Raw genomic sequence first — 228331 nt, 5'->3', positions numbered from 1 at the left:
GGGCCGACTCGAACAGGCCGGCCTTGCCGCCGCGGCGCGCGCCGGTGAAGGCGCCCTCTTCATAGCCGAACAGCTCGCTCTCCAGCAGCGCCTCGGGGAAGGCCGCGCAATTGACCGCCACGAACGGGAAGGCGCGGCGCGGGCTGGCGTCGTGCATGCCCTGCGCCAGCACCTCCTTGCCGGTGCCGCTCTCGCCGCCGATCAGCACGGTGGAATCCACCGCCGCATAGCGCCGCGCCAGCTCGCGCAGCTCGGTCATGGCCGCGGAGGTGCCGGCCAGGTCGTCCAGGCTGTAGCGCACCCCGGCTGGCCGCGTGCGCGCGCGCGAGCGCAGGTTGCGGTCCACGCGCTGGATCGCGCTGGCGTCCTGGATGGTCAGCACCGCGCCGGTGGTCCCGGCCTCGCCGATGATGGGGATGCGGTTGACCACCACCATCTTGTCGCCGAGCTTGTGGATCGCTTCCAGCTCCTTGTCGCCGCTCTGCATCACGCCTTCGAGCGCCAGGTTTGGCGCCAGCGTCTGCAGCTTGCGCCCGACCGCGGCAGCAACGGAAGTGCCGAGAAAACGCTCCATCGCCGGGTTGAACGACTGGATGCGCCCTTCGGCATCCACTGCCGCCACGCCCTCGTTCAGGTGCGCCAGGATGGTGTTGACGTAGTCGCGCCGGGTGGCCTCGATGCGGCGCAGGCGCGCAGCCTCGATCGCGTCTTCGAGCGCCATGCGCACCGAGTTGCCGGAGTACAGGAACACGCCGGTCAGGCCATAGCGGTCGGCCAGGTCGGTCACCAGGCCGGGGCCGACCACGACCTGGATGCCCTCCTGCTTGAGCGCCTTCACGCGCGCCACGGCATCGTCCTCGGTCAGGTAGGTATAGGCCGGGACCGACAGCGAGAACGCGCGCACAAATTCATCCACCTCGGCATACGTCGACGCGTGCGTGACCAGCGCCACCCGCGGCGAGATGCGCCGCGCGGTGGCCAGCGCGCTCATCACGTCAAAGCCCGTGACCTTGACCAGCACCACCGGCACGTCCACGTGCTGGCGCAGGTAGGCGCCGTTGGAGCCGCCCGCCACCACCACGTCGAGCCGGCCCTCGCGCGCCTCGCGCGCCACGGCGCTGGCGGCGGCCTCGAAACCCTTGCCGACGATGCGGAATTCGGCCCGGTCGGCGTAGGCCGGAATCAGGTCGGCAAAGGCGCGCGCCAGGCGGCTGATGCCGATGGCCCAGATGCGCGGACGGGCTTGCGTGGAAACGGGAGGAGCCATGGTGCAATGCGGAAGGAATGCGTGGTGAAACCCGGGACGAACAGGCGTACAGTGCTGGCACATTGTCCGTCACGCAGCCCGGGATTTCAACTTTGAATTCCAAACTTGGGATTTTGAAATTCAATTGTGCTGAAAAGATGACATGAAATCGGCGGCGAGGTCAGCCACCCTGCCCGCCAGCCCAGCGCTGACAAGGGCTGGCGGATTTTCCGAGATCCCGTCCAAGGGCTTGGCACACCCCTTGCAGTATTGGGCCCGTCCTGTTCACCAACGCATACGCCATGACCTACTCCGCTTCCGACCTCGCGCGCTCCGCTGGCGCCCGCTTCCGCCAGGCGCTTGCCGACGAGCATCCGCTGCAGGTAGTCGGCACCATCAATGCCAACCATGCCCTGCTGGCCAAGCGCGCCGGCTACCGGGCCATCTACCTGTCGGGCGGCGGCGTTGCGGCCGGCTCGCTGGGCCTGCCGGACCTGGGCATCTCGAACCTGGACGACGTGCTGACCGATATCCGCCGCATCACCGACGTGTGCGACACGCCGCTGCTGGTGGACGTCGACACCGGCTTCGGCGCCTCGGCCTTCAACGTGGCCCGCACCACCAAGTCGCTGATCAAGTTCGGCGCGGCGGCCATGCACATCGAAGACCAGGTCGGCGCCAAGCGCTGCGGCCACCGTCCCAACAAGGAAATCGTCACGCAGGGTGAAATGGTCGACCGCATCCGGGCCGCCGTCGACGCCCGCACCGACGAGAACTTCGTCATCATGGCCCGCACCGACGCGCTCGCCGTCGAAGGCCTGGACAAGGCCATCGAGCGCGCCGTCGCGTGCGCGGAAGCCGGCGCCGACGCCATCTTCCCGGAAGCCATGACCGACCTGGCCATGTACCGCAAGTTTGTCGATGCGGTGAAGGTGCCGGTGCTGGCCAATATCACCGAATTCGGCGCCACGCCGCTGTTCACCACCGAGGAACTCGGCGGCGCCGGCGTGTCGATGGTGCTGTACCCGCTGTCGGCCTTCCGCGCCATGAACAAGGCGGCGGAAAACGTCTACGCGGCCATCCGCCGCGACGGCACGCAGAAGAACGTGGTCGATACCATGCAGACCCGCGCCGAGCTCTACGAGAGCATCGGCTACCATGACTTCGAGCAGAAGCTTGACGCGCTCTTCGCACAAGGCAAGGGCAAGTAAGCAAGACTCACGCGCGGCCGGGCTTTGTCCCGGCCGCTTGCACGACAACAGACAGGCAATACCAGGCATCACATAAAGGAGACCCAGATGTCCGAAGCGCAACCGCTCGTCACTCCCAAGCCCAAGAAATCCGTCGCCCTGTCGGGCGTGACCGCCGGCAATACCGCGCTGTGCACCGTCGGCCGCACTGGCAACGACCTGCACTACCGCGGCTACGACATCCTCGACATCGCCGAGACCTGCGAGTTCGAGGAAATCGCCCACCTGCTGGTGCACGGCAAGCTGCCGACCAAATCCGAACTGGCCGCCTACAAGGCCAAGCTCAAGAGCCTGCGCGGCCTGCCCGCCAATGTGAAGGCCGCGTTGGAATGGGTGCCCGCCAGCGCCCACCCGATGGACGTGATGCGCACCGGCGTGTCGGTGCTGGGCACCGTGCTGCCGGAGAAGGAAGACCACAACACCCCGGGCGCGCGCGACATTGCCGACCGGCTGATGGCCAGCCTCGGCTCGATGCTGCTGTACTGGTACCACTACAGCCACAACGGCCGCCGTATCGAAGTCGAAACCGACGATGACTCCATCGGCGGCCACTTCCTGCACCTGCTGCACGGCGAGAAGCCGTCGGCGCTGTGGGAGCGCGCCATGAACACCTCGCTCAACCTGTACGCCGAGCACGAGTTCAACGCCTCGACCTTCACCGCCCGCGTGATCGCCGGCACGGGCTCGGACATGTATTCGTCGATCAGCGGCGCCATCGGCGCACTGCGCGGCCCCAAGCACGGCGGCGCCAATGAAGTCGCGTTCGAGATCCAGAAGCGCTACGACAACCCCGACGAGGCCCAGGCCGACATCACGCGCCGCGTCGAGAACAAGGAAGTCGTGATCGGCTTCGGCCACCCGGTGTACACCACCGGCGACCCGCGCAACCAGGTGATCAAGGAAGTGGCGAAGAAGCTGTCGAAGGATGCCGGCTCGATGAAGATGTTTGACATCGCCGAGCGCCTGGAAACGGTGATGTGGGACATCAAGAAGATGTTCCCGAACCTGGACTGGTTCAGCGCGGTGAGCTACCACATGATGGGCGTGCCGACGGCGATGTTCACGCCGCTGTTCGTGATCGCGCGTACTTCGGGCTGGGCCGCGCACATTATCGAGCAGCGCATCGACAACAAGATCATCCGCCCGAGCGCCAACTACACCGGTCCGGAGAACCTGAAGTTCGTGCCGCTGAAGGATCGCAAGTAAGACCGGCTGCCGGTTTGCTCCGCGTCGGGTTGCCTTGATCCGGGCCTGCGGGCAAGGGGGTAGTTGGTCGCTGACATGGGACCACTACCCCTTTTTCATACCTATATTGATTTCCCTACACCATGAATTCTGCAAACCGCAAACCGCTACCGGGCACCAAGCTGGATTACTTTGACGCGCGCGCCGCGGTCGAGGCAATCCAGCCGGGTGCCTACGACAAGCTGCCGTACACGTCGCGCGTGCTGGCAGAAAACCTGGTGCGCCGCTGCGATCCCGCCACGCTGACGGATTCGCTCCTGCAGCTGGTCGGGCGCAAGCGCGACCTCGATTTCCCGTGGTTCCCGGCGCGCGTGGTGTGCCATGACATCCTGGGCCAGACCGCGCTGGTGGACCTGGCCGGCCTGCGCGACGCCATCGCCGACCAGGGCGGCGACCCCGCCAAGGTCAACCCGGTAGTGCCGGTGCAGCTGATCGTCGATCATTCGCTGGCGGTGGAGTGCGGCGGCTTCGACCCCGATGCGTTCGCCAAGAACCGCGCCATCGAAGACCGCCGCAACGAAGACCGCTTCCACTTCATCGACTGGACCAAGCAGGCGTTCAAGAACGTCGACGTGATCCCGCCGGGCAACGGCATCATGCACCAGATCAACCTGGAGAAGATGTCGCCGGTGATCCACGCCGACAACGGCGTGGCCTACCCCGATACCTGCGTCGGCACCGACAGCCACACCCCGCATGTGGATGCGCTCGGCGTGATCGCCATCGGCGTGGGCGGCCTGGAAGCCGAGAACGTGATGCTCGGCCGCGCCTCGTGGATGCGCCTGCCGGATATCGTCGGCGTGGAGCTGACCGGAAAGCGCCAGCCCGGCATCACCGCCACCGACATCGTGCTGGCCCTGACTGAATTCCTGCGCAAGGAAAAGGTGGTCGGCGCCTATCTGGAGTTCCGTGGCGAAGGCGCCTCCAGCCTGACGCTCGGCGACCGCGCGACTATTTCCAACATGGCCCCGGAATATGGCGCCACTGCCGCGATGTTCTTCATCGACGAGCAGACCATTGACTACCTGCGCCTGACCGGCCGCACCGACGAGCAGCTCAAGCTGGTCGAAACGTACGCCAGGACTGCCGGCCTGTGGGCGGATTCGCTGAAGAACGCCGAATACGAGCGCGTGCTGAAGTTCGACCTGTCGAGCGTGGTGCGCAATATGGCCGGCCCGTCCAACCCGCACAAGCGCCTGCCGACCTCCGCGCTGGCCGAGCGCGGCATCGCCGTCGACCTGGACAAGGCCCGCGCGCAGGAAGCCGAAGGCCTGATGCCGGACGGCGCGGTCATCATCGCCGCCATCACCAGCTGCACCAACACCAGCAACCCGCGCAACGTGATCGCTGCCGCGCTGCTGGCGCGCAACGCCAATGCGCGCGGCCTGGCGCGCAAGCCGTGGGTCAAGTCGTCGCTGGCCCCGGGATCCAAGGCAGTCGAGCTGTACCTGGAAGAAGCGAATCTGCTGCCCGACCTCGAGAAGCTTGGCTTCGGCATCGTCGCCTTTGCCTGCACCACCTGCAACGGCATGTCCGGAGCGCTGGACCCGAAGATCCAGCAAGAGATCATCGACCGCGACCTGTACGCGACGGCAGTGCTGTCCGGCAACCGCAACTTCGATGGCCGCATCCACCCGTACGCCAAGCAGGCCTTCCTGGCCTCGCCGCCGCTGGTGGTGGCCTATGCCATCGCCGGCACCATCCGCTTCGATATCGAAAAGGACGTGCTGGGCACGGACCAGGACGGCAAGCCGGTCTACCTGAAGGACATCTGGCCGAGCGACGAAGAGATCGACGCGATCGTGGCGAAGAGCGTCAAGCCCGAACAGTTCCGCAAGGTCTACGAGCCGATGTTCGCCATTACCGCGGCCAGCGGCGAATCGGTCAGTCCCCTGTACGACTGGCGTCCGCAGAGCACCTACATCCGCCGCCCGCCCTACTGGGAAGGCGCGCTGGCCGGCGAACGCACGCTCAAGGCGCTGCGTCCGCTGGCGGTGCTGGGCGACAACATCACCACCGACCACCTGTCGCCGTCCAACGCCATCATGCTCAACAGCGCCGCCGGGGAATACCTGGCCAGGATGGGCTTGCCGGAAGAGGACTTCAACTCGTACGCCACCCACCGCGGCGACCACCTGACCGCGCAGCGCGCCACCTTTGCCAACCCGACCCTGATCAATGAAATGGCTGTGGTCGATGGCCAGGTCAAGAAGGGTTCGCTGGCGCGCATCGAGCCCGAAGGCAAGGTCGTGCGCATGTGGGAAGCGATCGAGACGTACATGGATCGCAAGCAGCCGCTGATCATCATCGCCGGCGCGGACTATGGCCAGGGCTCGTCGCGCGACTGGGCCGCCAAGGGCGTGCGCCTGGCCGGCGTGGAAGTCATCGTCGCCGAGGGCTTCGAGCGCATCCACCGCACCAACCTGATCGGCATGGGCGTGCTGCCGCTGGAGTTCAAGCCGGGCGTGAACCGCCTGACGCTGGGCCTGGACGGCACCGAGACCTATGACGTGATCGGCGAGCGCCAGCCGCGCGCCACGCTGACACTGGTGGTGAACCGCAAGAACGGCGAGCGCGTGGAAGTGCCGGTGACCTGCCGCCTCGACAGCGACGAGGAAGTGTCGATCTACGAAGCTGGCGGCGTGCTGCAGCGCTTCGCGCAGGACTTCCTTGAGTCGTCGCGGGCAACTGCATAAGCTGTGACAAAGGGCCCGAGCGGCACGCATGCCGCCCGGGCCAACCAGGACAAAGATTTCCATGACTCACGTACCCCAGATCAAGATTCCCGCCACCTATATCCGTGGCGGCACCAGCAAGGGCGTGTTCTTCCGCCTGCAAGATTTGCCGGAAACGGCACAAGTGCCCGGCCCGGCCCGCGACGCGCTGCTGATGCGCGTGATCGGCAGCCCCGACCCCTATGGCAAGCAGATCGACGGCATGGGTGCCGCCACCTCCAGCACCAGCAAGACCGTCATCCTGTCCAAGAGCACGCGGCCCGACCACGATGTCGACTATCTGTTCGGCCAGGTCTCGATTGACCAGCCCTTTGTCGACTGGAGTGGCAACTGCGGCAACCTGTCGGCAGCGGTCGGTCCCTTTGCCATCAGCGCCGGCCTGGTCGATGCCAGCCGCATCCCGCACAACGGCGTGGCCGTGGTGCGCATCTGGCAGGCCAATATCGGCAAGACCATCATCGGCCATGTGCCCGTCACCAACGGTGAAGTGCAGGAAACCGGCGATTTCGAGCTCGATGGCGTGACCTTCCCGGCCGCCGAAGTGCAGCTTGAGTTCATGGATCCGGCCGCCGAGGAAGAAGGCGCCGGCGGCGCGATGTTCCCCACCGGCAACGTGGTCGACGACCTCGAAGTGCCGGGCGTGGGCACGCTCAAGGCCACCATGATCAACGCCGGCATCCCGACCATCTTCGTCAACGCCGAGAGCATCGGCTACACCGGCACCGAGCTGCAGGACGCCATCAACAGCGACACCAGGGCGCTGGCGATGTTCGAGACCATCCGTGCCTACGGCGCGCTGCGCATGGGCCTGATCAAGAACGTGGACGAGGCCGCCAAGCGCCAGCACACGCCCAAGGTGGCCTTTGTCGCCAGGCCGGTCGACTACGTCGCCTCCAGCGGCAAGAAGGTGGCCGCGGCCGATGTGGACCTGCTGGTGCGCGCGCTGTCGATGGGTAAGCTGCACCACGCCATGATGGGCACGGCAGCGGTGGCGATCGGCACCGCCGCCGCCATCCCCGGCACGCTGGTCAACCTGGCCGCCGGCGGCGGCGAGCGCAACGCGGTGCGTTTCGGGCATCCGTCCGGCACGTTGCGCGTGGGCGCCGAGGCGCAGCAGGTCGACGGCGAATGGGCGGTCAAGAAGGCCATCATGAGCCGCAGCGCGCGCGTGCTGATGGAAGGCTGGGTGCGCGTGCCCGGCGACGCGTTCTGAGCTGAGCTGAGCCCGCGAGGCCGTTCATGTCCACCGACACGCCGTCCGCGCAACGCCCCGATCCGGACCAGGTGCTGGTCGACATCGTCGACTATGTCACCCGGTACGAGATCAAGAGCGGCCTCGCCTATGACACCGCCCGCAACTGCCTGATCGACACGCTTGGTTGCGGGCTCGAAGCCCTCTCCTACCCGGCCTGTACCAAGCTGCTGGGTCCCGTTGTTCCGGGCACGATCGTGCCCAACGGCGCGCGCGTGCCGGGCACCCAGTTCCAGCTCGATCCGGTCCAGGCCGCGTTCAATATCGGCGCGATGATCCGCTGGCTGGACTTCAACGACACCTGGCTCGCTGCCGAATGGGGTCATCCGTCGGATAACCTCGGCGGCATCCTGGCCACCGCTGACTGGATCTCGCGCAACCACATCGCCGCCGGGCGCAAGCCGCTGACGATGAAGGCAGTGCTGGCGGCGATGATCAAGGCACATGAGATCCAGGGCTGCATCGCGCTGGAGAATTCGTTCAACCAGGTCGGGCTGGACCACGTGGTGCTGGTCAAGGTGGCCTCCACCGCCGTGGTCGCGCAGATGCTAGGCCTCACGCGCGACGAGATCCTCAATGCCGTGTCGCTGGCCTGGGTCGACGGCCAGAGCCTGCGCACCTACCGCCACGCCCCCAACGCCGGCAGCCGCAAGAGCTGGGCCGCCGGCGACGCCACCAGCCGCGCGGTGCGGCTGGCGCTGATCGCCCGCACCGGCGAGATGGGCTACCCGTCGGTGCTGACGGCAAAGACCTGGGGCTTCTACGACGTGCTGTTCAAGGGGCAGCCGTTCCGCTTCCAGCGGCCGTACGGGACGTACGTGATGGAGAACATCCTGTTCAAGATCTCGTACCCGGCTGAATTCCACGCGCAGACCGCGGTGGAGGCAGCGATGCAGCTGCACGGCGCGCTGGCGCTCGCGGGGCGCAGCGCGGCCGATATCGCCGCCATCACCATCCGCACCCACGAGGCCTGCCTGCGCATCATCGACAAGCAGGGCCCGCTCAGCAATCCGGCGGATCGCGACCACTGCATCCAGTACATGGTGGCCGTGCCGCTGCTGTTCGGCCGCCTGACCGCCGCCGACTACGAAGACAGGATTGCGGCCGACCCGCGCATTGACGCGCTGCGCGGCAGGATCACCTGTGTGGAAGACCCCGCGCTGACGCGCGACTATCACGACCCCGCCAAGCGCTCGATCGCCAATGCGCTGACCGTGACGCTGGCGGACGGCACCGTGCTGGACGAGGTGCTGGTCGAATATCCGCTCGGCCACAAGCGCCGCCGCGCCGAGGGCATCCCGCTGCTGGTGGAAAAATTCCGCACCAACCTCGCCCGCCGCTTCCCGCCGAAACAGCAGCAGGCCATCCTTGCCGCGTCGCTGGACCAGGCGCGGCTGGAGGCCATGCCGGTCAATGAGTACCTCGATATGTATGCGATTTGAGTTATCGCCCGGGCAACTTCATGCCGAATCGGCATAACCCTTGCAGCGCCCCTCCCGCGCCAAATTCTCCTCACGTATAGTCACTGCCGCTGCCTGAACGGGCCCTGCATCACAGGCCCCGCTGCCGGCAGCCACCGACTGAACACGGACGGCACCATTCCACCCATAAGGTATGTCGTGCCGATTCCAGTACGGGCCACACGTTCGTATAGATACCGAGGAGAAACATGAAACACTTCGCCCGCGTCACCACGCTGGCCGCTGCCCTGCTGTCGGCGAGCCTGATCACCGGCACTGCCCACGCGCAGCTCGCCCCCGCCGCACAATCCGCCGCCGCACCCGCCACCGCCCAGGCCGAAGCCCGCAAGGCCAATATCGTCATCATCGGCACCGGCGGCACCATTGCCGGCGCCGGCGCATCGGTGACCAACACCGCGGCCTACCAGTCCGCCGTGGTGCCGGTCGACAAGATCATCGCCTCGGTGCCCGAAATCTCCAAGGTCGCCAACGTCAAGGGTGAGCAGATCTTCCAGATCGGTTCGGAGAGCTTCAACAACGAACGCCTGCTGAAGCTGGCCAAGCGCGTATCGGAACTGCTCAAGCAGCCGGACGTGGACGGCATCGTCATTACGCACGGCACCGACACCATCGAGGAAACCGCTTACTTCCTGAACCTGACGCTCAAGAGCGACAAGCCGGTGGTGGTGGTGGGTTCGATGCGCCCGGGCACCGCGCTGGGCGCAGATGGCGCGCTCAACCTGTACGACGCCGTGCTGGTCGCCTCCAACCCTGCCTCCAAGGGCAAGGGCACGCTGGCCGTGCTGAACGACGAGATCCACACCGGCCGCGACGTCACCAAGAGCAACACCTTCAAGACCGAGACCTTCCGCTCGCCGTTCGGCCCGCTGGGCTACGTGGTCGAAGGCCGCACGCTGTTCTACCGCCTGCCGGCGCGTCCGCACACGCTGCAGACGCAGTGGGACATCGACAAGATCGACAAGCTGCCTGAGGTGGCAGTGCTCTACGCCTACGGCAACGCCAATCCAGCCGCGGTCGACGCCGCGGTGAAGAGCGGTGCCAAGGCCATCATCTACGCGGCCACCGGCAACGGCAGCGTCGGCGACTACATGGTGGAGTCGCTCAAGGCCGCGCGCGCCAAGGGCGTGCAGATCGTGCGCGCCTCGCGCACCGGCAGCGGCGTGGTGGTGCGCAACGCAGAGCAGCCGGATGACAAGTACGACTGGATCGTCACCGACGACCAGCTGCCGCAGAAGGCACGCATCCTGATGGCGCTGGCGCTGACGCAGACCAACGACGCCAAGGCGCTGCAGCAGGTCTTCTGGAAGTACTGATGAGCTCGTGGAGCAGGCGGTATCGCCGCTAGACGCTCCCGCCCTCTCCCCCAGCCCCTCTCCCGCGCGCGGGAGAGGGGAGCAAACCGGCGGCTGCATCGGCCGGCAGCAATTTCCCGGCCGTCTCCCCTTCCTTTCCCTCTTCTTCCCGTTCCAGCCATTGCCTTGGCGATTGGCCCAGCCGTGCCGTAAACGCGCGCGACAGCGCGGACGCATTGGCATAGCCCAGCTCCAGCGCCACGGATTTCACCGGTCGGCCCAGGCGCAACTGCGCCTGGGCCAGTGTCAGGCGCCAGTCGGTCAGGTAGTCGGCCGGCGGCTGCCCCACGACAAGCCGGAAGGTCGCGGCAAAGGCGCTGCGCGACATGCCCGCGCGCGCCGCCATGCGCGGCAGGTCCCACGGCTCGCCCGGCGCCTCGTGCAGCGCCACCAGCGCGCGTGCCAGGCGCGGGTCGGACAGGCCGGCAATCAGGCCCGCCTGGATGCCGGCCTCCTGGTGGTGGTCGATCAGCCAGCGCAGCAGCTGGATCAGCACCACCTCGAACAGCCGGTCGGCCAGCAGGCGGTGGCCGCAGCGCACCTGGCCGGCCTCGGCAAACAGCAGCGCCAGCGACTGCTCCAGGCCGGCCACGTGCGCCAGCGGCAAGGCGATCAGCGGCGGCAGCGCGCGCACTACCGGGTTGCGCGCACCACCGTCGAAGTCCAGCGCCGCACAGGTGAAATCCGAGCCTTCCTGCGGCGGGTTGTGGAACATGTGGTGGACCGGGCGCGGGTAGAACAGCAGCGTGGGCTCGTCAAAGCGCAGGCTGCCCGGCAGGCCCGAGCCCGGCGGGTGCCGCAGCTCCAGTTCGCCGCGGCGCAGGACATGCAGGAAGCCGCGGCCCGGCTGCGCGGCGAACTGGGTCAGCCCGCACAGCGGTCCCTGGTGGAACAGGTGCGCACGCGCGCGAAACCGCTCCAGCAGCGCGGAAAGCCGGTCGATGGGTTCAGGCATGGTCTGGACGAATTGGTATGTACGTAGGACTTTACGCACCCAATGGTACTCGATGGTTACCCATACTGCAGTCAAGGCGATCGCAACTGCCTTGTCCTTTCAACCTGTACCAAGGAGTCCACCATGTCCCGCGTTCCCCTCGTCAATCCCGCCACTGCCACGGGCGACAGCCAGGCCCTGCTGGCCGAGATCCACGGTGCCTTTGGCGTCGCCCCGAACATGTTCCGTGCTGTCGCCAATTCGCCCGCTGCGTTGCGCAGCATGTGGCGCGCGTTCGGTGCGCTCGGCGGCGGTGTGCTGGATGCGGCCCTGGGCGAGAAGATCGCCGTGGCCGTGGCCGATCGAAACCAGTGTGAATACTGTCTCGCCGCCCACACCGCGCTGGGCCAGAAGGCCGGTGCCACCGCCCAGGAAATGTCCGAGGCGCAGGCTGGCCGGGCGCAGGATGCACGGACCGCCGCAGCGCTGTCGTTCGCGCTCAAGCTGGTCAACCAGCGCGGCCAGGTCAGCGATACGGATGTGGCGCAATTGCGCGAGGCCGGCTTCAACGACGAACAGATCGTCGAGATCCTGGCGCATGTGGCGCTGAACCTGTTCACCAACTACGTGAACGTTGCCTTCGCGGTGCCGGTCGACTTTCCGAAGATCAAGCTGCGCGCGGCTGCGTAATCTGCCGCAACCAGGTGCGCGGTGGTGGCATTCAGGCCGCCGCACGCGTGCCCTTGGTCATCAGCCGGGCTTCGATAAAGATCCGGCTGACCTGAGGAAACCGCGCCCGGATGCGGCGCTCGATCCGGTCGATGGCGCCCGCGGCGCCGTTGGCAACGGTAGCGGTGGCGATGCGTCAGAAGCAGCACCGCGACCATCAGGCTCCAGAAATACAGCTCCTTGCCGTACCCGAACGGGTGCATGGCATCGGCCGGCCGGCGGCTGCGCGCCATGCCAACCAGCAGCAACAGCTCATTGCCGGTGTCGACGGTGGAATGGATGGCCTCGGACAGCATGGCCGAGCTGCCGGTCACGGCGGCGACGACAAACTTGGTGGCAGCGATCGCCACGTTGGCGGCAATCGCACCGTAGACAGCGATACGCGACCCCGAAGATACGGGGCTTGCCGGGAGCGTCTCGGATGCGGCAGGTGCCGGGGACGCCCCGCCCTGCTGCGCAGTTTCAGGCCCACGCCGCATCGCTTTCCTCCACGAAGCTGCCCCTTTGCAGTGGAAGCAGGTCGCGCCAGTGTACTGGCGCGCCTGGGTGTGAAGGTGAAAATACGGCGGTTAATTGCGTTTTATAAATTTGAAAAAACGGGCGCCCGATGCGTCCGCTCCGGATTCAGAACATGGCACTGCTCATCAACGCCTTGGCCACCAGTACGCCCTCGTCCGGCGCTTCCGCATAGACCGACACGTCGGTGACCACCTGCCGGCGCCCACGCCGCACCACCATCGCCACCGCGCGCAGCGCCGTACCCTTTGCCGGGGCCAGGTACTGGATAGAAAGCGAACTGGTCGCCCCGCCCTTCACATCGTCGGCACTGCCGCCAGAAGCTGCCGCCGCGGCGCCGGCAATATCGATCAGCGTGGCAATGACACCGCCATGGACGATGCTGCCGTGGGTCACGTTGGTCGGCAGGAATGGCATCTCCAGCTCGACATGATCGGGAGCCAGGCTGGCCAGCCGCACGCCGAGGGCGCGCGCCACCGGGGAGCCGATCAGGACGTTGTCTACCATAATGCGCATGCGGGGGTCGACCGCAGCGTGGCGATCGTGTTGGCGGGGCAAGGTGGCAAGGGCTTGTGACATTTGGGCTCCTGTGAACGGCTTACGTCGTGCCTGCAGCGTAAGCGCATGGTCTACACGGCTCAATTACGTCAGACGTAATCCTCGCCGGCCCAGCCCGGCATTCCGACTGCCTGTCATTCGTACCCGATATAATGGCTGGCCGTTTCACCCCAATCCCTCCCGCCACCATGCCGTCGCCCTCAGAATCCGCCCCGCCCCGCCCCGAACCGGATCACGGCACCACGGATTCCACGCTGTCCGAGCGCCCGGACAGCCCCTGCATCGGCATTTGCTCGACGCTGTTCGACGAGATCTGCCAGGGCTGCGGCCGCACCGCGGCCGAGGTCAGCAACTGGGTGTTCTTCAGCGAAGAGGAAAAGCAGGTGGTCTGGGAGCGCATTACGCGCGAAGGCACGGGGAAGCGGTTCCGCCAGGGCTGACGCGGCGGCGCTCAGCCGCCCGCCAGCCGCCGCTCCATATCTTCGATTTCGCGCCGCTCCACGCGCTGCCGCGCAAGCTTGCGCCAGTTCTCGGCCAGCGGTGCCAGCTCTGACATTTCCGCGAGCGCGGCATAGTCCAGCCGGTCGACATACAGTACCTGCAGCAGGCGCTGCAGCGACCATCGCGGACAGGGGCGCGCCACCAGTTCCAGCGTATCGCCCGCCGCCACGTCGCCAGTCTCCAGTACACGGTAGTACCAGCCAGTGCGCAGGCTTTGCTGCACGGCGCGCGACATGCCTGCATAGCCGAATCGATGATTGAGCTTCCAGCACGGCTGTCGTGCCTGCGACACCTCCACCAGCGCCGTGCCCAGGCGGAAGCGGTCGCCGATGCAGACGGAGGCCTCGGTCAGCCCGGTGGTGCTCAGGTTCTCGCCGAAGGCCCCCGCAACGTCGAGCACACCGTTGCCTTGCGCGCCCTGCGCAGCCAGTTCCTCGCGCCACGCCGGGTAATGATCGAAGGCGTAGTGGTGCAGCGCCTTTTCCGGACCACCGTGATGGCGCGGATCGCCCTGCCCGTCGCCTTCGAGTCCAAGCGCGGTCACGCGAATCCGCTCGCCAGCCGCGGTCTTGGCGATGCCGCTGGGCACGCCCTTTGGCCCGAACGGGCGTACCTGCCCCGTCAATACGGCGCCGATCGCCGCGCGCACGGGCAATGCCGGCTGGCTCATAGCCCGGCTTCCTCCAGCCAGCGCGCGAACATGCGCTCGCCCGCGGCCGCCACCGTGGCACCGACTTCCGCAGTACGCGCGCGGATGGTGCGCGGATCGATGCCGGCCTTGGCCAGCTCGACGGTATGGCCGATCAGCCAGGCCTCGATATCGCGCGGCATGACCTCGGGGTGGAATTGCAGCGCCAGCACCTGGTTGCCGATGGCATAGGCCTGGTTCTGTACCGCGGCAGTGGACGCCAGCAGTTGCGCGCCGGGCGGAAGGTCGAAGGTATCGCCATGCCAGTGCAGCACCTCCCAGTGGGCGGCAGCCAGTTCTGCCAGCGCGGAATCCTGCCCCGCTGGCGTAGGCGCAATCGGCGCCCAGCCGATCTCGCGCGTGCCCGCGTAGACGCGCGCGCCGGCAGCACGCGCGATCAGCTGCGCGCCCAGGCAAACCCCGATCATCTTGCCGCCAGCCGCCAGGCGTTGGCGGATCAGAGCGATCTCGGCCTCCAGCCAGGGATAGGCATCGGTTTCATAGACACCGATGGGGCCGCCCAGGATCAGCAGCAGGTCGGCCGGATTGTCCGCGATGGGTGCCAGGTCATCGACGCCGGCCTGGAACACCTGCAACGCGTGCCCGCGCGCGCGCAAGGCATTGCCGATCACGCCCGCATGCTCGAATGCGACGTGCTGGATCACATGGGTGGTACGCGTTGCCATCGGGGACTCCTGCCGGTCGAAAGGGGTTCCCATGGTAGCGTCAATTGCTGCGCCCCGCGAAGACCATGGCTGGATCTCGCGTATTTGCGAGCATTCTCAGCACGGCATGTCGTAATCTGCGCTATTTGGTCGCAGCCGGCACCAGGATCAGCGCATCTGGCGCATCCTGCTGCGGCAGCGATGGCACGGGCGGGATCGTCACGTACTCGACCGCGGCCCATTTGCCGGCCCAGTCGCGGTAGCGCGGCAACAGCGCGTTGCCTGACTGCCCGGTGGAGTCCATGAACCGCGACGCCTCCAGGTCCGCCAGGTCATATAGCGCACGCACGCTGGCCGCGTGGGTGTTCTCGAACGGCGCCTTGTCGTCGCGCAGGTTGTGGCGGCCGACATTGACCGTATAGGTATCGCCGCCGGTCGGCACGCGCAGGTTGAACAGCGGCGACAGGTACGCCACCTTGCCGAAGGGCTTGTGCTCGGAGCGGGCCGTGTGCGCCTCGCCCCAGCGCCAGCGGGCGGCGTCGTCGCCGTAGCGGCGCGACAGGTCCGCCATGGCCCGGGTCCAGGCGTCCGCGATGGCGTCGTCGCAGGTCTCTGCCGCGCGCGTATGCTGCCGGTCGCACCAGAACGCGCCCAGCGTGCGCGGATCGCGCAGGATGTTGAGCATGGGCTGCTGCACGTTACGCTGGTCCCACAGGCGGACAAAGATCGCCTCGCCCGCCTTCTCTTCGAACAGCCGCCGCGACAGCTCGCGCAGCCAGGCGGTGACGACCAGCGGCTCGGCGCGCCCCGGGTCCATGTTTCCGTCCCACTTGCGCAGCGCCTCCAGCAAGGCGCGTTCGCGCTCGGGCCGCGCCGCATCGCGGCTGACGGGCGCGGCCAGCAGCAGCGGCAAGGCATCGCGCACGGCCAGCGAGACCACGTCTTTCTGGATTGCCGCAAAGCTGTCGAAGCTGTGCCTGGGCGTGGCCGCCAGCAGCGCCTTGATCCGGTCAAAGCGATACGGCACGGTCCATTCGCTGGTGATGAAGTACGGGTAGTCCGGTGCGACGATGCGCTGGTTGGCCGTCACGATCACGCCGTCGGCCGGGTTGTAGCGGTGCGGCAGTGCCTCGAACGGAATAAAGCCGGTCCAGTCGTAGCGCGCATCCCAGCCGGGCGCCGGCGCCAGCCCCTTGAGGTCGTTGTCGGCCCGGCGCAGCGGCACGCGTCCGGGTGCATAGAAGCCGATATTGCCGTCGACATCGGCATAGACAATGTTCTGCTGCGGCGAATGGAAGTCGCGCAGCGCCGCCGTGAAGCCGGCCCAGTCGCGCGCCTCGTTCATGCGCAGCCCCGCCTGGAAGGTGCGGTCGTCCGGGCGCAGCGCGGTCCACTGGAAGGCCACCACATACTGTGCGCCCAGCGGTCCTGCGGCAGCCGAAAGCGGCTCGGCCACATCGGAAATCACCGGGCCGTGGCGCGTGGCGCGGACCTTCAGCACCACGTCCGGGGCGCCCTTGACGCGGATGGTCTCGGTGCGGGTCTCGAATGCGGCCCAGCCGTCCGGGGTCTGATACTGGGTGTCGTTGCCGGGGCGCAGCCGTTCGATATACAGGTCCTGCACGTCGGGCGCGGTATTGGTCAGCCCCCAGGCGATGCGGTCGTTGTGCCCCAGCACCACCAGCGGCATGCCGGGCAGCGTGGCGCCGGTCACGTCCAGGCCGGGCGCCGTCATCCTGGCGAAATACCACAGCGCGGGCGCCTGCAGCCCCAGGTGCGGGTCATTGGCCAGCATCGGCTTGCCCGATTGCGTATGCGCGCCCGACACCACCCAGTTGTTCGAGCCCATGCCCTCGACATAACCCGGCGGCGCCTTGTCGCCGACGCTGGCCATGGCATTCGCCAGCGGTGCCAGTTGCTGGTACAGATGGCCGTAATCCATGGTGCGCACCGGCTGCTCGCCCGGATACGGCGCCAGCAACTCGCTGATGCGGGCCACCGGCAGCACTTGCGCCAGCCGCATGCGCAGGGTTTCCTGGGTCCAGTTGCCGCCCAGGTCCCAGGCCATCATGGTCTGCCAGCCCAGCGTATCGGCCGGCTCCCAGCGCTCGGGCTGCGCGCGCAACAGCAGGAATTCAGGCGGCAGCGGGCCCTTGCGATGGTCGATCCAGGCATTGACGCCGTCGGCATAGGCCTGCAGCGCGGCACGGGTCTCGGGCGAGGCCTGCGCCAGGATGGCCTCGGCATTGCGGCGCACGCCCAGCGTGCGCAGGAACTTGTCGGTATCGAGCGCGGACGGTCCCAGGATCTCCGCAAGCCGGCCTGCCACGACGCGCTTGTTCATCTGCATCTGCCACAGCCGGTCCTGTGCATGGACGTAGCCCAGCGCGAACCAGGCGTCCGCCTTGCTGGCGGCGCGGATATGCGGCACGCCATGGCCGTCGCGCACGACCGTGACCTGGCCGCGCAAACCCGCCAGCGCTTCCTGGCCGGATGCAGGCGGCTGCGCCGCATGGCGATACCAGACCAGGGCCGCGGCAGCGCCGGCCACCGCCAGCATCAGCAGCCCCGCCACAAACCTGGTCAGCCGACCAAACCAGCGCATCGTTGCTCCCCCAATGACTCTCGTTATGTTGTGCGTGTCTTCCGCACATTATCCGCACGAAAAAATGCCCGGGCCAGCCGGGCATTTCCCATATTGCATCAACGCCGCTCAGCGCCGCATCAGGCCGCCGGCTTCTTCAGCTGCAGCGACTTGTACTCCAGGAATTCCTCCAGGCCGTACTTGCCCGCTTCGCGTCCGTTGCCGGACTGCTTGTAGCCGCCAAACGGCGCCTGCATATTGAACGGGCCGCCGTTGATATCGACCTGCCCGGTGCGGATGCGGCGCGCCACGCGGATCGCGCGTGCCTCGTCACCGGACCAGACCCCGCCGCCCAGGCCATAGATGCTGTCATTGGCGATGCGCACCGCGTCTTCCTCGGTGTCATAGCAGATGATCGACAGCACCGGCCCGAAGATCTCTTCCTGCGCCACGGTGGCACGCGGCTCCACGTTGCCGAGCACGGTCGGCTTGACGAAGAAGCCCTTGTCCAGCCCTTCCGGGGTGTCCGGACCGCCAGCTACCAGCTCGGCACCCTCTTCCAGGCCCCGGCGGATATAGCCGGTCACGCGGTCCTTCTGCACCGCGGAGATCAGCGGTCCCAGCTTGCTGGCTTCCTGCAGCGGATCGCCCACGGTAAAGCCCTCGACCACCTTCTGCGCGATCGCCTTCACTTCATCGTAACGGGCCCGCGGCACCAGCATGCGGGTATGCGCCGAACAGGTCTGGCCGGAATTCAGGAAGCAGGCATTGATGGTGCCCTTTACCGCCGACGGCAAGTCGGCGTCGTCCAGGATCACCGAAGCGGACTTGCCGCCCAGCTCCAGCGCCACGCGCTTGACGGTCTGCGAGGCCAGTTCCGACACGCGCTTGCCGGCGCGGGTCGAACCCGTGAACGACACCATGTCGACTTCCGGGTGGCTGGCCAGCACCTCGCCCACCACCGGGCCATAGCCGGTCACCAGGTTGAACACGCCCGGCGGCAGGCCGGCGGCCTCGATCACCTCGGCCAGCACGAAGGCATTGAGCGGCGCCACCTCGGAGGGCTTGAGCACGACGGTGCAGCCGGCGGCCAGGGCCGGCGCCACTTTGAGCGTGATCTGGTTGAGCGGGTAGTTCCACGGGGTGATGGCACCCACCACGCCCACGGGCTCGCGCACCACCAGGGAGTTGCCGACCTCTTCCTCGAAGCGGAAACCGTCCAGCAGCTTGGCGGCCTGGCCCCAGTTGTAGACCGGCCCGCCCACCTGGATCGCGCGCGCCAGCTTGATCGGCATGCCGACTTCGCCGGCGATCAGCTGGGCCAGCTCTTCGCTGCGCGCCTTCAGGCCTTCGGCGATCTTGGCGATATAGCCGGCACGCACCGCCGGCGGCGTGGCCGACCAGCTGTCGAAGGCCGCGCGGGCCGCCTGGATGGCATCCTCGGCGTCGCGCGCCGAGCCTTCGGGGATGGTGCCCATCACCGCCTCGGTGGCGGAATGGATGACGTCGATCGTGCCGTTGCCGTGTGGAGCGACCCACTTGCCGTTAATAAAGAGTTTGTCTCGTTGTTGCATGGCCACAGTTCTCGGTTTGGTGAATTGGCGATTGCAATTTTTTGTTACTTTTATGGTGCACGCACATTGTAGAGCGGATTCGGGACTATGTTTTTGCGCCGCGGGAAGCCGCGCATACCGCTCCGGGCAAGAAGGTGGCGATAATCGGCCGCACCACCTGACAGGGACTCTAGCCAAAGGCGGTCGGACATAACAAGGGGTGAGACATGGTCGATCCGATCTACCGCAAGACGGATGCGGGACAGGACGAGATCCGGACGCGTGCACGCAAGCTTGACCACAAGCTGCGCGCGCTGCTGCTGATGGTCAACGGCGAGCGCCGCGGGCAGGAATTGCTGGCGCAGGTGGCCGGCATGGGGGTGGCACCCGAGGCCATCGACACACTGGTGGCACAAGGGCTGGTCGAAGCCGTCCCGGAGCCGGCACGGCCGCCCGCTGCGGTGGCACCGGCACAGGCACCGGCGCGGGTCACGCCTGCCGCCGACACCAATATGTTCTCCGTGTATGCAATGCGGCACGCACGCGCCCCCGAGGTGCCCGAGACGCCGCAACCGACCGATACCGCGGCCCCTTCGCCCGCCGACATCGCGGCCTTCGAGAGCCTGTATCACTTCTATACCGACGTGATCGGGCAGCACCTCGGCCTGCGCGGCTACATGCTGCAGGTGAAGGTCGAAAGGGCCACCGACCTGCCCGCGCTGCTGGCGCTGCGCGAACCGCTGCATGCGGCGCTGCTCAAGGCCAAGGGCGACATCACCGCGCGTGCCATCACGAGCCAGCTCGACCAGATCACAGATCGCATCGCCGCCGGCTGAGATTCCGGCGCACCAATGAAAAAGGCCGCCCGGAGGCGGCCTTCTCTCATCGTCAACGTCCCGACGCTCAGCCGTCGATACCCTGCGACTGCAGGTACTCGTCATACGTACCCAGGTAGTCCGTCAGCGTGCCGTCGGTGCGCACTTCGATCACGCGCGTCGCCAGCCCGCTGATCAGCTCGCGGTCGTGCGAAACGAAGATCAGCGTGCCCGTGAACTTGTCCAGCGCGATCTGCAGCGATTCGATCGACTCCATGTCCATGTGGTTGGTCGGCTCGTCCATGGCCAGCACGTTGTGGCGGCCCAGCATCAGCTTGCCCCAGATCATGCGGCCCTTCTCGCCGCCGGACAGCACCTTGACCGACTTCCTGATGTCGTCGGCCGAGAACAGCAGGCGGCCCAGCGTGCCGCGCAGCGAGGTCTCGTCGTCGCCGGCCTGCGTCCACTGGCTCATCCAGTCCATCACGTCGCGGTTGTCCGGGAATTCCTCGTAGGTATCCTGCGGCATGTAGCCGACGTTGGCGTTCTCGGCCCACTTGACCGTGCCGCGGTCCACTTCCACGCCGCGCTGCACGCCGGTCTGCACCGCGCCGTTGAGCAGGCTGCGCAGCAGCGTGGTCTTGCCCGCGCCGTTCTCGCCGATGATCGCCACGCGCTCGCCGGCCTGAATCGCCAGCGACAGGCCGTCGATGATCTTGCGGTCGTAGGTCTTGGTGATGTTCTCCACTTCCACGGCCAGGTTGTGCAGCTTCTTCTCGAACTCGAAGCGGATGAACGGGTTCTGGCGCGACGACGGCTTGATGTCGTCGACCTTGATCTTCTCGATCTGCTTGGCGCGCGAGGTGGCCTGGCGGGCCTTGGACTTGTTGGCCGAGAAGCGGCGCACGAAGTCCTGCAGCTCGCTGATGCGCTCCTTGGCGCGCGCGTTGGCGGCAACCTGGCGCTCGCGGGCCTGCATCGACGCTTCCATGTAGTCGTCGTAGTTGCCCGGGTAGACCTTGAGCGTGCCGTAGTCCATGTCGGCCATGTGGGTGCAGACCGAGTTCAGGAAGTGGCGATCGTGGGAAATGATGATCATGGTGGAGTTGCGCTCGTTGAGCACGGTCTCCAGCCAGCGGATCGTGTTGATGTCCAGGTTGTTGGTCGGCTCGTCCAGCAGCAGCACGTCCGGGTTCGAGAACAGTGCCTGCGCCAGCAGCACGCGCAGCTTCCAGCCGGGGGCGACGTCGCTCATCGTGCCCTGGTGCTGGCTGGTGGGGATGCCCACGCCCAGCAGCAGTTCGCCGGCACGGGCCTCGGCGGTGTAGCCGTCGTATTCGGCGTACTTGGCCTCCAGCTCGGCGGCCTTCATGTAGTCTTCGTCGGTCGCTTCCGGGTTGGCGTAGATGGCGTCGCGCTCCTGCGCGGCGGCCCACATCTCGGTGTGGCCCATCATCACCACGTCCAGCACGCGCATGTCTTCATAGGCGAACTGGTCCTGGCGCAGCTTGCCCAGACGCACGCCCGGCTCCAGCATGACGTTGCCCGACGACGGTTCCAGGTCGCCGCCCAGGATCTTCATGAAGGTGGACTTGCCGCAACCGTTCGCGCCGATCAGGCCGTAGCGGTTGCCCTCGCCGAATTTGACCGAGATATTCTCGAACAACGGCTTGGGGCCGAACTGCATGGTGATGTTTGCGGTAGAAAGCACGTCTTGAACCTTGTCTGGAGATTGTGGCGCCGCGGCGCTGGCCGCGGCTTGCCGGTTTTGCACACGAGGCGCACCCCATGCCGCTCAGGGACGGGCCTTGCCGGAGATGCATCGCGCTGGCCCGGAGTCATCCGGCGGCCATGGCTGGCGATGCGGCACGGGCCGCGCCCGGTTCATGCGAGAACCCGGCAGGAAGTCAGGAAATAACCGCACATTCTATCATCCGGACGCATTCCTTGCACCCGGATGCGCGGCATCGGACGATGCGGCCGGTCAGGCCAGTGGCGGCAGCACCGGATAGCCGGAAAACGCCATGCTGAAGCCATCCGCACGTGCGGCCAGCCGCACCTGGGCGCCGACCGGCAGCGTCAGCTTGCGCGCGCAGTGGCCGAACGGCAGCCCGGTCAGCACCGGCACCGGCAACTGGTCGCGCAGGTAGGCCACCACTGCGTCCATGTCGTAGCCGTTGTCGTAGTCGGTGACGCGGTAATTGGAGAAATCGCCCAGCACGATGGCGCGCTGCGCGCCCAGCACGCCGGCCTGCTGCAGCTGGATCAGCATGCGCTCTACCCGGTACGGTGGCTCGTTGATGTCTTCCAGGAACAGCACCCCGCCCTCCACCTGCGGCATGAAAGGCGTGCCCAGCAGGCTGCACAGCATGGCCAGGTTGCCGCCCCAGAGCGTGCCTTCCACGCTGCCTGAGAACGGTTGTCCGCCCGATTGCGGCGCCGCGACATCGACGCTGTACGCCGGGTTGCGCAGGATGCCTTCGAAATGCTCCCACATGAAGGGATCCACCACCTCGGCACCAAAATCCGCCAGCAGCATCGGCCCCGCAAAGGTGACGGCACCCGTCGCCGCCAGGCAGGCCAGCTGGAACGCGGTGAAGTCGCTGTGGCCGACGATGGGCGTGCCGCTGGCGCTGGCCTGCTCGGCGATGCGGGCAAAGTCGACTTGCGCCAGCAGCCGCGCGATGCCATAGCCGCCGCGCACCGCCAGCGTCAGCTCGTGCGGCGCGCCAGTGCCGATGGCATGGAGGTCGGCCAGCCGCTCTGCATCCGTGCCGCCAAAGCGCAGGTAGCGCCGCGCCAGCACGTCGGGGTTGGTCATGTGGTAGCCATGATGCTTGAGCCAGGCACAGCCGCGCGCGGCAATGGCGACGTCGTGCGGATACCCGGACGAGGCGATCAGTCGGACTTCGGTATGCGGCGGCCTGCTGTTCGGCGTGCTCATGCTTCGGTGTCGTTGTTCTTGTCGGGATCGGTGACAGGCGCGGCGGCGTCCTGCTGTGCGGCCTTCTGCGCGGCTTTCTGCGCCCGGCGGCGCGCGCCGAAGAAATCCTTCAGCATCTGGCCGCAGGTGTCGGCCAGCACCCCGCCGGCAATGGTGGTCTGGTGGTTGAGCTGCGCCTGCTCGAACAGGTTGAGCACGCTGCCGGCGGCGCCGGTCTTGGGGTCGGCTGCACCGAACACCACGTGGCGCAGCCGCGCGTGCAGGATCGCGCCGCTGCACATGACGCACGGTTCCAGCGTCACGTACAGCTCGCACTCGGGCATGCGGTAGTTGCCGATCACCTGAGCGGCGGCGCGCAGCGCCTGCATCTCGGCATGGGCGGACGGGTCCACCGAGCGGATCGGCAGGTTGTGGCCGCGCGCGATGATGGTGTCGTTCCAGACCACCACCGCGCCCACCGGCACTTCGCCAGCGGCTTCGGCCAGGCGGGCTTCTTCCAGCGCGGCGCGCATGTAACGCGCGTCGCGCTCGGCAGCCTCGGCCGGGTCTTCAGGCAGGGCGCGCAGCGCGCGCAACGGCAGCGGTGGCGTCTCTGGCATCGTCCCCGCTCAGTCCTGCGCCGGCAGCACCGCGGGCGCGCTCACTTCCGCCCAGCAGTTGGGCGTTTCGAACAGCACCAGCCTGGTCAGCTGCAGGTGGTGGCCGAAGCAGTCCTTGAACACCGGCGCCAGGATGTCGAAGGCAACCTGGGCCAGGTTCTCGACCGTCGGGATCGCGTCCAGCACCACGGTCTTGTGCCCTTCCATCGATTGCAGGAAGTTCAGCAGCGCGGTGTCACCACGGTAGATCAGGAAGGCATGGTCCCACTTGTTGACCAGGTGCTCGTTGGCGAGCGCCTTGATGTCGCCGAAGTCCAGGATCATGCCGTCATCCGACGCGCCCTCGCGGTGCAGGACCTCGCCCGACAGCGTCAGGTCCAGCCGGTAGCGGTGTCCGTGGATATTGCGGCACTGGCCGCAGTGGTTCGGGATGCGGTGGCCGGAGTCGAACTCCAGCCGGCGGGTAATGGAAACTTGTTTGCTCATGTGTACCGGCGCCGGTGCCGGCCGCCTGCGTTGGGACGGACACTGCGCGCGCGTCCGAAGCCTGTATTGTGTACGTTTTGCCGCCCGTTGGGCGACCTGTCGATACCGTGGATGCCGCGCCGCTCAGCGGATGCCGAGCAGCTTGTGAGTCTGCAGCGACAGCCGCCAGCGCGGATGGCGCTGGCAGAACGCCACCGCGGCGGCGGTATTTTCCCTCGCCAGCGGGCCATCCATGGCCTGCACCAGGAAATGGCGGAAATCAAGCTGCTCGTATGCGGCAAAGTCCTGGCCCTCCTGCGGGATCACGACTTTGAGCTCGTCACCACGCGTGACCACCAGTTCCGAGCCCATCTTGGGGCTGACGCAGACCCAGTCGATGCCCGGCGGCACGGCGATGGTGCCGTTGGTTTCGATCGCAATCTCGAAGCCCTGCGCATGCAGCGCGTCGATCAGCGGCGCGTCCAGTTGCAGCAGCGGCTCGCCCCCGGTGCAGACCACCAGCGGCTGGCCGCCGGCGCCCTGCGGCCATTCCGACGCGACCACTGCGGCCAGTTCCTCGGCCGTGCGGTACTTGCCGCCGCGCGTGCCATCGGTGCCGACGAAATCCGTATCGCAGAACTGGCACACCGCGCTGGCGCGGTCTTCTTCGCGGCCGCTCCACAGGTTGCAGCCGGCAAAGCGGCAGAACACCGCGGCGCGGCCGGCGTTGGCGCCTTCGCCCTGCAGCGTATAGAAGATTTCCTTGACGGCGTAAGTCATGCGTGGGGGGTCTCTCTGGGACCGTTTGGGGACCGTTAACGGGCATTCGGCCGCCCTTGGGCTGGCCGGGGTTTCAACAGGTATTGGGCAAAGGCCGGATAACAAGTATCACGGATCTGGGCTCGGGCTCCCGGATCGGCGCCGCATGGCTGGCAGCGCGGGCGGTGTGCACCGGGTTTTCCGTGCATGGCTCCGGGCACTGCCGGAGGAACCGCCTGTGGCCTGTCGCAGGCTGCGTCCGGCCTGTCCGGACGTAATGCAAGTATACCAGAGGGGTCAGGGTTTCCGCTTAGAGGCTGGCGGGATGCGGTCCCGGCCGCCGGCCAGGCGCGCGGCAAATATCTCCTGCAGATCACCCGGTTTTGCTGCAAAGGGCCGCCATCGGCGCCCCGGTGCTGACCGCGCTGACCGCGCTGACCGGCGGCTGCCGCCCAAGCTGCTGTTCGACAATGAAAAAGCCGGGATCCGCGCCCGGCTTTTTCCTACTGGCCCCGCTCGGCTTCTTACTTCAGCCCCAGGTAGTCGCGCTTGCCAATCTGCACGCCCTTGTGGCGCAGGATGTCATAGGCCGTGGTCACGTGAAAATAGAAGTTGGGCAGCGCAAAACCCAGCAGGTAGGACTTGCCGTCGAATGTCATCGGCCCCTGGCGCAGCTTCAGCTCGATCGCGCGCTGCTCGCTGCCTTCCAGCTGCTCAGGCGTGACCTGCTCCAGGAACCCGATGGTGCGGGCGATGCGGTCCCGCAGTTCGGCAAAGGTGGTTTCGGTATCGGCGAACGAAGGCACCTCGATGCCTGCCAGCCGCGCGGCGCAGCCCTTGGCGGCGTCGCTGGCGCGCTGCACCTGTGCCGGCAGCGCATCCATGTCGGCGATCAGGCGGGTCTGGATCAGGTCGGCCGGGTCCATGCCCTGCGCCTGGGCGTGGGCCGCGCCCTTGTCCAGGATCGCGGCGAGATTGCCGAGCGCGCGGATGAACAAGGGAATCGAGACTTCGTACATCGAGAGTGCCATGGGGTCTCCTGTGCAGGCCTTGGTTGGAAATTCCTGTGGTCGGGGGCCGTCGGGCCGCACCGCTGCCGCGAGCATAGACCGGATCGGCATTTGCTGCCGGATTACCCCTGCGCGCACGCGGCAGGCGGCTGGATGTCGCGTAGCACTTTACCGATCGAGGCCAGGAAGCGGCGCCCCGCCAATGGCAGCGGCGCCAGGCCGGAATGGGTCGCGCAGATTTCCAGGCCGACCGCGGGCAACACCGGCCGCACCGCCAGCGCCGCGCGCATGGCTGGCGTCACGCTCCACGCATCCACCAGCGCCAGCCCCAGGCCCTGCTGCACAAAGGCGCATGCCGTGACCGGCGAATGCACCTCGATGGCGGGGGCGCCGCTGTCGCTGTCGCCGAAGAAGCCGGCCAGCGCACGGCCCAGCGGCGTGTCGGGCGGATAGCCGATCCACGCGCTGCCGGCAACATCCTCCGGCGTCACCACCTCGCGGCCCGCGAGCGGATGGTCCGGCGGCAACACGCACAGCATCGGCTGGCGCCCGAGCAGCGTGGACGACAGCGTCGGATGCCCCGCCGGCACCATCGACACGCCGACATCGGCCCGACCGCTCAGGAAAATGCCGACCAGTTCGTCGAAGGTGACGCTGCGGTAGTCGACGCGCGTGGGCACGCCGCAGCCAGGTCGTTGACGCGCTGTACGCCGCTATAGACCTGCTCGACCTCGGCAAACAGGCGCCGCCCTTCCGGCGTCGGCAACAGCTTGCCGCGCGCGCTCGAACAAGGGGTAGCCGAGCCGGCTTTCGGTCAGCGCCAGCACCCGGTTGACCGCGGGCTGCGACACATGCAGCATGCGTCCGGCACCACTGATGTCGCCTTTATCCCGTACAACGGCGGCCCCGCCGCGCTGCAGGACCTGATGGGCGGCCGGCTCGACTTCATGTTCAGCAATACCTCCGAGGCCATGCCGCTGATCCGCGGCGGCAAGGTGCGGCCGCTGGCCGTCAGCAGCCTGAAACGCCTTGCGCTGCTGCCCGAGGTGCCGACGCTCGACGAGTCCGGGCTGAAGGGCTACGAGACCGTGGCCTGGGGCGGCGTGGTCGCGCCGCGCGGCACGCCGGCGCCGGTGATCGACAGGATCAACGCCGCGCTGCAAGCTGCGCTGCAGGCGCCGGACGTGCGCAAGGGCCTGGCCGCGCTGGGCGCCGAGCCTGCCGGCGGCTCGCCCGCGCAGCTCCGGCAGCTGATCGATGCCGAGACCGACAAGTGGCGTGCCCCGATTACGTCGGCCCATATCGAGCAGCTGGACTGAACCATGCCCGCGCAACCAGACATTGCCAGAGGGAAGACCTGAGGGCCTGCGGGAAAGATGGCGTGCCCGCAACGGGCAACCGGCGACCGGCAACCTGAATTAACATATCCGGTCATCGTCCCCGCTATCTTGCGGCCTTGTGGCCGCGCCCCACATGAACGCGCCGTTCCCTCTTCGCACGGAATGCCCGCCCGGCGCCTGTATCTGCGGGCGCGAAGCCTTGCTGAGTGACCCCAACGCCGACCTGCGCGTGCTGCGGCTCACCCGGGCCGAAGAAAAGCGGCTGGTCGAACGGCTTGAGCGCCTGACCAGCCTGGCTGAATTGCAGCGCATGGAAAGCCTGATGCAGACCCAGCTGGGCATCGTGCTCACCATTACCCCCAGCGCGCGCGGCGTGCGCACGGTGCGCGGCATCAGCATCCAGGTGCAGGAGCAGCCCGGCCTGTGCCGCAAGATCCGCCAGTCGATCCCAGCCGCCATCCGCCGCAGCATGGAAGAGCATCCCGAGATCGCCTATGCGATCGTGGATGCGCATGACCTGCTGGGCGGCATCTGACCAGGCCCGCGGAGCCGTTCAGGCGTTGCTGTCCGCAAGGCGCATCGCGTGTTCGCGGATATCCGCCGGCCATGCCTCGAGCCGCTGCGCAAAGCCCGCCACATCGCCCGCGAACAAGGCCCGCGTGGCTTCCTCGAAGCCGGGCAAATCTCCCGCCATCGCCACCATGAAGTGGTAGGCCCGTTCGCTGGCGCGGCGGCTGCGGTCCTTGTCCGCGTGGTCCCGGCGCGCCTGCTCGACCAGCTTGCGCAGGGCCACCGATGCCCCGCCTGGCTGGGCGGCCAGCCATTGCCAATGGCGCGGCAGCAGCGTCACCTCGCGCGACACCACGCCAAGCTTCGGGCGCCCGCGGCCCCGGGGCTCGGCCACGTCCGCTGCTTCGTCGTTGTCGCCGGCGGGCTGCCGCACGGCTTCGAGCTGCGCGGCGCGCTCTGCCGTGCGCTCAAGTACGGCGGCCTCCGTCCCGCTCGTATCCAGGTCGATCGAGCGCCCGGTGCCGTCGTCGAAAACCAGCACGGGTCCGCCCGCGCCGGCTTCCAGCGCACGCTTGAGCGCCAGCGCATTGGCTTGCAGCGGGCCCGTGGCGATACGCCGGTGGCCGTCGAAGGTGGTGTAGCTGTGAAGCGTTGCGTTGGTCATGCGGATGCCCCTGGGAGACGATTTCCGAATATTACCCGGATAAAATACGATGTCAATATCATCCGGGTATAAATAAACCGCCTACCAGGGTTCCAGCTTCCACCCGTCCGGCGTTGCCGCCAGGCGATGGGTCAGCCCCAGGCTGCCCATGAACACATCGTCGTGGGACACCACCACCAATGCGCCCTGATAGCCGCGCAGCATCGTCTCCACCGCCTGCACGGACGGCAGGTCCAGGTGGTTGCTGGGTTCATCGAACAACAGCAGCTGTGCCGGCGGATCGGCATACAAGGTACAAGCCAGCGCGGCCTTCAGGCGCTCGCCGCCGCTGAGCAGGCCGCTGGGCGCGGTGGCCTTCTGCGCATCGAGATCCAGCAGCGCCAGCCGCGTGCGCAATGCCGCCTCCCCGGCGGTGTGGTTGGCGGCCAGCATCTGTTCGATGGTTGAGCGCTGCGGCAGCAGGCCGGCCAGTTGCTGGTCGAGATAGGCGCGCTCGGCATGCACCGCGCAGCGGCCGGCAAGCGGCTGCAACTGGCCGGCCAGCAGCTTGAGCAAGGTGGATTTGCCGCAGCCATTGGGGCCGACGACGCCCACGCGCTGCTGGCCCGTCAGCATCAGGCTGATGCGGCGCGTGGCGGCCGGCACGAACGGCAGGTCGACCTCGTCCAGTTCAGCCACGCGGCGTTGCGCGGCCTGACTGACAGGCAACGCGAGCAATACGATCGCGGCATCGTCCTCCACCTGTTGCGCGGCGTCGCGCACGCGCGCATCGAGCGCTTCGCGCGTGGCGGCCTGCTGCAGGCGCAGCCTGCCCGCCGAGGCCTGGCTGCGCTCCTTCTGCCGGCCCAGCAGGATGCTGGCCTGGTTGGCATCGCGCGCCTGCCGGTTGCCACGGGCCTGCCGCCGCTCCTGGCGCTCACGCTGCGCACGCAGCGACTGCTCTTCCCGCTTGCGTTCGAGCTTGCGCTGATCCAGCTGCTGCAAGGCGTTCTCGCGCTCCTGCGCCTTGCATTGCGCATAGAACGAATAGCCGCCGCCATAACTGCGCAGTCCGAGCGACGACAGCTCGACGATGCGCGCCATGCCCTCAAGCAACTGCCGGTCATGGCTGACCACCAGCAGGCCGCGCTGCCAGCGTTGCAGTTGCGCGATCAGCGCCAGCCGGTTCGGCCGGTCCAGATGATTGCTGGGTTCGTCGAGGATCAGGAAATCGGCATCCGACAGCAACGCACCGATCAGTGCCACGCGCATGGCTTCGCCGCCGCTCAGGGTGCTCGCCGGGGTGTGCGCCTGGAGGTGGCCCAGGCCATTGCGCTCCAGCTCCTGCCGCAACCGTTGCGGCATGTTCCAGTGCTCGCCGACGTCATCGAAGTCTTGCGCCGCGGCGCTGCCGGCCTCGATGCGCTGCAGCGCATCCAGCATCGATTGCACGCCAGCCAGCCCGGCCACCGACGTCTGCACGGCATGCGCGGCCTGCTGGGACAGGTAATGCACGCTGCCCGACCGCACGCAACGCCCCGCGGAGGGCTCCAGCTCCCCGCCCAGGATGCGTGCCAGCACGGACTTGCCGATACCGTTGCGCCCGACCAGGCCGGTGGGACGATCGTCGAATTGCTCGGACAGTTCAGAGAAGAGCGTCCGGCCGTCGGGCAGGACGTAGGAAACGCTTTCCAGCGTCAGCTTGGGATTTGACATGCGGGATTCCAGGGATGCCAGGAACTCCCCCTGCTTGGGGGCGGTGGAGACTGGCCGTCATGCAGACGGCGGCATCAATGGCGCATGGTATGAATCCTCCGCGGATGGGGTTTGAATCGGCGAGGCATGGGCACGCATGCCTGAGCACACCGCCCCGCCCTACTCTCTGACTCGATCCAGATTATAAGTTCACCGGATCGGTAGCCAGCAGGTGATTGGTGAACGCCGCCTTGGTCTCGCACCGCCACGTCGCCCACAGCTTGCAGCCGTTCGGGTTGTCCGTGCCCCGGTCCAACTCGATCGCAAGCCAGTTCCTGGCCGGCATCACGTACCGGTTGGATCCGGGGAAGAGCATCATTTCCGCGGACAAGTTGACATCAAGCGCCTGCTTCGACTGAGCGACGTTGTTCAGCACATGGAAGAACAGACGCTCCATGACCCCGACCAGCGAGGGATGCACCACGGCAGTACTGGTCAGCTGCTGTATCTGCGCCCAGTTGTCCTTCGGCCCCACATCTTTCCTGCAGGCGACACCCCAGGCCGCGACATGGACATCGCCAGAGATGATCGTGACCCGCAGCTGCTTCTGGCTGGCGGTCTTGAGCAAGGTCTCCACCAGGCGCTTCCTCTCGCCCTCGTGGTCGTCGTGGGTCCAGTGGTCCTTGAGGTCATCGGCAGCTGTCGAGCACATGATCCTGGCCAAAGTTGTCCAGGAAGGCTTCGGCCAGCGACAGCTTGGGATGCACCACGGGCACGGAAGACATCAGCAGCAGATGCTGGCAATTGATGCCGCCGGGGCTGGCGGCATCGCCCGACTCGATCCCCGACAGCCACCGCTGCAGTGCGCCCCAGGTACCGGGTCCAAGCACCTGTTCCTGGGATCGTTCGGTCCTCAGGTCGGCAACGATCACGCTGACTGGGCCAGCCGAATGCGCGAACGTGAACCCCGGCTGCTCGTCCAGCAACGGCAGCGCAAGCTTGTCGCTGGACAGCACCTGAGACCACTTGACCGGTTCGAACAATGGATCGTCAGACCGGACCCTGACGTCAGTGCGCGGCACCAGGTCGGGAAGCTGCTCGACAGCATGCTGCATCTGGAACACCCAGAAGGCCCGGCGCGCATGGAAGAACAGCCGCTGGAACAACGGACTGCGCTGCATCTCGGAGCTATAGGAACCCCAGCCGTCGAAGATGTCATGGTCATCCCACATCATCACCGTGGGGATCCGTGCCATGGCCTGGGCAGCATCGAGCGGCTTGTCTGCGCTACCCCACCCTGACCTTGCATGAGGCAGCCAGCGCTCGCTGTAGTGCTTGAAATAGTAGTCCTCGATTTCCTTCTCGAGGTCAGCATCCACCGGGTACTGCAGCTGCTCCTCGCGCGTCAACCCGATCCAGCGCTTCAGCAGCTTGAGGTCTTCCCAGATCGAATCGAAGTAGATCTGGTCGCCGCCCATCAGCATCAGATGGAAGCGCTGGTTGCCCTGGTCATGGGTACGCGCCTCGTGCCAGAGCTGCTCCTTGTCCAGCTCATAGCCTGCCGGACGGATGTCCTTGTCGTGGTTGCACAGCAAGTCCGCCCAAACCGCATTCTCAGCCTTGACCAGCTTGCGCATGCCGCTCGGGTCGGAGAATCCGTTGCACGAAACATAGGCCATGCGCGGCGCGTAGCCCTTGCCGGGCACGGTAAAGTGCCACGCTTCCCCGACACCTTCGATGCTGTACGGTACCCGCCGTTCGTTCTTGCGCAGCTTGCAGGACAAGTCGTAGCGCAGATAGGTGTGGCCCGCATGCTGCAGCAGGATCACCGGCTTGCCGGCCTTGCGGCCCTCCACGGTGACCGGAGGAACCCTGGCTTGATCTTCGATGCCGATGAGCGCCGTCACCTTCCATGAGCCATCCGTTCCGAGGCCACGAAACGACAGCACGGGTCCGAGCAGTAGCTTGCTCATTGCGATGGTCTCCCTTTGGTCACCATTTGTTGTTCGGCCGCGGGCTGCGCTGGCGCGATCGCCGCACAAAGCCTGGCGCCGCAATGGGACGCCGGCCCTGCCGGGGACATAAGGTGAACGAAGAGAGAATGCGCGTCAAGCGCCACCTGCTGATTACGCAAGGGTCGTCGACGCTTCAGACACCCCGCCCTGTCAGCCGCGCCAACGTCTGTTCCAGCTCGCGACGATCCGCCTGCCGCTTGGCGGCCGAGCGCTGGGCCAGGTTATGCAAGCTGCGCCGTACGCCCGGCAACTCACCTGCGTGAGGAAGCCCGATGAGCCCGAAATCCGCCATGTCAGCCACCATGGCCAAAGTCAAGCAGCACCTTGCAGCATTTGCCCGGATTGCCCTCGGCCAGTGCAAACGCGCCGGCAACATCGCGAAAATCGACGTGGTGCGTGACAATTTTCCCGGGATTGACCAGGCCTTTCGCGATCCAGTCAATCACCGTCGGGAACATCGCGCAGTTAAGCCGCGAGGCATACAGCGTCAATTCCTTCCTGGTGAGTTCCTGCTGCGGGATCGCCGATGGCGTCGGTGAAAAGCCCAATAACCCGATACGCCCGGCCGGTGCCGCAATGCTCACGGCCTCCTCCAGGATGGCCGGATGGCATACGGCATCGAAGATCAGTGTCGGACCGCCTTCCACGCCTCGCGCCGCCAGCGCCTGTTCGAGGGGCTCGCGCGCGGTGTTGATGACTTCGTCCTCTCCCGCACCGCATTGCCGCGCCAGCGCCAGGCGCTCGTCGAGGTGATCCGTGATGAAGGCGCGGATGCCATGGACGCGCTTGAGTACCTGCATCAGGTTGAGCCCGACCGGCCCCGCGCCATAGATCAATGCCACATCCTGCGCAAGCACGCCGGTGCGGTGCGTGACATTGGCAGCCACGGCAAACGGCTCGATCACCGAAGCGCTGGCTTCGGGCATGCCGTCCGGAATCACATAGGCATTGCCGGCCGGCACGCAGGCGTACTCGCTGAAGCCTCCGTCGCGATGCACCCCGATCACCTGGAGCCGGCTGCACACGTTCTGGCGGCCGATCCGGCATGCGTGGCATTGTCCGCAACTGATGACCGGATCCGCCACCACGCGCTGGCCGATGCGCGACGCATCCACCCCGGCACCCACGGCATCGATGGTGCCGACGAACTCGTGGCCGATGACGCGCGGATACGCCACGAACGGATTGTGACCGCGGAAGATATGCAGGTCGGAACCGCAGATGCCGGCATAGCGCACGCGTACGCGCACCTCGCCGGCAGCGGGCTCCGGCATTGGCCGCTCGCATACGGCCATGCTGTTGGGTTCTTCGACAACAATGCTAAGCATCGGAAACTCCGGCTACCAGTGCCACATCGCGCCATCCGCCAGCCGCGCAACCGGCAGGTAGGCACGTTCGTAGGGATACTTTGCGGCCAGTGCTTCGTCGATATCGACACCAAGGCCCGGCACCTCGTCCATGACCAGGTAGCCGTCTTCAAAGCGGTAGTTGTGGGGAAAGACCGCATCAGTCAGTTCGCTGTGCGGCATCAGTTCCTGGATGCCGAAGTTGGGCGCCCACAGCCCGAAGTTGACCGCGGCCGCCATGCACACCGGCGACAGGTCGGTCGCCCCATGGAACCCAGTACGCACCTGGTACATGGCCGCAAAATCCGCGATGCGCCGCACATGGGTGATGCCGCCCGCGTGCACGATGGTGGCGCGGATGTAGTCGACCAGTTGCTCGCTGATCAGCGTCTTGCAGTCCCAGACCGAGTTGAAGACTTCCCCCACGGCCAGCGGCGTGGTGGTGTGCTGGCGGATCAGCCGGAACGCCTCCTGGTTCTCTGCCGGCGTGGCGTCTTCCAGCCAGAACAGGCTGAAGGGCTCTAGCGCCTTGCCGAGCCGCGCGGCCTCGATCGGCGTCAGGCGATGGTGGGCGTCGTGCAGCAGGAGGGGCCCGAAACCCACGGCGTCGCGCACCTTGCGGAACAGTTCAGGCGTATGGCGCAGGTAGAGCGAAGTATCCCAGGGCTCTTCCGACGGCAGGCCTTTCTCGGCGGGCTCATAATGCCCGCCACCCTTGCCCACGCCATACACCTTGCCCAGGCCGGGCACGCCGGACTGCACGCGGATGGCCTTGTAGCCCTGCTCCACATGACGCTGCACGGCCTCCACGGCCTCGGCGTGGTCGCGCCCGTTGGCATGGCCATACACCATCAGCCCCCACCGGCTTCTGCCGCCCAGCAACTGGTACACCGGCATGCCGGCCAGCTTGCCCTTGATATCCCACAAGGCCATGTCGATGGCTGCGATGGCGGTCATCGTGACCGGGCCGCGGCGCCAGTAGGCGCCGCGATACAGGTATTGCCAGATGTCCTCGAGGTTGCGGGGATCGCGCCCGATCAGGCATGGAATCACGTGCTCGTCCAGATAGGCCTGGACCGCCAGTTCCCGCCCGTTGAGCGTGGCATCGCCCAGGCCATGGACGCCTTCATCCGTCATCACCTTGACCGTGACAAAGTTGCGCCCCGGACAGGTGACAATGGTTTGTACCGATTCGATCTTCAAGTCGCCTTCCCCCGCGAGGTCAGTCAGTGAAATAGCTCTCCGGCGCCTGCTTGCGCAACGCCTGGAGGTGCTCGGTGATGTGGTTGATATGCGAAGCGACGCTGGCCCCGAGGCCCGCGACATCGCGTGCCGCCATCTGCGCCAGCATCTGCTCGTGCTCCTGCAGCGCGCGGCTGGCGTGGTCGGCCACCCGGCCCAGCAGCAGCCAGCGCACCCGGTCGAAATGCCGCTTGATGGGCTCGAGCATGGCCCAGACGTTGTGCCGGCCCGCAAACTCGAACAGCCTGCGGTGCATCAGCTCATCCAGCTCCGAGAACAAGTCGGTCTGGTTGCCGGCGACGGCGGCGCGCTGGCGCTCGACGATGCTGCCGAACTCCGCCAGTTGCTCGCTCGTGATGGACAGCGCCAGCTGCACGTGATTGGCGCATTCCAGCGTGCAGCGCACGAAGCGTCCCTCCTCGATCAGCGAAGTGCGCACCGGCGCAACGATGGTGCCGACCTGCCGGTAGATCTGCACCAGCTGCTCGTCTGCCAGCATGGCCAGCGCTTCACGTACCGGCGTGCGGCTGACCTCGATTGCCTGGGAGATCGCCGCCTCCGACAGCGCCATGCGCGGGGGCAGCGTGCCGCGCACGATGGCTCGCTGCAACATCGCATGGACCTGGGCGGTGTAGGAGCGGTCCTTTTCCAGCTGGAAGCCAGCCAGCGCACGGGTCAGGACCTCTTCGGCATTGAAGGCTTCCTGGGAATTTTCGCGGACAAGCGAGATACGGGAGGCGCGCATTTGGGGTCGGTTATTTGAGTGTCACTGCCATGGTAGCACGTCGCCATTTTCCCAATCGTTCGGCGTAAACCCGCATGGATTCGCCAAATACTCGCGACTACAGTGCACAACACCGCCGCACTACCATGGCAGTAACCAGAGAAATGTGATCCTATATCGATATGCAGCCCATTTCCGCCACGGCAGCACGCCATCAGCGCCTCTCACAAGAAGCCCTTCTCAAGGTGCGTGCCGGGGTCGAGCGTCCTCGCTACGATCGCTCCGGCCTGGGCCGGGGCATCGTGCATCTGGGTCTGGGTGCATTCCACCGCGCCCACCAGGCGCTGTACACCGAAGCCGCCCTGGCGCAGGGCGATACCCGGTGGGGAATCATCGGCGTCAGCTTGCGCAGCCCCGCCACGGGCAACACGCTGCAAGCCCAGGACCATCTCTATTCGGTCACCGAGCGTCATGGCGATGCCAGCCACACACGGATCGTCGGTGCCGTGGTTGCGTCGCTGTATGCGCCACAGGCCCTGAAGCAGGTAATCGACGCCATCGCTGACCCGGCGGTCAGCGTCGTCACCAGCACCGTGACCGAGAAGGGTTACAGCCAGCTCCCGTCAACGACCGGGCTCGACCTCGGCGATGAAAACATCCGCCACGACCTGGCCAACCCGGAGCGCCCCCGCAGCACCCTCGGCATCCTTGCGGCGGGCATACGCCGCCGGCCGCGCGGCGCCCCGCTCAGCGTGGTGTGCTGCGACAACATGGCGGGCAACGGCGACACCTTGCGTCGGCTGCTTGCACAGTTCGCGGAACTGTCCGATCCAAACCTGCCACGGCGCATCGAGGACGAGATCGCACTGCCCAATTCAATGGTCGACCGGATCGTGCCGGCCGCCAGCACAGCATCGCTCGACCTGGCCAGCCGGCTGCTCGGCGTGCGCGACGAAGCCGCCGTCGTGTGCGAGCCCTTCACGCAATGGGTCATCGAAGACCGTTTCGCGGGACCACGGCCCGCATGGGAAGCCGGTGGCGCGCTGCTGACGACCGATGTCCGGCCTTACCAGGCAATGAAGCTGCGCCTGCTCAACGGCACCCATTCGGCAATGGCCTATGCCGGTCAGCTTGGCGGATTTTCCAGCATCGCAGACGTCATGGCGAATCCCGCTGCCGCCGCATTCGCGCGGGGCGTAATGCAAGACTTGCGCGCCACTGTTGCGGCGCCGCCAGGCTATGACGTCGACCGCTACTGTCGCGAACTGCTGCATCGCTTCGAGAATACCGCCCTCGCCCACCTGACCGCACAGATCGCGACGGATGGCACGCAGAAGATCCCCGTGCGCTGGCTGCCCGCCTTGCGCGAAAGCTGCAGCGCGGGCGTCGAACGGCCATTCCTTGAGCGTGCGCTGGCGATGTGGCTGCATTACCTGCGAACCGGCCGCAGCGACTGCGGCGAGGTACTTGCGATCAGCGACCCCGGCGCCGCGGCATTGGCCGATCGCCTGCGCAGCGCAGGCTGCGACGCCGATGCCGCGCGCCAGGCGCTCGGCCATGCCGCCGTCTTTGGCACCACGCCGTGGCCCGCGCCCCTTGCCGCCCGCCTTGCCGCTTACCTGGCGGCACTGGCAAACCGCGGCGCGGCGGCATTGCTGTCCATGCCGCCGCGCCAATAAGGCGCCAGATCTTTCAATACAGGAGCACACATCACCATGACCTTCTCCCTGACACGCCGCCAGTTCGGCGCCCTGGCCGCAGGCAGTCTCGCGCTCGCATTGCCGGTACGCCACGGCCTTGCCCAGGGCGCCGGCATCCGGCTCAAGTACGGCACGGCGTTTCCTGCGGACCACCCGGGCACACTGCGCATCAAGGAAGCCGCGGAGGCCATCCGCAAGGACACCGGCGGCAAGGTGGATCTCCAGGTGTATCCCGCCAGCCAGTTGGGCAGCGAGCCCGACATGATCTCGCAGACCCGCGCCGGAGCCATGGATTTCATGTCCACTGCCGGCACCAACCTGCAGACGCTGGTGCCGACCGCCGGCATCAACGGTGTCGCCTTTGCCTTCAAGGACTACGCCACGGTCTGGGCGGCCATGGATGGCGACGTCGGCGCGCACGTGCGGGCAGCGCTGGGCAAGGTCAACCTGCACGTGTTTGAAAAGTGCCTGGACAACGGCTACCGCAATATCACCTCGGCCAGCCGGCCGGTTCAGACCCCTGCGGACCTGAAGGGCTTCAAGATCCGCGTTCCCGGCATCCCGCTCTGGATCTCGATGTTCAAGGCGCTTGGCGCCGCGCCCACCGCCATTCCGTTCGGCGAGCTCTACTCCGCGCTGCAGACGCGGGTGGTGGACGGCCAGGAAAACCCGCTGGCCCTGATCCGCAGCGCCAAGCTGTACGAAGTCCAGAAGTTCTGCTCGCTTACCGCGCATACCTGGGATGGCCACTTCATCTTCGGCAACGCCAGGAAATTCCAGGCGCTGCCCAAGGAAGTGCAGGCGACCATCGCCACCCATTTCAACAGCGCGGCGCTGCGCCAGCGCGAAGACATCGCCAGGCTGAATGTCGATGCGCAGGCGGAACTGGGCAAGCTCGGCATCGCGCTGAACCGGCCCGATCCCGCGCCCTTCCGCCAGTTGCTGCAAAGCGCGGGCTTCTACACCGAGTGGAAGAAGAAGTACGGCGAGGAAGCCTGGGCCAAGCTCGAGAAATACGCGGGCCGCCTGGCCTGACGCCATACCACCAGACTGAACGAGAAGCCGCGCCTCAGCGCGTGCCGCATGGAGACACGACGATGGAGCACACTGCCGAAACCTTCGCTGGCGCACCGCAGGAACCAGGCGCCGCCCTTGCCGTGTGGGGCCGCGCCATGCGCTGGGCCGTGGAGATTCCGGCCGCGCTGATCGTGCTTGCCGAGATCGCCATCCTGGGCGGTGGCGCCTTCGCGCGCTATGTCCTGCATGCGCCGATCCCCTGGACCGATGAACTGGCCAGCATCCTGTTCCTCTGGCTGGCCATGCTGGGCGCCATCATTGCGCTGCAGCGCAGCGCGCATATGCAACTGACCACCTTCATCAAGGACCTGGCGCCGGGCAGGCGCGCGTGGCTCGATGCCTTTGGCATGTGGCTGGTGGTGGCGTTCCTGCTGATGCTGGTCTGGCCGGCCTACGAGCACCTGAGTGAACACATCGAAGTCTCGTCGCCAACGCTGGAGATCAGCGAGGGCTATCGCTCCGCGGCGGTGCTCGCCGGCGCGCTGCTGATGCTGGCGACGGCCGTCATCCGGCTGGTCGCGCAGGCCGACTGTAAACGGGTTCTCGTCAGCGGCGTGGCGGTGGGCGTAATCGGGGCAATCTTGTGGGCCTTGTCCCCGGTGCTGGCAGAACTCGGCAACATCAACCTGGTGATCTTCTTCCTGCTGGTGCTGGTGGTATGCGTCGCCATTGGCGTGCCGATCGCCTTTGCCTTCGGCCTGGCCACCATGTGCTACCTGGCCTTCACCACCACGACCCCGCTGTCGATCGTCCCGAACCGCATGCAGGAAGGCATGTCGCACCTGATCCTGCTCGCCGTGCCGCTCTTTGTCTTCCTGGGCGCGCTGATCGAGATGACCGGACTGGCGCGCGCCATGATCAGTTTCCTCGCCAACCTGATCGGGCATGTGCGCGGCGGCCTGCAGTACGTGCTGCTCGGCGCGATGTATATCGTGTCCGGCATCTCCGGCGCAAAGGCAGCCGACATGGCAGCGGTCGCGCCCGCGCTGTTCCCGGAAATGAAGCAGCGCGGCGCCAGGGACGGTGACCTGATCGGATTGTTGTCGGCGTCCGGCGCGATGTCCGAAACGATCCCGCCCAGCATCGTGCTGATCACGGTGGGATCGGTCACCGGTGTGTCGATCACCTCGCTCTTCATCGGCGGCCTGATGCCTGCGGCCGTGGGCCTGGTCATGATGGCCTGCGTAGGCTGGTTCCAGACGCGCAAGGAAGACATGAGCACGGTGGTACGCCCTACGCGCGCCGTGATCGTGAAATCGCTGCTGGTGGCCCTGCCGGCCCTGGCCTTGCCCGTGATCATCCGCACCGCGGTAGTGGAAGGCGTGGCCACCGCGACCGAAGTGTCCACCATCGGCATCTTCTACGCAGTGCTCGCCGGCATCTTCGTCTACCGGCGCTTCCACTGGCGCAGCATCTACCCGATGCTGGTCGATACCGCTGCGCTGTCCGGCGCGATCCTGCTGATCGTCGGCTGCGCCACCACAATGGCGTGGGCGCTGACGCAATCGGGCTTCGCCGGCGACCTGGTGAAGATCATGTCCGCCGTGCCGGGCGGCAAGACCGGATTCCTGCTGGTGTCGGCGCTGGCATTCGTCCTGCTCGGCAGCCTGCTTGAAGGCATCCCGGCCATCGTGCTGTTCGGCCCGCTTCTGTTCCCGATCGCAAAGATCGTCGGCGTGCATGAAGTCCACTACGCCATGGTGGTGATCTTCGCCATGGGCCTGGGCCTGTTTGCGCCACCGTTCGGCGTCGGCTTCTACGCGGCTTGCGCCATCGGGCGGGTCTCGCCTGACGTGGCCATGCCGCGGGTCTGGCCGCACATGGCGGCGCTGCTGGTGGCTTTGCTGCTGCTGACACTGGTGCCTTGGTTCTCGATCGGGTTCCTGTGAATGCAGTCTTTCGTGCACCCGTCGATGTCTGCCTGAAAAATCGTGTCGTTCCTTCCGGTTAGCCGATACCGGACCGCTGTCAGGTTTGGGCGCCGTCCGCGCCTCCAGCGCATGCCTGCATATAGCAGAACACCATCGCCGCGCGCGATCGGACACCGAGTTTGCAGTAGATCGTCTTGAGATACGAGCGGACGGTAAATTCGCTGATATGAAGCCGGCCCGCGATCTGCTTAGTCAAATAGCCCATGCAGACGAGTTGCACGATCTGCAGTTCGCGCACGGTCAACACGCTTCGCACATCGGGGACGGCGGGACGCGGCTCGCCGGCCGGCAGCGGCGCGGCCGCCGGCACGGCCACCGGATCAGCGATCAGGGCGTAATAGTTCCCCTCGAACTCGAACTGGGTAATCTCGCCTTCCCCGTACGCCCCCCCGCGTGGCGCACGCAGGCCGCCTACCTGCAGCAACCGACATCGCCGGCCGCCCAGTTCGACCTCGCAGACCTCTCTCCCCCAACTGCCCGACCGGATTGCCGCCGCCCCGTACCCGGCCGTGGGCGAATCCCCTAATGCGCTGTACGGTGCCAGCAGCGCCCCCCGGCGGAATCTGTGAAGCATGGTTTTTCCTTCTTGTCGTTCCGCCTGGCAACACGACGACGAGCGAACGGCACGCCGGATGCCCGCATGACGGCACAGCTCAACTGCCGGCTTCGAGTCCGCATTCGTATCCGTGCGCGCTGACAAGCTGCGTTCCCCTGAGTCAGGCTGCAGTGCCCCCGCTGCACTTTTCCCTGACACAGGCCGCTCGAAACTTCTTTGTTTTGGCATATGGCCGGTGACTTTGCAAGGAAAAAGCGAGAGCGCAAGCAGGCTACCCCATTCCGGCTACGGCAAGGCGGCACGCCCCGCCTTGCGGGCCCGTTGTGCCGTACCCCGATGCGCCGGTCCTGTCGCGCCCGGCCGGTCGCGCGAATCCCGCCGTGCCAGAGGCATCGGGCGATGCGGCGGGCACCTCGCCGCATCTAGAGTGGCCATGACAGCGGCATGACACACGGCCGCGTGGAGGCATGCGATGAGCGACCAATTCGACAATGACCTGATGGAAGACCTCAGTTTGGACGAATACGCCAGTAGCACGGACTACGGCGACACGGCCGACGACGCCGCCGATCATGCCGCGCTGCAATCGGGCTTGGCGCGGACCGCGTCCCCGTTTGACGAGGACGGGGGCGACGATGCTTTCACGGACGAGACAGATTCGGCCGATATGGCGGCCGCGCAAGACACCGACATCGGCGACCACATCGACCAGATGGCCGTATGGAACGCCTTCGAGGAAGAAGTAGCCGACGGCCTCGACGCCGCCGACGACGACGAATTTCTCGGCCGCCTGCTGGGCGGCCTCGGCCGCGCGGCCGGGGTGATAAGCCGCCAGGCCGGACGCATGCAGGGCGTCGCACGAAGGGCGGGCCGCGTGGCGGGACAGGTGGGCCGGGTGGCGCAGGCTGCTTCCCCCACCGCCAACGCGGCGGCCGCCCTTGCGCGCATGCTGGGCGCGCCGAACCTTGCGCGCGGCCTGCAAACCGCTGGCCGCCTTGCCGGGGACGTCAGCCACGCGGCGCGCCAGGCGCGCCGGCAGGCGGGCGCCCTCGGCACCCTTGGCGGCGGCACTCAGGACATGCTCGCGCAGATCAGCCAACTGCTCGCCTCGCAGGCCAGCGCGAGCCAGGGCATGGACGCGATGATCGATCTCTATGCCAACGACGGCATCGACGAGGCCCTGCCCGCAGCGGTGGCGCTCGCCACGCGAGCCGCCGCGCGCGGACTCGGCCTGTCAAATGTGGCGCAACTATCGGCCGCGGGCCGGCGGCAACTCGTGCGCGGCGTCGCCAGCGCGGCACGCGAACTGGCGCGCGCAGGCGGACCCGGGGCCACACGCGCCCTGGCACCGCTGGCGCGCGCCGCCACCCGCGTCGCACGCCAACGCCAGCAACCGCCGAACCAGGCCGCGCGGGCGCTGCGCCGTGGGCTGCCCCAGGCCGCGCGCCGCGTCGTCGCCAATCCCCGCATGCTCGATCGCCTGGCGCAACCCGCTCCCCCTGGGCCGATGGCCCGCCCCACAGGCATCGGCCGCGGCGTGCGCACCATCCGGCCGAGAAGACCCCGGACCTTCCACTTCGGCGGACCTGTGACGCTGACGGTCGCACCCCGCTGAGCCAATCAACTTGAGCCGCACACCAAGGAGCACACCATGGACCGATTCGAGGCCGATGTAATGGACGAGCTGATGGATGAAGCCGCCGAGGGCCCCACTCGAGGCAGCGCGATGGACCTGATGCACGACGACGGGTACGACGAATCCGACGAGGGCAACGACAGCTACGACGAATGGGATGAAGGCGAGGACAACTTCGTCGGCCGCGTGCTCGCAGGCGGCGCGACCCAGTATGACGAAGGCGAGGACGAGGGCGATACCTACGAGGACGTGGACGGCATCGACTCCGTCGACGAATACGAGGCCGCCTACGACGAACTGGACGGCATGGAGGACGCCGTGGCCGATGCCATGGAAGCCGGTGACGCCGACGAGTTCTTCCGCCGCCTGCGGCGCATGGCGAGCGGCGCGGTCAATGTCGCGCGCCGCGTGGGGCAAGGCATTGGGCAGGCCGCGCGTGTGGTGGGACCGATCGCCAGCATGATTCCTCTTCCACAAGCGCAGTTGATCGGGCGCATCGCCAATGTGGCCGGGCGCATGCTCGCCGACGGCGCCGACGAGTATGAGACCTTCGACGAACTGGTGGATGGACTCGACGAGGATGCGATCGACGCCGCCGCGCCGGTGCTGGCCGGCATGGTGCTCCGCCGCGCCCTCCCCTCGGTCGCGCGCGCCGCGCCCGCCGTGCGTCGCGCCGCGGTGCGCGGCGTGGCCCAGGCGGTGCGAACGGCCACCCGCACCAGCGGCGCCCCCGCGGCACGCGCGGTTGCACGCGCGGTGCGCGCCACGCAACGCACAGTGCAGGCGCGCCAGCTGCCGCCGCGCGCCGCTGTGCGTACCGCCACCCGCACCGCGCAAGCCGTGGCACGGCGACCCCAGGCGGCGCGCCAGCTGTCGCAGCCGCTGGTGCCTGCGGCGCGCCGGGCCACGCCGCGCGGCCGCGGCGCGCAGGCCGCCGCGCGCACGATAGCGCCGTTAGCGCGCCGTGTCGCGGCAACCGGCCCGCGCGCCCAGTCCCGCAACTATGGCGGCCATGGCGTCGGCTGCCCACACTGCGGCGGCCGTCGCATGCATGTGCGTGGGCCGGTGACCATCATCGTCCGTGGCGCATGAATCGTCGCCAGTGACACCGATCGGAACGGGGGCCGGCCATGAACCTGCAGCGATTCCTGAGCGCGAAGATTCGCGGCCTGTCCGCGCGCCTGTCGCGGCTGGCCCGGGTCGACAACGCCTTTGTCGGACTGCGCCCGCAAGACATGCCCCATGCGCCTTCGCAGCAACATTTCGACACGGCCAACGCGCGGCTGGCCCAGGCCGAGCAACGCATCCGCGCGCGCTTCGATCAGATGCTGCCGGACTGGCAGCAGAGGCCTGCGCAACGGGTGTTGATCGACGTGGCGCTGGTCGAGCGCGAACTTGACCGCGCGCGGCGGCTGTTCGGCATGTTCTACGAAGTGTTCGCGCAGCGGGGCACGAGCTTCGGCCCGTCGCTCGCCGCGCACGACGTCATCGCCGAAGACTGCTACCGCGCCGTTCGACGCGCCGCGCCACGCGTCTTCGATGGCCCGCTGCTCAAGCCGGTCTGCTACATGGAGCACGGCTATTCTCCCGCGACGATGCGCCGTGGCGTGGCGCTGTCGCGGCTGCTCGGCGAGGCCAATCCCTTTCCGCTGATCCGCATACCCTGGGACCGAGACCAGCCGTGGCAATCGGTCTTCCTGCATGAAGTCGCCCACAACCTGCAGGCCGACCTCGGCATCTGGAGGGAAAACCGCCAGGCCGTACTCAGGCGCACCATGGGCAAGACGCGCGATCCCTTCCTCGCCACCGTCTACGGCCGCTGGCACAAGGAGATCTTCGCGGACCTCGCGGCCATCCTGCTCGGTGGCCCGGCGGCGGCCTGGGGCATGGCGGATTTCCTCGCGCACCCCCAGCCGCGCACCATGACCTACCGGCCCGGCGGCGCGCATCCCACCGCCTACCTGCGTGTCTACCTGCTGGCCGAAATGCTACGCCGGCTCGGCTTCGCGCGCGACGCCGCACGGTTGTTACGGGTTTGGCAAAACCTGTACCAGCCCTCCGCCGGGCACCGCATACCCGCCGCGCTGATGCTGAGCGTGCCGCGCATCGTCCCGGACGTCGTCGACGAGATTGCGTTCCAGACGCGCCGCAACCTCGCCCAGCGCGCCCTGGCCGACATCATTCCCTTCTCGCGTGACGACGAGGCGGCCATTCGCGAAGGCGCGCGGCTGCTTGCGTCCGAACGTGAAACCGGACTGCCTCCCCGCCACCTCGTGAGCGCCGCGCACTACGCGATAGTGGACGGGCGCATCCCGCCGAGGCGCCTCGCGCACTGCGTGATCGGCCAGCTGAGCGCGCGCATGGCCTCGCGACGCCCGCGCGCAGCGCCGTACGAGCCGCAGCCTGCGCTATTGCACCTGGTGTCGTAGGCGCGCACGACAACACACGCATCACGCCGTTCAACGCAACAGAGGATCACCATGGCCTATCCCGCGATTCCCCAACCGGTTCCGTCCGGCTCCGACGGCAAACCCATGAGCATCGGAAACAGCCAGCGGCTCGCCTTCGATACCCTGCTGCGGCGCGAACTGAAGATCGGAGATCCCAACGACGCCCAGCAGATCGCGAGAGCATTGCTGGACCGCTACCAGTCCGACGCGCGCGCGCAGGGTATCGGCGGCGAGGCTCAGGGACTGCCGTTCCTGAATACCGCGGCTCCACGGCCCTCGGCCATCGCTGCGCCGGAGGCGACCGCGACCAATCTGGATCTGGATCAGGCCCGGGCGGATGTGGAGCAGGATCTGCAGCAACTGATCGCGAGCAACCTGACCAAGGACATCCGGCCAGAGCTGGAGGGGTGGCATCAGACCCTGTCCCTCACCATCGACGATGGCGTCGCGGCGGCACGCCAGTCCCTCGACCCCTACAGCCGGGACCGGGCTTTCGCCGCACGGCGGCGCCTGGGCGAATATGCCAGGCTGGCGCGGATGGTGGGCGCGCTGTCCACCGAGCTGAACGAAAGCTATCGCAATCTCGGGCAGAGCCTCGACGAAGTGGCTGCGGTGCTTCTGGTGTTGATGGGCGAGGCGCTCGCCAATACAGGCTTCCAGGGCGGGCGCACATTACTGCGCGTGCCCTACTCTGAACTGCAGGCGCGGCGCGACCAGGTGCTGGTGTGCCTGCGCAATATGTCGGGCGTGGCCCAGGAATCGCTGGACCAGAACACGATGCCGCGAGGCCTGGCCGCCTATCGCGGCCTGCACGCCAGTCTCGAAGCGCATGGCCAGTCGGACCTGCGGGCACTGCTCCACGAAGCCGACCTTTCCCGTGCGATGGACGAAATGATCCAGCTGTGTGCGGGAGGCTCGAGCGACGGGCTGCGCCGGGTCGGCGCGACCGCATGGAACATGCTCGGGCGGTTCTCGCGCTTCGTGCAGGTGACGCTGCACCTGCCGGTCCGCGACGCGCCACCGCTGCTGGCGTTTCAGGACGCCTTGCAGTTGTTCGTGGACGGCTTCCAGGCTTCCGGCGGCCTGCGCCTCCTGCGCATTGCGCGTCCCAGCGTACTGATGTATGGCCTTTACGGAGGGAGCGGCACCACCTTTGCCGAGCAGCGTCTGATGAATCTGGTCAGTCTGCGCGGCAGATTTGCTTCGACCATCGACTGTGTCACCCGTTGCGACTGCGACCCCGATACGCTCAAGCTGCAGGTCCTGCTTGACCGTGTCCTGCACGATCTCGACCGCGCAATCGATCTCTACGCCAACGGCACCGAAGAGTTTGGCATGCCGGAACAGCGTGCCGCCGCCCACGCCATCTTTGCGCTGGCGCTGCGTTACCCCGATGTCTGGCTCGATGCCGCTGCACCGATGAAGGACATCACCAATCCCGACAACCCGACGGGCGCAATGCTGTCGGAAATGGCCGCACTGCTGATCCCGGCAGGGGTCAGCTTCGCCGCCCCGCAGGATCCGGTCATCCCCGCGCCCCAATGGCGTGTATGGGACAAGCACACCATTGATCACTTCGATCTGACGGGGCCGGCAGGACCGACACCGCTCGCCTGGCTGATGCATGGCGAGCTTGTGCTCCAGCTGCAGGCCGAGCGCGCACTGCGGCCCATCGTCGAACAGATGACATCCGGCTGCATTCCGGCCTCGGATATGCTTGCAGATGCGACGCTCGCCCCCGTCTATCACAGTCCGCCACATATGGGGACCTTTGGCAATATCGGAATGCTGCCGGGATACCAGCGCGGCGCGTTGATGATGATCGAGCAGCGCGTGCCCGAGTGGCACCGGCGCAACCGCGACTATCGCGAGCACGCCCCGCAGATTCCGCCACATCCGGACGGCTCGATCGATCGTATCGCGCACGAGTTGGGGGAACGGAATCGCCGGCGACTCCTTACGCCGGGCACGTCCGCCGTGCCGCCCGCCGCTGCCCCCGCCCCTCTCACTCCCGGTGCGGCTGATGCCTTCGACGGCACCGAAGGTACTGGCGCCGACGGTAGCGGAGCGGGCCCTGCGGGTCCCGACGGCGGCCCTGCCAAGGCCTGACCCCCGACGACGGAGCGCATCATGAACTTCCAGACCACCGAAACCATTCAGCGCCTGTGGGAGACCTTTCTGCAGGAGCAGCTGGCCAGCCTGCCGCCCGACCAGCGCGACGCCTTCGCCTCGCAGTTCGAGCAGCGTTACTCTGAACTGTTGTCCAAACCCAATGGCAGCGGGGAGGAAGGCTTCTTCGATCTGCTCGGCCTCGGTCCTCAGGGGGCAGTCGGCTTCGAGAAGATCGGCTATCCCTATGTACAGCCTGACTTCGACGATTCAATCATCCCGAGCCAGTTGCATGCGGCTGCCGAGCTGTACTTTATCTATCAGCACGAGCGCATGAAGATCTTTGAGGTGGTCGAGACCCTGCTGCGCTTGTTCCGCCTGGGGAAGATGCGCATCCAGCGCGGCCCCGGCGCGCGCGGACTCTATCTGCTCGAAAAATGGCGGCCACTGCGCTACACCCGGCAGGACCGCATGGTGGCCTATCGGCGCGCCTTCAACTATGGCACCGCGCAGGCCCCGGCCGGCGCAGTGGTCAACCGCAATTTCCATCGCCAGATGGTCGGCTTCATGGTGGCGATGGGCCAGTACTTCCGCGATCTGCTGATCGGCGAAGTCATCCGGGGCGGACAGCTGATCGACCAGCGTCCCTTCGGCAGCGTCGGCACCATCCAGCGCATCGGGCTCGACCTGCGCTATGCGCTGGACCGGTCTACCTACGGCAATATCTTCGCGCTCGCGATGGAAACCGGGCATTACCTGATCCAGGTGCTCAAGCTGCTGGATTCGCCCGACATCAAGAAGGCCTTTGACGCCAACACCAAGTGGGATGTGGTCGAGATCGTCTCGAATCGCTATCTCGGCGGGGTGGCCGAGCCCTCGCAACGGGCCAAGATGGCCGAAAGCGGCCGGCGGATCCTGCAGTTTGTTGCGGACAATGATTTCAAGACCGCAACCGATCCGATCCTGTTCCAGAGCGTGGTGCGGCCCATGGGCGCGCACGCGGAAGCGTGGGTCGCCGCGTACCGGATGACGCCCGAGGGCCGAGGATTCCCCGGCGTGACACACGCGCTGAACAGCGTGCTCGGCGTGCCGCAGGCTGCGGCCTGACCGTGGCGCGCCGTACATTTGCGCATCCCTGACCGCGGCTGACACGGAGACGCCCCGCCATGCATGCTGAGGACATGATCGTATCGGTACGGCAACGCAAGCTCGCCTGCATCCTCGATCCCGCGCTGGTGCTCGGGTCGCCCTGGGGGCCGAGCCTGGCGTTGCGGCTCACGCGGGTGCTGGAGCCCTGGCTCACGCGCGCGTTCTGGCAGGTCATCGATGCGAGCGAGATGGTACTGCCAGGCCTCTCGGCCAACGGCGCGGCACTGGACAGCGGCGGCGCCGTGCCGAGGCCGCTCGAACCCGCTCTGATTGCGTGGATCGCGATGCGCGACTGCACCGATGCCGCGTCGTGGCCGTTTCGCTGGGTCGGAGACAACGTGGCCGGTTCCCAGCTCGGCGACGCTGCCGACCATGCCGTGGTCGAGCGCTACGAGGTCCTGCTCGACGCCCTGCTGCGCCGCTGCGAGGGGGCAAGGCCGGCGCTCGGCCCAATGCCCTCCCCCTGGTGGGATCCGCTCGCCATCGCCCTCGACACGCTCGCACTCTCCGCCACGCTCGATGCCGCCATCGTGCTGACCACGCTTGATGGTGACGGCGCACCGTGGCCGGTGCATGCCCTGTGGCGAAGCGGCGTCGACGTGCGGCATCTGGACCCGCTGCCTTCCGAATCCCTGTTCGGCGCCGAGCGCTCGCTGCTGCGCGACGCACTGGCAGCGGCAGGAGTGGCCGGGCTCGCCGAACGCCTGCCCAGGCTGGCCGCGCTGCATGTAATGGCGTCGTCGCCGCACCATGCTTGCGTCGATGGCCCGCTGGTCGGGACCGGCCATCATGCCGACCCCTGGCAGCAAGCCACCGCCTGGTGGTATCCCCTTTGCCCCACTCCGGCGATCGGCACACCGGCCCCGCAAGGAGCCGAAGCATGAGCGCAGCAATCGACCAGTTCGTCGACGCCATGCTTGACGATGCCGTTCGGCACTGGACGCGCGAGCGCGGACGCGCCGGGGATGCCGACCCTGCCGTCGGCCGCAACGAATGCCTGCCGGCCTCGCGCGCCCGGCATCTGGCATGCCGTGATCTGGCCGCCGCCGAGGCCCGGCCGCGCGGGCAGCGTCCGGCGCTCATCGTCATCAATAACCTGCGTGGCCGTTGCGCCGAGCAGATCCTGGTCGAACGCCTGTGCCTGCGCGGCTTCGATGTGCGCAACCAGCTCCGCATCGGCCCGCGCAGGGGCGGCTCGGTGCTCGATCTCACGCCGATGCCGGCTGCCCCCAAGCGCCTGCCGGCAGGCCTCGAAAGCAAGCTGCTACACGCAACCGATTACCGCGACGCCAACGGACGGCTACGCCTGAGCCATCTTGCGCGACAGGTGGTGCGCGACATGGACCAGGTGCGGCGCCATATGCGCCAGTCCCGGACCAGCGCCGTGCCCGGGCTGCCGCAGCGCGTGCGCCTGTTCTATCAGGTCAGCGGACGCGTGACCGATGCGGAGCTGCACCATATCGCGCACACCATCTACGACGCCGTCGCGGCCGAGAACCGGCGCGCGCCGGGACAGCCGCAGATCGCCGCCACCGTGGTGCGCAGGATGCGATAGGAGATGGCACCCATGTCCCGCCCGATTCCGCTCGTCCAGCAAGCCCTGTCCCGTCCGGCCGGCCGCGACGGTGCACGCCCCGTTCCCCGAATCAATGCCGACGAACTCGTGGCGGTGTCCGTCCTTGGGCAGATCGCGCATCCCGTGGGGCGCGCCTCGCCCTACCGCATTGGCTACGACGGCGTGCCGCGCGTCCTGCCGGGTACCGGCGGCATCGTGGTCAATAGGCGCATCGGCGATCCTTGCGTCGGGTTGGCGGGCGACCATATCGAGCCGGGGGTCGCCCTGCACAACAACGGGCGCGAGATCGTCGGCCCACGCGACGGACCCAACAGCGCCCTGCTGACCTATGCCTGCGTCGGCAATCCGGCCCGTGTGGTCAACGGAGCGTGCGCGGGCCGGACTGGTGTGGTGACGGGCAAGCACGGCGGCGTCAACCACGTGCTGGTGGACTTTCCCACGGAGGTGCTGGTGCGCCTTTGCATCGGCGACCGCATCCAGGTTCTTTCGCATGGACTGGGCTTACGACTCCGCGACTACCCCCGAATCGAAGTCCTCAACTGCTCGCCGCGCCTGCTGGCGCGATGGGGCCTGCTGGAGCGCGATGGCCAGCTCCATGCGCCGGTCACGCATCTGGTGCCGGCGCGCGTCATGGGCTCCGGACTGGGAAAGAACAATGCATGGCGCGGGGATTACGATATCCAGCTGTCGGACCGGCAGGCACGTGAGCGCTACCGTCTGGGCAGCCTGCGCTTCGGCGACATGGTGGCGATCATCGGCGCCGATACGCGGCGGGGGCCGCGCTACGCCAATGACCGCGTGACCATCGGCGTCGTGGTACACGGCGACAGCACGGTCAGCGGGCACGGCCCGGGCGTGACGCCGCTGCTCACAGGCCCCGCCTCGCTGCTGCGGCCGCTGCTCCGCCCGCAAGCCAATGTAGCCGAAATCCTCGGCGTGCGGCGAGCCGCGCCGCCACGTACCCAGCTGACACTGCCGGAGCGCGACCGGCGCGTTCGCTGCGCGGTGCCAGAAGCGCCACCGCGGCTGGCGTTCGCCACGCGGTAGGGCGAAGGTTCTGGTGCAAATACGAAACGCGGGAAGGTCGCGACCCGGTTGTCGGACATCTCAGCAAGCGGAAGCATCGCCATCCAGGCGGCACGCCTCTGGCCGCGGCCGTGCAGGCGCTGCTGCCGCTGTGTATCACGCATGCGCCCGGCTACATGCTGGTGGGCGACGTGGCGATCGAGGACGTCACGCTTACGCCGTAGGCATCCTCGACAACGTGAGCGCAGCCACGATGGTGCTCACGATGATCTCCATCGGCGTGCCCGGTCCGAAAATCCCCTGCACGCCGCACTGGCGCAGCAAGCGCCTGTGGTCTGCCGGAACAATGCCGCCGACGAAGACCGGCACTTCGAGCGCACGCTGCCGCAAGGCGTGTAGCAGCGCCGGCAGCAGATCCAGATGCGCGCCGCCCAGCGTGGAGATGCCGATGGCATCGAAGTCGCCATCGCAGGCGGCAGATACAACCGCCTCGGCCGACTGGAACAGCGGCGTCAGTTCGACGACGAACCCGGCATCCGCAAGCCCGGCCGCCACCGCTTTCGCACCGCGGTCGTGGCCGTCCTGGCCGAGCTTGGCCACGAGTATCCGGGGCGCACGGCCAAGCCGCTCGCGCAGCGCACTGACGCACTCGCAGGCCGCCAGCCATTCCGTGTTGCCAGCGCGAGCCGTGCCGTACAGCGCAACGTCGTAGGACGCCCGGACAGTATGGCGCGGCCAGACCTGGAGCAGGGCCCGGGTACATTCCCCGACCGTGGCGCGGCAACGCATGGCATCGATCGCACAGGCTAGCAGGTTGCGGCCGCCGCGCCTGGCCGCTTCGGTCAGCGCCGCCAGCGCATGCCTGGCCGCGGCGTCATCGCGGCGGCTGCGCAGCGCGTCCAGGCGGCGTGCCTGTTGCACGCGCACCTGGGTACCGTCGATCTCCAGGCATTCCTGGCCATTGTCGTCGGGCTCCTGGTAGCGGTTGACACCCACCACGACCTCTTCCCGCGCATCGAGCCGAGCCTGCGTCCGCAGCGCATTCTGGTGGATGCGCCGCTGCACCCAGCCGGATTCAAGGGCTGCCAGGATGCCACCCTCAGCGTCGATGTGCGCCAGCACCGCGCGAACCTCCGTCACCATGCGGCCGGTCAGCGACTCGATCAGGTAGGAGCCCGCCCACGGGTCCGCCACGTCGCACAGGCCAAACTCATGCTGGAGGATCAGCTGCGTATCGCGGGCCAGCCGCGAGGCCTGCGCGCCCGGCAAAGCCAATGCCTCGTCAAAGCCGTTGGTATGCAGCGACTGCGTACCACCGAAGATCGCGGCCATCGCCTCGATCGTGGTGCGCGCGACATTGTTGAGCGGCTGCTGCGCGGCGAGGGTCCAGCCCGAAGTCTGGCAATGCATGCGCATGGCGGTGGCGCGCGCGCTGGTGCCGCCCAGCTCGCACACGATGTCGTGCCACAGGAGCCGCGCGGCGCGCAGCTTGGCGATCTCGACGAAGAATGGCTTGCCGACGCCGAAGAAGAAGCTCAGTCCGCCGCAGAATGCATCGACATCAAGGCCGCGCTCTCGCAGCAGGCCGACATAGGTCCTGGCATTGGCCAGTGTCAGTGCCAGTTCCAGCACCGGATCGGCGCCTGCTTCCTGGAAGTGATAGCCCGAGATCGACATGCCGTTGAACTTCGGCGCATGCGCGGCCAGCCATTCGACCACGTCGGTGGCGATGCGCAGCGACGGCTGCGGCGCATGGATCCAGGTGTTCCGGACCATGAACTCCTTGAGGATGTCGTTCTGGATGGTGCCGCGCAGCTGTTCGAACGGGACGCCCGATTCCTCGGCCGCGACCAGGAACGCTGCCAGTACTGGCAGCACCGCACCACTCATGGTCATCGATACCGACACACGGTCCAACGCAATGCCATCGAACAGGCGCCGCATATCGTCGACCGAGTCGATGGCCACGCCGGCCATGCCGACATCGGCCTGCGCCAGTGGATCGTCGGAATCATAGCCGCGATGGGTCGGCAGGTCGAAGGCCACCGACAAGCCCTGCGCGCCCTGCTTCAGGGCCTCGCGATAGGCGAGGTTCGACGTCACGGCGTCGCCGTATCCCCCGTACTGGCGGATGGTCCATGGCCTGCCGCGGTACATGGAGGGATAGGGGCCACGAACGAACGGGGCCTCGCCGGGCATGCCGCCCAGGTGGCCAAGACCAGTCAGGTCGCCGGACCCGTAGACCGGCTTCAGCTCAAGGGCGCCTGCCGGGTCATCCCGCTTCGCGTTCATCGTTGCCTCCACCGCTTCTGCGTGACCACATCTGCGATCTTCTCGCCGTCGCGGCTGCGCCGGATCTCACACCAGTGCGTCAATCCTTCCTCGTCCTCGCGCAGCGCGGAGAAGATCAGCTCCAGCGACTCGCCGACATTGACGTTGCCATGGAAGAACAGGTCCCGCGCGAACACCGTGGGCGGATCCGCGTCGCGGCGCCATTGCCATTCCGCGCGATCGACCATGGCCTGGAAGCTGGCGAAGTACAGCAGGTCGGCGCCATTGAAGTCGTTGCAGGGGCACGGCAGGTACTCGGCGGCGTGGCAGACGCGATGCCGGGCCTGATCGAGCCCGAGATGCATGCCCCAATCCCCGCCGCGAAAACGCCGTGCCAGCAGCGACAGTTCCGCCGCCTGTGCCGACGGGCCGGCGCCGGCCCACTGCGCGGCCACGGTCGGCATGGTGCGCACGACCGAGCGGTTGTCCCGGTCACGCGTGCGGCGGATGAAGGTGGACAGCATCGTCACGCTGGCGCGGCAGTCCCCATGCATGTCGACCGCATGTTCGCTGAGGTGCTTCACGCCACCCGCTGGCACGATGTGCGAACCGATGCTGAACCCGGCGTGCTCGCCGACCGTTTGCGGCGCGGCGTCGCGCACGCGGATCGCGGTGAACGCCGCATACACCGGATTGCCCTCGGCATCGCGGAAGTCCGGCACCCCCAGGCCGGCGCCGGCGGCCAGCAGGCGCCAGTGCAGGTCGCCGCAGGTCTTCAGCAGCCAGTTCTCTGACAGGCCGGTGTATGCCAACTGGGGCATGCCGGCCACATGGCGCGAGACGACGGCTTCCATGTCAGGCGGCCAGCGCGGTGTCGCCCCGGCCTGCGGCGATCAGGGCGGCCAGGTACTCGGCGTCGCGCGCGATGCCGGAGAATCGCCCCGATCCCCACGTGTGCAGCCAGGGCAGGCCAAGGAAGTACAGGCCGGCGTGCGCGGTCACGCCACGTTCGTGGCCCGGATAGCCGCGGCCGTTGAACACCGGCACTTCGAGCCAGCTGAAGTCCGGCCGGAAGCCGATGCACCAGATGATCGAACCAATGCCGGCTGCCTGAGGATCAAGTTCGGTGCGCTCGGCCGGCGGCGTCCACACGGGCTCATAGACGCTCGGCGGCGACGCCTCGATACCTCGCTCCGCGATGAACTTGTCGATGCTCGCGTTGATGCGGTTGTAAGTCGCATCGGCATCGTCCAGGTTGCGACGCAGGTCCGGCGCAAAACGCAGTTGGCCTTCGAGGTAGTCGTCGAGCAAGCCGTAGAGCTCCATGCCCTCAGTGGCAAACCTGCGCAGGTCGATATCGCGCCCGCCGTCGCGGCCGGTGACATAGTGATTGGTGTTGTCGCGAACGCCCTCGCGCAGCGGATGCTCGGTGACCGGCAGGTCGTAGTATTTCATGTCCGCGAGCCAGTCCACGACGTCCCGCCCGCGATAGAAGCGCGCGCAGCGCGGCGCCTCGCCGACGGCCAGGTACACCTTGCGGCCGGCCAGGTGCAGGTCTTCCGCAATCTGCGCGCCCGACTGGCCCGAGCCAACCACGAGCACCGCACCCTCGGGCAGCGACTCGGGATTCCTGTATTCGGACGATTGCAGCTGCCGGACCGACGCCGGCAGGCGCTCGGCCATGCGCGGCACGATCGGCGTGTGATAACCGCCCGAGGCCACCACCACCTGGTCTGCGGTGAATGCACCCTGGCTCGTCACCACGGCAAATCCCCCCTGAGCGCGCGCCTTCACTTGCCGTACCTCGGTGTGCTCGAGCACCGGTGCGCCGACCGTCCGGATAAAGCCATCGAGATAGGCCGTGATCTCATCCTTCTTCATGAAGCCGTGCGGATCATCACCCTGGTAGGGATAGCCCGGCAGCGCGCATTGCCAGTTCGGCGTCACCAGGCAGAACGCATCCCAGCGTTGCGTGCGCCAGGTATGCGTGACGGTGTGCTTCTCGATGATGAGATGATCGATGCCGGCCTGCTTCAGGAAGTAGCTCATCGATAGTCCGGCCTGGCCGCCGCCGACAATGATGACGCCGTAGTGCCTGGGTTCTGCGGCCTGGTCCGGATTGGTGTAGATGACGTTGGACATGTTGGATCCTTTAAGGCGAGGAATTTGAAGAACGGCTAGCTGCCAAAGCCGAGAAACCGGACGGTGGCGCCGTCCTGGCCCCGGAACCGCTGCGCGGCGATTTCCAGGATGCGGAGCTGGTCCATCGCGGACGAGCAGGCGTAGCCATACCTGGCACGCACCCGCTCGGAAGCGGCGCCCAGCGCGGTACGCGCGCGCTCGACGAACTCGTCCAGCGGATACGCCGCCCCTTCGGCAAAGTGCTCCGTGACGATGGAGGATGGGGAATAGCAGGCCATCTCGGTCTGGTCAGGCCAGCGGATGCGGAAATAGGTAACTGGCATGGCAGGTCTCAGGTTGGGGAATCGATCGGCGTGGCCAGGCGCGTCGGCAGGATGAACCCTGCCTCGCGGAAGTCCCACAACGTGGCCCGTTCGCCGGCGTGCGTGAGCGTGGCGACACGGGAATCGTCGATGGCGCCGATCTGGGCGCAGGCAATGCCGCGATCGAGGAAGCGGCGTTCGACCGCCTGCGCATCGTCGTCATTGACGGCCAGCAGGAAGCCATAGCTGGGGAATGCGGTCAGCCATCGCTCCAGCGGCACGCCATCGGGCCGCGGAATGCGCTCCAGCGCGATGCTGGCGCCCACCCCGGAGCATTCGAGCAGCATCAGCGCGGTGCCGAGCGCACCCGCCATGCTGATGTCCTTGGCCGCGGTGCAAAGGCCGTCTTCGGCCAGCACCGGCAAGAGTTCGAGATCCGCGCGCAGTCGTTCGCCCGGCGCGCCCGTCGATGCGTTCCAGAACGGGTACGGCTCCGCGAACGCGCCGCGCAGGTCCACCGCCATCAACAGGCGCTGCCCGGGACGCGCCGCGAAACTCGACAGCAGCTTGCGCGCCCGGCCAACGATCGCCACGGCAAGCTGGCTTTCCTCGCTGCGCGCGTTGCTGTGACCGCCGACGATCGGCACGCCATAAGCGGCAGACGCCGCTGCCATGCCCTTGAGCACTTCAGCGGCGTCGGCGGCGCCATGGCTCCATAGCGCATCGACCACGGCCGTCGGCCTGCCGCCCATCGCATAGATATCGCTGATGTTGACCATGACCGCGCTGTAGCCGGCGAACCACGGCATCGTGCGGATGAAATCACTGACCAGTCCTTCAATGGCGAACAGCAGGTAGCCGTCGCCATCCCGCCATGCCGCGCAGTCGTCGCCGACATCGACAGCCATGGCCGCGTTGCGTCCGGTGGCCGCGGCGCCGAGTGGCGACAGCATGGCCGGGATATCGGTCTTATGCGCAAAACCCCGGCTGCTGCGCAAGGTGTGTACGAGGTCGTCGAGGCTCATCGCACGGCCCTGCCTTCCGCAATCAGGCCCGCGTGCGGCGTATGACAAGGTGGGTAATGGTTCAGGTCTGCCTGCATCAGGTGGTGAGGCCGCCCGAGCAGCGTCTCCTCTGCCAGGACGTGCCAATGCAAGCGCCTGAACAAGGGCACGTTCTGGCTCTGCACGTGCGCAAGGAAGCGCCGGCAGCCGATCGCGTGGGCGCTGCTCACCGCCAGGCGGATCAGCGTCGCACCGATCTTGCCCTGGCTTCGGTATGCCGCATCCACCGCAAGCCGCGAGCCGAACCACACGCCCGGCTCGCTTTCATGGATGCGAACCGTGCCGACCACGGTGCCGGGATGGCGGGGCAATTCCGGCTCGAAGCGCACCGCCACCAGCAGTTGCGCCACGTCGTCCACCGCGTCCCGGTCGTCGCCCGCAAAGATGCCCTGCTCCTCGCAGAACACGGCCTGGCGCAGGCGATAGGCCTGCTCCGCCTCCCAGGTGTGCTCCGCCCAGCGGATGCGGAACATCGGGATGCCCGGCACCTCGACGCAGAGATCGCTTTTCATGATGTCGCTCCGTCGGTCGCCAGTGCCGCCTCGCGCTCGTAGGTGGCCAGTGACGAGCACGCGCCGCACTTGCCGCAACCTGCCTTGATGTCGGACGAGCGCATGCCGGCGGCGCTCAGCATGGCGCCGAGCGGCTGCAGGATCGACTGCATGAAGGCCGGCGAGGGTGCCGGGTGGTCCTCCAGCGGCGTGCCGGAGATCGGCACGAAAGGCACCACGAACGGATACACCCCGAGCTCGATCAGCTCGCGCGAGATCGACAGGATGGCTTCCGCGGTGTCGCCGAGTCCCGCGAGGATGTACGTGCTGACCTGCGCCCTGCCGAACACCGCAACGGCGGCCTTGAAGGCTTCCATGTAGCGGCTCGGAGGCACCCCCGCCTTGCCCGGCATGATGCGCTCGCGCAGCGCCGGCGTGACGACCTCGAGGTGCATGCCGAGCGTGTCGATGCCGGCGGCCTTCATGCGCTCAAACCAGCGGTCGTCGTCGGGCGGCTCGCACTGCGCCTGGATCGGCAGGTCGACCGCGGCCTTGATGGCGAAGGCGCTCTCGCAAAGAATAGCCGCGCCCCGGTCCGGCGTCGGCGGCGTGCCGGTGGTCAGCACCATATGCCTGACGCCGTCGAGCAGCACTGCGGCGCGCGCCACTTCGGCCAGTTGCTCCGGCGTCTTGCGCGCGATCGTGCGGCCCGCCGCCAGCGACTGGCCGATCGAGCAGAACTTGCAGGTCTTTTTGCGGCTCTCGTAGCGGATGCAAGTCTGCAGCACCGTGGTGGCCAGCACATCGGCGCCATGCAGCGTGGCGATATGCGAGTACGGGATGCCCTCCAGGGTCTGCAGCGCATGGAAACGCGGCGCCTTCGGAAAGCTGATGCTGGCAATCGGGATGGTGCCGCGCATCAGCGCGCTGCGCCCCGTTCCGTCGGGCGAATGCGCCACGAACGGCGAGTGCCACGCGGTACTGGTATGCACCGGCACCATGATGGTCACGCCGTCGATGGTGACCGCCTTGTGATCGGACGGACCCGCCCCGCCGCGCCGGCTGGCCGCGCCGGCATTCGGGTCTTCCAGGCGCAGCCCGACGGACTGCAGTTCAGTCATCAATTGCCGGCTCGAAGCCGGCACGCTCGCGCTGGATGTCATCGCGGATACTCCCATGGAAGTTGGAGAAGGCGCCTGCCATCGGCACTGCCGTCGCCGCCGGCCGCTCATTGATGGCAAGGCTTAGCAGTTCCGGGCGCGCGTAGTGGCCCACCGAATCCATCATGCGCTTGCGCTTGGTGATGAGCGACATGTCGAGGTCGGCAATGACCATGCCCTCGCCCTCGCGCAACGGCGGCGCCAGGTGCTGGCCCTCCGGCGAGATGATTGCAGTGTTGCAGCCGCCGCGCAGCGCCTTCTGCAGCGCCGGATCGGTGGTCACGGAGGCGATCTGCGCTTCGGTCAGCCAGCCGGTGGCGTTGACGACGAAGCAGCCGGATTCCAGCGCGTGATGCCGGATCGTGACTTCGATCTGCTCGGCAAAGATCGGCCCGACCAGCGAGCCCGGGAACTGGCTGCAGTGGATTTCCTCGTGCTGGGTCATCAGCGCATAGCGGGCCAGCGGGTTGTAGTGCTCCCAGCACGCCAGCGCGCCGACGCGGCCGATCGCGGTGTCCGCGACCTTCAGGCCGGCCGCATCGCCCTGCCCCCAGATCATCCGTTCGTGGAAGGTGGGCGTGATCTTGCGGCGCTTGACCGCGAGGTTGCCCTCGGTGTCGAAGATAAGCTGCGTGTTGTACAGGCTGCCGTGGTCGCGCTCGTTCACGCCGAGCACCACGACCATGCCGTGCCGGCGTGCGCGCCCGGCGACGGCATCGGTGACCGGGCCGGGCACCACCACGGCCTGCTCGTACAGCCGCATGTGGTCGCTGCCGGAGTGCACCGGCGGCCGTACGAAGGAGAAGTACGGGTAGTACGGCACGAAGGTCTCCGGGAACACGATCAGCTGCACGCCTTTCCCGGCGGCCTCGTCGATCGCCTCGCAGACCTTGGCCAGCGTGCCTGCGCCGCTCTCGAGGTCGGGCGCGATCTGGACCGCGGCCGCGCGCACAATGCGTTTCTGTGACATGGTGGCACCTGCCCTTTCGCTCAGACCGTCCAGGTATCGATGATCAGCGCGTTCTCCTTGCGGTGCAGCAGCTTGAGGTCGAGCACATCGAGCGGATTGATCGGGCGGATGCCCTCGATCAGCGAGGCCTCGCCGTGGCCGTACAGGGCCTGCAGGGCGAAGCGGCAGGCGTAGACCTTGCCGCCCTCGTCCATGAACTTGGTGAGCTGCTTGTTGAAGTTCATATGCCCGGGGAATGCCTCGTCGCCAAGCGTCGGGAAGCCGCGCTGAACGCCAAGGTTCACGCCGGGGCCGTACAGCAGGATCGAGGTCTCGAAGCCCTTGCGCAGCAGGCGCGTGGCCTGCAGCATGTTGACGAAGCCGATCGAGCCTTCGAAGGCGACGGTGTGGAAGGTCACCAGCGCCTTCTCGCCGGCTTCGGCCTTTACGTCCTCGAATACCTTCTCTTCATAGTCGACCAGGAAATCGCCCTTCTTGTGGGCCGGTTTGCTGACAGCAGGCATGCTTCTCTCCGTTGCGTTGATGGGGCAGTGCGGCCGACCGATCCCTTGCCGATCGACCGTTCGGCGCCAGGCCGAACACGCCAACATCCGCAACCGATGTGCCACGCAATGCCCGCAGTCATGCGATCAATCTCCAATCAAGCCGAAGCCGACCAAATGATCGGCCCAATGATCGCAACGGCTTTGGCCATGGATGCCACCAAAGGCGCACAGCGCACGCCATGACGGCTTCGCCACAATGCACATTTTTGAACGGGAACCAGCCGCCTGGTGCGCACGCGTGGTGCATCCGCGCTGATATCGCACCATCATTGAGAACTTCTGATGCAATCGCTTGTGCGGCTTGGTAAGCGATCATTCGGGTGCTACCCTCAGGGCACTGAATGCCATCGCATCGCGCAGCGGGAGACCACGGTGTCCAACCTGACCAGCCATTGGGTAAAACGTATCGCCGGCAGTGCCAAGCCGGCCTATTTACTGATTCCGGACCTGATCGAGGAGGCACTGGCCGACGGCCAGTTGCGCGCGCGCGACCGGCTGCCGCCGCTGCGCGACCTGGCCGAAGCGCTGCAACTGAACTACACCACCGTGGCGCGCGGCTACAGTGAAGCGAGGAAGCGGGGATTGATCGACACCAAGACAGGAAGTGGCACCTACGTGCGCGGACGTGCGCCCGCGATGCCGCTGCGCGGCGGCACGGGTGCGGAGATGTCCATGAACATGCCGCCGGAGCCGCCCGCGATGACAGCGCGGCTTCGTTCCGCCATGGCGCAACTGCTGGAGGCTGCCGATCCCTACACGCTGCTGCGCTACCAGGACTTCGGCGGAACCCCGGCCGATCGCTCGGTTGCTGCGAAATGGCTGCGCCGCTGGGTGCCGGCATGCAGCGCGGACACCGTGCTGGTCACGCCCGGCATCCACAGCGCGCTGGTTGCACTGCTGTCGCAGCTCGCACGGCCGGCGCAGACCATCTGTGCCGACGCGCTGGCCTACCCCGGCATCAAGGCCATCGCCGCGCAGCTCAATATCCAGCTACAGGCGCTGCCCGGCGACGAGGATGGCCCGTTCGCCCACGCCTTCGAAGCCATGTGCAAGACACAGAAGCCGGCGGCGCTCTATTGCAATCCGACCATCCAGAACCCGAGCACGCGCACCATGCCGCAGGCACGCCGCGAGCAGCTCGCCGAAGTCGCGCTGCGCTACAGCGTGCCGATCATCGAGGATGATGCCTACGGCATGCTGCCGCTGCGGGCACCACAGACGTTTGCCGCGCTCGCCCCGGAACTCACGTATTACGTCACCGGCCTGTCCAAATGCCTGGGCGCCGGGCTGCGCATAGCGTTCCTGCACGCCCCCACCGCCCGGCAGGCGCAGCGCCTGGCTGGCACCCTGCGGGCAACGACGGTGATGGCGAGCCCCATCAACACATTGCTCGCTACATCCTGGATCAAGGACGGAACGGTGGACGACATGCTCAAGGCCATCCGCGCCGAAAGCGCGGCGCGGCAGTTGATTGCGCGCCATGTGCTCGAGGGCCTGGCCTATGACGCGGACCCGGAGGGCTTTCACCTGTGGCTGCCGATCCCGGCGGCTTCAGCGTGGAGCCCGTCGGAACTGGCGCTGCACTTGCGCTCGCGCGGCATCGGCGCGGTATCGGCCGCCGCCTTCTCGACCGACGGCAACCCGCCCGATGCGATCCGTGTCTGCCTGGGCGGCCCGGGCGAGCGCGATGAGATCGAGGAGTCGCTGCGGATCATCGCGGAAACGCTCGATAATCCGCATCACTTGCATTCAGCGATGCTGTAGCCGGGGGGCTCCCCCTTGACCGTGCAGCTTTCCGCTGTTCGGCGCACTGGTCCGGCGGGGCGTTCAGGGCGCTATCCCCTGACCGACTCCGTCGCGGCTTCGTCGATCAACGCTGCAACCTCGGCTGGCTTCGAAGCCAGCGAAGCATGGCTTGCCGCCAGAGTCACGACCTTCCGGGGATTGAGCCGGGCCGACATCTTCAGTTGGTTTTCGGGGGCGATCATTCTGTCTTCGCTGGAAATCTGGTACCAGGACGGCTTCTTTTTCCAGGCCGGCGTCGTGATGACGTCGCCGAAGGTGCTTGCAAGCGGCGCCTTCTGCGTCACCGCCATCACCAGCGCGTCGTCGGGCGAAAGATCCTGGCAGAAGCTCTCATGGAACTTATCGGATTTGAGCCACAAGTAGCCGTCGCTGTCGGGTTCGAGATTGGGCGCCGCAACCGGAAGATGCTGATGCGTAATGCCACCGGGGCTCTCCCCCGCATCTGGCGCAAACGACGCGATATACACAAGCCCCACCACATTGGGCTGGTCACCCGCCTGGGTAATCACCGCACCACCGTACGAATGCCCCACCAGGAGGACCGGCCCCTTCTGCTGGGCAATCATCTTGCGGGTACGCTCGACATCGTCAGCAAGCGATGTCAGCGGCATTTCAACGGCGCGGACGTTCGTATACCCCTTTCGCGCCAGTTCAACGATGACTTTTCCCCAATGCGCGGCACCTCCCCAGAAACCGTGCGCCAGAATGATCGAGGGCTTGGTCATGATCTGACTCCTATCTGCCAATGAAGGCTGTAAGCCGAACAATGCAACACGCTGCAGTCCCTCGGCGGTCGGACTGCGCTCCAATCGATTCCACCCAGACGCTGGCTCATCAGCCCTGATCCCCGCCGCCAACTGGCAAGACCGTGCCGGTAATGTACGAAGCCTCGTCCGAGGCGAGAAACAGGATGGCATGGACCTGCTCGTCGATCGTGCCATAGCGGTGCATCAGGCTCGAGGCCCTGGTCTGGTCGACAATGGCCTGGTACCAGATGGCCTCCTGCTCGCTCTGCGCTGCCATGTTGCGCGGAATCCTGCGCGGCGGCGCCTCGGTGCCGCCGGTGGCCACGGCGTTGACGCGCACGCCTTCGTGCGCATGCTCGAAGGCGAGGCTGGCCGTCAGTGCGTTGACGCCGCCCTTGGCCGCCGCGTAGGGCACGCGGTGGATGCTGCGCGTGGCAATCGACGACACGTTGACGATGACGCCCTGCCGGCGCGCGACCATGCCGGGCAGCACCGCGCGGCAGCACCACAGCGTGGGGAACAGCGAGCGCCGGATCTCGGCTTCGATCTGGTCCTCCTCATAGGCCTGGAAGGGCTTGGCCCAGATCGTGCCGCCCACGTTGTTGACGAGGATGTCGATGCGGCCGAAGGCTGCTTCGGCCGCCTGCGCCATCTGCGTGGCGCCGGCATAGCGCTCCAGGTCGGCGTGCACTGCGATGGCCTGCCCGCCCGCAGCAACGATCTGCGCCGCGACTTCATCGACCAGCGCCGATCGGTCGACCAGCACCACCGAGGCGCCCTCGGCGGCGGCGGCCTGTGCGACGCCGCGGCCGATGCCTTGCGCGGCCCCGGTCACGATCATGGCTTTGCCGGCAAAGCGTGTAGCAGTTCTCATGTTGTCGTGCTCCTTGCTCATGCCGCGTTGCTGGCCGAGAACTTCTCATAGTAGAAGCCGGCGGGCGTGATGCCGCTCTGCTGCAGCCAGCCGCGCACGGCCTCCACCATCGCCACGGGGCCACACAGGTAGATGTCGACATCGCCGCCGTTGAGCCATTCCGGCTCCACATGGGCTGTGACATAGCCCTTGCGTGGGTGGTTACTGGCAGCGTCGGCGACGCAGGTACGGTATTCGAAGCCGGCCAAGGCACCCTGGGCCGTATCGATGCGTGACAGCGCCACCAGGTCGATGTCGTTGGTGACCCCGTAGACCATGCGCACCGGCTGCGCACAGCCGCTGGCGGCCAGCACATCGAGCATCGACAGGAACGGGGCGATGCCGGTGCCGCCGGCCAGGAACAGCACCGGCCGTGTCACCGCGCGCAGGTAGAAGCTGCCGTACGGACCCGAGAACGCCACGCGCTCGCCGGACTTGGCCTGGCTGGTCAGCCAGGTGCTCATCCGCCCTTCCGGCACGTTGCGCACCACGAAGCCGGTGCGCGCGCTGCCGGGCGCGGAGCTGAAGGAATAGGAGCGCGTCTGCCCGGTGCCCGGGATCTCGACATTGACATACTGGCCGGGCAGGAAGTCCAGGCCGGCGGCCTCGTCCAGGTCGATGGAAAAGCCGATGGTCGAATCGGAGAGCTGTTCCAGCTCGGCCAGCGTCCCCTGGTAGGTGGTGACGCCGGTCTTGCACGCGGCCGACGAGGCGGGCACGCGAATCACGCAGTCCGAACGCGGGCGCGTCTGGCAGGCCAGCACGTAGCCCTGGCCAGCTTCCTCCGCGGTCAGCGCATCTTCGATATAGCTGGATTCGGGCAGGTCATAGCTGCCCGACTCGCACAGCCCGCGGCAGGTACCGCAGGCGCCGTCGCGGCAGTCCAGCGGGATATTGATCTGCTGCCGGTAGGCGGCATCGGACAGGGTCTCGTGCTCGCCGCAGGTGATGAACCTGGTGACGCCGTCTTCGAATTGCAGGGCGATGGTGTGTTCCATGGCGCGTTCCTCCAGCCTGGATCAGATGTGATAGATGTCGATGACCTGGTTGATGTAGTCGTTCTTGAGCACGACATACTTGTCCAGGATGCGCGGCTGCGCGCCGGAGAGGTCGAGCGTGTAGCGCGACATGCCGAAGTAGCTGTAGGTGGTCTGGTAGCGATGGCTCAGCGTGTGCCAGTTGAAACGCACGGTGCAGGTGTCGCCCGCCACCCCGAGCACTTCGACGTTGCTCAGGTTGTGGCTGGTGCGCGTGTCCGGAATGGTGGCGCTGGAGCGCTCGGTCTTGATGCGGAACACGCGATCCTCCAGGCCCTGGCGGGTCGGGTAATAGATCAGCGAGATCTCGCGCTGCGGGTCGGTGATCAGCTTGCCGTCGTCATCCCAGCAGGGCATCCAGAACTTTGCGTCGGGGTGGTAGCACGCAAGCCATGCGTCCCACTCTTCGTCATCCAGCAGCCGTGCCTCGCGGTACAGGAAGGACTGGATGGCGGCCATGTCGACCGGTTGGTCGAGGGTGATGTCGGCGGTGCTCATGCTGCGCTCCCTGCGGCGGCGTCGGTGGTGTCGGTGGCTTCATTCGCGGCTTCGGCGGATTGCTCTGCCACGGCCTTCTTCATCACGTCCAGCCAGTAGCGGTGCTGCACCGTGTAGAGGCCCTCGTCCTCGGTGCGCACCCCGCTCATCACGGGCTTGAGTCCGATGCGCTGCGCGGCCTCGTCGGCACCGTCGATCCAGTGCTTCGCGCCGCGGCACATGTCGTTCCAGGCCAGTGCCTGCCCGGCGTAGCCCTGCTGGCAAGCGCGGAACTCCTCGAGGTCGTCGGGGGTGGCCATGCCGCTGACGTTGAAGAAGTCCTCGTACTGGCGGATGCGGCGCGCGCGCGCCTCGTCGGATTCTCCCTTCGGCGCGATGCAGTAGATGGTGACCTCGGTCTTGTCGACGGCCAGCGGACGCAGCAGGCGGATCTGCGAGCCGAACTGGTCCATCAGGTAGACGTTGGGATAAAGGCACAGGTTGCGAGAGTTCTGGATCATCCAGTCCGCGGTCTCGGCGCCGCAACGCTCGGCGAATTCCTCGCGGCGGCTGAAGTTGGGGCGGTCCTCCGGGTTGGCCCAGCGCGTCCACAGCAGCATGTGGCCATGCTCGAAGGCGTAGAAGCCGCCGCCCTGCTGGCCCCACTTGCCGGCGTCCATGGCGCGGATCTTGTCTTCCTGCGCGTTCTTCTGCTTGCGCTGGCTGGTGGTTGCGGCGTAGTTCCAGTGCACCGCCGACACGTGGTAGCCATCGGCGCCGTTCTCGGCCTGCAGCTTCCAGTTGCCCTCGAACGTGTAGGTGGACGAGCCGCGCAGCACCTCGAGCCCGTCGGCCGACTGGTCGACGATCATGTCGATGACGCGCGCCGCTTCGCCCAGGAAATCCTTCAGCGGCGGCACGTCAGCGTTCAGGCTGCCGAACAGGAAGCCGCGGTAGTTCTCGAAGCGCGCCACCTTCTTCAGGTCGTGCGAGCCTTCCTTGTTGAAGCAGTCAGGGTAGCCGGCGTTCTCGGGATCCTTCACCTTCAGCAGCTTGCCGCTGTTGTTGAAGGTCCAGCCGTGGAACGGGCAGGTGTAGGTGGCTTTGTTGCCGCGCTTGTGGCGGCACAGCATGGCGCCGCGGTGGCTGCACGCGTTGATGAAGGCGTTCAGTTCGCCCTGGCGATTGCGCGCGATCACCACCGGCTGGCGGCCGATATGGGTGGTGTAGTAGTCGTTGTTGTTCGGGATCTGGCTTTCGTGCGCCAGGTAGATCCAGTTGCCCTCGAAGATGTGCTTCATCTCGAGTTCGAACAGCTCTTCGTCAGTGAAGGCCGCGCGGTGCAGCCGGTAGTCGCCGCTTGCCTTGTCTTCCACCAGGAAGGTATCCAGGTCGAGGCGCTTTGCGCCGGGGCGAACGGGGGCCTTGCCCTCCGGATAGATGGGGATCATGGAGTTGTCTCCTGCCGATGTCTTGTCGCCGGGGCGGCGCTGCGCATGGCGCTGCCGCCCGGACTGGATCTACCGGCCCGCGCGGCGGGCGGCATTGCGGAAAATCAGGCGGCGGCGCGCTGGCGCTCCACCTCGGCGGCGGGGGCGCCGGCCTGCTCCGGCAGCAGCCGGAAATCGAAGTCGATCGAGGCGAGCGGCTTGTCCACGCCGTGTTTGTCGAGCGCGGCGGCTTCGGTGACGCGGGTCACCGCCGGCACCAGCCCCTCGCGGCTGGCGAAGGCGAAGTCGTCCCACAGGTATTCGTCGCCGTCGATGTTGATCTGCGTGGTCAGCTTGCGGTGGCCGTCCGCCGACACGAAGAAGTGGATGTGGGCCGGGCGCCGGCCGTGGCGCGCAAGCTGGTCCAGCAGGCGCTGGGTGGTGCCTTGCGGCGGGCAGCCGTAGCCGTTGGGCACGTTGCTGCGGAACTGGTAGCGGCCGTTTGCATCGGTGACGATGGTGCGGCGCAGGTTGAAGTGCGACTGGGTCTTGTCGAAGAACGAGTAGTTGCCCATCAGGTTGGCATGCCACACCTCGACCCTGGCGCCGGGCAGCGGCTTGCCGTCGGCGCCGTACACCGTGCCTTGCATGAACAGGACCTCGCCCTTGCCGTCGTCGCTACCATCATCGAGCCGGGCAAAGCCGGTGCTTTCCGGGGCGCCGGCCACGTAGAGCGGGCCTTCGATGGTGCGCGGCGTGCCGCCGGTCAGGCCGGCGCGGGCTTCGGCCTCGTCGGCGCGGACGTCGAGGAATCGCTCCAGCCCCAGGCCGGCGGCGAGCAGGCCCAACTCCTGGGTGGCGCCCGCCTCGGCGAAGTACTCGATGCCCTTCCAGACATCGCTGGCGCTCAGGTCGAGGTCCTCGATCGCCTTGAACAGGTCCGCGGTCAGGCGGACTACCACCTGCTGCACGCGCGGGTCGGGGGTGCCTTGCGTGCCGGTGGCGACGATAAAGCTGTGGACCAGGGCGTCGATTTCCGAGTGAGTCATGGGGGTCTCCATAGTTGTGGTTGGGTCCCGGTTCATGCTTTGCAGGTATCGAGCTTGTCTTCCGGGCACGGATGGAGCATAGTCAACGGCAGTTTTGGCAGTCCAACACTGATTTAGTATCCCATCGATACTCAGGAGGTATAGTCTTGGAATTGCGGCACCTGCGTTACTTCGTGGCGGTGGCAGAGGAACGCAACTTCACCCGGGCGGCCGAGCGGCTGCATATCGCACAGCCGCCGCTGTCGCGCCAGATCCAGCAACTGGAGGACGACCTGGGTGTGCAACTGTTCGAGCGCCACTCGCGCCCGCTGAAACTGACCGATACCGGGCGCTTCTTCTATACCCACGCGCTGCAACTGCTGGCCCAGACCGCGGAACTGCAGGCGATGACCAAGCGGGTCGGCAAGATCGAGCACAAGATGTCGGTCGGCTTTGTCGGCTCCACGTTGTATGGGATGCTGCCGCGGATCATCCGGCGCTTCCGGCAGATGCACGCCGATCTCGAACTGAGCCTGCACGAGATGTCGACCATGGACCAGATCAAGGCGCTCAAGGAGGGGCGCATCGATGTGGGCTTCGGGCGCATTCGCCACGAAGACCCGTCGGTGCGGCGCGTGGTGCTGCGTGAGGAGCGCATGATCGTGGCGCTGCCGGTCGGCCATCCGCTGGCTGACGCCAAGCCCGAGCTCGCGCTGCACGACCTGGTCGGCGAGCCGCTCATCATCTTCCCCAAGGCGCCGCGCCCGAGCTTTGCCGACCAGGTGCTGGCCGCCTTCCACGACCGCGCCCTGAAGCCGCGCCGCCTGCACGAGGTGCGCGAGCTGCAAATCGCGCTCGGGCTGGTGGCGATGGGCGAAGGCATCTCGGTGGTCCCGAGCAGCGTCTACGGGCTCAAGCGGGGCGACGTGACCTACAAGGAACTGGACGATCCCAAGCTGGTGTCGCCCATTATCATGAGCACGCGCATGCTGGACGAGTCGGCCGACCTGCGCTCGCTGCGGGACATGATCTACCAGCTCTACGAGGATGAGGGCATGGCCTACCTGCCGCCGCCGAAGGAATAAGGCGCAACGGGCGGTTCATACTCTGTAGGTATGAAATCAGACGCCAACGGTCTTGGACACCCCAAAAATAGCCCTCCATACTCCGGTGCAACGTTCAACTGCATCAGGAAGGTATGAAAGTGGCGACGCAGCAAAGCATCACGGCCATCGAGTCCATCGAGGCCATCCTGGTCGATCTTCCGACCATCCGGCCGCATCAGCTCGCCATGGCGACCATGCAGCGGCAGACGCTGGTGATCGTCCGCCTGCGCTGTGCCGACGGCATCGAAGGCCTCGGCGAGGCGACCACCATCGGTGGACTTTCCTACGGCGACGAGAGCCCCGAGGGCATCAAGCTGACCATCGACAGCTACCTTGCACCGGCGCTGCTGGGCCAGGATGCGGCCAATGTGCATGGCGCCATGGCGCGCCTCGGCAAGGTCGCACGCGGTAACCGCTTCGCCAAGTCGGCGCTCGAGACCGCACTGCTGGACGCGCAGGGCAAGCGTCTCGGCGTGCCGCTGGCGACACTGCTGGGCGGCGCCGTGCGCGACACCCTGCCGGTGCTGTGGACGCTCGCCAGCGGCGACACCGCGCGGGACATCGACGAGGCCGAGCGCCTGCTCGCCGAGCGCCGCCACGATACCTTCAAGCTCAAGATCGGCCGGCGCAGCGTGCGCGAGGACGTCGCACACGTTTCCGCGATCAAGCGCGCGCTGGGCGAGCGCGCCCGTGTCACGGTGGACGTCAACCAGGCCTGGAACGAAGCGGATGCCGCCACCGGCATTGCCATGCTGGAGACCGCCGGCATCGACCTGATCGAGCAGCCCACGCCACGCGAGCAACGCGCCGCGCTGGCGCGCCTGGCGGCGCGTTTCGTGGTGCCCATCATGGCCGACGAAGCGGTGTGCGGGCCCGAGGACGCGATGGAACTGGCCCGCATCGGCGGCGCCGACGTGTTCGCCCTGAAGATCGCCAAGTCGGGCGGCATCTTCGGCATGCTGCGCACGGCCGCGGTGGGCGATGCGGCCGGCATCGCGCTGTATGGCGGCACCATGCTCGAAGGCAGCATCGGCACCATTGCCGCCGCCCACGGCTTTGCGACCCTGCCGCAACTGGCGTGGGGCACCGAACTGTTCGGCCCGCTGCTGCTGAAGGACGACATCGTCGCCGAGCGCCCCGTCTACCGCGACTTCGCGTTGCACCTGCCGCAGGGCCCCGGCCTGGGCATGGCGCTGGACGAGGACAAGCTCGCCCACTACCGGCGCGACCGCGCCTGATTCCCTGCCATCAGACCCCATCAGAATCGAAGCGAGGAGACACCAATGCTGTATCTGGTACGAATGGACGTAAGCCTGCCGCACGACATGCCCGCCGCGCAGGCGGAGGACATCAAGGCGCGCGAGAAAGCCTATGCGCAGGACCTGCAGCGCCAGGGCAAGTGGCAGCAGCTCTATCGCGTGGTGGGCGAGTATGCCAACTACAGCGTGTTCGACGTCGAGTCCAACGAGACGCTGCACACGCTGCTGTCGGGGCTGCCGCTGTTCCCGTACATGAAGATCGCCGTCACGCCGCTGGCGCCGCATCCTTCATCGATCCGCTGAGGGAGCCCACGTCATGCGCTTTGCCACCCGCGACGGGCTTCGCCTTCACTATGAACTTAACGGTCCGGCCGGCGCGCCGGTGCTGGCCCTGTCCAACTCGCTGGGCACCACCCTGTCGATGTGGGACCCGCAGATGCCGGCGCTGCTGGAGCGCTTCCGCGTGCTGCGCTACGACACGCGCGGCCATGGCGCCTCCGGCGTGCCGGCAGCGCCGTTCGGCATGGCCGAGCTCGGGGCCGACGTGCTGGCGGTGATGGACCATGCCGGTGTCGAGCACGCCCACTTCTGCGGCCTGTCGATGGGCGGCATGACCGGCATCTGGCTGGCACGCCACCATCCCGAACGCTTCGGCCGCTTCGTGCTGGCCAATACCGCGGCGCTGATCGGCCCGGCGTCCGGCTGGAACACGCGCATCGAGCGCGTCAGCAACGAGGGCATGGCGGCAATCGCCGGGGGCGTGCTGGCCCGCTGGTTCACGCCGGCCGCGCTGGCCGGCGATCCGGCGCACATCGCGCCCGTGCTCGCCATGCTCGCATCCACGGATGCCGATGGCTATATCGCCAACTGCGCCGCCGTGCGCGACGCCGACCTGCGCGGCCTGCTGCCAGGCATCCGCTCGCGCGTGCTGGTGATCGCGGGCGTGCAGGATGCCGCCACCACGCCGGAACAGGGCCGCGAGCTGGCGCAAGGCATTGCCGGCGCCGAATACCTCGCGCTCAACGCCGCGCATTTGTCCAACTGGGAGTTGCCCGAGGCGTTTTCGCACGCGGTGATCCACTTCCTGTCACAGGCGTGATGCCATACATCCTTACCGGAGCCGACATGACCCAGCCCTGCATCATCTCCGTCGCCATCACCGGCTCGCTGCCGCGCAAGCGTGACAACCCTGCCGTGCCGATCACTGTCAGCGAGCAGGTCGAATCCACCCAGGCCGCCTTCGAGGCGGGCGCCACGCTCGTCCACCTGCACGTGCGCAATGACGACGAGACGCCCTCCTCCGAGCCCGACCGCTTTGCCCGCGTGCTGGAGGGCATCCGCAAGCATGCGCCGGGCATCATCACGCAGGTCTCCACCGGCGGCCGCTCAGGCGCGGGAAGGGAGCGAGGGGGGATGCTGTCGCTGCGCCCGGACATGGCGTCGCTTGCCACCGGCTCGGTCAATTTCCCCACTCGCGTCTATGACAATCCGCCAGACCTGGTGGACTGGCTCGCCGCGGAAATGAAGGCCTACGCCATCAAGCCCGAGATAGAGGCCTTCGACCTGTCGATGATCTTCCAGGCGGTGGCCATGCAACAGGCCGGCAAGATCGACGGCGCACTGCATATCCAGTTCGTGATGGGGATCAAGAATGCGATGCCGGTCGATCGCGAGGTGCTTGCCTTCTACGTGCACACCTTGCGGCGCCTGGCACCCGATGCGACCTGGACCGGCGCTGGCATCGGCCGGGACCAGCTGACGATGGCGCGCTGGTCGCTCGAACTGGGCGGCCATTGCCGCACCGGCCTGGAAGACAATGTGCGGCTTGACAAGCAGACACTGGCGCCCTCCAACGCCGCGCTGGTCAGCCAGGTAGCGGCCTTGTGCGAGGAATATGGGCGCCCCGTGGCGACAGTGGCCCAGGCGCGCGCGCTGCTGGGGCTGCCATCAATGGAAATCGACGGGCGTTCGCCCTGGTAGATTAAGGCCTATTCGAAGACGTGCAGGGCCGCCAGCAGGCGATCGCGTATGGCGGCGCATGAATCCGGCAAGGGTCCCTCGCAAGAACTAGATCAGTGGATTAGTGGACCGGCGCTTCAAGGCGCGCCGCACGTCAACCGTTGCCCGCCCTTCTCAATGCTGCGCCGACTTCTCCATAGAATGCGCGCAATTTCTCCACCTCGACGTCTACAGGCAGCAAGGCGGGCCACAACAACGCCACCATATCCCTGGCCGTCTTCTCGATATCCACTTGCCGCTGCCGGGCGATCGCGTCCCACAGGATGTGCTCCATCGGGCCGAGGATTGCCGAGCGCAGCAGGCTCAACGGCAGGTCATCCCGGATCTCGCCGTTGTCCCGCGCCCGCGCCAGCAAGTCCATCAACGGTGCCGTATAGCGGCGCTGCAGCGGTACGAACACCTCTCCCAGCCCCGGCCCTTTTGCACGCCCCTCCGACAACACCAGCGCACACAAGCCCGTCCCCTGGATCAGGAACAACCGCAGGTGTGTCCTGACATAGAACTCCAGCTGCACCTTTGTGCTTTGCCCGTGCGGCATGCCTTGTTCCACGGTGCTGATGATCTCGTCATACCAGTCCTCGATCACGCGTGCGCATAGCTCGCGCTTGCCATGGAAGTAGGTGAACACCGTGCCCTCGGAGATGCCCAGGCGCTGGGCGATCTCGGTGGTCGTGGTCCGCTCATAGCCGAGCTCGGCGAATACCTCGCGGCTGACGCGCAGGATGTCCCGGATGCGTTGTTCCGCCTTGGCGCCCGCCGGCACACGGCGGGGCGATGTGACGTCTTCCATCTTGATTGAGTCCTTGCTTGCCCGAAGGCGAGATTATAGGGCCGGCTCAGCCCTGACTTGAGCTTTACTCAATTTTAGGTTGCCATTTCGATTGGCACCATGTATTTTTCGATCATCGCACCAACGGGTGTCAGGCGAGCCTCGAAGGAATAGCCAAAAATAAAGCAACCGCGCCGCAAATATCCGGGAAAACCCGGAGACGCCACCCCAGAATCCATCGATGCGCTGTTTATTGAGTAACACTCACAAATATCCAACGTGACGAACCACAACCGGGCTTTGGAGACAAGTATGACGATGCAGGCCGAGTCCTCTCCCACCATCCTGCCGATTGGCGGGCTTTCGCATGTGAGAGGGGACACCACCATTCCGCTGTCGGAACAGACCGTGCCGGAGTTGCTGGCGCAAACGGTGGCTCGCTATCCCGAGCGGAAAGCCGTTGCCTTTCGCGAGCAAGGGGTGCGCTGGAACTGGCGCGAATTCTCCGATGCCGTGGACGCACTGGCGGCAGGCCTGCACACGCTGGGGCTGGCCAGAGGCGACCGAGTCGGCATCTGGTCCCCCAACCGGGTCGAGTGGCTGGTCACCCAGTTCGCCACGGCGCGGCTGGGGCTGGTGCTGGTGAACATCAATCCCGCCTACCGCCTGTCCGAGCTGGAGTACGCGCTGAACAAGGTGGGCGTCAAGGCGATCGTCGCGGCGGAAGCCTTCAAGACCTCACGGTACCTGGAGATGCTCCAGGTACTCGCCCCCGAACTGGCCACCTGCGCGCCGGGCGAACTGCAGGCGGCGCGGCTGCCGGCACTGCGCTGCGTCATCCGCATGGGCGACGACCATACACCCGGGATGCTCCGCTATGCCGACGTGATTGCGCGCGGCACAGGCGTGGCTCGGTCGACGCTGGATGCCATCACGGCACAGCTGGACCGCCATGACCCGATCAACGTGCAGTTCACCAGCGGCACTACCGGTGCGCCCAAGGGCGCCACGCTGACCCATCGCAATATCGTCAACAACGCACGCTTCATTGCCATGGCGATGCGTTTCTCCGAGCAGGACAAGCTCTGCATCCCGGTGCCCTTCTATCACTGCTTCGGCATGGTCCTGGCGGTGCTGGCCTGCGTGTCCTCCGGCGCGGCAATGGTGTTCCCCGGCCAGGCCTTCGAGCCGGAAGCCACCATGCAGGCAGTCAGCGAAGAACGCTGCACGGCATTGCATGGCGTGCCGACCATGTTCATTGCCCAGCTCGATCACCCGAACTTCGCGAGCTACGACTTCTCTTCTCTGCGCACCGGCATCATGGCGGGGTCACCCTGCCCGATCGAAACCATGAAGCGCGTGGTGTCGCAGATGCATATGTCCGAGGTGACGATTGCCTACGGCATGACGGAAACTAGCCCGGTCTCCTTCCAGAGCAGCACCACCGATCCGCTGGACAAGCGCACGACCACGGTGGGCCGCATCCAGCCGCACCTCGAAGTCAGGATCGTGGATGCGACAGGTGCCACGGTTCCCGTAGGAGAAACCGGCGAGCTGTGTACCCGCGGCTATTCGGTGATGCTGGGCTACTGGGATGACGAGGCGCGTACCGCCGAAGCCATTCGCGACGGCTGGATGCACACCGGCGACCTCGCCACCATCGACGCGGAAGGCTACTGCAACATCGTCGGCCGCGTGAAGGACATGCTGATTCGTGGCGGCGAGAACATCTACCCGCGCGAGATCGAGGAGTTCCTGTTCCGCCATCCGAAGGTCCAGGCGGTCCAGGTGTTCGGCGTTCCCGACCAGAAGTACGGCGAAGAGGTCTGCGCGTGGATCGTGCTCAAGCCCGGCGCGAGCGCCACGGAGGACGAGATCCGCGATTTCTGCCGCGACCAGATCGCGCACTACAAGATCCCGCGCTACATCCGCTTTGTCGACGAGATGCCCATGACCATCACCGGCAAGGTACAGAAATTCGTGATGCGCGAGCGCATGACGCAGGACCTGAAACTCAGCGAATCCAGGACGGCCTGACGCGCTGGCGCCGGTGCACGGCGCCAGCCAATCCCCCCGCTCCCACAGACAACACCAGAGACAACACCGCTATGAACACCCTCCCCGGCCTCAAGTTCGACCTCGGCGAAGACATCGAAATGCTGCGCGATTCCGTGCGCGCCTGGGCTCAGGCCGAACTGGCCCCGCGCGCCGCCGAGATCGACCGCACCGACCAGTTCCCGATGGACGCCTGGAAGAAGATGGGCGACCTGGGCGTGCTGGGCATCACCGTGGCCGAGGAATACGGCGGTGCCAACATGGGCTACCTGGCGCACATGATCGCGATGGAAGAGATCAGCCGCGCCTCGGCGTCGGTGGGCCTGTCGTACGGCGCGCATTCCAACCTGTGCGTGAACCAGATCCACCGCAACGGCACGCCGGCGCAGAAGGCGAAGTACCTGCCCAAGCTGGTCTCGGGCGAATGGATCGGCGCGCTGGCCATGAGCGAGCCCAATGCCGGCTCCGACGTGGTCAGCATGAAGCTGCGCGCCGAGTTCAAGGGCGACCGCTACGTGCTCAACGGCACCAAGATGTGGATCACCAACGGCCCGGACTGCGACGTGCTGGTGGTCTATGCCAAGACCGAGCCTGAGCTGGGCGCACGCGGCATGACTGCCTTTATCGTCGAGAAGGGCATGAAGGGCTTCTCGGTGGCGCAGAAGCTGGACAAGCTGGGCATGCGCGGCTCGCACACCGGCGAACTGGTGTTCCAGGACGTGGAAGTGCCGGTCGAGAACATCCTTGGCGTCGAGAATGGCGGCGCCAAGGTGCTGATGAGCGGGCTGGACTACGAGCGCGCGGTGCTGTCCGGCGGCCCGGTCGGGATCATGCAGGCGTGCATGGACGTGGTCACGCCGTATATCCACGACCGCAAGCAGTTCGGCCAGAGCATCGGCGAATTCCAGCTGATCCAGGGCAAGGTGGCCGATATGTACACCACGCTGCAGGCCGCGCGCAGCTACCTGTACACGGTCGGCAAGAACCTGGACGCGCTGGGCAGCGGGCACGTGCGCCAGGTGCGCAAGGACTGCGCCGCGGTGATCCTGTACACCGCCGAGAAGGCCACCTGGATGGCGGGCGAGACCGTGCAGATCCTGGGCGGCAACGGCTATATCAATGAATACCCGGCCGGCCGCCTGTGGCGCGACGCCAAGCTGTACGAGATCGGCGCCGGCACCTCGGAAATCCGCCGCATGCTGATCGGCCGCGAGCTGTTCGCGGAAACCATGTAAGCGCGCCTACCTTCGCCATCTGCCGACCGACAGCACCATCTCGCGGCACACCCAGAAGCACGATATGCCAATCATCGAAACCAAACTGAACGCCCGCTCCGAGTCCTTCAAGGCCAACGCCGAAGCCATGCAGGCCCTGGTAGCCGACCTGGAGGCCAGGATCGCGAAGCTCGCCGAAGGCGGCGGCAAGGACGCGCGCGACAAGCACCTGTCGCGCGGCAAGCTGCTGCCGCGCGACCGCGTGCAGCAACTGCTGGATCCGGGCACCCCGTTCCTGGAGCTGTCGCAGCTTGCTGCGTACGAAATGTACGACGATGCCGCGCCTGGCGCCGGCATCATCACCGGCATCGGCCGCGTGGCCGGGCAGGAGTGCGTGATCGTCTGCAATGACGCCACCGTCAAGGGCGGCACCTACTACCCGATGACGGTCAAGAAGCATGTGCGCGCACAGGAGATCGCCGAGGAGAACAACCTGCCGTGCATCTACCTGGTCGATTCCGGCGGCGCCAACCTGCCCAACCAGGACGACGTGTTCCCCGACCGCGACCACTTCGGCCGCATCTTCTACAACCAGGCCAACCTGTCCAAGCAGGGCATCCCGCAGATCGCGGTGGTGATGGGCTCGTGCACCGCCGGCGGCGCCTACGTGCCCGCGATGAGCGACGAGTCCATCATCGTCAAGAACCAGGGCACCATCTTCCTGGGCGGCCCGCCGCTGGTGAAGGCCGCCACCGGCGAGGAGGTCAGCGCCGAAGACCTGGGCGGCGCCGACGTGCATACGCGCCTGTCGGGCGTGGCCGACTACTTCGCGCAGAACGACCACCACGCGCTGTCGCTGGCGCGCAATATCGTGCAGCACCTGAACCGCCGCAAGCCGGACCAGATCCGCCTGCACGAGCCGGTCGAGCCGCTGTACCCGGTGGAAGAACTGTACGGCGTGATCCCGACCGACACGCGCAAGCCCTACGACGTGCGCGAGGTGATCGCGCGCCTGGTCGACGGCTCCGAGTTCGACGAGTTCAAGGCGCGCTACGGCACCACGCTGGTGTGCGGCTTCGCGCGCATCTGGGGCTACCCCGTCGGCATCGTCGCCAACAACGGCATCCTGTTCTCCGAATCCGCACTGAAGGGCGCGCACTTCATCGAGCTGTGCTGCCAGCGCAAGATCCCGCTGGTGTTCCTGCAGAACATCACTGGCTTCATGGTCGGGCGCAAGTACGAGAACGAAGGCATCGCGCGCAACGGCGCCAAGATGGTGACCGCGGTGGCCACCGCGCAGGTACCCAAATTCACGGTGATCATCGGCGGCTCGTTCGGCGCCGGCAACTACGGCATGTGCGGGCGCGCCTATTCGCCGCGCTTCCTGTGGATGTGGCCGAACGCGCGCATCTCGGTGATGGGCGGCGAGCAGGCCGCCAGCGTGCTGGCCACGGTGCGCCGCGACGGCATCGAGGGCAAGGGCGGCAAGTGGAGCGCGCAAGAGGAAGAGGCGTTCAAGCAGCCGATCCGCGACCAGTACGAGCACCAGGGCCATCCGTACTACGCCAGCGCGCGCCTGTGGGACGACGGCGTGATCGATCCCGCGCAGACCCGCACCGTGCTGGGCCTGGGACTGTCCGCGAGCCTGAATGCGCCGATCGAGGACATGAAGTTCGGCGTGTTCCGCATGTAATCACGACAAGGAAGACCGATGTTCAACAAGATCCTGATCGCCAACCGCGGTGAAATCGCCTGCCGCGTGGCCGCCACCTGCCGCCGGCTCGGCATCCGCACCGTCGCGGTGTACTCGGATGCCGACGCCGACGCACGCCACGTCGCCTTCTGCGACGAGGCCGTGCATATCGGCGGCGCGGCCGCGCGCGACAGCTACCTGCGCGCGGACCACATCATCGAGATGGCGAAGGAGACCGGTGCCCAGGCCATCCACCCCGGCTACGGCTTCCTGTCCGAGAACGAGGCCTTTGCCGAGGCCTGCGCCGCGGCGGGGCTGGTCTTCATCGGCCCGCCGGCGTCTGCCATCCACGCGATGGGCAGCAAGAGCGCCGCCAAGCAATTGATGGAGAAGGCCGCGGTGCCGCTGGTGCCGGGCTACCACGGCGAGGACCAGGATCCGGTGCTGCTGCGCCGCGAGGCCGACCGCATCGGCTACCCGGTGCTGCTCAAGGCCAGCGCAGGCGGCGGCGGCAAGGGCATGCGCGTGGTCGAGTCGGGCGACGGCTTCATGGCCGCGCTGACCTCCGTCAAGCGCGAGGCGTCGGCCAGCTTCGGCGATGACAAGGTGCTGGTGGAGAAGTACCTGACCCGCCCGCGCCATATCGAGATCCAGGTGTTTGCCGATACCCACGGCAACTGCGTCTACCTGTTCGAGCGCGACTGCTCGGTGCAGCGCCGCCACCAGAAGGTGCTGGAAGAAGCCCCCGCGCCGGGCATGACCGAGGCGCGCCGCCGCGCCATGGGCGAAGCGGCGGTGGCCGCGGCCAAGGCGGTCGGCTATGTCGGCGCCGGCACGGTGGAGTTCATCGCCAACCAGGACGGTTCGTTCTACTTCATGGAGATGAACACGCGCCTGCAGGTGGAGCACCCCGTCACCGAGATGATCACCGGGCAGGACCTGGTCGAATGGCAGCTGCGCGTCGCCGCCGGCGAGCCGCTGCCGCTCACGCAGGAGCAGCTGCGCATCGACGGCCATGCGCTGGAAGCACGCATCTACGCCGAGAACCCCGACAAACAGTTCCTGCCGTCCACCGGCACGCTGCGCTACCTGCGCACACCGCCGGCGGTGCAGTTCATGCGCGGTGGTGATGTGCATGGCCCGGCCGGCATCCGCATCGACGCCGGCGTGCGCGAAGGCGACACCATCAGCCCCTTCTACGACCCGATGATCGCCAAGCTGATCGTCTGGGGCAAGGACCGCGACGAGGCGCTGGCGCGCATGCGCCAGGCGCTGGCGTCGTATCACGTGGTGGGGCTGTCGACCAACGTGGCCTTCCTGCAACGGCTGGTGTCGTCGCAGGCGTTCCGCACCGCCGATCTCGATACCGGCCTGATCGAGCGCAACGAAGCCACGCTGTTCCCGCCCGCCGCCCCGGTCGGCCTGGAAGTCATTGCGCTGGCGGTGGCCGCGCTGCTCGACCGCGAGACGCGCGAGCGCCGCGTCGACGCCGCCGACCAGCATTCGCCGTGGACCCATGGCGGCGCGTGGCGGCTGAACGGCGGCGTGTCGCGCACGCTGCGCTTCGGCTATGGCGAGCAGGTGCTGGAGGTGACGCTGAATACCGATGCACGCGGCAGCACGCTGATCTACGCGAACCAGGTTGTGTCCTTCGCCTGCAACTGCCAGGGAGATGAGATCCGCGTCGACCTCGGTACGCGCCACGCGCACGGCCAAGTGCATGCCGACGGCGAGGTGTTTCATGCCTTCCATGCCGGTGGTCACGTAAGCCTGACCTGGCTCGATCCACTGGCGCACGCTGGCGAGGCTGAAAGCGAAGACGGCAAGCTGACCGCGCCGATGCCCGGCAAGGTCATTGCCGTGATGGTCGAGGCGGGCAGCATCGTGACGCGCGGGGCCCCGCTGCTGGTGATGGAGGCCATGAAGATGGAGCACACCATCAGCGCACCGGTGGATGGTGTCGTCAGTGAAGTGCTCTATGGGGTTGGCGAGCAAGTGGCTGAAGGGTCGCAGCTCCTGGCGTTTGAAGCCTGATATCGTGGGGGAGGTTTCCGGCAATGCAACCAGACAAAGTCAAGATCGTGGAAGTCGGTCCACGCGATGGCCTCCAGAACGAGAAGGCGTTAGTGCCGACCGAGATCAAGGTCGCATTGATCGACCAGCTGACCGAGGCAGGCGCCGGAGATAGAGCGATTGTCGGGGCAAAGACTGAAAGCCGATCAGCCCTTGCAGCGGGTGGCCACGGATCCATCCCCGGCGGCAGCACCATTGACAGTTCCAGGGTGTAACTGGCATCTGTACGGATGCGCACACCAATGAACGGCTGGGGGCTTGGGGCGCAATTGGCAACGGCAATGCGCTCCAAGCGCTCAGCCACTAGTCCGTTGTTCAGCACCGGATACCCTGGCAACCAACCAGCAATGCGAGTCCAGCCGCTTCGGCAAAGTTGGTCAAGCTCACAACCCCAAAATTGCGCAGCAGCTCGTAGCTGCTGATTCGCCGGTCGGCCCAGGCCATCACTAATAGGTTGTTGGCAGTGAATAGCTTGGCGCCGGGCACTACCAGCAGCAGCCCTAATGAAAACACCAGGCTAGCTACCAATCACGCAGCTGGTGGCGAACCCTAAACTTGGGTCGCTGGCAACCCGTACGGAATTCAGCGCTCCCCGCCCGATGAAAGCACCGGCCAGTATGCCCAAGCATCGCCATTTGCAGCAGCGGCAGGCGCGCCTTGGCCACCCGACGGTTTGCACCCGCTCGGCGTTTTCGCAACCTTCAAATGCCAGGCCACATGAGCCTAATAGTGCACCAGCGGCCCTGCCGCGACTTAGTTGGCAATCGAAAGTCATATTTTCAGCATTGATGCTAGGCAACGCGAAAAACCGTGCTTGATTCGCGTCAACAACTCCTGGCAACCCGAGTCGGGAACCGAACCTTCGCGACTTGACCTACCGCGGCTACATAGAATGGCTACAGGGCGACGGCGTGAAGGGGGCTCGAGATGACCATCATGGAGAACATAGCGATTGCTATCTCGCGTGGGCCGTCATGGCGAGGTGAGCAGACGGAAATGTGCGAGCACAAGGGCATCGGACATCCCGATAGCCTATGCGATGGGGCTGTCGAAGCTGCGGCTCGCGCCTTGTGCCGCGCATACTTCGAAGCCTATGGCGCAGTCCAGCACTTCAATCTGGACAAGGCGCTACTCATCGGCGGCATGAGCGCGCCAAAGTTCGGCGGTGGCAAAGTGCTGCGCTCAACGCGGTTGATAGTATCCGGCCCTGTTACCGAACTTCCGTCGGCCAAGGCCGAGCTAGTTGTCGAGCAGGCCATTCGCGAGTACCTGGCGACATCCTTGGGCGACATTGGCAATGACATCCGGATCGAGCCAATCCTCCGCCCCTCGGCCCCGAACCTCCGGCGCGTGACCAATGCAGCGTCTCTTTCGCTGTCCAATGACACATCCTTTGGCGTCGGCTATGCGCCACTCTCATCGCTTGAAAGAGCGGTGCTGTTGATTGCCGACCTTCTGCGCTCACGTGCCGACAGGGGAATGTTTGAGGCGGCGGGCCTCGATTACAAGGTGATGGGGAGTCGGCTGGGTGCGCATCACCGTCTCACTCTTGCGCTGGCCTTTGTCGACCGATGCGTCCAAGGCGTCGATGAGTACTTCATCCTCAAGGGCCGGATTGGGTCGTATCTGGCCGAGCACATCGGCACCGACTGTGAGATTGCAATCAATACCCTCGATCGCCGGGATGCTTGCGACGAAAGCGGGATTTACCTGACGGTCACTGGCTTAAGTGCTGAGCATGGTGATGACGGCCAGGTCGGCCGCGGAAACCGGGTCAATGGCCTGATTACCCCCTATCGGCCAATGTCGCTGGAGGCCGCAGCGGGCAAGAACCCGGCGTCACATGTCGGCAAGCTCTACAACGTGCTCGCCCACCGGTTAGCCTCTCATATTCAGGCAAGCGTGGATGGCGCGGATGAAGTCGTCGTCCGGCTTCTCTCCGGAATTGGACGCCCCATCGACCAGCCCCAACTGTTTGCCATTGATGTCGTGGCCGAGCGCGGCCTCTCGAGCGCCCAGGAGCAGCAAGTTCGTGAACTCGCGACGCTACAGCTGGCGCAGCTTCCTGCCTTGGTCAATGAGCTGGTCTATGGCACGGTAGCGGTCTTCTAGGCCCGGTGTATGGGGAGCAAAGCAACCTCGGCGCCGGCATCGGCTGGCCGAGCGGCTTCCCAGCCTTCAAACACATACGTCATGCGGCGTTCGACATTCATTCCTGAATCGGCACCCACCGCACCCCCGACCACCCATGAACGCTTGATTGAAATCAAGAAGCAAATCGACTGGTCACCCAGAATGAAAATGTAATTTATGCGCTGCAGCCCCTCTTAATAGCCCCAAGGAGAGGATGGAATGCCGACCAAGTCCACCACCCCTAATGGGGGGAGTTACGGCCTCACCGAAGCCCAGGCAGCTCCAACGGCCGCCGCAGGCCCGGCCGCCTCGCAGCAGCTCGTGCGTGACCCGGTCTGTGGCATGGAGATCTCCCCACGGGAGGCCGCTACCAGCACGGAGCTCGACCAGAAGCGATACTGGTTCTGCTCTCCACACTGTGAGCAGGTTTTCCTAGCCAACCCGGCGAAATATGTTCTTCACCCCGTTGATAGGCGTAGCTCGGCTGGGCCCTCCCGCAGTCCTAGCCCACCCGGCGTCGCTCCTATCCCTGCGGCGACGCCCGCGCTTGCTTCCCACGCCGCCAAGCAACTCGCCAAGGACCCTATTTGCGGAATGATGGTGGACAAGGCTACGGCCCTCTCCGCCGAGCGTGGCAACCGCAAGTACTACTTCTGCAGCGAGAGCTGCCTTCGGACCTTCGAGTCGCCAGAGAGCGAGTTGAAAGCCATGAAGACGCGCGTGACCATTGCGCTCACGGGCGTGCTCGCGCTGGCGGTGCTGCGGGCTGGCGCCTTCCTGGCACTGGCAGCCGGCGCGACGCTCGTGACTTGGGCCCCGATTCCCGCCCTGCCTTGGTTCACGTGGGGGATGTGGCTATTCCTTCTCGTCACGCCGGTCCAGTTCATTGGCGGCTGGAGCTTCTACAAGGGCGCATGGAACGCCATCCGGACGCGCAATATCAATATGGACTTCCTCATCGCCCTGGGGACGTCCGTCGCCTACTTCTACAGCGTAGTAGTGCTGTTCTTTCCGTCCTGGCTGCCCGTCAAGGTCGAAGAGCGAGACGTCTACTTTGAGGTGTCGGCGGTCATTATCGCCTTCGTGCTGCTGGGGAAATACATGGAGGAAATCATCAAGAAGAAATCCTCCGCCGCTGTTCGACGCCTGCTCGACCTGCGCCCCGCCGTCGCTCACGTGCTTCGCGACGGGACGGAGGTGGAAATCCCGGCTGAAAGCATCATGGTGGGCGAAGCGGTCGTTGTACGCCCCGGCGAGAAGATTCCCACTGATGGCAAGGTTATCGATGGCCAATCCAGTGTCGATGAATCGATGCTGACCGGCGAGTCGATGCCCGTGGAAAAGAAGCCTGGTGCCGCTGTCATTGGCGGCACGCTAAACCGCAGTGGCGCCTTCACCTTCCAGGCCACAAAAATCGGAGCGGACACCGCTCTCGCTCAGATTATCAGGATGGTCGAGGACGCCCAGGCCAGCACCGCGCAGATTCAGAGACTGGCGGACCAGGTCACCGGCTACTTCGTACCTGCGGTTGTTTCGGTCGCGATGCTGGCATTAGTGGGATGGACCGTCGCCGGTCATTTTCCGCAGGGACTGCTCGCATTCGTGGCTGTTCTGATTATCTCCTGCCCCTGCGCGCTAGGCGTCGCCACGCCAGCAGCGCTGATGGTCGGCGTCGGCAAGGGCGCGGACAACGGCATCCTGATACGCGGCGGTGAAGTGCTGGAGCGGGCCGAGAAGCTCACCGCGGTTGTCTTTGACAAGACCGGGACGATTACGCGCGGAGAGCCGACCTTGACCGATGTCATCCCCCTTTCTGGGCGAGAGAAATCTGACCTGCTGACTCTTGCTGCCGCTGTGGAAGCCGGGTCCGAGCACCCTTTGGGCGAAGCCATCGTGCGCGCCGCACAGTATCGCGCGCTCACCATTCCCAAGGCAGCCAGCATCAGCGCATTGTCTGGCATGGGCATTCAGGGCCTCGTCGACGGTCAGCAAGTCTGGCTGGGCAACCGGCGTCTCTTTGCACGCCAAGGCATCCCAATCGAATCGGCCGAATCTGTACTCGGGAAGCTCGAGGCCGATGGCAAGACAGCCATGCTGGTCGGCGCCGGCACACAATTGCTCGGCGTAGTGGCCGTGGCTGACACTGTGAAACCGGAAGCGAGCGAGGCAATCGCGGCATTGAAGGCGCGCGCCATCAAGGTTGTGCTACTGAGCGGTGACAACCGCCGCACCGCCGAGGCAATCGGCCGGCAGGTTGGCATTGAGCATGTCATTGCCGAGGTGATGCCGGAAGACAAGGTCGAGACCATTCACGCATTACAGAAGCAAGGGGAGGTCGTGGCCATGGTGGGAGACGGCGTCAATGACGCACCGGCGCTTGCCGCAGCGGACATCGGCATTGCCATCGGCTCAGGCTCGGATGTCGCGAAGGAAACTGGGAGCATCATCCTCATTCGCGATGACGTGCGTGACGTGGTTGCCGCCATTGAGCTGTCCCGCGCGACGATGCGCAAAATCAAACAGAACCTCTTCTGGGCGTTCATCTACAACACCATCGGCATCCCTATCGCCGCACTTGGACTCCTGAACCCCATCTTTGCCGCAGCAGCAATGGCACTGTCCTCATTGAGTGTGGTAGCCAACTCCGCATTGCTGAAGCGTGTACGACTTGGCGCCAGAATTGCCAGCCTGGAGGCGAGATGAAACACCCGGTGGCATGGATTTGCGCTGCCTTTGCAATGCTACTCGCGGCAGCTATCGTCTACCGGTTTGGGCTGACACCGTTCACCATACTGGTTGGCCTACTCCTGCTGTCCTGTCCGGTCGTTGTGGTGTGGTTGAGTCTTCGCCTTTCGCGACAGTGCGAGCGCGATATACGAAACGCAGTTGAGCGTGAACGCCAAGACAAAGGTTGAAGAGAGGGTCTATGAACTGGTTATCACAGAGTCTCACTTGGCTCCTGCTTGGCGGAACGGCGAACAGTTTTTCAGCAAGACCAAGCGAGATACATACACCTACGTCATCGGCACCATGGCTGCTGCCAGGCGGTACGGCGTTCGCTTTATAGGAGGAAAACATGAACCACGACCACAACGGTCATGAGCGGCCTGGCGACGCACTGCGCACCGTGGCCAGGTCCAAGCTGGTCATGATTGGCTTTCTGCTGGTGATTGCCTACTTCCTATGGACTGAACACCGGGCACACGTCATTCAGTTCCTGCCATTTCTTCTGCTGGCCGCCTGCCCCTTAATGCACATCTTCATGCACGGTGGACATCGACACGGTCACGGACCGGATGACGCCACCAAGGACACGAACGCCAAAGGAGAGCGATGATGCAACCCGAAACACAATCCAGCTACGGTCTCTGGTCGCTGGTCATTATCAACTCAGCTGTCTTCATCATCTTCGCCTTCAGCTTCACCAAGCCGAAGACCCAGCGCGACTGGCGCTCGTTTGGCGCGTTCTCCGCGTTCATTGTGGCGCTCTTTACAGAGATGTATGGCATCCCCCTGAGTATCTATCTCCTGCTACCGTGGCTTTCGGCGAAATTCCCGGGAATCGACTTCCTCTCGCATGATGCCGGTCATCTTCCGGAGATGATTTTCGGCTGGAGGGGCAACCCGCACCTGGGGCCATTTCACATCGCCAGCGACATCTTGATTTTTGGCGGCTTCATCATGCTGTCTTCCGCCTGGCGCATTCTGTACCTGGCCCAGCAGCAGCACCGCCTGGCGACCACTGGTCTCTATGCGCGCATGAGGCACCCCCAGTATGTCGCGTTCGTCCTGATTATGTTCGGCTTCCTGCTGCAGTGGCCGACGATAGTCACTCTGGTGATGTTCCCCATCCTGGTCTGGATGTATGTTCGGCTGGCCAAGTCGGAGGAGCAGGACGCACTGGCCGAGTTCGGGCAAGCATATGAGGAATATCGCCAAAAGACACCAGCGTTCATTCCGCATATCTCAGCCCGAGATGTTCCGCGGACGCGTCCTCATTGAATTCAACCGTCATCTTCCTTGCACCCGGAGGCTGCCATGAAACCCTTCAAGACTGGTTTGACGCTATCCGCCACGGTCGTGCTGTTCTACGTTCTATGCACGCTCGTCTGGATGGTTCTTCCTGAGCCCTTCATGAATTTCATGAACGCGCTCTTTCACGGGCTCGATTTCCGGCGCCTTCAGACCGGCGAATCAGTATCGTGGTGGTCCATCATCTATCCAGCCTTTGTGTTTGCGGTGTGGTTCTTCGCTGCCGGGGCATTCTTTGCATGGTTACACAACAGCCTTCAAGGAGAGACCTGATACCAAGAATGGCGATATGACTCCAAGTCCTTGCGCCACAGCTCTTTACGAGCTCGTGTCACCACTGGCATTGAGACTCTGCTCCCCAAGCCACAGGTCGAAGAGATGTTGCGCCAGGGAAAGGGAGACCACCCCTTCTCCACGCTTCGGGTCAACGACCCCAATCTGGTCCAGGACCTCGAAGCTGCCAATGCCTCGGCAACGCAAAGAGTACAGCGAGAGTACTGCGCAAATCATTGATGCAGAAGTGCGGACGATTCTGGGCGACGCCAGTCAGCGGGTGAAGCAAACATTGCTGGCAAACCGGCACAAGCCAGACGCGCTGGCAAAGCTACTGCTCGAACAGGAGGTCGTAGACCGCCCTTCGCTGGAGCTGTTGCTCAACGAAAAAGTTACCCCGCTTTCACCTGGAAAGCCCCACCCTTTCCCACCCGATGCGCCCGACTCAAGGGAGGTGAACCATGAAAATGAAGACAAGTAGCAAGACGGCTCCATCCGAGGCAAGCGCCCTCTCCCATGACAGCTATGAGGAGAATCTCCACCTGCTTCAAATCGAGCTGGTCAAACTACAGAAGCACTTCATTTCCTGCAGCGACCGGATTCTGGTGATTTTTGAGGGAAGGGATGCGTCTGGGAAGGATGGGACCATCAAGCGCATTGTCGAACACCTCAGTCCGCGTGAAACGCGCGTCGTCGCACTGGGGAAGCCATCCGACCGTGACCGAGGCTCCTGGTACTTCCGCCGCTATGCGGCCGAGCTGCCTGCGGCCGGCGAGTTCACCCTTTTCAATCGCAGTTGGTACAACCGGGCCGGTGTGGAACATGTGATGGGCTTCTGCACCAAGGACGAGCATGAGGAGTTCATGGCAAGTGTCCCAGAGTTCGAACGGATGCTCGTGCGTTCCGGAATTCGTCTTATCAAGTACTACCTTGACATCAGCAAGGCCGAACAGAAGAAGCGCATCGAAGAGCGCCGCCGGGACCCGCTAAAACAGTGGAAAGTCAGCCCCATTGACGAACAAGCGGTATCGCTTTGGAAGAAATACAGTAAGGCACGGAACGAGATGTTTGCTCGAACCAGCGACATCGTGCCATGGAACGTCGTGCGCGCCGACGACAAGCATGTCGCACGCCTCAGCGTCATCAAGGATCTACTGACCCGCCTTCACTATGCGCACAAGGACGCTGAGCTGATTCGCCCTAATCCGGAAGTTGTGTTTCCTTATGCAGAGGAACATCTTCTGAGCGGGGCGATTTCGAAGTGAGACGGTAGCGCAGCACGAACTTGTGACCTGCGAGGATGGATGAGATGAAGACCAGCATCATTGAAGTTAGAGGCCTGCTGTCCGTTCTGAGCAGGGGCGGAGGCTAATTGGGTCGCTGGCAGCACTACGGTGAAGTATGACGAAGCCGTAACAAGCCCGAGGGATGACCGGGCCGGGCATGGCGATGTTGTACCCCAATCTGAGCGCTGCGGTAGCCGACATCGCACACCCCAGTTGGCGGGCGTCCGCCATCGGCATCTACCGCTTCTGGCGCGACCTCGGGTATGGCATCGGCGCGCTCTGCCTGGGCGCAGCTGCGGCGCTCGGTGGCCGCGTCGAGAGTGCATTCCGGTTCGTCGCCATCGCAATGGGAACAACAATTGAAAACAACCTGCCTCAGATGACGTCCAGAGGGATTTTTAGATAGCGAACGCCATTCGCATCGGGCGGCGGCAACTCCCCGGCTCGTATATTGACTTGCACCGACGGCAGAAGCAGCGTCGGCATCGCCAGCGTCGCATCGCGCGCCCGGCGCATGGCCACGAACTGTTCCTCGCTCACGCCGTCATGCACGTGGATATTGCCTTCGCGCTGAGCGCGCACCGTCGTTTCCCATGCAGGCCCGCGCCCCTCGGGCGGATAGTCGTGACACATAAAGAGCCGTGTATTGCTCGGCAGGTCCAGCAGCTTGCGGATGGAGCGATACAACTCGTGTGCGTCGCCGCCCGGGAAATCGCAGCGAGCCGTGCCGACGTCCGGCATGAACAGCGTATCGCCGACAAAGACCGCGTCCCCAATCTGGTAAGCCATGTCGGCGGGTGTATGCCCTGGCACATGAATCGCCCTGCCGGTCAGGCCGCCGATGGCAAACGTCGCTCCGTCGTCAAACAGGTGGTCGAACTGCGACCCGTCGAGCCGAAACTCAGGCTCCAGGTTAAAGAGCGTCTTGAAGACCCCCTGTACGTTGCGGATGTTCTGGCCTATTGCTGTCTGGCCACCCAGGTGTCGCTTCAGGTACGGCGCGGCAGACAGGTGGTCAGCATGCGCGTGCGTCTCGAGAATCCACTCGACTCTCAGTCCATGCGCGCGCACAAACGCAACAACCTTATCAGCACTTGCCGTCGATGTCCGACCCGCCTTGGGGTCGTAGTCCAGCACCGAGTCGATGATGGCGCACTCGGGGCGCCCCTCCTGAAAGACCACGTACGTCACAGTCCAGGTCGCAGGGTCGAAGAACGGCTGGATAGTCGGGTGCATGCTCGCCTCCTTGGATGCAGTACATTCTATTCACATACATTCTATTTTTCAATATAATATTAACAAGCAAAATGTAAACGACCTATGGACCAGCCCCACCCCGCCATCGACCTCGCCAGCATGCAAGCTGCTGCGGCGCAGGCCTGTACCCTGCTCAAGGTGCTTGCCAATCCGGACCGCCTGCTGCTGATGTGCCGCCTGTCCCAAGGCGAGCTGTCTGTCGGTGAGCTGGAGGAACAGCTCGGCATCCGGCAGCCGACGCTGTCTCAACAGCTCGGTGTGCTGCGCGAGAACAGCCTGGTGGCCACGCGCCGTGACGGCAAGAACATCTTCTATTCGGTGGCGAGCCCCCAGGCGCTTGCCGTCATGGCGGTCCTTTATGAACAGTTCTGTGCCAACCCCGATCAGGAGGCGACATGCTGATTGACCTCGCTAACTTCACGCCCGGCCTGTCACTGGTCGGCGGGCTCATCATCGGTGCGGCGGCCGCTGTGCTGCTGCTGTTCAACGGCCGCATTGCCGGCATCAGCGGCATCTTCGGCGGCCTGCTTAGCCTGCCTCGAAAGGACATGGCCTGGCGCCTGACCTTCCTCGCTGGCCTGGTTGGCGCTCCTGTGATTGCGAGCCTGCTCGGCAAGCCCGCCATTGCGGATATCCAGGCAAGCTGGGGCGAAATCCTGGCCGCCGGCTTCCTGGTCGGCCTTGGCACCCGCTACGCCAGCGGCTGCACCAGCGGCCATGGCGTGTGCGGCATCTCGCGCGGCTCCATCCGCTCGCTGGTCGCCACCCTCACCTTCATGGTGGCGGGATTCCTGACTGTCTTCGTGCAACGGCACCTGATTGGAGGCTGATATGACCGCCATGACTGCACTCGTCGCAGGCCTGCTATTTGGCATTGGCCTGATGGTCTCCGGCATGGCCAACCCGGCCAAGGTGCTGGGCTTTCTTGACCTTGCAGGAACCTGGGACCCGTCCCTCGCTTTTGTGATGGCCGGTGCCATTGCCATTGGCTCGCTCGCCTTCCTCATCGCCAAACACCGCAAACACTCCTTCCTGGGGCTGCCTGTGCAACTGCCGGCCAGCACGGCCGTAACGCTGCGGCTGGTACTGGGCAGCGCCGCCTTCGGCGTCGGCTGGGGTCTGGCCGGCTTCTGCCCTGGTCCCGCGCTGGTTGCCCTGGGCGCTGGCTATCCGAAGGCCATTGGCTTTGTGGCAGCAATGGTGGCTGGCATGCTCGTGTTCGACGTCGCGGAGCGCGCCAAATCAAGCATGCAACGGGCGTAAGCACGCCGGCACTGGCAGCGAAGTGCAGTTGGATAGAGGCGTGGCAGAGGAACAAACAATGCGCCGCAGGGCTGGCGCCGACGGGCGAAGTGGCGCTTTATACGGTTCCCGCTGACTTGCTGCCCTCATAGTCGATTTCCAGGTATTCCGCCGCCGGATTTGTTCCTGGCCAGACCGTTTCCTGGCAACCGGAGCATTGCTGCTGAGGGCATCCGCAAAATGGTCTGCGCAGATTGCTCCTGCGCAGACCAGCACATCGATGGGACTGAACACCCGGTACACCCATCGCTTCGTTGATCCCAATCAACTCAAATCCCTGACCGCCGCATACCTTGGACTAGGAACCATCATGTTTTCATAGGAGGATCTCCCATGTCCACCAACCATCGCCTCTCTACCCTTATCACTGCGGCCGCCGTGCTAGCGTGGGCGCCAGCAGCTTTCCCGGCGTCGCCGGCTACCGGCATTGAGCATGAGCAGCACCATCCTGAAAAGCGGCAAGATAAGGCTCCGGTCGTAACTCCCGGAGTTTCCAGCGATGCAAAGCTGGACGCCCAGGTTGCCCACCTGCGTGCCATCAGAGAGCGGCTTTCGCGTGCCAAAACGCCGGAGGAGCGTCAGGCCCTCTTGGCTGAACGCCATCAGGTCATGCAAGATGCAATGGCCATCATGCAAAAGGACATGATGAAAATGGGCGGCCCTGCTCGTATGGCTCCTGGCAAGAGAGTCGCCAAGGGAAACGCCCCATCAAATCAAATGCAGATGTGCCAAGACATGGCGGGTAGTCACATGGCGTTCATGCAGGAAATGATGCAGACGATGGCCAACGACCAAGGCATGGGCCCGGGCATGGGCATGGGTCCGGGCATGGGTCCGGGCATGGGGCCGGGGATGGGTCCGGGCATGGGTGGAAAGATGGCGCCAGGCGGATGATGGGTCTAGCCGTAAGGTTTGGCCCTCGTGCGGACTAATCCCGTCAGACCGCAAACCTGCCAGCCCCTTGCCGTCCGGCCGTCGCTCTTGCGACGGCAGTTCCGCTGCAGCAGCAGAATGGAGTGAGTGTCTGCAAAGCATTCGGCGTAGCGTCGCCGGTGCCGAAACGGTCCGTGGCTTTTTTCCGCCTTGCCGTCCTGAATGAAGCCGGTCGCGGCGTTCGCAATTACAATCGCCAGAATTACCCCGGCACATGGGGGCTTGATTCCGGACAACTGCGATGCCATCCCCAATCATGAGGCATGTCGCATCAGGCCACCCTTTCGTGGGGAATTTGCACGATTAGGCAAAAGCCCTTGCCGGGAGTGCTGTCGATGGTGAAGCTGCCACCCAGAAGGCGTGCCCGCTCCCGGATGCCAAGGAGTCCCAGCGATTTGCGTGGCCCGCTTGCGGAGGAGACCTTGTCCCAGCCCACCCCATTGTCTTGCACCCGCAACACAAGTTGGCCCTCTGACTGGGTGAGCTGAATATGCACGGTGGTCGCGTCGGCATGCCGGACGACATTGCTCAATGCCTCCTGGACAATGCGGAACATGGCGATTGCCGTCTGCGCGGGGACGTCAGCCTCGGCACCGTCCACGCTCACCGCCAATCCGTACCGGTTGGCAAAATCATCGGCCAACCACTCAATGGCAGGAATCATTCCCAACTCGTCCAGCAAGGCCGGCCGTAGGTCACTGGCAATGCGTCGGACCGAGGCAACAGTATTGTCGATGACGCCGTTTATGGCACCAATCTCGTCTAGCAGTCCTGCTGTGTCACGGCCCTCATCGACGTCCGCGCCGAGCATAGCCATGTCCATCTTAAGCGCGCTCAGGCGCTGGCCCAGGTCATCGTGCAGCTCGCGTGCAATGCGGCGCCTCTCCTCCTCGCGGGCAGCGAGTATCCCATCTGAAAGCTGTTGCAGTTCTTCCCGTGAGCGGCGCAGGGCCGCCTCCGCGCGTGCCCGCTCCGTGATATCACGCAGCATCACGGTATATAGCTTCGTGCCTTCGTGGGCCGTTTGCGAGATGGATGCTTCGATAGGGAATTCAGTGCCGTCACGACGCAGAGCGTAGAGTGCCCGTTGACGTCCCATCTGACGATCCGATACGCCCGTGATCCCAAACCGACGCACGTGCTCCTCATGAGCGGCCCGGTAGCGTTCGGGAATGAAGTCGCCGAGGGGGCGGCCAATCGCGAGTTCGGCGGGCCAGGCGAACAACGTCTCCGCCATTGGGTTGAACAGCACTACGCGTTGTTCATTGTCCACGGTGATGATCGCTTCCATGGAGGAGCGGATAATTCCCGCCAATCGCGCCTCGCTTTCCTTCACAAGCTGAAGGCTTCGGTGCAGGGCTTCCTCAGCACGCACGCGTTCGGTGATATCGCGCAGCATCACAGTGTATAACTTGGCCTCGCCGACAGAGATCTGTGAAATGGATGCTTCGATAGGGAACTCGCTTCCGTCCCGACGCATGGCGCACAGCGCCCGTTGGAGTCCCATCTCGCGGTCCGAAACGCCCGTGATCCCAAACCGGCGCACATGCTCTGCATGGGCGGCCCGAAAGCGGTGGGGAATGAAGTCGCTCAGGGAGCGCCCGATTGCAAGTTCGGCCGGCCAGGCGAATAGCGTTTCTGCCATGGGATTGAACAGTACGACGCGCTGGTCACCGTCCACGGTGATGATCGCTTCCATCGAAGATCGGATGATCCCCGCCAACTGGGCTTCGCTATCCGCCACGCGTTGGATATCACTACTCCCTGTAAGCTTCCTCAACCGGTTCCAGTAAAGTCCCACGGCGAGCCCGATGCCTGCGCCCGTCAAGAGCACCAACGGCGCCAGGAACTGCCGATACCATTCGACGGTAGCCATCAAGAAGCATCCCCCCGCGAGGACGAGAACGACCGTCACACTGCCAATCGCCATGGCAAGGGAGTGAGAACGTTCGGACGAAGGCTGCACCTTGCCCGCGGGCGCCAAAGGGTTGCTCATGGAATGGACGATGATTGTCTGAGAGTGCTTCTCGCCCCCCAAATATATAGGGCGGCACCGGCCAAAGCGCAATTTGAACCGAAAATGCGCCGTAATCGCCGCGTGCATCAAGGAGTGAGCGAATACGGCAGTACCGCCGACAGCCACTGCGGGTCCGCGCCGTGCCGAATCATCTCCGTGGCGCCGCGAACCGCGGCCCCTGCAGCCATCGACTATCTCCAGGGCTGGCTGGCGCGCCCTGCCTGCGGCCGAGGCTATTATCGGCCCGGTGCCTGTTGGACTAACATCACCATTACACAGTGCCTGATTCGGCGTGCAGCCGGGATTGCGCAGCCGCCAGCGCGGCAGGATCTGCGATCGCCTGAAGGCATCAGCGGGAGTATCCCAGCAACCGGCGCCAGTTACGCAGGGGATCGGGTTCGCCATGCACATCGGGTTTCGCAAGTTTGACCTCGGCTTGCTGCCAGTCGCGGCCGGCACGCTGGGCGCTGGCTTGCTGCTTTTTGCCTTCGGCGAAGCGCTCGCCGCGAGGCTCGCTTGGGCGGTTGGCGCGCTGGTCGTCGCCGGCGCGCTGATCGTCGCCATCGTGCGGTCGCTGCGCCGGAAGGAAGCGGGCGTCGATGTCCTGGCGCTGCTGGCGATCGGGCTGGCGCTGGCGCTTGGCGAATTCCTCGCGGCTGCCGTACTGGCCCTGATGATCGAGAGCGGCAGGGCCATTGAGAACTATGCGCAGGCCCGTTCCGAGCGGGAGATGTCCGCCCTGCTCAGCCGCGCCCCGCAGTCCGCCAACCGCTTCGAGGACGGAGAATGGCGCGCGGTTTCCCTCGATGTGGTCAGTCCGGGGGATCGCCTGTTGGTCCGGCATGGCGAAGTCGTACCCGTGGACGGCGCATTGCTGGGCCAGGCGACGCTGGACGAATCTGCCCTGACTGGCGAGTCGCTGCCACGGCAGCGACTCCCTGGCGAGACCGTGCGCAGCAGTGTGCTGAACGCCGGCACCCCGTTCGAGATGGTGGCAGCGACCACCGCGGCAGACAGCACCTTCGCCGGCATCGCCAGGCTGGTGCGCACCGCCCGCGCGGAGCGCCCGCCCGCGGCGCGGTTGGCCGACCGTTATGCACTGTGGCTGGTGCCTGTCACCCTGCTCGTCGCCGGGCTTGCCTGGCTTGCCAGTGGTGAACTCGCGCGGGCGCTGGCGGTGCTGGTGGTCGCCACCCCTTGTCCGTTGATCCTGGCCGTTCCGGTGGCGATTGTGTCCGGGGTGTCGCGTTGCGCCGGGCGCGGCGTGCTGGTCAAGGGCGGCGGCGCGCTTGAAAGGTTGTCGCAGGCGAGCATCCTCTTCTTCGACAAGACCGGGACGCTGACGGGCGGAAGGGCCCGCCTGGCGGCCATCGAGAGCGCGCCCGGATGGCCGGCGCCCGACGTGCTGCGCGTCGCCGCTTCGCTGTCCCAGGCCTCCGGGCATGTTGTCGCCGAAGCCATCACGACCGCGGCGCGCGAGCGAGGCCTGGCCCTGGACCTGCCGTCAGGCGTGACCGAGACCGCCGGTGCTGGCATTGCCGGGCGGGTTGGCGAGCACGTGGTGGCGGTGGGATCGCCCGCCTTTGCCGGCGGCGGCGATGCCGGGCCACCGTGGTGCCAGGCCATGTTGCAGCGCGCGGCCTTCGAAGGCGCCTCGGTCTCGCTGGTCACCGTCGACGGCGTGCTGGTTGGGGCACTGCAGTTCGTGGACCTGATTCGCATGGACACCCCGCGCGCGTTGCGCTTGCTGCGCAAGGCGGGCATACGGCGCCTGGCCATGCTCACGGGAGACCGGCTCGACGTCGCCGAGACCGTCGGCGCGATGCTGGGCGTGACCGAGGTCCATGCCAACCTCACCCCCTCGCAGAAGCTTGCCGCGATCGAGGCGGCGCGCCACGACGGCACTGTGCTGATGGTGGGCGACGGCGTGAACGATGCACCGGCGCTGGCCGCCGCGGACGTCGGCGTGGCCATGGGCGCACGAGGTGCCGCGGCATCGTCGGAAGCCGCGGATGTCGTGCTGCTGGTGGACCGGCTTGACCGGCTGGTGGACGCGGTGCGCATCGCCCGCCGGTCGCGCCGGCTGGCCGTGCAAAGCGCCATGGCCGGCATGGGCCTGTCGTTCGTCGCGATGGCGGTCGCCGCGTTCGGCTACCTGCCGCCACTGGCCGGCGCCATGCTGCAGGAGGTCATCGATGTGCTGGTCATTGCCAATGCGCTGCGCGCCCTGCGCGCCGACCCGTCGGTGCCGGCGGAACGCCTGTCCACGGCCGACGCCGAGCGCCTGAACCAGGAGCACGCCGCGCTGGCGCCGCTGATGGAACAGATCCGCAGCCTCGCGGACAGGTTGCCAGCCATGCCTGGCCACGCCGCGGGCACGGAACTGCGCCGCTTGTGCGCATCCCTCAGCGGAACACTTTTGCCCCACGAACAGCACGATGACGCGCAGCTCTATCCGCAACTCGCGCTGCTGGTCGGAGGCGAGGATCCGCTGGCGGCGATGAGCGCGATGCACCGCGAGATCTTCCGGGTGATCCGGCTACTGCAGCGGATGGCGGACGACTCACCGCCGGATGGGCCAGACGCCGGCAGGGTCAGGGAGTACCAGCGGCTGCTCTACGGGCTCGAGGCCGTATTGCGGCTGCACTGCGCGCAGGAGGACGAGCTGTTCCATGCGCTGCGCGAAGATGCGCCCACGGAGTGACGTTCTGCGCCGACGGTGGTAATTGATGGCGAAGCTGAGATGGCGTCACCAGACGGCGGTAACCGCGACGTTGCCGCGCGGCGAGCTGCAAAGCAGCCAGTCGTCCTCCAGCGTCCTCACGGGCAGGCGAAACGTCATGTCGAGTGCCTGGCCGTCGACGGCGATATCGCGGGTCCGGACCCAGCCCTGATAACCAATTGCCAGCCAATAGACGCCCGTGGGAAGCCGGAGATAGAACATCGGCCCGGTTGCGCTCGCATGCAATATCGAGCGCCCGTCCTGACTGGACACGAGGATGGCAGCATCCGGCAGCGGGTCCCCGCGTGCGGCGTCCACCATGGTCAGACGTACGTTGAAGCGGTCCGCGATGGCGAGCATCGCGTCCATGCCGGCTTCGCTGTCCCCGCCCGACACATACGAGACGCCATATTCGGCCATTGGCTGCAAGTATGATCCGGCTTGCCCATAGCGGAACGCACAACCCGCAGCAGCTACGGCAATCATCAGGGACGAGAGCATGCGTACAAAGCTCCACGTAATCTCCAGTTTCGTCCCTCCGACAACGCATTGAAATGCCCGTAGTGGCGGTGATCTTCGGTTACCGGAAGGTAGCGTCCGGCCGGACATACGGGTTGATGCCTGTCAACGATCGCCGAAGTCACCGGCCAACGCAGGGTGAATGTCCCTCCTCTCCACAATGGCTGGGAAATATCGGGTTATACCGCCGCGCCCTTGTCAGGTTCCGCTGACAGCCCGGTGCGAACGGCGGACAAGCGCCGTCGCGATGCGCGTACAAGCTGCATGGCAGCAAGCCGACACGTTTTTCGGAACCGGCTGATTTCGGCGTCGCCGGCCGGCAACGATACTGCAGGCATACACGGGGCACACGGTTGCCCTCATCGGCAGGAAAACCGGGACCACCGGGGCAGGAGCGACCAGCACAACAAAGGCAACAAGGGGAAAAGCGATGAGCGACGATCACCACATCGGACACGCACAGCGCCTTGCGGCAATCTCCGCGGACATTCCTCTTGGCGCGCATCTGAAGACGGACCGCCGTGGTTATGTCCACCACGGCATTTATGTCGGCAACGGCGAGGTGGTGCACTATGTCGGGTTCAAAGGTTTCCTGCGTTGCGGCCCCGTCGAAAAGACCACCCTCGCCGGCTTTGCCGGCGGCTACGGCTTTCGCGTCGAGCCGGCCACGCAAGCGAGGTACGTCGAGGCGGAGATCGTACGGCGCGCGACTGCGCGGCTTGGAGAGGACGATTACCGCCTTCTTACCAACAACTGCGAGCACTTCTGCATCTGGTGCCTGTCTGGCGAGAGCCGCAGCGAGCAAGTGGAGGCGCTGCTGAGCCACCCGTGGCGCGCACTGCTGGCTATCGTGGGCGTACTCTGTAGCGCGGCGGGCATCCTGGGGCAGGATCTGGCCGACGTGACGGCATAGGGCACCGCGGGGGCGAGTTGGCAGCCGGAGTCTGCGTGCCGAGGCTGCAGTTGAGGTGGCAGTTCACAACAGCGCAAGGGCGCAGGCGGCAAGGGACATGGAAAGTCAATGGGACGACGCGGCGTTGATGGCCGCCTTGCAGCAGCCGGACGCCTACCCCCACCCGGCGCCGGCAGTACAGGTCATCGAGACGCATATCTCCCGTGTCTTCCTGGCCGGGGACTTTGCTTACAAGGTGCGCAAGCCGGTGCGGTTCGACTTTGTCGACTTCTCCACCGCGCAGGCACGCCGCGACGACTGTGAGACCGAACTACGCCTGAACCGCCGGTTCGCACCTGCCCTGTATCTGGATGTGGTGCCGATCCTGGCGGGCCCCACGCCCGGCTCGGTGCGCATCGGTGGCGGCGGCATACCGATCGAGCATGCGGTCCGGATGCGGCGCTTCGACCAGCAAGACCTGCTCAGCGCAAGAATCGTTGCGGACCGGCTGGAGCCGGGCCATATCGATGCGCTGGCGCGCAGCATTGCATCCTTTCACCAGGCGCAGCCCCCTGCCGCCCCTTCCGATAGCTTTGGCACGCCGGCCCGCATCGACGCGACGCTTGCGGAGTGCCTGGGCGGCATTGGCCGGCTGACGTCGGCCACGCACCTGGCCAGCCGCGTGGCCCTGCGGGCGCGCAGCGAGGCCACCCGGCTGACGGATGCGTTCCGGGCACGCCTGCGCAACGGCCATGTACGCGAGTGCCATGGCGACCTGCATTTGGGCAACATCGTGCTGCTGAACGGCGTGCCGACCCCATTCGACTGCCTGGAGTTCGACGCCGCCCTGCGCTGGACCGACACCATCAGCGACCTGGCCTTCCCGGTCATAGACCTGCTGCACCATGGCCGACCGGCGCTGGCCTACCGGCTGCTCAACGGCTACCTGGAGCAGTCGGGAGACTACGGCGCGCTGGCCGTGTTGCCCTTCTATCTCGCCATGCGGGCCCTGGTGCGCGCGCGCGTGCTGCTGGAGCGCGGCTGCCAGAAGCACGCCGCGGGCGCGTCCATGGCGCCGGCGCAGGCCGAGGCAGGCAGGCTGCTTGCGCTGGCATGGCGATGCCTCAGCCGCCGTCGCGGGCCGATGGTGCTGATGCATGGCCTGTCCGGCAGCGGCAAGTCCACGGTTGCGGCACAGATGAGCGAGGCCGGGTCGATGGTACGCGTACGCTCCGACGCGGTACGCAAGGGCCTGCACCGCGGCGTGATGCCCGCGGGTGGCTGGTATGCCGCGAGCGAAACGGCACGGACCTACCGACGCCTGCTCGCGGTCTGCCGGCTCGGCTGCCGCGCCGGGTTCCCGATGCTTGCCGACGCGACTTTCCTGGTCCGCGCCGAGCGCGAACGCTTTGCTGCCCAGGCGCGCCGCCTTGGCGTGCCCTTCGCCATCGTCACCTGCGAAGCCAGCCCTGAGACGCTGCGCGCCCGCATCGCCGCGCGTGCCCGGGCGGGCGGGGACCTGTCGGATGCCGACGACGGCGTGCTGGCGTGGCAGATGCGTGTCCAGGAGCCGCTGACCGAAGCCGAGCGTGCCTGCGTCGCCTCGCCGGGCAGCGTTACGGGCCCCGCCGCACCCGGCTGCGGCTGACGCCAGAGCTCGGCGCCGCCATCTAAAGCAGCGCCAGCACCCCTTGCTTTCACACCAGGGAAGGCCCCATCGACGCTGCTTGACGGAGCGCAATCCACGGCCGGGGGCAGCGCCTACATTCGTCCATACCGGTGCCATGCGCAGAGCGCTCGCGCCGCTCTTTGCAACAAATGCGAGCTCCCATGGACGAACTGAAGCGCATCCCCTACCAGCCCATCAAGGACCTGCTGCCACGCCCCGCCTCCGGCACGAGCGAGCGGGTCATCGCCCTGCCACAGCCGGACCGCACCAATGGCCTGCCGCTGATGGGGGCGCTGTGGCAGCGCATGAGCACCCGCGAGTTCGACGAGCAGCCGCTGCCACTGCAGCAGCTGAGCGAGCTGCTGTGGGCCGCGGCGGGCGTCAACCGCTCCCAGGGCGGCGGCCGCACAGCCCCTTCGCCGCACGGCGAGGCGGTGATCGACGTCTACGCGGCGCTGCCCGCCGGCCTCTACCGCTACGACCCGATCCACCATTGCCTGGTGCTGAAGCGCGCGGCAGACGTGCGCAGCATGACCGGCTACCAGGACTTCGTCGGCATGGCGCCGCTGGACCTGGTCTACGTCGCCAACCATGGCCGGATGCAGGACGTCCCGCCCAAGCTGCACGAGACCTTCGCTGCCGCCGCGGCCGGCGCCATGGTCCAGAACGCCTATCTCTACTGCGCCTCGGCCGGGCTGGGCGCGGTGGTGCGCGGCTGGCTTAACCGGCGCCAGCTGGCCGAGCATATGTCGCTGAACGAGGACGAGGAACCGATCCTGTCCCAGACCATCGGGCGTCCGGCTCCGCATGACAGCGCGCCGGTCTAGGCATCCTGGCCGGATCGCCACCACCTGACAACAGGAGACACCGACATGATCAAGAACCTCGGCAGTGCGGAACAGATCCGCAATGAAATTCTGCGGCGTCTGCAGGAAAACGCCGACCTCGGCGACACCTGCCGCGACTGCGACATCCCGTTGCCGCAGCGTGTCGACGCAACTGCCAACGGCGGCTGCAACTGGACCATCGACGCCTTCCCCGCTGTCCCGCCGGCATGCCTGGCCACGGTCAAGGCAGTCACGACCGAAATGATGCGCGAGTACGACCTGCGCTAGCCGGTCAGCGCCAGCCTCCCGGCCGCTGCCGGGGGGCGACCGTCGCTTTCGCGGTGGCAGCCCGCCAGGCGCTCAGTTGCCCTCGGCGGCATCCTCCGACTGTCACGCATAAAGCTGCTCGTGCCGGCGCTGGCATGCGGTACAGCGCTTCGCGGTCGGATATGCCTGCAGGCGCGAGAACGGGATCGGCTGCTGGCAATCGATGCAGGTGCCGTACTGGCCGTGCTGCATCCGCGCCCGCGCGGCGGCGATGTCGGCCAGTTGCATGCGGTAGTGTTCCAGCATCGCATCATCCTGCCGCTGCAGGATTTCTTCGTCGGCAAGGTCGCCCTCGTCCCGCGCCTCACGCTGCGCCAATGGTGTCATCGGCGTGTCGGCGGAACCAACGGCGGCATGGATGCGCGCTTCGTCCGCGTCAAGCTGCGCCGCCAGCGAGACGGTTTCCTGCGCTGTGAGCTTGTTCATGACGGATCTCCTGAACCCGCTGGCGCCTGGAGTGCCAGCCGGATGCCGGCTGCCAGGCGCTCTGCTACGGGAATGCGGTTGGATGGGTGCGCAACGGTGTCGCACGTGACAATGTCGGCCGCGACCGCTTGCAGCCTGTCGGGAAGAGCTTGTCCTGGCGCATGTACGCGAGGTATGGCGCCACCAGTCCGACCCGCACGGCGCCACCTTCCCTGGCTGCGGCAGCGGGCCACAGCAGCGGCACCAGCCTGGCATCCGGACGGTCCAGCGTGCACACGACCATGGCTTCGCAACCGGCCACTGGCTGCAGCAGCCTGCCTGCCGTGCCCGCGCTAACGGCGGGTGACGGCCAGCGCGACCAGGGCGCCAGCCACGGCCGCGACAGCGGCGACGGAGCCCATGCTCTCCCAGGGATGTGCGTGGACGTAGCGATCCGTGGTGTCGGCCCATTGCGAGACACGCATGCGCGCCGCCTGGCGTTGCTCGGCGAGGCGGCCCTGGAGCGCGTGCAGGCGTGCGCTCAGCTGCGCGCGTGCCTGCGCGGTCTCCACGCCGGCTTCGTCGGCAACATCCCGCAACAATGCCTGTACATCCGCCAACAGCGTGTTGGCATCACGGGCTAGTGCTTCCTTGTGCGGCAAGAGCGCGGCGCGAGTATCGTTCATTTCATTCTCCTTTTCACTGAGTCATCGCCGTGCATCGCACGGCACCATGGAAATCCTGTCGAACTACAAGTTCCCGCCAGCCGCTGCAAAATGCTGGCAGAACCATTTTCCGGCGAGCTCGCCGACCTGTTCCAGCGCACCCGGCTGCTCGAACAGGTGAGTAGCGCCGGGAATCACCTCCAGCCGCTTCTCGCATTGCATCCATGCGGTGGCGCGCGCGTTGAGCTTCAGCACCACCGGATCCGCTTCGCCTACGATCATCAGCGTCGGGGACTGCAGTTGGCGCAGCGCCTCGTGGCCTGCCAGGTCCACGCGGCCTCCGCGCGCCACCACCGCGTCGATCCGCATGCGCGGCGGCGGCTCAGCGGCGGCACGGATGGCCGCGGCAGCCCCCATACTGGCGGCGAAGTAGCCGAGCCGCAGGTGGCGATCGCGCGTCAGGTGCGCGACCGTGACCGTGGCAGCTTTGAGGCGTTCCCCGAGCAGGGCGATGTCGAATCGCTTCGACCTCCCGGCGTCCTCGTCCGGCGCCAACAGGTCAAACAGTAGCGTGCCCAGGCCCACCCGATTCAGCGTCGCTGCGACCCCGCGGCTGCGCACGCTGTAGCGCGAACTGCCGCTGCCATGTGCGAACAGGACCAGGCCGGATGCCGCTTCCGGCAGGGTAAGGTCGCCTGGCAGCGCGATGTCGCCGATATGGATCCGCACCTGTTCGATGGTGATGTGCTCCATGAGACTTCCCTTCCCCCCTCTTCCTGTCCTTGCCAACGGCCGCGCCACCATCGCGTCCTGTGCCAGTGCACGTTCAGTTCGGTCTCGGCGATGCCGAGGTCCATCGTCAGCGCTCCCCGCAGGCATGTTGGATGGGGTTGCCGATGTCCCGCGCCAGTTGCATTTCCTTAGTCGTGCTGACGACGGGGCGCGTTCACACTGTTAAAGCTATGCGCCTGCGCGGCCATCGACTTGGGCTGGATCAAACAATGACCAGACACCTGCAGGCGACACCGCCTACATGACCCGCCGTAGCAGGTCGCGCAATGCCCCTCTTCCACCTGGATGAGACCAAGGCGCTGGAGCCGCTGGAGCCCGGGCATCCCGTGCCCGTACTGGACAGCGACCGGCCGGAATGAAGCGCGCCTGTCACAGGCGGCGGGCGCCACCCCGGGCTTGCGTTGCATCAACGTGCGGACCTGCACGGCAACTACCGTAGTAGCAAGCCCGACCCACTGATTGTCAATGCGGAGTTTTTCATGCCTGCCAGAACACTTATCTTCCACCAAGGCGCGCGCCGCATGATGCTGAGCGGCGTGGAACAACTGGCCCACGCGGTCAAGGTCACGCTGGGCCCGGGAGGCCGCAACGTGATCGTGGAGCGGCCCGACATGGTGCCGCTGGTCGCCAATTCCGGCGTGGTCGTGGCGAAGTCGGTGACGCTGGCCAATCCGTTCGCCGACATGGGCGCCCGCCTGCTCTGCGAGGCCGCGGTGCGCACCAGCGAGATCGCTGGCGATGGCACCACCACTGCGACCACGCTGGCCCACGCGATCGTGGCTGAGGGCGTGAAATACGTCGAAGCCGGCCACGACCCCATGCAACTCAAGCGCGGCATCGAGGCCGCCGGCAAGCTGGTCGCCAGCGCCTTGCTGGAAAGCGCCCGGCCCTGCAGCAGTACCGGCGAGATGCGCCAGATCGCCACCATCTCGGCCAGCGGCGACCAGACCGTCGGCACGCTGGTGGCGCAGGCTGTCGAGCGGGTCGGCAAGGATGGCGCAATCAGCGTGGAGGATGGCTCCAAGCTGGACGACGCACTCGACATCGCCGACGGCGCGCTGATCGATCGCGGCTACCTCTCGCCCTTGTTCGCGACCAACGAGAGCCGTGCCGTCGTGCTGGATTCGCCGCTGGTGCTGCTGTGCGACGCGAACATTGCCGCCATCGCGCAACTGCTGCCGGTCCTTGAGGCCGTGAGCCACGCTGGCCGGCCCTTGCTGGTCATCGCCAACGATGTGGAGGGCGAGGCCCTGGCCACGCTCGTGGTGAACAACCTGCGCGGCGCGCTGAAGAGCTGCGCAGTCAAGTCACCGGGTTTCGGCGACTCGCGCACCGAGCAGCTGGGCGACCTGGCCGCGCTGACCGGCGCCACGGTGGTCTCACCGCAGGCCGGCATCTCGCTCGAGCACGTCACGCTGGAACAGCTTGGCGAAGCCCGCCGCGTGGAGGTCAACAAGGACACCACCACCCTGATCGGCTCCGGTGACGAACGCCCGCGCGTGGCCGAGCGCATTGCCGCCCTGCGCCTGCGCCTGGACGAGGTGCGCTCGGACTATGAGCGTGAGGCGCTGCAGCGGCGCCTGGCCCGGCTGGCCGGCGGCGTGGCTGTGATCAAGGTGGGTGCGGCCACCGAGAGCGCGCTGCACGAGCGCAAGAACCGCTTCCAGGATGCTTTGCACGCCACCCGCGCCGCGGTGGACGAAGGCATCGTCGCCGGCGGCGGCGTTGCGCTGCTGCGCGCCCGCGCTGCCCTCGAAGCCTGGCAGGCACCGAACGCCGAGCAGGCCGCCGGCGGCCACATCGTCCACGCGGCACTGGCCGCGCCGATGCGGCAGATCGCCGCCAACGCCGGTGCGGATGCCGACGCAGTGGTGCACCAGGTATGCGTCGGCTCGGGCACGCTCGGCTACGACGCCGGCACCGAGCGCTATGGCGACATGCTGGAACTCGGCGTGATCGACCCCGTCAAGGTGGTACGCACGGCCCTGCAAAATGCCGTGTCGATCGCCTCCCTGCTGCTGACGACGGACTGCATGATCGCGATTCAGCGCAGCCCCGCCGGCCAGGGCGATGCCGGCATGCGCACGGGGTCGTCGATGTTCGGCGAAGAATACTGAGCAACGGTGCAGGCCTGAGCTAGCCGGGCCTGACTTCGATCTGGTTGACGACCGCGCTGACGCCCGGTGCAGACCAGGCCGCTTCGAATGCCGCCTCGCGCTCGGCCAGCGTGCGCAGAGTGCCGGTCAGCGTCACCGCGCCATCCCTCACCGTCACGGTTACCTGGTCGGCGTCGCTGGCAGCCTGGCGTGCGATGGCCGCCTGGATCCGTGCCGCCACGTCCTGCTTGTCGGCACGAGGCCGGATGGCGAGCGCATTGGTGACCCCGACCACGCCGAACAGTCCGGCCACGGCGTGCTCGGCGGCGGTGCGCTGGTAGTACCAGTCGACATCGCCGCTCAGGGTCACCACGCCGTGTTCGACCAGGATCCGGATACGGTCGGCCGGCACCGTCGCATCCCAGGACAGCACGTTGGCAGCGGCCCGGGCAATGTCGGCATCGGTGCGGCGCGCATCGTCGGGCAGGTGAACGTCCAGTTCCACGGCCAGCGCCCGCACGCCGGGAATGCGCCTGACGGCCGCTTCCGCCGAGTACTTCTCGGCAAAGGTTCCAAGGTGCCCGGTCAGCGTGACGACGCCGTCCTGGACCTGGACCCCGATCTCGTTGCCATGGACCGCAGGATCCCAGATCAGCGCCTCGGTCACGTCCTGCTGCAGCTGCCTGTCGCCCTTCATGGGTGCCCCCCGCTTGTGCGTGTCTTTACCGCCCTTTCAGGCAAGCCACGACCTCCGCATCCTCGACCTGCGAGAAGTCGCGGTAGAACTCCCCCACTGCCCGGAAGCCGGCCGGCGTCTCCAGGCATACCACCTCGTCGACATAGGGCTGCAACAGCTCCAGCGTCCGCGGCGGCGCCACCGGCACCGCGCAGACGAGCCGCGCGGGCTTCTGCTCGCGGATGGCGTGCAGCGCGGCGATCATCGAGGCCCCGGTCGCCAGGCCGTCGTCCACGATGATGACCTGTCGACCGGTGGCGCGGACCGGTTCCCGGCCCGGCGTGTAGGCGGCGCGGCGGCGCCGCAGCACCTCAAGCTGGGCCGCGCGCTCGCGGTCGATGTATTCGCTGTCGGCGCCTGCCGCGGCGGCATAGGGCGTAAGATAGGTCCACCCGCTCTCGTCTACGGCGCCGATGGCGAACTCCGGGTTGCCCGGTGCGCCGAGTTTGCGCACGAGCACGACGTCAAGGTCCGCGCCGAGCGCATCGGCAATGATGGCGCCCATCGGCACCGCACCGCGGGGCACGGCCAGCACCAGCGGCCGTTTTCCTGCGTGGCCAGCAAGCGCACGCGCCAGTTGTGCGGCGGCATCGGCCCTGTCAATGAATGGCATTACCCCCCTCCTTTGGCTGCCTGGGTGGCGGCTTACGCCGGATAGCCCACGCTCTGGGCCAGGATCACGCGCTGGTCGGGCGCCAGCCGCATGGCAGTGGCCAGCGCGCGGCGGTCCAGCAGCCCGCGCGCCACCGTGGCCAGCCCGGACGCGGCGCAGAAGAGGTAAACGTTCTGGCTGATATGCCCCGTATCCAGCGCGGTATAGAACTGGCGCAGCGGCTTGTCGGTCTCATCGAGCCTGGAGAGCCGGCTGACATAGACGAGATTCAATGGCGCCTCGGCAACATAGTCCTGCAGGCCGGTCGCCGCGCGCAGGTCTGCGCCGACGACCAGCCGAAGGCGCCAGTCCGCCGGTTCAAGCACGTACAGTCCGTCGCGCAGCGCCGCGTACAGGTCGATTTCCTGCCAGTTGCGGGTCGAGGGCGCAGTGCGCAGGCCGGTGCCCGGGCGGTTGACGCCGAAAGCCGCCCACAGCAGGGACGACAGCAGTGTGTCATCCAGGTTCCGCGCAGCAAAGTGTCGGGTCGAGCGGCGCTGCAGCAGCGCCGTCAGCAGCGGCATGCCGCCTTCGGTCTGCGGTGGCGGCAGCTTCAGGTATTCCGCGCCGGCTTCGGATAAAACGATGGGATGTGTCACGTCGTGCTCCGGATCGATGGGGTCGGCAACGCCCCCCTGGGATTAACGTAGGCGGCAAGCCGGCCCTGCCATTTGGGATGGATCAAAGGAAAGCCCGTTTGCTCGCGGCATGTAGCAGGACAGCTCGGTCCCGGCTCCTGATCGGCCTTGCCTCTCCGGGTGTCCGGCCACAATGCGCAGGCCGCCGGCCATGCGACCCCTGCGCTCTGACGAACCCGGCGCGGCTTGGCGATGCCGCGCGCCGCCCGACGCATTGCGCACTCCTTGCGATACGTCAAGCCCCGCCAAGGTTGCCCTCCTAGACTTATCCAGACCTGCGCGCCCCGGGGCAGGCCAGCCGCTTGACTATAGGAGTTCCTCCATGCCAGACCAGACCGATCCCGCCTTCGAACTCGCGCGCTGCGCCGAGCAGTCCGCCCTGCGCATTTGGCTGCGCTGGGAAGAATCGCGCCAGATGTTGCTCAGGCTCCGCCTCAAGGCCCTGGACGAGGACATAAAAGGCACCCGGCAGGCGCTCGCCCGCGTCAACGATGCGCCAGACTGGAACGCCTTCCATGGCCTGCCCGCTCAGATTCTGGCCGCGCAGGTCGAGCGCAACGCCGCACATGCACGCGACATTGGCGGTCTTTACATAGAAATGGCCTCGGCCTTCATGGAGCACCTGCGCGAGTCGACCGAAGCCTGGCAGGACTACCAGCAAAGGGTCATGGTGGAGGGAGGCGGCTACGCGCCCTTTGCGGAATCGGCGCGCGAAATGTTCGACAACGTCGGCCGCCTGATGGCCGTCCCTACCCCAGGCGCGAAGGCCCCGGCGCGCCCCGCCGGCGCGTCACGGAGCTGACGAGATGGCCGGACAACGCATTGCCCTGGTAACGGGAGGCATGGGCGGCCTCGGCGAAGCGATTGCCGTGCGGCTGCTGGCCGACGGCGCGCGCGTCGTGGTGACGCACTCCGTACACAATGACCACGTGGCCCAGTGGCTCGGCACGCAACGCTCCGCCGGCCGCGAATTCACGGCGTTCCCGGTCGACGTGACGGACTTCGCGTCCTGCCAGCGCTGCGTGTCGCAAGTGCGCAGCGAGCTCGGCGACGTCGATATTCTGATCAACAATGCCGGGGTCACGCGCGACCGGACCCTGCGCAAGATGGATAAGGCTGACTGGGACTTCGTGCTGCGCACGGACCTCGACTCGCTCTTTCATATGACGCGGCCGCTGGTTGAGCCGATGTTGGCGCGCGGTTGGGGCCGGATCGTCAATATTTCTTCGGTCAATGCCTCGCGGGGCGCCTTTGGCCAGACCAACTATGCCGCCGCCAAGGCGGGGGTACATGGCTTCACCAAGGCGCTGGCGCTGGAACTCGCACGCAAAGGCATCACCGTCAACACCGTTTCGCCGGGCTACCTGGATACGCACATGGTGACGGACATGCCCGCCGAGATCCTCGAGCGGGACGTGTTGCCGACTATCCCGGTCGGCCGGCTAGGCAAGCCGGCCGAGGTCGCGGCGCTGATCTCTTACCTGTGCAGCGACGACGGGGCCTTCGTCACTGGCGCGAATTTTGCCATCAACGGCGGGCAACACCTGCAATGAGGATCGACGACAGGACGTCACCGCCCAGCCTGTCGGCCATGCCGGAATGCGCGCCGCAGGCCGCCATACCGGCGCAAGTCTGGATGGACAAGCAGATCCGCGCCGGCCTGGCCCGTGCCACCGGGGGCCTGTCGGTGATCTCGGCAAGTCTGGCCGGACTCGACTGGGCGCTGCAGCTCGGCATCTCCCCGGCAAAGATTGTGCAGGCATGGCAGGTGTGGCTGCAGCACAGCATCGAGGACTGGCCACGGCTGTTGCCGACCGCGGCCGAGCCGCCGTCCGTTGACCTCAGCGATCAGCGCTTTGCCGATGCCGGCTGGCAGGACTGGCCTTATCGCTGCTGGCGCGATGCGTTCATGCGCAACGAAGCCTTCTGGGAGTCGCTGACGCAGGATATTGACGGCCTGTCGCGTCATCACCAGCACATCGTCGCCTTCTGCGCCCGGCAATGGCTTGACCTGCTCGCGCCCGGCAATGTTTGGTGGATGAATCCGACCATTGCCAGGACCGCCTCGAGCACCTTCGGCGCCAACTTCCTGCAAGGCGCCCATCACTGGCTGCAGGACGCCAGTGAGCTGTTGTCAAAGGTGCCTGGGCTGCCTGCGGGGCGCCCCGCGCTGGAATTTCTACCCGGGCGCGACGTGGCGCGCACGCCTGGCAAGGTGGTGTTCCGCAACGCACTAATTGAACTGATCGAGTATGCGCCCGCCCTTGGCGCCAATACAGTCTGGCGCGAGCCGGTGCTGATCGTGCCGTCCTGGATCATGCGGTACTACATCCTCGACCTGAAGCCCGAGGATTCGCTGGTGCGCTACCTGGTCGAGAGCGGCCATACCGTGTTCATGATTTCATGGAAGAACCCGGACGCCTCGGCCCGCGACTTCGGGCTTGACACCTATCTGGAGGCCGGGCTTCTGACCGCGCTCAACACCGTGCACGCGCGCTGCGACGGCGCGCACGTCCACGCCGCCGGGTATTGCCTGGGCGGCACCCTGCTTGCCACGGGTGCCGCCATGCTCGCCCGCGACGCCGCCGGCGGGCCACTGGCCAGCATGACGCTCTTTGCCTCAGAGACCGATTTCCATGATCCGGGCGAACTGGGCCTGTTCATCGACAAGAGCTCGCTCGCCACGCTCGACGCCCTCATGTGGAGTCAGGGATATCTGGACGGGCCTCAGATGAAGTCTGCCTTTCAGATGCTGAACGCCCAGGACCTGATCTGGTCGCGCGTAATGAGCGAGTATTTGCTCGGCCAACGTTTGCGCGCCAACGATCTGGTCTCCTGGAACCGCGACACCACCCGCTTGCCTTACCGCCTGCATTCGGAATGCCTGCACAAGCTGTTCCTGGGCAATGAGCTGGCCACCGGCAAGCTGTGCGTGGGCGGACAGCCCGTCGCCCTGTCGGACCTCGACCTCCCGCTTTTCGTGGTTGGCACCGAACACGACCACGTCTCGCCCTGGCGCTCCGTGTACAAGCTGCACTTACTGACCAAGGCTGAACTGACCTTCTTGCTGACCTCGGGCGGCCACAACGCAGGCATCGTGTCCGAGCCGGGCCACCCGGGCCGGCGCTACCATGTGCATACGCGATTGCCCGCCGCGCCCTACCTGAGCCCGGAGCAATTCCTCAACGTAGCTGTGTACCGCGACGGTTCCTGGTGGCCGGCGTGGCATGACTGGCTAGTGGCCCACTCGACAGCGCGCTGCACGCGACAGGCGCCGGGCCAGGGGCTCGCGGACGCTCCTGGTACCTACGTGCTGGAACCCTAGCCTCTTGTTCACTGTGCTGCGCCTGGCAACCTTGCGAGCGGGCAAACTTTCGGGTAGCCGGATCGAACGGAAACATGCCGTCGGACACGGGAAATGCCGGCCGACGCCTAAGGAACTCATTCCAGAAACCCCGCGCAAGCTGGTGGAGTGTTCGGTTTTGTCCCACATCCCGCTCCCTGGCAGCAGCCGAACCGCACCGCACCTCACTTCATCGCATCGCCGAGGCGCTGCGGCAATATCAGTGCGACATCAGGACCGGCACTGTCATCGACTCAAGCAACGTGCGGGTGACACCGCCAAGGACCAGCTCGTGCACCCGGCTGTGCCCGTAGGCCCCCATGACGATCAGGTCAGCATTTCGGTCCGCGGCGTGTGAGAGTAACATCTGGCCGACGTCTTCGCCGTCTTCCGCTCCAAACGTGCAAAGCTGCACCGCCACGCCATGCCGACCCAGCCAGTCCACGGCATGCTGAGGCGGCGAAACCCATGTCCCCTTCAGAACCCCAGACGGTGTCCACGAGACCACCTCCACAGTGCCCGCGCGCTGCAGGAGCGGAAGCGCATCGCGGATGGCCCGCGCCGACTCGCGGCTGCCGTTCCACGCCACCATGATGTTCTTGCCAACGCTCGGGAACCGGCCCGCATACGGAACCACCAGCACCGGCCGCCCGCATCCCAGCACAATGGATTCAACAAAGCCGGGCTCGGCGTAGGCGGCTTCATCAGTGGGATCGTGCTGTCCGAGGATGACAAGATCCGCCCGATGCGCCTCTGCCTGGACCGTTGCCGCCGTGGCCCAGTCCGGCGCCCGCCATTCCGTAATGACGGTTACCTCGTCCGTTGCGCCCATCAGGGCGTGACGGGCCCGCTCGCCGACCTGATGCCGCCATTCGGTGTAAGAGGCAAGATTGCGGTCACCGTCCACCAGGTAGCGCACGGCGGTGGGATCCGGCTTGCCGACGGCTAGCAGGCCAACCAGCGTGGAATGAAACTCCAGCGCCAGCCGGGTCGCGAGGTGCAGCCGGTCGTACACGCGGCGGCCGGCATCGAGATGAACCAGGATCGTTGCGTAGTCCATGGATTGACTCCATCAGGCAGCCCCGGACGGAGCTTTTCTTGAATCTATATCGCCACCCCGCCCCGGATTTGTCGTGCATCAAGCCGTCTTCGTGTCCGCGCTACAGGCAATACCGCTGGCACCAGGTACGAGTTGGCCCAGGCTGCCTGCCGCCAGCGCGGCGGTGCGTGGCTTCGGCGGCCGCAGCAGGTCCGGTACGGCGGTACACGCTGTGCATAGCGGCACCAACGCGCAGGCGGCAAGCCTGCGCCATCCTGGCCGTTTCTCCGGTGTGCATGACTGCAAGCGATTCTTCATGGGTAGCTCCTTGTAAGGACGCGCACCGCCCGGTGGCGGCTGCCGCCGGCCAGGACGTGCGCCTCACACCGCGAAGCGAAAATGGCCGCTGTGCAGCACGATGTGCCGCGCACCTGTCATCTCGAACAGCGCTCCCGCGACGCGTTCAATGTCCTGGCGGTTGCTCATGAATGCCGGCAGCAAATCTTCACTGCGGTACGAGCGTGCGCCGAAATGATCCTCAAGCGCCTCGGCAGTGATCTCATAGGTCGCCGGTGTGCCATCCACCTTCACGGCACACCGCAGGCTTGGCCCGGTCGGGCAGTAATCCGGCGTCTCGCCGGAAAAGTCGATCGTATGCATAGCTCTCTGGCGTAATGCCCTCCAAAATCTGTTCGCCTGCTTACGCTTCCTCGGCGCGGAGAAGCAGGACGGGCGCGACGGCCAGGTTGATCACGCTTCGCGCGACGCTGCCCATGACGAGTCGCCGCACTCCCCGGCGGCCGTGCGTACCCATCACAACCAGATCAGCGCCCCAGCCATTGGCTTCGGCAGCGATCGTGGCAGCAACGTCGCCCTCGACCATAGGCTTACCGAGCAGCCGCGTTACGTGGCGAATACCCGCTGCGGCAAGCCGGCCGGAGGCGGCAGCGAGAACGCTTTGCCCCGCCGTCGTGAGGTCCTCTATCAATCTCACCGGATCCAGATTGCTGGCATCCAGAAACGGGCTGCGGTCATCGACCACATGGACCACCTCCACTTCGGCGTTGGCGGCGCGCGCGATGATCATGGCCTGTTCCAGGGCAAGTTCCGATGCGGCGCCGCCGTCCATGGCGACAAGGATGCGCTGGTACATAGCGGTTTCTCCGGCGATGGGAGCCTGTGGCGACTCGGGTCTGGACTGGTTAAATGCAGCGTAGGGCAACCGGCGCAACTGCTGTTGATACGTGTCAAAGCCGCGGTACCGCGCTCCAACCGCCGCTGGTCGCGCGCGCATCGGCAGTCTTCGCGCAGGGGTTGCGGCTCGCGGATTCAGGCCTGCCCACGCCGAGCGGCTCGCCTGCTTGTCCCCGAACGAAGCCTGAGCGCTTCTTCTTCCCCTTCCAGTTCCGTCGCTTCTCTTTCGCGGGATCGTCCCTGAACCGCCGCGAACTTGCTTGCGCGGTGTCGTGCCCGCGGCGACACGTCCGAGCGGCAGGCTCAGCGACGCGGACAGGGTGTCGTGGCGCAGAGCAGCCAGTCGTCCTCGAGCGTATTGACCGGCAGCCGGAACGTCACCTCGAGCGGCTCGCCAGCGACGACGATGTCGCGCATCTGGTCCCGCCCCTGGTAGCCGACAGCGAGCCGATAGGCACCCGGCCTGAGTCGCATATAGAACAGCGGCCCGCTAGCCGTAGTGTGCAGCACGGGGCGGCCCTCCTGGCTGGCCACGACCACCGTGGCACCGCCCAGCGGCTTCCCGCGCCCGGCATCCACCATCGTCAGCCGTACATTGAAACGCGCGGCGATGGCCAGCATGCTTTGCATGCCCGCCTCATCGTCTCCACCCGATACGTAGGAAACGCCGTGCTGCTCCATGATCTGCACGCCAGCGGGCGCGGCGCGAGTGGCGCAACCCGCCGCCGCAACGGCAATCGCCAGCGACGATAGGCCGAGGCCTAGGCTTCTTGAAACCTGCATTTGCGTCACTCCGGAAGAATTATTGGGGTTTTCGCAGGCCGGAACCGAACGGTCAGGGCGTATCGCCGCGCGACTGCTGCCGAACGAGCAGCACGGGGCGAACCGTCTTGCTGACCACGTGCTCCGAGACCGAGCCCAGCACCATGCGCCGCACGCCGCGATGGCCGTGTGTGCCCATGACGATCAGGTCCGCGCTCCAGTGGTCCGCTTCCGCGATGATCGCCTCGGCAATCTTCGCAGGGGTGCCGGGCGTCTCGGCCAACCTGCTGCTCCAGCGCACGCCGGCGGCGCTGAAGCGCTCGCCGGCACGAGCCAGCACCTGCTTGCCATAGGCAATGATGTCGGCCATCAGCCAGTGCCGGTCACCCGGGCTGACCTCGAAGAACAGGTCGCTGTCGTCGACGACGAACATGGCGCTGACCTCGGCGTCGGTGGTCAGCGCCATCGACACGGCCTGCTCCAGGGCATTCAAGGATGAACGGCTGCCATCGAGGGCTAGGAGAATGCGGCGGTACATGGCGACCTCGGCTTTGGCTGTGGTTCATCCCAAATTAGCGGTCGCAAGGACATGCGGGTTGATGCCAGTCAACCAAGCCAGCCACACCGCTGTGATTCGGCTCATGGCAGGGCTGCTGCACCAGGGGTGGCCGACAGCAACGTGTCGGCCGATACTGGCGGCCGCGCTCAGGTCAGCACCTGCTCGGCGGGTACATGGGCGTAGCCATGGGCGCTTGCGACGGCCGCATAAGTCACACTCCCGCGACAGATATTCAGCCCGGCCCGCAGGTAGGGGTCGTCTGAGAGCGCGCGGGACCATCCCTTGTCGGCAAGGGCCATCGCATGACCGATCGTGGAGTTGTTCAGGGCAAAGGTGGAGGTCCTCGCCACCGCTGCCGGCATGTTGGTCACGCAGTAGTGCAGCACGCCGTCCACCACATAGGTCGGATCCGTATGGCTGGTCGGGCGCGATGTCTCGGCGCAGCCTCCCTGGTCTATCGCCACATCCACCAGCACCGAACCCGCTTTCATGCGCGCGACCATCGCACGCGTGACCAGCCTGGGCGCCTCGGCGCCAGGCACCAGCACCGCGCCGATGACCGCATCGGCCGAGAGCAACGCGCGCTCGATACTGTCAGCGCTGGAGTAGACCGTCACGACTCGATTGCCGTACACGGAGCCGAGATGCCGCAGTCGTTCGATATTCTTGTCCAATACCGTCACGCGCGCCCCCATGCCAACCGCGATCTGGACAGCATTGGCGCCCACCACGCCGGCGCCGATCACCACGACATGTGCCGGCGCGACGCCCGGGACGCCGCCGAGCAGCAGTCCCATGCCGCCGTTCGGCTTCTCGAGGTAGGCTGCCGCCACCTGGACTGACATGCGGCCGGCGACCTCGCTCATGGGGGCCAGCAGCGGCAGACCACCGTCAGGCCCCGTAACCGTCTCATAGGCGATGCAGACCGCGCCGGATTGCAGCAGCGCGGCAGTCAGCTCACGGTCCGCGGCCAGGTGCAGGTATGCATAGAGGATCTGCCCGGGCCTGAGCAGCGCCAGTTCGCGTGGTTGTGGCTCCTTGACCTTGACAATCATCTGGGCCCGGTCGTACACGGCCTTCGCATCGGCAGCCAGCTTCGCGCCAGCCGCTTCGTATTGCGCGTCGGAAAGGCCAAGCGCGGCCCCGGCCCCGGCCTGGACCATGACCTGGTGACCGCGGCTGACAAGTTCGCGCACGCAGGCAGGCGCCAGGCCAACCCGGTACTCGTTGTCCTTGACTTCTTTAGGCACGCCGATCCACATGGCCTTTGCTCACGCGCGTGGTAATTCGGCAGATTCCGCACCAGGTGCTTGAATCCTCAGTCCACGGCCGGATGCACCGAGGCCTGTCCGTGGCCACACGTATGGCAACACCTGCATGGCAGCCTCGATGTCGGCAGATATCGAAATAATTATAGGGCCCAAGGGTTACATAGCTGCCCAGCCATTTCACATCCAAATATCGCCATTTTCGCCCCCTCGGCGGACGCCGCAAGATGTGATTGATGTTTGCCATCACCACTTGCCGGAAGCACCACCACCGCCAAAGCCGCCGCCACCGCCGCCGAATCCCCCGGGCCCCGACCGGCCGCCATATCTTCCCGAGCGGCCGCCGATAGCCAGCAAGCCCATGTGCGGGCCACCCATCAGCGTGAACAAGAGCGCGATTGCCCCTGCAACGATGCCGGCAAAGATGGCGCCAGAAAGCATCCACGCGACCACTCCAACGGCCCCACCCGTCGCGACTGCACCCGGGAAGCGCCCCAGCATGGAACGCAGTAACCCACCCAGAACCAGAGTGAGCACAAGCAGGATTGGCATCAGTTGCCGGACGGGGTCACCCGTATCCCCTGCTCTTTCCTCCGGAGGTGGCAGTGGCTCCCCTTCGATGACCCCAAGCATGCGGTCGATGCCCGCAGACACACCGCCATAGAAGTCGCCCCGCTTGAATCGGGGCACGATATCATCACTGATGATGCGCTTGCTCGCGGCGTCAGTCAGGACGCCTTCGAGCCCGTAACCCACCTCAATACGAAGCGTGCGGTCGTCCTTGGCGATGATGAGCAGCGCGCCGTCATCAACGCGGTTACGTCCCAGCTTCCATTGCTCGACCACGCGAAGCGAATACTGTTCGATGGTTTCCGGTCGGGTAGTGGGAACCATGAGAACTGCAACCTGAGCTCCCTTCCTGGCTTCGAAGGCCTGCAGCGTCTGGTCCAGGGACGCCTGCTGTGCGCGCGTTAGCGTACCAGTCAGGTCAGTCACTCGCGCCGTCAATGACGGAACGGCAACCTCGGCGATGGCTCCGGGAAACACGAAGGCAGTCAGCACCAGAAGCAGGCCTCGCGCGGCCGTGCGCAGGTTCAACTGGCACCACCGAGGGCGCTGGCCGCAGCGGCACAGACTAATGGCTGGCATGACGAGCACCGCCCACATCTTGCGCACGGCACACCTCCGCAACGAAAGGTCTCTTGACTTCCCTCAGCGGACCCAGGTGTCAGCAGCTGACAAGATCCGTATGTCCGAAGCCCTTGGAATAGTCGAGCACGGAAATGACTGTCGGGGTCACCCTGAATATTCGGACGTCCTCCGCGGTTGGCATCGGCACTGGCAAGGCAATCTGCTCCGGATACTTCAATGGGAACATCCGGAGGATTCTCTCCGCTACGGCCACATCGACCACCGGTTGCGCGTGCGCCGCCATGGACAGGCCGGTAATCGCCATGAGATCTGGCGTGTCGTGATCAATTGTCAGCGAGACACGGTCATCCAATGCCAGATTGGCCGCCTTTTGGCTGCCCGGACCACAGAGGAAGTAGAGCGTGAGACCCTCATTCACATAACCCACAGTGGTAGCCTGAGGCCAGCCATCCGGCCTCAAGGTGGCAAGCGTCATGATCCTGTGTTGGTTCAACAAGGTCAGGATCTTCTGTCTGGTCTCTTCGTCCATATTTGGTCACCTGTTACGCCAGTACAAACAACACCAACGGGGCCGGCACGGCCGGGGGAGCGATCTCCAGCCGGCACGTTCCTGGACAAATGCCCCGCATCTTCTTCATTCCACGACAGCAATGGCTGGTTCAGGCCCATGTCTTGCCTCTCCCCCCAGCTACCTCGGCTTCGGCTATGGGCTATTTCCAAAGTAGCGGTCGCAAGCGCATGCGTGTTGATGGCTGTCAACGAAGCCCAGAGTCCCCTTGGCCGGCCGACCGCCCGCCCGCTGACCCGCATCAACCGGCCTACCCCCCGCCTAAGCCGGAAGCAATGTCTGCGCTCCCGCACCCGGGAACCGCTTCCGGCACCTGGTGATGGGCAGCGTGGCCGAGGGGGAGGTGTGCAGATCGACGGTGCCGGTGCTGCTGGTGCGGGCGGCCGCTGCCGGCCGCCCACTGGAGCTATTCGATGCGGAAGGGGTCATGCGCCAGGGCGTAGCTGAACGCATATTCCAGTTCGCCGGACGCCTGGGCATGCAGCGTACAGAGCGGTGCGCCGGCTACGACCTCGTCGCCGGCGCGCACATGCAGTTCCAGCCCGGCCACCTGCCGGCGCGGCGCCCCGGCCAGCTTCGCCGTGCGCGCGACGTGCCGGTTGTCGACGGACGTCACGATGCCGCTGCGGGCTGCGACCACGTCGCGCCGGAACACCGCCTGCCCCGGGGTGCGCAGCCCCCCTTGCGCTTCACAGATCGCCTGGAACCGGGCCCAGGCGGCACCACTGTCGAGCAGGCTGCCGGCCAGCAGCCGTCCCTGCCCGGGCGGTATCGCACCGCAGAACTCCAGCAGCTCGCCCGCCAGCAGCAGCGAGCGTTCGCGCAGGTCGGCGGGCGCCGTCGGCTGGCACTGCAGCACGGCCAGCACGTCGAGCGCCTCGAGCGCAGGGCCGACGCCCCGGCCCACCGGCTGCGAGCCGTCGGTGCGCAGAATCCGGAGCTTCAGCCCGAACGCGTCCGCGACCTTGGTCATGGCGAGATCCAGGCGCGCCAGATCGCTGTCTTCGCGGATCTTGGCCGTCGGCCCCACCGGCACGTCGATCAGCACGTGGGTGGAGCCGGCGGCAATCTTCTTCGACAGGATTGAGGCCACCAGCTGCGCATCGCTGTCGATATCCAGCGCGCGTTCCACGCGGATCAACACGTCGTCCGCGGGACTCAGGCTCAGCGCGCCGCCCCACACCAATGCAGCCCCGACCTGTTCTACCACGCGCCGCAGTTCCGTCGAATCCAGCGTCACGCGGGTCAGGGCTTCCATCGTATCGGCGGTGCCGGCGGGTGAGGTGATCGCGCGCGATGAGGTCTTGGGCAGCAGCAGCCCGGCCGCTGCCGCGATAGCCACGACGACCGGCGTGGTGCGATTGCCCGGCAGCCCACCGACGCAATGCTTGTCGGCAACCACCTCGCGGTCCCAGTTCAAGCGCTGGCCGGACCGGACCATGGCCCGGGTCAGGTCGACAGTCTCGCGCAGGCTCATGCGACCGTCCGCGCAGGCGGTGAGGAATGCCGCAATATGCACGTCGGCGTACCGCCCTGCACTGATGTCGCCGATGATGCCGTCGAGCTGGACGCTGTCCAGGTGGCAGCCATAGATCTTGGCACGCAGTGCGCGCACCGACTCCAGCGCGGGCGCATGGGTGACATGCACGACATCGCCGGCGCGTGCCGAAAGCGTCCGTGCTGCGCTCAACGACAGGCTCGCTTCGCCCGTGTTCAATAGCGGCGCGCCCAGCAGCGTCAGCGTGGCGATCAACGACCTGTCGCCGATCTGCACGCGCACGCGCGCCTGCGCGGAAAAGCCCTCGGCGCGGCAGACGGGGCAATCCGGATGCATATAGATGACATGCTCCTGCCACGTATCGATCTCGAGCGGCCGGAACACCAGCGCCCCCACTTCGCGGGGCGCGGCGGCGGCCACGACATCGCCGGGACGGCCGGGAATTCCGGGATCAGAACTGGCATCGTTCACGTCATGCCTTGCCGCGTATGACGCCGCTAGCGAGCGTCCAGGGCGTCCAGATTGAGCAGCTCGATGGACTTGCCCTGCACTGTCAGCAGCCCTTCCTGCTGGAACTTGGACAAGGTCCGGCTCACGGTTTCCAGGGTCATGCCAAGGAAGCTGCCGATGTCTTCACGAGTCATGCGCAGCACAAAGGACGTGGCCGAATAGCCGCGTTCGCGGTAGCGTGCCGAGACGTTCAACAGGAATGCCGCCACGCGCTGCTCGGCGGACATGTTGTTGCCTAACAGCATCATCTGGCGCGATTCCCTCACGATCTCGGCACTGAACATCTTGTGCAGGTGGCGTTGCAGCGGCTTGATCTCGCGGCATAGCGCCTCGAGCTGGTGAAACGGGATCACGCAGACCACGCTGTCTTCCAGGGCAATCGCATCGCAGTTATGGGTTTCCTGGCAAACGCCGTCCATGCCGATTGAGTCCCCGGCCATGTAGAAGCCGGAGATGGTCTCCTTGCCCCGCTCCGGCGCCACCACGGTCTTGAACGAGCCGACGCGGACCGCATAGAGGCTGCGGAACGGGTCGCCCGCCCGGTACAGCCGTTCGCCCTGCTTGACCGAACGCCAGCTCCGCACGACGGAGTCCAGGCGGGCCATTTCGCCGGCCTCCAGGCTGGCGGCCATGCAGATGTTCCGCATCATGCAAGTTGTGCACCGCGCCCGCGCGGGATCCGGCGCCGGCTCCGCAAACGTCTCATCCTCACGCCTGGAGAGCGCGACGGACATGTTGGGGGCGTCACAAACAGCATCAGCTTCAGTATGCAAGTCAAACATGGTTGTCTCCAGCCTGCCGGCCTTTCCCTTATCCCGACCCTCGCCTTCACCCGTGTCGTCTGGCGGACCGCATATTCGTGCGCGCCGCGATGTGTTTGACTGAAGTATTGGCCTGCCCGCGCTCCGCGCCTAGAAGGCTGCGCTGAGTTGCGTGTCAGAAATGCAGCGTCACTTGTCAGGGTTCCCTGACGCCGGTCATGCCGAACGCCCTGGCTGTCCAAGCTGGCGCATGTGACGTCATGCCCTTATCCCGTGCAAGCAGTCGGGGCAATGTGCCGGCGTTTGATGCAAAGCAAACCGCAACCGCCCCGGCTTGCCAAAGTAAGAAAACACGGCGCGCACGGCGCCGTCATCCAGGAGACCATGATGAGCAACATCAAGCGCTACGACCCGTTCTCGATCGAACCGCTCGGCGACATGCTGCAGAGCATGCTACGCAATTGGCGGATCGGGCCAGACACCGAGCTGCCATTCAAGGTCGATGTGGCCGAGTCCGACAGCAGCTTCACCATTACCGCCGACCTGCCAGGCGTGAAGAAGGAAGACATCAACGTCAGCGTAGACCGTGGGACTGTGATGATCTCCGCCAAGCTCGAGAAAGCTTCCGAGGTAAAAGAAGGCGACCGCGTGATCCGCCAGGAGCGCTACAGCGGCTCGATGCAGCGTGCCTTTACGCTGGACGGCAACATCGACACGGAAAAGATCGATGCCAGCTTCCAGGACGGCGTGCTGCGCCTGGTGCTGCCCAAGAAGGAAAGCTCAAGCCAGCAACGCATTACCGTCCGTTAGGCAACGTTGCGCAAAAAAGGAGACCGGGATGCTAGTCCAGGATATTTGCTCAGCGAAAGCCGTGCATGTCCCGCTGTCCTGCACCCTGCAGGAAGCTGCCGTCCAGATGCGGGACCGCCACGTCGGTGCGCTGATCGTGACAGAGAACTCACCGGCAGGGACGCGCGCGGTCGGCATGGTCACGGACCGGGACATCGTCATCGGTGCGACAGCCACCGGTGCGGATCCATGCCGGACCGACGTGGTCGAGGTGATGACGCGTGGCCTGGTGGCGATCCAACGGGATGCCGTTGTCGCAGAGGCAATGCAGTTGATGCTGACGCACGGCGTACGACGCCTGGCGGTGCTCGATGGCGAGGCAGTGACCGGAGTGGTTGCGCTCGATGATCTGTTCGCCGCTCTCGCAACCGACTGGGGCATGCTGTTTTCGCTGGTGCGCAAGGCGCAGGAACGAGAGCGTTCTGGCAGCGCACAGGCTCTATCGCAAACGTAGCGCCCAGAGACGCACCGGGGCCAACCCGTGGCGCCGCTTGCGGCGCCCTGCCTTTGAAGAGGCCAAGCATGAAAACAGATCATCAGATCCAGAAGGACGTCACCGAGGAACTCGACTGGGATCCGGCGATTGACGCGGCGTCCATCGGCGTCGAGGTCCATGAGGGCATTGTCACGCTGGACGGACACCTGTCCAGCTATGCGGAGAAGCTCGCCGCCGAGCGCGCCGCGGAACGCATTTCAGGCGTACGAGCGGTCGTCGTCAAGCTCGACGTGCATCCGCCCGGCGCCTTCCTCGACGAGGCCATTGCCGAGGCGGCTCGCGGTGCGTTGCAATGGCACGTGCATGTGCCCTCGGACGTCATCAAGGTCCGCGTCGAGCGCGGCTGGGTCACGCTGTCTGGCAACGTCGACTGGGGCTATCAGAAAAAGCTGGCCGAACGCACGGTCAGCCAGTTGCGCGGCGTGATCGGCGTCGTCAACAACATCCGGATGAATGAGAAGACCGCGCCCCCCGACGTGGAGAAGCGCATCGAAGAGGCGCTGCTCCGCCATGCCGTGCGCGAGGCCCACCATATCAGCGTCAAGGTCAAGAACGGCACCGCCACGCTGAGCGGCCACGTGGATTCGCTGGCCGACCGCCGCGCCGCCATCGGTGCCGTATGGTCGGCGCCGGGCATCTCGGCGGTCATTGATCAGCTGGAAACGCGGCCGTGACGCCGATGCCGCGTGCCCGCGCTGGCACGCACGGAGCAGGCGGCACGCGCCGCGATCGCGCCCGAGGGCGCCAGGCAAACAGGAGACAACCAACATGAAAGGCGATATCCAGCTCAAGCAGCATGTGGTCGAGGAACTGGCCTGGGACCCGGCCGTCGATGCCACCGAGGTCGGTGTCCAGGTCAAGGACGGCGTGGTGACGCTGACCGGCCATCTCAGCAGCCATGCCGGCAAGTACGCTGCCGAGAAGGCCGTCAGGCGCGTGCCCGGCGTGAAAGGCCTGGCCGTCGAAATCGACGTGCGCCTGCCCGATGACGCGCAGCGCACGGACGCGGACATCGCACGCGCAGCGAGCAACATCCTGGCGTGGACCTCGGTGCTGCCCGCGGATCGCATCCAGGTGATGGTCGAGGACGGCTGCGTCACGCTGACCGGCACGGTCGACTGGAACTACCAGCGCCTGGCCGCCGAGCACGCGGTGGGCGGCCTGTACGGCGTGGTCAGTGTAGCCAACGCCATCGTGGTCCAGCCTGCGATCGCGGCCCACGACGTGAAGGAACGGATCGCCAGGGCCATCGAGCGCCAGGCGGCGGACGACGCGACCCATGTCGCGGTCGACGTCAAGGACGGCGTGGTGACGCTGCGCGGTAGCCTGCGCAGCTGGGCCGAGCGCGAGGCCGCTTCCGAAGCCGCCTGGGCGGCGCCTGGGGTGAGCGAAGTATCGAACATCATCCAGGTGAATCTCTGACTTCCCGACCGGGCCCTGTCGGGAGGGTTGCCGCCGGTTGCCATGAGGGCCAGCCATGACTGTCCGTAATCTCGATGCCCTGTTCCGTCCGCGCTCGGTCGCGCTCATCGGCGCGACGCTGCGGCCGCATAGCGTGGGGGCAACGGTGCTGGCGAACCTGTCCGCGGGCGACTTCACCGGCCAGCTGTACCTGGTCAACCCGAAGTATGCGACGCTGGCGGGCCAGCCCTGTTACGCGCGCGTCGGCGCGTTGCCGGCACCGCCGGACCTGGCGGTGCTATGCACGCCCGCGCCCACCATCCCGGGGCTCATCGCCGAGCTTGGCGCCGCCGGCACGCGCGCGGCTATCGTGCTGACCGCCGGCTTCGAGGGTCCTGAGGACAGTGCCGCAGGCGCCCTGCGGCAGGCCATGCTGGACGCGGCGCGGCCCCATCTGCTCAGGATTCTCGGGCCAAACTGCGTCGGGCTGATCGCTTCGGGAATCAGCCTCAATGCCAGCTTCGCGCCCGGCGCGGCCCGCCAAGGCAAGCTGGCATTCGCCACCCAATCCGGCGCGCTGGCCACCGCCGTGCTGGACTGGTCGCGCTCGCGGCAGATCGGCTTTTCCCATTTCATCTCGCTGGGCAACAGTGCCGATGTGGACGCAGCCGACGTGCTCGACTACCTCGCCGGCGACGCCGGGACGCATGCGATCCTGCTCTACGTGGAAGCGATCCGCCATGGCGCAAAGTTTATGTCTGCGGCACGCGCCGCCGCCCGCAACAAGCCGGTGCTGATCGTCAAGGGCGGACGCTCGGCGCAGGCTGCACGCGCCGCCGCGTCCCACACAGGCGCCATGGCGGGTGCCGACGACGTCTACGACGCCGCCATCCGGCGTGCCGGCATGCTGCGCGTGGACAGCACCGAGGGCCTGTTCGACGCCGTCGAGATGCTTGCCCGCATGCAAGGGCTGCGCGGCGAGCGCCTCGCCATCCTGACCAATGGCGGCGGCGCCGGCGTGATGGCGACGGATGCGCTGGCGGATGCCGGCGGGACCCTGGCCCGACTGTCAGACCAGACCCTGGCCCGGCTGGACTTGGTGCTGCCCGCCACTTGGCCGCGCGCGAATCCAATCGACATCATCGGCGACGCGCCCGTCGAGCGCTACTTGCAGGCCTACGCCATCCTGTGCGAGGCGCCCGAGGTTGACGCTGTGTTGATGATCCATGCGCCCACGGCCATCGTGCCAGCCGCCGAGATCGCAGCCGCGCTCGTCAGCGCGCCGTCGGGCGGCAAGCCGCTGCTGACCGCATGGCTCGGGGCGGATGCCGTGCTGCAGGCACGCCGCTTGTGCCGGCATGCCGGCGTGCCGACCTTCGATACCCCGGAGCGGGCAGTGCGCGGCTTCCTGCAGGCCTGCGAATACCACAGGAACCAGCAATTGCTGATGCGCACGCCGCCCGCAGACGACACGTACACGCAGGCCGACAAGGAACAGGTGCGCACGATCATCGGCAATGCCCTGCGCGCCGGCAGGGCGTTGCTGACCGAACCGGAGGCCAAGGCCGCGCTGGCCGCCTACGGCGTCCCCGTGGTCGCGACCCGGACCGCGGCAAGCGTCGATGAGGCTGTCGGCCAGGCCACACGGATCGGATATCCGGTAGCGCTCAAGATCCTGTCCCCGGACATCACGCACAAGTCTGCCGCGGGCGGCGTTGCACTGGACCTCGCCGATGCCGCCGCGGTGCGCAGCGCCGGCAGCGCCATGCTCGAGCGGATCTGGCAGCAAGCCCCGGAGGCACGGCTGGAGGGCTTCACCGTCCAGCCGATGGCCGGGCACGGCGATGGCTTCGAGCTGATCGTCGGCGCCGCCACCGATCCCGTGTTCGGCCCCGTCTTGCTGTTCGGCCATGGCGGCGTCAACACCGAACACATCGGCGACCATGCGGTTGCGCTGCCGCCGCTCGACGCGCTGCTCGCGCAAGACCTGGTGTCGCGCACCCGCATCGGGCGCCTGCTGGAAGGCTGGCACGGACACCCGGGCGTCGACGGGGACGGCTTGCTCCAGGTACTGGTACAGGTATCACGCCTGGTCTGCGACATTCCCGAGATCGCCGAACTCGATATCAATCCCCTGCTGGCGAGCGCGACAGGCGTCATCGCGCTCGATGCCCGCATCGCCATCAAGGCGCCGGCGCCGGGCACGCGGCTGGCCATCCAACCCTATCCGGAAGCGCTGGAGGAACGCGTCGAGCAGGACGGCCGCACCATTGTGCTGCGGCCCGTGCGCCCGACCGACGAGGCAGCCTACCAGGCGTACTTCCGCCAGCTGACGCCGGAAGATATCCATGCACGCTACTTCTGCACGTTCCGCGAGCCGGAACACAGCCAGTTGGCAAGGCTCACGCAGATCGACTACGCGCGCGAGATGGCGTTCATCGCGACGACTACCGATGCATGTGGCCAGGCTTCCATCCTGGGAGAGGTCCGGGCGGTTGCGGATCCGGACAATGTCCAGGCAGAGTTCGGTATCGCCGTGCGCTCGGACTGCAAGGGACAAGGGCTGGGAAAGCTGCTGCTCGACAAGCTGATCCGCTACGCGCGCGAAAAGGGCATCGGCGCGCTGGTGGGCTGCACCATGCAGCACAACCGGGCCATGCTGACGCTGGCGCGCACCTGCGGCTTCAGGACCAGCATCGCGGCCGGCGCCGACGGTGTCAGTCTGCACCTTGCGCTGCGCGAGGAGAATGCCAGCGTTCGCACGCAGGGTTGAGGCATCGCAATCGGCACGCGCGCGCAAGGCGTTGGCAATTTCGATCGCCTTCAGGCGCACTGCCGGCGGCGGCCGCTTTCCTGAGACAAGCCGGTAGCCGACAACCTCGGTTGCAGACGCCACCCAGCCGGCTTGCTTGTCGAAACTGTCGTACTCGCTCCTGCCAAGCCGGCAAGGCGTGCGCGCGCATGTCAGGGATCACTGACAGTGCCTTCTGCCCCCCTGACGCGACTCTCAGCCGCCCCTGATTTGCCACCGCAAGGGGAGCCGCGATACTAGGACCATGCCAGACCGCAATCCTGCCCGCCTGCTTACCGTGTACTTGCTCGAGCATGCCAATGCGATCCGAACCAGGCAGCTCGGCCTGCTTGGGCGAATGCCTGGCATCCGTGTCGCGGGTGCGGGCGCCAGCGCAGCCACGGAACTTGCCCCGCTCCTGCGTCATCGCCCCGACGTCGTCCTGATCAGCCTGGGCACGGGCTATGCTCATGCGCTCCAGGAGGTCAGGACGCTGAGGTCGACGCTACCGGATTCGATCGTGATCGTGCTGGCCGACAACCTCGGCCCGCCGCTGCGCCGCGCCTGCCTGAAGGCAGGCGGGAGCTACTGCTTTGACAAGACGCTGGAACTCGATGCGCTGCGCCAGACCCTGGCCGGGCTGGCTGCGACTTCGGGGCGATAGGGCACAAAGCCAGCGGCCGACCGACGCTGCACTGTGGCACTACAGGTCCGCATCGTCGTCGAACAGATGATTGCGCATGGCATAGCGCAACAGCATGGCTTCATTGGGCATCTGCATTTTTTCCATCAGCCGCATCTTGTAGGTGCTCACGGTCTTGGCGCTGACGCACAGTGCCGTGGCGATCGCCGTGATGGGCTCGCCCAGCACCAGCCGCCGGTAGACTTCCAGTTCGCGGTCCGAGAGCCTCAGGTGCGGCAGGTCGTCGCTCTGGTCCTTCAGCCCGCTTGCCAGCTTCGTGGCCATCGACTGGCTCACATAGGTGCCGCCCCGGGCTACCTGGCCGATGGCGGACACCAGTTCCGTAGCCGCGCTTTCCTTGGTCAGATAGCCCGCCGCTCCAGCCTGGAACGCACGAACGATGTATTGCTCCTCGGCGTGCATGGTCAAGACCAGGATGCGCAGGGCCGGGTGCTCGCCGCGCAGCAAGCGGATCAGTTCCAGCCCGCTCCTGCCAGGCATGGAAAGGTCAAGCAGGAGCACCTGCGGGGTGCATTCCCGTACCATCCTGGGCACTTGTGTACCATCTGCCGCCTCGCCGACGACCTCGAACACACCGGCCCGTTCCAGGATATGCCGCAGGCCATCCCGTACCACAGCATGGTCATCCGCAATCATCACCCTTGTCATGCCCGTTCCCCTGCTCTCGCGGAAATCGCACGACCAGGCGAAAGCCATCGTCGGGCGAACTCTGGACAAGGCTGCTCGCCTGCGGAGCGGATGAAGACGCCTTCAGGGGCATGCTCTCGTCACTATTACCTTGCCAATGGACTATAGAGTTTGTGCGCGGAAAGGCAACGGCATGGGAAGCGAGATGCGGCTCAGAACCGGAAATTCGCAGGTACCGGCGACGTCGGAGCCACAACCCGTGTGCCGACACCGGCTGAGCCACGCACGTTGGAAACTAGCTCAGGATGCGGCTCGGGTATGTCGGCAAGCCAACATTCGGCCGGCACGCAATGTGCCGGCCGAACGAGCCTGCGGCCAGGCCATGCGCTGCCACTGCCCCACCGGCAGCGGTCACCCGTCAGTGCGACATGAAGACTGGCAACGATGACTGACGCACCAGGGCGCGGGTGGTGCCACCCAGCACCAGCTCCTTCAGCCTGGAACGGCCATAGCCGCCGGCGACCAGCAGGTCGGCCTGTACCTTGCAGGCAAGTTGCGGCAGAACGTGGTCGGGGTCGCCCTCCCCGACAACCAGATCGGCATTGATGCCATGGCTGGCCAGCCACGCTGTCAGCCGGTTCCCGCTGTCACGGCAGGTCTCTTCGTCAATGGCAGCCGCGCTGACCACCAGGGCGGTAACAGCACTGGCATGCGCGAGCCACGGCAATGCGTCCGCTACTGCCCGCGCGGCCTCTCGACCGCCGTTCCATGCGATCGCGACATGACCACCAAAGCGCGGGCCGGCCGCGCCCGGCACCAGCAGGATGGGCCGTCCGGCATTGAGCATCGCATACTCCGCAACCCCGGCCAGCAGCGCCGGCACATCGGCATCCGCCGACGGCGGTGCGGGAAGGATGAGATCGGCGAAACGCCCCTCGTCGGCAAGCGCCCAACCGGATTCAGCGTCGATAATGATGTGCCGGGTGGGGATGTCCGGCGACACTTGCCTGGTCAGCGTGTCGAGGGTCTCCTTGTGACCGGCAACCAGCTTGTGCAGCTGGCTGGCGGCAAGGGCCGCGTATTGTCCGGCTTCTTCGCCCGCCCCGCGAAACGGCTCCAGGTTTGTTCCAGTCGCAGTCAGCCCGACCACGCTGCCGCCGAATTTCGCGGCAACCCGTGCGGCCGTTTCAATGCGTGCCGACCGGGCAGAATCTTCGCTGAGGTCGACGAGGATGGTTCTGAAGTCCATGACGTGATTCCGGTTTGGCAGACGTAACGAAAGGCGCACATATCAGGCGCCGGCCTGGATCAGTCGAGCGGATAGGAGCGCCGATATTCCGGCATGGTGACCGCCCAGCGCAGGTCGCGCTCGATGTGCTGGCGCAGCGCATCGCTTGCCTGTGGCTCGCCGTGCACGACAAACGTACGCCGCGGCGCCTGGTGAAAGCCGCCGAGCCAGGTCATGAGTTCCGCGGCATCGGCATGTGCGGACAGGTTCTCCACCTGCTCCACCGACGCATGCACGGCGATGTCCTTGCCATGGACGCGGATGTCGCGCCGGCCTGCGGCCAGCGCTGCGCCGCGCGTACCCGCCGCCTGGAAGCCGGAAAGCAGAACGGTGTTGCGAGGGTCCGGGCCGTAGGCGGCAATATGGTGGACCACACGACCACCGGTAGCCATGCCGCTGCCAGCCAGGATGATCTTGGGACTTCGGTCGTGGTTCAGCCAGATCGACTGCTCCATGCTCTGCACCGGGGTGGCGAGATTGCAGGCTGCGGCGCACTCTTCGCGGCTGATGCGCAGCTCTTCCGGATGCAGCGAGAAAATCATGGTCGCGTCGATGGCCATCGGGCTGTTGAGGTACACCGGCACGTCGGGGATTCGCTTGAGTTCGCGCAGGCGGTGCAGGCAGTACAGCAGGCTCTGCGTGCGCCCTACCGCAAAAGCGGGGATGATCAAGCTGCCGCCGCGGCCAATCGTCCGGCTGACGATCTCGCCGAGCACATCGAGCGGGTCGTCGTCCGGATGCCGCCGGTCGCCGTAGGTTGACTCCACCAGCAGGTAATCCGCCTGACGCACCATCTCCGGCGCGCGCATGACGATGTCCTGCTGCCGCCCGAGGTCGCCTGAGAAGACGATGCGCTTGCCGTCGACGAACAACGTGACGATAGCCGCGCCGATGATATGTCCGGCCCGGGCAAACTCGGCCTCTACGCCGGGCACTACCTGGAAGCGCTTGCCGAACTGCATCGGCTGGAGCCGCCGCATTGCTCGTGCAGCGTCGGCTGCTGTGTAAAGAGGCAATGCGGGCCGATGACGCGAGAAGCCCTTGCGGTTCGCATAATCGGCGTCTTCTTCCGCCAGGTGGGCGCTGTCTGGCAACAGGATTCCGCACAGCTGCGCGGTGCCCATGGTGCAGTGCACGCTGCCGCGGAAGCCGTTGCGCACCAGCAGGGGCAAATACCCGCTGTGGTCGATGTGGGCATGGGTCAGCACCACGGCGTCGAGCTTGGCCGGATCGAGCGGCAGTGGGTCCCAGTTGCGCAGGCGCAGGGTCTTGTATCCCTGGAACAAGCCACAGTCGACCATGACCTGGTGACGGCCGGTATCGAGCAGGTACTTGGAGCCGGTGACCGTATCGGTCGCGCCGAGGAATTGCAGTTGCATGCTGGTGTCCTTTGACGCTTGCGCAAGGCCGTTGGCCCCGCCACGGGTGCCGCTGGCCGATACAGCCAGTCTAGGAGGGGGAACCGGGTGGTGGTTGATCCGGATCAATCATGCGGAAACGCGAGTACCTACGCTTGAACAGTGTCCGGACCCGCCCGCCGCACGTGGCGTACGCCCAGGGTGTGCACGCGTGGCTCCGCGCCCGGCATACCTTGGGAAACCTCATGCAAAATCGCTCCAGCGCGTTGCAAACGGATCGCCCCCGATCTCACGAAGAACATTCCGGCACCCGGGATCGCGTCGATCCGGGACATGTCCCACCCGGCCTGACCACCGCGCAGGCTAATGCGCGGCTGGCCGAGGTGGGCCGCAATGTGCTGCCTCAGGCGGCCCCTAGGTCGGTGGCCGCGGTGTTTCTGCGCCAGTTCCTCAGTCCGCTTATTTACATTCTCCTGGCCGCGGCAGCGGTGTCGCTCGCGTTGGGTGACCTGAAGGATGCACTGTTCATCGGGGCAGTACTGCTGATTAACGGCGTCATCGGCACCGCACAGGAGCATACGGCCGACAAGGCGGCCGTGGCGCTGCGCAGGATGGAGCAGCCCCGTGCCACGGTGATCCGGGACGGCATCCAGCAGGAGATCGATGCAAGTACGCTGGTACCGGGCGACCTGGTGGTGCTGGAAGCCGGCAACCGAGTGCCGGCCGACCTGGAACTGACCTCCGCCATTGACCTGCAGTGCGATGAATCCCTGCTGACTGGCGAATCGCTGCCGGTGCGCAAGCTCTCAGCATGTGATGCCAGCAACGCCCCAGCGAGCGCCCGCCAGTGCCTGACCTTCGCCGGCACGGTGGTGCTCCGCGGCAGGGGCCACGGCATCGTCGTGGCAACTGGCGCTGCCACGCAAATTGGCCGGATTGCGCGGGAACTGGGCCGCGAATCCATCTCGCAGCCACCTTTGATTCTCAGGCTCCAGCGTTTTTCCCGACTGATCGCGGTGGCGGTAGGCGTGGCTGTGGCGTTGCTGGTGTTGGTGGGTATGCTGCGCGGCATGGCATTGCGCGAACTGTTCATGATGTCGGTCGGACTGGCGGTAAGCGCGATCCCCGAAGGACTGCCCGTCGCCATTTCGGTGGCGCTGGCGATCAGCATGCGGCGGATGGCGAAGGCCCATGTGATCGTGCGCAAAATGCCCGCCGTGGAGTCGCTTGGATCCTGCACGATGATCGCCACCGACAAGACCGGCACCCTGACCATGAACGAGCTTGTCGTCACCGATATCCGGCTTCCCGACGGCACGGCGTTTTGCTGCGACGTCGGACACGATCTGGACAACTGCACGATCCGCGCCGCCGGCACCACCGACCATGACGCGAGAACGCGGGTAGCGGCCCTGCTAAGGGCCGCGGCGCTGCCAAACGAGGCCCAACTATCCAGGGAGCGTGATGGCTGGACTGGCACCGGGGACAGCGTGGACGTGGCGCTGCTGGCCGCAGCGCACAAGGGGGGCACCGTAGCCAATGAGATCCGACAGCGGTACCCCTTGGTGGCCCGTATCCCGTATGAGCCAGACCTGCGGTACGCGGCCTCGTTCCACCGGCACGAAGAGACGATCCGCGTGTTCGTCAAGGGAGCGCCCGAGACTCTGATTGCCATGTGCGACCAGGCGGACGTTCGCGGCCATGCCGTGCCGATCCGGCGCGAAGGACTGCTTCGGGAAAAGGCAGCGCTGGCCGCGCAAGGACTACGCGTGCTGGCGTTCGCAGAAGGCACGATTGATGCGGAGCCGGACGGGTCCTACGGACACGGGCACCTGGTCAACCTGACCTTTCTGGGAATGGCAGGCATGAAGGATCCGGTTCGCCCGGAGGTCCCGGACGCTATCCGACGCTGCTACAGCGCCGGCATCGACGTGGCGATGGTGACTGGCGACGATCCGTTGACAGCCAGCGCAATTGGCGCGCAGGCGGGGCTGCGCTTTACCACGGACCAGGTCGTGACGGGCGAGCAGGTGCGCCAGGCCGAGAGCAAGGGGCCGCACGGACTCGACCAACTGACCCGCCGTGCGCGCATCTACGCCCGCGTCAGTCCGGATCAGAAGCTGTCCATTGTCCTGTCGCTGGCAAGAACCGGCCATTTCGTGGCGGTCACCGGCGACGGCGTCAACGACGCTCCTGCGCTCAAGCACGCACACGTCGGTGTGGCCATGGGCCGAAAGGGAACTGAAGTAGCGAAGGAAAGCGCAGACATAGTCCTCACCGATGACAACTTTGCGTCCATCGTCAACGGCATAAATGAAGGCAGGGTGGCGTACGCGAACATTCGCAAAGTCATCTTCATGGTGGTTTCCACGGGCGCGGCCGAAATGGTTCTGTTTCTGCTGGCGATTCCCCTGGGCCTGCCAATGCCATTGCTGCCGGTGCAGCTGCTGTGGCTCAACCTCGTGACCAATGGCATCCAGGATGTGGCTCTGGCTACCGAGCATGCGGAAGGCGACGAACTGTCATATCCGGCGCGCAAGCCCCGGGAGCCGATCTTTGACCGCGTAATGATCCGCCGCATCTGCTATTCGACTCTTGTCATGGGCGTAGGGGGATTTGCAACTTTCTACTGGCTGCTCGACCGCGGCTATCCCCTAAACGAGGCACGCAACCAATTGCTGCTGCTGTTTGTGCTGTTTGAGAACTTGCAGACGTTTAGTAGCCGTTCAGAGCGCCACTCCGTATTCCGACAGGGGGTCTTCGCCAATCCGATGCTGGTGGTCAGCGTACTGGCTGCCCAGTTACTCCATATCGCTGCCATGTACATACCCGGGCTAAGCGACACGCTCGGTCTCACACCTGTGTCGGCTACGACGTGGGCTGGACTGTTGTCGCTCGCGCTCACATTGACGATTGCAGTGGAGCTGGACAAATGGTGGAGCCGGCGGTGCAAGCTGTAGCGGGAGACCGGTGCTCGCCAACTCAGAATTCCATCACCCCGTTGGCCACGGAGCACAGGCGCCGCTCTTCCCACAGAAGCCAATAGGGCATGGAGGGGACACCACTTCTATATACGCCAGTGCGCGACATGAAGCTGTCGGCGGTCATCGAGAACTGGGATACCGCATGCTCAGGCAATACGGCCGGGTGTGCGCACACGCACTCGTCCGTGCGCATTGCCCGTTCCGGCAATGCCGCCACGATCGCCGGTTACATGGGCTCAGGACAAACCTCTGACGGCGCGATCCGCGAGTTCGCCACCGAGTACTGCTCCCAGGGGAAGGCGGCTGAATGTATTTGGTATCTCGTTTGCGATGCATCAATGGGACAGTGCGCATGCGACCTACGCTTCAAAATAGACGGGCGATATTTTGCGCGCCGCAAAGGAGGATTGTCATGACCGCGAAGCTGCAGCGTGGACACGAGGAAAACCTCCAGGCTCCCGTTAGCCACCATCGATCACTTGCAATGCGCGCCAGCAAGGTTGAGCGTGCAGCTGCCGCCGCGCTGCTCCTTGGTACCGCACCGCTTCTCCACGCGCAGATCCTCGCAACGCATCCAACGCCGCCGGAAATCCACCAATCCGCTGGCGTCCGGTATGTCTCGGGCGGGATGGGGCGCGAAGGCTTGCGGCAAATGCAGGCTATCGCCGGCCAATTCAATGTGCGGCTCAGCTTCCAGGATCCTTCAGAAGGCAACCCCGTTTCTGGCGTCACACTGATCCTGGTCAACGAACAGGGCAACCGCCTGCTACGGCTGGTCTCGGACGGTCCCCTGGTCTACCTCAAACTGCCTCACGGCCGCTATTACCTGACGCTGATTTATCAAGACGTCGATCACGAGCAATGGATTACGGCCGAAGCCGAGCCGATGGACCTCACATTTCTTTTCAACCTGATCCACCTGGAACGAGACTGGCTGCACGCACGGACACGAACGCCCCAGTACCCGACTCCCACATAAGAAAGGCCTCATTGCGAAGGGCACCGGCTGCAAGGCGGCGCACGTGTCGTGACAGCCAAACGCATACGAAGCCGGCACGCATCGTTGCGGGCCAATGGCCTGTCAATCTTTTCTTTGATGTAGCCAAAACTCCGGGATTTTCCAGATCCTATAGCCAGTGGCTTGCCAAATGTGGAGACTGCAATGTTGGGGCAACAAATGAGCACAGCTTCGCCACCCCGTTCCACTCCGAACGGATTGATCACCCTGCTGTTTCACCTGAGTCACGCAGCATCTCAAGGACAGCTCGATCCTGTTCTCGTGCGTGAGCTCGGCAAGCGCATCTACACCGAGATTGATGCTTGCAAGGCGGACGACGCCAAGAGCCAGGTCGAGTTGAATCTGCTGTCAGAGGCAATGGCGCGATTTGAGGAGACTTTGCTGGCGGCGCGGAGCCACATGCTGATCGCGGCCATCCGGCGTGCAGGGAGCACTGAACGTCCGCACCGTGAAGCGGATCAAGCTCCCGGCACTCATGAAGGTGGCGCACCGCTACCGGAAAATCGTCCGTTCGATCCTTCGCCCGTCAGCGGCCGCTGCACGGATTATCTCGGGCGGCTCGCCACGCTCGGCCAAGGTGGTCCGCCCTTGGGATGACGGCACCGGCAAGGAAAAGGAGCGGGACTCCTAATTGGGGACTGGCTCTTGGCTGCAACCGCTCTTCGTTTTGGAGATGGTCATGACCACTATGTCACTCGCGCCCACGGTCGTTTCACGAACGTACTCTGTCGGTCGTGCGCTTCTCGGCTCTCTTTTTTTATTTTCCGGACTCCTGAAGATTGGCAGCTTCGCGGCCTATTCTGCGTGGATTGCCAGCGCTGAACTGCCGAGCCCGGATTTGCTGCTGGTGCTAACCATCGCAGTTGAAATTGGTGGTGGACTGACTTTGATCTCGGGCTGGAGCGCACGCTTGGGCGCGCTGCTTCTTGCACTGTTCCTGGTACCCACCACCATCATCTTCCATGGCTTCTGGCGCGCCGATCCCGCAGACTTCATGAATCAGCTTAACCACATTCTGAAGAATGTCTCAATCCTGGGCGGCATGCTGGTGGTATTCGCCATTGAATCGTCACGTATGCAAGCAAGAGTCCCATAAGATGGCTGCCCGGTACGCACCTGGCGCCCGCCACCTTGCGAGATGAGAATCGCCATGAGCAACGAAGCAGAGAAGAACCGCCTCGACGAAGCGCAGGCGGGCCACGTGTGGTTGCGGTTGACGACCCGGACGCCGGGCGCGGGCATCCACGCCCAGTGGCATTGTCCTGGAAGCGGATTCTGGCATTAAAGCGCGGCGCCAGTTTTTTTCATGCGCGCCACGTCTTCCGTGCCGACGCCACCGGAAACATAAAGGATCCCGGCCGATTCGCGGATCTGCGCGGTGCCTGGAGCGGCAATTCCTGCGCATGGCACAGGGCCATGGCGGTCGCCGCCAAGGTCAGTGCCATTGCCTGGTGGAATAGGATTGAATGCATGTGGCGTTCCTCGTCAGCAAGCCAAAGGGATGGGACGTTCAAGTCTTCAGACGTGATGCTTGCACTCACAACTTCTGTGGACGGAAGGACCAAGTTCGATTGGCTGGCGAGCATCGTTGGGGCGGGGTCGCCATAAGGGCGCTCCGTGTGCAACGACGCCGAAGTCATTTCGATGGCATCTATCAGTGGCAGAATAAGCGGACCGCCGATCGCCCGAACTACATCGACTATGTGTCCTGCGTCTGATGCCCCCGGTTCGTCCACCCCGCCGGATACCGGCAGGGCCAATGACGTGGCGCTGACACGAAGCCAACGGCTCGGGCGAGATGTGATCGCCGGCTGCTCTATTGCCGGTCTGCTTTTGCCGGAAGCCGTTGCATACGCCGGCATCGCCAATCTGCCTGCGCAAGCTGGCTTGGTCGGCCTGCTAGTCGGGCTGGTGATATACGGCATTGTGGGCACGAGCCGCTTCGCGGTGGTGTCGGCCACCTCATCTTCTGCTGCGGTGCTGGCCGCGGCCACGCTGTCGACTAGCGGTGCCGATGCCGCGCTGCGCCTGGCGCTCGCCGCCGGGTTCGTGACGCTGGCCGGTGTCTTCCTGGTGCTGGCGGGCATAGCGCGTTTGGGCGGCATTACCGACTTCATTGCCAAGCCGGTGCTGCGCGGCTTCACATTCGGACTAGCGGTCATTATCATTCTCAGGCAAATTTCGAGCATCGCCGGGATCCACCCGACGCACAGCGACCTGCCACGTTTCACTTACCAGTTCCTGCACGAATCGGCGGGTTGGAACCTCAATGCGCTCGCCGCGTGCCTGGCGGCGCTGGCTTTGTTGTTCGCGCTGGCGCGCTTGCGGCGGGTGCCGGGACCGCTGGTGGTGATCGTGCTGGGCATCACAGCAGCCTATGCCACCGATCTGTCGCACTACGGCATTGCCGAAGTGGGCACGATTGATCTGGCAAATGTCACCATCGGCCTGCCCGACCTGCAGCGCATACAGTGGTTGCGCGTTGGCGAGCTCGCCTTCGCGCTGGTGCTGATCCTGTATGCGGAATCGTACGGCTCGATCCGCAGCTTTGCGCTCAAGTACGGTGATGTGACCTCACCCAACCGCGACCTGGTCGCACTAGGTCTGGCCAATATTGGCTCCGGTTTGCTACATGGCATGGCAGTCGGGGCGGGCTATTCCGCCACGTCTGCAAATGAAGCAGCCGGAGCACAGTCTCGCCTGGCGGGTTGGTGCGCCGCAGCAGTCATCGCGCTGATTGTTGCCGCGCTGCTGCCGCAGCTTGCACGCACGCCCGAGCCCGTGCTCGCGGCCATCGTGATACATGCCGTGAGCCATACGTTGCGTCTCGATGCATTCAGGCCCTACTGGACATGGCGCCGCGACCGGCTGCTGGTGGTTGCCGCATGTGTCGCCGTGGTCCTGCTTGGCGTGCTCGACGGACTGCTGGTGGCAATCGGGATCAGCCTGATGCTGACACTGCGTAGCTTCTCCGAACCAAGAGTCAGCGAATTGGGGCGCCTTGGCTCTAGCCACGACTACGTTGACATCGCGGCTCACCCTGAAGCCCGGACTCTGTCGGGCGTGCTGATCGTTCGGCCGGAAGCGCCGATGTTCTTCGCCAATGCGGAACGCATGCTGGCCAGGGCGCGACACCTGCACGAGGCAGCCGGGCCGGGGCTCCATACGCTTGTTTTCAGCATGGAGGAGACGCCGGACATCGATGGCTCGACGATCGAGGCGCTGCATACTTTCGCGTCCGAGGTGGCCGCCAAAGGCCAGCGCCTGCTGCTGGTGCGGCTTAAGCCGCCCGTGCTGGCTGTCCTGACACGCGCGGCCAGCGAAACGCTGCCGCGCGAGTCACTGCATGAACTGAGCGTGGATGAGTGCGTCCGGTCACTGGGCCAGACATGGGAACCTGCTTAGGGTGGCCTGAAGCTGTCATCGGTGGCAAACGCCCAGGACCCCCTCGAAGTCAACGGCAAGCCGCTCGCAGAGGTGTTTTGCGTGACATGCGTCCCCGACAGGGTAGCGCCGCGGGACGCCCTATGCCGTGATGACCCGCGACGTGCTGGACTACGCCTGGAAGATATCCAGATACCGCTTTGAGAGGTAGTCAGAGATCTTTGCACGCGCCTTGGGGGCTTGACCGATCACGCTCAATATCCTCGCGCTTGACCCCGGCCGCAGCGGCATCTGAACGGGAGGGCTTCAATCCGGCCCTGGGGTTCTACCGCCAACCTGTTCCGCTGGCCGGCGATAGTCACCGAAGAACCCGATTTCACTCCCACTCGATCGTCGCCGGCGGTTTCCCCGACACGTCATACACAACCCGGTTCAGGCCACGTACTTCGTTAATGATCCGGTTAGAGCAACGGCCTAGCAGCGCATACGGCAGGTGCGCCCAGTGCGCGGTCATGAAATCGGTGGTCTGCACCGCGCGCAGCGCCACGACGTAGTCGTAGGTACGGCCGTCGCCCATCACGCCCACGGACTTGACCGGCAGGAACACGGCGAAGGCCTGGCTGGTCAGGTCGTACCAGCTCTTGCCGACCTGGTCCGGCTCGCACAGGCCCGCGGCGGCGTCCTGTTCGGTGGCGAGGGTCTTGCGCAGTTCTTCGATGAAGATGGCATCGGCGCGGCGCAGCAGGTCGGCGTAGTCGCGCTTGACTTCGCCAAGGATGCGCACGCCCAGGCCCGGGCCCGGGAACGGGTGGCGGTAGACCATTTCCGGCGGCAGGCCCAGGGCCACGCCGAGCTCGCGCACTTCGTCCTTGAACAGGTCGCGCAGCGGCTCGAGCAGCTTCAGGCCCAGCGTTTCCGGCAGGCCGCCGACGTTGTGGTGGCTCTTGATGGTGGTGGCCTTCTTGGTCTTGGTGCCACCCGACTCCACCACGTCCGGATAGATCGTGCCCTGCGCCAGCCACTTTGCATTGGACAGCTTCCTGGCCTCGGCCTGGAACACTTCCACGAACTCGCGGCCGATGATCTTGCGCTTCTGCTCGGGATCGGTCACGCCGGCCAGGTGGCCGAGGAACTGTTCGGAGGCGTCGATATGCACGACCTTGGCGTGCAGGCGGCCGACAAACATTTCCATCACCAGCTTGCCTTCGTCCTGGCGCAGCAGGCCGTGGTCGACGAACACGCAGGTGAGCTGATCGCCAATGGCGCGGTGGATCAGCGCCGCGGCCACCGACGAGTCGACGCCGCCGGACAGGCCCAGGATGACCTCTTCATCGCCGACCTGCTCGCGAATCTTGGCGACGGCTTCCTCGATATGGTCGCGCATGACCCAGTCAGGCTTGCAGCCGGCGATGCCGAGCACGAAGCGCTCCAGCATCTGGCGGCCCTTGGCGGTATGCGTGACCTCGGGGTGGAACTGCACCGCGTAGTAGCCGCGCGCCTCGTCGGCCATGCCGGCGATCGGGCAGCTGGGGGTGGAGGCCATCAGCTTGAAGCCCGGCGGCAGGCCGGCAACCTTGTCGCCGTGGCTCATCCAGACCTTGAGCATGCCATGGCCTTCCGGCGTGCGGAAATCCTCGATGTCCTTGAGCAGGTTGGTGTGGCCATGGGCGCGCACCTCGGCGTAGCCGAATTCGCGGTGGTCGCTCCACTCGACCTTGCCGCCCAGCTGCACGGCCATGGTCTGCATGCCGTAGCAGATGCCCAGCACCGGCACGCCCAGGTCCCACACGGCCTGCGGCGCGCGCAGCTGGTGGTCTTCATAGGTGCTGGCGTGGCTGCCGGACAGGATGATGGCCTTGGGGGCGAACTCGCGGACGAAGTCGTCGGAGACGTCGTTCGGGTGGATCTCGCAATAGACGTGCGCCTCGCGGACGCGGCGGGCGATCAGCTGCGTGACCTGCGAGCCGAAATCAAGAATGAGGATTTTGTCGTGCATGATGGGCCGATGGCGTGTCTTCCGGGATGGGCTCGGTCACGACTTCCGTGCCGGGGCCATAGCCCGGCGGCGGCGTGATGACCGGCTCGCGCCGGTATTCTGGGGTATTCGTTGGGCGCGCCGCGGGGGCGACGCCGGGTTCCTTGCGGACTTCCTTCTTGTGTTCCTGTTCCTGCAGCGCACGCTCGGCCTTCAGCTGCCTTTCGCGGTTGCGCACGCGCCTGGAAGCGGGAATCTGCACCAGCGCAAAAAACGCCAGCACCACTGCCATCACCGGCAGCCAGATCTTGCCCGCGCCGACCAGCGGCAGTTCCATGAACACCATCCAGGCAATGATCAGCACTGCGCTGGCCAGGTTCACATAGCCGGCCGTGCGCGCCACTGGCACCGTCAGCTGGCCGTTGAACGTTGCCTGCCACAACAGCGCGGCCAGGCCGACCAGTGCCACGCCCAGCAGCTGCCCGAACAGGGCCGGTTGCGGCTGCGGCAACTGCAGCGCCGCATACAGCGTGGTGAACGGGGACATCAACAGCAGGATGCCCAGCATCAAATCCACCAGGGCATCAAAAAACAGCACGGCTCGCAGCAATACCTTCATTGGCGCTCCTCGTCATGGGCCCGGCCGATGGTGCGGCCGGCGGGTGCGGCCCACGTTCAGGCAACACCGGCTTGGCGAGCGGCCGGCCGGATGGCATTCCGGTCAGGCGAAGGCGCCGCCCGCGGCAATGCGCCCTCGCCCCGACGATCTTGCGGCCGCGCACCGCCGCGAGGCGGAGGGCGCAGCCGCTGCGCGTCAGTCGATATGGTAGTTCGGCGCTTCCTTGGTGATCTGCACGTCGTGCACGTGCGATTCACGCATGCCGGCTGCCGTGATCTGGACGAACTGGGCGCTCTCGTGCCAGTCGGCAATCGACTTGCTGCCGCAATAGCCCATCGAGGCACGCACGCCGCCGGTCAGCTGGTGGATGATCGCCATCACCGAGCCCTTGTACGGCACGCGGCCTTCGATGCCTTCCGGCACCAGCTTGTCGACGTTGGCGGTGTTGTCTTCCTGGAAGTAGCGGTCTGCCGCGCCATCCTTCATCGCACCCACCGAACCCATGCCGCGGTAGCTCTTGAACGAACGGCCCTGGAACAGGAAGGTTTCGCCCGGCGCTTCCTCGGTACCCGAGAACATGCCGCCCATCATCACGGTGTGGGCGCCGGCCGCCAGGGCCTTGGCCACATCGCCGGAGTAGCGCACGCCGCCGTCAGCGATCAGCGGCACGCCGGTGCCCTTGAGGGCCTCGGCCACGTTGGAAACCGCCGTGATCTGGGGCACGCCCACGCCGGCAACGATACGCGTGGTGCAGATCGAGCCCGGGCCGATGCCGACCTTGACGCCGTCGGCGCCATGCTCGACCAGCGCACGCGCGGCATCGCCGGTGGCGATATTGCCGCCAACCACCTGCACCTGCGGGAAGTTCTGCTTGACCCAGCGCACGCGGTCCAGCACGCCCTGGCTATGGCCGTGCGCCGTATCCACCACAATCACATCGACGCCGGCCTTGACCAGCAGTTCGACGCGCTCGTCGTTGTCCGGACCCACGCCGACCGCGGCGCCTACGCGCAGCTGGCCGCGCTCGTCCTTGCTGGCGAGCGGATTGTCCACTGCCTTCTGGATATCCTTCACCGTGATCAGGCCGCGCAGCTCGAAAGCCTGGTTGACCACCAGCACGCGCTCAAGGCGGTGGCGGTTCATCAGGCGCTTGGCTTCTTCCAGTGTCGCGCCTTCGGCCACGGTCACCAGCTTTTCGCGGGGCGTCATCTTGGCGCGCACCGGGGCGTCGAGCTCTTCCTCGAAGCGCAGGTCGCGGTTGGTGATGATGCCGACCACGGCCTTGCCTTCCAGCACCGGGAAGCCGGAAATGCCATGTTGCTGCGACAGCGCGATCACATCGCGGACCTTCATGTCCGGCGAAATGGTGATCGGATCACGCAGCACGCCCGACTCATAGCGCTTCACGCGCGCGACTTCGCGGGCCTGGTCGGCGGGCTTCAGGTTCTTGTGGACGATGCCGATACCGCCGGCCTGCGCCATGGAAATCGCCAGGCGGGCTTCCGTCACTGTGTCCATCGCCGCGGATACCAGCGGGATGTTCAGTTCAATGGAGCGGGTCAGGCTGGTGCGGAGGGAGACATCCCGGGGAAGGACGGCCGAATAGGCCGGGACGAGCAGCACGTCATCGAATGTGAGTGCTTTCTGGACAAGACGCATAGCAAATCCTCTAGGCGCAAAACCGAATTATACAGGAATGCGCGCTTTGCTGATGCACTGCAATGGGCTTTCCTGGAAGCGGTCTGCTATGCTCGTCGTCCTTTTATTCGGGCGAACGCGAAGCATGGGAATCGGCGTATTGTGCGGGCTGCTGGCAGGCGCCTTCTGGGGCATGGTCTTTATCGCCCCCAAGCTGCTGCCCGTGTTCTCGCCGTGGGAGCTGGCCATCGGCCGCTACCTGGCCTACGGCCTGGTCGCCTTCGTGGCCGCGCTGCCGCTGATGAAGCGCATCGCGCGCAAGCTGACCCGGGCGGACTGCGTGGCGCTGCTGCGCCAGGCCTTCACCGGCAACCTGCTCTACTACGTGCTGCTGGCCTTCGGCGTGCAGCTCGCCGGGGTGGGCCCCACCTCCCTGATCATCGGCATCCTGCCGATCTCGGTCACCATCATGGGCCGGCGCGACCACGGCGCCGTGCCGCTGTCGCGGCTGATGTGGCCGCTGCTGGTGGTGGCCGCCGGCATCGCCTGCATCAATATCGACCTGTTCGGCGGCGGCCAGAGCGCCCACGCGGCGGCAGCCGGCGCGGCAATCCGGCCGGTCTGGCAGAAACTGGCCGGGGTCTGCTGCGCGGCCGGCGCGCTGGTCTGCTGGACGCTCTACGCGGTCGATAACGCACGCTACCTGCAGCGCAACCCGCACTACAGCGGCAATGAATGGTCGGCGCTGTACGGGTTGTCGACCGGCGCGGTGTCGGCGGTGCTGGCCGTGATCGGCTGGGTGCTGGCTGGCGACACGCTGACCGCGGGCGACAGCGGCCGTGACTGGCAGTGGTTCTGGATGGTCAATGCCGCAGTGGCGCTGGGTGCGTCGCTGATTGGCAACAACCTGTGGAACATCGCCAGCCGGCGCCTGCCGCTGACGCTGTCGGGCCAGATGATCGTGTTCGAGACGCTGTTCGCGCTGGCCTACGGCTTTGTCTTCGACCACCGCTGGCCGCGGCCGCTGGAAATCGCCGCCATTGTGTTGCTGATGGTCGGCGTGGCCTGGTCGGTGCGCTTGCACGCCACCGACAAGTCTGCGTAGACTAGCGAACGATGGCGCGGGGGTCACACGCGCCACGAACAACAGCTTTACCAGGGTCAAACCGGCGCTACGCACCTGATACCGGGCGGGCGCCAAGCCATCGCCGCGGCTGTCCTGCCGCGGCATCGCCATGCGCGCAGCCGGCGGCCCAGCACGATTCCAGCCGCACCAGTTACTTCCGAGTCACTTTAAGACGCCTCGCCATGAAACGATCGTCCGCGCTGTGCCTGCTTGCCGCCGCCACTCTCGCCGTTCCCGTCCAGGCCCTTGCCTACTGGCAATGGCGCGACGCCAACGGCCGCATGGTCTACAGCGACGTGCCGCCGTCAGCGGCGGCAGCCAGGGTGCTGCGTGCCCCGGGCCGCTTTGCCGGCGAGCTCCAGCCGGTGGAGGCCGCCAATGCCGGGGCGCCCGCCCCTGCCCCTGCCCCGGCTCCGGCCAAGGCCTCGGCCAAGCCCGCCGCGGCCCCGGCGCCGACCCCCGAAGAAGCCTTCCAGAAGCGCCGCGAGGCCAGCCTGAAAGCCGCCACCGAAGAGGCCCGCAAGGAAAGCGAGGCGGCCGAGCGCGAGGCCCGCTGCGCGCAGCTGCGCAACTACGCCAACGGCCTGCAGCAAGGCATGCGCGCCGCGGTGGCGGGTCCGGACGGTTCGCTGCAACACCTGAACAGCGACCAACGCCAGGCCGAGGTGCTCAAGACCAACGCCAGCCTCGAGAAGAACTGCAGCTGAAACCAAAGAAAAACGGGGCGCATCGGCCCCGTTTGCATGCCTGGCAGGCTCGGCTCAACCGCTGCCGCGCAACCACTTCTGGCCTTCGCGCGTGCCGCCCGCGCGCTGCTTCTGCACCCGCTTGCGGCGCGCCTGCTTGGGATCGGCGGTCAAGGGCCGGTAAACCTCCACGCGGTCGCCTTCGCGCACCACCGTCTCCGGCGTCTTGAGCTTGCCGAAGATGCCCACCCGCATGGTCGACGGGTCCACCTCCGGACAGGCCTGCTGCAGCCCGGAGCCGACTATGGCCGCGGCAATCGTGGTGCCGGCTGGCACGTCGATCTCCTTCAGGAAGACACTATCGGGCCGCGCATAGCAGACCGCGATATGCACCGTCCCCGCGCCGGCGTCAGTTGGCGACATAGACCACCTCGGCCCGCTTGACGAAGGCGTCGACAAAGGTATTGGCAATCATGCTGAAGACCGGGCCGATGATTTTTTCCAGCAGCAGGCTGGAAAACTCATAGTGCAGGTGGAATTCGATCTTGCAGGCGTCTTCGCGCAGGGGCGTAAAGCGCCATGCGCCGTTGAAGGTCTTGAACGGCCCGTCGGCAAAGGTCATGTCGATACGGGTGGGGCGTTCCTGCGTATTGCGGGTGTGGAAGAACTGCTGGATCCCCTTGAAGTGGATATGGATCTTGGCGTCGAGCATGGTATCGGTCTGCTCGAACACCTCCACGCCACCGCACCATGGAAGGAACTTGGGATAGTCCTCCACGCGCGTGACCAGGTCGTACATCTGCGCGGCCGAGTAGCCGAGCAGTACGGATTTATGGACGTCTGCCATGTATGGGAAAATCTGGCTTGCGGCCATGCCGCACGCTGTGCGCGGCAGGCATGCGCCTGTGCCGGGGCTGGTTTGCTAGAATTCGGATTTTAGCCGACACGCGCGCCCCGCGGCATCCTGCCATGTGGCGCCGCAGCGAAACGGCTGAATTCCACCCTACCGCACCCCACCCGCACGCATGACCATTGCAGATAACAAAAAGGCCTTCTTCGATTACTTCATCGAGGAGCGCTATGAGGCCGGGATCGTGCTGGAAGGCTGGGAGGTCAAGGCAATCCGCGCCGGGCGGGTGCAGATCAAGGAGGGCTACGTGGTGGTGCGCGACGCCGAGATGTTCCTGATCGGCGCCCATATCAGTCCGCTGCAAAGCGCCTCCACCCACGTCAATCCCGACCCGGTGCGCACCCGCAAGCTGCTGCTCAAGGCCGACGAGATCAAGAAGCTGATCGGCAAGGTCGAGCAGCGCGGCTACACGCTGGTCCCGCTGAACCTGCACTACACGCGCGGCCGCGTCAAATGCGAGATCGGCCTGGCCAAGGGCAAGAAGCAGTTCGACAAGCGCGAGACCGAGAAACAGCGCGACTGGCAGCGCGAGAAGGCCCGCATCATGAAGGGCGACGCCAAGGACTGAGCCCCGGCGCCGCGCTGCCGCGGCGTGTCCGTCAGCCCCTTCAGGCAGCCTTCTGCTGCCCCTTCACGATCTGCAGGGCGGCCGCGATCATGCTGCTCATGTCGCCCATATTGCCCGGCACGATCAGCGTATTGCCCTGCTTGGCCAGGTTGCCGAACGCGGCCACGTATTCCTCGGCCACCTTCAGGTTGACCGCATCCATGCCACCTTCGGTGCGGATCGCATTGCCGATCTTCTGGATCGCCTGCGCGTTGGCCTCGGCCACCGCCAGGATCGCGCTCGCCTCGCCCTGGGCCGTGTTGATGGCGGCCTGCCGCTCGCCCTCTGACTTCTGGATCGCCGCCTCGCGCGCGCCCGTGGCCAGGTTGATCTGCTCCTGGCGCTTGCCCTCCGACGCCGCGATCAGCGCGCGCTTTTCACGTTCGGCGGTAATCTGCGCCTGCATCGCGTGCAGGATCTCCTTGGGCGGGGTCAGGTCCTTGATCTCGTAGCGCAGCACCTTGACGCCCCAGTTGGATGCGGCCTCGTCCAGCGCGTTGACCACGCTGTGGTTGATGAACTCGCGCTCCTCGAAGGTCTTGTCGAGCTCCAGCTTGCCGATCACCGAGCGCAGCGTGGTCTGCGACAGCTGCGTGATCGCCACCACGAAATTGCTCGATCCATACGATGCCTTCATCGGGTCCGTGACCTGGAAGTACAGCACGCCATCGACCTGCAGCTGGGTGTTGTCCTTGGTGATGCAGACCTGGCTGGGCACGTCCAGCGGGATTTCCTTGAGCACGTGCTTGTAGGCGACGCGGTCGACGAACGGCACCACGATCGACAGCCCCGGCGTCAGCGTCGCGTGATAGCGGCCCAGGCGCTCGAGCACCCAGGCATGCTGCTGCGGCACGATCTTGATGCCCTTGGCAATCAGCACGATAACGGCAATGAGGATGATCAGCGGCAACAAACCAAGCTGAAATGCGAGCATGTAACGACCCTCCAGACAGAAGACAGCAGTACGGAGCCGCCAGGCGGCGGCAGACGGATCGCAGCGCGACAATTGCCGCGCTGCGCAATAAGACAGGGTTTCAGCGGGGAGACACGACCAGGGTGCTGCCGCGCACCGCGACGATGCGGTGGCGTCCTGGTGCGGCGGCACAGTTGGGCGCCAGCTCCACGGTCCAGTCGGCGCCGCGGTACGGCACGCGGGCGCGCCCGTTGGCGTCCCAGCCGGGCACGTCCAGCTCCTGGCCGATATCGATATTGACGTTGGGATCGGCGGCGGCGTTGCCGCGCCGCAGCTTGCCAAAGCGGGTGCGGCGCAGGCCGGCGATCAGCACCGCAGCGACCAGCGCCGCCACCAGCGTCTGCGCGGCCGGCGACAATCCCAGCAAGGCCCCCACGCCGCCGGCGGCCAGCCCCACCGCCACCATCAGCAGGTAGAAGGTGCCGGTGTTCATCTCGATGATCACCAGCGCGACCGCTGCCACGAACCAGATGTAGTACGCCATCCAAGCTCCCGTTCGTCCAGATACATCCCGAAAAGTAAAAACCCCGCAGCGCCTTTCAGCGTCTGCGGGGCAGTAGCAACACCTGACGCAGGGCCGGTGCCTGCCGGCTGCCAGAAGGCGCCGGCAATGTCGTTATTGTGACGTCAAATGCTTCAGGAAGCCAGCTTTTGCCAGGTCTCGACCACCGAGTCCGGGTTCAGCGAGATCGACTTGATGCCTTCCTTGGCCAGCCATTCGGCAAAGTCCGGATGGTCCGAAGGGCCCTGGCCGCAGATGCCGACGTACTTGTCCAGGCGGAGGCAGGCCTCGATGGCGCGCGACAGCATGAACCGCACTGCCGGATCGCGTTCGTCGAAGTCCTTGGCCAGCAGCTCCATGCCGGAGTCGCGGTCCAGGCCCAGCGTGAGCTGGGTCAGGTCGTTCGAGCCGATCGAGAAGCCGTCGAAGTACTGCAGGAACTCTTCGGCCAGGATCGCATTCGACGGCACTTCGCACATCATGATGACGCGCAGGCCGTTCTCACCCCGCTTCAGGCCGTGCTTGGCCAGCAGCTCGATGACCTTCTCGGCCTGGCCCAGCGTACGCACGAACGGCACCATGATCTCGACGTTGGTCAGGCCCATTTCGTCGCGCACGCGCTTCATGGCCTTGCATTCCATCTCGAACGCTTCGGCGAAGTCGTCGGCGATGTAACGCGAGGCGCCGCGGAAGCCCAGCATCGGGTTTTCCTCGTCCGGCTCGTAGCGCGAACCGCCGATCAGCTTCTTGTACTCGTTGGACTTGAAGTCCGACAGGCGCACGATCACGGGCTTCGGGTAGAAGGCCGCGCCGATGGTGGCGATGCCCTCGGCCAGCTTGTCGACATAGAACGCGCGCGGGCTGGCATGGCCGCGGGCCACGCTTTCCACGGCCTTCTTCAGGTCGGCATCGACTTGCGGGTAGTCGAGGATGGCCTTCGGGTGGACGCCGATGTTGTTGTTGATGATGAATTCCAGGCGGGCCAGGCCGACGCCGCAGTTCGGGATCTGCGCGAAGTCGAACGCCAGCTGCGGGTTGCCCACGTTCATCATCAGCTTGACATCGATTTCCGGCATGTCGCCACGCTGGACTTCGGTCACTTCGGTTTCCAGCAGGCCGTCGTAGATGCGGCCTTCGTCGCCTTCGGCGCACGATACCGTCACCAGCGTGCCGTCCTTGAGGATGTCGGTGGCATCGCCGCAGCCGACCACGGCCGGCACGCCCAGTTCACGCGCGATGATGGCCGCGTGGCAGGTACGGCCGCCACGGTTGGTGACGATGGCCGAGGCGCGCTTCATCACCGGCTCCCAGTTCGGGTCGGTCATGTCAGCCACCAGCACGTCGCCGGGCTGCACGCGTTCCATCTCGGACGGGTCGTTGATCACGCGCACCGGGCCGGTGCCGATCTTCTGGCCGATGGCGCGGCCGCTGGTCAGCACGGGAGCGGTGCCCTTGAGCTTGAAGCGCAGCTCGGCCTTGCCGGCGGACTGGCTCTTCACCGTTTCCGGGCGGGCCTGCAGGATGTAGATCTTGCCATCCTTGCCGTCCTTGCCCCACTCGATGTCCATCGGGCGGCCATAGTGCTTCTCGATGATCATCGCGTAGCGGGACAGCTCGGTCACGTCCTCGTCGCTGATCGAGTAGCGGTTGCGCAGTTCGCCCGGCACGTCGACGGTCTTCACGCGGCCGGCTTCGCCCGGCTTGGTGAATTCCATCTTGATCAGCTTGGAGCCGATCGAGCGGCGGATGATCGGGTACTTGCCGGCCTGCAGCGTCGGCTTGAAGACGTAGAACTCGTCCGGGTTGACCGCGCCCTGCACCACCGTTTCGCCCAGGCCGTAGCTGGAGGTGATGAAGACCACGTCGGGGAAGCCGGATTCGGTGTCGATGGTGAACATCACGCCCGAAGCGGCCAGGTCCGAACGGACCATGCGCTGGATACCGGCGGACAGTGCCACCACGTCATGGGCAAAGCCCTTGTGCACGCGGTAGGAAATGGCGCGGTCGTTGTACAGCGACGCAAACACGTGCTTGATCTTGTCGAGCACGTCGTCGATGCCGCTGACGTTCAGGTAGGACTCCTGCTGGCCGGCGAACGAGGCGTCGGGCAGGTCTTCGGCGGTGGCCGACGAACGCACGGCGAACGAGGCCTCGGCGCCTTCGCGCTCGGCCACGCGGGCGTAGGATTCACGGATTTCCTGTTCCAGGCGCGGCTGGAACGGCGCGGAGGCGACCCACTCGCGGATCTCGGCACCGGCCTCGGCCAGCGCCTTGACGTCGTCGACGTTCAGGGTCTTCAGGCGCTGGGAAATGCGCTCGGTCAGGTTGTTGTGGGCAAGGAAGTCGCGGAAGGCGAGCGCGGTGGTGGCAAAGCCGCCGGGAACCCGGACGCCGGCCTCCGCCAGCTGGGAGATCATCTCGCCCAGCGACGAATTCTTACCGCCGACGATTTCCACGTCAGCCATGCGCAACTGCTCGAACGGCAACACGTAGGCGCCGTTATCTGCCTGGTTAGTCATGAGAGCCTCAAAACAAAGTAGAAAACTTGTCGCGCATGTCCGGTATGTTCTTGGAGTTCTGTTCCCGGACTGATCGCTTGGCTAAGCAACCCCGAACTGGCGCTGCGGACCTGGCGCTACGGCTCTCATCGCGTAGCGCAGATTGTCGACAATTCCGGGCCCGGATTGTTCCATGGACAGGCACCCTGCGGAATTGCTTAGCGAAAAGATCGCCGCTATTCTACCGTGCTGCGCCGCACTTTTCTGCGGAAGATTGAATCTATTTATTTATTGCGCCATCCCCATGTCCCTGCCAGAAGCGCCCGGAACGGCGACGCCCGGGTCCCAGCCTGGAACGCAGCCTGAATCCCCCTCCGCTCCCGCGCCCCAGGCCAGCGAGCGCCCTGCGGTCCGCACCGTGTTCATCGTCTCGGATGGCACCGGCATCACGGCGGAGACGTTCAGCCACTCCATCCTGGCCCAGTTCGAGATGCGCTTCCGCAAGGTGCGCATGCCCTTCGTCGATACCCCGGAAAAGGCACATATCGCCGTCGGCAAGATCAATGAGGCATTCCACAACGAAGGCGTGCCGCCCATCGTCTTCACCACCCTGGTCAACCAGGAAGCGAACAAGGCACTGCGCCGCGCCAAGGCGATGATCCTGGACATGTTCCAGACCTTCATCGAGCCGCTTGAGAAAGAACTGGGGCTGAAGTCGACTCACGCCATCGGCCGCTTCCACCAGAACGCTGACACAGAGGCTTACAAAAACCGGATCGAGGCGATCAACTTCTCGCTGGCGCATGATGACGGCCAGTCACACAAGAACCTGGAAGAAGCCGATGTGATCCTGGTGGGCGTATCGCGCAGCGGCAAGACCCCGACCAGCCTCTACCTGGCCATGCAATACGGGCTGAAGGCGGCCAATTACCCGCTGATCCCCGACGATTTCGAGCGCGGCCGGCTGCCGTCGGCGTTGTATGCGTTCAAGCCGAAGATCTTCGGCCTGTCGATCGATCCGCAGCGCCTGACCGAGATCCGCAACGAGCGCCGCCCCGGCAGCAAGTATGCGGCGCTGGAAAACTGCCGCTACGAGGTCAACGAGGCCGAGGCGATGATGCGGCGCGAAGGGATCAAATGGCTCTCTTCCACGCACAAATCGATTGAAGAGATCGCGACCACGATCCTGCAGGAGATCAAGGTCGATCGCGACAACTACTAAGAAAAAAGCGGCCGTTCAGGCCGCTTTTTTTCTTGCGCTGCCGGCGCAGCCTCAGGCGGCGCGCCGCTGGCGCACTGCCTCGAACAGGCAGATGGCGGTCGCCGCCGCCACATTCAGTGATTCCAGCCCGCCCGGTTGCGGGATGCCCACCTTGCGCGTGACATGCGCCATCCAGCCGTCGCTGACCCCTGCCCCCTCGTTGCCAACCACCCAGGCCACCGGCCCGCGCAGATCGGTATCGAATACCGCGGCATCGGCGTGCGACGAAGTCGCCAGCAGCGGCACCGCGAGGCGCGGCGCCAGCGACTCAAGCGTGCAGTGCTCGACGATATTCAGGTGAAAGTTGGCGCCCATGCCGGCACGCAGCGTCTTGACCGACCAGGCAAAGGCACAGCCGGTGGCAAGGAAGGCATGCTGGATGCCGGCGGCGGCGGCGCTGCGCAGGATTGAGCCGACATTGCCGGCATCCTGCACCCCGTCCAGGATGATGCAGTCTTGTTCGATTCGCGCCGGCAGGTGGCCGACCGGCGTCTCGATCACCAGCATCAGGTCGATGCCATTGACCACGCCACTGATCTGCGTGAACAGTGCATCGGCCAGCACCACCACGCGCTCGGCCTCGATCAGCGCCAGCACCGGCGCCACCTCGGCATGGTCGTAGTGCCGTTCCGACACCACGCAGGTGACGGGCTGGCCGCGCGCGGCCACATAGGCCTGCGCCAGGTGGACGCCGTCGAGCAGCGACTGCCCTGCCTTGCGGCGCTGGTGCGTGGAAGTGGCCAGGGTCTTCAGATGCTTGAACAGCGCGTTGTCGCGCGAGGTGACGTGCTTCACGATGCGGAGATGGTCTGGGTGCCCTTCACTGCGCGGCCGTGACGGATACCGTCGCGACAGGCTCGATGACTTCCGCGGTGGCGGGCATGGCGGTGAACATGGGCAGCCGGGCCAGCGCCTCGCGCACCGGCGCAAACGAACGGCGGTGGTGCGGCGTGGCGCCGAACTCAGCCAGCGCAGCCAGATGCTGCGGCGTGCCATAGCCGACGTGCGAATCGAAGCCGTACTGCGGATAGCGCTCGTGCAGCACTCTCAGCTCGCGGTCGCGCGCCACCTTGGCCAGGATCGACGCGGCCGAGATCGCCTTGACCAGCGCATCGCCCTGGACAATGGCTTCCACCGGGAACGGCACCCGCGGGCAACGATTGCCATCGACCTGCACCAGATCCGGCACGATGCCGCTGGCGGCCAGCCCCTGCACGGCACGCTGCATTGCCAGCATGCTCGCGTGCAGGATGTTGAGCGTATCGATCTCCTCGACCGTGGCAAAGGCGATATGCCAGCCCAGCGCGCGTTCGCAGATCTTTTCGTAGAGCTGCTCGCGCTTGGCGGCAGTCAGGATCTTGGAGTCGGCCAACCCGCGAATCGGACGCTTCGGGTCCAGTATCACCGCGGCGGCATAGACCGGCCCGGCCAGCGGGCCGCGGCCCGCTTCGTCAACGCCGCACAGGCGCTGCACGGCGGCGGCGGCCGGGGCGAGATCGAGGCCCATCTGGGGAGAAGCGGCATTGCGGCGCGCCATCAGACGGTCCCCCGGCTGTGCATCAGATCCACCACTACATCGGCGGCCAGTTGCGCGGTATTGCACTTCAGCGTCTCGTGCATGCGGGTGAAATGCTCGTAGAGGAAGGCGGTGTTGCCCTCGTCGTTGAGCTGCAGCAGCGTTTCGCGGGCCAGCGCCTCGGGCGTGGCATCGTCCTGCAGCAGTTCCGGCACGACGAAGCGCCCTGAAAGGATATTAGGCAATCCCACGTACGGGAGGTAACCCTGCCGCTTCATGATCTGCGCGGTCAGCCAGGGCACCTTGTACGAGATCACCATGGGCTTCTTGTACAGCGCCGCTTCCAGCGTGGCGGTGCCGCTGGCCAGCAGCACCACGTCGGCCGCCTCCATCGCCTGGTGCGACTTGCCGTCGACGATGGTCAGGCGCAGTTCTGGATACTGCGCGTGCAGTTCCTCGACGATGCCGCGCAGCTGCGCGCTCGCCACCGGCAGCACGAACGCCAGGTTCGGGTCCATGCGCTGCATGCGAGCCATGGCGGCAAAGAAGGTGGCGCCGAGGTTGCGCACTTCGGACTGGCGGCTGCCCGGCAGCACGGCGACGATGCGGTGCCCGGCCGGCAGGCCGAGTTCGGCGCGCGCGCCGGCGACGTCGGGCACCATCGGGATCACGTCAGCCAGCGGATGGCCCACGTAGGTGGCCGGGATTCCGGCCTTGGCGTAGATCTCCGGCTCGAACGGGAACAGGCACAGGATGTGGTCCACCGCGCGCGCGATGGTGCGGATGCGCCCGCCGCGCCAGGCCCAGATCGACGGGCTGACAAAATGCACCACCGGGATGCCGGCACGGCGCAGCGGCACTTCCAGGCCGAAATTGAAGTCCGGGGCGTCAACCCCGATAAAGCATTGCGGCGGATTGGCCAGCAGCCAGTCGCGCACCGCGCGCCGCGTGGCCAGGATCTCGCGCAGCGAGCCCAGGACCTCGACATAGCCGTTGACCGACAGTGTTTCCATCGGCCAGCGCGAGGTGAAGCCCTGCGCCATCATGCGCTTGCCGCCGATGCCGGCGTACTCGACCGTATCGCCCAGGCGGGACTGCAGCCCGCCCATCATCAACGATGCCAGCAGGTCGCCCGAGGCCTCGCCGGCCACCATGGCGATGGTGCCGCGCTTGCCCGCGGCGCTACCGTTGCCTGTGGACAAGCCACCCCGAATTGCGGCGTCGACCATTGCGGTCCGGTCTCAGCGTACGATGCCGCGCTGGGTGGCGGCAAGGAAGTCGACGAACGCGCGCAGCGGCGCCGCAGTGCCGGCATCGGATTGGCCCAGCAAGGCGGTGATCTCATTGCGCGCCTCATCGAAGCTGAGGTCGGACTTGTAAAGCAGCTTGTAGGCCTGGCGCAGCGCGGCGATCTGGCCCGCGTCGAAGCCGCGGCGGCGCAGCCCCTCGACGTTGACGCCGTGCGGCGTAGCCTTGTTGCCGCTCTTGTCGCTCGCGGCGATCACGAACGGCGGCACGTCCTGCACCAGCGCCGAGGCGCCGCCCAGCATCGCATGGGCGCCGATGCGCACGAACTGGTGCACGCCGCTCATGCCGCCCAGGATCGCCCAGTCGCCCACTTCAACGTGGCCGGCGATCTGCGCGTTGCTGGAAAACACGGTGTGGTTGCCGACCGTGCAGTCATGCGCGATATGCACGTAGGCCATGATCCAGTTGTCGTTGCCGAGGCTGGTCAGGCCGCGGTCCTGCACCGTGCCGGTGTGGATCGTGGTGAATTCGCGGATGGTGTTGCGGTCGCCGATCTCGAGCCGGGTCGGCTCGTTGCGGTACTTCATGTCCTGCGGCACGCCGCCGACCGATGCATAAGGACCGATCGTGTTGCCCTCGCCGATCGTGGTGTAACCCTCGACCGTCGTATGCGAGCCGACCCGGGTGCCGCTACCGATCCGCACGTTGGGGCCGACGATAGAGAACGGGCCGACGGTCACGTCGGATGCCAGCTCTGCTTTCGGGTCGACCAGCGCGGTGGGGTGGATTTGCGTCATACGTCCTGTCCTGTGGTGTGTCTGGTGAAGGATGGGCCAATGCGCGCGGCAAAGGTTCCCGTCCGGGCCGCTTGCCCCCGCTGCACGGGGGCACGGCAGTCAGCCGGCGGCGCTGCCGCCGGCCGCGCGCGGCCTCACTCGGCCTGCTTCACGGTGCACATCAGCTCCGCCTCGCAGGCCACCTTGTCGTCCACCGTGGCGAACGCCTTGAACTTCCAGATGCCGCGGATATAGCGTTCGACTGTCACGTTCATGTGCAGCTGGTCGCCCGGGTACACCACCTGCTTGAAGCGGGCCCCGTCGATGCCGACAAAGTAGTACAGCGCGCCTTCCTTGCGCTCCATGTCGGCGCCGAAGGTCAGCAGGCCGGCCGACTGCGCCAGCGCTTCCAGGATCATCACGCCCGGCATCACCGGCTGTTCCGGGAAATGGCCCTGGAAGTACGGTTCGTTGATGGTGACATTCTTCAGCGTCTTGATCCGCTTCTGCGCCTCGAACTCCAGCACACGGTCCACCAGCAGGAACGGGTACCGGTGCGGCAGCAGTTTGAGGATCTTGCGGATATCGATTTCGGCCGCGCTCATGATGATTTCTCTTTAGTCTTGTGAGGGTTGGGACCCGGCGGCCTGGCCGCGCAGGCGGCGTTCCAGCGCCACCACCCGTTCGCGCAGCCTGGTCAGGCCGCGCACGATGGCTGCATTGCGCTCCCACTCGCCGTGCGGCAGGAACGGGAAGACGCTGGTGAAATGCCCCCCGGGCTTGGTAATGGATTTGGTAATTGAGGTGCCGCCCGACACCGTGGTGCGGTCGGCAATATTCAGGTGGCCGGAAAAATTGGCCGCTCCGCCGATCACGCAGAAGCGCCCGATGCGCGTGCTGCCTGATACCGCGGCGCAGCCTGCGATCACCGTATGGGCGCCGACACGCACGTTATGCGCGATCTGGACCTGGTTGTCGATCTTGCAGCCGTCCTCGATCACGGTGTCGGCCATGGCGCCGCGGTCGATTGCCGTATTGGCGCCGACCTCCACGTCATTGCCCAGCACCGCGCGTCCCGTTTGCGGGATCTTTACGTATTCCACGCCGGTTGCGCCGATGTCCGGCGCAAAGCCAAAGCCGTCCGCGCCGATCACCACGCCGCTGTGCAGGATGGCGCGGGCGCCGACCACGCAATCGTGGTAGACCGAAACGTTGGCATAGAGCAGCGAATCGTCGCCGATCTCTGCCTGCGCGCCGACATAGCCGTTGGCCAGGATGCGCACCCGCTCGCCCAGGCGCGCACCGCGCTCGATGACCACGTTGGGGCCGATGTAGCACGAAGCCGGCACCACCGCGTCAGGCGCCACGGTCGCGCGCGGATCGATGCCGGTGCGGGTATCGGTGTTGGCGGCGCGGTCAAAACGCTGCGCCACGCGCGCAAAGCATACGTAGGGATTGCGCGCCACCAGCCAGTTGCGGCCGTCGGCCCTGCCCTCGGCGCGAACGCGCTCGAGGTCGGCTGCCGAGACAATCACGGCGCCGGCCTGCGAATCCAGCGCCTGCTGCAGGTAGAGCGGATTGGACAGGAACGAGAGCTCGCCCGGTCCGGCCTGGTCCAGGGGAGCCAGGCCGACGATCGCCAGGTCGGGGTCACCCACAACCTGCGCGCCGTTCTCGGTGGCGAGCTGACCCAGTGTGGGTGTCTGCATGGCGGTACTTCCTAAAAAAACGAAAGACGAAGGAACGTGAGGACCGGTGCGGCTTAGCGGGCGCCGGCGTTCAGCGCCTTCATCACGTCGTCGGTGATGTCGATGCGCGGGTTCACGTATACCGCTTCCTGCACGATCAGGTCGTACTTGCGCTGCTCGGCCAGCTGGCGGATCACGCGGTTGGCGCGCTCCAGCACCTGTGCCAGTTCTTCATTGCGGCGCTGGTTCAGGTCCTCGCGGAACTCGCGCTGCTTGCGCTGGAACTCGCGGTCAAGGTCGGCCACTTCGCGCTGGCGGCGCTGGCGGTCGGAGTCGGCCAGCACGGCCGTGTCCTTGTCGAGCTTGTCGGCCATGCCCTTGATCTTCTGGGCCATGTCCTGCAGCTCGCGGTCGCGCTTGGAGAACTCCTGCTCCAGCTTGACCTGGGCAGCCTTGGCCGGCTGCGAGTCGCGCAGGATGCGTTCGGAGTTCACGGCGGCAATGCGCGCCTCCTGGGCCGTGGCCGGCACCGCGGCGCAGATGGCAGCGGTGGCGAGCGCGGCGGCGCCCAGGGATTTGACCAGTTTGGATGTTGTAATCATTTGAAACAGATCCTTTATCAGAATCAGAATGCCGTGCCGATCTGGAACTGGAAGCGCTGGACCTTGTCATTGGTGTCGCGATTGAGCGGGAAGCCCATGCTGATCTTCAGCGGGCCAATCGGCGACAACCACGACATGCCAAAGCCAGTCGAGTACTTCAGCTCGCTGAAGCTCAGCGGCTGACCTTCCTGGTAGACATTACCGAAGTCAAAGAACGTGAACAGGCGCAGCGTGCGGTCCACGCCCGAGCCCGGCAGCGGGAAGATGAACTCGACGTTGCCGATCATCTTCGAGGCACCGCCCACCGGGTTGCCATTCTGGTCCTTCGGGCCCAGCGTGCTGGTCTGGTAGCCACGCACCGAGCCGATACCACCGGCGTAGAAGTACTTGAACACCGGGAACGGCGTGTTGCCATAGCCGTGGCCGTACGCGACTTCGCCGTTCAGTGCCAGCGTGAAGGACTTCGAGATCGGATAGAAGTACTGCTGCTGCACGCTGGCGCGGTAGTACTGCGTATCGCCGCCCGGCAGCCCAACTTCCAGGTTGGCCTGGGTGTACGGGCCCTTGGTCGGCACCAGCGCGCTGTCGCGGCGGTCACGTGCCCAGCCGATGGTGAACGGGAAGTTGTTGATGCCGTCGCCGGAACTCTTGCCGATCTTGTTCAGCCAGTCGGTGTACTGGCTCGGCGTGTTGACCGAGGTATACACCTGGGTCCGTTCATAGCCGATGCCGAAGAACACCGTATCGACTTCCGAGAACGGCACGCCGAACTTGAAGCCACCACCGGCGGACACGATCTTGTAGTCCTGGTCGCCGGTGTAGTACAGCGGGCGCGAAGTACGGTAGTAAATGTCGGTCGAGCGGCTGATGCCGTCCACCGTGAAATACGGGTCGTACTGCGTCAGCGCGATGGTACGGAACGACTTGGCCGTGTTCACGTCCAGGCCCAGGCTGGTGCCGGAGCCAAACACGTTGTCCTGGCGCAGGCCGGCCTGCAGCACCAGCTTGTCGGTGGACGAGAAGCCCACGCCCAGGCTGATCTGGCCGGTCGGCTTTTCAGTCACGTTGACGTTCACATCGACCTGGTCGGGCGCGCCCGGCACGTCCTCGGTGGTGATGTTGGTGTCGGTGAAGTAGCCGGTACGGTTGATACGGGCTTGCGACTGCGTGAGCTTCTCGCTGTCGAACCACGAGCTTTCCATCTGGCGCATCTCGCGGCGCACCACTTCGTCGCGGGTCTTGCTGTTGCCCACCACGTTGACGCGGCGCACGTAGACGCGGCGGCCCGGGTCGACCATCAGGGTCAGCGCGACTTCACGCTTTTCCTTGTCGATCTGCGGCTGCGGGTTGATGGTGGTGAACGCGTAGCCGTAGGTGCCCAGCAGGTCGGTGATGGCCTTGGTGCTCTGCGTCAGCTTCTCGGACGAGAAAATATCGCCCTTCTTCAGCTGCAGCAGTTTTTCCATTTCCTCCTGCTTGCCGAGCAGCTCGCCCGCCAGGCGCACGTCGGACACCTTGTACTGGTCGCCTTCCTTGATGTTCAGCGTCAGGAAGATGTCCTTCTTGTCCGGCGTGATCGACACCTGGGTCGACTCGATCGCGAACTCCAGGTAGCCGCGGTTCAGGTAGAACGAGCGCAGCGCTTCCAGGTCGGCGGTCAGCTTCTGCTTGGAATACAGGTCGTTCTTGGTGTACCAGGACAGCCAGTTCGGCGTGGACAGCTGCATCTCGTCGCGCAGCGTGCCTTCCTTGAAAGCCTTGTTGCCGACGATATTGATCTGGCGGATCTTGGCGACCGGGCCTTCATCCACGTTGAACACGACCGAGACGCGGTTGCGGTCCACCGGCGTGATCGTGGTCTGCACGTCGGCGGCATAGTAGCCGCGCGCGACGTACTGGCGCTTGAGCTCCTGCTCGGCCTTGTCGATCAGTGCCTTGTCGTAGTAACGGGCTTCGGCCACGCCAACGGCACGCAGCGAACGGCGCAGCGTGTCCTTGTCGAATTCCTTGATGCCGACGAATTCGAGCTGCGAGATCGCCGGCCGCTCTTCGACCTGGACCACCAGCACGCCTTCCTCGGCGCGGATCTGCACGTCCTTGAAGAAGCCGGTATTGTAGAGGGCACGGATGGCGTCGGCGCCCTTGTCATCGGTGAAGGTCTCACCGACGCGCACTGGCAGGTAGCCAAACACGGTACCCGGCTCGACGCGTTGCAGGCCCTCAACGCGGATGTCCCTGACGACGAACGGATCGGCAGCCCAGCCCGCCGGGCTCCAGGCTGCAATAACGGCACTCGCCAGCAAGCCCAGCGAAATGCGCTTATGTCTGATCAATGTTGATCCCCTCTTTGATTCCATCCAGGATTGCGCTCCGATGCCTTCGGACTGCGCCTGGCAAATGGCGTCCCTGGCGACGGTGCCCGACGACACCACCGCCCCCTTGCCGACACACGTTTCTAGCCGTTCGCCAGAAACATTCGGCTGACGTCATTGAACAAAGCGAGCGAAGTCAGGAGCAAGATGCAGGCGATGCCAACCTTCTGCAGCATTGCCTGCCAGTGGTCTGGGACGGGCCGGCCAGTCAAAAATTCCACGCAATAATACAGCAAATGCCCCCCATCCAGAACCGGAATGGGTAACAAATTGAGTACGCCAAGGCTTACGCTGACCAGTGCCAGGAAGCTGACAAAGGCCTGCAGGCCAAGGTTTGCGGCACGCCCCGCGTAGTCCGCCACGGTCAGCGGACCGCTCAGGTTCTGCAGCGAAGCCTGCCCCACCAGCATCTTGCCCAGCAGCTTGAGCGAGAGCGCGCTGGTGTCCCAGACCTGGCCGGCCGCGCGCGCCAGCGCCTGGTCCGGCCGGTAGCGCACGGTTTCCATCTGCACCGCCTGGCTGAGCGCCGCGCCGAGCTTGCCCGCCGGCGCCGCGGTGGCGCCACTCGCGTCCTTGGCGCCATCGCGCGCCACGGCGGTGTCTAGCGTCACCGGCACGTCCAGGCGCTTGCCGTCGCGCTCGATGCCCAGTGTCACGGTCTGGCCGGGCTGGCTGCGCACCGCCTTGATCAGCGCGCTGGCCTGCGTGAGCGGGCTGCCCTGCCAGGCAACGATGCGGTCGTCCTTTTTCAGTCCGGCGCGCTCGGCGGCCGAGTCCGGCAGCACCTCGGTAATCGTCACCGGCCCGCCCTTCAGGTTCAGGCCCAGCGTGGCCAGCGGATCCTGCTCGGGATTGCCGCCGGTATTGGGCAGGCGCGGCAGCGTTACGTCGCGCTCGGCCCCGTCGGCGCCGCGCACGCGCAGCACGGCGCGCGCATCGCCAAAGCCCTCGGCGAATACGGCCATGCGCAGGTCATTCCAGGATCGCACTGCTTCGGTATGGTCATTGGCGGTCAGCGACAGCACCCGGTCGCCTTCGCGCACGCCGGCCTGCGCCGCCATGGTGCCGGCCGCGGGCGCCGCCACCACCGGCACGGGCTCGCGCATGCCGCCGGCAAAGAGCGCGAAATACAGCACGATTGCCAGTGCAAAATTGGCCAGCGGGCCGGCCGCCACGATCACGAAGCGCTTGCCGACCGGCTGGCGGTTGAAAGCCCGCGGCAGGTCGGCCGGGTCGATCGGCGTGTCGCGCTCGGGGTCGACCTCGCGCTCGTCCAGCATCTTGACATAACCGCCCAGCGGGATCGCCGCCACCGTCCATTCGGTCCGGTCGCGGCTTTTCGAGATCCAGCGCAGCAAGGGCCGCCCGAAGCCGATCGAGAAACGCAGCACCTTCACGCCGCAGGCGCGCGCGGCGAGGTAGTGCCCCATTTCGTGCACATAGATCAGCACGCACAGGGCAACGATGAAAGCGAGTACGGTTTGCATGGAGTCGGGACGTCGGTAACGATGGCAGGACTGGCGCGCCGGGCCCCGGGGATCCGGGGCCGCCGCAGCCGCTATTGTCGCAGATGCGGCAAGCCGCCCCACCGGATCAGCGCTTTGCAGCCAGGGCGGCCACGCCCTCGCGTGCCGCCTCGCGCGCCAGCGCGTCGGCTGACAGCACCGCTTCGAGCGTATCGGCAGGCCCCTGGGGTGTCGCCTCAAGCACCTGCCGGACGATACCGGCAATGTCCGTGAAGCGCACTGTACCGCCCAGGAATGCCTCGACCGCCACCTCGTTGGCTGCATTGAGGGCCGCCGGCGCCACACCGCCGGCGCGCAGTGCATCGAAGGCCAGGCCCAGGCACGGGAAGCGCACCAGGTCCGGCTTCTCGAAATGCAAGCCCCCAGCCACGGTCAGGTCCAGCGGCGTGACCCCCGCATCGATCCGCTCCGGATACGCCAGGCCATAGGCGATCGGCGTGCGCATGTCCGGGTTGCCCAGTTGCGCCAGCACCGAGCCGTCGGTGTAGGCCACCATCGAATGCACGATGCTCTGCGGATGGATCAGTACCTCGATGCGCTCGGCGGGGGCGCCGAACAGCCAGTGCGCCTCGATGACTTCGAGGCCCTTGTTCATCATGGTGGCGGAATCGACCGAGATCTTGCGGCCCATGACCCAGTTGGGATGGGCGCAGGCCTGGTCGGGGGAGATATCGTGCAGCGTGGCCGGGTCGCGCGTGCGGAACGGCCCGCCCGACGCGGTCAGCAGCACCCTGGCAACGCCCCGGCCGTAGCGCGGATCGTCGGCCGGCAGGCACTGGAAGATGGCGTTGTGCTCGCTGTCGATCGGCAGCAAGGTGGCGCCGTGCTCGCGCACCGCATCCATGAAGATGCGCCCGGACATCACCAGCGCTTCCTTGTTGGCCAGCAGCACGCGCTTGCCGGCACGTGCTGCCGCCAGCGTCGGGCGCAGGCCGGCGGCGCCGACGATGGCGGCCATCACCGAATCGGTCTGCGCATCGGCGGCCACGGATTCCAGCGCGGCTTCGCCGTGGCTGACCTCGGTCTTCACGCCGGCATCGCGCAGCAGGGTTTCCAGTTCGAGCGCTGCCTCGGCGGTCCCCACCACGGCGCGGGCCGGGCGGAATTCAACGCACTGGTCAGCCAGCTTGCGCACCTGCCGGTGGGCGGTCAGCGCATGCACCACATAGCGGTCGGCATGGCGCCTGACGACGTCGAGCGTGCTTTCGCCAATGGAGCCGGTGGCGCCCAGGATGGTAATGCGATGCATAGCAGACGGCTTCAGAGAAAAATCAGCATCAGGGCCGCCAGCGGGAACACTGGCAGCAAGGCGTCGATGCGGTCCAGCACGCCGCCATGGCCGGGCAGCAGCCGGCTGCTGTCCTTCTTGCCGACCTGGCGCTTGAGCAGCGATTCGAACAGGTCGCCGACCACGCTCGCGGCGACCAGCAGCGTGGTCAGCACCGCCACGTAGGCCAGCCCGCCGCGGTCGCCCATCGCGGAGAACCAGGTCGGTGCAAAGGCATGGCTGGCGGCGAGCGCCAGGCCGATCACCAGCGCCAGCAGCCAGCCGCCGATGGCGCCTTCCCAGGACTTGCCCGGGCTGATGCCAGGCGCAAGCTTGCGCCGGCCGATGGCCTTGCCGGTGAAATACGCGCCGATATCGGCCGCCCACACCAGCACGGCCGCGGTCAGCAGCACGCCGATGCCGGCGCCGCGCAGGATCATGGTGGCATGGGCGAAGGCGGGCAGCATCACCAGCCCCAGCACCGCGCCCAGGGCGGTGAACGACGGCGTCGCGGACCGCACGCCGCGCGCCAGCAGCACCACTGCGATGCCCCAGCACACTACCGCGGCTTCGAGCAGCCAGGTGGTGGCGTGGCGCAGCGGCAGGTCATGCCAGGCAATGGCCGCGATCAGGCATGCCAGCGCATAGACATAGGGCCACGGCCCGCGCAGCCCGATCAGGCGGCCGAATTCCCAGCCGGCCAGCAGCACGATCACGGCCACCAGCCCGGCCAGAGCCGCGGGCGGTGCCAGGAACAGGATTGGCAGGATCAGCAGCAACAGGCACAGGGCGGTGATGACGCGGGTGAGGAGCATGCGCTGCAGTCCCGTGAGAGGTTGGAGTAGCCAGGCTCAGGCCGTACCCGATAGTCCCGGGGCAACCAGCTGTGCGCTGGTGCGGCCGAAACGGCGTTCGCGCTGGCGGTACGAGGCGAAGGCCTTGTCCAGTTCCGCTGCGTCGAAATCCGGCCAGAAAACGTCCGTGAAATACAACTCGGAATACGCCAGCTGCCACAGCAGGAAGTTGCTGATGCGCTGTTCGCCGCCGGTGCGGATGAACAGATCCGGCTCCGGCGCATAGGCCATCGCCAGGTGCGGCGCCAGCACCGATTCGTCGATCGAGGCCGGGTCGAGCATGGGCGAGCGCGCCAGCATCTTGCGCATGGCCTGCAGCAGGTCCCAGCGGCCGCCGTAGTTGGCGGCGATGGTCACGGTCAGGCCGGTGTTGCCGGCCGTGCGCGCCTCGGCATCGCGGATCAGCTGCTGGATGCGGGGGCTGAAGCGGGCCAGGTCGCCCACCACCCGCAGCCGGATGTTGTTGGCGTGCATCTTCACCACTTCGCGCCGCAGGGCCATCATGAACAGCCGCATCAGGAACGAGACCTCGTCCGCCGGGCGCCGCCAGTTCTCGGAACTGAAGGCGAACAGCGTCAGGAACTGCACGCCGCGGGCGGCGCTGGCTTCCACCACCGCGCGCACCGCGTCCAGCCCCCGGGTGTGCCCGGCAACGCGCGGCAGGTGCCGCTGGGTCGCCCAGCGGCCGTTGCCGTCCATGATGATGGCAACGTGACGGGGGACGTAGGAGGTATCGGGTACGTCGAGCGTTGAACTGATGTGCTGCATGATGGCAGACGGTCGTTGACTGCCCCGGCCATGCCGGGACGGGGTCAGACCGTCATGATCTCCTTCTCTTTCTCGGCGACCATCTTGTCGATCTCGGCCACGTACTTGTCGGTCAGCTTCTGCACTTCGTCCTGGCCGCGGCGCTCGTCGTCCTCGGAGATGGTCTTGTCCTTGACCAGCTTCTTGAACTGCTCGTTGGCATCGCGGCGCAGGTTGCGCACGGCAACCTTGGCGCCCTCGGCCTCGCCCTTGACGACCTTGGTCAGCTCCTTGCGGCGCTCTTCGGTCAGTGCGGGCATCGGCACGCGGATCACTTCACCCATGGTGGCCGGGTTCAGGCCCAGGTCGCAGTCGCGGATGGCCTTCTCGACCGCGCCCACCATCTTCTTTTCCCAGGGCTGCACCGTGATGGTACGCGCATCGGCCAGGCCGACTGCCGCGACCTGGCTGATGGGAACCATCGAGCCGTAGTAGTCCACCTGAACGTGGTCAAGCAGGCCGGTGTGGGCACGGCCAGTGCGGATCTTCGCCAGATCGGCCTTGAAGGCTTCGATCGACTTCTGCATTTTCTGCTCGACGCTCTTCTTTGTGTCGGCGACGCTCATTTTTACCTCCGGAAATCAGCCAACCATGATCCCCCTGGCGGGGATCGAAAATGAATCATTCTACCCTTTGCCCGGCCGGATGCCAGCAGCCCGGCGTCTGGCGCCCTGCCTCAGACGTGCACCAGCGTACCTTCGTCCTCGCCCAGGATGATGCGCTTGAGCGCGCCCGGCTTGACGATCGAGAACACCCTGATCGGCAGCTTCTGGTCGCGGCACAGGGCGAAGGCGGTGGCGTCCATCACTTGCAGATTGCGCGAGATGGCCTCGTCGAAGCTGATGGTGGTGTAGCGCGTCGCGCTCGGGTCCTTCTTGGGATCGGCGGTGTACACGCCGTCCACCTTGGTCGCCTTGAGCACGACCTCGGCACCGATTTCCGAGCCGCGCAGCGCGGCGGCGGTGTCGGTGGTGAAGAACGGGTTGCCGGTGCCGGCGGCGAAGATCACCACCTTGCCCTCTTCCAGCTGGCGGATCGCGCGCGGGCGGATATAGGGCTCGACCACCTGGTCCATGCGCAGCGCGGACTGCACGCGGCCCTCGATATTGGCGTGGCGCATCGCGTCCTGCAGCGCCAGTGCGTTCATCATGGTGGCCAGCATGCCCATGTAGTCCGCGGTGGCGCGGTCCATGCCGGCGGCGCCGCCGGCGACGCCGCGGAAGATGTTGCCGCCGCCGATGACCACCGCGACCTGCACACCGAGCTTCACGATCTCGGCAATGTCGTTCACCATCGCCTCGATGGTGGAGCGGTTGATGCCGAAGGCATCGTCGCCCATCAGGGCTTCACCGGACAGTTTCAGAAGGACGCGCTTGTAGGCTGGCATGTTCACCCTCGGACAGGAGCAAATCGCTCGGTTGAGACGATCTTGAGACGTATGTTTTGGCACAGGCGGCACGGATCCTCGTGGCGCCGGCGGAAGAAAGCCGGTTTTCGGGGTGCCCCGGACTGCCGGACCACCACGGAAACTGGCTGCTGCGGTGCAACGCGGCCTGCGCCGCGCCGCACTACTTATGCAGAGGGGCACCTTACGGCGCCCCTGCGGCATTATAGGCGCCCGGACCAGCCCGAACGGGCAGTCCGCGGCGCCCCGGACATCAGCCCTTCTGGGCAGCGGCCACCTGGGCGGCCACTTCAGCGGCAAAGTCGTCCTGCTTCTTCTCGATGCCTTCGCCCACCACGAACAGGGTGAAGCCCTTCACGGTCGTGTTGGCGGCCTTCAGCATCTGCTCAACCGTCTGCTTGTCGTTCTTCACGAACGGCTGGTTGAACAGCGAGACTTCCTTCAGGTACTTCTGCACCGAACCCTCGACCATCTTGGCGACGATCTCGGCCGGCTTGCCCGACTCGGCAGCCTTCTGCTCGGCAATGCTGCGCTCCTTGGCGATCAGGTCGGCGGGGACCTGCTCGGCCGACAGCGACACCGGCTTCATGGCGGCCACGTGCATGGCCACGTCCTTGGCGGCGGCTTCGTCGCCATCGAACTCGACCATCACGCCGATGCGGGTGCCGTGCAGGTACGAAACCAGCTTGCCGCCGTTGGCGTAGCGGGCAAAGCGGCGGATCGTCAGGTTCTCGCCGATCTTGCCGATCAGGGCCGTGCGGGTGGCTTCAACGCTCACGCCGTCGATTTCCAGCGCCGACAGGGCGGCCACGTCGGCCGGGTTCTGCTTGGCGATCAGTTCGGCGACCTTGGCCGAGAACGCGAGGAAGTCGTCATTCTTGGAGACGAAATCGGTCTCGCAGTTCAGTTCGACCAGCACGCCGGTGGTGCCGTCGATGAACGATGCGACCACGCCTTCGGCAGTCACGCGCGAGGCGGCCTTGCTGGCCTTGTTGCCCAGCTTGACGCGCAGCAGCTCTTCGGCCTTGTCCAGGTCGCCGTCGGCCTCGGTCAGGGCCTTCTTGCACTCCATCATCGGCGCGTCGGTCTTCGCGCGCAGTTCTGCAACCATGCTTGCGGTAATTGCCGCCATTTGTCACTCCTTGAATGGTTCACGCCGGCTGCCGGCAGTCGCCTGCGGCACCCGGTCGGTGGGTCTACAGCACACCCGCGGCAGATACTGCCTGCGGCGGATGACAACAATTCAAATTCAAAAAAAGGGGGCGCCAGATGTGCCCCCTTTTAATTGCCCTTCTTGCCCGGCTGCCGGCGTACCCCGGCTTTCGCCTTGCGCGCAGCCCGTGATGACGGGCGGCAAGCGTTGCTTGTCTGTCGTGCGGTGACGATGCGCGCTAGCGGGTTCCTTTCCGGCAATCAGGCGGCGGGCAATCAGCCTTCCTGCACTTCGACGAATTCGTCGTCGCCGCCGCGAGCGGCTTCAACCACTTCCTGCACCGCGTTGGCACGGCCTTCCAGGATCGCGTCGGCCACGCCGCGCACGTACAGGGCCACGGCCTTGCTCGAGTCGTCGTTGCCCGGGATCACGTAGTCGATGCCTTCCGGCGAGTGGTTGGTATCAACCACGCCGATCACCGGCACGCCCAGCTTGTTGGCTTCGGTCACGGCAATCTTGTGGTAGCCGACGTCGACCACGAAGATCGCGTCCGGAACGCCGCCCATGTCCTTGATGCCGCCGATCGACTTTTCCAGCTTGAGCATCTCGCGCTCGAACATCAGCGCTTCCTTCTTGCTCATGGTTTCCAGCGCGCCGGCTTCCTTGGCGGCTTCCATGTCCTTCAGGCGCTTGATCGAGGTCTTGACCGTCTTGAAGTTGGTCAGCATGCCGCCGAGCCAGCGGGCGTCGACGTAGGGCATGCCGGCACGGCCAGCTTCTTCAGCCAGGATTTCGCGCGACTGGCGCTTGGTGCCCACGAAAAGGATGGTGCCGCGATTGGCTGCCAGCTGACGCACGTACTTCATTGCGTCCTGGAACATCGGCAACGTCTTTTCGAGGTTGATGATGTGGATCTTGTTGCGATGACCGAAGATGAAGGGGGCCATCTTCGGGTTCCAGAAGCGGGTCTGGTGGCCGAAGTGGCAACCGGCTTCCAGCATTTCGCGCATGGTAACGGACATGTAAAACTCCAGAGGGTTAGGTCTGAAGCCCGCCCCGACATTCCTGAAAAGGAACACCCCGGATAGGCGGGCCAGCGATTTCAAACGACAGCAGGAACAATCCTGCAAAATACCGGCCTGGCGCACGCAATGCTGCGCCGCAACCAAGTCAGCCCGCTATTGTAGCAACAAAAGTGCGGCCCACTCAAGCCGCCCGGCTTCCTGGCGCCCTGCGGACTCCGCCCAGCACCGGCGCGCACAGGCTGCGATCTGGCCCCGATGGTGCGATAATCCTACATTGACCTTTCGATTTCGGCGCGGCCAGTGGCCTCGCCATCACTTTTTTGGCGACGCAGCATGAGCATTCACCTGAACACCGCCGAAGACATCGCCCAGATGCGCGTGGCTTGCCGCCTTGGGTCCGAGGTCCTCGACTACATCACGCCCTTCGTTCAGCCAGGCATCACCACCGGCGAGATCGACCGCCTGTGCCACGCCTACATGCGTGAAGTGCAAGGCACTGTGTCGGCGTGCCTGAACTATGCCCCCCCCGGCTATCCGCCCTTCCCCGGCGCGATCTGCACCTCGGTCAACGACGTGATCTGCCATGGCATTCCGGGCGACCGCGTGCTGAAGAACGGTGACGCGATCAACCTGGACATCACGGTCATCACCAAGGAAGGGTACTACGGCGACAACAGCCGCATGTTCATCGTCGGCGAGGGCTCGATCCTGGCCAAGCGCCTGTCGCAGGTGACCTATGAATGCATGTGGAAGGGTATCGCGCAGGTTCGCCACGGCGCCCGTCTGGGCGACATCGGCCACGCCATCCAGATACACGCCGAAGCCGCCGGCTACAGCGTGGTGCGCGAGTACTGCGGCCACGGCATCGGCAAGAACTTCCACGAAGACCCGCAGATCCTGCACTACGGCCGCCCGGGCACCGGCGCCGAGATCAAGGCCGGCATGATCTTCACCATTGAGCCGATGATCAACGCCGGCAAGCGCGATATCCGCACCATGCCCGACCAGTGGACGGTCAAGACCCGCGACCGCAGCCTGTCGGCGCAGTGGGAGCACACCGTGCTGGTCACGGAGACCGGCTACGAGGTCCTCACGGTATCGGCCGGGAGCCCGGCGCCGCCGGCCTTTATCACCGATTCCGTCGCGGCCTGAGGTCGCACTGAAGCCAGGGGCGCCTGACCGGGCGCCTTTCTTTTTCCAGCCGTGCCCACCAATCCGCTCGCCGAGCCCGCCACCACCATGGACACCACGCCGGAACTGCTGCTTGCCGCGCGCGTGCGCGACCAGCTCAAAGCCGACAAGCAGGCACTGTTTGCCGACTTCAACATCAGCGCCAATGTCGGCACGCTGATCACGCGGCTGCGCCGCGCCGTCGACGCCGGGCTGGTGGAAGCCTGGCGCGGCCTGGGGATGCCCGCGGGCGCGGCGCTGGTGGCGGTGGGCGGCTATGGCCGCGGCGAGCTGCTGCCTTACTCCGACGTCGACGTGCTGCTGTTGCTGCCCGCCGAGCCAGACCAGGACACCACCGGGCGCCTGGAGCGCTTTATCGGCCTGTGCTGGGACCTCGGGCTGGAGATCGGCTCTTCGGTGCGCACCGTGGACGATTGCATCCGCGAGTCGCGCCAGGACGTCACCATCCAGACCTCGCTGCTGGAAGCGCGGCTGCTGACCGGCAGCCGCAAGCTGTTCGAGTCGATGCGTACGCGCTACCTCGCCGACCTGGACCCGGCCGCGTTCTTCCAGGCCAAGCTGCTGGAAATGCGCCAGCGCCACGCCAAGTACCAGGACACGCCCTACTCGCTCGAGCCCAACTGCAAGGAAAGCCCCGGCGGCCTGCGCGATCTGCAGGTGATCCTGTGGATGACCAAGGCGGCGGGCCTGGGCGACAGCTGGAAAGAACTTTTCGAGCGCGGCCTGCTGACGCAGCGCGAAGCGCAGGAGCTCGCGCGCAACGAGCGCCTGCTCAAGACCATCCGCGCGCGCCTGCACCTGGTGGCCGGCCGGCGCCAGGACGTGCTGGTATTCGACCTGCAGACCGCGCTGGCGGAGTCCTTCGGCTATCGCCAGACCACCAGCAAGCGCGCCAGCGAACAACTGATGCGCCGCTACTACTGGGCGGCCAAGGCAGTCACGCAGCTCAACAGCGTGCTGCTGCTGAACATCGAGGCGATGCTGTTCCCGAGCGAGTCTCAGGTGACGCGCGTGCTCAACGAGCGCTTTGTCGAGCGCCAGGGCATGCTGGAAATCACCAGCGACGACATCTATGAACGCGACCCGCACGCGATCCTGGAAACCTTCCTGCTGTACCAGCGCACGCCCGGCGTGAAAGGCCTGTCGCCGCGCACGCTGCGCGGGCTGTACAACGCGCGCACCGTGATGAATGCGGGCTGGCGCAACGATCCGGAAAACCGCCGCCTGTTCCTGGCCATCATGCAGGAGCCGCAGGGCATCACCCACGCGCTGCGCCTGATGAACCAGACCAGCGTGCTGGGCCGCTACCTGATCAACTTCCGGCGCATCGTCGGCCAGATGCAGCACGACCTGTTCCACGTCTACACCGTGGACCAGCACATCCTGATGGTGGTGCGCAACATGCGCCGCTTCGCCATCGTCGAGCACACCCACGAGTTCCCGTTCTGCAGCCAGCTGATGGCCAGCTTCGACAAGCCGTGGGTGCTGTGGGTGGCAGCGCTGTTCCACGACATCGCCAAGGGCCGCGGCGGCGACCACTCGAAGCTTGGCACCGTGGATGCGCGCCGCTTCTGCAAGCAGCACGGCATTGCGCGCGAAGACGCCGACCTGGTCTGCTGGCTGGTCGAGCACCACCTGACCATGAGCCACGTGGCGCAGAAGCAGGACCTGACCGATCCCGATGTGATCCACGCCTTTGCCCGCGTGGTCGGCAGCGAACGCTACCTGACCGCGCTCTACCTGCTGACCGTGGCCGACATCCGCGGCACCAGTCCCAAGGTATGGAACGCGTGGAAGGGCAAGCTGCTGGAAGACCTGTACCACATCACGCTGCGCGTGCTCGGCGGCGCGCGCGTGGATTCGCATTCGCTGTGGTCGCAGCGCAAGGAAGACACCATCTCCGAGCTGCGCCTGAAGGCCTTCGACCCGGCGCTGGGCAAGTCCCTGTGGGCGCAGCTCGACGTGGCTTTCTTCCTGCGCCACGATTCGCACGATATCGCCTGGCTCACGCGCCACCTGTACAACAAGGTGGACAGCCCCACGCCGGTGGTCAAGGCACGCGTCTCCCCCGCCGGCGAAGGCCTGCAGGTGGCGGTCTACGTCAAGGACCAGCCCGACCTGTTCGCGCGCATCTGCGGCTACTTCGAGCGCAAGGCATTCTCGATCCAGGACGCCAAGATCCACACCACGCGCCACGGCTACGCGCTGGACACGTTCCAGGTCACCGACCCCGGCATGGCCGGCGACGGCGGCAGCTACCGCGACATCATCGCGCTGGTCGAGCACGAACTGTGCGAGCGGCTGCGCCTGCAAGGCGCACTGCCCGAACCCACGCAGGGGCGGCTGTCGCGCCAGTCGCGCAGCTTCCCGATCAAGCCGCGCGTGGACCTGCGCCCCGACGAGCGCGGCCAGTATTACCTGCTGTCGCTGTCCGCCAACGACCGCACCGGCCTGCTGTACGCCATCGCCCGCGTACTGGCACGGCATCGCGTATCCGTCCACACGGCACGCATCAACACCCTGGGCGAACGCGTCGAAGACGTGTTCCTGGTCGACGGCAGCCGCCTGGCTGCCGACAACCGATTGCAGATTCAGCTTGAACAGGACTTGCTCGCCGCCCTCGCCATCTGAGGCGGGCGGGCAGCATCAACATATGACCGACAGCAATTCGCCGAAGCGCAAGACGCTAGGTATCAAGGCCGCCAGCGACACCGGCACGGCCGCGCGCAAGACCGGTACCCGCCCCGTGCGCGTGTCCGACCTGAACCGCAAGCGCGTGCAAGCCGTCTCCGAAGGCATCAAGCGCGCCCAGGAGCGCGCCGGCGGCAAGACCGGCGGCCGTCCGGCCCAGGGCGAAGCGCAGGCCCGCGCGCCGCGTCCCGCTGACGGCGAACGCCAGGCACGCCCGCGCCGCCCGGAAGGCGGCGAGGCGCGTCCGCGCCGCTTCGGCGATGACGAAAGCCGTCCCCGCCGTTATGGCGATGACCGGGGCGAGGCACGTCCGCGCCGCTTCGAAGGCGGCGAGGCGCGCCCGCCGCGCCGCTTCGGCGACGACGACAACCGCCCGCGCCGCACTGGCGATGACCGGGGCGAGGCACGTCCGCGCCGTTTCGAGGGCGGCGATTCGCGTCCGCCGCGCCGTTTTGGCGACGACGACAACCGCCCGCGCCGCACGGGCGACGATCGCGGCGAGGCACGTCCGCGCCGTTTCGAAGGCGGCGAAGCGCGCCCGCCGCGCCGCTTCGAGGGCGGTGATTCGCGTCCGCCGCGCCGTGCTGGCGAGGACAACAACCGCCCCCGCCGTTTCGAAGGCGCCGAATCGCGTCCGCGCCGCGTTGGCGATGACGAGAACCGCCCTCGCCGCTTCGAAGGCGCCGACTCGCGCCCGCGCCGCTATGGCGACGACGAGAACCGTCCCCGCCGCTTCGAAGGCGCCGACTCGCGTCCGCGCCGTTATGGCGATGACGACCAGCGCCCGCGCCCCGCGCCGTCGGGCGAGCGCCGCCGTGAAGGCACCGCGCCGGCACGCCGCTTCAGCGACACCGCCGACCGCATCCGCACCGCAGGCCCGGCACGCCAGCAGGCACCGGCCGCGCGCCAGGAAAAGCCCGCCCGCGCCGAGTCCAGCCACGACGATGGCCTGGTGCGCCTGTCCAAGCGCATGTCCGAACTGGGCCTGTGCTCGCGCCGCGAAGCCGACGAATGGATCCCGCACGGCTGGGTGCTGGTCGACGGCAAGCCCGTGACCGAACTGGGCAGCCGCATCCGCCCCGACGCCGAGATCGAGATCATGCAGGAAGCGCGCTCCGAACAAGGCGAGCGTGTCACGGTGCTGCTGAACAAGCCGGTGGGCTACGTCTCCGGCCAGGCCGAAGACGGCTACGAGCCGGCCGCGGTGCTGTTCACCCCCGAGAACCAGTGGGAAGGCGATCCCACGCGCAAGCGCTTTGCCCCGTGGCAACGCAAGAGCCTGGCACCCGCCGGCCGCCTTGATATCGACTCAACCGGCCTGCTAGTGCTGACGCAGGACGGCCGCGTCGCGCGCGCGCTGATCGGCGAGGATTCGACCGTCGAGAAGGAATACCTGGTGCGCGTGATCTGGCACTCGCCGCAGGGCGTGGTCGAGCGCAATATCAGCGCGGAATTCCCGGCCGATGATCTCGAGCTGCTGCGCCACGGGCTGTCGCTGGATGGCGTTCCCCTCAAGCCGGCCAAGGTGAGCTGGCAGAACGAGGAGCAGCTGCGCTTCGTGCTGCGCGAAGGCCGCAAGCGCCAGATCCGTCGGATGTGCGAGCAGGTCGGGCTGCAGGTGGTCGGCCTCAAGCGCGTGCGCATGGGACGCGTGGTGCTGGGGGACCTGCCGCCGGGCAAGTGGCGGTTCCTGGGGCAGTTTGAGAAGTTCTGATTCCGGAATTCGCCGACACAAAAAAACCGGTCCTGGGGACCGGTTTTTTTGCGCCTTGCGCGGGTTCGATACCGCGCCGCACAGCTCTTCAATCGTCGTTATTCGGCGGCAGATCCGGAAACAACACCTCCGTAAACCCAAACTGCCTGAAGTCCTTGATCCGCATCGGATAGAGGATCCCCTGCAGGTGGTCGCACTCATGCTGCACCACACGCGCATGGAAGCCCTCGGCCACGCGCTCGATGCGGTTGCCCATCAGGTCATGGCCGCTGTACTTCAGCCGCAGGTGGCGCGGCACCACGCCGCGCAGGCCGGGGACGGACAGGCAGCCCTCCCAGCCGTCCTCCATCTCGTCGGACTCCATTTCCAGCACCGGATTGATCAGCACTGTCTTGGGCACGGTCGGCGCGTCCGGGTAGCGCGGGTTGCGGTCGAAGCCGAAGATCACCACCTGCAGGTCCACGCCGATCTGCGGCGCGGCCAGGCCCGCGCCGTTGGCGTGGTCCATGGTGTCGAACATGTCTTCGATCAGCGTGCGCAGCTCCGGCGTATTGAAGCGCTCCACCGGCCGCGCCACCTGCAGCAGGCGCGGATCGCCCATCTTGAGAATCTCGCGGATCATGGTTGTTTCCCCGGTTATTCCTGTGCCGGCGCGGCGCCGGCCTCTGCCAGCAGCGCCAGCATGCCGGCCTCGTCCAGCACCGGCACGCCCAGCGCCTCGGCCTTGTCGAGCTTGCTGCCTGCCTCGGCGCCCGCGACCACGTAGTCGGTCTTCTTCGATACCGAACCCGCCACCTTGGCGCCGGCGGCTTCCAGCAGTTCCTTGGCGTCCTCGCGCGACATGGTGGGCAGCGTGCCGGTCAGCACGAAGGTCTTGCCCGACAGTGGCGCCGGGGCCTTGGCCACCGGCTCGCTTTCCGTCCAGTGTACGCCTGCGGCGCGCAGTTGTTCGATGACCTCGACGTTGTGCGGCTCGGCAAAGAAGTGCGCGATCGACTGCGCCACCACCGGGCCGACGTCGTTCACCTCCAGCAGCGCGGCTTCGTCGGCTGCCATCAGCGCATCGAGCTTGCCGAAATGCCTGGCCAGGTCCTTGGCGGTGGCTTCGCCCACATGGCGGATGCCCAGCGCGAAGATAAAGCGGTTCATGGTGGTCTCGCGCGACGCGTCGATCGCCGCCACCAGGTTGGCCGCCGACTTGTCGGCCATGCGCTCCAGCGCGGCCAGCTTGGCCACGCCCAGCTTGAACAGATCCGCCGGCGTGCGCACGATGCCCTGGTCGACCAGTTGCTCGACCAGCTTGTCGCCCAGGCCTTCGATATCCATGGCGCGCCGCTGCGCGAAGTGCAGCAGCGCCTGCTTGCGCTGCGCGGCGCAGATCAGGCCGCCGGTGCAGCGGGCGATGGCTTCGTCTTCCAGCTTTTCGATATGCGAGCCGCAGACCGGGCAGGCAGTCGGCATCACGAACGCGCGCGCATCGTCGGGGCGGCGTTCGGTCACCACGGCGACCACCTCCGGGATCACGTCGCCGGCGCGGCGCACGATCACGGTGTCGCCGATATGCACGTCCTTGCGGCGGATCTCGTCCTCGTTGTGCAGCGTGGCGTTGGTCACCGTGACGCCGCCGACAAACACCGGCTTGAGCCGCGCCACCGGCGTGATCGCGCCGGTGCGGCCGACCTGCACTTCGATGTCCTCGACGATGGTGGTCATTTCCTGCGCCGGGAACTTGTGCGCCAGCGCAAAACGCGGCGCGCGCGAGACAAAGCCCAGGCGCTCCTGTTCGGCCAGTGCGTTGACCTTGTAGACCACGCCGTCGATGTCATACGGCAGCGCGTCGCGGCGCTGGCCGATATCGCGGTAGAAATCCAGCAGGCCCTGCGCGCCCTTCACCACCGCCCGGTCCTTGCACACTGGCAGACCCAGCGCGGCAAAGCCGTCGAGCATGGCGCTGTGGGTGGGCGGACGGTCCACGCCCTGCAGCTCGCCCAGGCCGTAGGCGAAGAACGACAGCGGCCGCTTGGCGGTGATGCGCGGATCGAGCTGGCGCAGGCTGCCCGCGGCGGCGTTGCGCGGGTTGACGAAGGTCTTCTCGCCGGCCTCGGCCTGGCGTTCGTTGAGCTTGTCGAAGTCGCCGCGGTACATGAAGACTTCGCCCCGCACTTCAAGCACGGCGGGAGCCTGGCCGCGCAGCTTCAGCGGGATCGCCTTGATGGTGCGCACGTTGACCGTGACATCTTCGCCGGTCTCGCCGTCGCCGCGGGTGGCGGCCTGCACCAGCCTGCCGTCCTCATAGCGCAGCGACATGGCCAGGCCGTCGAACTTCAGCTCGCAGGCGTACTCGACCGCATCGGCCGCGCTGAACAGGTCCTGCTCGCCGGCTGCGGGCGCGGTGCGGCCCAGGCCCTGCGCGCAGCGGCGGTCGAAGTTCAGCACGTCGTCGTCGGCGAAGCCGTTGTTGAGCGACAGCATCGGCACGCGGTGGCGCACCGAATCGAAGGCCGACAGCGGCTCGCCGCCCACGCGCTGGGTGGGCGAGTCCGGCGTCTGCAGTTCGGGATGCTCCAGCTCCAGCGCCTGCAGCTCGCTGAACAGCGCGTCGTACTCGGCGTCGGGAATGGTAGGCGCGTCCAGCACGTAGTACTGGTAGTTGTGGCGATCCAGCTCGTCGCGCAGCCAGGCCACGCGCTTGGCGGCGGCTTCGGGCGGCAAGGGGCCGGCGGGCGCGGAGGCATCTGCCTGCGCGCCGCGGTGTGTTGCGGTCATGGCAGGCTCCGGCTAGATACTGAACAGGCGCTGCGCCACCAACGAACCGGCCGGCATGCCGCGCGCTTCCAGCTTGTTGTACAGCGTTTCAAGCTGGCTGAAGATCGCGACGAACGAGGCCTCGGTCAGCGGCCGCAATTGTCGTCGACCAGCTGCGCGCCCATGCGCTGGGCCAGCGTGTGACCGTATTCGCACACGGTCTTGAACGGCCTGGCGGCCTGGTCGGCCACCGGCACGTCGAGCAGCAGCGTGATCTGGCGGCCGGCCTTGACGGTCAGGTCGTCGCGCAGGAAGTTGGTGTCGCCGAACTGCAGCGTGAACAGCGGACGCTGCACGCCCTCGGCATTGGCCTGGTAGCGGATAAAACGCGTGCCGTCGCGCGACAGCACCAGCCCGTCCTGCGTGGCAACGTTCTGCACGTACGCCGCCGACCACGGCGCGCCATCCGAGATCACGTTGACGCCCAGCTGCACGTCGCAGCCGGCGGCAAAGCCGTCGAGCTCGCGCGCATTGGCGACGGTCTCGCTCATGTCCGGCAGGTCGGCCGAAGCGTCGAGCGACTCGGCCAGCGACTCCACCGCGGTGATGAACTCCGAAAATTCCAGCGCGTTGAGCGGGCCGCCGCGGTTGGCCAGCTGCACGCCGACCTGCAGGTCTTCGTACTGGTGGCCGGCGGTGACCGGCTCCCATGCATTGGCTTCGGTGCGCAGGCCCTCGATATGGACCTGCTTGGTGCCGGCGCGGCGCAGCCGGCCGGTCAGCGGCAGGATGCGGTCACCGGAGGCCTTGCGCTCCAGGTGCAGGGGCACGATGCAGTCGATCAGCGGATCGATCAAGGCAGGCGTGGGCTGGCCATCGGGCACGGCGGCCACCGGAGCTGGGGCGGGTGCAGGTGCGGGAACCGGGGCCGGAGTGGCCTCGGCTTTGGCTTCAGCCTCGTCCTCGGCGGCCTCGGCATGCGTCGCGGCGGTCGCGACGGACACTTCCTCGGCGACGACTTCGTCGGCGTCCGCGGTGCTTGCGGCGGCCGCAGCGGCGGCAGCCGCATGGTTGCTGTCCGTCGCCACCGCGGCACCGGCCGTGGCCTGCGCCGGAGATAGCGTCGGCTCACGCCGCGGTGCCTGTTCGGCAGCGGCTTCGTGCAGGCGCGCGGCGGTTTCCGGCGCGGTGCCCTGCCCGACCACCGGCTCGCGCATCGGCGGCAGGTCGTCTTCGGGGCTGAGCTCGCGCGGGCGGCGCGCCTTGCGGATCTGCCACTGGTTGTAGCCGAACACCAGTACCACGAAAACCAGGCCCGCGACGATCAGCGCGGTCTGCAGGTCCATGTTCAGTTTCATGCTGCCTCCGCCATCGAAACCGCCGCGTCCATATCCACGGCCACGATACGCGAAACGCCCTGCTCCTGCATGGTCACGCCAATGAGTTGATGAGCCATTTCCATGGCAATCTTGTTATGTGAGATGAAAACGAATTGAGTCTTGTCCGACATGCGCGCCACCATATTGGCGTAGCGTTCGGTGTTGGCGTCGTCCAGCGGCGCGTCCACCTCGTCCAGCAGGCAGAACGGTGCCGGGTTGAGCTGGAACATGGCAAACACCAGCGCAATCGCGGTCAGCGCCTTCTCGCCGCCCGACAGCAGGTGGATGGTCGAGTTCTTCTTGCCCGGGGGCTGCGCCATCACCTGCACGCCGGCGTCGAGGATTTCCTCGCCGGTCATGATCAGGCGCGCCTGGCCGCCGCCGAACAGCGACGGGAACAGCTCGCCGAAATGATGGTTGACCTGGTCGAAGGTGCCCTGCAGCAGCGCGCGGGTTTCCTGGTCGATTTTGGCGATCGCGTCTTCCAGCGTATTGATGGCGTCGTTCAGGTCGGCCGACTGCGCATCGAGGAAGGTCTTGCGTTCGCGCGCCGCCGCCAGTTCATCGAGCGCGGCCATGTTGACCGGGCCCAGCGCGTTGATGGCGTTGTTGATGCGCGTGACTTCGCCCTGCAGGTATGACGGCTTCAGATCGCCGGTCAGCTTGTCGGCCAGCGCGGCCTCGTCCACTTCGGCCGCGGTCAGCTGCTCGCTGAACTGCTCCTGGTTCAGGCGCGCGGCCTGTTCCTTGAGCTGCAGCTCGGTGATGCGGTCGCGCAGCGGCTGCAGGCTGCGCTCGGCGGCCAGGCGCTGCTCGTCGTGCTGGCGCAATTGCGCCGACAGCGCATCGAGTTCGGTGCGCGCGATGGTGAGCTTTTCTTCCTTCTCGGCGCGGCGCTCCAGCGCTTCCTGCAGGCCGGTATGCGCGGTCTGCTCGTTGATGGTCTCCAGCTCGGCGCGGGCGTTTTCCAGCGATTCGGCGATGCGTTCGGCCTGGTCGGCGGCCACCTGGATATTGCGGCGCAGCTCGTCGATGCGGCTGGCCAGGTTGCGCTCGGCAAAGAGGGCTTCCTGTGCGGCGCGCTCGAAATCACGCAGCTGGTGGCGCGCGCCCGAGAGCTTGCTGTCCAGCGCCTCGAAGGCCATTTGCTGGTCTTCGTGAGTGGCCTGCATCTCTGCCAGCGCGGCGTCATGCTGCTCGAAGCTGGCTTCGGATTCGGCCCGGATGGCGCGTTGTTCCTCGATCTGCGCGTGGATTTCGTCCAGCTCCTCGCGGATCTGGCCGCTGCGGGCGGAGTAGCGCTCCATCGCCTGCGACAGCTTGAGCACGTCCATCTGCAACGCGTGCACGCGGCGGGTAGCCTGCTCGGCGCGCGCGCGGGCATCGCCGAGCCCCTGGCTGGCCTGGGTGTAGGCCGCTTCGGCACGCACCGCCTGGGTCTTGGCTTCGTCGGACAGCAGCAGCTGCGCGCGCGCCTGCTTCTGCAGATTTTCGATCTCCTGCTCGCGCGCCAGCATGCCGGCCTGCTCGGAATCGGCGGCGTAGATCTGGATGGCGTTGCGGCCCACCAGGTGGCCCTCGGCCACGACGAACGACGCGCCGTCAGGCAGCGTGTTGCGTGCGGCCAGCGCCTGCGCCATGTCGGTGGCGACATAGATATCGGCCAGCCAGTCCTGCATCACGGCGCGGATGCCCGGCTCAGTGATCTGGACCAGCGACATCAGCGGGCGCAGGCCGGCAGGCGTTTCCAGCGGACGGGCGGCGGCCGGCGGCGAGTAAAACGCCAGCTTGGCCGGCGGCGCGTCGGACAGGAAGGCCTTGACCCAGTCCAGGTTCGACACTTCCAGCGCGGCCAGCTTCTCGCGCAGCACGGATTCGAGCGCGTTTTCCCAGCCCGGCTCGATATGGACCTTCTTCCACAGGCGGGGCAGCTCGGCCAGCTCATGCCTGGCCAGCCACGGCTGCACCTTGCCGTCGGTCTGCACGTTCTCCTGCAGCTGGCGCAGCGCCGACAAGCGCGCCTCCAGCGTGGCGATTGCGGAGGCTTCGCTGTGCACGCGCGCCTGCGCGGCGCGGCGCGCTTCGTCCAGGCGCGGCACGCTCTCTTCGGCGTCGGCCAGCACGGCCTGGGCTTCCTCGACCAGCGCTTCCTGCTCGGCCAGCTCGGCGCGGGCCTGCTCCAGGCGGGTCTCGTCGGGACGGTCCAGGCCCTTTTCTTCCGCCGACAGGCGTTCGCGGCGCTGTTCCAGCTGCTGCAGCATCTGGTCGGCGCTGCGCTGCTGCGCGGCTTCGAGCTTCAGGGCCTGCTCGGCCTGCATGATGCCGGCGCGCTGCTCGTTGAGCAGTTGCTGGGCGTCGCGCCATTGCCCTTCCAGCGTCGGCAGTTCGTCGTTCTTGTGGGCGACGGCTTCCTGCGCCTCGACCGTGCGGCCTTCGGCCACGGCCAGGTTTTCTTCGGCCTGCGCCAGCTCGTCGGTGGCCTGTTCGGCCTTGCCCTGCCACTGCTCGCGCTGCCCGGTCAGCGCGGCGATCTGGGCCTGCACGCGATTGCGCGATTCCACCACGTAGCGGATCTCGGCTTCGAGCTTGCTAACTTCGGCGTTGGCCTCATACAGCGCGCCCTGCGCGGCGTGCATGCCATCGGACGCCGCGTAATGCGCGGCGCGCATGGTTTCGAGCTCGGCTTCGACATGGCGCAGCTGCGCGGTCTGCGCTTCCAGGTCGATCTGGGCCTGCTCGATGGCGCGCTGGTGGCGTTCCTGCTCTTGCTGGGCCTCGCGCTTGCGCAGCAGCCACAGCAGGTGCTGCTTTTCTTCGCCGTCGGCATGCAGCGTCTTGAAGCGTTGCGCCACCTCGGCCTGGCCTTCCAGTTTTTCGAGGTTGCTGCCGAGTTCGCGCAGGATGTCCTCCACGCGGGTCAGGTTCTCGCGCGTGTCGGACAGGCGGTTTTCGGTTTCGCGGCGGCGTTCCTTGTACTTGGACACGCCCGCGGCTTCTTCCAGGAAGATGCGCATGTCATCGGGCTTGGCCTCGATGATGCGCGAGATCATGCCCTGCCCGATGATGGCGTAGGCGCGCGGGCCCAGGCCCGTGCCCAGGAAGATGTCCTGGATGTCGCGCCGGCGCACCGGCTGGTTGTTGATGTAGTAGGACGAAGTGCCGTCGCGGGTCAGCACGCGCTTTACCGCGACTTCGGCGTACTGGCTCCACTGGCCGGCGGCGCGGCCCTCGGCATTGTCGAACACCAGTTCGACACTCGCCCGGCCGGCCTGCTTGCGCGCGGTGGAGCCGTTGAAGATGACGTCCTGCATGGATTCGCCACGCAGCTCTGACGCACGTGACTCGCCCAGCACCCAGCGCACCGCATCGATGATGTTCGATTTGCCGCAGCCGTTGGGACCTACGATGCCGACCAGTTGGCCGGGCACTTGAAAATTGGTGGGATCGACAAATGACTTGAAGCCCGCCAGCTTGATCGAGGATAGTCGCACGGTTTCTCGTGTGGTATCGGCCACTCCGGTATCGGAACCGGGTCGGCCTGGTATCGGGGCTATTGCACTGTTCAGAAAGCCGGGCTGCGCGGGAGCCGGCGCGGCGTGACGCCAGCACCTCAAAATACCCCTCGGGCCCGAGAATTGGGGCTAATCATACCATCGCAGATGCCTTCGCCGGCCCGTTTGGCAGTCGCCCCGGCGTCATATCCCATGGCCGATTTCCCTTGCTATTCCGCCCCTTACAAGCGTTTCCGCAAGCACTTTGGCAGGCGCCGTGGGCGCTGTCAGCCAGCGTTGCCGGCCAATCGCCGGGAAACTAATTAGGGTAAATGCTAGTCTCTGATCTGTCGGCGTGACTCCGGATGCGCTCCGAGCCAAACGCCCGTGAACGCCCCTCGCAGCCTTTGGCCAACCAGGAGGACAGAGCATGAGTGAACCGTCAACGGCCGCCCGGCCGTGGTCTGTCAGCGACATCAACTACCAGGCGATCGACGTGGAACGCGTACGCGGCGACCGCGATCTCTTCTACCTGTTGGTGTCGGCCTCGTTCATCGAGAGCGGATCCGACACCTATGCAGGCAACCTTGCCACCTATTACGCCCGTGTGCCCGACGCGGCCGACTGGCTTGCCGAGCACTGGGAAGCCGAGGAACTGCAGCACGGGCTGGCGCTGCGGCGCTATGTCGAGCATGTCTGGCCGGAATTCGACTGGGAGCGCGGCTATGCACGCTTCTTCGACGAGTACAGCAAGACCTGCTCGATCGACCAGTTCGAGCCGACCGAGGGCCTGGAAATGGCGGCCCGCTGCGTGGTGGAAACCGGCACCGCCGCCTACTACCGCGCGCTGGAACAGGCCAGCGACGAACCGGTGCTGCGCGACCTGACGCGGCGCATCTCCAACGACGAGGTGCGGCACTACAAGCACTTCTACCAGTACTTCAACCGCTTTGCGGCATCCGAGCGGCTGGGCCGGCTGCGCGTGCTGGGTGCGCTGGCGCGCCGGCTGCTGGAGATCAAGAACGAGGACGCCGCGATCGCGCTGCGCAATGTGCTGCGCATGGAGCGCGGTGTGGAAGCGGTGTCAGAAGCCGAGGTGCGCGCGCTCAATGCGCGCGTGTCCGGGGTGATCCGGCGCAACATCCCCATCGAAATGACCGTGAAGATGCTGCTGCGGCCGCTGCACTTGCACCGCGGCGTCGAGCGCGCGGTACGGACGCCCCTGGTGGCAATGGTGTCGCGGGTCATGCTGCACTGAAGCGCCCGCCGGCTCAGTCAGTGACATGCCGCTGCCTCGGCGCCCGCTGCGGCCGGCGCTGGCGCGCGGCTCCGGTGCACCAGTCCCGACAAAGCGCCGGCGGCGATGATGCACAGGCCGCCGGCCGCTTCCTTCCAGCTCAGCACCTCGGTCGCCAACCACCACGAGGACAGCGCTGCGATCACGATTTCGAACAGCATCAGCAGCGACACGCGGTTGGCCGGCAGCCGCTGCAGCCCGTATTGCACCACCGAGTTGCTGACCACCAGCACCGCCGCCAGGCCCAGCACCAGCATGCCCACGCTGACCTGCGCGCCCGCGACGATGGCCACCGACGGGCCATCGAGCAGCAGCGCGGCCGGCACGCCCACCACCGTGCAGCCCAGATAGACCACCACCGTGCGCACGCGTGCGTCCATGTCCGGGAAGCGCTGGCCGGCGCGGCGCGACAGCACATTGTTGACGGCAAAGCCCATGCCGCCGATCAGGCCCGACCATTCGGCGGCGGAGCCCGGCAGCGGCACGCCGACCTCGGGCGTCCACAGCATCAGCCCGGCGCCGAACAGGGCCAGCGCCACCAGCGACAGCCCCGCCGCCGACAGCCGCTCGCCCAGGAACAGCCGGGCAAACAGCGCGGTCCAGACCGGGGTCAGGTAGAACAGCAGCAGCACGCGCATCACATGGCCGTTGACGCTGCCCCAGACGAAGCCGGCGTTGGTCACGCCCGCCGCCAGCCCGATCGCGACGAACAGCAAGTGCGGGCGCAGGCCGGCCAGGTGCCGGCGGAAGACCAGCAGCGACAGCACCGCCGCGACCGAGCTCACCAGCGCCGCGGCGTGCATGCCGCCCAGACCCCAGCCCGCCAGCACGCGGTACGGGAACCAGGCGATGCCCCAGACCGAGGCGCCGATCAGGATGGAAAGCGATGCCTTGACCGCATGGCGGTCGGCCGGCGCATGCTGCGCCGCAACAGTATTTGTGCTCATAAAGGGGATCAAAGCGAGGCGAGCCGGGCCGCCGACCGGTGACAGGCAGGCAGGGTCCGGACGGCGCCGGCGGCATCACCAGGGCGTGATGCCCGCCATCCGTGCTCGTGGCCGGCCGCGCGGGCCGGGCCGGCGCACGGAAACCCGCGCCGTTCCTCTATAATGCGTCGTTTTAACCGGCCCCGACTGACACTGTGAATCCGCGCCTCGACCTGCTCCAGCCCTACCCGTTCGAGAAACTGCGGGTGCTCTTTGCGCAGGTAAAGCCTGCCGACAAGCCGGCCATCAGCTTTGGCATCGGTGAGCCCAAGCATCCGACGCCTGAATTCATCAAGCAAGCGCTGGCAGAGTCGCTCGCGGGGCTGGCGAATTATCCCACAACGGCAGGTTCCGATGCACTACGGCAGTGCATCGCCAGCTGGCTGGAACGCCGCTACGGCCTGCCCAAGGTCAACGCCACCACCGAAGTGCTGCCGGTGACCGGCTCGCGCGAGGCGCTGTTCGCCTTTGCCCAGACCGTGGTCGACGGCACCCGCGCGGGCGCGCTGGTGCTGTGCCCCAACCCGTTCTACCAGATCTACGAAGGCGCGGCGCTGCTGGCCGGCGCCACCCCGGTGTTCGCCAACAGCGACCCGGCGCGCAACTTCGCCCCGGCCTTCGACCGCATCGCCGACGAGGTCTGGCAGAAGGTGCAACTGCTATTTGTGTGCACGCCCGGCAACCCGACCGGCGCGGTGCTGTCGCTGGAAGACTGGAAGCAGCTGTTTGCGCTGTCGGACCGCTACGGCTTTGTGATCGCCTCGGACGAGTGCTACTCGGAGATCTATTTCGACGAGGGCCGCGCCCCGCTGGGTGCGCTGGAAGCCGCGCACAAGCTGGGCCGCGGCCTTGACCGGCTGGTGATGTTCTCGAGCCTGTCCAAGCGCTCCAACGTGCCGGGCCTGCGCTCGGGCTTCGTCGCCGGCGACGCCGCGCTGCTGAAGAAATTCCTGCTATACCGTACCTACCACGGCGGCGCCATGAACCCGGCGGTGCAGAGCGCCAGCATCGCCGCCTGGAACGATGAATCGCATGTGCGCGAGAACCGCGCCGCCTACGTGCGCAAGTTCAGCGAAGTCACGCCGATGCTGGCTGAGGTGCTGGACGTGGCGCTGCCCGATGCAGGCTTCTACCTGTGGGCCGATGTCTCGCGCACCGGCCTCACCGATACCGAATTCGCCGCGCGCCTGCTGGCCGAGCAGAACGTGACCGTGCTGCCCGGCAGCTACCTGGCGCGCGAAGCCGACGGCATTAACCCGGGGGCAAACCGCGTGCGCATGGCGCTGGTGGCGACGCCGGAGGAATGCCTGGAAGGTGCGCGCCGGATCGTGGAATTCTGCAAATCGCTGGCCTGAGGCTTTGGCCTTGACCACTGGTTTGCTCCCCTCTCCCGCTTGCGGCAGAGGGGCCGGGGGAGAGGGCAGGCGGTTCTACCAGCGTGGTGCCTTGCTAGACCACCCCTCTCCCCGACCCTCTCCCGCTGAGGGGAGAGGGAGAACACAATTGGCCGAACATCAACATTCAACACCTGAGAAAACGAACATGACGCAAGCTCTGCAAGCCCTGATCGACCAGGCCTGGGAAGACCGCACCAGCCTGTCGCCCAAGTCCGCCCCCAACGACATCCGCGAGGCCGTCGCCAACGTCATCAGCCAGCTGGATTCCGGCGCGCTGCGCGTGGCCGAGAAGCAAGGCAAGGACTGGATCGTCAACCAGTGGATCAAGAAGGCCGTGCTGCTGTCGTTCCGCCTGGAAGACAACGCGCCGATGAGCGCCGGCGGCTTTGCCCAGTTCTACGACAAGGTGCCGACCAAGTTCGCCAACTGGAGCGCAGACGACTTCGCCAAGGCCGGCTTCCGCGTGGTGCCGCCGGCCGTGGCCCGCCGTGGCTCGTTCATCGCCAAGAACGCGGTGCTGATGCCGTCGTACGTCAATATCGGCGCCTACGTCGACGAAGGCACCATGGTCGACACCTGGGCCACGGTCGGTTCGTGCGCACAGATCGGCAAGAACGTCCACCTGTCGGGCGGCGTGGGCATCGGCGGCGTGCTGGAGCCGCTGCAGGCCAACCCGGTGATCATCGAAGACAACTGCTTTATCGGCGCGCGCTCGGAAGTGGTTGAAGGCGTGATCGTGGAAGAGAACTCGGTGATCTCGATGGGCGTGTACCTGGGCCAGTCGACCAAGATCTACGATCGCGAAACCGGCGAGATCCACTATGGCCGCGTGCCGGCCGGCTCGGTGGTGGTGGCGGGCAACCTGCCGTCCAAGGATGGCAAGTACAGCCTGTACTGCGCCGTGATCGTGAAGAAGGTCGACGCGCAGACCCGCGCCAAGACCAGCCTGAACGACCTGCTGCGCGGCGACTGAGCACGCCTGGCGCAGCCCGCAACGGCTGCGCCGCCCCGTCCCGGGGCCCGGCCCCGGGGCAGTATTTCCGTTGTCACCCCGCCTGGCCAGGCTGAACATGCCTTCCCTCCGCAAGCGACTCATGGCCCTGGATCCCACCACCGTCAGTACCGTGCTCTCCCTGCTGCCCACCATTCTCGAGCAGGCCAACAAGACCATCGAGAAACTGAAGAAGAACAAGCGCAAGGACGGCACGCCGGAAGGCGCGGTGGCCGACACGCGCGATCCCGCCGCCCGCATCGCCGAGCTGGAAGCCGCTGCCGTGCAGCAGGCCGAGGCCGTCAAGCTGCTGGCCGAGCAACATGCCATCACCATCGACGCGCTGCGCAAGGAAGCCGCCCGGCTGGACCGCCGCCTGCGCCTGATGACCGCGGTGGCCATGGGCGGCGTGGCGCTGGGCCTGGGCGGCCTGGTGATCGCGCTGAACCTGCTGTTCCGCTGAATCCAATCCATCAAGACTAGCCATGACCGTCCTGCTCTACGGCATACCCAACTGCGATACCGTCAAGAAAGCCCGCACCTGGCTGGATGCCAACGGCGTGGCCTACACCTTCCACGACTTCAAGAAGCAGGGCGTGGATGAAGCCATGCTGCGCGGCTGGCTGAAGCATGTGCCGCTGGCCACGCTGCTCAACCGCAAGGGCACCACCTGGCGCACGCTGTCGGACGCCGACAAGGCCCGCGCCGAGCAGGAAGCCGGCGCGATCGCCTTGATGCAGCAAAGCCCGTCGCTGATCAAGCGCCCGGTGCTGGCCCACGATGGCAAGGTGATGGTCGGCTTCTCCGCCGACCAGTACGCCGGCCAGTTCTGATTTCCATTTCCGTAGTCCGATGACCGCCACCCTCGCCCTCACCGAAGACCTGATCCGCCGCCGCTCCGTCACGCCCGCCGACGAAGGCTGCCAGGCCATCCTGGAAACCCGCCTGAAGGCGCTCGGCTTCGACTGCGAAGCGCTCGTCAGCGGCCCCGACGATTTCCGCGTGACCAACCTGTGGGCGGTCAGGCGCGGCACGCAGGGCAAGGACGGCAAGCTGCTGGTCTTTGCCGGCCATACCGACGTGGTGCCGACCGGCCCGCTGGAGCAGTGGCATTCGGACCCGTTCGCGCCGACGCACCGCGACGGCAAGCTGTACGGCCGCGGCGCCGCCGACATGAAGACCTCCATCGCCGGCTTCGTGGTGGCGGTGGAAGAGTTCGTCAAGGCGCATCCTGCGCATGCCGGCTCGATCGCCTTCCTGATCACCAGCGACGAGGAAGGCCCGGCGCACGACGGCACCATCAAGGTGGTCGAGGCCCTGTCCGCACGCGGCGAGCGCCTGGACTACTGCGTGATCGGCGAGCCGACCTCGGTCGACACGCTCGGCGACATGGTCAAGAACGGCCGCCGCGGCTCGCTCTCGGGCAAGCTCACGGTCAAGGGCATTCAGTGCCATATCGCCTACCCGCACCTGGGCCGCAACCCGATCCATGAAGCCGCGCCGGCGCTGGCCGAGCTGGCCGCCGAGGTCTGGGACCAGGGCAACGAGTACTTCCCGCCGACCAGCTGGCAGATGTCGAACATCCACGGCGGCACCGGCGCCACCAACGTGATCCCGGGCCACGTCACCATCGACTTCAACTTCCGCTTCTCGACCGCCAGCACGCCCGAAGGCCTGAAGGCGCGCGTGCATGCGATCCTGGACCGCCACCAGCTCGAATACGCGCTGGACTGGACCCTGGGCGGCGAGCCCTTCCTGACCCCGCGCGGCGAGCTGTCCGACGCGCTGTCGTCGGCGATCGAGGCCGAGACCGGCGTCAAGACCGAGCTGTCGACCACCGGCGGCACCTCGGACGGGCGCTTTATCGCCAAGATCTGCCCGCAGGTGATCGAGTTCGGGCCGCCCAACGCCAGCATCCACAAGATCGACGAGCACGTTGAAGTGCGCTTCATCGAGCCGCTGAAGAACGTTTACCGCGGCGTGCTGGAACGTCTCGTCGCCTGATTTTTTCGCCGGAAGACACCCATACATGGCAACGCCCTCTCCCCTGCGCACCGTGCGCGACCTGCTGCGTCTCGCAGTCTCGCGCTTTACCGCCGCGCGCCTGTCCTTTGGCCACGGCAGCGCCAATGCCTATGACGAAGCCGCCTACCTGGTGCTGCATACGCTGAACCTGCCGCTCGACACGCTCGATCCCTTCCTGGACGCGCGCCTGCTGCCCGAGGAAGTCGATACCGTGCTCAAGGTCATCGAGCGCCGCGTCAATGAGCGCGTGCCGGCCGCCTACATCACGCACGAGGCCTTTATGCACGGCCTGCGCTTCTACGTCGATTCACGCGTGATCGTGCCGCGCAGCTTTATCGGCGAACTGCTGCAGGACGGGCTGGAGCCCTGGGTCGGCGAGACCGACAGCATCGGCCCGGTGCTGGAGCTGTGCACCGGTTCCGGCTGCCTGCCGATCGTGGCCGCGCACGTGTGGCCGAACGCGAAGATCGACGCCGTCGACATCTCGCCCGACGCGCTCGCCGTGGCGCGCCGCAACGTGGCCGACTACAAGATGGACGACCGCATCCGGCTGTATGAAGGCGACCTGTACGCGCCGCTGCCGCACGGCGCCACCTACGACGTGATCCTGACCAACCCGCCCTACGTCAACGAAGGCTCGATGCAGGCGCTGCCGCCGGAATACCTGGCCGAGCCGCGCATCGCCCTGGCCGGCGGCGACGACGGCATGGACGTGGTGCGCCGGATCATCGCCGGCGCCAAGGCGCACCTGAATCCGGGCGGCGTGCTGGTGGTAGAGATCGGCAACGAGCACGCCAACGTGGAAGCCGCGTTCCCTGAACTGGAAATCGTCTGGCTGCCGGTCAGTGCGGGGGATGAGCAGGTATTCCTGCTGACCTACGACGCCCTGCCGGGCTGAGTGGACAGGCAGGCCGGCTCGCCTGCCATGCAATCTGGGCGAACACCGGCCACGCGCCGACCATGCTGACCGCGCACGCTCTACACTCACTGCTAGGCACCACGTTCGGTCTTGTCACCGACCCGTCCGAGCGGGGCAGCGGCAGGACCTACTTCCTGCCGCCCATCACCTGGCAGCCACCGCGGTCGACCCGCATCCTGCACGTACGCACCGATGCCGCCGGCCACGTCGCGCAGGTGCGCCTGTGCATTTCCTCCGATAACAACAACAGCGTGTTCGCTCCGCAGCCGGTGCAGTGGCAAACCCTGCGCCCGCTGGTAGCGGCCGAGATCGCGCAGTACCGAGACTACGCGGCCCGAGCAGGCCGCTGTTGAAGCCGTGACCCCCAGCAACACCCGCCTCCCCGCATCGCCCGACGCCCTGCCCGCCCATGCCCCGGCAGCGCACGCCGCGCGCGGTATCGCCCTGCTGACGTTCGCCTTTGCGCTCAGCCAGTTCTTCCGCTCCTGCCTGGCGGTGATGGCGCCCGAACTGCAGCATGATTTCGGGCTGTCGCCGGCGGGCTTTGGCGCACTGTCTTCGTCGTTCTTCCTGGCCTTTGCCGTGACGCAGATCCCGGTGGGCATTGCCTTCGACCGCTACGGCGTGGGCCGGCCGACCGCGCTGCTGCTGGCGGTGGGCGCGGTGTCGTCGATCCTGTTCGTGCTGGCGCCAAACGGCGCGGCGGCCACGCTGGCGCAGGTAGGGCTGGGGCTGGCATGCGCGCCGGTCTTCATGGGCCTGCTGCATTTCGCCTCCGAGCAGCTGTCCGAGCGCGACTACACCCGCGTGGTCAGCCGCTCCAATGCCATGGGCATGATCGGCGCGCTGTGTGCCACGGCGCCGCTGGGCTGGGCCATCTCGCTGATCGGATGGCGCCCGTCGATGGCGGTATCGGCGCTGGGCATGGTCGCGGCCTGCTATGGTGTGTGGCGCTTCGTGCGCGACCAGGGCCATGCCGAGGCCCGCAGCGCGTCGTGGCCGGCGATGCTGTCGGAAAGCCTGCAGCTGCTGAAGCTGGCGCCGCTGTGGACGCTGATTCCGCTGTGCGTGGCGATGTCCGCCGGCACCGCCTTCCGCAATGCCTGGAGCGGCCCCTACCTGGCCGACGTGTTCGGGCTGGGCTCGGCGCCGCGCGGAGTGGCGCTGGCGCTGCTGAGCCTGGCCGGCTTCCTGACCGCCTTCCTGCTGCCGGTGCTGGTCCGCCGCAACACGCTCAAGACCGCCATCGCCGGCTGGTCGTGCTTTGCCATGTCGGGCTCGTTCCTGCTGGCGCTATGGCCGGACAGCGGCATCGGCTACGGCGTGGCGATAATGGCGCTGCTGTCGACCATCGGCATGCTGCACCCGCTGGTGATGGCGCAGGGCCGCGGGCTGATCACGCCGTCGCGGCGCGGGCGCGGGCTGGGGCTGCTCAACACCTTTGTGTTCCTGGGATCGGCGCTGACGTCATGGGGCTACGGGCTGATCGCCAATGCCGGCCATGTGCGCGGCTGGCCGCTGCCTTCCACCTATGCGGCGATCTTCCTGTCCGCGGGCCTGCTGATTGCCGCCGCGCTGGTGCCCTACTTCTTCAGCCAGCCGCATCCCACCAGTCATTAGCCAGACTCAGGCTGCGGCAAGCGCCCTGACCATGTCGGCGATGATGGTGAAACGGATCACGCGCAGGCAGGCCAGTTCGCCGGCAAACCCGCCGGTGAGCACCGGGCGCTCCCGCGCCATGGCCGCGTTCTGTTGCTCGGCCTGCTCATAGAGCGCCTGCGCGGCCGGCCCGATGCCGCGCAGCATGGCGTCCAGCCGCCGCTCGGCGGTCACGCCGGTCAGGCCCAGCGCGCGCCCTGCCTCCAGCACCAGCGCGCGCGAGAAATCGCTGTAGAACTCCACCCCCAGCACCGGCCAGGCAAAGCGGTGCGCCTGCGGCCAGCCGGTCTTGTCATAGGTGCGGGTGGCGTAAGCCGCCTCGCTGAGCAAATCGTAGAACGGCGCCAGCGCAATGCCGGCATCGGACACCAGGAAGCTCAGGTTCTTCAGGTGCGCGTCCGAATTGCCCACCAGGATGTTGAACACCAGCCAGTCGAACAACCGTGCCCGCGCCACCGCCGGGGCGCGGCACAGCGTTGCCAGTTGCGCCAGCCGCTCGACGCTGCCCTGGTCGTATTTGAAGGTGCGCGGCAGGTTCAGCAGCTGGCAGGCATCGATCGCATGCAGCCGCTGCCACTGCCCTTGCTGCGTGAGATGGCGATCGAAACGGTCGATCAGGTAGACCGGCGACGGCACATAGCGCCGGTGCACGGGCGGCACCTCCAGCTTCAGCCGCGCGGCCAGCGACATCACGAACCACTCGTTGATGACCGAATGCGGATAGATCTCCTGCATCTGGTGGGTCGGCTTCAGGATATGCGTGGACGGCGTATCCGCGCCGGGCTCGAACAGCGCGCCGTCCCGCAGCACCACCGCCAGCTTGTGCTGGGCACCGGCCAGCGACATGCGCTTGACCGCGCCATGCGTGAGCGGCACGCTGGGCAGACTGTGGATGCGGGCGTCGAGCGCGGCATCGCTCAAGGCGCGCAGGGCCGGCGCGGTGGCGGGCCCGCGGCCGGGCGGCAGCAGCGTCAGCGAGCCCGCCGATTCCGCCCCATAGTGGGCCAGCAGGGCAAAGGCATCGGCCTCGTTGCGGATGCTGGCATCGCGTGCCAGCAGCGCACGCTGGCCGTCCTCGGGCAGCAGGTTGTCGAAGTACCACTGCACCGGCCGCAGCGTGCTGCCATCGGCGAGCGCCTCCCGCTGCAGCGGCAGCGCCGGGCTCAGGGCGAAGGCGTGCGGGTTGCCCAGCCACTCCGCGTCATAGCGGAATGACCAGGCATCGCTGGCTTCATGCAGCTCGCCGACCGGCGCTCCGTTGATGCTGGCGACCAGTACGCGCTCAGCCATGCTGGTCGCCTCCCTTGACCGCTGCGCGCCGGTTGCGGCTGCGCGCCTGGCGTTGCCTGAGCTTGGCGAGTTCAGGCGCTACCAGCGGGGCCGCTGCCTCCGGCATATCCACCACCACGCGCAGGCCAAGCCCTTCCAGCACCTGGAACAGCTTGCCCCACTGGATGCCTTCGGCCCCGTTCTCTACGCGCACCATGAAGTTCTCGCTGACGCCGATGGCGCCTGCGGCATCGTCCTGGCGCAGGCCTTGCGCCTTGCGGGCAGCGCGCACGAAGGCGCCGATATCGCCGGGTTCGGTGAGGGTCACTGGCACAAAAATCTCCTTGATTGCAAAGACTTTAGTGTTTCCAGGCGGCGAAATCAAGAAATCTCCCTGATTGCGAAGATTCAAGCCTCTGAACACAGCCGACTGGCAAAATCTCCTCATTCGCAAAGATTATTGCTGTAGCCGACCGCCAGATACAGCCATTCGCACCGGTGCCGCCTATCGCTTCGCTTGCAAAAAGCCAGACTTATCGATTTAAGAATTCCGCTGGCGCGCTTACACCTTTACCGTTTGTGACACCAACATCCCGGCCCGACCTGGCGACAAGGGACAACGGCTGCGCCCGCGGCCGGCATAACGAGGAGACAAGCTGATGGCATCCCTGATCGCATCCCGGCGCCGCGCCTGGGTCCGCCGCGCATGGCTGGCCGGCATGCTGGCCACCGCGGCCGCAACCGCCTTGCCGTCCGGCGCCAGCGCCGAGACCTGGCCATCGCGCCCGGTCCAGCTGCTGATCCCCTACCCGCCGGGCGGCAGCGCCGACCTGCTGGCCCGCCCGGTCGCAGCCAGGCTGCAGGAGCGCCTGGGCCAGCCCGTGGTGCTGGACTACCGGCCCGGCGCCGGCGGCACCATCGCCAGCCAGGCGCTGGCGCGGGCCAAGCCCGACGGCTACACCCTGATCATGGTGCTGGCCGCCCATGCCATCAATGCCAGCCTGTACCCGAAGCTGCCCTATGACACGCGCAAGGACTTCGCGCCCGTCTCGCTGGTGGCCAGCCTGCCGATGATCCTGGCCGGGAGCCCCTCGCTGCAGGCCACCAACGTGAAGGAGCTGATTGCCGAGGCCAAGGCCGCGCCCGGCAAGCTGACCTTCGCCTCGGCCGGCAACGGCAATACCGGCCACCTGGCGGGCGAATTGTTCGATTCCGTCGCGGGTATCAAGATGACCCACGTTCCGTACAAAGGCAGCGCACAAGTGGTGACGGCAATGCTGTCGGGCGAGGTCCAGCTGACCTTCGACAGCATCTCCACCACCCTGCCGCATGTGAAGAGCGGCAAGCTGCGCGCACTGGCCGTGACCGGCAGCCAGCGCGCCGCGGTCGCGCCCGAGGTGCCGACGCTGGCCGAGGCCGGCGTGCCGGGCATCAGCATCACCGGCTGGTACGCGATGCTGGCACCGGCCGGCACGCCGCAGCCCGTGATCGACCGGCTCAGCACCGAGATTGCCACGGTGCTGCGCCAGCCCGAACTGAAGGCGACGCTGGCCGCCAACGGCTATGAGCCGGTGGGCTCGACTCCCGCCGCGCTGCGCACCCATATCGACGCCGAGATCAACCGCTGGAGCAAGGTGGTGAAGGACTCCGGCGCACAGATCCAGTAAGACTGCTTCGATCCATCATTGCTCATCGGGCGCCGCCAGGCCGGCGTCCGCATTCCCTTGCCGAACATGACCCAACCGACCCCGCTCCAACGCCCCTTTACCACCATGTCCGTGCTCGTGCGCGAGCACGCCACGCAGCGCCCCACGCAGCGCGCCCTGATGCATGGCGAGCGCGTGCTCGACTATGCCGGCCTCGATGCCGCCATGGACCGCATTGCCGCGGCGCTGGCCCGCGACGGCGTGCGCCCCGGCGAGGCCATCGCCATCTGCGCGTCGTCCTCGATCGAATACGCCGCGGTGTACCTGGGCGCGGTGCGCGCAGGCGTGGTCGTGGCGCCGCTGGCACCGTCATCCACGCCGGACAGCCTGGCCGGCATGGTTGCCGACGCGGCCGCGCGCATCCTGTTCACGGATGCCACCGTGGCCGACGTGCTGCAGCCCGTGCGCGACCAGCTGGCCGCCACGCCCATCGTCACGCTGGACGGCAGCGACGCAGGCCAGCCATACCAGGCCTGGCTGGCACCCGCCGGCACACCGGTGACCGAGCCCGGGATCCGCCCGGAGATGCCGCTCAACATCATCTATTCCTCGGGCACCACCGGCACCCCCAAGGGCATCGTGCAGTCGCACGGCATGCGCTGGGCCCATGTGTCGCGCGGCGCCGCCACCGGCTACGGCACGCATGCGATCACGCTGCTGTCGACGCCGCTGTATTCCAACACCACGCTGGCCAGCTTCTTCCCGACCATCGGTCTGGGCGGCACGGCGATCCTGATGGCCAAGTTCGATGCGGGCCAGTACCTGGCGCTGGCGCAGCAGCATCGCGCCACGCACACCATGCTGGTGCCGGTGCAGTACCAGCGGCTGCTGGCGCATCCGGAGTTCGACCGCCATGACCTGTCGTCCTTCCAGCAGAAGTTCTGCACCAGCGCGCCGTTCAGCCCCGCCCTGAAGGCCGAAGTGCTGCGGCGCTGGCCGGGCGCGCTGACCGAGCTGTACGGCATGACCGAAGGCGGCGGCGGCTGCCTGCTGTTCGCCGACCAGTTCCCCGATAAGCTGCATACCGTGGGGCGCCCCGCCACCGGTGCCGACGTGCGCATCATCGACGACGAGGGCCGCGAACTGCCGCCCGGCAGCACCGGGGAAGTGGTGGGCCGCTCGGCGGCGATGATGAACGGCTACCACAACCAGCCGGAAAAGACCGCCGAGACCGAGTGGCACGACGCGCAGGGCCAGCGCTTTATCCGCACCGGCGACATCGGCCGCTTTGACGAAGACGGCTTCCTGGTGCTGATGGACCGCAAGAAGGACATGATCATCTCGGGCGGCTTCAACATCTACCCGAGCGATCTCGAGGCGGTGGTGCGCGAACACCCGGCGGTGGCCGATGTGTCGGTGGTGGGCGTGCCGTCGGAGCGCTGGGGCGAGACCCCGGTGGCCTTCGTCGCGCTGCGCGCCGGCGGCGGCGCCACGGCACAGGACGTGCTGGCCTGGGCCAACCAGCACCTGGGCAAGACCCAGCGGCTGGCCGCGATCCATGAGGTGGAGAGCCTGCCGCGCAGCGCCATCGGCAAGGTGCTCAAGCGCGAACTGCGCGACCGCATCACCGGCGCCTGACGCGCCGCGCACGGCACAAGCGCAAGCATCCACACAAAAAGTTGGCGAGGATGCTTGCGCAATCAAAAAGGCGTCTCTATAATTCGCGCCTTCGCTAGGCTCGTAGCTCAGCTGGTTAGAGCACCACCTTGACATGGTGGGGGTCGTTGGTTCGAGTCCAATCGAGCCTACCAACGCACAACGGAACACGGACGGTACGCATTGCGCACCGTCCGTTTTTCTTTTCCGGCGCCGCTTTCAGGTGCCGATGCCGAACTCCGCCAGCACCGCTTCGGTATGCTGGCCCAGCGCCGGCGCATTCCCTGCCGGCCGTTCCGATCCTGCCATGCCTGGCAGGTTGGCCCACGGCACTTCGCCGATCCCAGCCAGCGGCAGCCGGCCGAACACGCCCGCCTGCGCGCATTGCGCGCTCTGCGGCAGGTCCCGTGCATGGCCCACGCGCGCGAACAGCACATCGTGCTCGGTCAGCAGCGCCTCCCAATGCGACAGCGGCTGTGCTGCAATCGCCTGCGCCACGCGCCGGCCCAGCTCCGCCGCGCGCGGCAGACGGCCGGCGCTGGTGTGCAGCGTGATATCGGCCAGCCAGTCGTCGAAACCCAGCAGCGTTGCCAGCCGCACGAACATGGCGTCGTTGAGCATGCTCAGGTACAGCCGGCCATCGGCCGCATCGAACAGCCCGGTGGGCGCATTGGCCACGGCCAGTTCCGCATCGGGGAACATGGCGTCATCCACCATCAGGTAGGACTGCAGCGCGGCACTGGTCTCCAGCAGCGACAGCCGCACGTGCCGGCCGCGGCCGTTGCGCGCGGCCTTGTACAGCGCTGCCGACGCATGCTGGGCCGCATAGAGCCCGGTGCTCAGGTCGACCATGTAGAAGGCGATGCGGCGCGGCTGGCCGGCGCTGTCGCGGTTCAGGTGCATCAGGCCGCTGAAGGCCTGCATGGTGGTGTCCACCGCTGGCATGTTCGCCATCGGGCCGGCATGGCCGTAGCCAGAGATCGAGACATAGACCAGCGCCGGGTTGCGCGCGGCCAGCGCCTCGTAGCCGACGCCCATGCGCTCGGCCACGCCGGGGCGGAAGTTCTGGATCACCACGTCGGCCTGCTGCGCCAGCCTGGCGATGGCGGCCCGGCCGCTGTCGCTGCGCGCGTCCAGCAGCACGCTCTCCTTGCCCGCGTTGCAGGCGACCGCGATCGCGGTCTGGCCGGCGCGGATGCGTCCCATCTGCCGCGACCAGTCGCCTCCCGGCGGCTCCACCTTGACCACGCGCGCGCCCTGCTGGCGCAGGATCAGGCCGCAGTACGGGCCGGCGATGCCCTGGCTCAGGTCGAGCACGGTCAGGCCGTCGAACATGGCATCGTCCGTTGCCGCTTGTGCATGGTGCATGTCGTGCCCTCCGTTCAGATATCCAGCATGATCTTGCCGATGGCGCGGCGCGACATCGTGGTGTCGACGGCGCTGAGCCAATCGCTCAGTGGGAAGTGCTGCAGCACGGGCGGCGCCAGCTTGCCGCTGGCTGCCGCCTGCATGATCTCGGCCACCATCGCCTGCACCGGCTGCGCAAAGCGCCGGCGCTCGTCGGTCAGGCCCCAGCCGATGTAGTAGCCGTAGTTGAAGCCGATCAGGGTCAGGTTCTTCACCAGCAGCAGGTTGGCCGGCACCTCCGGGATGCGCCCGCTGGCATAGCCGATCGACAGCAGCCGCGCGCCCGGCGCCGCGCAGCGCAGCGAGGCGTCGAAGAGATCGCCGCCGACCGGATCGAACACCACGTCGGCCCCGCCCGCGGGGCACAGCGCCTTGACCGCTGCCGCCAGCGTGGCCGCGTCGGACGGCAGCGCATGCGCGGCGCCGTTGCGCAGCGCCGCCTCGCGCTTGGCCTCGGTGCTGGCGGTGGCGATCACGCGCGCGCCCATCAACCGGCCCACCTGTACCGCGGCCGTGCCCAGCGCGCCGCTGGCGCCATGGACCAGCATGGTTTCGCCCGGCTGCAGCGCGGCGCGCCAGGCCAGCGCCGCCCAGACCGTGCCATAGGTGATGGGCAGCGCCGCCGCCTGGGCCAGCTCCAGCCCGTCAGGCACCGGATAGACCGTGTCGGCCATGGCCACCGCTTCCTCGGCGAAGCCGCCCCAGTCCAGCGCCGCGGCCACGCGCTGGCCCGGGCGCAGCCGCGTGACATCAGGCGCCACCTCGATGATTTCGCCCGCGGCCTCGGTGCCGGGGATGAACGGCAGCGGCGGCTTGCGCTGGTACTTGCCGGACACAAACAGGCTCAGCGCAAAGCCCACGCCGGCATGGCGCACACGGATGCGCACCTGGCCCGGCGCCAGCGGCTGGCGCGGCAGGCGTTGCAGTTCCAGCTCGCTCCAGTGGCACCAGCGGGAGCAGACCAGCCCCAGGTAATCGGTCTCTTGCATCGGGACTCCTGTCATTCGAGCGTGATGCCGACATCGCTGATGATGCGGCTCCATTTGTCGCGGTCGTTCTTCATCACCGTGGCGAAGGCTTCCGGCGTGCTGCCGACCGGCACCAGATTCAGGTCCTGCATCTTCTTCGCGATTTCCGGCAGGCGCACGATGCGCGCGACCTCGCGCGACAGGGCATCGACCCGTGCTTTCGGCACGCCGGCGGGGAACAGCAGGCCCATCCACGCATCGGGCTCGAAGCCCTTGTAGCCGGCCTCCCGGAAGGTCGGCACCTTGGGCAGCAGCGCCGAACGCTCCGCGCCAGCGATCGCCACCGGCGCCAGCTTGCCGCCCTGCAGCAGCGGCATGGCCGTGCCCACGGCAATAAAGCCCAGCTTCACATGGCCGGCCGCCAGGTCGGTGGCCAGCGGCGCGCCGCCCTTGTAGGCGACGTGTTCCATCTGCAGCCCGGCCTCGCGCTTGAGCAACTCTCCCAGGATATGGCCGGTCGTCCCCGCGCCATACGACCCGTACGGATACTTGCCGGGATTGGCCTTGAGCAGCGCCACCACCTCCGGCAGCGTGCGCGCCGGGAAGTCCGGCGACACCGCCAGGATGGTGGACGAGATCGCCACCTCGCTGACCGGCGTGAAGTCCGCGATCGGGTCATAGCCGATACCCCGGTACAGCGACGGGTTCTGCACGTGCGCAGTGAAGGTCAACAGCGCGGTGTAACCGTCCTTTGCTGCGCGGGCAACGTACTTGGTACCCGTGGTGGTGCCCGCGCCAGGCTTGTTGTCGACGATGACCGGCTGGCCCCAGCTCCTGGTCAGTTCCTGCCCGATCAGCCGCGCCACGGCGTCGTTCACATTGCCCGCCACCGACGGCACCACGATGGTGAGCGGGCGCGACGGATAGGGCTCGGCGGAGGCGGGATCGGCGGCGCAGACTGCCGCCGGGATGGCCGCCAGCAGCATGGCGGCCACGGCTGCGCGCAGCCGTGCGGAACGGTGTTGCATCGGTGTGTCTCCTGTCCTGGCTCCCTTCTGTGGTGCCCGCGGGAGTGCGGTGCGCGAGGGATGCCAACGCAGTCTAGGCCAGCACCCCGCCCGGCGTGATTCCCGCGCGGCGCGGGCCAAGTCCTGCCAGGCATGGCGCAGCGCCGCATTGCCCTACCCCGGGAAATCCCTCATGGCCCAGCCCCCTCGCCGGTCACTATTATTCGTTGAAATTTTCAACTATCGAATTTTTCATCTATTCATGCCACGCGCTCTCCGGCTCAAGTCCGACTACATCAACATCCTGCTCGACATGGCCGCCGAGCGCACGCGCGAACGCGGCTCGCGCGTGTATGAAGAGAAATTCGGGGTCTCGCTGCGGGACATCCGCCTGCTGCGGATGATCGGATCGGCGCCCGGCATCACCATGGGCCAGCTGGTGCAGCAGTCTGCGATCGAGAAGACGCTGGCGTCCAAGCTGGTTGGCGCGCTGGTCAAGCGCGACCTGGTGCAGCGCGAGATCAGCACGGAAGACGCGCGCCAGGTGTGCCTGTTCCTGAGCGAGGCCGGCGTCGACCTGGTGCGGCGCGCCGAGCCGCTCGGCATCGAGCTGGAAGCGGGCTTCCTGCACTGCCTGACGCCGGCCGAGATCGACGCGCTGCGCGCCACGCTGGTCAAGCTGATCGAAGCCGAGGCCGCTTCGCGCGAGTCCTTCGAGCGGTATCTCCAGAAGCTGCGCGAGCGCGGCACCACCACGCCCTGACCGGCGCCCTTTGTCCCCCCACCCCGCCCCCGAGAGATGATGACCATGATGTCTGCAATCCCGCTTCGCCGTGCCGGTGCCGTCGCGTTGTGCGCCCTGGCATGCATGTCCGCCGGCAGCGCAATCGCCGAGACCGTGCTGCGCACCGTGCCGTCGTCCGACCTGAAGATCCTGGACCCGGTCTGGACCACCGCGAACATCACGCGCAACCATGGCCTCATGATCTACGACACCCTGTTCGGCATGGACGAGAAGGGCGTGATCCGGCCGCAGATGGTGGACAAGACCAGCACCAGCGCCGACAACAAGACCTGGACCTTCACGCTGCGGCCAGGGCTCAAGTTCCATGACGGCACGCCGGTCACCGCGCAGGACGTAATCGCCTCGCTGGCGCGCTGGGGCAAGCGCGACGTGCTGGGCCAGCGCATGTATGAAGCCATGGCCAGCATCACTGCCGAAGGCCCGGCCACGGTGCGCATGACTTTCCGCCAGCCCTTCGGCGCAGTGCTGGATGCGCTGGGCAAGCCCAGCCCGCTGGTGCCGTTCATCATGCCCAAGCGTGTCGCCGAGACGCCTGCCGACAAGCAGATCGACGACCTGACCGGCTCCGGCCCCTTCACGCTGAAGAAAGAGGACTTCCGGCCCGGCGACCGCGTGGTCTACCGTCGCAATCCCGACTATGTGCCGCGCAAGGATGCGCCGTCCGGCCTGGCCGGCGGCAAGGCCGTGCACGTCGACCGCGTCGAATGGGTGTTCCTGCGCGATACGCAGACCCAGGTAAACGCGCTGCTCAACGGCGAGGTGGATATCCTCGAGGTCGTGCCGTCATCGCACTATCCGCAACTGCGCACCGACAAGCGGGTGCAGATGGTCGACATCATGCCCGCCGGCCCCTTCACCGTGATCTACAACCACAAGGTGCCGCCGTTCAATGACGCCAGGGTGCGCAAGGCCGCGATGCTGGCGATCAACCAGGAAGCGATGCTGCGCGCGCAGGCCACCTACCGCGACTTCTACAAGCCGTGCGCCTCGATCTACCTGTGCGGCTCGCCCTATGCCAGCGACCAGACCGGCTTCTTCACCGGCAAGCCGCAGTTCGAACAGGCGCGCAAGCTGCTCAAGGAGTCCGGCTATGACGGCAAGCCAGTGGTGATCATGCTGCCGGGCGATGCCCCCGCGCTGAGCCGCCTGCCGGTGGTCTACGGCCAGCTGCTCAGGCAGGTGGGCTTCAATGTCGACGTGCAGGCCACCGACTGGAGCACCCTGATCACGCGCCGCACCAGGAAGGAACCGCCCGAGAAAGGCGGCTGGAATGCCTACATCACCTTCTGGGGCGGCGTCGACGCCAGCAGCCCCATCACCTACAGCCCGCTGACCGGCAACGGCGACCGCGGCTACTTCGGCTGGCCGGAAGACGCCGAGCTGGAAACCCTCAAGACCCGCTTCATCGAAACCGCGGACGCCGCGCAGCGCAAGGACATCGCCACCAGGATCCAGCTGCGCGCCATCGAAAACGGCATCCTGGCGCCCGTCGGCGAAGGCAAGGCGCCCACCGTGGTGCGCAGCGGTGCGATCAGCGGCCTGCTGCCGGCACCGGCGGTGCTGTACTGGAACGTGCGCAAGCAATAGCCCGCTACGGCGCCCGCGGTCCCGGCTGCCGTGCCGCCAGCCTGCTGACCTCCCTTTCCCCCAACGAGGTAGTGCCATGATGAATTTCCTGGTCCGCCGCAGCCTGGCCACCGTGCCAGTGCTGGCGGTGGTGGCTGTCATCGTCTTCACGCTGCTGCGGCTGACCCCCGGCGACCCGGCAGCGGCCATTGCCGGCGACGCCGCCAGCGTGGAAGACATCGCCCGCATCCGCACCCAGCTCGGGCTGGATCAAGCGCTGCCGCGCCAGTTCATCGGCTGGCTCGGCCACGTGCTGGGCGGCGACCTGGGCTATTCCTTCTTCTACAAGATGCCCGTGACCACGCTGATCGCGCAGCGGCTGGAGCCCACGCTCTCGGTGGCGGCGCTGACCATCGTGCTGACCGTGCTGACGGCGGTGCCGCTGGGCACGCTGGCGGCCTACCGGCGCGGCCGCTGGCTCGACCGCCTGGTGATGGGCGGCTCCGTGCTGGGCTTCTCGGTGCCGATCTTCGTGGCCGGCTACCTGATGATCTGGGTGTTCTCGCTGCACCTGGGCTGGCTGCCGTCGCAGGGCTACAGCCGCCTGGCCGACGGCATCTGGCCATGGCTGCGCAACCTGGCCCTGCCCTGCGTCACGCTGTCGGTGATGTCGTGCGCGCTGGTGGCGCGCACGACCCGCGCCGCCGTGTCCGAAGCACTGACCGAGGACTTCGTGCAGACCGCGCGCGCCAAGGGCATTCCGGAGTGGCGCATGCTGACGCGCCATGCGCTGGCCAATGCCGCGGTGCCGATCGCCACCGTGATCGGGCTGAGCGTGGCCGGCCTGATCGGCGGCGTGGTCGTGACCGAGAGCATCTACGCCATTCCCGGTGTCGGCCAGCTCACAGTGGATGCCGTGCTGTCGCGCGACTACCCGCTGATCCAGGGCATCACGCTGTTCTTCTCGGTCTCGTACGTGGTCATCAACCTGCTGGTGGACGCGAGCTATCTGCTGCTCGATCCCCGCATTCGCTACTGATATCTCCCACGGAAACCCGGCCCCATGACCTCACTCACCACTGCCATCGAATCCGCCCCGCCCGGCACCGGCGCCCGTCCCTCGCGGCTGCGCGCGGTGCTGGCCAACGGTGCCGTGCGCGCCGGCGGCACCATCCTCGGCCTGATGCTGTTCCTTGCCGTGGCCGCGCCCTGGCTCTACACCATCGATCCCAACACCATGGACCCCGCCAGCAGCCAGCTGGCCCCCTTCACGCGCGCCGAGATCGTGACGCTGGCCGGCGATGCCTTCGAACGCCTGTTCCCGCTGGGCACCGACAGCCTGGGCCGCGACATCTGGAGCCGCACGTTGTACGGCGCGCGGGTCTCGCTGGCGGTCGGGGTGTCGGTGGCGCTGGCCTCGGTGCTGCTGGGGCTGGCGGTCGGGCTGGTATCGGGCTATGTGCGCTGGCTGGACGGCTTCATCATGCGCGTGATGGACGGCATGATGGCCATCCCCGGCATCCTCTTCGCCATCGTGCTGGTGGCCGCCTGGCGGCCCAGCCTGCTGACGGTGATCGTGGCCATGACCGTGCCCGACACGCCGCGCGTGGCGCGCCTGGTCCGATCGGTGGTGCTGTCGGTACGTGAAGAGCCTTATGTCGAGGCCGCCATCGCGCTCGATACGCCGACCTGGAAACTGATGCTGCGCCACATCCTGCCGAACACCATCGCGCCGCTGCTGGTGCAGGGCACCTTTATCTGCGCCGGCGCGATGCTGGTGGAAGCGGTGATGTCCTTCCTCGGCATCGGCCTGCCCACCGACATCCCCACCTGGGGAAACATCATGGCCGAGGGGCGCGCCCATTTCACCGCGCATCCGCACAGCGTGCTGCTGCCCGGCGCCTTCCTGGCGGTAACGGTGCTGGCCGTCAACATGCTCGGCGACGGCCTGCGCGACACCCTCGACCCCAAGTTCAGCAAGCGGAGTGCCTGATGATGCCAACGAACACGACCGAGTCGGCGGCCGCGGACTCGGCCACGCCCTGCCTGCGCGTGCGCGACCTGCGCATCGACCTGCCGCCCGGCGCCGACCGGCCGCATGCGGTCCAGGGGGTTTCCTTCGACGTCATGCCGGGCGAAGTGGTCTGCCTGCTGGGCGAATCGGGCTCAGGCAAGTCCGTGGTCGCGCGCGCGGTGATGGGCTTGCTGCCCGAAGGCCTGAAGGTCTCAGGCGGCAGCATCGCGCTGGCCAGCGAAGACCTGCTGGCGGCCACCCCCGCACGCCGGCGCGAACTGCGCGGCACCGGCGTGGCCATGGTGTTCCAGGAACCCATGACCGCGCTGAACCCGGTCATGCGCTGCGGCCGGCAGGTCGAGGAAATGCTGGCGCAGCACACCAGCCTGGGCGCCGCGCAGCGGCGCGAGCGCGTGCTGTCGATCTTTGCGCGCGTGCGGCTGCCGGATCCCGAGCGGATCTACGACGCCTATCCGCACCAGCTGTCCGGTGGGCAGCGCCAGCGCATCGTCATCGCCATGGCGCTGATCCTGCGCCCGGCCCTGCTGGTGTGCGATGAGCCCACCACCGCGCTGGACGTGACCACGCAGGCCGAGATCCTGGCACTGGTGCGCGAACTGCAGCACGAGAACCAGACCGCGGTGCTGTTCATCACGCACGACTTCGGCGTGGTCGCCGACATTGCCGACCGGGTGGTGGTGCTGCAGCTTGGCCGCCAGGTGGAAAGCGGGCCGAAAGACCGGGTCTTGCGCCAGCCCGAGGCGGACTACACCCGCATGCTGCTCAATGCCGTGCCGGGACTGGAGCCCGCGCAGCGCCCGTCGGTGGCGCAGCGAGCGTTGCTGCTCGACGCCAGCGGCATCGGCAAGACCTATGTCTCGGGAGCCTGGCCGGGCCGGCGCCGCGTGGTCGAGGCGGCCACCGATGTGTCATTGCAGGTGCGGGCGGGCGAGACCGTCGGCATCGTGGGCGAGTCCGGCTCGGGCAAGTCCACGGTGGCGCGCTGCATCGCGCGGCTGATCGAACCGTCCGCGGGCAATATCCAGGTGCTGCCCGAAGCCGCGCAGCAACTGCCGCGCCGCGCGCAGCTGTCCGCGTTCCGGCGCATGGTGCAGGTGGTGTTCCAGGACCCCAACCGCTCGCTCAATCCGCGCCGCACGGTGGGCCAGTCCATCGTCGAAGGCGCGGTCAATTTCGGCGCGACGCCCGCGCAGGCGTGGCAACGCGCCGAGTCGCTGATGGAACTGGTGCGGCTGCGGCCCGACGCGCTGCACCGCTACCCGAGCGAGTTCTCCGGCGGCCAGCGCCAGCGCATCTGCATTGCCCGCGCGCTGGCGTGCGAGCCGCGCGTGCTGATCGCCGATGAAGCGGTGTCGGCACTGGACGTCTCGGTGCAGGCGCAGATCCTGAAGCTGCTGGCCGATATCCAGCAGCGGCTTGCCATCGGCATCCTCTTCATCACCCACGACCTGCGCGTGGCCAGCCAGGTGTGCGACCGCCTGATCGTCATGCACAAGGGCCGCGTGGTCGAGCAAGGCGCCACGCGCGACGTCGTGCTGTCGCCGCGCCAGGACTACACCCGCGCGCTGCTGGCCGCCGCGCCGGGACGCCACTACCCGTTCGGTGTGCAGTAACGCCGGCGATGCAGATTCCCAAGCGCCAGCCAACCCTCTCGGAAAAGACAATGAAGACTCCGCTCTACGCACTCAGCGCCGCCGACCTGCTCAGCAACTACCGCCAGCGCGAACTCTCCCCGGTCGAAGTCATGCAGTCGGTGCTGGACCGCATCGAACACTGGGAGCCCGGCATCCGTGCGATGTACGTGGTGCATGCCGAGCAAGCGCTGGCCGCCGCGCGCAGCGCCGAGGCGCGCTGGCTGGCCGGCACCCCGAACGGCCCGCTCGACGGCGTGCCGGTGACGCTGAAGGAGAACATCGCCACGCGCGGCACGCCGGTGCCGCTCGGCAGCGCCGCCACCGTGCTGGCGCCGGCACCGGCCGATGCGCCGGCCGCGGCGCGCCTGCTCGAGGCCGGCGCAATCGTGGTCGGCAAGACCACCATGCCGGATTTCGGCTTCCTGGGCGCGGCGCCGTCCAGCTTCCATCCGCTCACGCGCAACCCGTGGAAGCTGGACCGCAACACCGGCGGCTCCAGTTCCGGCGCCGGCGCCGCGGCTGCGGCGGGCTACGGCCCGCTCCACCTGGGCACGGATATCGGCGGCTCGGTGCGTATTCCCGCCAGCTTCTGCGGCGTTTTCGGCCTGAAGCCCAGCCATGGCCGCGTGCCGGTCCATCCGCCAGCCGCCGCGCGCGTGATCGGTCCGCTGACGCGCACCGTGGCCGACGCCGCGCTGGCGATGCAGGCGATCTCGCGCCCCGATGCCCGCGACTACATGAGCCTGCCTCCGCAGGACATCGCCTGGCAGCAGCTTGAGCGCGATATCCGCGGGCTGCGCATCGGCCTGTGGCTGGACCCGAGCGGCGACTGGCAGGTCGATGCCGAAGTCCGCGCGGCGGTGCTGGCGGCAGCGCACCTGTTCGAGCAAGGCGGTGCCGTGGTCGAACCCGTGCGCGACTGGACCACCATGGACATGCGCATCGGCATGGCGCACTTCTTCACCATGCGCTGCCGGGTCGACCTGGCCGGGATGCCGCCGGAGCGCGCCAGCCTGGCGGCAGGCTACATCCGCAAGGCCGCCGAGTTTGCCGGCACGCTCACGCCGGAGCAGACCTTCCAGGCCTTCACGCGCATGCAGCAGCTGCGCGAGGCCACCGTGGCCGCGACCCAGCCCTATGATTTCGTGATCTCGCCGGTGTCACCGGTGCTGCCCTTCGCCGCCGATGCCATCAACAGCGGCGGCGACCTGCCGCTCAAGGACTCTCACTTCACAGCGGTGTTCAACCACTCCGAACAGCCCGCGGCATCGATCCCCTGCGGCATGTCGCGCGACGGCCTGCCCATCGGGCTGCAGATCTCCGGCCGGCGCTTTGACGACCTGGGCGTGCTGCAGCTGGCGCACTGGTTCGAGCGCGCCTCGGAACCCCAGCGGCAATGGCCTGAGCCGCACTAAGCCCTGCGTGACCGGCGCGGGGGAGGTGCGGCGCTACAATGGCCCGCACCGACCCCAGCGCCATCACGCCCCATGCGATTCGAGGATCTTGAAGCCTTCCTGGTTGTCATCGAGCAAGGCAACCTGCACCGCGCCGCCGACACCCTCGGCATGACCCAGTCCGGCCTGTCCAAGACGCTGGCGCGGCTGGAAGGCGAAGCCGGCATGCCCTTGTTCGAGCGCACCCCGCGCGGGCTGGTGCCGACCAGCGTGGGCCGCACCCTGGCCGCCCATGCGCGCCGGATCGCGCTGGCGGCGGGCGACATGCGCAACGAACTGGCCGAGCAGCGCGCGGCGCGCGCGGGCACGGTGCGCCTGGGCGCCATCCCCTACCTGCTGCCGTCGCTGCTGTCGCCGCTGCTGGCCCGCTTCTTCCTGAGCCGGCCGCTGGCCACGTTCTCGATCGAGACCCACCTGAGCGCGCGCCTGATGGCGATGCTGCAGAACGGCGAGGCCGACCTGATCCTGGGCGCGCGCCCGACCAGCCTGCCGCCGGACATTGCCTGGCTGCCGCTCGGTCCGCTGACCATGCAGATCGTGTCCCGCACCGGCCATCCGCGCCGCGAGGGCTTCCGCACGCTGGCCGACCTGAGCGGCGAGCGCTGGGTGGTGCCGGCGAGTTCGCTCTACCTGCGCCAGTGGCTGGAGGAACGGTTTACCTCGGTCGGGCTGCCGCCGCCGCGCGTGGCAGTGGAAAGCACGGCGTCGCCGGTGGCCTTCGGCGAGCTGCTGCGGCACTCGGACCTGCTCGGCATCATGCCGCCGCGCATGCTGCACCAGGCCGAGGGCCAGGGGCTGGCCGCGATCGAGGCGCCAGGCATGTCGTGGCAGCATGAGCTGGCCGTGCTGTGGCGCGCCGATGGCTACCTGTCGCCGATCTGCCAGGACTTCCGCGATGCAGTGGTGGCGTGGTGCGAAGAGATGGAGCTGTGAGGGCCGGGGTGCTCAGGGCACCCACCAGTAGCGGGTGATATGGAAGAACACCGGCGCGGCGAACACCACTGAGTCCAGCCGGTCCAGCATGCCGCCGTGGCCCTGGATCATATGGCCCCAGTCCTTGATGCCGCGGTCGCGCTTGATCGCCGACATCACCAGCCCGCCGAGGAAACCCATCAGCGCAATCACCAGCGCAATCGCGCCGGCCTGCCACGGCGAGAACGGCGTGATCCACCACAGCGCCGCGCCCAGCGCGGTGGCACTGGCCACGCCGCCGACAAAGCCCTCGACGGTCTTGGACGGCGACAGCAGCGGCGCGATCTTGCGCTTGCCGCACAGCTTGCCCCACACATACTGCAGCACGTCGCTGCCCTGCACCACGATCACCAGGAAGGCGATCAGCAGCAGGTTGCGGCCTTCAAAGCCCGGGATCGGCAGCGTCAGCAGCGCCGGCACGTGCGAGATGCAGAACACGCACACCATCACCGCCCACTGCACTCCGGCGCAGCGCTCCAGGAAGCGCGTGGTCTCGGACGACAGCGCCGCCAGGATCGGCAGGATCAGGAAGGCATAGACCGGGATCAGGATCGAGAACATGCCGTACCAGCCGATATAGACCAGCACGTACTGCAGCGGCAGGAACACGAAAAAGGCGGCGACGATGGCGTGATGGTCGCCGCGCCGCGTGGTGATGATGGTGACGAACTCGCGCAGCGCGAAGAACGAAAGCAGGTAGAACAGCACGATCACCGCGGTGCGGCCCAGCGCAAAGGCCACGCCCATGATGCCGATCATCCACCACCAGGCCCAGACGCGCTGCGCCAGGTTGTCGATCACCGCGTGCTGGCCGCCGCCCGCCACCCGCCAGCGCAGCAGCGCGGTCACGGTGGAGGCCAGCAGCAGCACGCCGAACAGTCCGCCGAACAGCAGCCAGGTCTCGGGGCTCCAGTGCAAAGTGGGCATGGCGGTCATTCCAGCTCCGGGGCAAGCGCGAGCAGGCCGTCGCGACAGCGCGCAAGGAAGGCTTCCTTGCTGTCCTCGGCGGCCAGCAGCACCGGCTGCCCAAAGGTGACGGTGCACAGCAGCGGCACCGGCACGACTTCGCCCTTGGGCATCACGCGGTTGAGGTTGTCGATCCACACCGGCACGAACTCCACCCCGGGGCAGGCCCGCGCCAGGTGGTAGATGCCGCTCTTGAACGGCAGCAGGCGCGCGTCGGTGGTATTGCGCGTGCCTTCGGGAAACAGGATCAGCGAGTCGCCGGATGCCAGCGCGCCGTGCATCAGCGCCACCGGGTCGCTGCCTGGTTCGCTGCGGGTGCGGTCGATCAGCAGCGCGTGGAATACGTCGCGGCCGATAAAGCGCCGCAGCGACGAGCGATCCCAGTAGTCGGCACCGGCCACCGGGCGCGTGACTGTGCGCAGGTCGGGCGGCAGGCAGCCCCAGATCAGCACGAAGTCGCCGTGGCTGCTGTGGTTGGCAAAGTAGACGCGCTGCACCGCGGCGGGGATGCAGCCCTGCCAGTTGGCGCGCATGCCGGTCAGCAGCCGGGCGAAGACGATGATGGCGCGCGCGGTCGCGCGGGCAAGCCACATGGTTGGTTACCTCAGGATCACGGTCAGCAAGGCCAGCGCCAGCTGGCACACAGTCAGCGCGGCGCTGGCGCGCACCAGCCGCAGCGCACCGCGGGCGCGGTCCGGCAACGGACGGCCGGCGCGCTGCGCCGGCATCCAGCCCAGTTCGAGCAGCGCGGCGTCCAATCCGGCCAGGTCGGGCTGGTCCTGCCGCCCGGCCGCGAGCGCATCGAACAGCCGGCGGTCGATGGCAACGCGCAGCAGCAGCCAGACCTGGGGCAGCGCCAGCAGCAGCGACGCGGCCGCCAGCACGCGCGGGACCGGCGTGGCCACCCCCAGCCATACCGTGGCCACGCCGAAAGCCAGCCCGGCCGCGCCGATCCACACGGCGCCCGACAGCGCCCCGGCGACGGCGTGCGCGATCCAGGCATCAGTGCCTTGCGTGAACTCAGCGGCCATCATCGGGCTCCGGCATGGCGGGACGGTCCAGGCAGCGTTGCAGCGCCTCAGCATGTTCGCGCCCGAGCACCACCGCCGGGCGATGCTCGCGCAGCAACGCCAGCGCAGCGCCGGCGTCGCGCAGTCCCTGCTGGCGCGCCAGCCATGCGGCGGCAACCAGCGCGCTGCGCGAATAGCCGAGCGCGCAGCTGACCAGCACGCGGCGGCCCTGCCGCTGCCAGGCGTCGAGTTGAGCCACGGCCTTGTCCAACTGCTCCGGCGTCGGCACGGTCAGGTCCAGTACCGGCACGCAACGATACGCAAGCGCCGGGTCGGTGGCTGCGCGCGACAGTTCGGCGGTCAGGTCGAGGACGGCGTCCGCCCCGATCGCGCGCAGTTCGGCGCGGGTCGGGAAGCGGCCAACCCAGATGCCGTCCGCGATGGCACTGGGCTGCGGCGCGCGCCGCGTCCACCAGCGCGAATTGAGGAAGGCGCCCAGCAGGTACGGCGCCAGCACCCAGCGCGCGGCCGGGGCCATCATCCCATCGCCGTCCTTCTGGAACCACGCCGGCGCGGCCAGCGCGTAGATCCGGGCGACGCAGGCCAGCGCCAGCGCGGCCCACAACAGCAGCAACGCCAGCGTCACCGACGCACCCACCGCCAGCACCGCGCACAGCAACCCCACCAGCGCGCCCACGGTGTAGCGGCGCGACAGCTGGCGCGTGCGCGCATCCGGCGCGCCTGCAGCGGGCCGTTGCATCGGGAACAGGTAAACGCACAGCCAGCCCACCAGCGCGCCGGTGGGCACATCGATCAGGTGGTGCTGCCAGGTGGTCAGCACCGAGACCCCGATCAGCGCAAACCAGCCGTGCAGCAGCCAGCGCCAGCCGCCGCGCAGGTGCGCCGCAAAGGCGACCCACAGGATCACCAGCAGGCTGATATGCAGCGACGGCGCCTGGTTGAACGGCAGGTCGAAACCGCCCAGCAGCGTGAACAGCTGGCCCGGCAGGCCGTCGGCCTCGGGCCGGGCAAAGCTGAAGCGCAGCGGGAAGGCGATAAAGCACGCCACCGACACCAGCTGCGCCAGTACCAACCGCCTGACGTGCGTGAGCAGCGCCGCGCGCGTGCGCCACAGGAAGAAGGAGATGCCGTACAGCAGGTCGATCGACCAGTACGGCACGATGGTCCACGGCAGGAACGGGATCCCCTGCTCCCATTCGAAATAGACCGCCGGAACGTTGGCGCGCTGGCTCGCCAGCCAGTTGGCAAAGCCGTAGCTGGAGAAAAAGAACGCGCCGGCCAGCGCCAGCAGCAGGCAGGCCAGCCCCCAGGGCCGGTTGCCTGCAGGCAGCTGCGAATGCGCCCCGGCGCCAACCTCCGTCGGCACCGTGCTCATGCGCCGCGCCTGCGCGCCAGGCTGACGGTGAAGATGCCCCACGGGTCGATACGCTGGGTCACCTTGTCAAAGCCAGCGGCCCGCACCAGTTCGTCCATCTCGGCCTGCGAGCGGCGGCGCATCACCCAGGCGGCGCCGGCGCGGTGGCTGGTGAGCGCGCGCGCGATGAATTCCAGCTGCGGATGCCAGGGCTGGCCGGTGTAGACCAGATAGCCGCCGGGCGGCACCGCGCGCGCCAGGCCCTCGAGCGAGCGCCGCACCATCGCGTTGTCGGGAAACAGTTCGTACAGGCCGGAAACCACCGCCAGTGTCGGCGCCGGTGCCAGCGCCGCCAGGCTGTCGCCGTCGAAGGCATCGCCCTGCTCGAAGCGGGCCACGTCCGCGAGGTCCTTGGCGGCGATCAGGGCGCGGCCCTGCTCGACGTTCAGCGGGCTGTAGTCGCGCAGCAGGATCGACTCGACCGCCGCGGCGCCGCCATCCAGCGCGCCCAGCGCCTCAAGCACATAGCGCCCGTGCCCGGCGGCGATGTCGACGATCCGCACCGGCATGCCGCCCGCGCGCAGCCGCCGCACGGCCTCGGCGATCAGGGCCTCGGCGTGGACCTTGCGCTGGCGGATGCCGCGCCAGCCGATCGCGTCCAGGTACTGCTGGTCGGCCAGCCGGCCCAGCTTGCCGCGGCCCGAGGGGGCGTTGCGGTAAACATAGTCGAGCGTCGAGCCCGAGTCGAAGCCGGTCTCATGGCCCAGCCGCACCCCGTCCGACAGTATTCCGCCCAGCTTCAGGTTGGCCCGCGCCGCGCGCCAGTACCAGGCGGCCAGCCCGACAGGCGCCGACGCCAGGCGGTCGGATTCCTCGCGGAACGGGCCGATCTGGTCGGCATCGAGCAGCGAGCGCGGCGCCGACGGCATGTCGAATTCGCGCAGGATAAAGCGGCGCGCGGCATCGACCGCCAGCTTGCGGTCGCGCTCACCGAGCGTGTCGTGATAGAAGCCGTCCAGCACGATGCGCTCCTTGGTGCGCGCACCCAGGCGCTCATAGAAGCGGTCCTGCGGCCCGCGATGCACGACCCAGTCGGCGCCGGAGATCAGCAGCTGCGTCGGCACCGTGATCGCCGCGGCATCGGCGACGATGCGCTCCGCCGTGTCGTACAGGTCCAGCAGGATATTGACCGCGATCGGGCGCGTGATCAGCGGATCGCTGTCGTAGCTGGCGATGCGCTCGGGATCGTGCGTGAGGAACTTGGCCTTGACGTAGCTGTTGACGAAAAACTTGCCGCGCAGGCGCTGCATCAGCTTCAGCCCCGGCCGCGCAAAGGGCACGTAGAGCTTGACCTTGAACGCGGGCGAGGCCAGCACCAGCGCGCGGATCGGCGGCGCGTAGTCGTGCACCCAGGTGGCGGCCAGCACCGCGCCCACGCTCTGCGCGATCACCGCGGTGCGTTCCAGCGGGATGCCGTGGACCTCGGCGATATGGGTGGTGAAGGTCTGGATATCGCGCACCGAGTCCGCCAGGCTGGGGCTGTAGCCGCGCTCGCCGGGCGAACGGCCGTGGCCGCGCGCATCCCAGGCAAAGATCTCGTAGCCGGGCAGGTTCAGTTCGTCGGCCAGGTGGGCGACCCGGCCGGAATGCTCATGGCCGCGATGGAACAACACCACGGCGCCGCGCGCCGGGCCCTCCACCGCCGGCCAGTGCCGATAGAACAGCGTCTGGCGGTCGTGGGTCTCGAATTGCCGCTCTTGCGGCTGGCGCGTCGACGGTCGGTCCATCTCGCTACTCCGCTGTGCGGGACTGGGCCTCGGCGACACCGCGGCGCACCCGGTTGGCAATCGTAAACAGCGACAGCAGCGACAGCACCAGCCACAGCCAGCTGGCGGCCGCGCCAAAGCCCAGGCCAACACCTGCCCACAGCGCGATCGCGCCGACCGCGAAGGCGCGGTCGCTCTTGCCCAGCGGGCCGTCGTAGCGCCGGCTGGCCCCGGCCAGCGGGCCGATCAGCCCGGTGGCCTCGACGATCACCGCCAGCAGCGCGAAGGTGCCGACCTGGCCCAGGCTGAAGTCCGGCAGCGCGGCCAGCGGCAGGATCAGCGCCAGGTCCGAGGCAATGTCGCCAAGCTCGTTCAGGTAGACACCCAGCACGCTCTGCTGGCCGTGCTCGCGCGCCAGCATGCCGTCGACGGCGTTGAGCGCCATGCGCAGGAACAACCATAGAGGGAACAGCAGGAACAGCGCCGGGGTCTCGGCCACCAGCATGCCCAGCGTGGCCAGCACCCCCACCGCCAGGGAGCCGGCCGCGGCGGCCAGCGTCACCTGGTTGGCAGTCACGCCGCGCTGCGCCAGGTCCTGCACCATGGGGCGCAACCGGGCCTGGAACCTGGGCTTCAGTTCATAGAGGGTCATCGCACCGGCCTCCCTGCCGAGCTGATGCCGGAAGCGACGCCGTGCGCCAGGCCGCGGCGACGCGCAGGATCATGCGCCCGGGCCTGCCCCGACCTCTTCCGTCTTGTTTCTGGTAATTTTCTGACCGCGGCGCGGCTGCTGCTCGTGCCGGCCAAGGCATGGCGGCAGTGCCTGGCTCAGCACTCTACCGCCAACGTCGAGACATTACCAGAAGGCGCTTGCGGCCAGAGCCGGCTAGGCCGAGGCAATGGTGTCCCGCACTGCGTCGGTCACCTGCGCCACCACGCCCTCGCGCCAGTCGTCGGTATCGCCATAGAAGGCACGCCACATCGCCTGGCGGACCAGCGCGCGCTGGTTTTCGTCGGCTTCCGGGTGCTGGTGCAGCCAGTGGTCGCCGCGCAGCGCGTCCAGCACCTCGCCCACCGGCAGCGTGCCGAACTCAAGCGCGATGCCGGCGTAGTCGATGGTGGGCAGGGTCTGCAGCACCGCGTGCCAGGCCAGGCCGGTGAGGTTGGCCGAGGTCGACGAGCCATCGTAGATCGAGGTTACCCGCGCGCCCCAGATCGCGCGCGTGCGCGTGAGCGATTCCGGCGTGTCCGGGCCCATGTGGATGGGCTCGCCGTAGCCCCAGGGGCCAAGTCCGGTATGGACGTCGATCCAGCGCAGCGCCTCGCGCCCGGCGCCGAAGCGCGCCAGGATGCGGCACAGCGTGTAGTTGCTCCAGGCAGCCTTGTCGCCGCCGTAGAACATGCCGCCCGGGTCCTGGTACTGGCCGCGGCTGACCGCGGCCTGGTACCACGGCATGCCGCGCTCGGCAACGGCCTTCATCAGTTGCGCCTGGTCGGTGTCGGACGGCGGCCATTGCGCCGGCACCAGCAGCGGCGCGATCTCGGCATAGGCCTCGTTGTACGGCAGCGGCTGGGTGAAGTCCATGAAATTGCGGTTCAGGTCGACGTTGTCCTCGTTGACCCGGCGCAGGTGGGAAAAACCGTAGGGATTGATCGCATGCACCAGCAGCAGGCTGGTGTCGGCGGCGGCGCAATCGGCAAGCAGCGCGGCGTCGTGCAGCATTGTCACCTGCGCGCCGGATCCGGCAAAGCCTTCGGCGCCGTGCGTGCCCGAGGTCACCATCAGGCAGCGGCGGGCCTCGGCCGGACCGGCCAGCGCCACGTCGATGGCGAGGTCCTCGCCGGCACTGCCGCGCTTGGTGGGGTGCGGGAACTGGGCCAGCGCGGCCCCGGCCGTGCGCGCGGCGTCAAGGAACTTCTGGCGGGCTTCGGCGTAGCTGCGAGAAAAATGGCTCATGGCGTGACCGGCTGATGCGATGCAGGCATTAGACGCCAAATCCGCAGGTCTTGCCACCCGCAGCTAAAACAGCGATCCGGATGCGTACCCGGGCGATGCCGGCGCGGGCTCTGTCCCCGGCCCCCAGATGCCGGGCGCGGTGAACGCCTGCGGATGCATCTCGATCCCGGCCGCGGCCAGCTGGCCGGCGGTCAGCACCAGGTGACGGGCCAGCCAGTCGTGCAGACTGCGCAGGAAGCGGATGTTGTCGACGCTGTTGGACCCCGCGATCAGCCATTCCAGCTTGATATGCGCGGTATAGACGTCCAGCAGGTTGGTGGCGCGCAGCCGCGGCGGGGTGGACGGGCTGCGCTCGATCGCCAGGATGCGGCGCACTTGCGCCATGCCGATGTCGCAAGTGCGCTGGTACTGCTCGTAGACGCCCTCAAGCGCCGGGAAACGCACTGTCGGCTGCACGCGCGGCACCGCGGCCACCTTCTCCATGCGCAGCACCAGGTAGCGGATCGCGGCGGCGCGCTCGGCGGCCTGCGCCTGGGCGGGATCGCGCCGGCGGGCCGGGGGCGCCACCTCGGGCAAGGCCGTGCGCGGCACCACATCGCGCTCGGTGTAGTCCGGCACCTGCAGCAGCAGGCCCGGATGCGGCACCGCGGCACGCGCGCAGTCGTCGCCAAAGGGGTATTCATGCCCTGCGGCGTCGCGCAGGATATAAGCCTGCCCGGTCGGAAAGCCATGGTGGCGGCGGCTCGCGCCCCGCGCATGGCAGCGCGTGGCGGGGTCGACGAAGTCCTTGCGCACGGGGATCCAGCCCCCGTCGTGTGCCTGGGTCATGCGTTGCGGCTCATACCTGAATTGCTAGACCCGCCATTGTCGCCGATCTGCGCGCTCGTCCCGGCGAATCTGCCCTGCCCTACTTCAGCATGAACGACATCGCCGACAGGCAGTTCAGCATGCGCACCGCCGCCTGGACCGAATCGGCCTGGAAGGACAGCGTCACGCCGTCGCGGCGCTCCAGCGCCGGCCACTGGCAGAACAGGTCCGCGTGCGCGGGCGTCAGGGTCTGCAGGGTGCAAGTCACCGGCGCGGCGATGCGCAGGCATTGCGCCTGCGCGCGTTCGCGCACCGCGGTTGCGGCCGCCGCGGCAATGGCCTCGCGCGCCGCCGCCGGCGACAGCGAGGTGCCGCTGCCGAAGCCGTCCGCTGACTTGGTCTCGACATAGCGCACCCACGGCATCAGCGCATGGGTTTCCTGCACGAAGACATCGTCGCCGCTGGCCATCAGCACCGGAGCGCCGAACTCGCCGGCCAGCGCGGCGTACAGGCCCGCCTCGCCCAGTTCCTTGCCGTTGAGCCAGACCCGCGCAAACGCGCCGCTGTTGATGGTGTGCGCCAGCACGCCGCGGCTCTGGGCGCGGCCGTGGTAGCCGATCATCAGCACGCCGTCGACTCCGGCCTCGACGCCGGCCATCATGCCAAGGTAGCGCGGCTTGCCAAGCACCACCCGCGCGCGCGGATCGAACTGGTCCGGCAGCAGGTTGCGGAAGCCGCCGTGCGAATCGTTGACCAGTACTTCAGTCGCGCCGCCGGCAAAGGCACCATCGACCGCGGCATTGGCTTCGCCGGTCATCCAGGCGCGGGCGCGTTCGTATTCGCCGTTGCCGGGGCGCGTCTGTTCGGCGTGGAAGACGCCAGCCACGCCTTCGATATCGGTGGAAACAAGGATCTTCATCAGGCGGTTTGGCCCAGTTCGGGCATCACGTCCAGCAGTGCGCGCCGGCCGTGGCCGTCGCGGCCCTGCACCGGTGCGGCATGCCACAGGGCATGCAGGATGGCTTGCTCGACGCTGTCGGCCGCGGCGCGGAACAGCGGGTCGAGATGGGTTTCATGCAGCATGGCGACGGCCGGCATCGGCCGGGCGGTGTCGTGCGGCACGGTATACGCGCTCGAGAACGCGACTGCGATATCGCCCGAGCCATGCCCGAACACCGAGCCAGTACGCGCCAGCCCGGCGCCGGCGCGCAGCGACAGCCGGCGCAGCTGGCGCGCATCCAGCGGGGCGTCGGTGGCGAGGATCATGATGATCGATCCCTTTTCCGGTTGCGCCGCGGTGTCGGGCTGCGCCAGGCGCTGCACCAGTTCCGGACCGGCCAGCCGGCCGGCCACGGTCAACGATTCCGGCGTGCCGAAATTGGCCAGCACCAGCGCGCCCACGCGATAGCCACCGGCCAGGCGTGAAGCAGTGCCGATACCACCCTTGACGCCGAATGCCGACATGCCGCGTCCGGCACCGACCGCTCCCTGCGCGACGTCATGACCGGCACCGGCCAGGGCCGCCTCATAGTGGCTGCCCTCCACCGCCATGCGCTGGATATCGTTCAGGTAGCCGTCATTGCACTCGAACACCAGCGCATTGACGGTCGGCAGCGCGCGGCCGATCTCCGGATTGGCCGCCACCGCCGCACGGATCTGCGCCTGCGCGACCGCGCCGACCGAAAAGGTATTGGTCAGCGCCAGCGGGGTTTCCAGCACGCCCAGTTCGTCCACCTGCACCAGCCCGATGCTCTTGCCAAAGCCGTTGAGCACCGTGGCCGCGGCGGGCACCTTGTCGCGGTACGGATCGCCGCCATGCGGACGGATCACGGTGACGCCGGTCTGCACGGCGCCGTCCGCCAGCGTGCAATGGCCGACGGTCACGCCGGCGACGTCGGCGATGCTGTCCAGCGGACCTGCCGGCAGGCTGCCGACACGCGGCACGCCCGTTGTCGATGCGGTCATGTTCAGCGGCTCAGGTTCAACGGCGGTCGATCTTGGGGTCAAGCGCGTCGCGCAGGCCGTCGCCCAGCAGGTTGAAGGCCAGCACGGTCAGGAAGATCGCCAGGCTGGGGAAAATCGCCACGTGCGGCGCGGTCACCATGTCGGCGCGGGCTTCGTTGAGCATCGCGCCCCATTCCGGCGTGGGCGGCTGCGCGCCCAGCCCCAGGAACGACAGGCTGGCCGCGGTGATGATCGAGGTGCCGATACGCATCGAGAAATACACCACGATCGACGACACCGTGCCCGGCAGGATATGCCGCATCAGGATGGTCCAGTCCGACGCGCCGATGCTGCGCGCCGCCTCGATATAGGTCAACCGCTTGAGCATAAGCGTATTGCCCCGCACCAGCCGTGCAAACGCCGGGATGCTGAAGATGGCCACGGCGAAGATCACGTTGGTCATGCCGTTGCCGAGGATGGCCACGATGCCGATCGCCAGCAGGATGCCCGGGAAGGCGAAGAGCACGTCGGAAATGCGCATCACGATGCGGTCCCACCAGCCTTCGTAGTAGCCCGCCAGCAGGCCCAGCACGGTGCCGATCAGCGCGCCGATGATCACCGACAGGAAACCCGCCGCCAGCGAGATGCGCGCGCCGGCCAGGATGCGGCTGAAGATGTCGCGTCCGAGCGAATCGACGCCCATCCAGTGCGCGGCCGACGGGCCGGCGTTGAGCGCGTCGTAGTCGAAGTAGTTCTCCGGGTCGTACGGCACGATCTGCGGCGCCACGATGGCAATCACCACCAGCACCAGCACGAAGGCACCGGCGCCCAGCGCCAGGTGCTGCTTGCGGAATTTGCGCCAGAACTCGGTCCAGGGCGTGCGCACGGCCTCCGGCACGGAGGCGGTGGCGGGTGCCGCTTGCGCTGCGGCGGGCGTGGAAAGCTCAGTCATGCCGGCCTCACTTGTAGCGGATGGTTGGGTTGATCACGGTGTAGAGCATGTCCACCACCAGGTTGATCAGGATGAATTCGAGCGAGAACAGCAGCACCTCGGCCTGGATCACCGGGTAGTCGCGCATCTCGACGGCATCGACCAGCAGGCGCCCCAGGCCCGGCCAGTTGAACACCTTTTCCACCACGATCGAGCCGCCCAGCAGGAAGCCGAACTGCAGGCCCATCATCGTCACCACCGGGATCATGGCGTTGCGCAGGCCGTGCTTGGCCACCACCAGCGTCTCGCGCACGCCCTTGGCACGGGCGGTGCGGATGAAATCTTCTTGCAGCACCTCGACGAACGAGGCCCGCGTAAAGCGCGCCATCACCGCGGCCACCGCCGCGCCCAGCGTGATCGACGGCAACACGTAGTGCTTCCAGCTGTCGGCGCCGATCGACGGCAGCCAGCCCAGCTGCACCGAGAACACTTCCATCAGCAGCATGCCCAGCGCAAAGGCCGGGAACGAAATGCCCGACACCGCCAGCGTCATGCCGAACCGGTCCGGCCAGCGGTTGCGCCATACGGCCGAGCCGATGCCGATCGCCATGCCGAACACCACCGCCCAGGCCATCGACGCCACCGTCAGCAGCAGCGTGGGCATGAAGCGGTCGCCGATCTCCTCGCTGACCGGGCGCTTGGTGCGCAGCGAATGGCCGAACTCGCCGCGGACCGCATTGGAAAAGAAGTTGACGAACTGCTCGTGCATCGGCCGGTCCAGGCCCAGGTCCTTGCGCACCAGTTCGACGGTGGCGGAATCGGCCTCCGGGCCCGCCGCCAGCCGCGCCGGATCGCCCGGCAGCAGGTGGACGAACAGGAACACCAGCACTGCCACGATCAGCAGCGTGGGGATCACGCCCAGCACACGTTTGAGGAAGTAATTCAGCATGACACACCAGAAAGAAATGCAGCAGCAGAGGCCGCAGGCCGCCCGCCTGCGACCCCGCGACGCGGGCAAGGCGGCCACCTCGGCGTACTGCTTTACTGCTTACTGCTCTTTGGATGGGATTACAGCCGGCACCCGTTGTTTGCTCCCCTCTCCCGCTTGCGGGAGAGGGGCCGGGGGACAGGGCAGGAGCTTCCACGAAGTCCCGGCCCTCGCCTCACCCATTACTGCTTGATATCGATCTCTTCGAAATTGAACGATCCATCCGGCATCACATAGGCGCCGCTCAGCCGCTTGCTGCGCGCGAACAGCACCTTCTCGGTCACCAGGAAGGCCCACGGCGCATCCTTCCAGATGCGTTCCTGGGCGTCCTTGTACAGGCGCGCCTTTTCGCCACGATCGGTGGTGCGCAGCGCGCCGGCGATATCGGCGTCGACCTGGTCGTTCTTGTAGTACGCGGTATTCAGCAGCTTGGGCGGCATCGACTCCGAAGCCAGCAGCGGACGCAGCGCCCAGTCCGATTCACCGGTCGACGACGACCAGCCCACGTAGTAGATGCGCACGCCGGCATCTTCCGGCTTGGGCACGCTCTCGACCTTCTCCACGCGCTGGCCGGCCTCAAGCGCCTGCACCGAGGCCTTGATGCCGACCTGCTGCAGCTGCTGCTGCACGAACTGGATCACCTTCTGCGCGGTGGTATGGTTGTAGGCCGACCACAGCGTGGTCTCGAAGCCGTTCGGATAGCCGGCTTCCTTCAGCAGCGCGCGCGCCTTGGCCGGGTCATACGGCCACGGGCCCAGCTTCTCGGCATAGTCCACGCCAGGCGGCACCACGCCTTCGGCCGGCACCGCGTAGCCAGCGAAGGCGACCTTGGCCAGCGCGTCCTTGTTGATGGCATAGTTGATGGCCTGGCGCACCTTGGGGTCGTTGAACGGCTTGACCATGGTGTTCAGCGACAGGTAGCGCTGGATGATCGACGGCGAGGCGATCAGATCCACCTTGGCGCTGTTCTTCAGCACCGCGGCCTGCTCGAACGGGATGCTGAAGGCAAAGTCAGCCTCGCCGGTCTGCATGATCGCGGCGCGGGTGTTGTTGTCGACCACCGGCTTCCAGGTGATAGTGTCGATTTTCGGGTAGCCGGTCTTCCAGAAGCCCGCGAATTTCTTGCCCTTCAGGTGGTCGGGCTGCTTCCATTCGACAAATTCGAAGGGGCCCGTGCCGACCGGGTGGAAGGCGATTTCCTTGCCGTACTTCTGCAGCGCGGCCGGCGAGATCATCACCGCCGACGGGTGCGCCAGCACGTTGATGAACGGCGAGAACGGCTCCTTCAGCGTGACCTTGACGGTATTGGCATCGACCACGTCGGTCTTGGCGACACGGTTGAACAGCGTGTAGCGCTTGAGCTTGTTGGCCGGGTTGGTGACGCGGTCCAGGTTGGCCTTGACGGCGCCGGCGTCGAAGGTGGTGCCGTCGTGGAACTTGATACCCTTCTTCAGCTTGATCGTATACGTCAGGCCGTCCTTGCTGACGTCGTAGCTGTCTGCCAGCACATTGACCAGCTTCATATCCTTGTCCAGGCCGAACAGGCCCTGGTAGAAGCTCTTCCCAACCGCCTGCGACAGCGTGTCGTTCGAATCGTACGGATCCAGCGAGGTGAAGGTCGAACTCACCGCCATCACGGCATCCTTGGCGGCGAAAGCCGGGGCCGAAACCAGCATGCCCAGCGTGCCGGCGGCAAAGGCGCCGGCCACCCATCGGGGCGAAACCATACGTGCAGACATCGTCGATTCTCCTTGGTAACTTGGTGACTTCCAGGACTTCAATAGGCGCCGCCGACGGCATGCCGGGCGACATAGTGGCCGAGCGACCCGCTGCCGGCGACCTGCACCAGTGGCTGCACCACCGGCTCGTCGCCAACCGCGCGGATCGGGCTGGGGATCTCGTCGTTGAGCGGCTCGCGCCGCAGGTGGCGCCGCGCCGGGTCGGCGATCGGCACCGCCGACATCAGCTTCTTGGTGTACGGGTGCTGCGGGTTCTCGAAGATTGCGCGGCGCGGGCCGATCTCGACGATCTGGCCCAGGTACATCACCGCCACGCGGTGGCTCACGCGCTCCACCACCGCCATGTCGTGGGAGATAAACAGGAAGGCGATGCCAAGCTCGCGCTGCAGGTCCAGCATCAGGTTGACAATCTGCGCCTGGATCGACACGTCCAGCGCCGACACCGACTCATCGGCCACCACCACCTTGGGGTTCAGCGCGAGCGCGCGCGCAATGCAGATGCGCTGGCGCTGGCCGCCGGAGAACTCGTGCGGGTAGCGCGCCGCATGCGATGCGTCCAGCCCGACCTTGTCGAGCAGCCAGGCCACGCGCTGCTCGGCCTCCTTACCGCTGGCGACCTTGTGCACCAGCAGCGGCTCCATGATCGAATAACCGACCGGCACGCGCGGATCGAGCGAGGCGAACGGGTCCTGGAAAATGAACTGGATATTGCGGCGCAGGGTCTGCAGCGCCGGCCCTTCCATCTTGCTGATGTTCTGCCCGGCGAACTCGATGGTGCCGCTCTGACTTTCCACCAGGCGCAGCAGCGAGCGGCCCGTGGTGGACTTGCCGCAGCCGGACTCTCCCACCAGCGCCAGCGTCTCGCCGGGATAGAGGTCGAAGCTGACCTTCTCGACCGCATGCACGCGCCGCGTGACGCGGCCGAACAGGCCGCCGGGCACGTCGAAGCGCGTCACCAGGTCCTGCACGCGCAGGATCGGCGCCACGCCCGGCGTCACCGTGTCCTGCGGTGCGACCGGCTCGGCGTTGGCGCTATCGAGTCGCAGCAGCGGGAACTTGGCCGGCAGGTCGGTGCCGCTCATCGCGCCCAAACGCGGCACCGCCGACAGCAGTGCGCGCGTATACGGGTGCGCCGGCGCGCGGAACACATCGTCGGAAGTGCCCTCTTCCACCTTCTCGCCGCGGTACATCACCAGCACGCGGTCGGCGACCTCGGCCACCACGCCCATGTCGTGCGTGATGAAGACCACGCCCATGTGCATCTCGGCCTGCAGGCCGCGGATCAGCTGCAGGATCTCGGCCTGGATGGTCACGTCCAGCGCCGTGGTCGGCTCGTCGGCGATCAGCAGCGCCGGCTTGCACGACAGCGCCATCGCGATCATCACGCGCTGGCGCATGCCGCCGGAGAGCTGGTGCGGATAGCGCTCCAGCACGCGGCGCGCCTCGGGGATGCGCACCAGCTCCAGCATGCGCAGCGCTTCGGCACGCGCCGCGGCGCGGCTCTTGCCCTGGTGCAGCCGGATCGATTCGGCGATCTGCTCGCCCACCGGGAACACCGGGTTGAGCGAGGTCATCGGCTCCTGGAAGATCATCGCCACGTCGGCGCCGCGCACGCTGCGCAGCGTGGCGTTGTCCGCGCGCGCCAGGTCGATCACCTCGCCGCCGCGCCGGCGCAGCGCCATGCTGCCGGAGGCAATCTTGCCGCCGCCATGCTCGACCAGCCGCATCAGCGCCAGCGACGTGACCGACTTGCCCGAGCCCGACTCGCCCACCACCGCCAGCGTCTCGCCGCGGTCGACATGGAAGGACAGGTTGCGCACGGCCTCGACGGTGCGCTCGGACGTGGCAAAGCGCACGGTCAGCCCGTTCACCGAGACCACGCGCTGCGGTGGCAGCACGATGCCGGACTGGGAGGCTTGCATAGGGGAAGTGGCCACTGGAACTCCTTGTATTGCCGGGTGATGCAGGGGGATGGCGCTCAGCCGTAGATCGACACGTTCACGGCCTCGCCCACCCGGGCGAAACCGCGGTACATGCCTTCGGTGTTGAAAGGCAGCGTGACGTTGCCGGCGCGGTCCACCGCGATCAGGCCGCCGCGGCCGTTGATGGCCGGCAGCTTCTCCATCACCACGCGCCGCGCTGATTCCTCGAGCGACAGGCCCGCATAGCGCATCTGGGCAGCCACGTCGTGCGCGGCCACGGTGCGGATAAACATCTCGCCGGTGCCGGTGGCAGACACTGCCGCCACGTCGTCCGCATAGCAGCCCGCGCCGATCACCGGGGTATCGCCCACGCGCCCCACCTGCTTGTTGGTCACGCCGCCGGTGGAGGTGGCCGCAGCCAGGTTGCCGCGGCCGTCGCAGGCCACCGCGCCGACGGTACCGAACTTGCTGTCCGGATCGATCGGGTCGCTCGCCTGCGTCTTGCCTTGCGCCACCAGCGCAGCGCCATCGTGATCCAGCAGCGCCATGCCGGCGTTGCCAAGCGCACGCTGCCACTGGTCATGGCGGGCCTGCGTGAAGTAGTAGTCCGGGCCCACCAGTTCCAGCCCCTGCGACTGCGCAAAGGCCTCGGCGCCGGCGCCGGCAAAAAGCACGTGCTCGCTGTGGTCCAGCACCGCGCGCGCGGCCAGCACCGGGTTGCGCAGGCGCGTGACGCAGGCCACCGCGCCGGCTGCCAGCGTGGCGCCGTCCATCACCGCGGCATCGAGCTCATAGGTGCCGGCATGGGTCAGCACGGCGCCCTTGCCGGCGTTGAACAGCGGGCATTCTTCCAGCAGGCGCACGGCCTCGGTGACCGCATCGAGCGCGCTGCCGCCCTCGGCCAGGATGCGCTGGCCGGCTTGCAGCACGTGTTGCAGCGCTTCGATGTATTCGCGTTCGCGGGCGGCGTCCATCGCCGCGCGGGTGATGGTGCCGGCGCCGCCGTGGATGGCAATGACTGCTGGTTGCATGTGGATGCTCAGGACTTGCGGGTGTTGGAGGATCGGCCGCGCGTGGCGCCAGCCGTGGCTTCGGTGGACTGCGGGGTGCCGGGCGCGGCACGGCCCGCGGACTCCGCGGCCGGCGTGCCGTACAGCCACGGCAGCAGGAATTCGGTCATTTCGGCGGCGGCCTTGACCGGGCGCTCGGCCCGGTGCGCGACCGCGCCGCACAGCGCCTCGATCAGCGCCAGCACGGTGGCATCGGAGTTGGCCGAGAGCCGGTTGCCGGCCTGCGCGTAGAGCGCGATATCGGCCAGCGGCGCCAGCGGCGAGGTCGGCCCGTCGGTCAGCGCCAGCACCTGGCCGCCGCGCGACTTGGCCCGCTCGGCCAGTTCGATGGTGTCCGTGACGTAGCGCGGGAAGGCAATCACGATCAGCAGGTCGCTTGGCTGCTGCTTGAACAGCTGCCGCGCCGCATGCGAGGCGCCGCCGGCGCCCGCCACCGAGGTCACCATGCGGCAGTGCATTTCCAGCCCGTGCTGCAGCAGGCCCGCCAGGAAACCGCTGGCGCCGAAACCGGCCACGTAGACACGCTGCGCCGCCAGGATCGCCGAGACCGCGCGCTCGCAGGCCTCCGGGTCGATGCCGCGCCGCGTGGCTTCCGCGTTGGCCGCGGCATCTTCCAGCGAGGCGGCGAAGACTTCGGCCGCGGTCGCGGGCCGCTCCAGCTCGCTGCGCAGCCGCTCCACCGGAGCCAGCGTGGCCTCGAAGCCGCGCACCAGCTCGGCCCGGAACTGCGGATAGCCGTCGAACCCCAGCGCCCGCGCAAAGCGGTTGGCCGTGGCCACCGACACCTCCACCGCCGCGGCAAATTCGTCGATGCGCATGGTCGCTGCGCGGAACAGATTGGCCAGCACGTATTCCGCCATGCGGCGGTGCGCCGGCGTCAGCGTCGGCAGGCTGCGCGCAATGCGGTCTGAGATCGAATGGCCTTTTTGCATGGTGGAAGCGGTTGGTCTGGACGTCGTCTGATGCACGCCGTTTTCGTGAAAATGAATTTACACGCAACGCACGAACAAGAAAATAGAGTTTTGCAAGACCAAGGGTAATCCCTGAATCGTCGAGGCACGAAGGCACATTGGCGGTGCACGTTGCCGGGCTGTTTTGCACCGCCACGGCGTGCGGCGCACCGGAAACGCTACAATGCCGGCCAGCGCACCAGACCCGGCGGTTGCCCGCTTTCTCCGCGCTTTTTCTGTTTTTCACTCAGGCATTTCCCCCTCCCGTGATCCGAATCGACCAGCTAGTCCTCCAGCGCGGCACCAAGGTGCTGTTCGACCACACCAGCGTGACGCTCAACCCGGGCGAGCGCGTGGGCCTTGTCGGCGCCAACGGCAGCGGCAAGTCGACGCTGTTCGCGCTGCTGCGCGGCGAGCTGCATCCGGACGGGGGCGATGTCATCGTGCCGGCTCAGTGGCGCGTCGCACACGTGGCGCAGGAAACGCCTGCGGTCAGCCGCACCGCCGTGGATTACGTGATCGATGGCGACACCCGCCTGCGCGAAATCGAAGGCGCCATCGCCGCCGCACAGGCCAGCGGCAACGGCAGCGCCGAGGGCGAAGCCCACGCCGCCTTTGCCGACGCCGACGGCTACACCGCCCCGGCGCGCGCCGAGGCCCTGCTGCTGGGCCTGGGCTTCACGCTGGCGCAGGTGTCGCAGCCGGTGGCCTCGTTCTCCGGCGGCTGGCGCATGCGCCTGAACCTGGCGCAGGCGCTGATGTGCCCGTCCGACCTGCTGCTGCTCGACGAACCGACCAACCACCTGGACCTGGACGCCATCGTCTGGCTGGAAGACTGGCTGGCGCGCTATCCCGGCACGCTGGTGATGATTTCGCACGACCGCGAATTCCTCGATGCGATCTGCAACGTCACCGTGCATATCGAGAACCAGCAACTGCGCCGCTACGGCGGCAACTACACGCTGTTCGAGACCCTGCGCCTGCAGCAGATGGCGCAGCAGCAATCCGCCTACGTGCGCCAGCAGAAGGAAATCGCGCACCTGGAATCGTTCATCACGCGCTTCAAGGCCAAGGCGACCAAGGCGCGCCAGGCGCAGAGCCGCGTCAAGGCGCTGGAAAAGATGGAGCGGCTGGCGCCGGTGCACGTGGCCGCCGGCTTCGCTTTCGAGTTCCGCGAACCCGACGCCGCCCCCAACCCGATGATGGTGCTCGACGGTGTCGATTGCGGCTATGCCGAGGCCGAGCCGCCCGTCACCATCCTGCACAACCTGGCGCTGTCGATCCAGAACGGCCAGCGCATCGGCCTGCTCGGCGCCAACGGCCAGGGCAAGTCGACGCTGGTCAAGACGCTGGCGGGCACGCAGGATCCGCTCAAGGGCAACCTGCGCCTGGGCAAGGGCCTGCAGATCGGCTACTTCGCCCAGCACCAGCTGGAGACGCTGCGCGACCACGACTCGCCGCTGCAGCACCTGGCGCGGCTGGCACCCGATACCCGCGAGCAGGAACTGCGCGACTTCCTCGGCAGCTTCAACTTCCGCGGCGACATGGCCACTTCGCCGATCGAACCGTTCTCAGGCGGCGAGAAGGCCCGCCTGGCGCTGGCGCTGATCGTCTGGCAGAAGCCCAACCTGCTGCTGCTGGACGAGCCGACCAACCACCTGGACCTCGACACCCGCGAGGCGCTGACCATGGCGCTGGCGCAGTTCGAAGGCACGCTGATCCTGGTGTCGCACGACCGGCATCTGCTGCGCGCGACCGCCGACCAGTTCATGCTGGTGGCCGACGGCACCATCAAGCCGTTCGACGGCGACCTGGACGACTACCGCGACTGGCTGCTGCAACAGGCCGCGGCCAAGCGCAATGCCGCCACCGCCGCGCACCTGGCAGAGAACGCCGGCGATGCCACCGCGGCGGTCAACCGCAAGGACCAGCGCCGCGCGGAAGCCGACGAGCGCCAGCGGCTGTCAGCACTGCGCAAGCCGTTGACCAAAGAATTGGAAAAGGTGGAAAAGCGCATGGCGGTGCTGCAAGCCGCCAAGGAGGAGATCGACCAGTTCATGGCCGATGAAAGCAGTTATGCCGAAGCCAACAAGACCAGGCTGATGGAGATGCTCAAGCGCCAGGGCGAGGTCAACGGCGAGCTGGAGACGCTTGAGGAGAAGTGGCTGGAGTTGCAGGAGCAAATCGAGCAGATTGCGTGACCGCCTCTTTTCGGGCGCAGGGGGTACACGCTCATTGGCACAGCCAGCTCAGCGGCCTCAGCACCAAGACTACCCGCGCCAAGTGCTGGGCCGCATCGCCGATCATCCGATTAACCGGACCCGAACTGCCGCCTGGGCCGTCGCTGCCGCACTGCCGGGCCTCGAACCGGCCCTGGCCTCCTACGTCAAAATCCCTTGCCCCTGGCACCGTCAAGGACGGCACATTACATCTTGGCAGAGGTTCAGTCAGGTTTGCCGAGGCAGTTCGTACGCGATGGTACGAATGACGCCTACGTTGTCCTGCACCTCACAGAGTATCTGCGTCGACAAGGCTTTCAGCTCGAACGGCGGCTCCGTCACCACGATTCCGCTTGGTATAGCGCCCCAAATCCGGAGACCAGGACCGATCGGCTTGTCGAGATTTGGCGGGAAATCGGGTGCCAGAGGCAAATACTCAGTCAGAATCAGGCTCTTGTATGGCGTCAGGCTGGCAAGCACGCCGGCAATGCGTGCGTTGTCCAGATGATCGAGCACCTGGCGCAGGAAAACGACGTCACCTCTCGGCCAGGGCTCGCTTGTGATGTCGAGGCACCGGAAGTCCACATCAAGACTGGAGAAGAACCTGGTGCGGTTCGACTGGATGACTGCCTCCACCACGTCGCAAGCAACATAGCGTGCGCAAGCCGGCCGGATACGGCTGCCGACATTGAAATCGCCGCAACCGAGGTCAACCACGTCTGGCCGGTATGGCAACGAGCCGAGGTAGGCCGTTACGGCTTCGACATAGGTGTCGACGATCGCCGGATCATGAGAACTGCTCCCGCTGTAGAACCCGGAGTGGTCCTTCGCCACGCCCCACCCCCCGGTTTCGTAGACATGGGAAAACACCTCGCGAAGCGCCTTTCCCTGATACAGTGCGCGGTCTTTGCGGATGGTCCGGTCGTGGTGGTATTTCAGCAACCAGGCTGGCGTGTACGGCTTGAGCCGTTGTTTCAGCCGTTGCATCAACACCGCGCGCAAAGGCTTGGTCGGTATGCTTGAAGTGTTCACAATATGCCTCCCTGCAGGGAGTGGCGAAATGTGGACGGCCCGGGGCGGGCGGGTCGCGAGCCCTCAATCTATCGGGTGTGCAAACCGCACAATGTCTGGTTTCGCACATCGGAATGTCAAAAAGGCCCAGTGTATGGCGCGTCGGCAAGCATCTGACCGATGACGCTCTTCACGAGGGGACGCATTTGGCCGGCACCTGTCGCCTGGCGGCTCCCGGGCATCTGCCTCGCTGTGCTCACACTGAGCAGCGCTGCCGAATTGACCCGGCGCGCCATGGAAATGAGCGCGCAACCGCTCACGGAAATCGCCGCGATTTGCCGACAGTCTGGTTCAAGATCCATCTCGGACGAGTGTGGCTGCTCCGTCCTGTTGCATTGATTGTTAGCGCCTGCCTTTATCCCTCCTCAACCCGTGCTCCCACGCCGACCGGGTAGTCGCACTTGGCCAGTTCGATACCGGCCTGATAGCGGACTTCCTGCCCTTGCTGCCCGCCGCGCACGCAGTTCAGCAGTATCCGCACCAGGTTGGCTCCCGCTATATGGGTGAAGGGATAGCCTCCTCCGAATCTTGGATTCATCTCCAGGAGGTACTGACGCCCGTCGCGCTCGATCACATCGCAGTCGACATTGCCGATGTGCCGCAATTCGCGACTGATTCGCGTGGCCAGGTCGTTGAATGGCGCGCTTTCGACAGTGATCGCCCGGTCCGTCTCCCCCGCCCGCATCGACAGCTTCTTGCGGACCGCAAACCCGATCGGCCTCGCCTCAAAGTCGTTGAAGATATCGAGCCCGTACTCCTGGCCCGAGATCACTTCCTGGATCAGCACCTCCATCCCTGGCTGTCCCATCTTTGCGAAGATCGATTTCTGCAAGATCCGCTGGCAGTACGCACGGGCGAAGCGAAGCTCGTTCAGGTCCTCGACGACGAAGATGCCAAAACTAGCGCTGCCCCAGCGGGGCTTGACAATCAGAGGGAAGGCTACCGAGCCCGTCGCAATGGCATGCTCTGCACTTTCGAGGGTCGCATAGCTGCGCGGCGTGGACAGCCCGATTGATTCGGCGAACTGCGCAGTCAGGAACTTGTCCGCGCAAAGGCTAATGACCTCTGCCGACGAGATGACCGGTATCGTTCCGATTTCCCGAAACCGTTGAGCGTGCTCGGCAATGAGCGGGAGCTCCAAGTCATTCAGCGACAGGAGGGCCGAGACCCGATGCACCCTGCATACATCGATCAGGAAGTCGATGTAGTTATCCGCCAAGAGGCCGGGGCCTACCAGGAACATGTCGCATGCGCTCGCGGCCGGCGCGCCGCGTTGCATGTCCACCCCAAGCACCATGCCGGTCCCGTTCAGCTCCGACTTGAAATACTCCACCAGATAGCGCCGTCTCCCTATGCAGGTCAAAAGAACGTTCATCTTCACCCCAATCTCATTCCAACCACAATGACCCTGCCATAGCCCCACAGCCCCATCATGCAGGTCTTTCGATGCTTTCGTCGGACCGGATTTCGGTCCTGCGGCTGGAGCGCCGACTTTCTTCTTTGCCGCTCTTGAACCGGGACTCACCGATCGCGCGAAGCCGTCCCGCCAGAACTGCGGCCATTGTCCTGCGCCCAACCGTAACACCTACCATCTAATCAGAATCACCGGCTGGAAAGAAGCACGATACGTGCGCAAATTCACGTAGTAGCAACACGCCTTTGAACACCCACCGGCACAGCCTCTCACCAACGTCCTTGCCCTCCTGGTCCGGTAGCTTGTCTTGTTCGAGCTGAACTGCCACGATACGGCATCGATCTCTTCGCGAGAGAAGCATGGTCACAAGGAGAACATGCGGCATTCAGCATGAACACTCGTCATGCCGTGCGAATCGGAACTTCTTCTTTCTGCGCGGGCTCGGACTCGCTGGCGACGTACTGGGTGCCTGGGCTGCCTGTAAATGAAGGCACGGTCAGATCCCCCGCGGCGTTGATGCCCCGGCGGTCCATGACAGTGCCCACCGTGAGCCAGAGGATCTTCAGATCCAGCCAGAAAGAGCAGTGGTCCACATACCAGGTGTCGAAGTGAAACTTATCTTCCCAGCTCAGAGAGTTCCGCCCGTTCACCTGCGCCCAGCCGGAAATGCCGGGACGGACCAGATGACGACGTGCCTGGTCCGGTGAGTAGAACGGCAGGTACTTCATCGGCAAAGGTCGTGGACCAATGACACTCATATCGCCCACCAGAACGCACCAGAACTGAGGCAGCTCATCGAGACTGGAGCGGCGCAGAAAATTGCCGAACGGCGTGAGCCTTTCTTCATCCGGCAAGAGCTGGTCATCAGGGCCTCGCTCTTCCGTCATGGTTCGGAACTTCACGACTTCGAATGGCCTGGCACCCAGGCCTGCACGTGTTGCACGAAACAGCACCGGACTGCCCAGCTTCCATCGCACTGCGCCAGCCAGGATCAGCAACGGAATGGCCAGCACGAGCAATGCCATGGAGGCGAAAACTATGTCGAACAAACGCTTCATGATCGATCCGCCCAGTTCGTCCCGCAGCGGCATTCATGGCCATCCCCTGACAGACAATGGATTTCCGCTCCGGAGTCTATCTAACCAAAGCCGAGCCTCCGTGTGAAGGACCAAAATGTGGTCGAGGCCACGTTGCGCCGCGCCACCGGTGCTGGAACCGGTTGCATCGCCAGCAATTCGACTATGTCCGCCATGGCATACATGGCTCTGACGACCTGCGCCTGCGCGCAAGCAGTGTCCGGCCACCCGAAAGAGAATCAAGAAAGCGAGTGTGCGCGCCCGTACAGAAGACACGGCGGCCTGGTTCTGGATTGCCTTAATCTGGCTGGACGGCACGATAGAAGCAATCGGAAATCGCTGTGCAGCACGCCACGCCGATCTATTGGACACGCTGAATTGGGCGATCGCAACTGTTCAATTGCCTGGATTGGCGCGCCCGATGGTCAATCGTGAAGTCAATAGAGCGGTTGATCTCTCAAGGCGCCGCACTATGGTCGCCCCGCGCCTGTGGTTATTTGGTTCGCACTTTCAGTGGCATGATTTTATCGAAGACATGACAGCACCGGAAAAATGATTCAAGAATGATTTTCTGCACCCGCAGCATCATGCGGTGGTCCGTACTGCGCGGCTCCGCAAGCCAGGCAAGTTTAAGGGGAAGAGCAATAATGATCTCGTCAACGGATACGGTTATCATCGGAGCTGGTCCCTATGGCTTATCGGTTTCGGCCTACCTGACCTCAGCTGGCGTGCCACATCAAATTCTTGGGAAACCAATGCATGCCTGGAGGAATTTCATGCCTCCAGGCATGCTGTTGCGCTCGGAAGGATTTGCCTCGAATCTCTATGCGCCGCGGGAAGGCTATACGATTGAAGAATATTGCCGTCGCAATCGTATTGAATATAAGCCGATTGGTATGCACCTGCCGCTCGAGCTCTTTGTGGAATACGGGCTTTGGTTTCAGTCGCAGTTGGTCAGTCATGTTCGCGCAGTGGAAGTTGTCGATATGCACCGCAAGGATGGATTCTTCCGGCTGGCCCTGGGCGACGGCAGTTCCCTGGCGGCGCGGCGCGTGGTAATGGCTTTGGGTCTGAAGGGATTTTCGCAAATGCCTCCAGCACTACAGGGCATGCCGACACCTTACGTGGTTCACTCCAGCGAATTCGGGAGTCTGGAATGGGCTAAGAACAAGAACATCGTCGTTGTGGGCGGAGGTCAGTCGGCAATCGGGCTCGCCGCACTGTTGAGCGAGATCGGAGCGCGGGTTCGCTTACTCGTGCGCGGAGCGACTGTGAATTGGAGTAATGAACCGCGTACCTCCCGTGGGGGTATCTCAAGGCTACTGAGATCGCACGTCGGGATAGGACGCGGTTGGCAGTCGAATACTCCGAGCGCTCTTTTGTCTTCCTTCTTGGTGTCCGAGTACCCTATTGTCTTCCACATGATGAATCTTGAGCGCCGCAAGAGAACTCTAGAGACTGGGTGGGGACCGTCGGGTGCCTGGTGGCTGCGCAATCGCGTGGATGGCAAGATTGATATCCTGACTCAGACTGAAATCAGGCAGGCCGAAGTCAAGAATGGTCAGGTAGTTCTGCAGGTCGCGACCAGGAACGAAACGTCCTGCCTTAGCGCTGATCATGTTGTTGTCGCGACGGGGTTCAAGGTTGACATGACCAGACATTCCTTCATTTCCCAGGAACTCTTGAATTCGCTTTCACTCATTGACGGCTCGCCAAGTCTGACGCGCAATTTCGAAACCAATGTACGCGACCTATATGTGGTTGGGCCGGCCGCCGCGCTGAGCTTTGGGCCTGCTCTGCGTTTCATCTATGGCGCAAAATATGCGGCTCCACAGTTGGCACGGCACATCAGTAGATGCTTCAAGAATGAAACCAGGATTTCTGTCGCCCAGTCACAGGCCCTCCCTTCGGAGTTGGTCGAGGGAAATGGTGGCAGCGGCCTGCATGGACAAAGCATCCTTCAGGCCCCGGGAAATAATATGGAATAGTTTCAGAAGGCGCTCTCAACTTGCTAAGAGCGAGACGGAGTAGTGGCTAGCCGGACCACTGCACCCAGGACATCCTGACTGCGGTAACTGACGGCCTCAAGGGCATGGAACAGGCCCTGAACGCGGTGTTCCCCCAAACGAGGCTGCAGTCCTGCATCATGCATCTGATCCGCAACAGCCTGGGATACGCCAGCAGAAAGGAGTGCCGGGCCGTGGCGGCGGCGATCAAGCTACTGTGGCTGGCCCTGCGCAACAGGTACTACCCGACTACGTCAAAGCAAACCAGCGCTGCTCGAAA

At 66.4% G+C, this 228331-nt stretch carries 205 protein-coding genes, 1 tRNA gene and 7 pseudogenes (1 of these 213 running past the window's edge); 97 read left to right on the top strand and 116 right to left on the bottom strand.

Features of this window, described 5'->3' with window-relative positions; translation table 11 throughout:
* A protein-coding gene (gene prpR / locus I6H87_RS16385) for a propionate catabolism operon regulatory protein PrpR (protein WP_010812106.1) crosses the window boundary here: on the bottom strand, positions 1-1267 show its 5' portion. Its footprint begins 710 nt before the window's first position; only the first 1267 of its 1977 coding nucleotides appear in the window; its start codon is at positions 1265-1267; its stop codon lies beyond the left edge, outside the window.
* A gap of 281 nt (positions 1268-1548) precedes the next feature.
* Here prpR and prpB point away from each other — a divergent pair, with 281 nt between their 5' ends.
* From prpB to I6H87_RS16355, 6 genes are all read left to right on the top strand, one after another.
* Positions 1549-2457 (top strand): methylisocitrate lyase, encoded by a 909-nt coding sequence (gene prpB / locus I6H87_RS16380; RefSeq protein WP_010812107.1) that lies wholly within the window; start codon positions 1549-1551, stop codon positions 2455-2457.
* Between the two features lie 87 nt (positions 2458-2544).
* Complete coding sequence (prpC, locus tag I6H87_RS16375) at positions 2545-3702, top strand: bifunctional 2-methylcitrate synthase/citrate synthase (protein ID WP_011615387.1); 1158 nt, start codon at positions 2545-2547, stop codon at positions 3700-3702.
* Between the two features lie 122 nt (positions 3703-3824).
* Complete coding sequence (gene acnD / locus I6H87_RS16370) at positions 3825-6437, top strand: Fe/S-dependent 2-methylisocitrate dehydratase AcnD (protein WP_011615388.1); 2613 nt, start codon at positions 3825-3827, stop codon at positions 6435-6437.
* Positions 6438-6498: 61 nt separating this feature from the next.
* Positions 6499-7689, top strand: a complete 1191-nt coding sequence (prpF, locus tag I6H87_RS16365; RefSeq protein ID WP_010809523.1) for a 2-methylaconitate cis-trans isomerase PrpF — start codon at positions 6499-6501, stop codon at positions 7687-7689.
* 26 nt (positions 7690-7715) lie between these two features.
* Positions 7716-9170, top strand: a complete 1455-nt coding sequence (locus I6H87_RS16360) for a bifunctional 2-methylcitrate dehydratase/aconitate hydratase (protein ID WP_011615389.1) — start codon at positions 7716-7718, stop codon at positions 9168-9170.
* A gap of 227 nt (positions 9171-9397) precedes the next feature.
* Positions 9398-10522 (top strand): asparaginase, encoded by a 1125-nt coding sequence (locus tag I6H87_RS16355; protein WP_011615390.1) that lies wholly within the window; start codon positions 9398-9400, stop codon positions 10520-10522.
* Positions 10523-10550: 28 nt separating this feature from the next.
* Here the strand turns inward: I6H87_RS16355 and I6H87_RS16350 are convergent, their stop codons facing one another.
* A complete protein-coding gene (locus I6H87_RS16350; RefSeq protein WP_051398481.1) occupies positions 10551-11516 on the bottom strand; it encodes an AraC family transcriptional regulator in 966 nt (321 codons plus the stop codon).
* 123 nt (positions 11517-11639) lie between these two features.
* On the opposite strand from I6H87_RS16350, the gene I6H87_RS16345 reads away from it, so the two are divergent.
* Positions 11640-12185, top strand: coding sequence for a carboxymuconolactone decarboxylase family protein (locus I6H87_RS16345; protein WP_011615392.1), 546 nt, complete (start codon positions 11640-11642; stop codon positions 12183-12185).
* Between the two features lie 179 nt (positions 12186-12364).
* Here the strand turns inward: I6H87_RS16345 and I6H87_RS16340 are convergent.
* Positions 12365-12703, bottom strand: a pseudogene (locus tag I6H87_RS16340) (cation diffusion facilitator family transporter); the annotation flags it as partial.
* Between the two features lie 145 nt (positions 12704-12848).
* Complete coding sequence (locus tag I6H87_RS16335; RefSeq protein ID WP_010809529.1) at positions 12849-13319, bottom strand: PaaI family thioesterase; 471 nt, start codon at positions 13317-13319, stop codon at positions 12849-12851.
* A gap of 167 nt (positions 13320-13486) precedes the next feature.
* On the opposite strand from I6H87_RS16335, the gene I6H87_RS16330 reads away from it, so the two are divergent.
* Positions 13487-13738, top strand: coding sequence for a DUF1289 domain-containing protein (locus I6H87_RS16330; RefSeq protein WP_011615395.1), 252 nt, complete (start codon positions 13487-13489; stop codon positions 13736-13738).
* An 11-nt stretch (positions 13739-13749) separates the two neighbouring features.
* On the opposite strand, the gene I6H87_RS16325 is transcribed toward I6H87_RS16330, so the two are convergent.
* The 4 genes from I6H87_RS16325 to I6H87_RS16310 all read right to left on the bottom strand — a co-directional run bounded on the left by I6H87_RS16325 (position 13750) and on the right by I6H87_RS16310 (position 19310).
* Positions 13750-14469 (bottom strand): MOSC domain-containing protein, encoded by a 720-nt coding sequence (locus I6H87_RS16325; RefSeq protein WP_010809531.1) that lies wholly within the window; start codon positions 14467-14469, stop codon positions 13750-13752.
* A complete protein-coding gene (locus I6H87_RS16320) occupies positions 14466-15173 on the bottom strand; it encodes a glutamine amidotransferase (RefSeq protein ID WP_010809532.1) in 708 nt (235 codons plus the stop codon). Before I6H87_RS16320 ends, I6H87_RS16325 begins: the two co-directional genes overlap by 4 nt.
* 121 nt (positions 15174-15294) lie before the next feature.
* Complete coding sequence (locus I6H87_RS16315; RefSeq protein ID WP_011615396.1) at positions 15295-17757, bottom strand: penicillin acylase family protein; 2463 nt, start codon at positions 17755-17757, stop codon at positions 15295-15297.
* A 119-nt stretch (positions 17758-17876) separates the two neighbouring features.
* Positions 17877-19310, bottom strand: a complete 1434-nt coding sequence (locus tag I6H87_RS16310) for an aldehyde dehydrogenase family protein (protein WP_010809534.1) — start codon at positions 19308-19310, stop codon at positions 17877-17879.
* Between the two features lie 206 nt (positions 19311-19516).
* On the opposite strand from I6H87_RS16310, the gene I6H87_RS16305 reads away from it, so the two are divergent.
* Positions 19517-20125 (top strand): hypothetical protein, encoded by a 609-nt coding sequence (locus I6H87_RS16305; RefSeq protein ID WP_010809535.1) that lies wholly within the window; start codon positions 19517-19519, stop codon positions 20123-20125.
* A 67-nt stretch (positions 20126-20192) separates the two neighbouring features.
* On the opposite strand, the gene I6H87_RS16300 is transcribed toward I6H87_RS16305, so the two are convergent.
* From I6H87_RS16300 to I6H87_RS16270, 7 genes and pseudogenes are all read right to left on the bottom strand, one after another.
* Positions 20193-21815, bottom strand: a complete 1623-nt coding sequence (locus I6H87_RS16300) for an ABC-F family ATPase (protein WP_010809536.1) — start codon at positions 21813-21815, stop codon at positions 20193-20195.
* 273 nt (positions 21816-22088) lie between these two features.
* Positions 22089-23048 carry a muramoyltetrapeptide carboxypeptidase gene (gene ldcA, locus I6H87_RS16295; protein ID WP_011615397.1) on the bottom strand — a complete coding sequence of 320 codons (960 nt, stop codon included), beginning with the start codon at positions 23046-23048 and terminating at the stop codon, positions 22089-22091.
* Complete coding sequence (tadA, locus tag I6H87_RS16290) at positions 23045-23647, bottom strand: tRNA adenosine(34) deaminase TadA (RefSeq protein WP_010809538.1); 603 nt, start codon at positions 23645-23647, stop codon at positions 23045-23047. Before tadA ends, ldcA begins: the two co-directional genes overlap by 4 nt.
* Positions 23648-23656: 9 nt before the next feature.
* Positions 23657-24133: a 6-pyruvoyl trahydropterin synthase family protein gene (locus tag I6H87_RS16285; protein WP_010809539.1), complete on the bottom strand. Its 477-nt coding sequence runs from the start codon at positions 24131-24133 to the stop codon at positions 23657-23659.
* A 123-nt stretch (positions 24134-24256) separates the two neighbouring features.
* Positions 24257-24892: a 7-carboxy-7-deazaguanine synthase gene (queE, locus tag I6H87_RS16280; protein WP_010809540.1), complete on the bottom strand. Its 636-nt coding sequence runs from the start codon at positions 24890-24892 to the stop codon at positions 24257-24259.
* A 503-nt stretch (positions 24893-25395) separates the two neighbouring features.
* Positions 25396-25902 (bottom strand): DUF1993 domain-containing protein, encoded by a 507-nt coding sequence (locus I6H87_RS16275; RefSeq protein WP_011615398.1) that lies wholly within the window; start codon positions 25900-25902, stop codon positions 25396-25398.
* Between the two features lie 101 nt (positions 25903-26003).
* Positions 26004-26801, bottom strand: a pseudogene (locus I6H87_RS16270) (LysR family transcriptional regulator).
* On the opposite strand from I6H87_RS16270, the pseudogene I6H87_RS16265 reads away from it, so the two are divergent.
* Together I6H87_RS16265 and I6H87_RS16260 are read left to right on the top strand one after the other, a co-directional pair.
* Positions 26757-27200: pseudogene (locus I6H87_RS16265) on the top strand (Bug family tripartite tricarboxylate transporter substrate binding protein); the annotation flags it as partial. The pseudogenes I6H87_RS16270 and I6H87_RS16265 overlap by 45 nt on opposite strands.
* A gap of 154 nt (positions 27201-27354) precedes the next feature.
* The gene (locus tag I6H87_RS16260; RefSeq protein ID WP_010809543.1) at positions 27355-27756 is read left to right on the top strand and encodes a hypothetical protein; all 402 of its coding nucleotides are present in this window, start codon (positions 27355-27357) and stop codon (positions 27754-27756) included.
* A gap of 18 nt (positions 27757-27774) precedes the next feature.
* Here I6H87_RS16260 and I6H87_RS16255 read toward each other — a convergent pair whose 3' ends face one another.
* The 7 genes from I6H87_RS16255 to I6H87_RS16230 form a co-directional block, all read right to left on the bottom strand.
* The gene (locus I6H87_RS16255) at positions 27775-28395 is read right to left on the bottom strand and encodes a DUF2239 family protein (protein ID WP_011615401.1); all 621 of its coding nucleotides are present in this window, start codon (positions 28393-28395) and stop codon (positions 27775-27777) included.
* A gap of 81 nt (positions 28396-28476) precedes the next feature.
* Positions 28477-30090 carry an ABC-F family ATP-binding cassette domain-containing protein gene (locus I6H87_RS16250; protein ID WP_011615402.1) on the bottom strand — a complete coding sequence of 538 codons (1614 nt, stop codon included), beginning with the start codon at positions 30088-30090 and terminating at the stop codon, positions 28477-28479.
* Between the two features lie 181 nt (positions 30091-30271).
* Positions 30272-30781, bottom strand: a complete 510-nt coding sequence (locus I6H87_RS34340) for an alkaline phosphatase D family protein (protein WP_011615403.1) — start codon at positions 30779-30781, stop codon at positions 30272-30274.
* On the bottom strand, positions 30759-32042 hold the full coding sequence (locus I6H87_RS16245) for an alkaline phosphatase D family protein (RefSeq protein ID WP_011615404.1): 1284 nt from the start codon (positions 32040-32042) through the stop codon (positions 30759-30761). Before I6H87_RS16245 ends, I6H87_RS34340 begins: the two co-directional genes overlap by 23 nt.
* Positions 32043-32377: 335 nt before the next feature.
* Positions 32378-33412 carry a Zn-dependent oxidoreductase gene (locus I6H87_RS16240; protein ID WP_011615405.1) on the bottom strand — a complete coding sequence of 345 codons (1035 nt, stop codon included), beginning with the start codon at positions 33410-33412 and terminating at the stop codon, positions 32378-32380.
* Positions 33413-33424: 12 nt separating this feature from the next.
* Positions 33425-34633 carry a D-mannonate dehydratase ManD gene (gene manD / locus I6H87_RS16235; protein WP_011615406.1) on the bottom strand — a complete coding sequence of 403 codons (1209 nt, stop codon included), beginning with the start codon at positions 34631-34633 and terminating at the stop codon, positions 33425-33427.
* A 19-nt stretch (positions 34634-34652) separates the two neighbouring features.
* Complete coding sequence (locus I6H87_RS16230; RefSeq protein WP_011615407.1) at positions 34653-35417, bottom strand: GntR family transcriptional regulator; 765 nt, start codon at positions 35415-35417, stop codon at positions 34653-34655.
* 161 nt (positions 35418-35578) lie between these two features.
* Here I6H87_RS16230 and I6H87_RS16225 point away from each other — a divergent pair, with 161 nt between their 5' ends.
* From I6H87_RS16225 to I6H87_RS16215, 3 genes are all read left to right on the top strand, one after another.
* Positions 35579-37075 (top strand): mannitol dehydrogenase family protein, encoded by a 1497-nt coding sequence (locus tag I6H87_RS16225; RefSeq protein ID WP_011615408.1) that lies wholly within the window; start codon positions 35579-35581, stop codon positions 37073-37075.
* A gap of 36 nt (positions 37076-37111) precedes the next feature.
* Positions 37112-38131, top strand: a complete 1020-nt coding sequence (locus tag I6H87_RS16220; protein ID WP_011615409.1) for a TRAP transporter substrate-binding protein — start codon at positions 37112-37114, stop codon at positions 38129-38131.
* Positions 38132-38193: 62 nt separating this feature from the next.
* Complete coding sequence (locus tag I6H87_RS16215; protein WP_011615410.1) at positions 38194-40062, top strand: TRAP transporter large permease; 1869 nt, start codon at positions 38194-38196, stop codon at positions 40060-40062.
* A 79-nt stretch (positions 40063-40141) separates the two neighbouring features.
* Here the strand turns inward: I6H87_RS16215 and I6H87_RS16210 are convergent, their stop codons facing one another.
* Positions 40142-40678: a response regulator transcription factor gene (locus I6H87_RS16210; protein ID WP_010809554.1), complete on the bottom strand. Its 537-nt coding sequence runs from the start codon at positions 40676-40678 to the stop codon at positions 40142-40144.
* A gap of 454 nt (positions 40679-41132) precedes the next feature.
* Here I6H87_RS16210 and I6H87_RS16205 point away from each other — a divergent pair, with 454 nt between their 5' ends.
* The 8 genes from I6H87_RS16205 to I6H87_RS16170 are packed head-to-tail and all read left to right on the top strand — an operon-like array spanning position 41133 to position 50627.
* The gene (locus I6H87_RS16205; RefSeq protein ID WP_011615412.1) at positions 41133-42275 is read left to right on the top strand and encodes a hypothetical protein; all 1143 of its coding nucleotides are present in this window, start codon (positions 41133-41135) and stop codon (positions 42273-42275) included.
* 36 nt (positions 42276-42311) lie between these two features.
* On the top strand, positions 42312-43388 hold the full coding sequence (locus I6H87_RS16200) for a serine/threonine-protein kinase (RefSeq protein WP_136227771.1): 1077 nt from the start codon (positions 42312-42314) through the stop codon (positions 43386-43388).
* 38 nt (positions 43389-43426) lie between these two features.
* On the top strand, positions 43427-44725 hold the full coding sequence (locus I6H87_RS16195) for a hypothetical protein (protein WP_011615414.1): 1299 nt from the start codon (positions 43427-43429) through the stop codon (positions 44723-44725).
* 51 nt (positions 44726-44776) lie between these two features.
* On the top strand, positions 44777-46855 hold the full coding sequence (locus I6H87_RS16190; RefSeq protein WP_011615415.1) for a hypothetical protein: 2079 nt from the start codon (positions 44777-44779) through the stop codon (positions 46853-46855).
* Positions 46856-46876: 21 nt separating this feature from the next.
* On the top strand, positions 46877-47962 hold the full coding sequence (locus tag I6H87_RS16185; RefSeq protein WP_010811754.1) for a hypothetical protein: 1086 nt from the start codon (positions 46877-46879) through the stop codon (positions 47960-47962).
* A 59-nt stretch (positions 47963-48021) separates the two neighbouring features.
* Entirely contained in the window at positions 48022-48888 is an 867-nt protein-coding gene (locus tag I6H87_RS16180; RefSeq protein WP_011615416.1) for a hypothetical protein, read from the top strand.
* A complete protein-coding gene (locus I6H87_RS16175; protein WP_011615417.1) occupies positions 48885-49559 on the top strand; it encodes a hypothetical protein in 675 nt (224 codons plus the stop codon). The genes I6H87_RS16180 and I6H87_RS16175 overlap by 4 nt, the downstream gene beginning before the upstream one ends.
* Before the next feature lie 12 nt (positions 49560-49571).
* A complete protein-coding gene (locus I6H87_RS16170) occupies positions 49572-50627 on the top strand; it encodes a DUF4438 domain-containing protein (protein WP_136227772.1) in 1056 nt (351 codons plus the stop codon).
* A 192-nt stretch (positions 50628-50819) separates the two neighbouring features.
* On the opposite strand, the gene scpA is transcribed toward I6H87_RS16170, so the two are convergent.
* From scpA to I6H87_RS16125, 9 genes are read right to left on the bottom strand one after another with little or no spacing between them, the layout of a single operon-like run.
* On the bottom strand, positions 50820-52898 hold the full coding sequence (gene scpA / locus I6H87_RS16165) for a methylmalonyl-CoA mutase (protein WP_011615419.1): 2079 nt from the start codon (positions 52896-52898) through the stop codon (positions 50820-50822).
* Positions 52895-53731 (bottom strand): Pnap_2097 family protein, encoded by an 837-nt coding sequence (locus I6H87_RS16160; RefSeq protein ID WP_011615420.1) that lies wholly within the window; start codon positions 53729-53731, stop codon positions 52895-52897. The genes scpA and I6H87_RS16160 overlap by 4 nt, the downstream gene beginning before the upstream one ends.
* A gap of 1 nt (position 53732) precedes the next feature.
* On the bottom strand, positions 53733-55019 hold the full coding sequence (locus I6H87_RS16155) for an MSMEG_0569 family flavin-dependent oxidoreductase (RefSeq protein ID WP_011615421.1): 1287 nt from the start codon (positions 55017-55019) through the stop codon (positions 53733-53735).
* A 35-nt stretch (positions 55020-55054) separates the two neighbouring features.
* Positions 55055-55342 (bottom strand): MSMEG_0570 family nitrogen starvation response protein, encoded by a 288-nt coding sequence (locus I6H87_RS16150; protein WP_010811746.1) that lies wholly within the window; start codon positions 55340-55342, stop codon positions 55055-55057.
* An 8-nt stretch (positions 55343-55350) separates the two neighbouring features.
* On the bottom strand, positions 55351-56346 hold the full coding sequence (locus tag I6H87_RS16145; RefSeq protein WP_011615422.1) for a sll0787 family AIR synthase-like protein: 996 nt from the start codon (positions 56344-56346) through the stop codon (positions 55351-55353).
* Positions 56343-56897, bottom strand: coding sequence for an MSMEG_0567/Sll0786 family nitrogen starvation N-acetyltransferase (locus tag I6H87_RS16140; protein WP_011615423.1), 555 nt, complete (start codon positions 56895-56897; stop codon positions 56343-56345). The genes I6H87_RS16145 and I6H87_RS16140 overlap by 4 nt, the downstream gene beginning before the upstream one ends.
* A complete protein-coding gene (locus tag I6H87_RS16135; protein ID WP_011615424.1) occupies positions 56894-57997 on the bottom strand; it encodes an MSMEG_0568 family radical SAM protein in 1104 nt (367 codons plus the stop codon). The genes I6H87_RS16140 and I6H87_RS16135 overlap by 4 nt, the downstream gene beginning before the upstream one ends.
* Positions 57990-59006 (bottom strand): Nit6803 family nitrilase, encoded by a 1017-nt coding sequence (locus I6H87_RS16130; protein WP_010811742.1) that lies wholly within the window; start codon positions 59004-59006, stop codon positions 57990-57992. Before I6H87_RS16130 ends, I6H87_RS16135 begins: the two co-directional genes overlap by 8 nt.
* Before the next feature lie 20 nt (positions 59007-59026).
* Positions 59027-59509, bottom strand: coding sequence for an MSMEG_0572/Sll0783 family nitrogen starvation response protein (locus tag I6H87_RS16125; RefSeq protein ID WP_010811741.1), 483 nt, complete (start codon positions 59507-59509; stop codon positions 59027-59029).
* A gap of 414 nt (positions 59510-59923) precedes the next feature.
* Here I6H87_RS16125 and I6H87_RS16120 point away from each other — a divergent pair, with 414 nt between their 5' ends.
* A complete protein-coding gene (locus I6H87_RS16120) occupies positions 59924-61315 on the top strand; it encodes an aminotransferase-like domain-containing protein (protein WP_011615425.1) in 1392 nt (463 codons plus the stop codon).
* A 71-nt stretch (positions 61316-61386) separates the two neighbouring features.
* Here I6H87_RS16120 and I6H87_RS16115 read toward each other — a convergent pair whose 3' ends face one another.
* The 6 genes from I6H87_RS16115 to catA all read right to left on the bottom strand — a co-directional run bounded on the left by I6H87_RS16115 (position 61387) and on the right by catA (position 67009).
* The gene (locus tag I6H87_RS16115) at positions 61387-62082 is read right to left on the bottom strand and encodes an alpha/beta hydrolase (RefSeq protein WP_011615426.1); all 696 of its coding nucleotides are present in this window, start codon (positions 62080-62082) and stop codon (positions 61387-61389) included.
* Positions 62083-62191: 109 nt separating this feature from the next.
* Complete coding sequence (locus tag I6H87_RS16110; RefSeq protein WP_010811738.1) at positions 62192-62977, bottom strand: 1,6-dihydroxycyclohexa-2,4-diene-1-carboxylate dehydrogenase; 786 nt, start codon at positions 62975-62977, stop codon at positions 62192-62194.
* A 17-nt stretch (positions 62978-62994) separates the two neighbouring features.
* Positions 62995-64014 carry a benzoate 1,2-dioxygenase electron transfer component BenC gene (benC, locus tag I6H87_RS16105; RefSeq protein WP_011615428.1) on the bottom strand — a complete coding sequence of 340 codons (1020 nt, stop codon included), beginning with the start codon at positions 64012-64014 and terminating at the stop codon, positions 62995-62997.
* Positions 64015-64035: 21 nt separating this feature from the next.
* Entirely contained in the window at positions 64036-64551 is a 516-nt protein-coding gene (benB, locus tag I6H87_RS16100) for a benzoate 1,2-dioxygenase small subunit (RefSeq protein WP_011615429.1), read from the bottom strand.
* Entirely contained in the window at positions 64548-65981 is a 1434-nt protein-coding gene (gene benA / locus I6H87_RS16095) for a benzoate 1,2-dioxygenase large subunit (RefSeq protein ID WP_010811736.1), read from the bottom strand. Before benA ends, benB begins: the two co-directional genes overlap by 4 nt.
* Before the next feature lie 104 nt (positions 65982-66085).
* Positions 66086-67009: a catechol 1,2-dioxygenase gene (catA, locus tag I6H87_RS16090; RefSeq protein WP_041687384.1), complete on the bottom strand. Its 924-nt coding sequence runs from the start codon at positions 67007-67009 to the stop codon at positions 66086-66088.
* Positions 67010-67155: 146 nt separating this feature from the next.
* On the opposite strand from catA, the gene I6H87_RS16085 reads away from it, so the two are divergent.
* From I6H87_RS16085 to I6H87_RS16065, 5 genes are all read left to right on the top strand, one after another.
* Positions 67156-68073 carry a LysR family transcriptional regulator gene (locus I6H87_RS16085; RefSeq protein ID WP_010811734.1) on the top strand — a complete coding sequence of 306 codons (918 nt, stop codon included), beginning with the start codon at positions 67156-67158 and terminating at the stop codon, positions 68071-68073.
* Between the two features lie 113 nt (positions 68074-68186).
* Positions 68187-69332, top strand: a complete 1146-nt coding sequence (locus I6H87_RS16080; protein WP_010811733.1) for a muconate/chloromuconate family cycloisomerase — start codon at positions 68187-68189, stop codon at positions 69330-69332.
* A 45-nt stretch (positions 69333-69377) separates the two neighbouring features.
* A complete protein-coding gene (catC, locus tag I6H87_RS16075) occupies positions 69378-69656 on the top strand; it encodes a muconolactone Delta-isomerase (RefSeq protein WP_011615431.1) in 279 nt (92 codons plus the stop codon).
* Positions 69657-69669: 13 nt separating this feature from the next.
* Positions 69670-70452 carry a 3-oxoadipate enol-lactonase gene (gene pcaD, locus I6H87_RS16070; protein WP_011615432.1) on the top strand — a complete coding sequence of 261 codons (783 nt, stop codon included), beginning with the start codon at positions 69670-69672 and terminating at the stop codon, positions 70450-70452.
* Positions 70453-70478: 26 nt separating this feature from the next.
* Complete coding sequence (locus I6H87_RS16065) at positions 70479-71333, top strand: 3-oxoadipate:acetyl-CoA acetyltransferase (protein ID WP_010811730.1); 855 nt, start codon at positions 70479-70481, stop codon at positions 71331-71333.
* Positions 71334-71466: 133 nt separating this feature from the next.
* On the opposite strand, the gene I6H87_RS16060 is transcribed toward I6H87_RS16065, so the two are convergent.
* Positions 71467-72162: a TetR/AcrR family transcriptional regulator gene (locus tag I6H87_RS16060; RefSeq protein WP_010811729.1), complete on the bottom strand. Its 696-nt coding sequence runs from the start codon at positions 72160-72162 to the stop codon at positions 71467-71469.
* Positions 72163-72453: 291 nt separating this feature from the next.
* Between I6H87_RS16060 and I6H87_RS16055 the strand changes: the two genes are divergently transcribed.
* From I6H87_RS16055 to I6H87_RS16035, 5 genes and pseudogenes are all read left to right on the top strand, one after another.
* Complete coding sequence (locus I6H87_RS16055; RefSeq protein ID WP_010811728.1) at positions 72454-74178, top strand: AMP-binding protein; 1725 nt, start codon at positions 72454-72456, stop codon at positions 74176-74178.
* Between the two features lie 71 nt (positions 74179-74249).
* Positions 74250-75431, top strand: coding sequence for an isovaleryl-CoA dehydrogenase (locus I6H87_RS16050; RefSeq protein WP_011615433.1), 1182 nt, complete (start codon positions 74250-74252; stop codon positions 75429-75431).
* A gap of 64 nt (positions 75432-75495) precedes the next feature.
* Positions 75496-77103 (top strand): carboxyl transferase domain-containing protein, encoded by a 1608-nt coding sequence (locus tag I6H87_RS16045; protein ID WP_011615434.1) that lies wholly within the window; start codon positions 75496-75498, stop codon positions 77101-77103.
* Between the two features lie 18 nt (positions 77104-77121).
* Complete coding sequence (locus I6H87_RS16040; RefSeq protein ID WP_011615435.1) at positions 77122-79137, top strand: acetyl/propionyl/methylcrotonyl-CoA carboxylase subunit alpha; 2016 nt, start codon at positions 77122-77124, stop codon at positions 79135-79137.
* A 23-nt stretch (positions 79138-79160) separates the two neighbouring features.
* A pseudogene (locus tag I6H87_RS16035) lies at positions 79161-79280 on the top strand (hydroxymethylglutaryl-CoA lyase); the annotation flags it as partial.
* Positions 79281-79491: 211 nt separating this feature from the next.
* Here I6H87_RS16035 and I6H87_RS34895 read toward each other — a convergent pair.
* Entirely contained in the window at positions 79492-79662 is a 171-nt protein-coding gene (locus I6H87_RS34895; RefSeq protein ID WP_371852260.1) for a formate/nitrite transporter family protein, read from the bottom strand.
* A gap of 441 nt (positions 79663-80103) precedes the next feature.
* On the opposite strand from I6H87_RS34895, the gene I6H87_RS16025 reads away from it, so the two are divergent.
* The 8 genes and pseudogenes from I6H87_RS16025 to I6H87_RS15990 form a co-directional block, all read left to right on the top strand.
* On the top strand, positions 80104-81288 hold the full coding sequence (locus tag I6H87_RS16025) for a methionine adenosyltransferase (RefSeq protein WP_011615436.1): 1185 nt from the start codon (positions 80104-80106) through the stop codon (positions 81286-81288).
* Between the two features lie 240 nt (positions 81289-81528).
* Positions 81529-84012, top strand: a complete 2484-nt coding sequence (locus I6H87_RS16020; protein WP_081225811.1) for a heavy metal translocating P-type ATPase — start codon at positions 81529-81531, stop codon at positions 84010-84012.
* A gap of 373 nt (positions 84013-84385) precedes the next feature.
* A complete protein-coding gene (locus I6H87_RS16015; protein WP_011615438.1) occupies positions 84386-84646 on the top strand; it encodes a DUF2933 domain-containing protein in 261 nt (86 codons plus the stop codon).
* A complete protein-coding gene (locus I6H87_RS16010; RefSeq protein WP_010809983.1) occupies positions 84646-85311 on the top strand; it encodes a methyltransferase family protein in 666 nt (221 codons plus the stop codon). Before I6H87_RS16015 ends, I6H87_RS16010 begins: the two co-directional genes overlap by 1 nt.
* Before the next feature lie 36 nt (positions 85312-85347).
* Positions 85348-85614, top strand: coding sequence for a DUF5676 family membrane protein (locus tag I6H87_RS16005; protein ID WP_010809982.1), 267 nt, complete (start codon positions 85348-85350; stop codon positions 85612-85614).
* 190 nt (positions 85615-85804) lie between these two features.
* A complete protein-coding gene (locus I6H87_RS34335; RefSeq protein ID WP_307164205.1) occupies positions 85805-86095 on the top strand; it encodes a hypothetical protein in 291 nt (96 codons plus the stop codon).
* The gene (ppk2, locus tag I6H87_RS15995) at positions 86082-86879 is read left to right on the top strand and encodes a polyphosphate kinase 2 (protein ID WP_011615440.1); all 798 of its coding nucleotides are present in this window, start codon (positions 86082-86084) and stop codon (positions 86877-86879) included. The genes I6H87_RS34335 and ppk2 overlap by 14 nt, the downstream gene beginning before the upstream one ends.
* 163 nt (positions 86880-87042) lie before the next feature.
* A pseudogene (locus I6H87_RS15990) lies at positions 87043-87249 on the top strand (MFS transporter); the annotation flags it as partial.
* Positions 87250-87275: 26 nt separating this feature from the next.
* On the opposite strand, the gene I6H87_RS15985 reads toward I6H87_RS15990, so the two are convergent.
* Positions 87276-88136 carry an MBL fold metallo-hydrolase gene (locus tag I6H87_RS15985; protein WP_010809980.1) on the bottom strand — a complete coding sequence of 287 codons (861 nt, stop codon included), beginning with the start codon at positions 88134-88136 and terminating at the stop codon, positions 87276-87278.
* Between the two features lie 84 nt (positions 88137-88220).
* Between I6H87_RS15985 and I6H87_RS15980 the strand changes: the two genes are divergently transcribed.
* The 4 genes from I6H87_RS15980 to I6H87_RS15965 all read left to right on the top strand — a co-directional run bounded on the left by I6H87_RS15980 (position 88221) and on the right by I6H87_RS15965 (position 90353).
* Complete coding sequence (locus I6H87_RS15980) at positions 88221-88559, top strand: ArsR/SmtB family transcription factor (protein WP_010809979.1); 339 nt, start codon at positions 88221-88223, stop codon at positions 88557-88559.
* A complete protein-coding gene (locus I6H87_RS15975; protein ID WP_010809978.1) occupies positions 88553-88987 on the top strand; it encodes a YeeE/YedE family protein in 435 nt (144 codons plus the stop codon). The genes I6H87_RS15980 and I6H87_RS15975 overlap by 7 nt, the downstream gene beginning before the upstream one ends.
* Position 88988: 1 nt before the next feature.
* Positions 88989-89420 (top strand): DUF6691 family protein, encoded by a 432-nt coding sequence (locus tag I6H87_RS15970; RefSeq protein ID WP_011615441.1) that lies wholly within the window; start codon positions 88989-88991, stop codon positions 89418-89420.
* Between the two features lie 372 nt (positions 89421-89792).
* A complete protein-coding gene (locus tag I6H87_RS15965) occupies positions 89793-90353 on the top strand; it encodes a hypothetical protein (RefSeq protein ID WP_011615442.1) in 561 nt (186 codons plus the stop codon).
* A 310-nt stretch (positions 90354-90663) separates the two neighbouring features.
* Here the strand turns inward: I6H87_RS15965 and I6H87_RS15960 are convergent, their stop codons facing one another.
* Positions 90664-92268, bottom strand: a complete 1605-nt coding sequence (locus I6H87_RS15960) for a PAS domain-containing sensor histidine kinase (protein WP_011615443.1) — start codon at positions 92266-92268, stop codon at positions 90664-90666.
* A 544-nt stretch (positions 92269-92812) separates the two neighbouring features.
* Here I6H87_RS15960 and I6H87_RS15955 point away from each other — a divergent pair.
* Positions 92813-95113 carry a heavy metal translocating P-type ATPase gene (locus tag I6H87_RS15955; protein ID WP_011615444.1) on the top strand — a complete coding sequence of 767 codons (2301 nt, stop codon included), beginning with the start codon at positions 92813-92815 and terminating at the stop codon, positions 95111-95113.
* 45 nt (positions 95114-95158) lie between these two features.
* On the opposite strand, the gene I6H87_RS15950 is transcribed toward I6H87_RS15955, so the two are convergent.
* The gene (locus I6H87_RS15950; RefSeq protein ID WP_011615445.1) at positions 95159-95632 is read right to left on the bottom strand and encodes a peptidase associated/transthyretin-like domain-containing protein; all 474 of its coding nucleotides are present in this window, start codon (positions 95630-95632) and stop codon (positions 95159-95161) included.
* Positions 95633-96080: 448 nt separating this feature from the next.
* On the opposite strand from I6H87_RS15950, the gene I6H87_RS15945 reads away from it, so the two are divergent.
* From I6H87_RS15945 to I6H87_RS15930, 4 genes are all read left to right on the top strand, one after another.
* Entirely contained in the window at positions 96081-96563 is a 483-nt protein-coding gene (locus tag I6H87_RS15945; protein ID WP_010809972.1) for a lecithin retinol acyltransferase family protein, read from the top strand.
* A gap of 97 nt (positions 96564-96660) precedes the next feature.
* Entirely contained in the window at positions 96661-98190 is a 1530-nt protein-coding gene (locus I6H87_RS15940) for a bifunctional aminoglycoside phosphotransferase/ATP-binding protein (protein ID WP_011615446.1), read from the top strand.
* 182 nt (positions 98191-98372) lie between these two features.
* A complete protein-coding gene (locus I6H87_RS15935) occupies positions 98373-99038 on the top strand; it encodes a SagB/ThcOx family dehydrogenase (RefSeq protein ID WP_010809970.1) in 666 nt (221 codons plus the stop codon).
* A 45-nt stretch (positions 99039-99083) separates the two neighbouring features.
* The gene (locus I6H87_RS15930; protein ID WP_010809969.1) at positions 99084-99326 is read left to right on the top strand and encodes a hypothetical protein; all 243 of its coding nucleotides are present in this window, start codon (positions 99084-99086) and stop codon (positions 99324-99326) included.
* A gap of 102 nt (positions 99327-99428) precedes the next feature.
* Here I6H87_RS15930 and I6H87_RS15925 read toward each other — a convergent pair whose 3' ends face one another.
* From I6H87_RS15925 to I6H87_RS15910, 4 genes are all read right to left on the bottom strand, one after another.
* On the bottom strand, positions 99429-99791 hold the full coding sequence (locus I6H87_RS15925) for a TraR/DksA family transcriptional regulator (protein WP_010809968.1): 363 nt from the start codon (positions 99789-99791) through the stop codon (positions 99429-99431).
* 64 nt (positions 99792-99855) lie between these two features.
* Positions 99856-100074 carry a ribose-phosphate pyrophosphokinase-like domain-containing protein gene (locus I6H87_RS34890; RefSeq protein ID WP_010809967.1) on the bottom strand — a complete coding sequence of 73 codons (219 nt, stop codon included), beginning with the start codon at positions 100072-100074 and terminating at the stop codon, positions 99856-99858.
* A gap of 49 nt (positions 100075-100123) precedes the next feature.
* On the bottom strand, positions 100124-100456 hold the full coding sequence (locus I6H87_RS15915; protein WP_010809966.1) for an ElaB/YgaM/YqjD family protein: 333 nt from the start codon (positions 100454-100456) through the stop codon (positions 100124-100126).
* Positions 100457-100519: 63 nt separating this feature from the next.
* On the bottom strand, positions 100520-101188 hold the full coding sequence (locus I6H87_RS15910) for a dienelactone hydrolase family protein (RefSeq protein WP_011615447.1): 669 nt from the start codon (positions 101186-101188) through the stop codon (positions 100520-100522).
* Between the two features lie 518 nt (positions 101189-101706).
* Here I6H87_RS15910 and groL point away from each other — a divergent pair.
* Positions 101707-103344, top strand: coding sequence for a chaperonin GroEL (gene groL, locus I6H87_RS15905; RefSeq protein WP_010809963.1), 1638 nt, complete (start codon positions 101707-101709; stop codon positions 103342-103344).
* A gap of 19 nt (positions 103345-103363) precedes the next feature.
* Here groL and I6H87_RS15900 read toward each other — a convergent pair whose 3' ends face one another.
* From I6H87_RS15900 to I6H87_RS15890, 3 genes are read right to left on the bottom strand one after another with little or no spacing between them, the layout of a single operon-like run.
* Positions 103364-104020, bottom strand: a complete 657-nt coding sequence (locus tag I6H87_RS15900; protein ID WP_010809962.1) for a BON domain-containing protein — start codon at positions 104018-104020, stop codon at positions 103364-103366.
* A gap of 25 nt (positions 104021-104045) precedes the next feature.
* Positions 104046-104672, bottom strand: coding sequence for a phosphoribosyltransferase (locus I6H87_RS15895; RefSeq protein ID WP_010809961.1), 627 nt, complete (start codon positions 104670-104672; stop codon positions 104046-104048).
* A 32-nt stretch (positions 104673-104704) separates the two neighbouring features.
* The gene (locus tag I6H87_RS15890; RefSeq protein ID WP_011615448.1) at positions 104705-105310 is read right to left on the bottom strand and encodes a nitroreductase family protein; all 606 of its coding nucleotides are present in this window, start codon (positions 105308-105310) and stop codon (positions 104705-104707) included.
* 361 nt (positions 105311-105671) lie between these two features.
* On the opposite strand from I6H87_RS15890, the gene I6H87_RS15885 reads away from it, so the two are divergent.
* The 3 genes from I6H87_RS15885 to I6H87_RS15875 all read left to right on the top strand — a co-directional run bounded on the left by I6H87_RS15885 (position 105672) and on the right by I6H87_RS15875 (position 108674).
* A complete protein-coding gene (locus I6H87_RS15885; RefSeq protein WP_010809959.1) occupies positions 105672-106151 on the top strand; it encodes a hypothetical protein in 480 nt (159 codons plus the stop codon).
* Between the two features lie 4 nt (positions 106152-106155).
* Positions 106156-106902, top strand: a complete 747-nt coding sequence (gene phbB / locus I6H87_RS15880) for an acetoacetyl-CoA reductase (protein WP_010809958.1) — start codon at positions 106156-106158, stop codon at positions 106900-106902.
* Between the two features lie 83 nt (positions 106903-106985).
* Positions 106986-108674 carry a PHA/PHB synthase family protein gene (locus I6H87_RS15875; protein WP_231881342.1) on the top strand — a complete coding sequence of 563 codons (1689 nt, stop codon included), beginning with the start codon at positions 106986-106988 and terminating at the stop codon, positions 108672-108674.
* Positions 108675-108912: 238 nt separating this feature from the next.
* Here the strand turns inward: I6H87_RS15875 and I6H87_RS15870 are convergent, their stop codons facing one another.
* The 10 genes from I6H87_RS15870 to I6H87_RS15825 all read right to left on the bottom strand — a co-directional run bounded on the left by I6H87_RS15870 (position 108913) and on the right by I6H87_RS15825 (position 117976).
* Complete coding sequence (locus tag I6H87_RS15870; RefSeq protein WP_010809956.1) at positions 108913-109752, bottom strand: universal stress protein; 840 nt, start codon at positions 109750-109752, stop codon at positions 108913-108915.
* Positions 109753-110112: 360 nt separating this feature from the next.
* A complete protein-coding gene (locus I6H87_RS15865) occupies positions 110113-110391 on the bottom strand; it encodes a DUF1488 family protein (RefSeq protein ID WP_010809955.1) in 279 nt (92 codons plus the stop codon).
* Between the two features lie 40 nt (positions 110392-110431).
* On the bottom strand, positions 110432-110884 hold the full coding sequence (locus tag I6H87_RS15860) for a universal stress protein (protein WP_010809954.1): 453 nt from the start codon (positions 110882-110884) through the stop codon (positions 110432-110434).
* Positions 110885-111228: 344 nt separating this feature from the next.
* The gene (locus I6H87_RS15855) at positions 111229-111708 is read right to left on the bottom strand and encodes a carboxypeptidase-like regulatory domain-containing protein (RefSeq protein ID WP_010809953.1); all 480 of its coding nucleotides are present in this window, start codon (positions 111706-111708) and stop codon (positions 111229-111231) included.
* 52 nt (positions 111709-111760) lie between these two features.
* Entirely contained in the window at positions 111761-112225 is a 465-nt protein-coding gene (locus tag I6H87_RS15850) for a universal stress protein (RefSeq protein ID WP_011615450.1), read from the bottom strand.
* Between the two features lie 167 nt (positions 112226-112392).
* Entirely contained in the window at positions 112393-113508 is a 1116-nt protein-coding gene (gene ald, locus I6H87_RS15845; RefSeq protein ID WP_011615451.1) for an alanine dehydrogenase, read from the bottom strand.
* Between the two features lie 252 nt (positions 113509-113760).
* Positions 113761-114612: a TPM domain-containing protein gene (locus I6H87_RS15840; RefSeq protein WP_037024973.1), complete on the bottom strand. Its 852-nt coding sequence runs from the start codon at positions 114610-114612 to the stop codon at positions 113761-113763.
* Between the two features lie 130 nt (positions 114613-114742).
* Complete coding sequence (locus I6H87_RS15835) at positions 114743-115195, bottom strand: pyridoxamine 5'-phosphate oxidase family protein (protein WP_010809949.1); 453 nt, start codon at positions 115193-115195, stop codon at positions 114743-114745.
* A gap of 445 nt (positions 115196-115640) precedes the next feature.
* Positions 115641-117203: a thymidine phosphorylase family protein gene (locus I6H87_RS15830; protein ID WP_011615453.1), complete on the bottom strand. Its 1563-nt coding sequence runs from the start codon at positions 117201-117203 to the stop codon at positions 115641-115643.
* A 26-nt stretch (positions 117204-117229) separates the two neighbouring features.
* Positions 117230-117976 (bottom strand): helix-turn-helix domain-containing protein, encoded by a 747-nt coding sequence (locus I6H87_RS15825; RefSeq protein ID WP_371852259.1) that lies wholly within the window; start codon positions 117974-117976, stop codon positions 117230-117232.
* 414 nt (positions 117977-118390) lie between these two features.
* Between I6H87_RS15825 and I6H87_RS15820 the strand changes: the two genes are divergently transcribed.
* From I6H87_RS15820 to I6H87_RS15795, 6 genes are all read left to right on the top strand, one after another.
* Complete coding sequence (locus I6H87_RS15820; RefSeq protein ID WP_010809946.1) at positions 118391-118813, top strand: Hsp20/alpha crystallin family protein; 423 nt, start codon at positions 118391-118393, stop codon at positions 118811-118813.
* Positions 118814-118841: 28 nt separating this feature from the next.
* Positions 118842-119306: a CBS domain-containing protein gene (locus I6H87_RS15815; protein ID WP_010809945.1), complete on the top strand. Its 465-nt coding sequence runs from the start codon at positions 118842-118844 to the stop codon at positions 119304-119306.
* 68 nt (positions 119307-119374) lie between these two features.
* A complete protein-coding gene (locus I6H87_RS15810; protein WP_010809944.1) occupies positions 119375-120022 on the top strand; it encodes a BON domain-containing protein in 648 nt (215 codons plus the stop codon).
* 94 nt (positions 120023-120116) lie between these two features.
* Positions 120117-120770, top strand: a complete 654-nt coding sequence (locus I6H87_RS15805) for a BON domain-containing protein (RefSeq protein WP_011615455.1) — start codon at positions 120117-120119, stop codon at positions 120768-120770.
* A gap of 55 nt (positions 120771-120825) precedes the next feature.
* A complete protein-coding gene (locus I6H87_RS15800) occupies positions 120826-123522 on the top strand; it encodes a bifunctional acetate--CoA ligase family protein/GNAT family N-acetyltransferase (protein WP_011615456.1) in 2697 nt (898 codons plus the stop codon).
* 283 nt (positions 123523-123805) lie between these two features.
* Complete coding sequence (locus I6H87_RS15795; RefSeq protein WP_011615457.1) at positions 123806-124204, top strand: response regulator; 399 nt, start codon at positions 123806-123808, stop codon at positions 124202-124204.
* Between the two features lie 39 nt (positions 124205-124243).
* On the opposite strand, the gene I6H87_RS15790 is transcribed toward I6H87_RS15795, so the two are convergent.
* The 3 genes from I6H87_RS15790 to I6H87_RS15780 all read right to left on the bottom strand — a co-directional run bounded on the left by I6H87_RS15790 (position 124244) and on the right by I6H87_RS15780 (position 127537).
* Positions 124244-124891: a response regulator transcription factor gene (locus I6H87_RS15790; protein ID WP_010809940.1), complete on the bottom strand. Its 648-nt coding sequence runs from the start codon at positions 124889-124891 to the stop codon at positions 124244-124246.
* A gap of 397 nt (positions 124892-125288) precedes the next feature.
* Positions 125289-126119 carry a universal stress protein gene (locus I6H87_RS15785; protein WP_011615458.1) on the bottom strand — a complete coding sequence of 277 codons (831 nt, stop codon included), beginning with the start codon at positions 126117-126119 and terminating at the stop codon, positions 125289-125291.
* Positions 126120-126178: 59 nt separating this feature from the next.
* Positions 126179-127537, bottom strand: coding sequence for an MBL fold metallo-hydrolase RNA specificity domain-containing protein (locus I6H87_RS15780; RefSeq protein ID WP_010809938.1), 1359 nt, complete (start codon positions 127535-127537; stop codon positions 126179-126181).
* Between the two features lie 224 nt (positions 127538-127761).
* Between I6H87_RS15780 and I6H87_RS15775 the strand changes: the two genes are divergently transcribed.
* The 7 genes from I6H87_RS15775 (at position 127762) to I6H87_RS15750 (ending at position 134923) form a co-directional block, all read left to right on the top strand.
* Positions 127762-130476 (top strand): cation-translocating P-type ATPase, encoded by a 2715-nt coding sequence (locus tag I6H87_RS15775; RefSeq protein WP_011615459.1) that lies wholly within the window; start codon positions 127762-127764, stop codon positions 130474-130476.
* 128 nt (positions 130477-130604) lie between these two features.
* On the top strand, positions 130605-130916 hold the full coding sequence (locus I6H87_RS15770; protein WP_157886286.1) for a hypothetical protein: 312 nt from the start codon (positions 130605-130607) through the stop codon (positions 130914-130916).
* Positions 130913-131479, top strand: coding sequence for a hypothetical protein (locus tag I6H87_RS15765; RefSeq protein ID WP_010809935.1), 567 nt, complete (start codon positions 130913-130915; stop codon positions 131477-131479). The genes I6H87_RS15770 and I6H87_RS15765 overlap by 4 nt, the downstream gene beginning before the upstream one ends.
* Positions 131480-131662: 183 nt before the next feature.
* The gene (locus tag I6H87_RS15760; RefSeq protein WP_011615461.1) at positions 131663-132115 is read left to right on the top strand and encodes a hypothetical protein; all 453 of its coding nucleotides are present in this window, start codon (positions 131663-131665) and stop codon (positions 132113-132115) included.
* Positions 132116-132197: 82 nt separating this feature from the next.
* Positions 132198-132614: a DoxX family protein gene (locus tag I6H87_RS15755; protein WP_231881343.1), complete on the top strand. Its 417-nt coding sequence runs from the start codon at positions 132198-132200 to the stop codon at positions 132612-132614.
* 54 nt (positions 132615-132668) lie between these two features.
* The gene (locus tag I6H87_RS34705; RefSeq protein WP_255266298.1) at positions 132669-132803 is read left to right on the top strand and encodes a hypothetical protein; all 135 of its coding nucleotides are present in this window, start codon (positions 132669-132671) and stop codon (positions 132801-132803) included.
* Between the two features lie 416 nt (positions 132804-133219).
* Positions 133220-134923 (top strand): SulP family inorganic anion transporter, encoded by a 1704-nt coding sequence (locus I6H87_RS15750; protein ID WP_011615463.1) that lies wholly within the window; start codon positions 133220-133222, stop codon positions 134921-134923.
* A gap of 355 nt (positions 134924-135278) precedes the next feature.
* Here the strand turns inward: I6H87_RS15750 and guaA are convergent, their stop codons facing one another.
* The 3 genes from guaA to guaB all read right to left on the bottom strand — a co-directional run bounded on the left by guaA (position 135279) and on the right by guaB (position 139155).
* Complete coding sequence (guaA, locus tag I6H87_RS15745; RefSeq protein WP_011615464.1) at positions 135279-136898, bottom strand: glutamine-hydrolyzing GMP synthase; 1620 nt, start codon at positions 136896-136898, stop codon at positions 135279-135281.
* Positions 136873-137496 carry a membrane protein gene (locus tag I6H87_RS15740; protein ID WP_010809575.1) on the bottom strand — a complete coding sequence of 208 codons (624 nt, stop codon included), beginning with the start codon at positions 137494-137496 and terminating at the stop codon, positions 136873-136875. Before I6H87_RS15740 ends, guaA begins: the two co-directional genes overlap by 26 nt.
* Before the next feature lie 195 nt (positions 137497-137691).
* Positions 137692-139155: an IMP dehydrogenase gene (gene guaB / locus I6H87_RS15735; RefSeq protein ID WP_010809576.1), complete on the bottom strand. Its 1464-nt coding sequence runs from the start codon at positions 139153-139155 to the stop codon at positions 137692-137694.
* 124 nt (positions 139156-139279) lie between these two features.
* Between guaB and I6H87_RS15730 the strand changes: the two genes are divergently transcribed.
* Both I6H87_RS15730 and I6H87_RS15725 read left to right on the top strand, forming a co-directional pair.
* Positions 139280-140239 carry a DMT family transporter gene (locus I6H87_RS15730; RefSeq protein WP_041687398.1) on the top strand — a complete coding sequence of 320 codons (960 nt, stop codon included), beginning with the start codon at positions 139280-139282 and terminating at the stop codon, positions 140237-140239.
* A 203-nt stretch (positions 140240-140442) separates the two neighbouring features.
* On the top strand, positions 140443-140967 hold the full coding sequence (locus tag I6H87_RS15725) for a DUF4124 domain-containing protein (protein WP_011615466.1): 525 nt from the start codon (positions 140443-140445) through the stop codon (positions 140965-140967).
* Between the two features lie 54 nt (positions 140968-141021).
* Here I6H87_RS15725 and I6H87_RS15720 read toward each other — a convergent pair whose 3' ends face one another.
* Positions 141022-141369, bottom strand: a complete 348-nt coding sequence (locus I6H87_RS15720) for an RnfH family protein (protein WP_010809579.1) — start codon at positions 141367-141369, stop codon at positions 141022-141024.
* Complete coding sequence (locus tag I6H87_RS15715) at positions 141356-141793, bottom strand: type II toxin-antitoxin system RatA family toxin (RefSeq protein ID WP_010809580.1); 438 nt, start codon at positions 141791-141793, stop codon at positions 141356-141358. The genes I6H87_RS15720 and I6H87_RS15715 overlap by 14 nt, the downstream gene beginning before the upstream one ends.
* A gap of 178 nt (positions 141794-141971) precedes the next feature.
* On the opposite strand from I6H87_RS15715, the gene smpB reads away from it, so the two are divergent.
* The gene (gene smpB, locus I6H87_RS15710; RefSeq protein ID WP_010809581.1) at positions 141972-142424 is read left to right on the top strand and encodes an SsrA-binding protein SmpB; all 453 of its coding nucleotides are present in this window, start codon (positions 141972-141974) and stop codon (positions 142422-142424) included.
* Positions 142425-142464: 40 nt separating this feature from the next.
* Here smpB and I6H87_RS15705 read toward each other — a convergent pair whose 3' ends face one another.
* From I6H87_RS15705 to ppsA, 3 genes are all read right to left on the bottom strand, one after another.
* On the bottom strand, positions 142465-143397 hold the full coding sequence (locus tag I6H87_RS15705; protein ID WP_010809582.1) for an SPFH domain-containing protein: 933 nt from the start codon (positions 143395-143397) through the stop codon (positions 142465-142467).
* 100 nt (positions 143398-143497) lie between these two features.
* Entirely contained in the window at positions 143498-143920 is a 423-nt protein-coding gene (locus I6H87_RS15700; protein WP_010809583.1) for an NfeD family protein, read from the bottom strand.
* Positions 143921-144072: 152 nt separating this feature from the next.
* On the bottom strand, positions 144073-146457 hold the full coding sequence (gene ppsA / locus I6H87_RS15695) for a phosphoenolpyruvate synthase (protein WP_010809584.1): 2385 nt from the start codon (positions 146455-146457) through the stop codon (positions 144073-144075).
* A gap of 397 nt (positions 146458-146854) precedes the next feature.
* Here ppsA and ppsR point away from each other — a divergent pair, with 397 nt between their 5' ends.
* Positions 146855-147658: a posphoenolpyruvate synthetase regulatory kinase/phosphorylase PpsR gene (gene ppsR / locus I6H87_RS15690; RefSeq protein WP_010809585.1), complete on the top strand. Its 804-nt coding sequence runs from the start codon at positions 146855-146857 to the stop codon at positions 147656-147658.
* 51 nt (positions 147659-147709) lie between these two features.
* Here the strand turns inward: ppsR and I6H87_RS15685 are convergent, their stop codons facing one another.
* The 16 genes from I6H87_RS15685 to rpsB form a co-directional block, all read right to left on the bottom strand.
* Entirely contained in the window at positions 147710-148492 is a 783-nt protein-coding gene (locus I6H87_RS15685) for a TrmH family RNA methyltransferase (protein ID WP_011615467.1), read from the bottom strand.
* A gap of 25 nt (positions 148493-148517) precedes the next feature.
* Positions 148518-149204, bottom strand: a complete 687-nt coding sequence (rnhB, locus tag I6H87_RS15680) for a ribonuclease HII (RefSeq protein ID WP_231881423.1) — start codon at positions 149202-149204, stop codon at positions 148518-148520.
* Positions 149205-149233: 29 nt separating this feature from the next.
* Positions 149234-150367 carry a lipid-A-disaccharide synthase gene (gene lpxB / locus I6H87_RS15675; protein ID WP_371258342.1) on the bottom strand — a complete coding sequence of 378 codons (1134 nt, stop codon included), beginning with the start codon at positions 150365-150367 and terminating at the stop codon, positions 149234-149236.
* A gap of 87 nt (positions 150368-150454) precedes the next feature.
* Complete coding sequence (gene lpxA / locus I6H87_RS15670; RefSeq protein WP_010809589.1) at positions 150455-151258, bottom strand: acyl-ACP--UDP-N-acetylglucosamine O-acyltransferase; 804 nt, start codon at positions 151256-151258, stop codon at positions 150455-150457.
* Positions 151259-151392: 134 nt separating this feature from the next.
* Complete coding sequence (gene fabZ, locus I6H87_RS15665) at positions 151393-151842, bottom strand: 3-hydroxyacyl-ACP dehydratase FabZ (protein ID WP_010809590.1); 450 nt, start codon at positions 151840-151842, stop codon at positions 151393-151395.
* Between the two features lie 12 nt (positions 151843-151854).
* Positions 151855-152946, bottom strand: coding sequence for a UDP-3-O-(3-hydroxymyristoyl)glucosamine N-acyltransferase (gene lpxD, locus I6H87_RS15660; protein ID WP_010809591.1), 1092 nt, complete (start codon positions 152944-152946; stop codon positions 151855-151857).
* Between the two features lie 53 nt (positions 152947-152999).
* Entirely contained in the window at positions 153000-153527 is a 528-nt protein-coding gene (locus tag I6H87_RS15655; protein ID WP_011615469.1) for an OmpH/Skp family outer membrane protein, read from the bottom strand.
* Between the two features lie 23 nt (positions 153528-153550).
* A complete protein-coding gene (gene bamA, locus I6H87_RS15650) occupies positions 153551-155884 on the bottom strand; it encodes an outer membrane protein assembly factor BamA (protein WP_231881344.1) in 2334 nt (777 codons plus the stop codon).
* A gap of 98 nt (positions 155885-155982) precedes the next feature.
* On the bottom strand, positions 155983-157386 hold the full coding sequence (gene rseP / locus I6H87_RS15645; protein WP_010809594.1) for an RIP metalloprotease RseP: 1404 nt from the start codon (positions 157384-157386) through the stop codon (positions 155983-155985).
* A 106-nt stretch (positions 157387-157492) separates the two neighbouring features.
* Positions 157493-158674, bottom strand: coding sequence for a 1-deoxy-D-xylulose-5-phosphate reductoisomerase (ispC, locus tag I6H87_RS15640; protein WP_010809595.1), 1182 nt, complete (start codon positions 158672-158674; stop codon positions 157493-157495).
* An 11-nt stretch (positions 158675-158685) separates the two neighbouring features.
* A complete protein-coding gene (locus I6H87_RS15635; RefSeq protein ID WP_010809596.1) occupies positions 158686-159507 on the bottom strand; it encodes a phosphatidate cytidylyltransferase in 822 nt (273 codons plus the stop codon).
* Positions 159508-159543: 36 nt separating this feature from the next.
* A complete protein-coding gene (gene uppS, locus I6H87_RS15630) occupies positions 159544-160314 on the bottom strand; it encodes a polyprenyl diphosphate synthase (RefSeq protein ID WP_011615471.1) in 771 nt (256 codons plus the stop codon).
* A 44-nt stretch (positions 160315-160358) separates the two neighbouring features.
* The gene (gene frr, locus I6H87_RS15625) at positions 160359-160919 is read right to left on the bottom strand and encodes a ribosome recycling factor (protein WP_010809598.1); all 561 of its coding nucleotides are present in this window, start codon (positions 160917-160919) and stop codon (positions 160359-160361) included.
* 110 nt (positions 160920-161029) lie between these two features.
* Positions 161030-161740, bottom strand: a complete 711-nt coding sequence (pyrH, locus tag I6H87_RS15620) for a UMP kinase (protein WP_010809599.1) — start codon at positions 161738-161740, stop codon at positions 161030-161032.
* 271 nt (positions 161741-162011) lie between these two features.
* A complete protein-coding gene (tsf, locus tag I6H87_RS15615) occupies positions 162012-162890 on the bottom strand; it encodes a translation elongation factor Ts (RefSeq protein WP_010809600.1) in 879 nt (292 codons plus the stop codon).
* A gap of 296 nt (positions 162891-163186) precedes the next feature.
* Entirely contained in the window at positions 163187-163933 is a 747-nt protein-coding gene (gene rpsB, locus I6H87_RS15610) for a 30S ribosomal protein S2 (protein WP_010809601.1), read from the bottom strand.
* 336 nt (positions 163934-164269) lie between these two features.
* Here rpsB and map point away from each other — a divergent pair, with 336 nt between their 5' ends.
* From map to I6H87_RS15595, 3 genes are all read left to right on the top strand, one after another.
* Positions 164270-165088, top strand: a complete 819-nt coding sequence (gene map / locus I6H87_RS15605; RefSeq protein WP_010809602.1) for a type I methionyl aminopeptidase — start codon at positions 164270-164272, stop codon at positions 165086-165088.
* 87 nt (positions 165089-165175) lie between these two features.
* Positions 165176-167758 carry a [protein-PII] uridylyltransferase gene (locus I6H87_RS15600; protein ID WP_011615472.1) on the top strand — a complete coding sequence of 861 codons (2583 nt, stop codon included), beginning with the start codon at positions 165176-165178 and terminating at the stop codon, positions 167756-167758.
* Between the two features lie 22 nt (positions 167759-167780).
* Positions 167781-169532, top strand: a complete 1752-nt coding sequence (locus I6H87_RS15595) for a pseudouridine synthase (protein ID WP_011615473.1) — start codon at positions 167781-167783, stop codon at positions 169530-169532.
* Positions 169533-169620: 88 nt separating this feature from the next.
* Here I6H87_RS15595 and def read toward each other — a convergent pair whose 3' ends face one another.
* From def to smc, 4 genes and pseudogenes are all read right to left on the bottom strand, one after another.
* Entirely contained in the window at positions 169621-170154 is a 534-nt protein-coding gene (gene def, locus I6H87_RS15590) for a peptide deformylase (protein WP_010814172.1), read from the bottom strand.
* A 14-nt stretch (positions 170155-170168) separates the two neighbouring features.
* Positions 170169-172298 (bottom strand): NAD-dependent DNA ligase LigA, encoded by a 2130-nt coding sequence (gene ligA / locus I6H87_RS15585; protein ID WP_010814173.1) that lies wholly within the window; start codon positions 172296-172298, stop codon positions 170169-170171.
* A 12-nt stretch (positions 172299-172310) separates the two neighbouring features.
* A pseudogene (locus I6H87_RS15580) lies at positions 172311-173635 on the bottom strand (cell division protein ZipA C-terminal FtsZ-binding domain-containing protein).
* Entirely contained in the window at positions 173632-177147 is a 3516-nt protein-coding gene (smc, locus tag I6H87_RS15575) for a chromosome segregation protein SMC (RefSeq protein WP_010814175.1), read from the bottom strand. Before smc ends, I6H87_RS15580 begins: the two are co-directional and overlap by 4 nt.
* A 430-nt stretch (positions 177148-177577) precedes the next feature.
* Between smc and I6H87_RS15570 the strand changes: the two genes are divergently transcribed.
* Entirely contained in the window at positions 177578-178405 is an 828-nt protein-coding gene (locus tag I6H87_RS15570) for a ferritin-like domain-containing protein (RefSeq protein WP_011615475.1), read from the top strand.
* 17 nt (positions 178406-178422) lie between these two features.
* On the opposite strand, the gene I6H87_RS15565 is transcribed toward I6H87_RS15570, so the two are convergent.
* Positions 178423-179391 carry a DMT family transporter gene (locus I6H87_RS15565; protein ID WP_010814177.1) on the bottom strand — a complete coding sequence of 323 codons (969 nt, stop codon included), beginning with the start codon at positions 179389-179391 and terminating at the stop codon, positions 178423-178425.
* Between the two features lie 194 nt (positions 179392-179585).
* Here I6H87_RS15565 and dapC point away from each other — a divergent pair, with 194 nt between their 5' ends.
* The 8 genes from dapC (at position 179586) to I6H87_RS15525 (ending at position 186382) form a co-directional block, all read left to right on the top strand.
* Positions 179586-180785, top strand: a complete 1200-nt coding sequence (dapC, locus tag I6H87_RS15560; protein WP_010814178.1) for a succinyldiaminopimelate transaminase — start codon at positions 179586-179588, stop codon at positions 180783-180785.
* 187 nt (positions 180786-180972) lie between these two features.
* The gene (dapD, locus tag I6H87_RS15555; RefSeq protein ID WP_010814179.1) at positions 180973-181800 is read left to right on the top strand and encodes a 2,3,4,5-tetrahydropyridine-2,6-dicarboxylate N-succinyltransferase; all 828 of its coding nucleotides are present in this window, start codon (positions 180973-180975) and stop codon (positions 181798-181800) included.
* Positions 181801-181897: 97 nt separating this feature from the next.
* On the top strand, positions 181898-182281 hold the full coding sequence (locus I6H87_RS15550) for a hypothetical protein (RefSeq protein ID WP_011615476.1): 384 nt from the start codon (positions 181898-181900) through the stop codon (positions 182279-182281).
* 22 nt (positions 182282-182303) lie between these two features.
* Positions 182304-182651: an ArsC family reductase gene (locus tag I6H87_RS15545; protein ID WP_010814181.1), complete on the top strand. Its 348-nt coding sequence runs from the start codon at positions 182304-182306 to the stop codon at positions 182649-182651.
* Positions 182652-182670: 19 nt separating this feature from the next.
* A complete protein-coding gene (gene dapE, locus I6H87_RS15540) occupies positions 182671-183822 on the top strand; it encodes a succinyl-diaminopimelate desuccinylase (RefSeq protein ID WP_011615477.1) in 1152 nt (383 codons plus the stop codon).
* Positions 183823-183847: 25 nt separating this feature from the next.
* Complete coding sequence (gene prmB / locus I6H87_RS15535) at positions 183848-184741, top strand: 50S ribosomal protein L3 N(5)-glutamine methyltransferase (RefSeq protein WP_011615478.1); 894 nt, start codon at positions 183848-183850, stop codon at positions 184739-184741.
* Positions 184742-184803: 62 nt separating this feature from the next.
* Positions 184804-185115: a hypothetical protein gene (locus tag I6H87_RS15530; protein ID WP_010814184.1), complete on the top strand. Its 312-nt coding sequence runs from the start codon at positions 184804-184806 to the stop codon at positions 185113-185115.
* Positions 185116-185119: 4 nt separating this feature from the next.
* Positions 185120-186382, top strand: a complete 1263-nt coding sequence (locus tag I6H87_RS15525; protein ID WP_011615480.1) for an MFS transporter — start codon at positions 185120-185122, stop codon at positions 186380-186382.
* A gap of 6 nt (positions 186383-186388) precedes the next feature.
* Here I6H87_RS15525 and I6H87_RS15520 read toward each other — a convergent pair whose 3' ends face one another.
* Together I6H87_RS15520 and I6H87_RS15515 are read right to left on the bottom strand one after the other, a co-directional pair.
* Positions 186389-187711, bottom strand: a complete 1323-nt coding sequence (locus tag I6H87_RS15520) for a HipA domain-containing protein (protein ID WP_010814186.1) — start codon at positions 187709-187711, stop codon at positions 186389-186391.
* Positions 187704-188024: a helix-turn-helix domain-containing protein gene (locus I6H87_RS15515; RefSeq protein WP_037024885.1), complete on the bottom strand. Its 321-nt coding sequence runs from the start codon at positions 188022-188024 to the stop codon at positions 187704-187706. Before I6H87_RS15515 ends, I6H87_RS15520 begins: the two co-directional genes overlap by 8 nt.
* 325 nt (positions 188025-188349) lie before the next feature.
* Between I6H87_RS15515 and I6H87_RS15510 the strand changes: the two genes are divergently transcribed.
* From I6H87_RS15510 to I6H87_RS15500, 3 genes are all read left to right on the top strand, one after another.
* Positions 188350-189357: a tripartite tricarboxylate transporter substrate binding protein gene (locus I6H87_RS15510; RefSeq protein ID WP_011615481.1), complete on the top strand. Its 1008-nt coding sequence runs from the start codon at positions 188350-188352 to the stop codon at positions 189355-189357.
* A 66-nt stretch (positions 189358-189423) separates the two neighbouring features.
* Positions 189424-190974 (top strand): class I adenylate-forming enzyme family protein, encoded by a 1551-nt coding sequence (locus I6H87_RS15505; protein ID WP_011615482.1) that lies wholly within the window; start codon positions 189424-189426, stop codon positions 190972-190974.
* A gap of 96 nt (positions 190975-191070) precedes the next feature.
* Positions 191071-191147: transfer RNA gene (locus I6H87_RS15500), tRNA-Val, on the top strand.
* Between the two features lie 64 nt (positions 191148-191211).
* Here the strand turns inward: I6H87_RS15500 and I6H87_RS15495 are convergent.
* From I6H87_RS15495 to I6H87_RS15485, 3 genes are read right to left on the bottom strand one after another with little or no spacing between them, the layout of a single operon-like run.
* Entirely contained in the window at positions 191212-192360 is a 1149-nt protein-coding gene (locus I6H87_RS15495; RefSeq protein WP_010814190.1) for a CaiB/BaiF CoA transferase family protein, read from the bottom strand.
* 14 nt (positions 192361-192374) lie between these two features.
* On the bottom strand, positions 192375-193388 hold the full coding sequence (locus tag I6H87_RS15490; protein ID WP_010814191.1) for an NADPH:quinone oxidoreductase family protein: 1014 nt from the start codon (positions 193386-193388) through the stop codon (positions 192375-192377).
* Positions 193389-193399: 11 nt separating this feature from the next.
* A complete protein-coding gene (locus tag I6H87_RS15485; protein ID WP_010814192.1) occupies positions 193400-194395 on the bottom strand; it encodes a Bug family tripartite tricarboxylate transporter substrate binding protein in 996 nt (331 codons plus the stop codon).
* Between the two features lie 241 nt (positions 194396-194636).
* Between I6H87_RS15485 and I6H87_RS15480 the strand changes: the two genes are divergently transcribed.
* The 7 genes from I6H87_RS15480 to I6H87_RS15450 all read left to right on the top strand — a co-directional run bounded on the left by I6H87_RS15480 (position 194637) and on the right by I6H87_RS15450 (position 202801).
* Positions 194637-195137 carry a MarR family winged helix-turn-helix transcriptional regulator gene (locus tag I6H87_RS15480; RefSeq protein ID WP_010814193.1) on the top strand — a complete coding sequence of 167 codons (501 nt, stop codon included), beginning with the start codon at positions 194637-194639 and terminating at the stop codon, positions 195135-195137.
* 45 nt (positions 195138-195182) lie between these two features.
* Positions 195183-196766 (top strand): ABC transporter substrate-binding protein, encoded by a 1584-nt coding sequence (locus I6H87_RS15475; protein ID WP_011615484.1) that lies wholly within the window; start codon positions 195183-195185, stop codon positions 196764-196766.
* A 76-nt stretch (positions 196767-196842) separates the two neighbouring features.
* Positions 196843-197784: an ABC transporter permease gene (locus I6H87_RS15470; RefSeq protein ID WP_010814195.1), complete on the top strand. Its 942-nt coding sequence runs from the start codon at positions 196843-196845 to the stop codon at positions 197782-197784.
* Between the two features lie 24 nt (positions 197785-197808).
* Positions 197809-198738, top strand: a complete 930-nt coding sequence (locus tag I6H87_RS15465; protein WP_011615485.1) for an ABC transporter permease — start codon at positions 197809-197811, stop codon at positions 198736-198738.
* The gene (locus I6H87_RS15460; RefSeq protein ID WP_011615486.1) at positions 198738-200393 is read left to right on the top strand and encodes a dipeptide ABC transporter ATP-binding protein; all 1656 of its coding nucleotides are present in this window, start codon (positions 198738-198740) and stop codon (positions 200391-200393) included. The genes I6H87_RS15465 and I6H87_RS15460 overlap by 1 nt, the downstream gene beginning before the upstream one ends.
* A 50-nt stretch (positions 200394-200443) precedes the next feature.
* Complete coding sequence (locus tag I6H87_RS15455; protein WP_011615487.1) at positions 200444-201829, top strand: amidase; 1386 nt, start codon at positions 200444-200446, stop codon at positions 201827-201829.
* A gap of 72 nt (positions 201830-201901) precedes the next feature.
* Positions 201902-202801, top strand: a complete 900-nt coding sequence (locus I6H87_RS15450; protein ID WP_010814199.1) for a LysR family transcriptional regulator — start codon at positions 201902-201904, stop codon at positions 202799-202801.
* Between the two features lie 12 nt (positions 202802-202813).
* Here I6H87_RS15450 and I6H87_RS15445 read toward each other — a convergent pair whose 3' ends face one another.
* The 16 genes from I6H87_RS15445 to I6H87_RS15370 all read right to left on the bottom strand — a co-directional run bounded on the left by I6H87_RS15445 (position 202814) and on the right by I6H87_RS15370 (position 220247).
* Positions 202814-203776 carry a phosphatidate cytidylyltransferase gene (locus tag I6H87_RS15445; RefSeq protein ID WP_010814200.1) on the bottom strand — a complete coding sequence of 321 codons (963 nt, stop codon included), beginning with the start codon at positions 203774-203776 and terminating at the stop codon, positions 202814-202816.
* On the bottom strand, positions 203773-204399 hold the full coding sequence (locus I6H87_RS15440; protein ID WP_011615488.1) for a lysophospholipid acyltransferase family protein: 627 nt from the start codon (positions 204397-204399) through the stop codon (positions 203773-203775). The genes I6H87_RS15445 and I6H87_RS15440 overlap by 4 nt, the downstream gene beginning before the upstream one ends.
* A gap of 6 nt (positions 204400-204405) precedes the next feature.
* Complete coding sequence (locus tag I6H87_RS15435) at positions 204406-204840, bottom strand: hypothetical protein (RefSeq protein WP_231881345.1); 435 nt, start codon at positions 204838-204840, stop codon at positions 204406-204408.
* Positions 204827-206212 carry a phosphatase PAP2/dual specificity phosphatase family protein gene (locus I6H87_RS15430; protein ID WP_011615489.1) on the bottom strand — a complete coding sequence of 462 codons (1386 nt, stop codon included), beginning with the start codon at positions 206210-206212 and terminating at the stop codon, positions 204827-204829. Before I6H87_RS15430 ends, I6H87_RS15435 begins: the two co-directional genes overlap by 14 nt.
* Positions 206209-207978 (bottom strand): bifunctional alpha/beta hydrolase/class I SAM-dependent methyltransferase, encoded by a 1770-nt coding sequence (locus I6H87_RS15425; RefSeq protein ID WP_010814204.1) that lies wholly within the window; start codon positions 207976-207978, stop codon positions 206209-206211. Before I6H87_RS15425 ends, I6H87_RS15430 begins: the two co-directional genes overlap by 4 nt.
* 4 nt (positions 207979-207982) lie before the next feature.
* Entirely contained in the window at positions 207983-208609 is a 627-nt protein-coding gene (locus tag I6H87_RS15420; protein WP_010814205.1) for a CDP-alcohol phosphatidyltransferase family protein, read from the bottom strand.
* Between the two features lie 234 nt (positions 208610-208843).
* The gene (locus I6H87_RS15415; protein ID WP_010814206.1) at positions 208844-209914 is read right to left on the bottom strand and encodes a M14 family metallopeptidase; all 1071 of its coding nucleotides are present in this window, start codon (positions 209912-209914) and stop codon (positions 208844-208846) included.
* 63 nt (positions 209915-209977) lie between these two features.
* Positions 209978-210742, bottom strand: coding sequence for a hypothetical protein (locus tag I6H87_RS15410; protein ID WP_011615490.1), 765 nt, complete (start codon positions 210740-210742; stop codon positions 209978-209980).
* Between the two features lie 79 nt (positions 210743-210821).
* Positions 210822-211640 (bottom strand): M55 family metallopeptidase, encoded by an 819-nt coding sequence (locus tag I6H87_RS15405; protein ID WP_011615491.1) that lies wholly within the window; start codon positions 211638-211640, stop codon positions 210822-210824.
* The gene (locus I6H87_RS15400) at positions 211640-212686 is read right to left on the bottom strand and encodes a DmpA family aminopeptidase (protein ID WP_010814209.1); all 1047 of its coding nucleotides are present in this window, start codon (positions 212684-212686) and stop codon (positions 211640-211642) included. The genes I6H87_RS15405 and I6H87_RS15400 overlap by 1 nt, the downstream gene beginning before the upstream one ends.
* A gap of 16 nt (positions 212687-212702) precedes the next feature.
* Positions 212703-213617, bottom strand: a complete 915-nt coding sequence (gsiD, locus tag I6H87_RS15395) for a glutathione ABC transporter permease GsiD (protein ID WP_011615492.1) — start codon at positions 213615-213617, stop codon at positions 212703-212705.
* A gap of 7 nt (positions 213618-213624) precedes the next feature.
* Positions 213625-214545, bottom strand: coding sequence for a glutathione ABC transporter permease GsiC (gene gsiC / locus I6H87_RS15390; RefSeq protein WP_010814211.1), 921 nt, complete (start codon positions 214543-214545; stop codon positions 213625-213627).
* Between the two features lie 221 nt (positions 214546-214766).
* Complete coding sequence (gene gsiB, locus I6H87_RS15385; protein ID WP_037024891.1) at positions 214767-216323, bottom strand: glutathione ABC transporter substrate-binding protein GsiB; 1557 nt, start codon at positions 216321-216323, stop codon at positions 214767-214769.
* Between the two features lie 38 nt (positions 216324-216361).
* Positions 216362-218245 (bottom strand): dipeptide ABC transporter ATP-binding protein, encoded by a 1884-nt coding sequence (locus I6H87_RS15380; protein WP_010814213.1) that lies wholly within the window; start codon positions 218243-218245, stop codon positions 216362-216364.
* A 56-nt stretch (positions 218246-218301) separates the two neighbouring features.
* The gene (locus I6H87_RS15375; RefSeq protein WP_011615493.1) at positions 218302-219276 is read right to left on the bottom strand and encodes an isoaspartyl peptidase/L-asparaginase family protein; all 975 of its coding nucleotides are present in this window, start codon (positions 219274-219276) and stop codon (positions 218302-218304) included.
* A gap of 8 nt (positions 219277-219284) precedes the next feature.
* Positions 219285-220247, bottom strand: a complete 963-nt coding sequence (locus I6H87_RS15370) for a MurR/RpiR family transcriptional regulator (RefSeq protein ID WP_010814215.1) — start codon at positions 220245-220247, stop codon at positions 219285-219287.
* Positions 220248-220531: 284 nt separating this feature from the next.
* On the opposite strand from I6H87_RS15370, the gene I6H87_RS15365 reads away from it, so the two are divergent.
* Positions 220532-222466, top strand: a complete 1935-nt coding sequence (locus I6H87_RS15365) for an ATP-binding cassette domain-containing protein (protein ID WP_041687406.1) — start codon at positions 220532-220534, stop codon at positions 222464-222466.
* 246 nt (positions 222467-222712) lie between these two features.
* Here I6H87_RS15365 and I6H87_RS15360 read toward each other — a convergent pair whose 3' ends face one another.
* The 3 genes from I6H87_RS15360 to I6H87_RS15350 form a co-directional block, all read right to left on the bottom strand.
* Positions 222713-223516: a class I SAM-dependent methyltransferase gene (locus I6H87_RS15360; RefSeq protein WP_011615495.1), complete on the bottom strand. Its 804-nt coding sequence runs from the start codon at positions 223514-223516 to the stop codon at positions 222713-222715.
* Between the two features lie 394 nt (positions 223517-223910).
* A complete protein-coding gene (locus tag I6H87_RS15355) occupies positions 223911-224930 on the bottom strand; it encodes an ATP-grasp domain-containing protein (RefSeq protein ID WP_011615496.1) in 1020 nt (339 codons plus the stop codon).
* Positions 224931-225370: 440 nt separating this feature from the next.
* On the bottom strand, positions 225371-226027 hold the full coding sequence (locus tag I6H87_RS15350; RefSeq protein WP_037024914.1) for a sugar transferase: 657 nt from the start codon (positions 226025-226027) through the stop codon (positions 225371-225373).
* A gap of 271 nt (positions 226028-226298) precedes the next feature.
* Between I6H87_RS15350 and I6H87_RS15345 the strand changes: the two genes are divergently transcribed.
* The 3 genes and pseudogenes from I6H87_RS15345 to I6H87_RS15335 all read left to right on the top strand — a co-directional run.
* Entirely contained in the window at positions 226299-226601 is a 303-nt protein-coding gene (locus I6H87_RS15345) for a hypothetical protein (RefSeq protein ID WP_011615497.1), read from the top strand.
* A 7-nt stretch (positions 226602-226608) separates the two neighbouring features.
* On the top strand, positions 226609-228033 hold the full coding sequence (locus I6H87_RS15340; RefSeq protein WP_231881346.1) for an NAD(P)-binding domain-containing protein: 1425 nt from the start codon (positions 226609-226611) through the stop codon (positions 228031-228033).
* Positions 228034-228101: 68 nt separating this feature from the next.
* Positions 228102-228278 (top strand): annotated as a pseudogene (locus I6H87_RS15335) (transposase); the annotation flags it as partial.
* Positions 228279-228331 lie beyond the last annotated feature (53 nt).

The sequence above is a fragment of the Cupriavidus necator genome (assembly GCF_016127575.1).
GTDB classification, from domain to species: domain Bacteria; phylum Pseudomonadota; class Gammaproteobacteria; order Burkholderiales; family Burkholderiaceae; genus Cupriavidus; species Cupriavidus necator_D.
This window is presented reverse-complemented; position numbering and strand designations above follow the sequence as displayed.

What these genes read in the sequence shown, in the direction of transcription:
- prpB (WP_010812107.1), top strand. Translation starts at nt 1,549, where the DNA reads ATGACCTACTCCGCTTCCGACCTCGCGCGCTCCGCTGGCGCCCGCTTC.
- prpC (WP_011615387.1), top strand. Translation starts at nt 2,545, where the DNA reads ATGTCCGAAGCGCAACCGCTCGTCACTCCCAAGCCCAAGAAATCCGTC.
- acnD (WP_011615388.1), top strand. Translation starts at nt 3,825, where the DNA reads ATGAATTCTGCAAACCGCAAACCGCTACCGGGCACCAAGCTGGATTAC.
- prpF (WP_010809523.1), top strand. Translation starts at nt 6,499, where the DNA reads ATGACTCACGTACCCCAGATCAAGATTCCCGCCACCTATATCCGTGGC.
- I6H87_RS16360 (WP_011615389.1), top strand. Translation starts at nt 7,716, where the DNA reads ATGTCCACCGACACGCCGTCCGCGCAACGCCCCGATCCGGACCAGGTG.
- I6H87_RS16355 (WP_011615390.1), top strand. Translation starts at nt 9,398, where the DNA reads ATGAAACACTTCGCCCGCGTCACCACGCTGGCCGCTGCCCTGCTGTCG.
- I6H87_RS16350 (WP_051398481.1), bottom strand. Translation starts at nt 11,516, where the DNA reads ATGCCTGAACCCATCGACCGGCTTTCCGCGCTGCTGGAGCGGTTTCGC.
- I6H87_RS16345 (WP_011615392.1), top strand. Translation starts at nt 11,640, where the DNA reads ATGTCCCGCGTTCCCCTCGTCAATCCCGCCACTGCCACGGGCGACAGC.
- I6H87_RS16335 (WP_010809529.1), bottom strand. Translation starts at nt 13,319, where the DNA reads ATGTCACAAGCCCTTGCCACCTTGCCCCGCCAACACGATCGCCACGCT.
- I6H87_RS16330 (WP_011615395.1), top strand. Translation starts at nt 13,487, where the DNA reads ATGCCGTCGCCCTCAGAATCCGCCCCGCCCCGCCCCGAACCGGATCAC.
- I6H87_RS16325 (WP_010809531.1), bottom strand. Translation starts at nt 14,469, where the DNA reads ATGAGCCAGCCGGCATTGCCCGTGCGCGCGGCGATCGGCGCCGTATTG.
- I6H87_RS16320 (WP_010809532.1), bottom strand. Translation starts at nt 15,173, where the DNA reads ATGGCAACGCGTACCACCCATGTGATCCAGCACGTCGCATTCGAGCAT.
- I6H87_RS16315 (WP_011615396.1), bottom strand. Translation starts at nt 17,757, where the DNA reads ATGCGCTGGTTTGGTCGGCTGACCAGGTTTGTGGCGGGGCTGCTGATG.
- I6H87_RS16310 (WP_010809534.1), bottom strand. Translation starts at nt 19,310, where the DNA reads ATGCAACAACGAGACAAACTCTTTATTAACGGCAAGTGGGTCGCTCCA.
- I6H87_RS16305 (WP_010809535.1), top strand. Translation starts at nt 19,517, where the DNA reads ATGGTCGATCCGATCTACCGCAAGACGGATGCGGGACAGGACGAGATC.
- ldcA (WP_011615397.1), bottom strand. Translation starts at nt 23,048, where the DNA reads ATGAGCACGCCGAACAGCAGGCCGCCGCATACCGAAGTCCGACTGATC.
- tadA (WP_010809538.1), bottom strand. Translation starts at nt 23,647, where the DNA reads ATGCCAGAGACGCCACCGCTGCCGTTGCGCGCGCTGCGCGCCCTGCCT.
- I6H87_RS16285 (WP_010809539.1), bottom strand. Translation starts at nt 24,133, where the DNA reads ATGAGCAAACAAGTTTCCATTACCCGCCGGCTGGAGTTCGACTCCGGC.
- queE (WP_010809540.1), bottom strand. Translation starts at nt 24,892, where the DNA reads ATGACTTACGCCGTCAAGGAAATCTTCTATACGCTGCAGGGCGAAGGC.
- I6H87_RS16275 (WP_011615398.1), bottom strand. Translation starts at nt 25,902, where the DNA reads ATGGCACTCTCGATGTACGAAGTCTCGATTCCCTTGTTCATCCGCGCG.
- I6H87_RS16260 (WP_010809543.1), top strand. Translation starts at nt 27,355, where the DNA reads ATGAACGCGCCGTTCCCTCTTCGCACGGAATGCCCGCCCGGCGCCTGT.
- I6H87_RS16255 (WP_011615401.1), bottom strand. Translation starts at nt 28,395, where the DNA reads ATGACCAACGCAACGCTTCACAGCTACACCACCTTCGACGGCCACCGG.
- I6H87_RS16250 (WP_011615402.1), bottom strand. Translation starts at nt 30,090, where the DNA reads ATGTCAAATCCCAAGCTGACGCTGGAAAGCGTTTCCTACGTCCTGCCC.
- I6H87_RS34340 (WP_011615403.1), bottom strand. Translation starts at nt 30,781, where the DNA reads ATGTGCTCGACAGCTGCCGATGACCTCAAGGACCACTGGACCCACGAC.
- I6H87_RS16245 (WP_011615404.1), bottom strand. Translation starts at nt 32,042, where the DNA reads ATGAGCAAGCTACTGCTCGGACCCGTGCTGTCGTTTCGTGGCCTCGGA.
- I6H87_RS16240 (WP_011615405.1), bottom strand. Translation starts at nt 33,412, where the DNA reads ATGCTTAGCATTGTTGTCGAAGAACCCAACAGCATGGCCGTATGCGAG.
- I6H87_RS16230 (WP_011615407.1), bottom strand. Translation starts at nt 35,417, where the DNA reads ATGCGCGCCTCCCGTATCTCGCTTGTCCGCGAAAATTCCCAGGAAGCC.
- I6H87_RS16225 (WP_011615408.1), top strand. Translation starts at nt 35,579, where the DNA reads ATGCAGCCCATTTCCGCCACGGCAGCACGCCATCAGCGCCTCTCACAA.
- I6H87_RS16220 (WP_011615409.1), top strand. Translation starts at nt 37,112, where the DNA reads ATGACCTTCTCCCTGACACGCCGCCAGTTCGGCGCCCTGGCCGCAGGC.
- I6H87_RS16215 (WP_011615410.1), top strand. Translation starts at nt 38,194, where the DNA reads ATGGAGCACACTGCCGAAACCTTCGCTGGCGCACCGCAGGAACCAGGC.
- I6H87_RS16210 (WP_010809554.1), bottom strand. Translation starts at nt 40,678, where the DNA reads ATGCTTCACAGATTCCGCCGGGGGGCGCTGCTGGCACCGTACAGCGCA.
- I6H87_RS16205 (WP_011615412.1), top strand. Translation starts at nt 41,133, where the DNA reads ATGAGCGACCAATTCGACAATGACCTGATGGAAGACCTCAGTTTGGAC.
- I6H87_RS16200 (WP_136227771.1), top strand. Translation starts at nt 42,312, where the DNA reads ATGGACCGATTCGAGGCCGATGTAATGGACGAGCTGATGGATGAAGCC.
- I6H87_RS16195 (WP_011615414.1), top strand. Translation starts at nt 43,427, where the DNA reads ATGAACCTGCAGCGATTCCTGAGCGCGAAGATTCGCGGCCTGTCCGCG.
- I6H87_RS16190 (WP_011615415.1), top strand. Translation starts at nt 44,777, where the DNA reads ATGGCCTATCCCGCGATTCCCCAACCGGTTCCGTCCGGCTCCGACGGC.
- I6H87_RS16185 (WP_010811754.1), top strand. Translation starts at nt 46,877, where the DNA reads ATGAACTTCCAGACCACCGAAACCATTCAGCGCCTGTGGGAGACCTTT.
- I6H87_RS16180 (WP_011615416.1), top strand. Translation starts at nt 48,022, where the DNA reads ATGCATGCTGAGGACATGATCGTATCGGTACGGCAACGCAAGCTCGCC.
- I6H87_RS16175 (WP_011615417.1), top strand. Translation starts at nt 48,885, where the DNA reads ATGAGCGCAGCAATCGACCAGTTCGTCGACGCCATGCTTGACGATGCC.
- I6H87_RS16170 (WP_136227772.1), top strand. Translation starts at nt 49,572, where the DNA reads ATGTCCCGCCCGATTCCGCTCGTCCAGCAAGCCCTGTCCCGTCCGGCC.
- scpA (WP_011615419.1), bottom strand. Translation starts at nt 52,898, where the DNA reads ATGAACGCGAAGCGGGATGACCCGGCAGGCGCCCTTGAGCTGAAGCCG.
- I6H87_RS16160 (WP_011615420.1), bottom strand. Translation starts at nt 53,731, where the DNA reads ATGGAAGCCGTCGTCTCGCGCCATGTGGCCGGCATGCCCCAGTTGGCA.
- I6H87_RS16155 (WP_011615421.1), bottom strand. Translation starts at nt 55,019, where the DNA reads ATGTCCAACGTCATCTACACCAATCCGGACCAGGCCGCAGAACCCAGG.
- I6H87_RS16150 (WP_010811746.1), bottom strand. Translation starts at nt 55,342, where the DNA reads ATGCCAGTTACCTATTTCCGCATCCGCTGGCCTGACCAGACCGAGATG.
- I6H87_RS16145 (WP_011615422.1), bottom strand. Translation starts at nt 56,346, where the DNA reads ATGAGCCTCGACGACCTCGTACACACCTTGCGCAGCAGCCGGGGTTTT.
- I6H87_RS16140 (WP_011615423.1), bottom strand. Translation starts at nt 56,897, where the DNA reads ATGAAAAGCGATCTCTGCGTCGAGGTGCCGGGCATCCCGATGTTCCGC.
- I6H87_RS16135 (WP_011615424.1), bottom strand. Translation starts at nt 57,997, where the DNA reads ATGACTGAACTGCAGTCCGTCGGGCTGCGCCTGGAAGACCCGAATGCC.
- I6H87_RS16130 (WP_010811742.1), bottom strand. Translation starts at nt 59,006, where the DNA reads ATGTCACAGAAACGCATTGTGCGCGCGGCCGCGGTCCAGATCGCGCCC.
- I6H87_RS16125 (WP_010811741.1), bottom strand. Translation starts at nt 59,509, where the DNA reads ATGCCTGCTGTCAGCAAACCGGCCCACAAGAAGGGCGATTTCCTGGTC.
- I6H87_RS16115 (WP_011615426.1), bottom strand. Translation starts at nt 62,082, where the DNA reads ATGACCAAGCCCTCGATCATTCTGGCGCACGGTTTCTGGGGAGGTGCC.
- I6H87_RS16110 (WP_010811738.1), bottom strand. Translation starts at nt 62,977, where the DNA reads ATGAGAACTGCTACACGCTTTGCCGGCAAAGCCATGATCGTGACCGGG.
- benC (WP_011615428.1), bottom strand. Translation starts at nt 64,014, where the DNA reads ATGGAACACACCATCGCCCTGCAATTCGAAGACGGCGTCACCAGGTTC.
- benB (WP_011615429.1), bottom strand. Translation starts at nt 64,551, where the DNA reads ATGAGCACCGCCGACATCACCCTCGACCAACCGGTCGACATGGCCGCC.
- benA (WP_010811736.1), bottom strand. Translation starts at nt 65,981, where the DNA reads ATGATCCCCATCTATCCGGAGGGCAAGGCCCCCGTTCGCCCCGGCGCA.
- catA (WP_041687384.1), bottom strand. Translation starts at nt 67,009, where the DNA reads ATGACTCACTCGGAAATCGACGCCCTGGTCCACAGCTTTATCGTCGCC.
- I6H87_RS16080 (WP_010811733.1), top strand. Translation starts at nt 68,187, where the DNA reads ATGAAAGTGGCGACGCAGCAAAGCATCACGGCCATCGAGTCCATCGAG.
- catC (WP_011615431.1), top strand. Translation starts at nt 69,378, where the DNA reads ATGCTGTATCTGGTACGAATGGACGTAAGCCTGCCGCACGACATGCCC.
- pcaD (WP_011615432.1), top strand. Translation starts at nt 69,670, where the DNA reads ATGCGCTTTGCCACCCGCGACGGGCTTCGCCTTCACTATGAACTTAAC.
- I6H87_RS16065 (WP_010811730.1), top strand. Translation starts at nt 70,479, where the DNA reads ATGACCCAGCCCTGCATCATCTCCGTCGCCATCACCGGCTCGCTGCCG.
- I6H87_RS16060 (WP_010811729.1), bottom strand. Translation starts at nt 72,162, where the DNA reads ATGGAAGACGTCACATCGCCCCGCCGTGTGCCGGCGGGCGCCAAGGCG.
- I6H87_RS16055 (WP_010811728.1), top strand. Translation starts at nt 72,454, where the DNA reads ATGACGATGCAGGCCGAGTCCTCTCCCACCATCCTGCCGATTGGCGGG.
- I6H87_RS16050 (WP_011615433.1), top strand. Translation starts at nt 74,250, where the DNA reads ATGAACACCCTCCCCGGCCTCAAGTTCGACCTCGGCGAAGACATCGAA.
- I6H87_RS16045 (WP_011615434.1), top strand. Translation starts at nt 75,496, where the DNA reads ATGCCAATCATCGAAACCAAACTGAACGCCCGCTCCGAGTCCTTCAAG.
- I6H87_RS16040 (WP_011615435.1), top strand. Translation starts at nt 77,122, where the DNA reads ATGTTCAACAAGATCCTGATCGCCAACCGCGGTGAAATCGCCTGCCGC.
- I6H87_RS16025 (WP_011615436.1), top strand. Translation starts at nt 80,104, where the DNA reads ATGACCATCATGGAGAACATAGCGATTGCTATCTCGCGTGGGCCGTCA.
- I6H87_RS16020 (WP_081225811.1), top strand. Translation starts at nt 81,529, where the DNA reads ATGCCGACCAAGTCCACCACCCCTAATGGGGGGAGTTACGGCCTCACC.
- I6H87_RS16015 (WP_011615438.1), top strand. Translation starts at nt 84,386, where the DNA reads ATGAACCACGACCACAACGGTCATGAGCGGCCTGGCGACGCACTGCGC.
- I6H87_RS16010 (WP_010809983.1), top strand. Translation starts at nt 84,646, where the DNA reads ATGCAACCCGAAACACAATCCAGCTACGGTCTCTGGTCGCTGGTCATT.
- I6H87_RS16005 (WP_010809982.1), top strand. Translation starts at nt 85,348, where the DNA reads ATGAAACCCTTCAAGACTGGTTTGACGCTATCCGCCACGGTCGTGCTG.
- I6H87_RS34335 (WP_307164205.1), top strand. Translation starts at nt 85,805, where the DNA reads ATGCCTCGGCAACGCAAAGAGTACAGCGAGAGTACTGCGCAAATCATT.
- ppk2 (WP_011615440.1), top strand. Translation starts at nt 86,082, where the DNA reads ATGAAGACAAGTAGCAAGACGGCTCCATCCGAGGCAAGCGCCCTCTCC.
- I6H87_RS15985 (WP_010809980.1), bottom strand. Translation starts at nt 88,136, where the DNA reads ATGCACCCGACTATCCAGCCGTTCTTCGACCCTGCGACCTGGACTGTG.
- I6H87_RS15980 (WP_010809979.1), top strand. Translation starts at nt 88,221, where the DNA reads ATGGACCAGCCCCACCCCGCCATCGACCTCGCCAGCATGCAAGCTGCT.
- I6H87_RS15975 (WP_010809978.1), top strand. Translation starts at nt 88,553, where the DNA reads ATGCTGATTGACCTCGCTAACTTCACGCCCGGCCTGTCACTGGTCGGC.
- I6H87_RS15970 (WP_011615441.1), top strand. Translation starts at nt 88,989, where the DNA reads ATGACCGCCATGACTGCACTCGTCGCAGGCCTGCTATTTGGCATTGGC.
- I6H87_RS15965 (WP_011615442.1), top strand. Translation starts at nt 89,793, where the DNA reads ATGTCCACCAACCATCGCCTCTCTACCCTTATCACTGCGGCCGCCGTG.
- I6H87_RS15960 (WP_011615443.1), bottom strand. Translation starts at nt 92,268, where the DNA reads ATGGCTACCGTCGAATGGTATCGGCAGTTCCTGGCGCCGTTGGTGCTC.
- I6H87_RS15955 (WP_011615444.1), top strand. Translation starts at nt 92,813, where the DNA reads ATGCACATCGGGTTTCGCAAGTTTGACCTCGGCTTGCTGCCAGTCGCG.
- I6H87_RS15950 (WP_011615445.1), bottom strand. Translation starts at nt 95,632, where the DNA reads ATGCTCTCGTCCCTGATGATTGCCGTAGCTGCTGCGGGTTGTGCGTTC.
- I6H87_RS15945 (WP_010809972.1), top strand. Translation starts at nt 96,081, where the DNA reads ATGAGCGACGATCACCACATCGGACACGCACAGCGCCTTGCGGCAATC.
- I6H87_RS15940 (WP_011615446.1), top strand. Translation starts at nt 96,661, where the DNA reads ATGGAAAGTCAATGGGACGACGCGGCGTTGATGGCCGCCTTGCAGCAG.
- I6H87_RS15935 (WP_010809970.1), top strand. Translation starts at nt 98,373, where the DNA reads ATGGACGAACTGAAGCGCATCCCCTACCAGCCCATCAAGGACCTGCTG.
- I6H87_RS15930 (WP_010809969.1), top strand. Translation starts at nt 99,084, where the DNA reads ATGATCAAGAACCTCGGCAGTGCGGAACAGATCCGCAATGAAATTCTG.
- I6H87_RS15925 (WP_010809968.1), bottom strand. Translation starts at nt 99,791, where the DNA reads ATGAACAAGCTCACAGCGCAGGAAACCGTCTCGCTGGCGGCGCAGCTT.
- I6H87_RS34890 (WP_010809967.1), bottom strand. Translation starts at nt 100,074, where the DNA reads ATGGTCGTGTGCACGCTGGACCGTCCGGATGCCAGGCTGGTGCCGCTG.
- I6H87_RS15915 (WP_010809966.1), bottom strand. Translation starts at nt 100,456, where the DNA reads ATGAACGATACTCGCGCCGCGCTCTTGCCGCACAAGGAAGCACTAGCC.
- I6H87_RS15910 (WP_011615447.1), bottom strand. Translation starts at nt 101,188, where the DNA reads ATGGAGCACATCACCATCGAACAGGTGCGGATCCATATCGGCGACATC.
- groL (WP_010809963.1), top strand. Translation starts at nt 101,707, where the DNA reads ATGCCTGCCAGAACACTTATCTTCCACCAAGGCGCGCGCCGCATGATG.
- I6H87_RS15900 (WP_010809962.1), bottom strand. Translation starts at nt 104,020, where the DNA reads ATGAAGGGCGACAGGCAGCTGCAGCAGGACGTGACCGAGGCGCTGATC.
- I6H87_RS15895 (WP_010809961.1), bottom strand. Translation starts at nt 104,672, where the DNA reads ATGCCATTCATTGACAGGGCCGATGCCGCCGCACAACTGGCGCGTGCG.
- I6H87_RS15885 (WP_010809959.1), top strand. Translation starts at nt 105,672, where the DNA reads ATGCCAGACCAGACCGATCCCGCCTTCGAACTCGCGCGCTGCGCCGAG.
- phbB (WP_010809958.1), top strand. Translation starts at nt 106,156, where the DNA reads ATGGCCGGACAACGCATTGCCCTGGTAACGGGAGGCATGGGCGGCCTC.
- I6H87_RS15875 (WP_231881342.1), top strand. Translation starts at nt 106,986, where the DNA reads ATGGACAAGCAGATCCGCGCCGGCCTGGCCCGTGCCACCGGGGGCCTG.
- I6H87_RS15870 (WP_010809956.1), bottom strand. Translation starts at nt 109,752, where the DNA reads ATGGACTACGCAACGATCCTGGTTCATCTCGATGCCGGCCGCCGCGTG.
- I6H87_RS15865 (WP_010809955.1), bottom strand. Translation starts at nt 110,391, where the DNA reads ATGCATACGATCGACTTTTCCGGCGAGACGCCGGATTACTGCCCGACC.
- I6H87_RS15860 (WP_010809954.1), bottom strand. Translation starts at nt 110,884, where the DNA reads ATGTACCAGCGCATCCTTGTCGCCATGGACGGCGGCGCCGCATCGGAA.
- I6H87_RS15855 (WP_010809953.1), bottom strand. Translation starts at nt 111,708, where the DNA reads ATGCAGGTTTCAAGAAGCCTAGGCCTCGGCCTATCGTCGCTGGCGATT.
- I6H87_RS15850 (WP_011615450.1), bottom strand. Translation starts at nt 112,225, where the DNA reads ATGTACCGCCGCATTCTCCTAGCCCTCGATGGCAGCCGTTCATCCTTG.
- ald (WP_011615451.1), bottom strand. Translation starts at nt 113,508, where the DNA reads ATGTGGATCGGCGTGCCTAAAGAAGTCAAGGACAACGAGTACCGGGTT.
- I6H87_RS15835 (WP_010809949.1), bottom strand. Translation starts at nt 115,195, where the DNA reads ATGGACGAAGAGACCAGACAGAAGATCCTGACCTTGTTGAACCAACAC.
- I6H87_RS15825 (WP_371852259.1), bottom strand. Translation starts at nt 117,976, where the DNA reads ATGTCCGTCGCGCTCTCCAGGCGTGAGGATGAGACGTTTGCGGAGCCG.
- I6H87_RS15820 (WP_010809946.1), top strand. Translation starts at nt 118,391, where the DNA reads ATGAGCAACATCAAGCGCTACGACCCGTTCTCGATCGAACCGCTCGGC.
- I6H87_RS15815 (WP_010809945.1), top strand. Translation starts at nt 118,842, where the DNA reads ATGCTAGTCCAGGATATTTGCTCAGCGAAAGCCGTGCATGTCCCGCTG.
- I6H87_RS15810 (WP_010809944.1), top strand. Translation starts at nt 119,375, where the DNA reads ATGAAAACAGATCATCAGATCCAGAAGGACGTCACCGAGGAACTCGAC.
- I6H87_RS15805 (WP_011615455.1), top strand. Translation starts at nt 120,117, where the DNA reads ATGAAAGGCGATATCCAGCTCAAGCAGCATGTGGTCGAGGAACTGGCC.
- I6H87_RS15800 (WP_011615456.1), top strand. Translation starts at nt 120,826, where the DNA reads ATGACTGTCCGTAATCTCGATGCCCTGTTCCGTCCGCGCTCGGTCGCG.
- I6H87_RS15795 (WP_011615457.1), top strand. Translation starts at nt 123,806, where the DNA reads ATGCCAGACCGCAATCCTGCCCGCCTGCTTACCGTGTACTTGCTCGAG.
- I6H87_RS15790 (WP_010809940.1), bottom strand. Translation starts at nt 124,891, where the DNA reads ATGACAAGGGTGATGATTGCGGATGACCATGCTGTGGTACGGGATGGC.
- I6H87_RS15785 (WP_011615458.1), bottom strand. Translation starts at nt 126,119, where the DNA reads ATGGACTTCAGAACCATCCTCGTCGACCTCAGCGAAGATTCTGCCCGG.
- I6H87_RS15780 (WP_010809938.1), bottom strand. Translation starts at nt 127,537, where the DNA reads ATGCAACTGCAATTCCTCGGCGCGACCGATACGGTCACCGGCTCCAAG.
- I6H87_RS15775 (WP_011615459.1), top strand. Translation starts at nt 127,762, where the DNA reads ATGCAAAATCGCTCCAGCGCGTTGCAAACGGATCGCCCCCGATCTCAC.
- I6H87_RS15770 (WP_157886286.1), top strand. Translation starts at nt 130,605, where the DNA reads ATGAAGCTGTCGGCGGTCATCGAGAACTGGGATACCGCATGCTCAGGC.
- I6H87_RS15765 (WP_010809935.1), top strand. Translation starts at nt 130,913, where the DNA reads ATGACCGCGAAGCTGCAGCGTGGACACGAGGAAAACCTCCAGGCTCCC.
- I6H87_RS15760 (WP_011615461.1), top strand. Translation starts at nt 131,663, where the DNA reads ATGTTGGGGCAACAAATGAGCACAGCTTCGCCACCCCGTTCCACTCCG.
- I6H87_RS15755 (WP_231881343.1), top strand. Translation starts at nt 132,198, where the DNA reads ATGACCACTATGTCACTCGCGCCCACGGTCGTTTCACGAACGTACTCT.
- I6H87_RS34705 (WP_255266298.1), top strand. Translation starts at nt 132,669, where the DNA reads ATGAGCAACGAAGCAGAGAAGAACCGCCTCGACGAAGCGCAGGCGGGC.
- I6H87_RS15750 (WP_011615463.1), top strand. Translation starts at nt 133,220, where the DNA reads ATGTGTCCTGCGTCTGATGCCCCCGGTTCGTCCACCCCGCCGGATACC.
- guaA (WP_011615464.1), bottom strand. Translation starts at nt 136,898, where the DNA reads ATGCACGACAAAATCCTCATTCTTGATTTCGGCTCGCAGGTCACGCAG.
- I6H87_RS15740 (WP_010809575.1), bottom strand. Translation starts at nt 137,496, where the DNA reads ATGAAGGTATTGCTGCGAGCCGTGCTGTTTTTTGATGCCCTGGTGGAT.
- guaB (WP_010809576.1), bottom strand. Translation starts at nt 139,155, where the DNA reads ATGCGTCTTGTCCAGAAAGCACTCACATTCGATGACGTGCTGCTCGTC.
- I6H87_RS15730 (WP_041687398.1), top strand. Translation starts at nt 139,280, where the DNA reads ATGGGAATCGGCGTATTGTGCGGGCTGCTGGCAGGCGCCTTCTGGGGC.
- I6H87_RS15725 (WP_011615466.1), top strand. Translation starts at nt 140,443, where the DNA reads ATGAAACGATCGTCCGCGCTGTGCCTGCTTGCCGCCGCCACTCTCGCC.
- I6H87_RS15720 (WP_010809579.1), bottom strand. Translation starts at nt 141,369, where the DNA reads ATGTCGCCAACTGACGCCGGCGCGGGGACGGTGCATATCGCGGTCTGC.
- I6H87_RS15715 (WP_010809580.1), bottom strand. Translation starts at nt 141,793, where the DNA reads ATGGCAGACGTCCATAAATCCGTACTGCTCGGCTACTCGGCCGCGCAG.
- smpB (WP_010809581.1), top strand. Translation starts at nt 141,972, where the DNA reads ATGACCATTGCAGATAACAAAAAGGCCTTCTTCGATTACTTCATCGAG.
- I6H87_RS15705 (WP_010809582.1), bottom strand. Translation starts at nt 143,397, where the DNA reads ATGCTCGCATTTCAGCTTGGTTTGTTGCCGCTGATCATCCTCATTGCC.
- I6H87_RS15700 (WP_010809583.1), bottom strand. Translation starts at nt 143,920, where the DNA reads ATGGCGTACTACATCTGGTTCGTGGCAGCGGTCGCGCTGGTGATCATC.
- ppsA (WP_010809584.1), bottom strand. Translation starts at nt 146,457, where the DNA reads ATGACTAACCAGGCAGATAACGGCGCCTACGTGTTGCCGTTCGAGCAG.
- rnhB (WP_231881423.1), bottom strand. Translation starts at nt 149,204, where the DNA reads ATGGGCCTCGATCTCGCCCCGGCCGCCGCCGCCGTGCAGCGCCTGTGC.
- lpxB (WP_371258342.1), bottom strand. Translation starts at nt 150,367, where the DNA reads ATGGTGGCCGGCGAGGCCTCGGGCGACCTGCTGGCATCGTTGATGATG.
- lpxA (WP_010809589.1), bottom strand. Translation starts at nt 151,258, where the DNA reads ATGACGCAAATCCACCCCACCGCGCTGGTCGACCCGAAAGCAGAGCTG.
- fabZ (WP_010809590.1), bottom strand. Translation starts at nt 151,842, where the DNA reads ATGAGCGCGGCCGAAATCGATATCCGCAAGATCCTCAAACTGCTGCCG.
- lpxD (WP_010809591.1), bottom strand. Translation starts at nt 152,946, where the DNA reads ATGCAGACACCCACACTGGGTCAGCTCGCCACCGAGAACGGCGCGCAG.
- I6H87_RS15655 (WP_011615469.1), bottom strand. Translation starts at nt 153,527, where the DNA reads ATGATTACAACATCCAAACTGGTCAAATCCCTGGGCGCCGCCGCGCTC.
- bamA (WP_231881344.1), bottom strand. Translation starts at nt 155,884, where the DNA reads ATGGAATCAAAGAGGGGATCAACATTGATCAGACATAAGCGCATTTCG.
- rseP (WP_010809594.1), bottom strand. Translation starts at nt 157,386, where the DNA reads ATGCAAACCGTACTCGCTTTCATCGTTGCCCTGTGCGTGCTGATCTAT.
- ispC (WP_010809595.1), bottom strand. Translation starts at nt 158,674, where the DNA reads ATGCATCGCATTACCATCCTGGGCGCCACCGGCTCCATTGGCGAAAGC.
- I6H87_RS15635 (WP_010809596.1), bottom strand. Translation starts at nt 159,507, where the DNA reads ATGCTCCTCACCCGCGTCATCACCGCCCTGTGCCTGTTGCTGCTGATC.
- uppS (WP_011615471.1), bottom strand. Translation starts at nt 160,314, where the DNA reads ATGCAGCACATCAGTTCAACGCTCGACGTACCCGATACCTCCTACGTC.
- frr (WP_010809598.1), bottom strand. Translation starts at nt 160,919, where the DNA reads ATGAGCGTCGCCGACACAAAGAAGAGCGTCGAGCAGAAAATGCAGAAG.
- pyrH (WP_010809599.1), bottom strand. Translation starts at nt 161,740, where the DNA reads ATGCCAGCCTACAAGCGCGTCCTTCTGAAACTGTCCGGTGAAGCCCTG.
- tsf (WP_010809600.1), bottom strand. Translation starts at nt 162,890, where the DNA reads ATGGCGGCAATTACCGCAAGCATGGTTGCAGAACTGCGCGCGAAGACC.
- rpsB (WP_010809601.1), bottom strand. Translation starts at nt 163,933, where the DNA reads ATGTCCGTTACCATGCGCGAAATGCTGGAAGCCGGTTGCCACTTCGGC.
- map (WP_010809602.1), top strand. Translation starts at nt 164,270, where the DNA reads ATGAGCATTCACCTGAACACCGCCGAAGACATCGCCCAGATGCGCGTG.
- I6H87_RS15600 (WP_011615472.1), top strand. Translation starts at nt 165,176, where the DNA reads ATGGACACCACGCCGGAACTGCTGCTTGCCGCGCGCGTGCGCGACCAG.
- I6H87_RS15595 (WP_011615473.1), top strand. Translation starts at nt 167,781, where the DNA reads ATGACCGACAGCAATTCGCCGAAGCGCAAGACGCTAGGTATCAAGGCC.
- def (WP_010814172.1), bottom strand. Translation starts at nt 170,154, where the DNA reads ATGATCCGCGAGATTCTCAAGATGGGCGATCCGCGCCTGCTGCAGGTG.
- ligA (WP_010814173.1), bottom strand. Translation starts at nt 172,298, where the DNA reads ATGACCGCAACACACCGCGGCGCGCAGGCAGATGCCTCCGCGCCCGCC.
- I6H87_RS15570 (WP_011615475.1), top strand. Translation starts at nt 177,578, where the DNA reads ATGAGTGAACCGTCAACGGCCGCCCGGCCGTGGTCTGTCAGCGACATC.
- I6H87_RS15565 (WP_010814177.1), bottom strand. Translation starts at nt 179,391, where the DNA reads ATGAGCACAAATACTGTTGCGGCGCAGCATGCGCCGGCCGACCGCCAT.
- dapD (WP_010814179.1), top strand. Translation starts at nt 180,973, where the DNA reads ATGACGCAAGCTCTGCAAGCCCTGATCGACCAGGCCTGGGAAGACCGC.
- I6H87_RS15550 (WP_011615476.1), top strand. Translation starts at nt 181,898, where the DNA reads ATGCCTTCCCTCCGCAAGCGACTCATGGCCCTGGATCCCACCACCGTC.
- I6H87_RS15545 (WP_010814181.1), top strand. Translation starts at nt 182,304, where the DNA reads ATGACCGTCCTGCTCTACGGCATACCCAACTGCGATACCGTCAAGAAA.
- dapE (WP_011615477.1), top strand. Translation starts at nt 182,671, where the DNA reads ATGACCGCCACCCTCGCCCTCACCGAAGACCTGATCCGCCGCCGCTCC.
- prmB (WP_011615478.1), top strand. Translation starts at nt 183,848, where the DNA reads ATGGCAACGCCCTCTCCCCTGCGCACCGTGCGCGACCTGCTGCGTCTC.
- I6H87_RS15530 (WP_010814184.1), top strand. Translation starts at nt 184,804, where the DNA reads ATGCTGACCGCGCACGCTCTACACTCACTGCTAGGCACCACGTTCGGT.
- I6H87_RS15520 (WP_010814186.1), bottom strand. Translation starts at nt 187,711, where the DNA reads ATGGCTGAGCGCGTACTGGTCGCCAGCATCAACGGAGCGCCGGTCGGC.
- I6H87_RS15510 (WP_011615481.1), top strand. Translation starts at nt 188,350, where the DNA reads ATGGCATCCCTGATCGCATCCCGGCGCCGCGCCTGGGTCCGCCGCGCA.
- I6H87_RS15505 (WP_011615482.1), top strand. Translation starts at nt 189,424, where the DNA reads ATGACCCAACCGACCCCGCTCCAACGCCCCTTTACCACCATGTCCGTG.
- I6H87_RS15495 (WP_010814190.1), bottom strand. Translation starts at nt 192,360, where the DNA reads ATGCACCATGCACAAGCGGCAACGGACGATGCCATGTTCGACGGCCTG.
- I6H87_RS15490 (WP_010814191.1), bottom strand. Translation starts at nt 193,388, where the DNA reads ATGCAAGAGACCGATTACCTGGGGCTGGTCTGCTCCCGCTGGTGCCAC.
- I6H87_RS15485 (WP_010814192.1), bottom strand. Translation starts at nt 194,395, where the DNA reads ATGCAACACCGTTCCGCACGGCTGCGCGCAGCCGTGGCCGCCATGCTG.
- I6H87_RS15480 (WP_010814193.1), top strand. Translation starts at nt 194,637, where the DNA reads ATGCCACGCGCTCTCCGGCTCAAGTCCGACTACATCAACATCCTGCTC.
- I6H87_RS15475 (WP_011615484.1), top strand. Translation starts at nt 195,183, where the DNA reads ATGATGTCTGCAATCCCGCTTCGCCGTGCCGGTGCCGTCGCGTTGTGC.
- I6H87_RS15470 (WP_010814195.1), top strand. Translation starts at nt 196,843, where the DNA reads ATGATGAATTTCCTGGTCCGCCGCAGCCTGGCCACCGTGCCAGTGCTG.
- I6H87_RS15465 (WP_011615485.1), top strand. Translation starts at nt 197,809, where the DNA reads ATGACCTCACTCACCACTGCCATCGAATCCGCCCCGCCCGGCACCGGC.
- I6H87_RS15460 (WP_011615486.1), top strand. Translation starts at nt 198,738, where the DNA reads ATGATGCCAACGAACACGACCGAGTCGGCGGCCGCGGACTCGGCCACG.
- I6H87_RS15455 (WP_011615487.1), top strand. Translation starts at nt 200,444, where the DNA reads ATGAAGACTCCGCTCTACGCACTCAGCGCCGCCGACCTGCTCAGCAAC.
- I6H87_RS15450 (WP_010814199.1), top strand. Translation starts at nt 201,902, where the DNA reads ATGCGATTCGAGGATCTTGAAGCCTTCCTGGTTGTCATCGAGCAAGGC.
- I6H87_RS15445 (WP_010814200.1), bottom strand. Translation starts at nt 203,776, where the DNA reads ATGACCGCCATGCCCACTTTGCACTGGAGCCCCGAGACCTGGCTGCTG.
- I6H87_RS15440 (WP_011615488.1), bottom strand. Translation starts at nt 204,399, where the DNA reads ATGTGGCTTGCCCGCGCGACCGCGCGCGCCATCATCGTCTTCGCCCGG.
- I6H87_RS15435 (WP_231881345.1), bottom strand. Translation starts at nt 204,840, where the DNA reads ATGATGGCCGCTGAGTTCACGCAAGGCACTGATGCCTGGATCGCGCAC.
- I6H87_RS15430 (WP_011615489.1), bottom strand. Translation starts at nt 206,212, where the DNA reads ATGAGCACGGTGCCGACGGAGGTTGGCGCCGGGGCGCATTCGCAGCTG.
- I6H87_RS15425 (WP_010814204.1), bottom strand. Translation starts at nt 207,978, where the DNA reads ATGGACCGACCGTCGACGCGCCAGCCGCAAGAGCGGCAATTCGAGACC.
- I6H87_RS15420 (WP_010814205.1), bottom strand. Translation starts at nt 208,609, where the DNA reads ATGACCCTCTATGAACTGAAGCCCAGGTTCCAGGCCCGGTTGCGCCCC.
- I6H87_RS15415 (WP_010814206.1), bottom strand. Translation starts at nt 209,914, where the DNA reads ATGAGCCATTTTTCTCGCAGCTACGCCGAAGCCCGCCAGAAGTTCCTT.
- I6H87_RS15410 (WP_011615490.1), bottom strand. Translation starts at nt 210,742, where the DNA reads ATGACCCAGGCACACGACGGGGGCTGGATCCCCGTGCGCAAGGACTTC.
- I6H87_RS15405 (WP_011615491.1), bottom strand. Translation starts at nt 211,640, where the DNA reads ATGAAGATCCTTGTTTCCACCGATATCGAAGGCGTGGCTGGCGTCTTC.
- I6H87_RS15400 (WP_010814209.1), bottom strand. Translation starts at nt 212,686, where the DNA reads ATGACCGCATCGACAACGGGCGTGCCGCGTGTCGGCAGCCTGCCGGCA.
- gsiD (WP_011615492.1), bottom strand. Translation starts at nt 213,617, where the DNA reads ATGACTGAGCTTTCCACGCCCGCCGCAGCGCAAGCGGCACCCGCCACC.
- gsiC (WP_010814211.1), bottom strand. Translation starts at nt 214,545, where the DNA reads ATGCTGAATTACTTCCTCAAACGTGTGCTGGGCGTGATCCCCACGCTG.
- gsiB (WP_037024891.1), bottom strand. Translation starts at nt 216,323, where the DNA reads ATGTCTGCACGTATGGTTTCGCCCCGATGGGTGGCCGGCGCCTTTGCC.
- I6H87_RS15380 (WP_010814213.1), bottom strand. Translation starts at nt 218,245, where the DNA reads ATGCAAGCCTCCCAGTCCGGCATCGTGCTGCCACCGCAGCGCGTGGTC.
- I6H87_RS15375 (WP_011615493.1), bottom strand. Translation starts at nt 219,276, where the DNA reads ATGCAACCAGCAGTCATTGCCATCCACGGCGGCGCCGGCACCATCACC.
- I6H87_RS15370 (WP_010814215.1), bottom strand. Translation starts at nt 220,247, where the DNA reads ATGCAAAAAGGCCATTCGATCTCAGACCGCATTGCGCGCAGCCTGCCG.
- I6H87_RS15355 (WP_011615496.1), bottom strand. Translation starts at nt 224,930, where the DNA reads ATGAACGTTCTTTTGACCTGCATAGGGAGACGGCGCTATCTGGTGGAG.
- I6H87_RS15350 (WP_037024914.1), bottom strand. Translation starts at nt 226,027, where the DNA reads ATGAAGCGTTTGTTCGACATAGTTTTCGCCTCCATGGCATTGCTCGTG.
- I6H87_RS15340 (WP_231881346.1), top strand. Translation starts at nt 226,609, where the DNA reads ATGATTTTCTGCACCCGCAGCATCATGCGGTGGTCCGTACTGCGCGGC.